We start from the raw sequence: 227,715 nt of genomic DNA on the forward strand, positions 1-227,715 counted from the left end.
GCACGCTAGCGGCAACAGGCCGGCCCGGCCGCATGGCCGGGCGGCGCAACAACGATCTTAGTGGATAGGATGGCTGCGGAAGTGGTCGCCCGCGTCGCCTTCATCTTCGTCGTGGTCATGGCCGTGGCCATGGGCGCCGTGCACGTGGCCGTGGGCGATTTCTTCGTCGGTGGCGGCGCGCACTTCAGCCACCGTCAACTCGAAGCGCAGCGCGATGCCGGCCAGCGGATGGTTACCGTCGAGCACAACTTTGTCGTCGGCGATGTCGGTGACCGTGAAGATCATCGCTTCGTCGTCGGCGGAATCGCTCTCCGGCATGCCTTCGAACTGCATGCCCACTTCCAGCGGATCGGGCAGGCGGTTGCGCGGCTCGACCTTGACCAGCGCCGGGTCGTATTCACCGAACGCGTCGTCCGGCTCGATCTGGATCGTGTTCGAATAGCCCACTTCCTTACCGTCGAGTTCTTCTTCGATTTTCGGCAGCGTGTTCTCATAGTCACCGTGCAGATAGACCATAGGCTGACGGCCGTCTTCGATCAGATTGTCTTGGGCATCTGACAGTTTGTAATTTACAGTCACGACCGTATTCTTGGCAATCTTCATTGTGCTTCCTTTCATTATATAAGCTGGCAAATTATACCCCCAGCGGGGGACGCGCAGGCGCATTGCGCGTGGTTATAATGGCGGGATGAAAAAACTTACCATCCTCGGCGACATCACGCCGGCGCAGTTCCTGCGCGACTACTGGCACAAAAAGCCGCTCCTGATCCGCCAAGCCATCCCCGGCTTCAAGCCCCTGATGAGCGTCGCGGCCCTGGCGGCCCTGGCCGCGCAAGACCACGTCGAAGCGCGCCTCGTCAGCCACAGCGACGGCGCCTGGCAGATGCAGCATGGCCCGGTGGCCGAGCTGCCGGCGCGCGACGCCAGGGAATGGACGCTGCTGGTGCAGGGCGCCAACCTGCACAACGACGCCGCCGACGACTTGCTGCGCCAATTCCGCTTCATTCCGGACGCCCGCCTGGACGACCTGATGATCAGCTTTGCCACCGACGGCGGCGGCGTCGGCCCCCATTTCGACTCGTATGACGTGTTCCTTTTGCAAGCCCAGGGCCAGCGCCGCTGGCGCATCGGCGCGCAGAAGGACCTGAGCCTGGTCGAGGGCCTGCCGCTGAAGATACTCAGCAAGTTCAAGCCGACCGAGGAATTCATCCTAGAACCGGGCGACATGCTCTACCTGCCGCCCCACTACGCCCACGACGGCGTCGCCATCGGCGACTGCCAGACCTATTCGGTCGGCTTCCGCTCGCCGTCCTACCAGGAATTGGGCGAAGCCTTCCTGCAATTCATGGCCGATTCCATCGATTTGCCGGGCCGCTACGGCGACCCCGACCTGGAAGTGAGCAAGCATCCGGCCGAGATCCCGCGCAATATGCTCAGCACCATCGCCGCGGAATTGAACAAGGTCCGCTTCACCGAGGACGACGTGACGATCTTCCTCGGCGAGCACCTGTCCGAGCCGAAGCACAATGTCTTCTTCAAGGGGCCGGCCAAGCCGCTGACGCCGGAACGCTTCGCGCTGAGCGCGGCCAAGAAGGGCGTGGCCCTGTCGCGCAAGACCTTGATGCTCTACCGCGGCAAACACGTGTTCATCAACGGCGAATCGTTCGCCATCGGCCGCGCCGACAAGGTCGCGCTGGAAGCGCTGGCCAACGCGCGCGCGCTCGACGGCGCGGCGCTGGCCGGCGCCTCCGAGGACGTCATGGACGCGCTCTACACCTGGTATCAGGACGGCTGGCTGGAACTGGGTTAAGGCGCCGCCGGGCGCGGCGCCAGGTTTGCAAAGGAGCAGCAATGGAAAGGCAAGTGTTTCCCTTCTCCAGCCGGCAGGCATTCCAGCAGCAACTGCGGCTGTGCCTGTCCCGCGCCGAACGGCGGCTGCGCCTGTTCGACCCCGACTTCGCCCTGTGGGACCTGGGCACGGGCGAAGTCGAGGCCATCCTGCGCCCCTTCCTGCTGGGCGGCGGCGGCATCGCGCTGCTGGCCCACAGCGACGCCCTGCTGGAGCGCCAGTGTCCGCGCCTGCTGCGCCTGCTCACGCAGTTCGGCCACCGCTTCGAATGTCGCGTAAGCAGCAAGAACTTACGCCATCTGACCGATTCCTTCTGCATCGCCGACGATCTGCATCTGGTGCGGCGCTTCCACAGCGACCATTTGCGCGGCGAGGCCGTGTTCGACAGCGAGGCCGACACCCGCCTGTGCGCCGAGCGTTTCGCCGGCATGTGGCTGGAAGCGGAGCCGGGATTGCACCCCAGCACGGCTGGACTATGACTTATATCAAGAAATCCGTTATTATTCCTCCGTGATTCCGCTTTTCGCGTAAGTTTGATGCAAATGAAAACGTATCGCCCCGGTAAATATTGCGATATCGCAAAATAGTTGCGAAATTGCCCGTTACTCCTATTGCGACGCACCAAAAATCGCTATAATATTCGGTTAGGAAGTTTCCGTTGTCTGGCAGGCACCTCAAGGTACGAAAAGCCTTCGAAGACGACCTAATGAGCGATAATTACCGGTAATTATTCATCGCAACATTGTTGAACTACTTTTGAAATAATTAAGGAAAACCCATGAAAAAATCCCTGCTGATCGCCTCCCTGTTGGCTGTTGCTCTGGCTGCTTGCAGCAAAAAAGAAGAAGCTCCTGCTGCTGCTCCAGCACCAGCCGTAGTTGAAGCCGCTCCTGCTGCTGCAGCTCCTGCTGCCGCTCCAGCTGCTGACGCTGCTGCTGCTGCTCCAGCCGCTTCGGCTGCTGCTCCTGCTGCTGACGCTGCTGCTGCTCCTGCAGCATCGGCTGCTGCTTCGGCCGCTTCCGCTGCTTCGAAGTAATATCAGCTTGCAATAAAAAAGCCGACCTTCGGGTCGGCTTTTTTACGTCTGGACAAAGGCAAATTGCGCCGTCCGGCGTATCCGGAGGCGCGCCGCCCGCATGGCGGCGCGCCTCCCGGCGGCATTACTTGAGTTGCTCGTTGAGCAAGACCAGGATCTTCTCGGACGTCGCCGAGGTTTCCGGCTTGCCGTCGTTGTTGAGCACCGTCACCAGACTGCTGGAACCGGCGCCGGCCTTGACGCCGATGCGGTAGCGCTGCGCCTCCTTGTCCTTGTCGGACGAGCCCCAGCTGAGCAGTTTCTTGAAGAAGCCGTCGGTTTTCTTCGCCTCGTCCGGATCGACATAGCGCACGAAATACGTGCCCTGGACGCGGTCGCGGTCTTCGACGGTGAAGCCGACCCGGTCCAGCGCCAGGCCGACACGGCGCCAGGCGCGGTCGAAGCCCTCGTCGACTTCGATGGCGCGGGTGGCGGCGGCGCCCACCAGCTTGGCGTGCAGGGGCTGGACGATGGCCGTGTCGACCGCCGTTTTCGCCTGCGCATTGTCGCCGGCGCCCAGGCGCGTCATCAGGCGCGCCAGGAACAGGGCTTCCAGGCCGGGATCGTTCGGCCGCGCGGTCCACACCGTGCCATCCTTTTGCGAACCGGTCACGACTTCCTCGGCGCCGCGGTGGCTGATGAAAATTTCGCTGGAACCGTCCGGCAAACGTTCGATGCGGGTGCGGTACTTGTCGCGCTCGCCCGTCGAGTACAGGGAGTCGAAGACCTTGCCGATGGTGTTGCGGACGAAATCCTGCGGAATCTTCGCGCGGTTCTCATTCCATTCCGTTTCCATGATGCCGGCCGTCGGCGCGTCGAGCGCCAGCGTGAAGCCGGAATCTTCCCAGAACGTCTTCAACTGCGGCCACAGGAGCTCGGGCGCCTGCTTGACGACCAGCCAGCGCTGGTTGCCGGCCCGCTCCACGCGCACGTCCTTGCCGCTGGCCAGCACGTCCTGGTTGCCGGCGGCCATCGCAGGCGCGGCGGCGCCCCTTTGCGCGTTGTAGCCGGACGCCGTGGCGATGCCGCTCTTCGTCTCGGGCAGCGCGTAACGATTATCTTTCTGCAACTGGGTCAGATCCGGCGGCACGTCGAGGGTGCTGGCCTTCTTGGCCGACTTGTAGTCGACCTTGTCGGTGCCGACGACGGAACTGATCATGCCGCAGCCGGTCAAGCTGGCCACGACGGCGCCGATAACGAGGCCGCGCTGTGCAATTGCGGTGTGAGCCGGGTAAGGTTTCTTGCGAATTGTCATGTCGTTACTGGATGAGAAGCTAAAAAGCAGCTGTAAACAGGGAAGATCCGGACCGTTTCGAGTCGGGGCTTAGGGTAAGACGCCCGCGTCGCGCAAGGCGCCGCGGACGGTGTCGTGGCAGGCGTCGGCCAGCGGCACGAGCGGCAGGCGTATGCCTGGCGGCATCATGCCCATTTCCGCCAGCGCCCATTTGACGGGCACCGGATTCGGCTCGACAAACAACTTCTGGTGCAGCGGCATCACGCGGTTGTTGATGGCCACGGCGCCGGCGATGTCGCCTTTCATGGCCGCCGCGCACAGCTCATGCATCGCGCGCGGCGCCACATTCGCCGTCACCGAGATATTGCCCTGGGCGCCGCAGAACATCAGGGCCATCGCGGTCGGGTCATCGCCGGAATAGACGGCGAACGATGCCGGCACCATGCGCAGCAGCTCGGTGCCGCGGCCGACGTTGCCGGTCGCATCCTTGATGCCGACGATGTTGGCGATCTCCGCCAGGCGGGCCACCGTTTCGTTCGACATGTCGGCCACGGTACGGCCCGGCACGTTGTACAGGATGATGGGCAGGTCGACGGCTTCGGCGACGGCCTTGAAGTGCTGGTACATGCCTTCCTGGCTGGGGCGGTTGTAGTAAGGCACCACCACCAGGGCCGCATCGGCGCCCGCTTCCTTGGCGAATTCCGTCAGCTTGATCGCTTCCGCCGTGGAATTGCCGCCGCTGCCGGCGATGACGGGAATACGGCCTTTGGCGTGCTCGACGGTCACACGGATCAACTCGCAGTGCTCTTCCACGTTGACCGTGGCCGATTCGCCCGTCGTGCCGACGATGACGATGCCGTCCGTGCCTTCGGCGATATGCCAGTCGATCAGCTTGCGCAGACCTGGATAGTCCAGGCTGCCGTCCGCGTGCATAGGGGTGACGATTGCTACAATGCTGCCCTTGATCATAATATATATAGTGCGTCGATAAATAAAACAACGATTGTAGCGGATAGGCCGCGCCTGTGGTGCATCTTGCACCGGGTTTTACAGTTCATTACAGGGCTGGCACGGCGCCAAGAGGGCCGCCAGCGGCGGAAAAGCGGCGCCCACCGCGCACAGCCTTTGCACCATGGCCTCGCGCGGCGCGGCCACCCGGCCCTCCTCGAAGGCGACGACGCGCCAGCCGTACTGGGCGGCCCAGGCCAGCAACTCGCCCGGCGCCAGCAGGAAGGCGGGATTCGCGGGCTTGCCGAACTGGGCGTTGCCGGCGCCGAAGGTTTCGTAAATGAGCACGCCATCCGGCGCCAGGCTGCCGGCGATGCCGGGCAACAGGGGGCGGTGCAGATAATTGCTGACGACGATGCCGGCGAAGCGCCCGGCCGCGTAGGGCCAGACGGCGCCCGCCTCTTCCAGGTCGAACTCGGCGGTGACGATGCCGGGGCCGGCCGCGCGCGCCAGCGCGTCCGGATCGCGGTCCAGCGCCAGCACGGCGTGGCCCAGGGCCGCCAGATGGCGGGCATGGCGGCCGCCGCCGCAGGCCAGGTCGAGCACCTCGCCGCTCGGAATCAGGGGCGCCCAGCGCCTCACCCAGGGGGAAATATCGTCCATCTCAGTTGTACGCCAATCCCATCGCCTCGCGCACGTCGCGCATGGTTTCCTGCGCCAGCTTGCGCGCCGCGTCGTTGCCGTCGGCGACGATGGCGCGCACCAGCGTCGGGTCGTCGAGGTATTGCTGGGCGCGCTCGTGCATCGGCTCCTGCTCCTTGATGATGGCGTCGATGACGGGCTGCTTGCACTCGATGCAACCGATGCCGGCCGAGCTGCAACCCTTGGCGACCCATTCCTTGGTCGCCGCGTCGGAATACACGGCGTGGAATTGCCACACCGGGCATTTGGCCGGGTCGCCGGGATCGCTGCGGCGCACCCGCGCCGGGTCCGTCGGCATGGTCCGCACCTTCTTCGTCACCGTGGCCCGGTCTTCGCGCAGGGCGATCGCATTGCCATAACTCTTGGACATCTTGCGCCCGTCCAGGCCCGGCAGGCGCGACGCCGCCGTCAGGCGCACCTGCGGCTCGACCAGGATCAGCTTGCGGCTGCCCTCCAGATAGCCGAACAGGCGCTCGCGGTCTATCATCGACAGGCTCTGGGCGTCGTCGAGCATGGCCTTGGCCTGCTCCAGCGCCGCGTCCTTGCCGCACTGCTGGTAGTCGGTGCGCAACTCGTTGTACAGCTTGGCGCGCTTGCTGCCGAGCTTTTTCACGGCGTCCTGGGCCTTTGCCTCGAAGCCCTGCTCTTTGCCGTACAAATGGTTAAAACGCCGGGCAATTTCGCGCATCATCTCGATATGCGGCACCTGGTCGTCGCCCACCGGCACCTGGCTGGCGCGGTAGATCAGCACGTCGGCGGCCTGCAACAGCGGGTAGCCGAGGAAGCCATAGGTGGCCAGGTCCTTGTTGCTCAGGTTGTCGATCTGGTCCTTATAGGTCGGCACCCGCTCCAGCCAGCCCAGCGGCGTGGCCATCGACAGCAGCAGGTGCAGCTCGGCGTGCTCCGGCACCCGCGACTGGATGAACAGCGTCGCCTGCGACGGGTCGACGCCGGCCGCCAGCCAGTCGACCAGCATGTCCCAGGTGCTGCGCTCGATGACGCCGGGGTCGTCGTAATGCGTGGTCAGCGCGTGCCAGTCGGCCACGAAAAACAGGCAAGGCAGTTCCGACTGCATCTTGATCCAGTTTTTCAGGGCGCCGTGATAGTGGCCAAGGTGCATGGCGCCGGTGGGGCGCATGCCGGAGACAACGCGGTCGGGGTACATAGTTAATCAGTTCAAAAATAAGGTCAGGGGAAACACGCAAGCCTTGAAAATACCGATCAGGATATGGATCGCCGCCAGCAGCACGCCGTCCAGCACGCGGTAATACATCAGCACGACCAGCAGCACGAACACATACACGCCATAGCGCTCGATGCGGGCGAACTTGCGCGCCAGCCCCAGCGGCAGGATGCCGGTGACGATGCGGCCGCCGTCGAGCGGCGGAATGGGAATCAGGTTGAAGACGCACATGGCGGCGTTGACGCTGACGCCGGCGCGCGCCATTTCGGAGAAAAAGAACAAATCCGGCGCATTCAGCGCGGCCAGCAGCACCAGCATGACCATCCAGCCCAGGCCCATGGCGAAATTGGCGCCCGGGCCGGCCAGCGCCACCCAGGCCATCTGCTTGCGCGGATTGCGCAGGCGGCTGTAGTCGACCGGCACCGGCTTGGCGTAACCGAAGGGAATGCCGACGCTCCAGTACAGCAGCAGCGGCAGCAGAATGGTGCCGAAGGGGTCGATATGCCGGGCCGGATTCAGGCTCAGGCGCCCCTCGTTCGAGGCCGTCGGGTCGCCGAAATAGCGGGCCACATAACCGTGGCCCGCCTCGTGCAGGGATATCGCGAACAGGACCGGGATCAGGTAAACGGCGATGGTCTGGATGATTTGGCTGGTGTCGTTCATAAGCGCGATTCTACCAGAGCCATTGCGCCGCCCCGCTCACAGGCCCAGCGGCGGCGCCGCGCCGCGCCCCTGGCGCACCAGCTCCGGCTCGGCGCCCGTCAAGTCGACGACGGTGGTCGGCTCGAAACTGCAGGCGCCGCCGTCGACGATCAGCTCGACGTGCTTTTCCAGCCGCTCGCGGATGCTGTCGGCGTCCGTCAAGGTGTCCTCGTCGCCCGGCAGGATCAGGGTCGTGCCCAGCAGCGGCTGGCCCAGCTCCTCCAGCAGCGCCTGGACGATGCGGTTCTCCGGCACGCGCAGGCCGATGGTCTTGCGCGAGGGGTGGCTCAGGCGCCGCGGCACCTCGCGCGTCGCCTCCAGGATGAAGGTGTAAGGCCCCGGCGTGGCCGCCTTGAGCAGGCGGAACTGGCGGTTGTCGACGCGGGCATACACGCCGATCTCGCTCAGATCGCGGCACAGCAGCGTCAGATGGTGCTTTTCATCGATGCCGCGGATGCGCCGCAGGCGCTCGACGGCGCTCTTGTCGTCGAGGTGGCAGACCAGGGCGTAGCAGGAATCCGTCGGCAGCGCGACGATGCCGCCGGCGTGGATGATTTGCGCGGCCTGCTTGAGCAGGCGCGGCTGGGGATTCTCGGGGTGAATCTGGAAAAATTGGCTCATGTGGGGCTGGGCGGGGCATGTCCGGCATGCCGCATTATTCGATTGTTATGATTGTACGCCACGCAAGGCGGCGATGCGCTCTTCCAGCGGCGGATGGGTGGCGAACAGGGCCGCCCAGCCGCCCTGGCCGCCGGCGATGCCGAGCGCCGCCATCGACTGCGGCAGGGCGCCGGGCGCGACGCCGCCCAGGCGCGCCAGCGCGTGCATCATCGGCACCGGGCTGCCCAGGTATTTGGCCGAGCCGGCGTCGGCGCGGAACTCGCGCTGGCGCGAAAACCAGGCGACGATCAGCGAGGCGAGGATGCCGAACAGCACTTCGCAAACCATCACCGTGATGCTGTAGCCGATGCCGGGGCCGCGCTGCTCGCCATTATTGCGCAGCAAGACCTTGTCGACGAAGAAGCCGACGACGCGGGCCAGGAACACGACGAAGGTGTTGACGACGCCCTGGATCAGCGTCAGCGTCACCATGTCGCCGTTGGCGACGTGGGCGATTTCATGGCCCAGCACGGCCTCGACCTCGTCGCGGTTCATGCTTTGCAACAAGCCGGTGGACACGGCCACCAGCGCCGCATTCTTGAACGCGCCGGTGGCGAAGGCGTTCGGCTCGCCCTCGTAGATGGCGACCTCGGGCATGGCAATGCCGGCCCGCCCGGCCAGCGCGCCCACGGTGGCCAGCAGCCACTGCTCGGTCGGCGACGCGGGCTGCCCGATGACGCGGGCGCCGGTCGACCACTTCGCCATCGGCTTGCTGATCAACAGAGAAAAAATCGCCCCCGTGAAACCGACGACGAGGGAAAACGTCATCAGGCTGCCCAGGTCCAGGCCGCCGCCGTAGGGCTGGCGGCCGACGCCGAGCACGGTCAGCACGATAGACAACACCAGCATCACGGCCAGGTTGGTAAGAATAAACAGAACGACGCGTTTCATGGCTGGGCTCTCCGGGCTTGATTGCCGAAATTATAATGGCATGCGCATAAAGTAGGCGCGCCGGCGCGAAAAACAAGGCCGCGCCGGCGCGCGGCGGCCTTAAAACCAGTCGTGCCAGATCGGCGTCACGTGGGACGGCAGCGGCGGCAGCAGCGCGAAATCCACGCGCGCCTCGCCCGGCGCGTGGAAATCCGTGCCGCGCGAGGCGAGAAAGCCGTAGTCGTTGGCCAGCCGCGCGTACTCGGGATACTGGTCGCGGCTGTGGCTGCCCGTGACGACCTCGATGGCGACGCCGCCCAGCTGCTTGAACTCGTCGAACAGCGCGCCCTGGGCCGTGTCGCTGAAACGGTAGCGGCCCGGGTGGGCGATGACGGCCAGGCCGCCGGCGCCGCGGATCCAGCCGACGGCGTCGGCCAGCGTGGCCCAGCGGTGCGCCACATAGCCCGGCTTGCCCTCGGACAGGTACTTGCGGAACACCTCGGGAATATTCGCGCACTTGCCGCACTCGACAATATAGCGGGCGAAATGCGTGCGCGACATCAGATCGGGATTGCCGACGAAGCGCAGCGCGCCCTCGTAGGCGCCGGGAATGCCGGCCAGGGCCAGCTGGGCGGCGATCTCGCGCCCGCGCGCGTCGCGGCCGGCGCGCGTGCGGGCCAGGCCCTGCACCAGCGCGGCGTTGGCCTCGTCGATCTGCAGGCCGACGATATGCACGGTCTCGCCGGCCCAGGTGATGGAAATCTCGACGCCGGCGACGAAACGCATGCCCAGCCCGGCGGCGGCGGCGCGGGCGGCGGCCACGCCGGACACCTCGTCATGGTCGGTCAAGGCCCAGACGTCGACGCCGGCCCGGTGCGCGTAAGCGGCCACGGCGGCTGGCGCCAGCACCCCGTCGGAAATAGTGGAATGGCAATGAAGATCAACATTAAGCATACAAACACACGGCCTTGCGCCAGCGAAACGGGGAAAACCCCATTGTACGCTGCTTGCCAACAGCCGGGGACGGAGCGCGGTTTTCGGCAAACCGCGCCCGGAAATCGCGGTCCGCCCCCGGCGCCGCCTCAGCCGAGAAACTCCTCGATCATCCGCGCCAGCGCCTCCGGCTGGTCGTGGTGCAGCATATGGCCGGCGTCGGCCATCATCTTCGTCGTCACATCCTTCAGGAAGCCGAGGCGGCGGTCGATCTCGACGCGCGCCTGCGGCTTCGGCCCCATCCACAACCACATATTCGTGTCGTCCGCCTCGACCCACAGCACGGGCGCCGTGATCGCGCTCCAGCAGGCCATGAAATCCTCGACATGATAAGGCAGGGGGCTGGCGTGCTTATGCAGCGGATCGCCGAGAATCTCCCACTGGCCGTCGGCGTTTTGCGCGGCCCAGTGGCGGGACAGGAAATCGGCGCGCGCGTCGGACAGGCGCGGATTGGTCTTTTGCAGGCGCGCGGCGACGGCCTGACGGTCCGGATAGGGATGCATCACGGCCGGCGCGAGCAACTCGTCGAGCCACTTCGCATAGCGCCCCGGCGCCTGCTCGGGCCGGCTGGCGGGCAAGCCGAAGCCCTCCAGATTGATCAACTTGCGGATGCGCTGCGGGCGGGCGCCGGCGTAAATGCCGACGACATTGCCGCCCATGCTATGGCCGAGCAGATTGACGGCCTCGTCGGGCGCATAATGGCGCAAGATGGCGTCGAGATCGGCGACATAGTCGGGAAACCAGTAAGTATCCGCCTGCGTCCGCGCGCTCAAGCCGAAGCCGCGCCAATCGGGCGCGATCACATGCCAGTCGCCCTGCAGCGCATCGACGACGAACTGGAACGACGCCGACACATCCATCCAGCCATGCACCATAAACAACTTCGGCGCGCCCTCCCTGCCCCAATGGCGGACATGGGTGCGCACACCGCGCACGGGGATAAACTCTGAGCGAGACTGCAACATAATCATTCCACCTTGAAAGTAAGTGCCCCGCCACCATTTACCACTGGCAACATGGCCAAGAAAAAAGCACGGCCGTTCCATTGTAACGCATTACAACAATGGGGTCAGGTCTAGACATGGCGGTTTTCCACGCCGAAACCGCCATGTCTAGACCTGACCCCATTGTTGGTGGGCGGAAAGTGCCGGCGAGGGCGTAAAATAGCGCGATTCCAACGCTTTTTCCGGGCCGCTTATGACTATCTACCAATTCGGCGAGCACGCGCCGCAGATCGCCGCCTCCGCTTTCGTCGCCGATTCCGCCGCCATCATCGGCAAGGTCAGCATCGCCGCCAACGCCTCGGTCTGGTTCGGTGCGACCTTGCGCGGCGATAATGAGCGTATCAGCATTGGCGAGAATAGCAATGTGCAGGAGGCCGCCGTGCTGCACACGGATATGGGCTTCCCCTTGTCCCTGGGCCGCAATGTGACGGTCGGCCACCAGGCGATGTTGCATGGCTGCAGCATCGGCGACGGCGCCCTGGTCGGCATCCAGGCCGTCGTGCTGAACGGCGCCAGGATCGGCAAGGGTTGCCTGGTCGGCGCCGGCGCGCTGGTGACGGAGGGCAAGGAATTTCCGGACAATATGCTGATCATCGGCTCGCCGGCGAAGGCCGTGCGGCCCTTGACGGAAGACGAGATCCTGCGTTTGCAGGGCAGCGCCAGCAGTTATGTGCAGCGCGCCCAGCTGTTTAAGACGCAACTTACTAAGATTGGATAAGACACAATGACGACAGACGCCAACAAAGACACGCTGCAAAAATTTATTTTCGATAATGCCGCCGTGCGCGGCGAGTTCATCGACATTTCCGCCACGTGGCGCGAGGTGTTGTCGCACAATAAGTATCCGCCGGCCGTGCAAGCGGTGCTCGGCGAGATGGTGGCCGCCGCGGCCTTGCTGTCGGCCAACCTGAAGTTCAACGGTTCCATCATCATGCAGATCCACGGCGACGGCCCGGTGCGCCTGATGGTCGTCGAGTGCGACGCCGAGCTGCGCCTGCGCGCCACCGCCAAGCTCGATCCGAAGGCGCGCATCGGCGCCGACGCGACGCTGCAAGACCTGCTCAATGAGAACGGCCGCGGCCGCTTCATCATCACCCTGGACCCGCTCGACAAGATGCCGGGCCAGCAACCCTACCAGGGCATCGTGCCCCTGGACGGCGACGACTTGTCGACGGTCATCGAGAATTACATGTTGCGTTCGGAGCAGCTCGACACCAAGCTGTGGCTGGCCACGGACGACACGACCGCGCGCGGCCTGCTGCTGCAAAAACTGCCCCACCACGGCGGCAAGGCCGAGGCCGTGCCGCTGTCGGAGGAGGATGCGCTGGAAACCTGGCACCGCGCCGTGATGCTGGCGTCCACGCTGAAGCAGGAGGAAATGCTGGCCACCGACATCGACACCCTGCTGCAGCGCCTGTTCTGGGAGGAAACCATCCGCGTCTTCGAGCCCACCCACCCGAGCTTCCATTGCAGTTGCACGCGCGAAAAGGTCGGCAATATGCTCAAGCTGCTGGGCCAGGAAGAGGTCGACGGCACACTGGCCGAGTTCGGCGAAGTGAGCGTCAACTGCGACTTCTGCGGCCAGCATTATGCCTTCGACAAGGTCGATTGCGCGCAATTGTTCGTCACCGACGCGCCGGCCGAGGCGCTGCTCCCCGCCAGCACCATCAAGCACTGATCCCCCCGCCCCGTCCGTCCGCGGGCGGGGCCGCCGCCGCATTTCTTTTCATTTCGTCATCAAGCCGTCACACAAGCTGTTTACGCTGCGCAGCGTCGCACCGTCCCCCCATTGTGTTTTTCTACAGGCTGACCGATGAACAAGAAACTGCTGCCGGCGTCGCGCCGCACCTCCTCCCTCGCCGCCGCCACCGTGTGCGCGGCCGCGCTGGCCGGCCCCGCGCCGGCGCAGACGGTGGCGGCCGCCGCCGTCGCGTCGGCGGCGGCCGAAATGGCCGCGCCCGCCGGCGCCGCCGCCGCGCCGATCGCCGTCGTCGAGATCCAGTCGCGCAAGACGCGCTCCTCGGTGGCCCTGAGCAAGAGCGAAATCGAGAAAATCCTGCCCGGCACCAATCCGCTGAAAGCCCTGCAAACCCTGCCCGGCGTCAGCTTCCAGACGGCCGACCCGTGGGGCAACAACGAGCAAAACCTGTCGCTGTTCGTGCACGGCTTCAGCGGCCAGCAACTGGGTTACACGATGGATGGCGTGCCGCTGGGCGACCAGCAATACGGCAACTACAACGGCCTGTCGCCGCAGCGCGCCGTCATCAGCGAAAACGTCCGCAGCGTCGTGCTGTCGTCGGGCGCCGGCGACCTGGCGACGGCCTCGACGAGCAATCTGGGCGGCACCATCGAAACCTTTTCCAGCGAGCCGCTGGCCAGGCGCAACGTGAACCTGCAGCAAACCGTCGGCAGCCACGCGACCAGCCGCACCTTCGTGCGCGTCGACACCGGCGATTTCGGCGACGGCAACACGGCCTACCTGTCGGCGCTGCACCACAAGGCGCGCGCCTGGGACTTCGACGGCAAGCAGGGCGGCGACCAGGTCAACGCCAAGCTCGTCAACAAGAGCGCGGCCGGCAAGCTGACGCTGTTCTTCAACTACTCCGACAAGATCGAGCCGAACGAGGACAGCACCGTGCGCGTGGCCGGCGACAGCAACGCGCCCTACACCCGGCCCTTCCTCTACCCCAACTTCGACGCGGCCCTGCAATACCTGTCGCCGACGGGCGCCACGCCGGCCGCCGACGGCAGCAACTACCGCAACTACTACAGCGACGCCCAGCGCACCGACTACCTGGGTTATGCCAAGTTCGACGCCACGCTGAGCGACACGCTGAGCTGGTCGAACCAGATCTATTACCACCACGACGACGGCGTCGGCGTCGTCGCCGGCCCGATCGGCGTGGCCGGCCTGCCGGCCCTGTTCGGCGTCTACTATCCGAAGCAAAACCTGAAGCAGGTGTTCGGCAACTCCGGCTACGCCGTGCGCACGACGGAATACGAGATCCGCCGCGGCGGCCTGCTGTCGACCCTGCGCAAGGAGCTCGGCGCGCACCAGATCGAGCTCGGCGTCTGGCTGGAACGCAACCGCTCCTCGGCCTACCGCCGCTGGTACGCGCTGGACGTCAAGCAGCCGAGCTCGCCCTACGACCGCCCGGCCCATCCCCTCATCACCCAGTACGGCAGCGAAATCGACAACAAGGTCGTGCAGTTGCACCTGCAGGACGAGTGGAAGATCAGCCCGGAACTCGCGCTGCAAGCCGGCTTCAAGTCGAGCCTGCAGTTTGCCGAGGGGCGCTTCCCCGTGCAGCCGGCCAAGGGCGCTATCGCCAACGGCTCGACGGCCCTGCCGGTGGGCGAGATCATCACGAAGAAATGGTTCCTGCCGCAAGTGGGCGCGCGCTGGGATGTCACGCCGCAAGACCAGGTCTACCTGAACATCCAAAAGAACCTGCGCCAGTTCGTCACCTACGGCGGCGGCGGCGCCTCGCCCTGGAGCCTGGCCAGCCAGGCCGCCTTCGACCTGTTCAAGGCCGAGGCCAAACCGGAAACCTCGCTCACCTATGAAATCGGCGTGCGCGGCAACCACCGGCTCGACTTCGGCCCAGTCACGGCCATCGACGGCCAGATCAACCTCTACCACGTCGACTTCAGCAACCGCCTGCTGCAGATCAGCCCGACCCCGGTGATCCTCTCCATCATCGGCGGCAACCCGGTGCTGGCCAACGTCGGCAGCGTGCGCACCGACGGCATCGACATCGCCGGCACGCTGCACTTCGGGCGCCGCTTCTCGTTCTACAATGCGCTGTCGTACAACCGTTCCCTGTATTCTGACAACTACAACAACGGCGCGGCCGTCGTGAAGACGGCCGGCAAGACCGTGCCCGGCGCGCCGGCGTGGATGAACAAATTCGCCGCCAGCGCCAATTTCAGCGGAGTCGAAGTGCAACTGATCGGAGACTATGTGGGCAAGCGCTACGCAACCTATACGAACGATCTGTCGGAACCGGCCTACTTCCTGATGAGCCTGGGCATCTCCGGCCAGCTGCCGCTGGCGGCCGGCTGGCTGAAGAACCCGCGCTGGCGCGTCAACGTCAGCAACCTGGCGAACCGCCGCGGCACCTCCAACGTCGTTGTCGGCGCGGCCGAAAAGACCTACAACACCTTCCCGATCGCCCCGCGCCAGGGCTTCCTGACCGTGACGGCGGACTTCTGATGGGCCCGCTCCTGCCGCCGCCGCGCGCGCTGTCGCGGCGCCGCTTCGTCCAGGCCGGCGCCGGCGGCCTGGCGCTGGCCGCCCTGCCCGCGCTGGCCGCGACGCTGGCGCCGCCACCGGCCCGGCCGCTGGTGTTCGCCCACCGCGGCGCCAGCGCGCTGCGCCCCGAGCATACGCTGGCCGCCTACGCCAAGGCCATCCACGACGGCGCCGACTACATCGAGCCGGACCTCGTCGCGACCCGCGACGGCGTGCTGGTGGCGCGCCACGAAAGCAATCTGGTCGACACCACCGACGTGGCGCGGCGGCCGGAATTCGCCGCCCGCCGCGGCAGGAAGACGGTCGACGGCGAGAGCCACGAAGGCTGGTTCGTCGACGACTTCACGCTGGCCGAGCTGAAAACCCTGCGCGCCGTCGAGCGCCTGCCGAAGGTCAGGCCGGGCAACACCCTATACGACGGCCAGTTCCAGATCCCGACCTGGGAGGAGATCATCGATTTCGTCGCCGCCGCGTCGGCCGCCACGGGGCGCGTCATCGGCCTCGTGCCGGAGCTGAAGAGCTCGACCTACTTCGCCGCGGCCGGCCTGGCGCTGGAAGAGCGCTTTGTCGCCACGCTGCTGGCGCACGAATACACGCGCCGCGCGCCGCTCAGCATCCAGTCCTTCGAGGTGGCCAACCTGAAATACCTGCGCGGCAAGCTGGGACGGCGCGCCAACCTGCGCCTGATGCAACTGCTGGTCGGCGGGCCGCTGCGCCCGGCCGACGTCGCCGCGTCCGGCGGGCAACTGACGTTCGAGCAGATGATGACGCCGGCCGGCCTGCGCGACATCGCCGGCTACGCCGACGTGGTGGCGCCGCCGCACCGCGCCGTGATTCCGGTCGACAAGGACGGCCGCCTGGCCGCGCCGACGGCCCTGGTGGCCGACGCCCACCGCGCCGGGCTGCTCGTGCAGACCTGGACCTTCCGGCCGGAAAACCGCTTCCTGGCGGCGGATTTCCGCGACGGCAATGGCGAAAACGCCCGCAACGAGGCCGGCTCCGTGGCGGAGATGCGGCGCTATCTCGACGCCGGCATCGACGGCTTCTTCAGCGACGACCCCGGCCTGGGCCGGCTCGTCGTCGGCGCCTGAGCGGGCCATGCCGGCGCCGCCGTCCCGTCCGGGACGGGCGCCGGCGCGACAAAAATTGCCCTAGATCAATTTATTTTCGCGCGGCAAAACAGGGCCGCTACGCCCCTATTATTTATCTTGTGAATTTCTGAAATTGGAAATCGAAATTGGACGCATAACCAGGACTCCGATATTGTGCAATGCAACATCACTATTTCTTTAAGGAGTTCACCATGTCCTCAGTCGCAACCTTCCCCACCCAAGCCAACAACAGCGCCGGCTACCTGAGCAAAGTCGGCGCCGCGGCCCGCGCCCTGCTGGCAGCATTGCTGGCCGTTAAACCGTACCAGGAACTGGCCGTCAAAGAAGCCGGCGCCACCAGCCTGTCGGCACGCGTCAAGGCCAAGTTCTCGCCACGCGAACGGGCACGCGATATCGCCGCCCTGTACGCCGAAGCGAACCGCTACGAGTCGACCATGCCGAACCTGTCGGCCGAATTGCGTTTCATGGCATCGCGCGGCTAATCAGCCAGAGCAGTAGAAGCATTGCTAATACGGTAGTAGCGGCAGTCATGGCAGTACCCGCAGCAAGCGCAGTACCAGCAGTAGAGTTGAGCCCTTCGGGATGCAGAGTTGAACATCGGTTCCTCCGTCCCCAGGGCTAAGGTCAGTCCAGATTGGGCGAGTCGGCCGCTGCCGGCGCAGTCGCCGCGGCAGGCACCGCAGGAGGCGTCTGGCCCTTGCCGACGATTTGCACGAAAATCTCGTTTTGTTTGACCATGCCCAGTTCATAACGGGCACGCTCCTCGACCGCGCCGGTGCCGTCCTTCAGGTCGCGCACTTCGGAATCGAGCTTGGCGTTACGGGCTTTCAGTTCCACATTCTTCTTTTGCGCCAATTCGACCTGGCCTTCCAGGTCGGACACGCGCAGCCATCCCCCCTTGCCTATCCACAGCGGGAATTGAATCAACAATAGCAGGGCCGCGAGTGCGAGCGTAATCAGACGCATGGGAATAAAAACCGGCCGGTATCGATCCGGCCGGTTTGGGTGGCATTACTTGAGGTTATAGAAAGCGTCGCGGCCCGGATAGCTGGCGATGTCGCCCAGGTCTTCCTCGATGCGCAGCAGCTGGTTGTACTTGGCCATGCGGTCCGAACGCGACATCGAGCCCGTCTTGATCTGCAGCGCATTGGTGCCGACGGCGATGTCGGCGATGGTCGAGTCTTCCGTCTCGCCGGAGCGGTGCGAAATGACGGCCGTGTAGCCGGCGCGCTTGGCCATTTCGATGGCGGCGAAGGTTTCCGTCAGCGTGCCGATCTGGTTGATCTTGATCAGGATCGAGTTGGCGATGCCCTTCTGGATGCCTTCCTTCAGGATCTTCGTGTTGGTCACGTACAGGTCGTCGCCGACCAGTTGCACCTTCTTGCCCAGCATGTCCGTCAGGATCGCCCAGCCTTCCCAGTCGCCCTCGGCCATCGCGTCTTCGATCGAGATGATCGGATACTTGTCGCACCAGGTCGCCAGCAGATTGCTGAAGTCGGTCGCCGTCAGGCTCAGGCCCTCGCCTTCCAGCTCGTACTTGCCGTTCTTGTAGAACTCGCTGGCGGCACAGTCCAGGCCCAGCGCGATTTGCGTGCCCGGCTCGTAACCGGCCTCTTCGATGGCCTGGATGATCAGCTTGATCGCCTCTTCGTGGTTCGCCACCGACGGGGCGAAACCGCCCTCGTCGCCGACGGCCGTCGTCAAGCCCTTCTTGTGCAGGATCTTCTTCAGCGTGTGGAACACTTCCGCGCCGTAGCGGATGGCTTCCTTGAAGCTGGGCGCGCCGACCGGGATAATCATGAATTCCTGAATATCGAGGTTGTTGTCGGCGTGGGCGCCGCCGTTGATGACGTTCATCATCGGCACCGGCATCTGCATCGCGCCCGAACCGCCGAAGTAGCGGTACAAAGGCAGGCCGGCCTCTTCGGCGGCGGCCTTGGCGACGGCCATCGAGACGGCCAGGATCGCGTTGGCGCCCAGGCGGCTCTTGTTTTCCGTGCCGTCCAGGTCGATCAGCGTGCGGTCCAGGAAGGCTTGCTCATTGGCGTCCAGGCCCATGATCGCTTCCGAGATTTCCGTGTTGATGTTTTCGCAGGCTTGCAGCACGCCCTTGCCGAAGTAGCGTTTCATGTCGCCGTCGCGCAACTCCATCGCTTCGCGCGAGCCCGTCGAGGCACCCGACGGCACGGCCGCGCGGCCCATCACACCGGATTCCAGCAAGACGTCGCATTCGACGGTCGGATTGCCGCGCGAATCAATGATTTCACGGCCGATAATATCAACGATAGCACTCATGTCATTCTCCAAAGTTAAGCGTAACAGGTCTCAGCGCAGCGCGTTGTCGCACTATGCAACTAGCAATAGGGATTCCCGGCGTGGAAGCACGCCGGGCCAGTCCATCCGGGCCGCTCAAACGAAGCTGTTTTCCAGGAAGCCAGCGCGCTTGGTGATGCGGTCCAGGTCGATCAGCGTCGACAGCAATTCCTTCATGCGCCCCAGCGGCACGGCGTTCGGGCCGTCCGACAGCGCCACGGCCGGGTTCGGATGGGTTTCCATGAACAGGCCGGCGACGCCGACGGCGACGGCGGCGCGCGCCAGCACCGGCACGAATTCGCGCTGGCCGCCGGACGAGCTGCCCTGGCCGCCCGGCAACTGCACCGAGTGGGTGGCGTCGAAGACGACCGGGCAAGCCGATTCGCGCATGATGGCCAGCGAGCGCATGTCCGACACCAGGTTATTGTAGCCAAACGACACGCCGCGTTCGCAGGCCATGAAGTTATCTTCCAATAAACCCTTGGCGCGGGCGGCGGCGCGCGCCTTGTCGATGACGTTTTTCATGTCGCCCGGGGCCAGGAACTGGCCCTTCTTGATGTTCACCGGCAGGCCCGACTGGGCGCATGCCGTGATGAAATCCGTCTGGCGGCACAGGAAGGCCGGCGTCTGCAGCACGTCGACGACGGCCGAGACGGCGGCGATTTCCTCGACGGCGTGGATGTCGGTCAGCACCGGCACACCCAGCTCGCGTTTGACGTCGCCCAAAATCTCCAGGCCCTTGTCCATGCCAAGGCCGCGGAACGAAGTGCCCGAGGAACGGTTGGCCTTGTCGAACGAGGACTTGTAGATGAAGGGGATGCCCAGCTCGGCCGTCATTTCCTTCAGCGCGCCGGCCGTGTCGAAGGCCATCTGGCGCGATTCGATCACGCAGGTGCCGGCGATGAGGAAGAACGGCTGGTCGAGGCCGACGTCAAATCCGCATAATTTCATGCTGCATCTCCTAAGGCAGTGCCGGCGACGGCATGCAGGTGCGATACGGTGGTGCCGCCGGCGGCTTGGTGCGCCAGGGCGGCATTGATGAACGAGGTGAACAAAGGATGGCCGGTGCGCGGCGTCGACTTGAACTCCGGATGGTACTGCACGCCCATATACCAAGGGTGGGCGGCGCGCGGCAATTCCATGATCTCGCACAGGTCTTCGCTCGGCGTGCGGGCCGACACCACCATGCCGGCCGCTTCGACGCGGCCGAGGTAATGGTTGTTGGCTTCGTAACGGTGGCGGTGGCGCTCCGTAACGACGCTGCCGTAGATTTCCGCGGCCAGCGTGCCCGGATTGACGGCGCAGGTTTGCGCGCCCAGGCGCATCGTGCCGCCCAGGTCCGAATTCTCGTCGCGCAGCTCGACCTTGCCGTCGTGGTTTTGCCACTCGTTGATCAGGGCGACGACGGGCTGATCGGTGTCCAGGTCGAATTCGGTCGAGTTGGCGTTCGTCATGCCGGCCATGTGGCGGGCGTATTCGATCAGCGCCACCTGCATGCCGAGGCAGATGCCCAGGTAGGGGATCTTGTTTTCGCGGGCGAAACGGGCCGCCGCGATCTTGCCTTCGACGCCGCGCTTGCCGAAGCCGCCCGGCACCAGGATCGCGTCATACTTCGACAGCTCGGCGCAGCCCTTCGCCTCGATCTCTTCCGAGTCGAGGTATTCGATGTTGACGCGGCTTTCCGTGTGGATGCCGGCGTGGCGCAGCGCTTCCGTCAGCGACTTGTAGGACTCGGTCAGCTCGACATACTTGCCGACCATGCCGATGGTCACTTCCGCCTTCGGATGCTCCAGCGCGTAGATCAGCTTGCTCCACATCGACAGGTCGGCCGGCGCCGGGTCCAGGCCCAAGGCTTCGCAGACGATCGCGTCGAGGCCCTGGTCGTGCAGCATTTGCGGCACTTTGTAGATGGTGTCGGCGTCCCACACGGAAATGACGGCCTTTTCCTCGACGTTCGAGAACAGGGAAATCTTCGCCCTTTCGTCGTCGGGAATCTGCCGGTCGGCGCGGCACAGCAGCGCGTTCGGCGAAATGCCGATCTCGCGCAGCTTTTGCACGCTGTGCTGGGTCGGCTTGGTCTTCAGTTCGCCGGCCGACTGCAGGTAAGGCACCAGCGTCAGGTGGACGAAAGCGGACGACTTGCGGCCGGCGCGCAGGCTCAGCTGGCGCGCCGCTTCGAGGAAGGGCAGCGACTCGATATCGCCGACGGTGCCGCCGATTTCCACCAGCGCCACGTCGAAGCCTTCGGCGCCGCGGTAGATGTAGTCCTGGATTTCATTGGTGATGTGAGGGATCACTTGCACCGTCTTGCCCAGATATTCGCCGCGGCGTTCCTTGCGGATCACCGATTCATAGATCTGGCCGGTGGTGAAGTTGTTCACCTTCTTCATCCGGGTCGAGATGAAACGCTCGTAGTGGCCGAGGTCGAGGTCGGTTTCGGCCCCGTCGTCGGTGACGAACACTTCACCGTGTTGCATAGGGCTCATCGTGCCAGGGTCGACGTTGATATACGGGTCGAGCTTGAGCATGGTGACTTTAAGGCCGCGCGATTCGAGGATCGCGGCGAGAGAGGCGGCGGCAATCCCTTTACCAAGGGAAGACACGACGCCGCCAGTGACGAAGACAAATTTGGTCATTGCGGATAGTGCCGAACGGCACGTGCGGGAAATTGAAATTATACACTAAACGCCGGCCGGCATTCTTACCCCGTACGGAAAAAAACCCGGCAACGGCGGCCAAAGCCCGCCCCCATGCAGCAATCGCACAACAACATCGGACTCGGGCGCCGCGCCGCGCCGACGCGCAACATTTCCAATTCACTATATATGTGGGGCATCGAACAGACCGCGCCATGGCGCGCTGGCAATCTATAGGCTCATCTTTCTACGGGAGGTCAACATGAGCTACGAAGATCGCGATATGCAGGGCGTGTATGTCGATTCCGGCCACAAAGGCCCCGGCCCCGAACTGATGGGCGCCGACACCTTGATCGGCGACCATGTCCACAACCTCAAGGACGAACACCTCGGCGACATCAAGGAAATCATGCTCGACATGCGCAGCGGCAAAATCGCCTATGCGGTGCTGTCGCACGGCGGCGTTTTCACGATAGGCGAAAAACTCTTCGCCGTGCCCTGGGACGCGCTGACCCTGGACACCGTCAACAAACGCTTCACGCTGAACATCGACAAGGAACGCCTGGACAGCGCGCCCGGCTTCGACGCCGGCCACTGGCCGAACATGGCGAACCCGGCGTGGGCCTCGGAAATTCACCGCTACTACGACACCCCGCACTAAGCCGGCGGCGCCGCACGGGGGTCTGACCCGTTTTTTGGGTCAGACCCCGGCTTTGACGCTAAAAAAGCGGGGGCAGGCCAAAAAAAACGGTGACGCTACAAAGCGGGGGTTTGACCCCAAAAACGGGTCAGACCCCAGGCGCAGTTTTGCGCCTAGAAGCGGTACTCCAGCCCCGCCACATAGGTGCGGCTGCGCGCCGTGTTCGCCGGCGTGTTCTCGCTCGCTTGCGAGGGCATCGAGTTCAGCCGGTTCAATGCCTCGGAATAATCCTTGTTCATCAAGTTTTGCACGGACAGGCGCAGGAACAGGTTCTTGCTCACCTGATAACTGCCGTACAAATCGATGAGCACCGGCGTTTTGGCGTTCGCCACCTTCTCGATATCCCCCGTCACCGTACTTTCCGCGAGTTCGGGCGAGAGGCGGCGGTTATTGCCCGTGTGCTTGACGATGCCGCCCAGCGTGAGCTTGTCGCCCAATAATTTGACGCCGGCGTCGATGCTGTAATACACGTCCGGCAACTCGCTGATGTCGCCGGCGCCGAACCAGCCGCTGGCGATCGAGGTCGGCTGGCTGGTCTTTTCCTTGCTGTACGACAGGCGGGCATAGGCGACGCCGACCCTGTAATCGGCCTCCAGTTCGATGCCGCTGGTGTGCACCGGCGTCGTCGAATTGGTGTAGATATACATGGTCGTCACATAGTCCGACATTTTCTCGCTGGACAATGTCTCGCCGTCCGCCCCCTGCACCTCGGCAACACGGCACTTCCGCCCCCCCTTGCATATCACATAGGATTGGCTGGAAATATAGCCGTCGACCTTGCTGCGGTAGTAGACAGCCTTGTAGCGCAAGGCGTCGTCCTTGAACAGCAGGCCGTGCCCGGCCGAATGGAAGCCCAGCTGATAGGTCGTCGATTTCTCGCCCTTCAAGAACGGATTCATCGAGGCGCCACCGTCGTTGGCGAAGAACACCTCCTGCGGATTCGGCCCGCGCATGGTCTTGGCGAAGCTGAAGAAGGGCTGGAACCACGGCTTCACATCGGCCGACAACAGCAGCGACGGGCCGACGCCGCGCTCCTTCAAGTCGATGTGCGCGGCGCCCTGGGGGAAGCACTGGACGCGCTCGTCGCACGCCGGCTTGTAGCCGCTCAGCGTGTAACTTGTATAGTTCAAGCCGGCGCTCAACTGGTAAATCCCCTTGTTGAACTCCATTCCCGCGTACAGGCTGGAAATCTTTTGCACGCCTTCCGGGCCGAAGGGATTGTTTTCAATCGCTTCCCAGTTCGCCTTCGGGTCCTCGATCAAGCTTTCGACGTGCTTGGAATACTTGTTGCGCATCAGCTTGCCGCCATAGTTCAAGCTCACGTCGCCGCCGGCCAGGTTGAACTTGCTGGTGTTGTTGATGTCGATGGCGTCGGACTTGTTTTCCGTGTTCGAGTTGATGAAGGTGAACGCGGCGCCCGGCATGAACTTCTGGTTGCCATGACCGCTACTGGCGGTCACATTCAAATTGACCAACTCGGAAAACGGCGAATAATTGTATTTGATGTAAAAATCGTCGCTGGCGATGTCGCGCCGCGTGAACTTGTTGCGGTAGGCGCGGGCCGCCAGTTCGGCCGAGTGGAAGGCGTTGAGCTTGAGTTCCAGCTTCAGCAGTTGCGACTTGGGATTTTGCTTGTAGGACTGGTTGTAGCCGAAACCGAACTCCCCGCTGTCGGTGCCCTTGCCATTTTGATAGCTGGCGCCGATGCTGCTGGTGCTGGCGGCCGCCATGAAGCCGACGCTGCCGCCGTCGCCGAAGGCGCTGGTTTTGCCGGCCACCGCCAGCATGCCGCTGCGCCCCGTGCCGTTGCTGCCCACCAACATCTTGCTGCGCGCGCCGTACTGCTTGCCGGAGAAGACCACGTCGTCGACGCCGATGGTGCGGAAGTTGGCGCTGCCGGCCAGGGCGTTGATGCCGTCCGCCCCCGCCGGGTTACCGCGCGAAACGTCGACGCCGACGATGAAATTCGGGTCGATCAGCGCGCCGAACTGGCTGCTCGGGACGGCGCCGTGCGACACCTCGGACGGCGAACTGCCGTAATAGTTCTGGCTGATGCCGTCGACCATCATGTTCACGCGGCCATAGCCGGACAGGCCGCGGATGTTGACGCTGATGGCGCCCTGGCCCGGATCGATCTGGGTGAAGGTTCCCGGAATGCCGCGCACCACGTTGTCGAGCGACTGCAGCTTCGTGTCGGCGCCGCGGCTGCTGAACGCGCCCGGTTTTTCCAGCGCCGCCTGCTCGGCCGCCACCGCTTCGCCGGAAATATTCAGTGGCTGGAACACCACCTTGCCATCGCCGCCCTGCGGCTCCCGCTGCTCTTGCGCCACGGCTTGCTGCGCCAGCAGCGCCATGCCTATCCCCACGGCTTGCGCCATCGTCTTGATGTTCATCTTTACCCTCGGTCATGATTATTGATACTGCGGGACACTGCGGTCCCACTCTGCTTGGCACGGGCGCAGCGAAGCAACCCGCACCGCTCTGGAGTGCAAGGGGCGACCGGACCGGACGCGTGGTCCGGGGTCGTGCATGGCGGCGGCTAGCACATGAGCGAGCTCAGGCCGCGCCGTTGTTTTCCAAATTAAATTGCACCGGCAAGGTGACGGTCACTTGGCCCTGCCGCACCATCTGCTCCGGCGGCGGCGGCAAGGGTTGCGCGCGCTCCAGTAACAGCAGCGCCTCGCGGTCCAGCACCGGCGTGCCCGACGAGGTGAGCAGTTCGCTGGCCAGCACCCTGCCCTGGCCGTTCACGGTGAAGCGGACCCAGGCCGCGCCGGCGCGCTTGCGCTGCCTGGCGTCGCCCGGATAGCGTTTGTACTTGCCCAAATGGCTGAGCACCAGGCTTTGCCAGCTGGAATGGACGGCCGACGCCGACGGCGCGTCGCTGTTGAACGGCGCCGCCGCCTGGGCCGCGCGCAAGGCGGCCGGGGCCGGCGCGGCGCTGCTGCTGGCCGACGACGGCAGCTGCGCCGGCGCCTCGACAGGGCGGGCGTCGGGCGAAGGCGTCGGCTCCGGCGCCGCGACCGGACGCTGCTTCGCCTCCTCGGCGGCAACGATTTGCGGGGCCGCCGCGCGCGCCGCGACCGGACGCTTCTCCCTTTCCGGCGCGCGCCTGTCCGGCCTGGCCGAGGCGGCGATGGCCTCGCGCGCGCCGACGGCCAGCGCGCGCGGCGATTCCGGTGCCGCGATCTGCGAGGAAAACACCAGCATCACGGCCGCCGCCGGCATCGTCTGCGGCAAGGCCGCCGCCGGCCCGTGCGCCAGCACCCGCAGCAACGACAGGCAAACGGCCGACACCAGCAACATGGCGATGCCCCAACTCATCACCGGGCGCGGCGCCGCCGGCGCAACAAGCGCCGCCATTTACTCCGCCTCCCGGCCGACCAAGCCGACCTTCAGATAGCCGGCCTTGCGCAGCGCGTCCATCACCGCCATCACATCCTCGTAGGGCGAACGCTTGTCGGCCTGAAAAAACAGCGTGGTCTGCCTGTCGGCGCCCGTCTGCGCATCCAGTTGCCCGCCCAACTGCGCCAGCGACACCGGCTGCTCGGCCAGATACAGGCTCCGGTCCGCCTTCAGCGAAATGAAGACCGGCTTGTCCGGGCGCGGCTCGGGCTGGGCGCTGGCGGCGGGCAAGTCGATTTTCAAATCGACGGTGGCCAGCGGCGACACCACCATGAAAATAATCAGCAGCACCAGCATGACGTCGATGAAGGGCGTCACATTGATCTCGTGCACCTCGACCATGTCCTCGTCCTGCGCAGGAAAGAAGGCGCCCATGGTTCAGGCCCCCGGCGTCAGGCGCTGCGGCACGTCGAGGTCGCGGCTGAGCATCAGCAGCACCTGGGCCGCCGCTTCGCGCACCAGCGCCTTGTGGTGGTTGATGCCGCGCGTCAGCAGGTTGTAGATGACGACGGCGGGAATCGCCGCCACCAGGCCCAGGGCGGTGGCCAGCAAAGCCTCGGCGATGCCGGGCGCGACCGTCGCCAGATTCGTGCTCTTGCTCACGGCGATGCCGATGAAGCTGTTCATGATGCCCCAGACCGTGCCGAACAGGCCGACGAAGGGCGCCACCGCGCCGACCGTCGCCAGAATGCCGATGCCGCGCGTCATTTCGCGCGTCTTCAGCGCAATCAATTGCTCCTGGCGGAAACCGGCGCGCTCCTTCAGCGTGGCGCCGGACGAGCCGGCGTGCGACAGCGCCAGCTCTTGCTGCACATCGTTCAGCAGGCACTGCGCCAAGGCCTGGCGCGTGGCGGAAGCGGCGCGGGCGATGGCGTCCGGCAGCGAGGTGGCCTGCTTCAGCAAGGCAACGGCGCGACCCGCTTCGCGCTGCGCCTGCAGCAGCGCCGTGCCCTTCACCAGCAGCACGACCCAGCTTGCCAGCGAGGCCAGCAGCAGGCCGATCAATACGCTTTTGACGACGCGGTCGGCCGCAAAAAACATGGCCAGCGGCGACATGTCGGCCGGCGCGGCGCCGGCGGCAAGGGCGGGCGTCGCCGCCAGGCAGAGGCAAAGGAAGAGCGCGTGGCGCGGGAGTTTCATCGTCATATTGTTACTCTTACAAATAAGTCATCGTTGTGCGGGCGGACAGCCGCGCTCGTCAAGCCGCTTCGGCCACGGCAAAGCCGGAGGCAGACCCGCAAAGGTCGCCCCGGAATGTCACTACTAGAAGGGAAAATCGTGGCGTTCGCCTAGATGGCGGGCTCGGGCTGGGCCGGCGTGTACCAGACATAATCGGCCTGCTGCAGGCTGACGTCGGCGCCGCGCTCGGCCAGCATCAGCACCGTCAACGGCTGCTCGCCGGCCAGATCGCGCACATGCAGCGGCACGCCGATATCCTTGGCGGCGTGGTAGCCGCCGGCCATCAGCAGGGCCGGCGCGGGCGCCGCCAGCAGGCGCTCGGCCATGCGCCGGTCGCGTTGCTGCTGCACCGACAGCATCGCCTGCAGACGCGGCGCGTCGATCTGGTTGTCATGCATGTCGCGTATCGTCGCCTCCAGCCGCGCGCGCACCTCGGGGCGGGTCGACAGCGCGCCGCTCAGCGCCGGCTGCTGGCGCCCTATCGTCTGCACTTCGGCGCGGTCCAAATTGGCCGACAACAAGGGATACGGCGCCCGCATCAAGTCCATCGCCAAATCGCCGTACAGCGCCCAGCTCCAGCCTTTCTGCCAGGACAGCAACTCGGCGACACGCTCGGCGCGCACCACGGGATTGCCCTGCAACCACAATTTGACCTGGTCCACCTTGTCCTGCTGGTCAGGGTTCAGCATTTCCAGCAGCACGCTGCCCTGGGGCCGCTGGCGCGCCAGTTGCTGCGCCAGCCACAGCTCGATGCGGTGGTGCTCGGCCTGGTCGTGCTGCTCGCCGACCAGCACGCGCGGCGCGGCGGCCAGGCGCGTGAGCAATTCGGCGGCGCTCAGGCGGGCGCCGCTGCGCAGGTCGACGATCTCGCCGACGCTGGCGACATCGGCCGGCGCCGGCAGCGACGGCCCGGCCGGCAGCACCGAGGTGCATGCGCTGAGGAACACGGCGCACAGCGATAACAATAATTTCATGGGAAATGCCCTCTATTTCGGCTGCATACCAGCGATGGGCGGCATTTTAATAGAAATGATTCTCATTTACAATGATAACATTGAAGTAATTCCCCCTGCCCGGCGGCGCCCGCCCGCATCAGCAGAAATCGCGGCTGCCGGTCGGCAGCCGCCCCAGCAGGCGCGACATGTCGACCAGGCGCTTGGCCACCAGATGGCGCACGCTGCCCTCGCGCTGCCACACGCCGTACACGCCCAGCAGCGGCGCGCCGAGCACCTCGCGGCGCTGCCGCTCGACCAGGGCCGGCCAGATAATCACGTTGACGCTGCCCGTCTCATCCTCCAGGGTGATGAACAGCACGCCCTTGGCCGTGCCGGGGCGCTGGCGCACGGTGACGATGCCGCAGGCGCGCGCCAGCTGCCCGTTCTGGTAGGCGGCCAGGGCCGCCGCCGGCATGAAGCGCCGCTCCAGCAACTGCGCGCGCAGCAGCGCCAGCGGATGGCGCCCCAGCGTCAGCCCCTGGGCGCGGTAGTCGCCGAGTATCTCCTCGCCCTCCGACGGCGGCTGCAGCAGCGGCACGGCCTCGTCCGGCGTGGTCGGGCGCAGCAAGTCCCTGTCCGGCACCGCGCCCACGGCCTGCCACAGCGCCTGGCGGCGGTTGCCCGCCAGCGCCAGCAAGGCGTTGCCGCCGGCCAGCACCTGCAAGTCCTGGCGCTCCAGGCTGGCGCGCCGCGCCAGGTCGGCCACGCTGTCGAACGGCCGCTCGGCGCGGGCTTGCTCGATGCGCCGGGCGGCGTCGGCGCGCATGCCGCTCAGCAGCGCCAGGCCGATGCGCACCGCCGGCTGCCCGGCGCCGCCCGGATCGTCTTCCAGCGCCGAGGCCCAGCCGCTGACGCTGACGTCGGCCGGGCGCACCTCGACGCCGTGGCGCCTGGCGTCCTGCACCAGTTGCGAGGGGCTGTAAAAACCCATCGGCTGGCTGTTCAGCAAGGCGCACAAAAAGGCCGCCGGCTCGTGGCACTTGAGCCAGGAGCTGGCATAGGTCAGCAGCGCGAAACTGGCCGCGTGCGACTCGGGGAAACCGTATTCGCCGAAGCCCTGGATCTGGCTAAAAATCGCTTCGGCGAATTCGGCCGTGTAACCGTTGCCCGTCATGCCGTCGACCAGGCGCTCGTGGTGGCTGTCCATGCCGCCCTTGCGCTTCCAGGCCGCCATCGCGCGCCGCAACTGGTCCGCCTCGCCGGGCGTATAGCCGGCCGCGATAATGGCCACCTGCATCACCTGCTCCTGGAAAATCGGCACGCCCAGGGTCCGCTCCAGCGCCTTGCGCAAGCCCTTCGGATAATCGACCAGCGCCGGATTTTGCCGCCGCTGCAAATACGGGTGCACCATGCCGCCCTGGATCGGCCCCGGCCGCACCAGCGCCACCTCGATGACGAGATCGTAAAAACGGCGCGGCCGCAGGCGCGGCAGCATGCTCATCTGCGCGCGCGACTCGATCTGGAACACGCCTATCGTGTCGGCCTCGCACATCATGTCGTAGGTCGCGCCGTCCTCCGGCGGAATGTCCTGCAGCGCGAACGCGCCGCCGCGGCGCCGCCCGACCAGCTCCAGCGCGCGGCGCAGCGCCGACAGCATGCCCAGCGCCAGCACGTCGACCTTCATCAAACCCAGCTCCTCCAGATCGTCCTTGTCCCACTGGATCACGCTGCGCTCGGCCATCGTCGCGTTCTCGATCGGCACCAGGCGCGACAGCTTGCCCCGGGCGATGACGAAGCCGCCCGGATGCTGCGACAAATGGCGCGGAAAGCCCAGCAGCCGCTGCGCCAGCGCGGCCCACTGCTGCGACAACGGCGCCTCCGGGTCCAGGCCGCACTCGGCCAGGCGGTTCAGCAGGTCGCGCTTGCCGTCGAACCAGTGGTGCGCCTTGGCCACCTTCTCGACGACGGCCAGGTCGATGCCGAGCGCCTTGCCGCTGTCGCGCAGCGCGCTCTTGGGCCGGTAGCTGATGACGACGGCGGCCAGCGCCGCCCGCTCGCGCCCATACTTGCGGTAAAGGTACTGGATCACCTCCTCGCGCCGCTGGTGCTCGAAATCGACGTCGATGTCGGGCGCCTCGGCGCGCTCCTTCGAGATGAAGCGCTCGAACAGCAGATTGCCGCGGGCCGGGTCGACCTCGGTCACATGCAGGCAGTAGCAGATGGCCGAATTGGCCGCCGAACCGCGCCCCTGGCACAGGATGCCCCGGGAACGGGCGAAGCGGACGATGTCGTAGACGGTCAGGAAATACGGCTCGTAGGCGAGCTCGGCGATCAACGCCAGCTCGCGCTCGATCTGCCGCTGCACGGCCGCCGGGATGCCCTGCGGGAAGCGGCGGTGCGCGCCGCTATAGGTTTCGCTGCGCAAATAACTGCTCGGCGTGTGGCCGGCCGGCACCAGCTCGTCGGGATACTCGTAGCGCAGCTCGTCGAGCGAAAACGTGCACAGGCCGGCGATGCGCACCGTCTCGGCCAGCGCCGGGCGCGGATACAGATTGGCCAGGCGCAGGCGCGCGCGCAAATGCTGCTCGGCGTTCTGCGCCAGCGCGTAACCGCACTCGCCCACCGGCTTGCCGACGCGCACAGCACACAAGGTGTCCTGCAAAGGCTTGCGCGAGCGCACATGCATGCACACATGGCCGACCGCCACCACCGGCAGAGCGTGCTGCCGCGCCACCTCGTCGACGCCGAGCCGGTGCGCCTCGTCGAAGGCGCGCTGCAACAAGTTCAAGCCTATCCAGGCGCGCCCCGGAAAAGTGGCCGACAACCACGCCGCCTGGGCGTGCAGGCGCGCCGTGTCGGCCGGCTGGTGGACCGGATACTGGGGCAGCAGGATCAGCAGGCAATCGGCCAGGCCGCGCAGATGCGCGTAGTCCGGCGCGGGCGCGGCGACATCGTCGGGCGTGAGCAGATAACTGCCCTTGACGGCGCCCTCGCGCGTGCGCGCCAACGTGATCAGCTCGGACAGATTGCCGTAGCCGTTGCGGTTTTGCGCCAACGCCAGCAGCGACAGCGCCGGGCTGCCGTCGGGCTGCCTCAAGTGGAAATGCGCGCCGACGATCAAGGGCAGGCCGGCCCGCTTGGCCTCGGCGTGCGCGCGCACCACGCCGGCCAGCGAACACTCGTCGGTGACGGCCAGCGCCGCGTAGCCGAGCTGCGCGGCGCGCCCGACCAACTCCTCCGCATGCGACGCGCCATGCAAAAATGAAAAATTTGTCAGGCAAAACAGCTCCGCGTAAGCGGGCAAGCTCGCTGGTCCCATGGCCGCCACAATACTGTATATAAACACAGTATTATAGCCGCTTGGCCGTTTGGGGACAGACCACAATTTCCGGGGAAAGTCTTTCCCGGAAATCGTGGTCTGTCCCCCAGTAGCATTCGCCGAGCGCATCGATTTCCCGCGTCAGCTTCTCGAACGCCTTGTCGCTGAGCCGCTTGGGAGCCGCTTGGGGACAGACCACGATTTCCGGGAAGTCTTTCCCGGAAATCGTGGTCTGTCCCCGGTAGCGTTAACAAGAAACAACGGAGAGGCGGCGCCGACCGTGAATTCGTCACAAAGTGAAACTAATTAATAGTTAGCCGGGAACGCTTCGTTTAGAATCAAAAACACAATTCTTATAGGGAGACGCCGCGTGTTCACAGTTTCAACTTTACGTAAAGCCGTCCTACTCAGCCTGTCCGGCAGCGCAGCCCTGGCCGCGTGCGCACCGGCCGCCTTCGCGCAAAGCGCAGCGGACGGCGCCAAGAGCGATGCTTCCATGCAAAGCGTCACCGTGGTCGGCTCGCGCCGCGCCACCACCTCCTCGACCGACACCATGGTGCCGGTCGACGTCATCTCGCTGACCAAAGTGTCCGAGCAGGGCGGCCAGTTCGACCTGGGCCAGTCGCTGCAATACATCTCGCCGTCGTTCAACTCGACGCGCCAGAGCGGCGCCGACGGCGCCGACCTGGTCGACTCGGCCGCGCTGCGCGGCCTCGGCTCGGACCAGACCCTGGTGCTGGTGAACGGCAAGCGCCGCCACACGACGGCCCTGGTCAACCTGTTCGGCGCGCGCAACCGCGGCAACACCGGCACCGACATGAACGCCATCCCGCTGCTGGCCATCAAGGACGTGCAAGTGCTGCGCGACGGCGCCGCCGCCCAGTACGGCTCCGACGCGATCGCCGGCGTCATCGACATCGGCCTGAAAAAGAGCCTCGGCTGCGAAGCCATCGCCGGCTACAGCCAGTATTCCGTCGGCGACGGCAAGAACTACCTGGCCTCGGCCTACTGCGGCATCGCGCTGGGCGACCAGGGCGTCATCGGCATCACCGGCGAATACCTGGACCGCGGCCGCTCGAACCGGGCCGATCCCGGCAGCCTGCGCATCATCGGCGACACCAAGGCCGAGAACCAGACCCTGTACGTCAACGGCGACTACAAAACCGGCGCCAGCGGCAAGCTCTACTTCACGGCCGGCGCCCAGCAGCGCGACGCCTCCAGCGCCGCCTTCGGCCGCGGCGGCATCGGCTCGGGCGACATCCCGAAAAAGAACGCGGCGGCGATGTACCCGAACGGCTTCGCGCCCTTCATCAACGCCAAGATCGACGACCACTACGGCACCATCGGCCACCGCAGCCAGATCGGCGAATGGAATGCGGACTTCTCGCAAACCTACGGCTACAACAAGATGATGTACAACATCAGCAACACGCTGAACGCCTCCATCGCCAACCTCGACCTGCAGCGCGGCGGCAAGGGCGTCAGCCCGGACCGCTTCAACGCGGGCGGCTTCTCGTTCCAGCAATTGACCAGCAACGCCGACTTCAGCCGCTTCTACAACGGCGTGCTGCACGGCCTGAACGTCGCCTTCGGCGCCGAATACCGCAGCGAGGAGTATAAAATCGCCGCCGGCGAGGCCGGCTCCTACATCGACGCCGACGGCGTCGGCGTCGGCGGCAACGCCGGCAGCCAGGGCTTCCCCGGCTTCCAGCCAAGCGACGTGACCAAGGCCAAGCGCCACAGCACGGCGCTGTACCTGGACCTGGAAGCGGACGTGACGGAGCGCCTGAAAACGGCGGCGGCCGTGCGCTACGAAAAATTCAGCGACTTCGGCTCGACCGTCACGGGCAAGCTGTCGGCCGGCTTCCGCGCCACCAACGAGATCCTGCTGCGCGGCTCGGCCAGCACCGGCTTCCGCGCGCCGTCGCTGCAGCAGGTGTACTTCTCCTCGACCTTCACCGACTTCGTCAGCGGCCAGGCCACCAACGTCGTGCTGGCGCCGAACGGCGGCGCCGTCGCCACGCTGGCCGGCATCCCGAAACTGAAAGAGGAAAAATCGACCAGCCTGACCCTGGGCAGCACCTGGACCCCGAGCGCGGCCGTGTCGGTCACGGCGGACCTGTACCAGATCAAGATCAAGGACCGCATCGTCCTGTCCGGCCGCTTCGACAGCGGCAACTTCCCCGGCCTGGCCAGCCAGCTGGCGGCGCTGGGCGTGGACCAGGCGCAATTCTTCGTCAACTCGATCGACACCAAGACCCGCGGACTGGACTTGACGGCCTCGCACAAGACCAACTTCGGCGCCAACAAGCTGACCACCTTCCTGGCGCTGAACCTGAGCAAAACGGAAGTGACCGGCATCCACGCGCCGGCCGCGCTGAAGGGCTACGAAGACGTGCTGCTGAACCGCCGCGAGCGCCTGTTCATCGAACAGGGCGGCCCGCGCGCGAAAGCCACGCTGGGCTTCGACTATGTCAGCGGCGCGCTGGAAACGGAGCTGAAGATCACCCACTTCGGCTCGCAGACGCTGGCCGCGTTCGACTACGACGACGGCTCGCCGCGGCCGGACGCCCGCTACGCGCCGAAGACCTCGGCCGACCTGAGCTTCACCTATGCCATCAACAAGAACACCAAGCTGACCTTTGGCGGCAACAACATCTTCAACGTCAAGCCGACCTCCCAGGACGCCGACGGCACCGACAACGGCTTCAAGTCGGACAGCGTGCAGTTCGGCCTGAACGGCGCCTCCTACTTCGGCCGCCTGTGGGTCAAGTTCTAAGCAGTTAGCGCATCGCATTTGCCGGAGCGCGGCGCCCCGCACAGCAATGTGCGGGGCGTTTTCACTTCAGGCCGCGCCGCGCTCAGCTACCTTGCCGTCCCGCATCGAGCGCGTCGATTTCCCGCGTCAGGTTGTCGATCGCCTTGTCGTTGTACTGCTCGGCGAAATAGGGGTCGCCGAACAACTCTCCCGCCTCGGCCTTGGCGCGCAGCTGGATCAGCGCCAGTTGCCGCTGCTCGCGGAAGCGCGGCTCTTCCACGTGGGCGTACTCCTGGCGGATCGCATGCGTGTAGGCCAGGTAGACTTCGTCGTTTTGCCCCAGAATGGCCAGGTCGACGCTGAGCATGACGTCTTTCAGCTGGTGGTCGATGGCCGGCGCCTGGAAGTGGTCGGTGGCGCGTATCAGCTCGGCCACGGCGGCGGCCGTGGCGCCCGCGTCCAGGCTGCTGCCCAGCCACAGTTGCGCGCTCGCCTCCTCGTTCGAGAACAAGGCCGCCTCGTCGCGCTCGTACAGCGCGTCGTGGAACCAGAACGCCTTCTTGACAGTGTCCATATCGTGCTGCGACGCCTGCGTGTTGGCCGCCCACGCGCGGATTTCGCACAGGCCATGCACCAGGTGGTCGAGGTTATGGTAATGCCGCTCGGCGCCGCCGTAGGCTTGCACGCTGGTCAGGTGCTCGAACCAGTGGTCGATCAGCCCCGCCGGCACGGCCGCGCCGGCGTGCTCCCACAGGCCGTCCCACTCCTTGCGCAGCCAGCTCAGTATCCAGGCCCGGTAAGCCGGCCCCGGCACGAATTTTTTCATCGTCCAGTTCCAGCCGACCGGCCCCTCCAGCGCCTTGACGAAGCTGGAGCTGACCGAGCCCAGGTCGCGCGGCGGCATGACGAAGATGGTCTTGGCGCCCTGCAGCACGTCGACGTTGGTTTGCTGGATCAGATTTTCATAGTCGAAGTCGGCGGTGGTGCGGATGCCGCGTATCAGGTAGTCGGCGCCGTGCTTTTTCGCCACCCGCGCCGTGTAGTCGCTCTTGACGATGACCACCTGCACATTCTCCCAGCCCCGTTCGCGCGCGCTCTGCTCGATGATCTGCTTGCGCTCCTCGGCGGGAAATTGCGGCTGCTTGACCGGGTTCTGCGACAGGAAGACGACGACCTCGTCGGCCAGCGAGCGGGCCTCGCCGATCACCCACATATGGCCGTTGGTGATGGGGTCGAGGGTCCCGGAAAATCCGATCTTCTTCATACGGCGCTCCAAATTTGGCTAATTCCGCAGAAGATATAGCGCCCGGCGGCGCCCGTCAATTAAAAATATTGCATCAAGGTTAAGTTTTTATCACCGCAACGGGGAACTCGACGCGCACGCACAGGCCGCCCAGGCGGGCCGACTGGTCCAGCACCAGCCTGGCGCCGTGGTGTTCGGCGATGGACTTGATGATGGCCAGGCCGAGGCCGCTGCCGGCGGCCGCGCTGCCCGGCACGCGGTAGAAACGGTTGAAGACGCGCTCGCGCTCCTCCGGCGAGATGCCGGGGCCGCTGTCCTCGACCGCCAGCGTGACGCCCAGCGGCGAGCTGCGCAGCTCGACGTCGACGGTGCCGCCGGCCGGCGTGTACTTGAGGGCATTGTCGACCAGGTTGCGCAGCATGATCAGCAGCGCCTCGCCCTGGCCGGCGACGCTGACGGCCGGGTCGGCGTGGTGCAGGCCCAGGTCGATCTTGCGCGCCTGCGCCGCGCCGCTCAAGTCGCCCAGCGTGCGCTTGACCAGCTCGCCCAGGTCGACCGGCTGCATGGCGTCGCCGCTGGCGGCGCTGGCCTCCTGGCGCGCCAGCACCAGCAATTGCTCGACCAGGCGCGTGGCCCGCTCGATGCCGGCGCCGAGCCGGCCGATGGCCACGCTGCGGCTGTCGGCGCAGCCGGCCCGCTCCAGGCTGAGCACCTGCAGCTTCAGCGCCGCCAGCGGCGTGCGCAACTCGTGCGCGGCGTCGGCGACGAAGTGCTGCTGCGCCTCGAACGCCGTCTTGACGCGGCCGAACAGCAGGTTCAATTCCTGCACCAGCGGCTGCACCTCGTCCGGCAAGCCCGCCTCGGACACGGGCGATAGGTCGTCGGCCTGGCGCGCCGCGACCTGCTTGCGCACCCGCGCCACCGGCGCCAGCGAGCCGCTGACGACCCACCAGACCACCAGCATCAGGATGGGCGCCATCAGCGCGATGGGGCCGACCGTGCGCAGCGCCAGGCTGCCGGCCATGCGCTTGCGCACGGCCATGTCCTGCGCCACCTGCACCGTTTGCGAGCTGGTCTGCACCGAGAAGATGCGGTAGGTGGTGCCGTTCGCCTTGACGTTGGAAAAGCCCAACACGGCCCGCTGCGGCAGCTCCGCCCGCGTGATCGAGCGGAACACCTGCACGCCGTCCGGCGTCCACACCTGCACCACCAGGTCGTTATTGGCCGGGTCGGCCGGCGTCTCCGCCTGGTTCTGCAGCGGCGCGCCGGAGCGCAGCGACAGCGCCATCTGCTGCATGTGGTAATCGAAGATTTCATCGGCGTCGTACAGCGCGCTGCGGTAGGCGATCGAGGCTTGCGCCAGCGCCGCCATGATGATGGCGGCCAGCAGGAACCACAGCAGGCGCCCGCGCAGCGAATGCGTCACCTTCATGCTTTCGGCACCATGTAGCCGAGGCCGCGCACGTTCTGGATCAAGTCGCTGCCGAGTTTCTTGCGCAGGCCGTGGATGTAGACTTCGACGGCGTTGCTGTTGACCTCGTCCTTCCAGCTATACAGCTTTTCCTCCAGCTGGGCGCGCGACAGCACGATGCCGGGGCGGGCGATCAAGGCTTCCAGCACGGCCCACTCGCGCGCCGACAGGTTGACGGACTGGCCGTCGGCGACGACTTCGCGCGTCAGCGGGTTGATGCGCACTCCCTGGTGCTCGAACACGGGCTCGGGCCGGCCGGCGGCGCGCCGCAGCAGCGCGCGGATGCGCGCGAGCAGCTCGTCGAGGTCGTAGGGCTTGAGCACGTAGTCGTCGGCGCCGGCGTCCAGGCCGGCGATGCGCTGGTCGACGGCGTCGCGCGCCGTCGCCACCAGCACCGGCGTGTCCTGCTTGCGCAGGCGCATGCCGCGCAGCACGTCGAGGCCGTCCTTGCGCGGCAAGCCCAGGTCCAGCAGCACCAGGTCGTAGCTTTGCGTGAGCAGCGCCGTGTCGGCCATGTCGCCGTCCTTGACCCAGTCGACCGCGTAATGCTCGGCCCGCAGCAAGTCGAGCACGACCTCGCCTATCATCACGTCATCTTCCACCAGCAGCAGTCGCATCGCGTCCCCGTTTATCGTTAATCTACAGTCAACCCAGGCGCACCGGAATGAAGATGCGCTCGGCGCCGCGCTGTATCAGCAGCGCCACCGACCTGGCCGACTTCGCTACCACCTCGCGCACCTGTTCGACACTGTTCACCGGCTTGCCATTCACCGACAGCAGCACGTCGCCCGGCTGCACGCCGGCGTAGGCGGCCGCGCCGTTGGCGTCCTCGACCACCAGCCCGGAATTGAGGCCGGCGTCGCGCCGCTCGTCCGGCTGCAGGGCGCGCAGCGCCAGCCCCAGCCTGACCTTGCCGGCCGCCGCCTCGCCGGCGCCGGCCCCGGCGTCGGCCACCTTGTCGGCGGCGTCGCCCAGCTTGGCCGCCAGCGCGATGGTTTTCCCTTCGCGCCACACCTCCATCGTCACATTATCACCCGGCAGCGCGTTTCCCACCAAGGCCGGCAGGTCGGCCGAGGCGACGATGTTCTGGCCGTTGAGCTTGCGCACGACGTCGCCCGGCCTCAGGCCCGCCCGCGCGGCCGGACTGCCCGGCTCGACGTTGGCCACCAGCGCGCCCTCCGGCGTGGCCAGCTTGAAGGAATCGGCGAAGCCCTGGTTGACTTCCTGCACCGTCACGCCCAGCTTGGCGTGGCTGGCCTTGCCGGTGGCGACGATCTGGTCCTTGATGCGGTGCGCCAGGTCGATCGGGATGGCGAACGACAGGCCCTGGAAGCCCCCCGTCTGGCTATAGATCTGCGAATTCACGCCGACCACCTCGCCGCGCACATTGAACAGCGGCCCGCCCGAGTTGCCGGGGTTGACGGCCACGTCGGTCTGGATGAAGGGCACGTTGCTGTCGTCCGGCAGCGAGCGGCCTTTGGCGCTGACGACGCCGGCCGTCACGGTGCTGTCGAAGCCGTAGGGCGAGCCGATCGCCAGCACCCACTCGCCGACCTTCAAGTCCTTCGACTCGCCCAGCGGCACCACCGGCAGGTTCTTGGCCTCGATCTTCAGCACGGCGATGTCGGTTTTCGGGTCCGAGCCGAGCACGCGGGCGCGGAATTCGCGCCGGTCGGCCAGTTTCACCGTCACCTCGCGGGCGTCGCGCACGACGTGGGCATTGGTGATGATGACGCCGTCCTGGCTGACGATGAAGCCGGAGCCGAGGCCGTGGGTGGGGATGTCGCGGCCGCCGCGGTTGCCGCCCTGCGGCCCCTGGAAGCGGCGGAAGAACTCGAAGAAGGGATCGTCGCCGAAGGGGTCGGCGCGCTGGCCGCGGCCTTGCGCGGGCATGTCCAGGCCGACCTTGGTGCTGCCGGTGACGCTGATGTTGACCACGGCCGGGCTGTTGCGCGCGGCGATCTGGCTGAAGTCGGGCAGCGCCACCATCAGCGGCGCCTGCGCCGGCGCAGCGGCGACGGCCGCGGCAACGGCGGCCGGGGCCGGATTGGCGCCGGCATTGTTTTGATGCACCGCAATCGCGCCGATGGCGCCCACGACGCTCAAGCCGGCCAACGCGAGCGTCAGGCGCTTGAGGGTCATCGATCCGGAATGAGATTGTTTTTGCATGGAGCACTCCTGAATTGAAAGGGTTGTCGATGCTTTCAATAATGGAGTAGCAGACTTAGACGCCGCTTAAGCAGGCGCGCGGAAAGGCGCCGATACAACGCTGCAAACCCGCCGCGCCAAACCGGGGTGTCAGCCCCCGGTTTGGCGCGGCGGTTTGTTGGCCCGGTTTAGGCCGGCTGCCACAGCGCCGGCGAGACGTCCGGCCGCCAGTTCGCGCCCACATGGGCGGTGTGCGGCTGCAGGCACTTGTAGCGCTTGCCGCCGAAACTGACGATCTGCCCGGCGGCATACGCGGCGCCCTCGACCCACTGCCCGGCGCCCGGCTGCGGCGGCGTGGTCGGCGTGTCCTTGTCGACCTGGTAGTGATAGTTCGGATAGGCTTTGCTCAGATACACGCGGTTGGCGCTGGCCGACGCCACCGGCACGACGCTGACGACGCCCCCTTGCGACTGCAGCACGCCGATCTTGAAGATGGCCGATTCCGCGTTGACCTTTTGCGCCAGCGCCAGCGGCCACTGCGCCGCCCGCCCGCTGGCGGCGTCGAGCTTGAGCGCCAGCCTGGCCGCGTCCGAACCCTGCGGATCGAAGACGCGGAAGGTGACGGTGCTGCCGGCGGCCAGGTTGCCGTTGGCGATCAAGGCGCCTTTTTCCTCCCAGCTGACGGTGGGCGGCGGCACGCTGTCGCCGCTGAAGCTCACGTCCGAGCACGAGTAGAAGGTTTCCGGGCTGTCGCTGCGCTGCCACACCGAATAGATCACTTGCCGGCCCTTCTTCCCGGTCGGCATCTTGACCGTCATCGTGTAGCGCTTGTCGACGGCCGGGCCGGGGTTGCTGACCGTCGCAAACTCCTCCAGGTCGCCCCATTTCAAGCCCAGGTTCGGGTTCCAGCCATCCTTGGTGATGTAGAACTTGAAGTAGCGCGTCGCGTGCGGCGCCGTGGCCGCGTAGACGAAGGTGAAGGCGCCCGACGCCGGCACCACCATCGGCGATGCCACCCAGTCGTTGCGCGCCTGGTCCAGGCCGGCGTACTTCTTGCGTCCGCCGCTGCACAACTGGCCATCCGGCACGAAGGCGCGGTGATCGCCGTTCGAGTTTTGATTGATTTCATTCCAGTCGTACAAGGGCTGCGTGCCGCTGATCTGGACCACGGCCTTGCAGGCGGCCGAGCTGGGGTTTTCCGGGTTTTCCTTGAAGCAGTTGTAGACCCGGCTGATCGGCACCAGCATCGTGCCGTGGGCGACGGCGAATTGCGGTAGCAGGGTCAGCGCGGCAGCGGACAACAGGCAAATTTTACGCACGATATAACACTCCCGAATGTGAATCTGGCCCAGGTCGGCATGACAGGGCCAGATCATTGAAAAATGGAATGCTACAGTCCGCTTAGGGTGCGCACGATTGAAATGCCGGTGCAAATCGATAAAATATGACGATAAATCAATAAAATATCTGGCGGCAATGCGGTGGCGGCCCGAACAAGGCCGCCGCCCGCCCTTTTCCGCCGGACTGTTACGCGGCCTGGCGTTCCAGCGCGCTCACATTATCGCCGCCGTCGATGACAATCTTGCGCGGCTTGTGCGCTTCCGGCACTTCGCGCACCAGCTCGATGGTCAGCATGCCGTTGTCGAACGCGGCGCCGGTCACCTTGACGTGATTGGCCAGTTGGAAGCGCTGCTCGAAATCGCGCGCCGCGATGCCGCGGTGCAGGAAGGTGCGCTCGACGCCATCTTTCTGCTTGCGCCCCGTCACGTGCAGCGTGTCGCGTTCGGCGACGATGTCGATTTCGGCGCGGCTGAAGCCGGCCAGGGCCATGACGATGCGGTAGTTATCTTCCGATACCAGTTCGATGTTGTACGGCGGGTAGCTGGGCTGGGCGTCGCCGCGCTGGGCTTCGTTCAACAAATGGGCCAGGCGGTCGAAGCCGATGGCGGAACGGTACAGGGGGGCGAGGTCGAATGTACGCATGATCAATATCCTTTTAAGAGTGAAGCGATAGGGTGGTGCGGACCTCACGATGAGCATCCGCTGAGTACGATATACGGCCCCCGTCCAGGCATTTCAAGACCTTGAAAAACGCCGCAAGACACCCCATGGCGGCAAAAAATATTTGCGCCAGCCCGGGCGGCCAGGCGCCGCCGGCCCCGTGCTACACTCGAGCGGCCCTTGTTTCCCGACCATCACGCCCATGACCAACCGCCTGCCGCCCCGCCGTTTCCGCCTGAGCGCCCTGAGCGCCCTGCTCGCCATCTGCGCCGCCGGCGCCCACGCCGCAGCGGATCGCGCCGCCGCCGAGCAGCCCTACCCCGGCACCATCGTGCTGAGGGTCGACGCCAGCAACGTGGCGCAGCAGATTTTCCGCGTGCGCGCCAGCATCCCCGCCCGGCCCGGCAAGCTGACGCTGCTGTATCCCCAGTGGGTGCCGGGCAACCACGGCCCGAGCGGGCCGCTGGCCCAGTTCGCCGGCCTGAAACTGAGCGGCAAGGGCAAGCCGCTGGCGTGGCGCCGCGACCCCGTCAACATGTTCGCCTTCCACGTCGAGGTGCCCGACGGCGTGGCGACGCTGGAGGCGGAATACCAGTACCTGTCGCCGGTCGAGGGCAACCAGGGCCGCATCACGATGGGCACCGACATCCTCGGCGTGCAATGGCATGCGATGGCGCTGTACCCGGCCGGCTACGCCAGCGGCCGCATCATGGTGCAACCGAACCTGACGCTACCCGACGGCTGGCAGTTCGCCACCGCGCTGACGCCGGCCGCGCGGCGCGGCAACGACATCGCCTTCCAGCCGCTGGACCTGGACACGCTGGTCGACTCGCCGCTGTTCGCCGGCCGCCACGTCAAGCGCATCGACCTCGATCCGGGCGGCGCCGCGCCGGTGCACCTGAACCTGTTCGCCGACAGCGCCGACAGCCTGGAGGCGAAGCCGGAGCAGATCGAATTGCACCGCGCGCTGGTGCAGCAAGCCTACAAGCTGTTCCAGTCGCGCCACTACGCGCGCTACGACTTCCTGCTCGCGCTCAGCGACGAGTTCGGCGGCATCGGCCGCGAACACCTCCAATCGAGCGAAATCGGCGTCAAACCGGAATACTTCACCGAGTGGAGCAAGCACGAGGCCGGGCGGGCGCTGCTGCCGCATGAATTCGCGCACTCGTGGAATGGCAAGTTCCGCCGCCCGGCCGAGCAGATCACGCCGGACTTCAACACGCCGCTGCAAAACAGCCTGTTGTGGGTCTACGAGGGCCAGACCCAGTACTGGGGGCAAGTGCTGGCCGCCCGCTCGGGCCTGATCGCCCCGGCCAACGTGCGCGACCTGTTCGCCGCCACGGCGGCCCAGTACGACAACGTCCGCGGCCGCAGCTGGCGCGCCGTGCAGGACACCACCAACGATCCCATCATCAACGGCCGCCGCCCGCTCGGCTGGGGCAACTGGCAGCGCAGCGAGGATTACTATTCGGAGGGTGCGCTGATCTGGCTCGACGTCGACACCAAGCTGCGCGAGCTGTCGGGCGAACGGCATTCGCTGGACGATTTCGCCCGCGCCTTCTTCGGCGGCAGCGGCAGCGGCGCCTCGCCCTACACCTTCGAGGACGTGACGCGGGCGCTGAACGCGCTCCAGCCGCACGACTGGGAAGCCTTCCTGCGCGCCCGCCTGGACGGCCACGGCCCCGGCGCGCCGCTCGACGGCCTGGCCCGCGCCGGCTGGAAACTGGTCTACACCGACACCCCGACCGAGTTCTTGAAAGGCGCCGAGGCGCGCGGCGAATCCACCGATTTCAGCTACTCGCTGGGCTTCTCCGTCAACAAGGATGGCAAGATCGGCAATCTGCAATGGGAGGGGCCGGGTTTCCGGGCCGGCTTGTCGGGCAACACCACCCTGCTCGCCGTCAACGGCGTCGCCTACAAGCCGGCGCTGCTGAAGGCGGCCGTGACGGCGGCCAAGGGCGGCGCCGCACCGATCGAACTGCTGGTCAAAAAGGGGCCGCACTTCCGCAGCGTTGCGCTGGACTACCACGACGGCTTGCGCTATCCGCGCCTGCAACGCATCGAAGGCGTGCCGGACCGGCTGCAAGCCATTTTGCAACCGCTGAAATAGGCCGGCCCCTGACGCCAGCTTGCTGCCCCAGCTAGCTGCCCCAGCTTGCTGCGCCTCAAGCAAAAACCAGGGCCGATGGGCGCCGCTACTGGTGTATATTATGTTTTCCTCACACCGCCCTTGGAAAACGCGCATGCCGTCCGACATCGCGAGACCCACCGACGCCAGCGCGCTGGCAGACGAAAACGCCAGCTTGCGCCTGGAGCTGGCCCAGTTGCGCGAATCGGAGCGCCTGTTCCGCTCGCTGCTGGAACACGCCCCCCTGCTCATTTCCACCAAAGACCTGCAGGGAACGGTGACGATGGCGAACCGCCATTTCAGCGTACTCGACGGTTATGACCCGGCCAACTTCGTCGGCCGCAGCGTGTTCGACCTGTTCCCGGCCGCCATCGCCGAACAACTGTGGCGCAACGACCAGCGCGCCGCGCAAGAGCGCCGCGCCATCTGCGAAGAAGAATCAGTGTTCCACGCCGACAAAACCCTGCACACCTACGCGACCGTCAAATTCCCCCTGTTCGACGCGGAAGGCCGGGTCAACGGCACCTGCGCCGTGTCCACCGATATCAGCGACGCCAGGGACGCCCGCCTCGACAGCGTCACCGACGAACTGACCGGCCTGAAAAACCGCCGCTACTTCAATATGCGCTTCGTCGAGGAGCAAAAGCGCGCCCACCGCGACCAGCGCGTGCTGACGCTGTTGCTGGCCGACGTGGACCGTTTCAAGGACTACAACGACCAATACGGCCACCCGCAGGGCGACCAGGTGCTCATTGCCGTGGCGCGGGCCATGCGCGCGACGCTAAACCGGCCGGGCGACCTGTGCTTTCGCATCGGCGGCGACGAGTTCGCCTGCCTGTTCGCCAGCAGCGGCGCCGACGAAAGCATGTCCCTGGCCGACGCCATGCGCCGCCGCGTGCTGGAGGCGGACATCCGGCATGACGCCAACCCGCCGTTCGGCCAGGTGACGCTATCGCTGGGCCTGGTCTTCATTCCCGCCAACGCCGCGCTCGGCCAAAGCGAATTCTACGAACAGGCCGACCGCGCGCTATACCGCGCCAAGGCGAAGGGCCGCAACGTCGCCTCGCGCTGAAGCCGGGGACAGACCACGATTTTCAAGAAATTATTTCTTGAAAATCGTGGTCTGTCCCCAGCTTCAAGCGCCCTGTGGCCGCCCGGTATTTTGGTGTATGCTAATAGGATGAATACTGACACCGATATCCAACTGAGCGGCCCCTTCAAGGCCACCGACGGCGCCGGCCGCGCCCACGACATCAAAGCGATCCGCATTTTCGACGAAGGCTACGGCGTCATCGACGTCTACATCGACTTTAGCGCCGCCCTCGACAGCGGCGCGTACAAGGACCGCACCCTGGTCGGCCAGATCCTGACGCGCCTGCGCAGCCTCGGCTACGTCGGCCCGGACTTCGGTCACGGCGACCTCGGCCTGCAGGACAAGAAACTGATCGTGCTCGAAGCGCCGGAAGAGTTCAACACCTTCGCCGCCAGCAAGGGCTGGAAGGATCTGGCCGCCGAATTCGACGAGGGCGACGACGCCTGATGCTCACCCCGCCCGCGGCCTCAAACCGTGGGCTCGACTAGACCGATCCGCCACGCTCAGCCGAACAAGCCATGCAGATACCAGCGCGGCTCGGCCTGCTCGCCGGCGCCGCCTATGCGCTCCCGGTAGACCCAGTAATGGGCGTGGTCCTGCCCCTCGGCGATAAAGTAGTCGCGCGCCTGCGCCTGGCTCCACCAGCCCGCCTCGATGCGCTCCGGCGCCGACGCCATTTTCAGCGGCGAACCGTAAAACGGCCGGTGCCCGCGCATCAGCAGGGCGACCGGCTTGGCCAGCAGCCAGCTGGGGCGCGGCATGCTGAGCACGTCCGCCGGCAGTTGCGCCTGCGCCGCCGGGCCGCCGGCGCCGCCGCGCAGCGGCACCCAGGCGTTCGCCTCCTCCGGCCGGTAGTCGGCCCGCGGCGCCGCCTTCAGCACATTCTCCGGCCCCAGCCGCGCCACCAACAATTCAAACAGGCGCTGGCGCTCCTGCGGCGAGCCGCCCGGCTCGGGGAACAGCGACGCGCTGGCCGGCGCCATCGGCTGCACCTGCAACGCCTCCAGGCACAGGCCGATGACGGGCGCCGCCAGGCTCAGTTGCGCCAGCCGCTCCCTGAGCAGGCGCAGCAGGTGTTCGTCGCGCCAGGTCGGCTCGGCCAGCGCAATGTCGAGCAGCGTCGGCGGCCGCGCCTCCCGGCCCCGCTCATGCTCTAGCAGCAGGCTGACGCGCTCGACCGCGCATTGCCGCGCGCACAGCCAGCCCGTCATTTGCAGCAGCAGGCGGCGCGCGCCGAACAGCAGCGCGTCGGCGTTCTCGACGCGGTCGAACAGCTCCAGCCGGGCGCGAAAGCTGGCCGGCGCGACTATCCATTCGAACAACTCGGCCGTCTGCCCGTGCGCGCCGTCGAGCATGGCGAGCAGCGCGCCGCCGCAGCGCCGCTGCAGGCCGGGCCGCGGCAAGCCGCGCATCTGCCCCAGCGTCAGGCAGCCGATGCCCTCGAACCAGTCCAGATAGGGCCGCGCCGGCGGCAACAGGGCGCCGGGCAGGCGGTCCAGGCGCCGCGCCATCGACGCCATCGTCAACGCCCGCCCGGCATCGGCGCGCGCCAGCAGCCAGGCGCCGCGCGCCGTCGGCGCGCACGCCAGCGCGGCCGAGAAACCCAGCGCCCGCACGCTGGCATCGATCCGCCGGCACAGCGCGCGGACGCCGCCGAACAGGCGCAGGCTGGCGCCGACATCCATCAGCAGCGTGGCCTCCTCGGCCGCCGCCACCAGCGGCGTGTAGTGCAGCAGCGCCATCGCCACCGCTTGCAGGGCCTCGGCCTCGCGCGCCGCCGCGCGCTCGTGCAGACGCGCCTGCGGCGCCAGCATCAGCACGCCGCCGCGGCGCATGCCCAGGCGCACGCCGGCCGCGCGCGCCTGCGGCGACAGCGCCACCGCCCTTTCATGTTCGAGCACGACGGCGCACTGCTCATCCGACCAGTTCGGGCAAAACACTTCGAGCGGAAGCCGGGGCAAGTAAAGGCCGATCCAAAGACGCATGGCGCTGCAATACAGAAGAAGGGGTCAGGGGCAGGAACAGCGGCGCGTCGCGCTGCGGTCCCCGGCGTTTCACGAAGCCGATGTCGATGCCGCCGGCGGCCGGGCGCAGCGACAGCCGCAGCGGCGCCGGCGACGCGTCCTGCGCCGACGCCAGCGGGCGCAACATGCAAAACAGCGTGTCACCGCCCTGCGCGGCCAGATGCAGGCGGCGCAAGGCATCGCCGCGCGCATGGTTATGCCAAAACAGCAGGGCGGCGCAACTACCGCTGCGCAGCACGTTCTCGGCCGCCCACAGCGCGTCGCCGCTGCCGCCGCTGCGTAGCCAGATCAATTGCGACGGCGCCAGGCCGAGCGCGGCCAGCGCCAGCGCCTGCGGCGGATGGGGCGGCTGCAACAACACGATGGGCAGCTTCGGCAGACGCGCCAGCGCCGGGCCGAGCAAACGCATTTCGCCGCTGCCCGGCTGCTGCAGCAACAAATCGACCAGGGCGCCGGTGGGCCAGCCGCCGCCCGGCAGTTGCGCCGACAGCGCCGCGAAGCCCGTGTCGACGCAACGGGCCGCCGAGTGCGCCAGTTGCGACGCCAGCCACAAAGACGGATGCAGCGTTTCTGGCGCGGAAGGAAAGTCTGAGCGTGGCATACATTCGCAAACAAAAAATACTGTACAAATACACAGTACTATTTGCCGCCGCTTTTGGCAAGGCTTATCTGCACAGCCGGGGACAGACCACGATTTTCGAGAAACAATTTCTCGAAAATCGTGGTCTGTCCCCGGCTGGCTGTGTAAGATGGCCATTTACCGTTCAGCGAGGAAGCCCCATTTGAGCACCATGCAACTGATCAGCGCCATTGTCTTCGGCCTCGCGCTCCTGCACACCTTCGCCGCCAAATCGTTTGAGGTGCTGGCCCACCGCCACCCGCGCCACGCCGGCCTGTTCCATCTGCTGGGCGAAGTCGAGGTGGTCTTCGGTTTCTGGGCGTTTATCCTGATCATCGTCATGGCCGGCATCGACGGCGGCGCCCAAGCCATCGACTACGCCGAGTCGCGCCAATACACGGAGCCGCTGTTCGTCTTCGTCGTCATGGTCGTGGCGGCCTCGCGCCCCGTGCTCGAGACGATGCAGCGCTTGCTCGGCGGCATCGCCCGGCTGCTGCCGGTGCGCACCGAACTGGCGCTGGTCTGGCTCGGCCTGGCCCTGGTGCCGCTGACCGGCTCGCTGATCACGGAACCGGCCGCGATGACGCTGGCCGCCCTGATGCTGGCGCCGCAAATCTTCCGGCCGGGCATACCCGAAGCGCTCAAATACGGCGCCCTCGGCGTGCTCTTCGTCAACGTGTCGATCGGCGGCACGCTCACCTCCTATGCCGCGCCGCCGGTGCTGATGGTGGCCTCGACCTGGCAGTGGGACAGCGCCTTCATGGCCAGCCATTTCGGCTGGAAGGCCGCCATCGCCGTGCTGGCCAACGCCACCGGCATCAGCTTCCTGCTGCGCCCCCACCTGCGCGGCGCCGCCGCCAACGATGCCGGCCCGCACACCAAGCCGGCCGCGACCATCCCCTGGCCGATCGCCGCCGTCCACCTGGGCGTGCTGGCCGCCGTCGTCGCGCTGGCGCACCACCCGGTGCTGTTCCTCGGCCTGTTCCTGCTGTTTCTCGGCTTCGCGCAAGCCTACCAGCGCTACCAGAGCCCCTTGATCTTGAAGGAGGGCTTGCTGGTCGGCTTCTTCCTGGCCGGCCTGGTTGTGCTGGGCGGCATGCAGCAATGGTGGTTGCAACCCATCGTCTCCAGCCTGCCGCCGGTGTCGCTATTCTTCGGCGCGCTGGGGCTGACGGCGATCACCGACAACGCCGCCCTCACCTACCTCGGCTCGCTCATCGCCGGCATGACGGACGAGGCGAAATACATGCTGGTGGCCGGCGCCGTCGCCGGCGGCGGCCTGACCGTCATCGCCAACGCGCCCAATCCGGCCGGCGTGGCGCTGCTGCGGCGCGGCTTCAGGGACGAATCGGTCAGCGCGATGGGCTTGCTGGCCGGCGCGCTGCTGCCGACGGCCGTCGCGGCCCTGGCGTTTTTCCTGTAAGCGGACGCGCCCTCACTCCTGGCTGAACGCGGCTTGCCCAAGGTCGTACTCCAGGAAGTGCAGCTTGTCGTAAAAGATGGGGAAGGCATAGTCGAAGGTATTCGACACGGTAAAGCCTTTCTTGAGATAGATACTGTACGCGGCGCTTTTCTCCCACACGGTGAGGGTGATTCTGCCGCATTGCCTGTGCCGCGCCATGTCTTTAATCTCGTTCAGCATCTGATTGAAGAAGCCGCGGCCCTGGAATTTTTCGTCGAGGGCCAGGCTGCTGACAAAATAGTCGCTGCCGCGCGAGTTCGCCAGGACAAATTCATCGTAGGCCCCATCCAGCGCCCGCATCTCATCCCGGTAGTAGGAAACCGCATTGCAGCCGTTGAATTCATCCATGGTTGCAGCGGTGAAGAAACCGATGAAGTTATCCGCGCCGTCGCGCAAGCCCTGTATGTAGTCCAGATATTGGTCGATATTCTGCCGTCTTTGCAGCTCGACAAACTGTAAATTCAATTTATTGCCAACGGAGCAGTATTCGAGGTAACTGGTGGAGAAAATCAGTTTTGCCATGTGATTTTTCTCATCCTCGCTCAAAGCATGCCCCGCCACCTTGCGGATCGGATCATGCGACAGCAATCCGCCATTGGCGCCATCCGGCGCGTCTCTGCCGGCCGGCTCCTCGGCCGCCGCCCCTGGCGACGCGGCCAGCCCGGCCGCCTTGCCGGCGTGCTGGCCAACCGTGGGCCGCCAAAATTTTCCTTCCGAAATCTTCTTGGAGTTGCTCGCAATCAAATACCGGCAAAATATCGTATTCACCCGGTCCAGGTCCGCATCGGTCGACAACACCGAGTAGTAGTGGAAATGGTCGATTTCGGCGCGCAGTTGCGCGGGATAGGCCATTCTCGGCGCCTCATTGATAAAAAACACATCAACAATGTTTTCCAGCGTCAAGGGATCGTCCAGTGTCCAAGCTATCCCCTCCAGCCTGGCCAGACAGTGGGCGTAAGCCTGCCGCTCTTGCTCGCTCAACGGTATGTCAATACCGGTGATGATATCGACCAATAACCTCATGCCACGGATGCCGCCGACGACGCTTTCTTTTCTTGCATCATAAAGAACCGAATAATTCCGGTAGAAATCGTCATGGCTGAGGAAGGTCAGGCCGATGTTTTTCTTCCATTCCGCATAGAACACATCGAACAGCCCCGATTCAAATTGCGGACATCCATGCGGGATGGCCCTCGGTATGTCGGCATACCTTGCATGGATATGCTCAAGCATCCTCTTCAAGGAAGCGTCATTTTTTTTCGCGACCATCATGCCAGTCTCGTCCAGGAACAAATTCATCCAGCTGACGTGGTAGGTGCCGATCTGTCCGGTTTCGCCGGATCTGCCGAGATGGAAGTAATCAGGAACTTCCGGCTTCATCAGGAAAATCGTCGCGGGTTTGTGCGGAATGGTGTCGACATCCATGTAAATACCGCCGTACTCGCACAGTATGAGAACGCGGAAATAGTCGGACAGCGTGGCGAAATAGCGCTGCGTGTGCAATTCGTTCAAGGCGTCGAAGCGGTCCTTGGCAAAGTCGTCCGCCAGGTCGCGCAGGGAGTTGACGTGTAAGGCGTTCCCGCCTATCGAGTAGCGGCCAATCGCGTATTTCCCGACGCCGCCGGTCGGGCTGAACAGCGGATCGAGCCGGAGTTGGGCTTCATCCCAGACCCACAGGATGGAAATATAGGGCGCGCCGCCGCTGTTTTGCACTTCCTCAAGGGCGGCGCCCCATTGCTCTATCGCCTCCCTGGCGATGGCCGGCAAGGCCCCGCCCATCCAGATTCTATGGATGAATTTTTCCTCGTCGCCGATGCCGCGGGTGGGGATGCAGCTGAGCGAGGAGCAGCTCGCCGCGTCGAAATGGTTGAAATTTAAGCGGACAAAATGGCGGAAGTCTTCCACATCGGCCCTGTAAGCCTCGCTCAGATCGCCGTTTTGGCTGCCTGCCAAGGATGGCTGCGGCAAACTCTTCTGCAGGTGGATGTAATCGAGTTTCAGCTTATTGATACGGAATTCATATTCAAGGTTGAAGATTTTTGCTTGATCGATTTTAGAAGCCAGGTCATCTATTTTCATGAACGCACCACATTTCCTCAGAAAAGTTTATTCAAAATAGCAAGTGATTAAAGCAAGCGACAAAACAGGAATTTCAATTCAATATCAAATACTGAGCTCGGCGACCTTTCCGCCCCTGGCCGGCATACCTTTCGAAAAAATCAACAGGCAAGAAAAAATGACCAGGATGGCCGGAATATTGAGCAAGGCATACGTCGACAGGGTGTAGCCGAATTTCCCGCAAAGCAGGTTATAGATGTGCAGCCAAATGGCGAGATAGATGCAATAGAGCAGGCTCAATGCCGCCGACGCCAGCGTCGGCGACGCGTCGGTGGCCGTGATGGAGCAACGTATCAGCGCGCCATTGAATAAGCCGAAACCGACGGAGTAGATGAACATACAGAATGAAAATATATCGATGTTGCCGCGGCTGGCCGCCGCGCCCAACATGCCAAGCGCCGCGATCAAACCGCCCATGCGCAGCAAGTTGACGATGGGATAGGCGTGATCGATTTTTTGGATCGCGATGCTGCTCAGGACGTAACCTGACAGGATGGTGCATTGAAGTATGGTGTACGTCCGGTATGAGGCGCCGAGGTCTTGCATGATGAAAATCGGCGAAAAACCGATCCAGGCCGTCAGCGGCGCCGTGGCCAGCCCGGCGACAAATATCCCGAACATAAAGCGCCGGTTGGTGAATATTTTTACGTAACTGCTGCGGATGGACGGCAGGTCCAGCGTGGCCGCCTTGATTTCATTTTTCGGCATATATTTCGACAGGCCGATCAATGAAACCAGTCCCAGGAAACCGGAGATGAAGAATATGAAAGTCCAATCCAGCCAGCTGATAATTGCGCTGCCGATGATGGGTCCGGCCAGCGGCGCCAGGATGCTGGTGCTGGTGACGATGCTGATTAACTTGATCGCTTGCATGTCATCGAATAGCTCGTGAATCATGGCGTAGCCGATAAAGATGAAACAGCAGCCCATGCCTTGAATGAAGCGGGTGGCGAGGAATTGTTCGATCGTGCTCGAAAAGGGAACCATCAAGGTTGCCAGTAGAAATAGTGAATTTCCGATAAGCATCAATTTGCGCTTGCCAATATAGTCGGCGAGCGGGCCGAGAAAAATCTGCAATGCGCTACCGCCCAGCAGATATAGGCTCAGCGACAAAGGGATGTATTTCGGCTCCGCCTGGTAGGCCTTGATCACGATGAGCATGGCCGGCATGATCATGTCGTTCGACAGATAGATGTTCAGCTCATAGATGACGAAAAAAACAAAAAAATAGATGAGTTTTCCAGGCTTTTTTATATGCATTGCTCGATCCGTGAATTGAGAGTCCCATCAGTTTTTCCGCTCAAGGCAGCGGACGAACAGGCGCACACCTGGCACAGCGGCGTGCCATAACGCGTACCAATTGTATACCACTTTATGGCATTTCCCGCATTATTGCAGCAATTTTGAATACCTCTCAAATACCACTTTGACAATATCGCAGACTCACTTGCTACGGCGGCGAGACGCATTGCGGGCGGGAGGCGGATGGAGCGGGGCGGGGCAAGCGGCGTGGCGGGCGCCTTACACGGCGCGCCGGTGCAGGGAAAAGAAATCCAGCATCATCTTGCTGGCGTCGGGGCCGGCCTTGGCATTGAACGGCAGGCTGGCGTCGCCGCCACTCCAGGCGTGTTCCAGCCGCTCGATGCGGGCCACCCGCAACAGCAACTTTTTGCCGACGTAAAAATCGCGGATCTGCTGCGCATTGGCCGGGTTGCGGCTGCCGGCCCGCCCCGCCGGCTTCACCTCGTCCGATACGCTCGTCGCGCCATGCAGGCGGTTTAGCAGCAGGCTCTGGCGCATCAACTGGGTCTGGTTGACCGGGCGCACTACCCTGTCAGCCCCGCCCTGGATCAGGATCGTCGGCAATGGCGGAAACGCCGGGCTGCGCGCCAGCACCGCTTCGATGGCGCCATCCATGTGCTGGCTGGCGCCATGCCGCATCACCTTCAAAGCGCCCACCGCGCCGTGGCAGGCGCCGTACACCGGCCCCGAATGCAAGCCCACGGCCGCGATCAAATGCGGATGCGTGAGTGCAACGATATTCGCCATGCCGGCCCCGGCCGAGATGCCGCCTATATAAATACGCCCGCGGTCGATGGCGTAACGCTGCGCAAGCTGCTCGATGGCGCCGACGATCAGGCGCACGTCGCCGCCGCCTTCCTGGGTGGCCTTGTCATACCATTTCCAGCAACGGTGGCGGTGCGCGCTAAGCGACTGCTGCGGATACAGCACGGCATAGCCCTTGCGCTCCGCCAGGCGGTTCATCCGCGTGCCCTGCGCGAACTCCGGCGCGCTCTGCCCGCAACCATGCAGCATGACGACCAGCGGCATGCCCCGCAGCCGCACCGCGGCCGATGGCGCCTTGGCGGGCAGGTACAGGTAGTAACTCAGGCGCCGCACCGGCAAGCGCCCCGCTTCCGGCGGCAAATAATAGCCGGACAGCCATTTCCCCGGCGGCGGCGCCGCCGCGCGCGGGCGCGCCGTAGCGGTCGGTCGGGCTTTGGCGGCCGTGGCCGCCGGCTTCGGCCTGGACTTCGCGCGGACCTTCGGCGGCGCGGGCGCGGCCAACAGGCTGTTGACCAGCTTGTTGGCGCTGCGCCGCTGCGCCTTGGCGACGCGCGCCAGACCGCGCAGCCATTGCGTGACCGCCTTCACCATGCGCGCCCCGAATCTATCCATCTCATCATCAATCGCATCGCTGCGCCCCTGGCGTCCGCTGTGGATACGACGAAGGTAACGCGAATCGCCGCAACGCTCGGTACGCTGGCGCGCATAAAAAGCACGCGCCGGCACGATTGAGGCGCATCAAACGCAGGGCGAGGCAAATGCTTAATCTGAGCTTTGGCACCCGTATTCACCGCGCCGCCCGGCGCATCCCATCCGGGCGCATCGAGACAAAGGAGAGCAACATGAATTATCTGGACCGCGACACGCTTGGCATCTATAAACGCAGCAGCGCCGGCAGCAGTAGCGGCGGCCCCGGCCCCGAGCTGATGGGCGCCAACACCCTGATCGGCGACGATGTCTACAACCACAAGGAGGAGGATCTGGGCGACATCAAGGAAATCATGCTCGACATGCGCACCGGCGAAGTGGCGTATGCGGTGCTGTCCTTCGGCGGCATTCTGGGCATGGGCGAAAAACTGTTTGCCGTGCCGTGGCAAAGCCTGACGCTCGACACGGTCAACAAACGCTTCCTGCTCGACGTCGACAAGGAACAATTGAAAACCGCGCCGGGCTTCGACAAGGATCACTGGCCCGACATGAGCAGCGAAGACTGGACCCAGGAAATCGAGCGCTTCTATGGCGCCGGGGCGAGGACGGGCGCCGGGATGGGCGCCAGCCGTTCGCCGTCGGGGGCCGGCAGTTCCGGCGGGATCGCAGGCTAAGGCGGCGCCGGCCTGGAAGCAGGGGCGCGCCCGTCGGGTCCGCCCCTGGCGTAGCCAAGGTTAGCGCTGCATCGATTCCCATACCTTTTGCAGACGCTTCGCCGACACCGGCATCGGCGTGCGCAACTCCTGGGCGAACAGCGACACGCGCAACTCCTCCAACATCCAACGGAATTCCGTCAGTTTCGGATCGGTGTTCTTGCCGGCCTGGCGGTCCTTGGCGGAACGCTGGTACAGCATCGCCGCCTGCTGCCATTCGGCCATCAGCTTGGCGTCGCGGGCCGGGTCGGCGCGCAGTTTTTCAAGGCGCACATTCATCGCCTTCAGGTAGCGGGGGAAGTGGGCGATCTGGCCATACTCGTTGTCGAGCAGGAAGCGCTTGTTGACCAGGCCCTGCAACTGGCCCTGCATGTCGGCGGCGGCCGGGCCGGGGATGCCTTGCAGCCGCTTCGGCAAGCCGTGGAACTCGGTGAGCACCTGCGACAGCAGGCGCGCGATCTCGTTCACCAGCAGCACGAGACGCGACTTGCCCTCGTCCTTGCGCTTGGCGAACGCAGCGGCGTCCAGCGGCAGCGGGTCTTGCAGGCAGGCGATGTCGAGCGCCTTCTGGATGATTTGCTCGCGCAACTCTTCCTGCGAGCCCATCGCCATGAACTGCATGCCCATCTGCTGCAGGCCGGGAATGCTTTTCTCGATGTATTTCAGCTGGTCCTTCATCTGCAGCGCAAACAGGCGGCGCAGGCCGACCCGGTGCGTGCGCGCGGCCACGTTCGGGTCGTCGAACACTTCCAGGTCGCAATGCGTCAGCTTGTCGACCAGCGCAGGGAAGCCGATCAACGTCACCTTGCCCTGGACGATTTCCAGCAGCTCCGGCAATTCGCCGAAAGTCCAGCCGCTCAAGCCCATATGCTGCGCCACCGTGTTCGCCGAGGCCGTGTTGCCGGCCTTGGCCGCGGCGGCGCCGGCCCCCTTGGCGACGGCCGGCACGTGCACGGCGCCGGCCGGCGGCGTCGACACCTCGGCCATCTTCTGGAAACTCTGGCGCGCCTGGCCGCCGAACTCGGCCTGCAGGGTGGCCAGGTTGCGCCCCATGTCCAATTGCCGGCCATGCTCGTCGATGACCTTGAAATTCATGAAGTGATGCGCCGGCAAAGTCTCCGGTTTGAAATCGGTCGTCAGCACGCTCAAGCTGGTCTGCGCGCGCACGTCGGCGATGACCGCGTCGATCAGGTCGCCGCGGCCGAACACGCCCGTCTCGTGCATGCGTTCGCAGAACTTCGCCGCGTAGTCGGGCAGCGGCACGCAGTGGCGGCGCAGCTTTTGCGGCAGCGATTTCAGCAGCAGATGCACCTTTTCCTTCAGCATGCCCGGCACCAGCCATTCGCAGCGCTCGCGCGGCAACTGGTTCAGCGCGAACAGCGGCACGGCCAGCGTCACGCCGTCGCGCAGGCTGCCCGGCTCGAAGTGGTAGCTCAGTTGCATTTCGAGCCCCGTCACCGCCATCATTTTCGGGAACAGCTCGGTGGTCACGCCGGCCGCCTCGTGGCGCATCAACTCGTCGCGGTTGAGGAACAGCAGCTTCGGTTCCTGCGCCGTGGCGTCCTTGTGCCACTTCTCGAAGCCGGCGCCGTTGCAGACCCCGGCCGGCAACAGCTTGTCGTAGAAGGCGGCGATCAATTCGTCGTCGACGAGCACGTCGAGGCGGCGCGACTTGTGCTCCAGGTTTTCGATTTCCTTGACCAGCTTGTGGTTGTGCGCGAAGAACGGCGCGCGCGTGTCGAACTCGCCGCCGACGAGGGCGTCGCGGATGAAAATCTCGCGCGCCTCGGACGGGTTGAAGTTGCCGTAGTTGATGCGCCGCTGCGCGTACACGACCAGGCCGTACAGCGTGGCGCGCTCGGACGCGCTGACCTGGGCCGTGCGCTTTTCCCAGCGCGGCTCGCCCCAGGATTTCTTCAGCAGGTGGCCGCCGACCTTTTCCAGCCACTCCGGCTGGATCTGCGCGACGCAGCGCGCGTACAGGCGCGTCGTGTCGACCAGCTCGGCCGCCATCAGCCACTTGCCGGGTTTCTTCAGCAGCGAGGAGCCGGGCCAGACGTGGAACTTGATGCCGCGCGCGCCGAGGAAGCCGGCGCCCGGTTCATCGTCGGCCTTGAAGCCGATGTTGCCGAGCAGCCCGGTCAGCAGCGCCGTGTGCAGGTTCTCGTAGGTGGCCGGGGCCTCGTTCAGGCGCCAACCCTGCTCCTTGACGATGGTCAGCAATTGCGAATGGACGTCGCGCCACTCGCGCAGGCGCAGTTGCGAGAGGAAATTCGCGCGGCAGTTATCTTGCAGTTGGCGGTTGGTTTTCTTGTGCTCGATGGCGCCCTCGAACCACGTCCAGATCTTGAGGTAGCTGAGGAACTCCGATTTCTCGTCGGCGAATTTCTTGTGCGCCTCGTCGGCCGCCTGCTGGTGCTCCAGCGGCCTGTCGCGCGGGTCTTGCACCGACAGCGCCGAGGCGATCACCAGCACCTCGGTCAGGCAGACGTTGTCGAGCGCGGCCAGGATCATGCGGCCGACGCGCGGGTCCAGCGGCAGCTTGGCCAGCTTGTTGCCCAGCGGCGTAAGGCGGTTGACCTCGTCGACGGCGCCCAGCTCCTGCAGCAACTGGTAGCCGTCGGCGATCGCGCGCGCCAGCGGCGGCTCGATGAAGGGGAAGGTTTCCACGTCGGTCAGGTGCAGCGACTTCATGCGCAGGATCACGGAAGCCAGCGAGGAGCGCAGGATCTCCGGCTCGGTGAACTTCGGCCGCAGCAGATAGTCCTGCTCCTCGTACAGGCGGATGCAGACGCCGTCGGCGACGCGGCCGCAACGGCCGGCGCGCTGGTTCGCCGCCGACTGGGCGATCGGCTCGACCTGCAACTGCTCGACCTTGTTGCGGTAGCTATAGCGCTTGACGCGCGCCAGGCCGGCGTCGACGACGTAGCGGATGCCCGGCACGGTCAGCGAGGTTTCCGCGACGTTGGTGGCGAGCACGATGCGGCGCGCGTTGCTGACCTTGAACACGCGCTCCTGCTCCTCGGCCGACAGGCGGGCGAACAGCGGCAGAATTTCCACGTGCGGCGGATGGTGCTTGCGCAACGCCTCGGCGCAGTCGCGGATTTCGCGCTCGCCCGGCAGGAACACCAGCACGTCGCCGGAGCCGAGGCGGCACAATTCCTCGACCCCGTCGACGACGGCGTCCATCAGGTCGCGCTTGTCGCGCGCGGCGGCCGCCTTCGGCGCCGGCTTGGCGGCGTCGGCGTTGCCGATGGCCACGGCGTCGCGCTCGACGGGCCGGTAACGCACCTCGACCTGGTACAGGCGGCCCGACACTTCGATGACCGGCGCCGGCTTCTCCGGCGTGCCGAAATGGCGGGCGAAGCGCTCGGCGTCGATGGTCGCCGAGGTAATGATGATCTTCAAGTCCGGCCGGCGCGGCAGCAACTGCTTCAAATAGCCGAGCAGGAAATCGATGTTCAGGCTGCGTTCGTGGGCCTCGTCGATGATGATCGTGTCATAGCTTTTCAGCAAGGGATCGGTTTGCGTCTCGGCCAGCAAAATACCGTCGGTCATCAGCTTGACGGCGGCGCCGCGCGTCAGGGTGTCGGCGAACCGCACCTTGAAGCCGACCGTCTCGCCCAGCGGCGTGCCCATTTCCTGGGCGATGCGCTTGGCCGTCGACGAGGCGGCGATGCGCCGCGGCTGGGTGTGGCCGATCAAGCCCTTCTGGCCGCGCCCCAGCTCCAGGCAAATCTTCGGCAACTGCGTGGTCTTGCCGGACCCCGTCTCGCCGCACACGATGATGACCTGGTTCGCCTGCAGGGCCGCGGCGATTTCGCCGCGCCGGCCCGACACCGGCAAATCCTCCGGATAGGTGATGGCCGGCAGCGGATTGCGGAACGGCGCCTCGGCCACGCGCGGCTCGCGCGCCTCCCGTGGCGGGCGCGGCGCGCGCTGGCCTGGCTGGCCTTGCTGGCCTGGCTGGCCCTCGGGCCGTGGCGGGCGCGGCGCGCGGCCGGCGGGCTGCCCCTCGCCCTGCCCCGCCTGGGGCTGGCGCGGCGGGCGCGGCGCGCGCGCGGGCGCGGCGGCTGGCGCGGCCGGCCCCGCCGGTTCGATGAGCGTTTTCAGGATCTGGAAAGGGGAAGAAGGCTTATTGCTGGCTTGGGACATTGTTTTTTACAGGTATTTGGGCGCGGACATCGCGCAGCGAATTATAATGCGCTTAATGGAAAACCCTACCCAATTCGTCCAATGGCTGCGCTCGGTCGCACCCTACATCCACGCATTCCGTGGCAAGACCTTCGTGGTCGCCTTCCCAGGTGAACTCGTCACCGCCGGCGCGCTGCCGGTGCTGGCGCAGGATCTGTCGCTGCTGCACGCGCTCGGCATCAAGGTCGTCATCGTCCACGGCTCCCGGCCGCAGGTGGCCGAACAACTGGCCTTGCGCAACGTCGAGGGCCGTTTCACCAACGGCATCCGCATCACCGACACCGCCGCGCTCGAATGCGCGAAAGAGGCTGCCGGCGAACTGCGCCTCGACATCGAGGCCGCCTTCAGCCAGGGCTTGCCGAACACGCCGATGGCGCACGCGGCCATCCGTATCATTTCCGGCAACTTCGTCACCGCCCGCCCGCTCGGCGTCATCAACGGCGACGACCTGGAACTGACGGGCGTGGTGCGCAAGATCGCCGCCGAAACCATCCACCAGATCCTCGCCGCCGACGCGCTGGTGCTGCTGTCGCCGCTGGGCTTCTCGCCGACCGGCGAGGCGTTCAACCTGACGATGGAAGACGTCGCCGTGTCGGCGGCCATCGCCCTGCACGCCGACAAGCTGGTGTTCATCAGCGAAACGCCGATGATGCGCGACGTGGCCGGTGTGGAAATCCGCGAACTGTCCTCGCACCAGGCCGAAGCCGTGCTGCAGGCGGGCTTCCTGCCGCAGGACACGGCCTTCTACCTGCAACACGCGATCAAATCGTGCAACAACGGCGTGCCGCGCGCCCACATCGTGCCCTTCGCCACCGACGGCTCGGCCCTGCTGGAACTGTTCACCCATGACGGCGTCGGCACCATGATCAGCCACGACAACCTGGAAAGCCTGCGCCAGGCCAGCATCGAAGACGTCGGCGGCATCATCAAACTGATCGAACCGCTGGAAGCCGACGGCACGCTGGTCAAGCGCGGCCGCGAACTGATCGAACGGGAAATCGACTACTTCTCCGTCATCGAACATGACGGCGTCATCTTCGGCTGCGCCGCGCTGTACCCGTTCCCGGCGCAAAAAATGGCGGAAATGGCTTGCCTGACCGTCAACCCGGAAGTGCAAGCCCAGGGCGACGGCGAGCGCATCCTGAAACACATGGAAAACCGCGCCCGCGCGGCCGGCTTCACGAAGATGTTCGTCCTGACCACGCGCACGGCGCACTGGTTCAAAAAACGCGGCTTCGTGCCCGCCACCGTCGACGACCTGCCGAAGGACCGCCAGCACATGTACAACTGGCAGCGCAAATCCCAGGTTCTGATTAAGACTTTATAATCACGCTTTCATTGAACGCACTAGGAGCACAGATGGCCCGCACAATTCACTGCATCAAATTGAACAAAGACGCTGAAGGCCTGGATTTCCCGCCTTACCCTGGCGAACTGGGCAAGAAAATCTACGAAACCGTGTCGAAAGAAGCGTGGGCCGCCTGGCTCAAGCACCAGACCATGCTGGTCAATGAAAACCGCCTGAACCTGGCCGACGCGCGGGCCCGCAAATACCTGGCCACGCAAATGGAAAAACACTTCTTCGGCGACGGCGCCGACGCCGCGATGGGCTACGTGCCGCCGACGGAATAAGCCGCGCCAGCTGGGGACAGACCACGATTTCCGAGCAAGTATTGCACGAAAATTGTGGTCTGTCCCCACCCCCGATGCGCCAGCCGGGGACAGACCACGATTTCCGAGCAAGTATTGCGCGAAAATCGTGGTCTGTCCCCGGCTGGTGTCGTTGTGGCCTTGCTTAGAAGGTCAACGTGCGCACGCCTTCGGCCGTGCCCAGCAGGCAGACGTCGGCGCCGCGGCTGGCGAACAGGCCGACGGCGATGACGCCGACGATCTGGTTGATGCTGCGCTCCAGCGCGACCGGGTCGGTGATCGCCAGGCCCAGCACGTCGACGATCATGCCGCCATTGTCGGTGATGAAGGGCTCGCTGCTGCCGGCCTTCAGGCGCAGGCGCGGTTCGCCGCCCAGTTGCGCCAGCTGGCGCGACACGGCCGAGCGCGCCATCGGCAGCACTTCGACCGGCAGCGGGAATTGGCCCAGCGTCTCGACCAGCTTGGAGCCGTCGGCGATGCAGACGAACTGGCCCGACACGGAGGCGACGATCTTCTCGCGCGTCAGCGCCGCGCCGCCGCCCTTGATCATCGCGCCGGCCGCCGTGATTTCGTCGGCGCCGTCGACGTAGACGGCAATCGAGGGCACGTCGTTGAGGTCGAACACGGCGATGCCGTGGCCGCGCAGGCGCGCCGCCGTCGCTTCGGACGAGGCCACGGCGCCGCGGATGCGCTGCTTGATCTTGGCCAACTCATCAATGAAAAAGTTGGCGGTCGAGCCCGTGCCCACACCTATAATCTCACCGTCGACTACATACTCGATAGCGGCGCGCGCAACAGCTTGTTTCAATTCATCTTGGGTCATGGCTTCTTGGGGTAAATGGGGGAATGCGCGTATTTTAGCGGATCGCCGCCCGCCGCCGCCGTTTTTTCGGCGCCGCCATGCCGCGCCGCCCCGCATGGCGCCTCGCCCGGCGCGCCGCAATTTACGCGGAAACGCCGGACAAAATGTGCGAGAATGAATCGTCGCCCGCTTAGCTCGTCCCAGGAAAAGCACATGAACGATAGTAAAACCGTCCTCATCGTCGATGACAGCCGCGTTTCCCGCCTGATGGCGCATCAGTTTGTGTTGAGCATCAAACCGCACTGGACCGTCGTCGAGGCGGCCACCGGCGAGGATGCGCTGGCGAAGGCGCCGGCGCTGCAGCCGGTACTGATTTTGATGGACGTCAACATGCCCGGCATGGGCGGCGTCGCCGCCGCCGAGCAGTTGCGCGCGCTGTGCCCGCACAGCCACATTTCCCTGCTCACGGCGAATGTGCAAAACGCCACCCGCAACCGGGCCGCCGAGCTCGGCATCGGCTTCATGGAAAAACCGATCACGGAAAGCCGCATCCACCAGTTAATCGGCGCGCTGGAGCCGTAAGCATGCTCAACCTGACCGAACTGGAAAACGACGCGCTGGTCGAGATTTTCAATATCGGCGTCGGCCACGCGGCCGCGGCGATGAGCGAAATCGTCAACGAGGAAGTGACGATGTCGGTGCCCTCGATCAGCTTCCTGAACCGGGCCGAGGCGGCCCATCTGCTGGGCAACCGCGACGGCGAGCGCATCTGCGGCATCAGCCAGCACTACGAGGGCGCCTTCAAGACCGAGGCGATCCTGATGTTCCCCGAGGCGAAGAGCCTGGAAATCGTCCGCCTGATGGTCGGCGAGGCGATCCCGCTGCAGGAGCTGACGGAGATGGAACAGGAGGCGATGAGCGAGATCGGCAACATCATCCTCAATTCCTGCGTCGGCACGCTGGCCAACATCTTCGGCCGCGAACTGCACGGCTCGCTGCCGGTCTACCACATCGGCACCAGCGAGGAAATCCTCGCCTCGTCCGGCGGCCAGGCCGACACCGTCGTGCTGATGCTGCATATCGATTTCATCCTGGAAAAGCACCAGATCCACGGCTATGTCGCCTTCGTGCTCGACGTCTCCGCCCTGCACGACTTGAAGGAGCAGGTCGACCAGTACCTGGCCAAAGTGATGGGGCCGACGTGACCGGCGAGCCCGGCCGGACGGCCTGCCTGGCCTTGCTGGCCAGCGCACTCGACGCCGTCGACCTGGGCGTCGTCGCGCTCGACGACGCGCGCCGCGTGGTGCTGTGGAATCTGTGGATGGAGCGCCACGCGGGCCTGGCGGCCGGCACCGTCATGGGCCAGGATTTCCTCACCCTCTACCCGGAGCTGCGCCGGCGCCGCATCGACGCCGCCATCACGCTGGCCCTGCGCGACAACTTCCCCTCGCTGCTGTCGCAAACCTTGAACAAGGCGCCGTTCGCCCTGTATGCGACGGCGGCGGCGGCGGCCCGCAACGAGCGCATGCAGCAGGCCGTCGCCGTGACGCCGCTCGAAGTCGCCGGCGCGCCGCGCCACTGCCTGATCCAGGTGCACGACGTCAGCATGGCCGTCGGCCGCGAGAAGCTGCTGCGCGAGCAGACCATGGTGCTGCGCTCGCAAACCTTCGCCGACGGCTTGACCGGCATCGCCAACCGGCGCCATTTCGACGTGGCGATGGAAAAGGAATGGCGCCGCGCCCGGCGCAACGGCAGCGCGCTGTCGCTGCTGATGATCGACATCGACCATTTCAAGGCATATAACGACCACTACGGCCACCAGCGCGGCGACGAGTGCCTGATCCAGGTGGCGGCGGCGCTGGCGACGCTGCTGCAGCGCCCCAGCGACCTGCTGGCGCGCTATGGCGGCGAGGAGTTCGCCGTGATCCTGCCGGAGACGGAGGGCGGCGCCGCGCTCGGCATGGCCGAAACCATGCGCGCCGGCGTCTGCGGGCTCGGCGTGCCGCACGCGCACAACGACGGCGCCGACCCGCACATCACGGTCAGCATCGGCATCGCCACCATGGACGGCGCCGCGGCCGCGGGCGCCGACGCGGCCGCGCTGATCGGCGCCGCCGACCGCGCGCTGTACGTGGCCAAGCGCGCCGGCCGCAACCGCGTCGCCGCCCAGCCGCCCGTCTGAGCGGCTGGCGCCCGGCCGGCCGGCTTCCGGCATGCTAGCCGCGGCGGCGCCGCGCCGCCGGATTTTCAACAGGGCTAAAAAGTCCACCTTTTTCCGCGCCGGCGCGACAGTGCGGCGACGCCGCGACAAGGCCCAGCTATTCCTATGGACAGAGCCGCCACGTGTGCGTAGACTAAGACTCATTGTGGGTCTTATAACAAAAAGCGGTGCCGGCACGGACTGCGTTTTGCGCCGGCGCCCACGCCGCCCGCCCGGGCGGCACAGCCACACTGTCTGGAGAACTTGTGAACTACGACAGCCAGCTCAGCCCCCACGCCGCCGCCACCGCCGACGCGCCCATGGTGTGCCGGATGCGCCTGCTGCTATCCGTGTCGACCCTGCTGACCCTGTTCATCGACCCGGAAACCATGGGCCGCCAAAGCGCCTTCACCTGGCTGGTGTTCTCCGGCTACACGCTGCACAGCGTCGTGCTCTACCTGCTGGCGATGCTGGAGCAGGCCATGCCGCAAAACATGCTGATCTACTGGCTCGACGTTTTCTGGTATGCGCTGATCGTGTTTTTCACGGGCGGCGGCAACCTCTACTTCCTGTTCTTCTTCTTCGCCATCCTGACCGCGTCCTTCCAATGGGGCTTCGAGGAGGGCGCCCGCATCACGCTGGCCTCGGCCGGCCTGTTCGCCGCGACGGCGCTGCTGGCGGCCACGGAGGCGGAGGTGTCGCGCCTGCTGCTGCGCACCACCTTCCTGCTGGCGCTCGGCTACATGATCGCCTACTGGGGCGGCTCGGCCGTGGCGCAGAAACGCCACCTGGCCCTGCTGCGCGACGTCAGCCAGCTGTCCAACCCGCGCTTCGGCGTCGAGCACACCATCGCCTCCGTGCTGGAGAAGACCCGGGTCTTCTTCAAGGCGCGCAGCTGCATCCTGCTGATGCGCGACAGCGAGTCCGCCGCCTGGTCGCTGCGCACGGCGATGGGCCAGAACGCGGGGCTGACCAGCAACGCGACGCGCATCGGCGACGAGGCGGCGGCGCCGCTGCTGGCCTTCGGCGCCGAGCAGGTGGTGCTGTTCGCGCGGCCCCTGTGGCCGGGCATGGACGGCGCCACGCGGGTGCTCGACAATACCCTGGGACGCTGGCTGCGGCGCGACGACGACGCCGGCGCCAGCCTGGCCGAGCTGCTGGAGGCGCGCTCCTTCATTTGCGCGCCTTTGCCGCTGCGCAATGGCGCCGGCCGCATCTATGTCGCCTCCGCGAACGCCTTCAGCAAGAGCGACGCGCTGTTCCTCAGCCACATCGGCGCGCAAGCCTTTCCCGTCATCGAAAACATCGAACTGCTGGACCGCCTGGCCTCGCAGGCGGCGCTGCGCGAGCGCGAAAAGATCGCCCGCGACCTGCACGACACCACGATCCAGCCCTATATCGGCCTGCGCCACGGCATCAGCGCGCTGCGCCACAAGGCGGCGCCGGACAATCCCCTCATCGGCGACCTCGACAGGCTGCTGTCGATGGCCACCCAGGTCATCGGCGACCTGCGCCAGTTCGCCCGCACCTTCAAGAACGGCCTCGTGCAAAGCGAGCCCGAGCTGCTGGTCGCGCTGCGCCGCCAGGCCGCGCAAATCCGCGAGTTCTACGGCATCGACATCGCCCTCGGCGTCGCGGGCGAACTCGACATGAGCGACCGCCTGGCGGCCGAGGTGTTCCAGATCGTCAACGAGGGCATGAGCAATATCCGCAAGCACAGCGACGCCCGCCGCGGCTCCGTCGAGCTCAACTGCGCCAACGGCGCGCTGTCCATACGCATCGACAATGAATGCCTGAACGGCCCCGTCGGCGCGTTTACGCCGAACTCGATGGCCGAGCGGGCCGCCGCCCTGGGCGGGCGGGCCAGGGTGGTGCAGACGAGCAAGGGCATCACCTCCGTGCAGATCGAGATTCCCATTTAACGGGCCCAGCAATGATGCCGAACACCACAACGATACGCGTGATGCTGATCGACGACCACAAGACCATGCTGTGGGGTCTGGAGCGCCTCATCGACGGCGAGGGCGCGCGCATGGAGGTCGTCGCCACGGCCGGCGACTGCGCGGAGGCGCTGGCGCAGATCGCCGCGGCGGCGCCGGACGTCATCGTGCTCGACCTCGACCTGGGCGGCACCTGTTCGCTGGACATCCTGCCGGCCCTGCTGGCGGCCGGCGCCGCCCGCGTGCTGGTGCTCAGCGGCTCGCGCGACCAGGCCACGCTGGCCCAGGCCGTGCGCGGCGGCGCCCGCGGCATCGTCAGCAAGGACGCCCCGGCCGAGCTGCTGCTGCAAGCCATCGTCAAGGTGCACGGCGGCGAGCTGTGGCTGGACCCCGACATGCTGGGGCGGGTGCTGGGGCAGTTGATGACGGCGCCGGCGCGCGCCCCGTCCGAAGACAAGCTGGCGGCGCTGACGGCCAAGGAAAAGAAAATCATCGGCGCCATCGTCGAAGGCAGCGGTGCCCCGACGGCCGTGCTGGCGCAGCGCCTGTTCATTTCGGAACACACCTTGCGCAACCACCTGACGTCGATCTACCAAAAGCTGGGCGTGAGCAACCGCCTGGAACTGTATGTGTACGCGACCCGGCATCCGCCGGGCGCGTAAAGGCCGGCGCCTGGGCGCCGCCAACATTGCACCGAATATACGTTTGTAGCGCCACAGCAAACATCGCCGCAGCCCCCTTCCCCCCGCCACCTCCCCGCCAAGCCGCAGCAGCGGCCGGCACCGGGACATTTGCCCTGCCCCCCGCCCGCAAAAAGAGGAGATTTGTCCTCCCAGAACAGGAGGTTTCTCTGATGTAGATCAATACCCGCGCGCCTATAGTGAACTCATCGGCTGCGGTCACAACCGCCCGAGACGACAAGGCCCACCGCCCACCACCCGGAGCCCAGCATGCGTTTAGACAAGTATCTGCCGCCCGGTCTAGTGAGTTTCATGCGGGGCAAAGCGCGCGCCGCGTTTTACCAGTACGCGCTGGTGGCCGCCCTTGTCGCCGTAGTCTGCATCATCGCCTTGCTGGCGCTGGGAAAAAGCCCCTGAGTCGCCTGGTACAGCAGCACCTGTTTTTCTCAACCGTAGTACTCAACCTCAAAGGAAACATCATGAACGCCATCAAACAATTCATCCGCGACGAAGAAGGTGTCACCGCCATCGAATACGGCCTGATCGCCGCCCTGATCGCCGTCGTCATCATCGGCGCCATCACCATCGTCGGCACCCAGCTCAAAGCCACGTTCACCACCATCGGCACCAAGCTGACCGCGGCCAATTGAGGCGCCAGCCAGTCCGGCGGGGCGATCCGGGCAAAACCCGGCCCCGCCGCACTGCGCAGCGCCACACCCGTCTTCCATCGCAGAGGTGCCCCGTGAAATCCTTCCTCTCCCGGTTTGTCAACGACGCAAGCGCCGTCAGCGCGATTGAATACGCCCTGCTCGGCGGCCTCATCGCCGTCGTCATCGTCGCCGCCGTGGGCACGGTCGGCAGCGAGCTGAAACTGCTGTTTATCTTCGTCAAGGACCAGGTCGTCCTTGCCCTGCAATGAACGCCGCCGCCCCCGCCACGCTCGCGTCGGCCCTGCATGAACACCGCTGGCTGAGCGGCATCGTCCTGCTGTACGGCGCCGCCGCCTTCCTGGTCCACCGCCAGTTTCCCGCCAGCTCGGCCGGCAACATGCTGGAAGGCTTCGCCGTCAGCACCCTCATCGGCCCCCTGTTCACCCTGTGCGGCTACGCCATCTATGTGATGCTGCTGGTGCGCCCGGCCAACCTGACCCGCTTCCTGTTCACCAGTTCGCGCCGCTACCTGCGCCGCGAACGCCTGCTGCACGCCCTGCCGGTGCTGCTGCTGTTCCCCCTGTTCGCCTCCAGCTTCACCGTCTTCAAGGCCGCCGTGCCGGTCCTGCACCCCTACGCCTGGGACCGCCACCTGGCCGACTGGGACCTGGCGCTGCACGGCGGCGTCGCCCCCTGGCTGTGGCTGCAAACCGTCGTCGGCCACCCCTATGTGACGGCCATCATCAATTTCGCCTACCACTTCTGGTTTTTCCTCGTCTACGCCATCTTGTACTGGCTGGCGCTCAGCATGGACAAGCGGCAGTTGCGCATGCAGTTCCTGCTCAGTTTCGTGTTGTCGTGGATCTTGCTGGGCAATGTGCTGGCCACGCTGCTGTCCTCGGTCGGCCCCTGCTTCTACGGCTATCTGTACCCCGGCCACGACCCCTATGCGCCGCTGATGCATTACCTGCAGGCCAGCAACCAGAGCGTGCCCGTGTGGGCGCTGAACGTCCAGCAGATGCTGTGGAACGGCTACCAGGACCACAGCTCCTCCCTCGGCATCTCGGCCATGCCCAGCATGCATGTGGCGACGGCGGTGCTGCTGGCGCTGTGGGGCTGGCGCGTGAACCGCCGCGCCGGCGCCGCGCTGACGCTGTTCGCGCTGCTGATCATGGTCGGCTCGGTGCACCTGGGCTGGCATTACGCCCTCGACGGCTATGTCGGCGCGGCCGGCGCCTATGCCGTGTGGCGCGGCGTCGGCGCGCTGCTGGCCCGGGCCGAACGCCGCGGCGCCGAGGCGCGGCCGGCCGCGCTGCCGCCGGGCGTCGTCTACCTGAGAACGAGGGCCATGTCCCGTGAACGCTAACCTCGCCCCGCTGTCCGCCGCCCTGCTGCTGGGCGCCCTGCTGGCCGCGGCCGTCTGGCACGACGTGCGCAGCCGGCGCATCCCGAACCGCCTGGTGCTGCTGGGCGCGCTGGCGGGGCTGGCGCTGCACGCGCTGGCGCCGGCCGGCGCCGGCCTGTTCCGCGCCCCCTTCGGCGGCCTGGGCGCGCTGGCCGGACTGGCCGGCCTGGGCGCCGGCCTGGCCGTGCTACTGCCCATGTATCTGCTGCGGGCGATGGGCGCCGGCGACGTCAAGCTGATGGCCATGGTCGGCGCCTTCCTCGGCCCGCGGGCGCTGCTCGACGCCGCGCTGTGGAGCCTGCTGGCCGGCGGCGCGCTGGCCCTGCTGGCGGCGCTGTGCAGCGGCCGCCTGCTGGCGCTGCTGGCGAATGCCTACCAGATGATGCTGCACGCGCTGGTGCGCACGCTGGCCGGCGCCGGCGGCGGCATCGACGCGCCGGCCGCCGCCAGCGGCAAGCTGCCGTATGCCATCGCCATCGCCTGCGGCACCCTGCTGCACCTGCTGCTGAGCTACCTGCGCGTGCCCAGCCTGCTGCCATGAACATCCGTCCCACACCAGTCTTGCGTCTTTTTACAGGAAGAGAAAACATGGATACTTTGCCCGCCCTGCTACGCTCGAAACGACTCAACTTTGCCAGCGGCATGCTGCTGGCCTGGGCCTGGGGCATGTTCTCCTATGCCCACGCGCTGGCCTTCCAGCGCAGCGGCGACTGGACCTATCTGCTGTTCTGCGCCTCGGAAACCCTGGCCGCCGCGCTGTTCCTGCTGCGCTCGGAGGCGGTCACCGTGTCGCTCGACCCGGGCGACTGGCTGCTGGCGATAGGGGCCACCTTCGCGCCCTTCTTTTTCAACCCCAGCGCCGGCGGCATCCTGCCCGAGGCCAGGTACGCGCTGGTGCCCGGCATCCTGATCCAGATCGCCGGCCTGATCTCGCTGAACCGCAGCTACGGCCTGGTCGCCGCCAAGCGCCGCATCAAGACGGGCGGCATGTACCGGCTGGTGCGCCACCCCATGTACGCCAGCTACCTGCTGTCGTTCACCGCCTATGTGCTGGCCAACACCTCGGCGGCCAATGTGCTGACCTATGTGCTGACGCTGGCCATGCTGGGCCTGCGCATGCTGCGCGAGGAGCGCCACCTGGGCCAGGACGCCGATTACCGCGCCTACATGGGCAGGGTCAAGTACCGGGTGCTGCCATGGATCTTCTGAAACCGGCCGGCGACGCCGGCCCGGCCGCCGCGCGCGCCCCCGCCAGCGTCGAGGAAACGGGCCTGCCCTTCCTGTTCCTCGTCGAACTGATCAGCAAGGTGCTGTTCCTGCGCGGCCAGGTGCGCCTGCCGGCCCTGTCGGCCCACCTGAAGCTGAGCGTCAGCGTGCTCGACCCGCTGATCGCCTTCATGCGCAGCGAAAAACTGTGCGAGGTCAACCGCCTGGGCGGCAGCGGCACCGACGCCGACCTGAACTACCAGCTCAGCGACGGCGGCCGCACCCGCGCCGCCGAATACCTGCGCCGCAACGCCTACTCCGGCCCGGCGCCCGTCACGCTGGCCGACTACAACGCCCAGGTGGCGGCGCAGAGCGTGGCGCGCATGCACATCACGCGGGCCGACGTGGCCGCCGAGTTCGGCGACCTGGTGGTCGCCCCCAACGTGCTCGAACAACTGGGCGCGGCGATGAACTCGGGGCGCGCCGTGTTCCTGCACGGCCCGGCCGGCAGCGGCAAGACCTATCTGGCCGAGCGCCTCAGCGGCCTGCTCAACGGCGCCATCGCCCTGCCCCACGCCATCATGATCGAGGGCGAGGTCGTGCCCTTCTATGACCCGATGGTGCACGCCCTCGTCGCCGAGGAGCCCAGCGAGGACTTCGACCGCCGCGCCCCCCAGGACAGGCGCTGGGTGCGGGCGGCGCGCCCGGCCGTGCTGACGGGCGGCGAGCTGACGCTCGACATGCTCGACCTGCAATTCGACCCCGGCGCCCGGCTCTACCAGGCGCCGCCCCACCTGAAGGCCAACAACGGCATCTTCATCATCGACGACCTGGGGCGCCAGCGCTGCTCGCCGGTGGAACTGATGAACCGCTGGATCGTGCCGATGGCGCGCCACGTCGACTACCTGTCGCTGCACACCGGCTACAAATTCCCCGTGCCCTTCGACGTCATCGTCGTGTTCTCGTCGAATTTCCCGCCCGAGCAATTGGCCGACGGCTCCTTCCTGCGCCGCATCGGCTACAAGATCCACGTCGGCGCGATGACGCCGGACCAGTACGAAACGATATTCCGCCGCGTCTGCGCCTACTACGCGATGGCCTTCGACGCCGAGGTCTTCGCCTACCTGCTGCACGACTTGCACGCGGCCGAGGAGCGCCCGCTGCTGGCCTGCTATCCGCGCGACATCCTGGCCCAGGTCAGCGACCTGGCCCGCTACGAGGGCCGCGAGGCGCGCCTGGACCGGACCGTGCTGGCCTGGGCCTGGAACAATTACTTCACCGGCACCTAGGGCCGGCGTAAGGGCAAGGGGACGTGGCCTGGCGGCACGACTGTAACAACGACGAGGGGGAGAGATGAGAAACACACGCGCTTTGATGATGATGGCTTTTGCGGTCGCCCTGGCATTCGCGGCGGTCATCGTGGCCGCCCGCTGGATCAACGGCCAAGCCAGCGGCAACACCAACAAGGTCGCCGTCGCGCTGGTCGACATCAGCCTGGGCTCCAGGCTGACGCCGGAGATGGTGCGCATGGTCGACTGGCCGTCCAGCGCCATGCCGCCGGGCGCCTTCAACGACGCCAAGCTGCTCGAAACGCGCGTCACGCGCACCAGCATCCAGCACGGCGAGCCGGTGATGGAGGGCAAGCTGGCGCCGCCCGGCACCCAGGGCGGGCTGTCGGCCGTCGTCGCCGACGGCAAGCGCGCCATGACGGTGCGCGTCAACGACGTCGTCGGCGTGGCCGGTTTCGCCCTGCCCGGCAATTTCGTCGACATCCTCGTCAGCACCCAGGAAGAGGGGGCGCGCAACAATCCGGCGCGCGACCCGAACATCTCGAAGATCGTGCTGGAACGCATACTCGTGCTGGCCATCGCCCAGGAATCGAGCCGCGACGACACCAAGCCGAAGGTGGTCAACGCCGTCACGCTGGAACTGACGCCGGAGCAGGCGGAAAAGCTGGACCTGGCGCGCAGCGTCGGCACGCTGTCGCTGGTGCTGCGCAACCAGATCGATCCGAAACCCGTCAACACGGACGGCGCCACCAAGACCAGCCTGCTTGAGGCGAAGGCGGCGCCGGCGGCGCCGCCCGCCGCGGCCGCCGCCGCGCCCAAGCCGCGCCCGGCGCCGAGGCGAACGGCGGCGGCGCCGCCCCGCCCCAGCGACAACGTCGAGGTCATCAAAGGGCTGGAGCGCAGCTCCCAGCAATACCAGAAAGGAGGACTGCAATGAGCACATTTCGCACAGCAACGAAGGCGGCCGCCGCGCGCTTAGCGCTGGCCATGGCGGGTGCCGCGCTGGCGGCGCCGCTGGCGCAGGGCCAGGCCGCGCTGCAGGCCGGCGCGCTGGCCGCCGGCGCCGACGCCAAGCCGGCCAAGCGCGCCCGCGCCAAGGCCGACATGGCGCCGCCCGTGGCATCGGCGCCCGGCGGCCGGGTCGAACTGGCGCCGCAGATGAACCTGTCCGAAGGCAAGTCGACGCTGATGCACCTGCCCTACCCGGCCAGCCGCATCGCCGTCGGCGACCCCCGCGTGGCCGACGTGATCCTGCTCAATCCCAGCGAAGTCTATCTGCTGGGGAAATCGGTCGGCTCGACCAATCTGATCCTGTGGAGCCGCGGCAACGACGCCACCGTCATCGACCTGGCCGTCGGCATCGACACGGCCGCCCTGCAGGCCAGCTTCGGCCAGTTGCTGGGCGCGGAAAAGCAGATCAAGATCACGGCCGCGGCCGACACCCTGATCTTGTCGGGCTCGGTGTCCGACTCCGTCAAGGCCGACCAGGCGCTGGCGCTGGCGAACGCCTTCGTGCAGCGCAGCGCCCGTAGCGGCGCCAGCGCCGGCGGCGGCGCGGCCGGCGGCGCCGTCGCAGCCGCCCCGGCCGCCCCGGCCGACGCCGCGGCCGCGCCCAAGGTCGTCAACATGCTGTCCATCGCCGCGCCGCAGCAGGTGATGCTGGAGGTGAAAGTGGCCGAGGTGTCGAAAACCCTGGTCGACCAGCTCGGCGCCAGCCTCGGCGTCAGCCGCACGGTCGGCAGCTGGACCTACAGCCTGCTGTCCAACCTGCTGACCAACAAGCCCGGCGTGCTGGACGGCTTCAACAACAAGAACGGCAACTTCGCCACGCTGGACGCGCAAAAACGCGACGGCCTGATCAAGGTGCTGGCCGAGCCGACCATCATGGCCATCAGCGGCCAGGAGGCCAGCTTCCTGGCCGGCGGCAAGATCTTCATCCCCGTCAGCCAGACCAACAGCGGCGGCGTGCCGACCATCACGCTGGAGGAGAAGGAATTCGGCGTCGCCGTGCGCTTCACCCCGACGGTGCTGGACGGCGGGCGCATCAACCTGAAGGTGGCGCCCGAGGTGTCGGACTTGAACAAGGACGGCATCGGCATCACCGCCAACGGCATTTCCGGCACGGCCATCCTGCCCTCGTTCACGACAAGGCGGGCGACCACGACGGTGCAACTGTTCGACGGCCAGAGCTTCGCCATCGGCGGCCTGATCAAGAACAATGTGACGACCAACATCAAGGCCCTGCCCGTGCTGGGCGAGGTGCCGGTGCTGGGTGCGCTGTTCCGCAGCAGCGACTTCCAGACCGACCGCAGCGAGCTGGTCTTCATCATCACGCCCCACCTCGTCAAGCCGCTGCCGCCCGACTACAAGCTGCCGACGGACCCGTATGTGCAGCCGACGCGCAGTGAGTTCTTCCTGCAAGGAAAAATGGAGGGGACGCCGCCGCAAGCCGCGCCGGCCACCCCGCCCGCCGCCGCCAGCGGCTTCGACGTCAAATAGGAGAGCGCCATGACCCGCCCCCGCCACCCCGCCGCGCCCTGGGCGCTGCTGCTGTTCGCCGCCACCGGCTGCGTCGCCACGACGCCGGAACTGGACCGCCATTTCGGCGAGAGCGTCAAGCTGCTGCAGGCGCAGCAGACGCTGCGCCCGGACGCCGTGCGCAACGCCGACCCCGTCGCCGGCGTCGACGGTAAGGCCGCCAAGGCCGCCTACGAGCGCTACCAGAAGTCCTTCGCGACGCCGGAGCCGCAGGCCGACGCCTTCACCATCGGCGTCGGCAAGCGCTGAGGCGCGGGGAGACGGCCATGACTCCAGCATTCCGCCGGCAGCACCGGCAGCGCGGCGCCATCGCCATCGTGCTCGGGCTGACCCTGGTCATCCTGTTCGCGATGGGCGGCTTCGTGCTCGACCTGGGCCACCTGTACATCGTCAAGGCGGAGCTGCAGAACGGCGCCGACGGCGCCGCCCTGGCCGGCGCCAAGCAGCTCAACGAGAAGCTCGACGGCGTCAACGCGGCCGTCACCCAGGCCCTGCTGGTGGCGGGCAAAAACCGCTACGACTTCAGCACGCCGCTGACGCTGAGCGAGGCCAACCTGGGCTTTTCCGACAGCCCGGACGGCCCCTGGAGCAGCGCGGCGACGGCCCGCGCCAGCCCGCAGGGCATGACCTTCATCCAGGTCGACACGGGCAGCAAGACGCTGGCCACCTATTTGATGGGCGTGGCCGGCATCAACACCGTCAGCACCGTCGGCGTGGCGGTGGCCGGGCGCTTCGTCAACGACGTCACGCCGATCGGCGTGTGCGCCGTCGACCCGGCCAACAAGACGGCCAAGTACACCTATCCCAGCGGCCTGACGGAACTTGTCGAGTTCGGCTTCCGCCGCGGCGTCAGCTACAATCTGTTCGGCCTGAACCCGCTGGGCGGCAGCTCCGACCCCTACCTGATCAACCCCGTCGACGCCCCGCCCGTGGCCTGCGCCGCCGGCCATTCCAGCGCCGCCTCGACGGCGCCCTTCATGTGCACCGGCAGCAGCGCCGTCGTCTCCAGCGGCTCCGGCCAGGTCTACACCAACACCGGCATGACGGCCTCGCTGGCGGCGTCGCTGAACTCCCGCTTCGACGACTACGGCGGGCCGTCCGTGTGCGACCCGGTGACGGCGCCGCCCGACGTCAACATCCGAGAATACCCATGCAAGGGCGCCTCGCCCTGCGTCACCAACGCCCCCAACACGGTGACGGTGACGCCGCCGATCAACTGGCTGGAGCCGGGCGCCAGCACCTTGCCGAACCAGCAGACGGTGAGCATCGACGCCGCCACCAAGAAACCCAATTACCTGCTGCCGGCGGCCAGCGCCACGCCCGCCATCGCCGGCCAGGCCCAGTTCGCCGGCTACGGCGTGCTGTGGTCCTACGGCCCCGCCTACCAGGCCGACGCCGGCGCGCCGCCCAAGGCCGGCAGCGCCTTCACGCCGGCCCAGGCCAACGCCAACCCGCTCTACAACACGGCGGCCGTGAACTATTTCGACACGACGGCCTCGACCAACTACCCGACCACGGCCGACGTCAGCTTCCCCCCCGGCACGCCGGCGGCCCCCTACAACCAGGGCGCCGGCAGCCCGTATTTCCTGGCCCCCGGCGTGGCCCATCCGGGCCAGCGCAACCGCCGCATCCTCAACGTCGTGCTGGTCGACTGCCGCGTCGCGCCCGTCGGGCCGGCCTCCTGCGGCACCATGACGGCCGTCGGCATCGGCAAGTTCTTCATGCTGACCAAGGCCGACTTTAGCGGCGGCACCAAGCACCTCGACGTCGAGTTCAGCGGCCTGATCGAGCCGGTGCCCACGTCCGAAATCAAACTGTATAAATGAGGAGGCCGACGATGCCCACCGCCCCCACCCGCAGAGCCGGCCAGCGCGGCGGCGCCGCCGTCGAATTCGGCATCGTGCTGGCCCTGCTGGTCACGCTGCTGGCCGGCATCTTCGGCTTCGGCCGCGCCTTCTGGTATTACGACGCCCTCAGCAAGGCCAGCCGCGACGGCGCCCGCGCCATGTCCATCAGCGCCAAGGCCAGCATCAACTCGGCCGGCGTGGCGGCGGCCCGGCAGGTGGTGCTGGACGCGGCCGCCAGCGCCGGCGTGCCCGGCCTGGCCGGCGCCAACGTCAGCGTCGTCTGCCTCGACGCCAGCTTCAACGACAGCGTCTGCAGCGACGGCACGGCGCCCGCCGGCGTGCGCGTGGCCATCGTCAACTACACGCTGTCCGTCGGCCAGTACCTGCCCTTCGTCATCGGCGCCAACAGCAGTTACACGACGCCGCTGTCGCCGCGCACCACCATGCCCTACATGCTGTGAGGAGAACCGCCATGCGCGCCGCCACGCCTTCCCCCCTGCCGCGGCAACGCGGCGCCGCCGCCGTCGAGTTCGCGCTGGTCGCCCTGCTGTTCTTCACGCTGCTGTTCGCCGTCCTCGAATTCGGCCGCATGCTGTACATCTACAACACGCTGCAGGAGGTGACCCGGCGCGCCGCCCGCGAAGCCGTGGTGCGCTGGGTCGACCAGGGCGCGGCGATCAAGACGCTGGCCCTGTTCGGCGGCGCCGCGCTGCCGGCCGGCCCGGAAATCACGGCCGCCAACATCAGCATCCAGTACCTGAGAAAGGACGGCACCGAGGTCGCCAGCCTGCCGCAGGACCCGGGCGACAACCTGTCGGCCTGCGGCGACATCACGCGCACGGCCAATTGCATCTACAGCGTGCGCGTGGCCGTCGACGGCGTCAGCTACGGCCCGATGACGAGCATGTTCAGCTTCCTCAACATCGCGCTGCCGCCCTCGGTCGTCGTGATGCACGCGGAAAGCCTGGGCTTCACCGTCAACTGAGCCTTTGCCAACCCCAACCCCACACAGCCCGGAGCCTGCCGTGAAAATTGTCATCCTGTCCAAGAACGAAAAACAGCTGATCGAACTGGCCGGGCTGCTACGCGCGCGCAATCCGAACGACGACGTCGACATCGTCGTCGGCGACCTGGACCGGCTGGCCGAGCCGGCCGGCGTCGACGTGCTGCTGTTCGAGCAAGCCCACATCGGCGAGGACGACCTGGAGCAGTTGGGACAGTTGGGCAACCACCACCCCGGCCTGGCCTTCGTGCTGCTGTGCCAGCAGCACGGGCCGGAATTTTTGCTGCAGGCGATGCGCGCCGGCGTGCGCGAAGTGCTGCCCAGCCCGGCCGACGCGGCCAGCCTGTACCCGGCCCTGCGGCGCATCGAGGAAAAGCGCGACAAGCACAGCCAGGCCAGCGGCAAGGTGCTCGCCTTCGTCTCCTGCAAGGGCGGCAGCGGCGCCACCTTCATCGCCGCCAACCTGGCCTACGCCCTGGCGCAGCAGGAGAACCAGCGCGTCGCCCTGTTCGACCTGAACCTGCAGTTCGGCGACGCCTCGCTGTTCGTCTCCGACAGCAAGCCGGTGGCGACGCTGTCCAACGTGGCCCAGCAGATCCACCGCCTCGACCCGTCCTTCCTGACCTCCAGCATGGTGCACGTGACGCCGAACTTCGGCGTGCTGGCCGCGCCGGAGGACCCGGCCCACGCCAACGACGTCAAACCCGAGCACATCGACCAGTTGCTCAAGCTGGCGCGGCGCCAGTACGACTTCATTCTGCTCGACGTCGGCCGCAGCCTCGACGCCGTCAGCGTGCGCGCGCTCGACCAGGCCGACATGATCTTCCCCATCCTGCAGGCGACCCTGCCCTACATCCGCGACGGCAAGCGCCTGCTCGACGTGTTCCGCTCGCTCGACTACCGCAGGGACAAGATCCACCTGATCCTGAACCGCTACTCGGCCAACGACGAGATCCGCCAGCGCGACCTGGAAAACGCCTACGGCGCGCGGATCTTCAAGAGCATCCCCAACCACTACGAGGCGGCGGCCGCCTCCGTCAACCAGGGCGTGCCCATCATCAAGCTGGCGCGGGCCAGCCCGATTTCCAAATCCCTGCTGGATTTCGCCCAATCGCTGGCGGGCCAGCCGGAGCAGAGCAACCAGGGCTGGCTGGCGCGCGTGTTCCAACGCGCCTGAGCCCCCACCCACCAACGCGACAGGAGAGCACGACATGAAAGCCGACCATTTGAACCTCAGGGACCGCCTGGGCAGCGCCCACGCCGGCAGCGGCGCCAACGCCGCCTACGGCGGCAACCGCGGCGGCGCCATCGACAACCGCGCCTACCAGCAATTGAAGCACCGCATCCACCAGACCCTGCTCGACCGCGTCGACCTGGAGGGCATGCAGCGCCTGTCGCAGGAACAGATACGCGACGAGCTGAAAATCCTCGTCACCCGCCTGCTCGAAGAGGACAGCGTCGTCATCAACGACATCGAGCGCAAGAACCTGACGCGCGACATCCAGAACGAGGTGCTCGGCTTCGGCCCCCTCGAACCGCTGCTGGCCGACCCCAGCGTCTCCGACATCCTCGTCAACACCCACAAGCAGGTCTACGTCGAGCGCGGCGGCAAGCTGGAGCTGAGCGACATCACCTTCAACGACGACGCCCACCTGATGAAGATCATCGACAAGATCGTCTCGCGCGTCGGCCGGCGCATCGACGAATCGAGCCCCATGGTCGACGCCCGCCTGCCGGACGGCTCGCGCGTCAACGCCATCATCCCGCCGCTGGCCATCGACGGCCCGATCATGTCGATCCGCCGCTTCTCGGCCCAGCCGCTGCGCCTGAGCGACCTGGTGGCGCACCGCAGCCTGACGGCCGAGATGGCGGAAATCCTCCAGGGCCTGGGCAAGGCGAAGATCAACATCCTCATCTCCGGCGGCACCGGCAGCGGCAAGACCACCATGCTCAACGCCATCTCCGGCTTCATCTCCGAGAGCGAGCGCATCGTCACCGTCGAGGACGCGGCCGAGCTGCAAATGCAGCAGCCGCACATCGTGCGCCTGGAGACGCGCCCGCCCAACATCGAGGGCAAGGGCGAGGTGACGCAGCGGGCGCTGGTGCGCAACGCCCTGCGCATGCGCCCCGACCGCATCATCCTCGGCGAGGTGCGCGGCGGCGAGGCGCTCGACATGCTGCAGGCCATGAACACGGGCCACGAGGGCTCGATGGCGACGATCCACGCCAACACGCCGCGCGACGCCCTGACGCGGCTGGAAAACATGGTCAGCATGGCCGCCGCCACCCTGCCCAGCAAGGCCATGCGCCAGCAGATCAGCTCGGCCATCGGCGTCGTCGTCCAGGTCGCCCGCCTGACGGACGGCAAGCGCAAGGTCACCTCGATCCAGGAAATCACCGGCATGGAGGGCGACGTCATCACCATGCAGGAAATCTTCGCCTACCGCCAGACCGGCGTGGCCGAGGACGGCGCCGTGCTGGGCCACTACCAGGCCACCGGCGTGCGCCCGCGCTTCGTCGAGCGCCTGCGCACCTTCGGCGTCAACGTCGCCGAAGCCCTGTTCGACCCCAGCCGCCACTACCACTGACGATCATGGACTACCTCTACTACATCTTCGCCACCCTGATCTTCGTCGCCGTGGTGCTGCTCATCGAAGGCTTGTACCTGAGCTGGAACTCGTCCAAGGGGCCGGAGGCCGAGCGCGTGGCGCGGCGCCTGCGCGTGATGTCGGCCGGCAGCCACGGCGGCGAGCAAAACGTGACGATGATACGCAAGCGCCTGCTGAGCAAGACGCCGGCCTTCCAGCGCATCCTGCTGGAGATCCCCCGCGTGCACGGGCTGGACCGCCTGCTGGAGCAGTCCGGCCTGTCCTGGAGCGTGGCCGAGTTCGGCGCGCTGAGCGGCCTGGCCGGCCTGTTCGTGCTGTTCGGCGCCAGTTACTTCGGCATGCCGTGGCCGCTGCGGCTGGCCCTGGCCGGCGCCGGCGCGCTGCTGCCGCTGTGCTATGTGCGCGCCGCCAAGGGCAAGCGCCTGGCCCGCGTCGAACAGCAGTTGCCGGACGCGCTGGACCTGATGGGGCGGGCGCTGCGCGCCGGCCACGCCTTTCCGACGGCCCTGAAGATGGTCGGCGAGGAGATGAATGCGCCGCTGGCCGACGAGTTCCGCGCCGCCTTCGACGAAGTCAATTTCGGCATCTCGATGCAGGACGCGCTGATGAACCTGGCCACGCGCGTGCCCAGCACCGACCTGCGCTACTTCGTCATCGCCGTGCTGATCCAGCGCGAGACGGGCGGCAACCTGTCCGAGCTGCTCGACAGCATCAGCAGCATCATCCGCGACCGCATGAAGCTGCTCGGCCAGGTGCGCGTGCTGTCGGCCGAGGGCCGGCTGTCGGCCTGGATCCTGTCGCTGCTGCCCTTCGGCGCGGCGGCGATGATACACCTGACCAACCCGGCCTTCCTGGAGATGCTGTACGTCGACCCGGCCGGCCGCAAGATGATGCTGGGCGCCCTGCTGCTGATGGGCACCGGCGTGCTGGTGATGCGCAAGATCATCCGCATCCGCGTCTGAGGCGGCCCCAAGGCCCAACATCAAGGAGGCAGCATGAGCATACTGCAAATGGGATTTCTAGCGCTGTTGTTCGTCGCCGTGTTCGCCGGCGCGATGCTGCTGCTGCGCCTGGCCGCGCCGGGTCCGGTGCAGCAGCGCCTCGACGCCGTCGCCGGCCGCGCCACGGCGGCGGCCGGCGACGCGCCCAGCCCGTGGCTGGCGCGCATCGTCAAGCTGACCGGCCCGCTGGCCAAGCTGTCGCTGCCCGAGCAGGGCTGGGAGCAGTCGGTGCTGCGCACCCGCTTCATGAACGCCGGCCTGCGCAACCCGTCGGCGCCGGCGCTGTTCTTCGCCGCCAAGACGGGCCTGGCGATCGGCCTGCCGCTGCTGCTGTTCTTCGTGCTCAGCACGACGGGCGGGCGCTTCGGCACCAACGCCCTGCTGTTCTGGCTGCTGGTCATCGCCTCGCTCGGCTACTACCTGCCGAACTTCGTGCTGAACCGTCTGATCTTCCGGCGCCAGCGGGAAATCTTCGAAACCTTCCCCGACGCGCTGGACCTGCTGACCGTCTGCGTCGAGGCCGGCCTCGGCATGGACGCCGCGCTGGCCCGCGTGGCCGCGGAAATCGCATTGAAAAGCGCGGTGCTCAGCGACGAGCTGAACCTGGTCACGCTGGAACTGCGCGCCGGCAACAGCAAGGAAAAAGTCTTGCGCAACCTGGCCCTGCGCACCGGCGTCGAAGACGTCGACGCCCTGGTGGCCATGCTGATCCAGGCCGAGCGCTTCGGCACCAGCATCGCCGACTCGCTGCGCGTCCAGTCCGAGCAGTTGCGCACCAAGCGGCGCCAGCGGGCCGAGGAGCAGGCCGCGCAAATCGCCCTGAAACTGCTGTTCCCGCTGATTTTCTTCATCTTCCCCTCGCTGCTCGTCGTGCTGATGGGGCCGGCATTCATCCAGATTTACCGCGTGCTACTGCCCAGCATGGGCGGCGGCAACTAACAGGAGAGCACCATGTTCAAGCTACGCCCGCTTCTGGCCGCCATCGTCGGCGCCGGCCTGCTGCAAGGCTGCGCCACGCCGCCGGCATCCCAGTTGCTGTCACGGCCGGCGGCCACCGCCACGGCCCACAACGCCGCCACCTACTACCGGCTCGGCAAGCACCTGCAGGAGCGCGGCGAGCTGCAACTGGCCCTGGCCGCCTACACCCTGTCGCTCGAATTCGAGCCGGGCCAGCTGGAGGCGCGCAACGCGGCCGCGGCGCTGCACGCCCGCCAGGGCCAGCTGGAGCAGGCGGCGGCGCTGCTGCGCCAGGTGGTGGCCGACTTCCCCGGCGCCGCCCACCCATACAACAACCTCGGCTATGTCTACTACATGCAGGGCAACTACGCGGCGGCCACGGCGACGCTGCGGCAGGCGCTGGCGCTTGACGGCCAGAACGAACTGGCGCGCAACAACCTGGCCCTGGCCGAGGCCGCCGGTGCGGCCGGGGCCGGCGTGCCGGACGCCGCCGCGCCGCTGATCGCCGCCGAGGCCGCGCCGGTGGCGACGCCGCCCGCCGCGCCCGCGCAGGCGCCCGAGCCGGCCGTTGCCGCGCCGGCGCAGCCGCTTGCCCAGGCTGCGGCGCCGCCCCAGCTGGCGCCGCCCGCGCCCGTCGCGCCGCCGGCGCCGGCCGCCGTGGCGGAAGTGGCCGCGCCGCCCGGCCGCGTCGAACTGGTCCAGCTGAAACCCAACGAGTACCAGCTGAAATTCAACGCGGTCCCGACGCTGGCCGCCATCGTGCCGCTGCCGGTCGCGCGGCCGGCGGCGCCGAGCGCCGCCGCCGTGGCGGCAACGCCGGAAGCGCAGCAACGCGCCGGCCTGGAAGTGGCCAACGGCAACGGCGTCACCGGCATGGCCAAACGCATGCGCCATGTGCTGGCGCAGATGGGCATTCCGGTGCGGCGCCTGCGCAACGAACGCCCCTACACGCAGCGCAACACCACCATCCTGTACCGCCCCGGCTTTGAACGCGAGGCGGCGGCACTGCAGAACGCGCTGAAGGGACTGGTCGCGCTGCAAGCGTCCAAGTATCTGGCTGAGGGCGCCGACCTGCGCCTGGTGCTGGGCAAGGACGCCAAGGCCCAACTGGCCCGCCTCGACGCCGCCGCCGACCTGCCGCTGCTGGCCCTGAACGACTCCGGGAACTGATTTCACTTGAGAAAAGGGAAACGCCATGTTCGACAATAGGAAGCTCTCCGCCCTTGCCCCCTGCCTGCTGATCGGCGCCCTGACCCTGCTGCTGAACGCCTGCGGCGGCGGCAGCGGCGGCGCCGGCGGCGGCTGCACCACGCTCGACCCGAGCCGCGACCCCAGCCTGCCCTCGTGCGGCACGAGCACGCCGGGCACGACGCCGGCCAGCGCCGCGCTGACCTTGGCCCTGACGGACGCCGCCGGCGCGGCCACCGCCACGGTGTCGCCGGATCGCCCGGGCACGGTGCAGGCGCTGCTCAAGGACAGCAAGGGCAACGCGCTGGCGAACGTCGCGCTGACCTTCATCACCAGCGACAAGAGCGCCACGCTGCTGCCCTCGTCCGGCACGGCGCTGACCAACGCCAGCGGCGTGGCCAGCATCGGCCTGCCGGCCGGCAGCCAGGCCGGCGCGTTCACGCTGACGGCCAGCGCCAGCGGCGCCGCCACCGCGTCGGCGACCAAGGGCTACACCGTCACCTTCCCGACGCTGACGCTGGGCGCGCTGACGATCTCCCCGGCCACGCTGTCGGCCGGCGGCAACGCCAGCGTCAGCACCACGCTGCAAAGCGCCGGCGCCGTCTACACGCCGCCGCAATCGGTGTCCTTCAGCTCGCCCTGCGCGGCGGCCGGCAAGGCGACGCTGTCGTCGCCGGTGCTGACGGCGAACGGCGTCGCCACCGCCAGCTACACGGACAAGGGCTGCGGCGTGGCCGACCTGATCACCGCGACGACCACGCTGGCCGGCGCCACGGTCAGCAACAGCGGCAGCGTCAACGTGCTGCCGGCGACGGCCGGCTCGCTCAAATTCGTCTCCGCCGACACCGGCAACATCGCCCTCAAGGGCAGCGGCAGCGTCGGCCGGCAGGAATTTTCGACGCTGACCTTCCAGGTGTTCGACACCACCGGCACCCCGGTCGCCGGCAAGCTGGTCGACTTCGTCTTCGCCGACTCGAACAGCGCCAGCACCGTCGGCGGGCTGACGCTCAATCCCGCTTCCGCCACCTCGGCCGCCGACGGCAAGGTCACGGCCCAGGTGGTGGCCGGCACGATTCCGACCTCGGTGCGCGTGCAGGCGTCGGTGCGCGCCAGCACGCCCCTGCTGACCAGCCTGTCGAACATCCTCGTCGTTTCCACCGGCGTGCCGGACCAGGCCCACTTCTCGCTGTCGACCAAGATCGGCAACTGCGAAGGGCGCGACTACGACCAGGAGTGCAGCATCGTCACGGCCGCGCTGGGCGACCATTTCGGCAACCCGGTCCCGGACGGCACGGCGGTGAATTTCACGACGGAGGGCGGCTTCGTCACGGCGTCCTGTCTGACCGGGACGGCGACGCCGGGTTCCGGGGCGTGCAGCGTGGCGCTGCGGGCCGGCAGTCCGCGCCCGGCCAACGGCCGCGTCACGGTGCTGGCGTATGCGCTCGGCGAGGAAAACTTCTTCGACGCCAACGGCAACAACGTCTTCGACGGCAGCGACACCTTCACCGACAAGAGCCCCGACATTTTCCGCGACGATAACGAGAGCGGCGACTGGTCGGCCGGCGAGGCTTGCGTCGGGGCGAACCTGAACGCCACCTGCAGCACGCCGGGCGACGGCCAGTACAACGGCGTGCTGCGCAATCCGCAAGTGCCCAGCGCGCAGACGCTGTACGTGTCCAGCCAGCTCGTGCAGATATTTTCCGGCAGTACGGCGACCGTGACGACCACCCCGGCGGTGCTGAACTGCGCGGCCGGCGGCACCACCAATGTGCAGGTGAAGGTCACCGACCAGGCCGGCAATGTGATGCCGGCCGGTAGCACCATCGCCTTCAGCGCGCTATTCGGCACCACCGTCACGCCGGTGCTACCGGCCGGCATCACGGTGCCCAACATCGTGCTGGGCGTCGGCCAGCCGCTGATCGTGCCGGTCTACACGGTGACGATGGGTTGCCCCGCCGTCGCCAGCACCGGCCGCTTCTTCGTCACCGTCACGACGCCGCTCACGCAGACCGTGACCGCCACCAGCTTCCAGGTGAACTGAGGCGGCCGCGGCGGCGCCGGACCGGGATTCATCCGGTTTGGCGCCGCCTGTTTTTTCGGCTTCGCGTGCCGGCGCGCGAATCCGGCCACGCCCCCCTGTGCGTATAAGTCAGTGCAGCGCAAGCGCTGCCACCTTATCGACTTTCCACAGGAGCCATCATGAACACATCCATCGCCCAGCCTTCCCTCCGCCTGATCGCCCGCCTGCTGTGCGTCTGCGGCGGCGCGGCCGCCTTCGCCGGCCCCGCGCTGGCCGACCTCCCCGATCCGAAGCTGGAAATCTTCGCCAACCAGCTGCCGATCCTGATCGGACGCGGTCAGCCGAAAACGCTGACGCTGACGGGCGCCGTGTACGACGGCGACATCGTCTTCGACGGCAAGGTCTTCATCCGTCCCAAGGTGTCGACGGCCGTCTCGTGCCCGATCTTCCGCAACGGCGACAACTTCGGCGTCGCCGTCACGCGCAACACGACCAACGTGCCGTTCCGCCTCGAAGTGCTGACGCCGCAGAACCATCCGACCGGCGAATTCACCTGCACGCTGACGTATTCGGGCACGCAGTTCATCCCCACGCTGGGGCGCACGGTGGCCATCGCCACCATCGGCAACGATGTGCAATTCCAGTACCGGGTAAAGAATAAGTTTGTGCCGTGATGCCGCAAAGAGCCGGGGGCGCGCCCCCGGCTCTTTGCGTGGCGCGGATCAGGCCGAGCGCAGGCCGCTGGCGGCCTTGGCCAGCTCGGTGATGCGGTCCCAGTTGCCGGCCTGGATGGCGTCTTTCGGCGTCAGCCAGGAGCCGCCCACGCAGGCGACGTTTTTGCAGGCGAGGAACTGCGAGGCGCTCTCCTGCGAGATGCCGCCGGTCGGGCAGAAGGTGATGTCGGGCAGCGGGCCGTAGATGGCGTTGAGCATGCCGACGCCGCCCGCCGGCACGGCCGGGAACAGCTTCAGCTGGCGGAAGCCCTGCTCGCGCGCGGCCATCACTTCGGACGGTGTCATCACGCCCGGCAGCAGCGGCAAGCCGCTGCTTTTCGCCGCCGCGACCAGCGCCGGCGTCAGGCCCGGCGACACGCCGAAGACGGCGCCGGCGTCGCGCGCGGCGGCGAATTCCTCCGGCTGCGTCAGCGTGCCGACGCCGACGATGGCGCCCGGCACCGCCGTCATCGCGCGGATCGCCGCCAGGCCGTGCTGGGTGCGCAAGGTCACTTCCAGCACGCGGATGCCGCCCGCCACCAGCGCGCGCGCCAGCGGTACGGCGTGTTCGGGGTCGTCGATGGCAATCACGGGGATCACGCTCGACGTGCGCATCATTTCCAGCAGAGTCATAGTCATATTATTTCTTTATGAGAAAGTCTTCATCGGACCCCGGCACGCTGTCGCCGACTGCGGCGGCATCGTGCAGGGCAACGGTGGTGGGAATCGGCGACGGCAGGCCGAAGGTGGTGGCACCCTCTTCCGCGGCGCTGACGGTGGAACGGAACATCGCAAACAATTCGCGGCCCATGCCGACGTGGTTCGGCGACATGTCGGCCTGCGCCTGCGAGCGGGCCTGCCAGACCTCGGCCGGCACCAGCGCCGCCAGCGTGCCGGTGAAGGCGTCGACGCGGATGATGTCGCCGTCGCGCACCAGGCCGAGCGGGCCGCCGGCCAGGATCTCCGGCGAGACGTGGATCGCCGCCGGCACCTTGCCGGAGGCGCCGGACATGCGCCCGTCCGTGACCAGCGCGACCTTGCGGCCGGCGTCCTGCAGATTGGCCAGCGCCGGCGTCAGCGCATGCAGCTCCGGCATGCCGTTGGCGCGCGGCCCCTGGAAACGCAGCACGGCGACGAAGTCGCGCTCCAGCTTGCCGGCCTTGTAGGCCGCCATGAAGTCTTCCTGCGAATTGAAGACGATGGCCGGCGCCTCGACGGTGCGGTGCTGCGGCTTGACGGCCGACACCTTCATCACGGCGCGTCCCAGGTTGCCGGCGACCAGCACCATGCCGCCGTCCGGCGCGAACGGCGCGGCGGCCGTGCGCAGCACGTTCTCGTCGGCGCTGGCCAGCGGCGCGTCCTTCCAGAGCACGCCCTCGCCGTCCAGGAAGGGTTCGGCGCAGTGGGCGCGCAAACCCTTGCCGAGGATGGTCGTGACGTCGTCGTGCAGCAGGCCGGCGTCGAGCAGTTCGCGGATCAGGAAGCCGGTGCCGCCGGCGGCGTGGAAATGGTTGACGTCGGCGTCGCCGTTCGGGTAGATGCGGGTCAGCATCGGCACGACGGCCGACAGCTCGTTGAAGTCGTTCCAGTCGATGACGATGCCGGCCGCCTTGGCGATGGCCACCAGGTGCAGCGTGTGGTTGGTCGAGCCGCCCGTGGCGAGCAGGCCAACGACGGCGTTGACGATGCACTTCTCGTCGACCACGTGGCCGACCGGCAGGTAGTTGTCGCTCTGCGCCGTGATGGCGGCGGCGCGCTGCGCCGCGGCGGCCGTCAGCGCATCGCGCAACGGCGTGTTCGGCGTGATGAAGGCGGCGCCCGGCAGGTGCAGGCCCATCACCTCCATCAGCATCTGGTTGCTGTTGGCGGTGCCGTAGAAGGTGCAGGTGCCGGCGCCGTGGTAGGACTTCGACTCGCCTTCCAGCAGCTCCTCGCGGCTCGCCTTGCCCTGCGCATACAACTGGCGCACCTTGGCTTTTTCCTGGTTCGACAGGCCCGACGTCATCGGCCCGGCCGGCACGAACACGGCCGGCAGGTGGCCGAAGTGCAGCGCGCCGATCAGCAGGCCCGGCACGATCTTGTCGCACACGCCCAGATACAGCGCGGCGTCGAACATATTGTGCGACAGCGCGACGGCCGTCGCCATGGCGATGGCGTCGCGCGAAAACAGCGACAACTCCATGCCCGGCTGGCCCTGGGTGACGCCGTCGCACATGGCGGGCGTGCCGCCGGCGAACTGGGCCACCGCGCCGACCTTGCGCACGGCTTCCTTGATGATGGCGGGGAAGCGCTCGAAGGGCTGGTGCGCCGACAGCATGTCGTTATAGGACGAGACGATGGCCACCGAGGGCTTCTTGTACTCCCTCAGCGCCAGCTTGTCGTTGGCGGGAAAGGCGGCAAAACCGTGCGCCAGGTTGGTGCACGACAGCGCGCCGCGCTGCACGCCCTTGATGCGCGCCGCTTCCAGGTGCGCCAGATAGGCGCCGCGCGACGCTCGGCTGCGCGCGATGATGCGCGCGGTGACGGTTTCGACTACTGGATGCAGCGCCATGAGCGTTTCCTTATAAATGTATTTCGTGAAATTTTACTACAAAACGCCGGAACCAGCCCGCTTTTGTGCATCAGCTTGCTCCAATCGCCGGCAAAACGCAAGGGCCACGCCGCTGCGCAAGGGCCCAACAGGGTAGTAGAAACGCCGTCGCGCATCAAACTGTAGTGAAATTACCTGTTTTTCATGTATAGTTAAATAATATGACGGCCGCGCGGCTTTTTCCGCCGCCGCCCGCCCCTCAACCCAGCCACTCAACGACGCCGACCGACCATGCGCCAGCCCGCCCCCACCCCGATGCTCACCGCCACCGCCAGCTTCCAGGCCCTGCAGGCGCACGCCGCCGACGCCGGCCGCTGGCACATGCGCGAATTGTTCGCCGACAATCCGCAACGCTTCAGCCAGATGAATACCGAGGCCGCCGGCCTGCTGCTCGACTATTCCAAAAACCGCCTGGACGCCACCACGCTGGGCCTGCTGACCGAACTGGCGCGCGAGCGCGGCGTCGAAGGCCAGCGCGACGCCATGTTCGCCGGCGCGAAAATCAATCTTACCGAACAAAGGGCTGTGCTGCACACGGCGCTGCGCGCGCCGCGCGGCAGCGCCCTCGACGTCGACGGCCAGGACGTCGACGCCGACGTCCACGCCGTGCTCGACCGCATCAAGGACTTCAGCACGCGGGTGCGCAACGGCAGCTGGCTCGGCTACACCGGCAAGCCGATCTGCGACGTCGTCAACATCGGCATCGGCGGCTCCGACCTGGGGCCGAAGATGGCCTGCCTGGCGCTGCGCTCCTACGCCAATCCCAACCTGGCGATGCACTTCGTCTCCAACGTCGACGGCCACGACATCGAAGACGTGCTGTCCAAGGTCGATCCGGAGACGACGCTGTTCATCGTCGCCTCAAAAACCTTCGTCACGGCCGAAACCATGCTCAACGCCAACACCGCGCGCGCCTGGTTCCTGCTCGAAGGCGAGACGGCCGACCTGGCGCGCCACTTCGTCGCCGTCTCGACCAACCAGGAGGCCATCGAAGCCTTCGGCATCGCCCCGGAAAACATGTTCCCGTTCTGGGACTGGGTCGGCGGGCGCTACTCGGTCTGGTCCTCGGTCGGCCTGGCGGTGGCGCTGGCGATCGGCTTCGAATACTTCAGCGACTTCCTGGCCGGCGCGCACGCGATGGACCAGCATTTCCGCAGCGCGCCGCTGGAGCGCAACATGCCCGTGCTGCTGGCCCTGGTCGGCTTCTGGAACCGCCAGTTCCTCGACTGCGGCTCGCTGTCGGTGGCGCCCTACCACCAGGACCTGAGCCGTTTCCCCGCCTACCTGCAGCAGCTCGACATGGAAAGCAACGGCAAGCGCGTCACCAAGGGCGGCGCCGCCGTCGATACGCCGACCTGCCCGGTGGTGTGGGGCGAATGCGGCACCAACGCCCAGCACGCCTACTTCCAGCTGCTGCACCAGGGCAGCGAGGTCACCCCGATCGACTTCATCGCCGCGCTGCGCCCGACCCACGACCTGCCCGGCCACCACGACGCGCTGCTGGCGAACTGCTTCGCCCAGTCCGAAGCCTTCATGGCCGGCAAGAATGGCGAGGAAGTGCGCGCCGACCTGCGCGCCCAGGGCATGGGCGCGGAACAGATCGAAGCGCTGGTGCCGCACAAAACCTTCCCCGGCAACCGCCCCAGCAACACCATCCTGATGGACCAGCTGACGCCGCCCGCGCTGGGCGCGCTGATCGCCCTGTACGAGCATAAAACCTTCGTCCAGGGCGTGCTGTGGGACGTCAACAGCTTCGACCAATGGGGCGTCGAGCTGGGCAAGGCACTGGCCAAGAACATCCAGGCGGAACTGCAGGGCGAGGCGCAGCCGCAGCGCCACGACAGCTCGACCAACGGCCTGATCGAACTGGCCAGGGCGGCCAAAGCAGCATACTGACAGGAAGATAAAGACATGACGAAACATCACATCGAGGTGGCCTACGACGCCGCCATGCAGGTCGGCGAATGTCCGCTGTGGCAGCCGGACGAGGCGGCGCTGTACTGGGTCGACATCGAAGGCTTCAGCGTGCACCGGCTGCACCCGGCCAGCGGCGCGCACCGCGCCTGGCGCATGGACAGCGAGCCGTCCGCGCTGGCGCGCAACGCCGGCGGCGGCCTGGTCGTGGCGCTGCGCAGCGGCTTCGCCCACCTCGACACCGGCAGCGGCGCCGTCACGCCGATCGCGCCGGCGCCGTATGAGACGGCCACCACCCGCTTCAACGACGGCCGCGTCGACCCGGCCGGACGCTTCTGGGTCGGCACCATCTACGAGCCGCGCGACAAGCAGGCGGCGCAGATGTACTGCCTGGAGCGGGGCGAAGTGCGCCTGGTCTGGTCGGGCGGCATGACGGTGTCGAACGGCCTGGGCTTCAGCCCCGACCAGCGCACCTTGTACCACGCCGACACCACCAGCCACCGCATCGACCGCTACGCCTTCGACGCGGCCAGCGGCAGCGTGTCGGCGCCGGCCGAATTCAAGCGCTTTTCGACAGACAAGGCGAACAACTACGGCGGCCGGCCGGACGGCGCCGCCGTCGACAGCGAGGGCAACTACTGGTGTGCGATGTTCGAGGGCGGACGCCTGCTGCGCATCGCGCCGGACGGCGCCGTGCTGAGCGAGATTGCCCTGCCGCTGCGCTGCCCGACCATGCTGGCCTTCGGCGGCGAGGACTTGCGCACGCTCTACGTCACCAGCGCCAGCTACAAGCGCCCAGCGGAAGAACTGGCGGCCTACCCGCTGTCGGGGCGGCTGCTGTCGCTGCGCGTGGAAGTGGCGGGGCGCGCCGAACCGGCCTACATCGCCTGAACCCGGACGGAACCCGGACGGGGTCTGACCCTACGGGTCGGACCCCTGCTGTTGGCTACCGAAGTCGTTTAGACGGCCGTGACTGCGGCCGAAAAGAGCTGGGGTCAGACCCCATGAAGCCGGGGTCAGACCCCTGTTGCGTCGCCTGAGCCCGGACGGGGTCTGACCCTACGGGTCGGACCCCTGCTGTTGGCTACCGAAGTCGTTTAGACGGCCATGACTTCGGCCGAAAAAGCTGGGGTCAGCCCCCATGAAGCCGGGGTCAGACCCCTGTTGCGCTGGCGGCCCCGCCCCTTTATTTGCCCAGTACCTTGCGTATCGTCGCAGCCAGTTCCGCCGCGACGAATTTGGCGACATAGGCGTCCGCGCCCACGCCTTTGACGTGGTCTTCGTTGGTCGAGCCCGTCAACGATGAGTGGATCACCACCGGAATGCCGGCGAAGCGCGTGTCCGTCTTGATGTTGCGCGTCAGCGTGAAGCCATCCATCTCCGGCATTTCCAGGTCGGTCAGCACCAGCGCGACCTTGTCCTTGATGCTCTTGCCTTCGCTGTTCGCCTGCTCCGCCATCGCCTGCAGCTTTTCCCACGCTTCCTTGCCCGTCTTGGTCATGATGAAGGGCGTGCCCATCGCTTCGAGGCCCTGCTCGATCAGCGAACGGGCCAGCGAGGAATCGTCGGCCGCCAGAATCACCGAACCGGCCGGCAGCAGCACGTTCGGGCCGATGCTGGTCTTGTCGACGTCCGGGTCGCCCGACGGCAGCACGTTGCGCAGGATCTGCTCGACGTCAAGCACCTGCGCCAAACGCGTCTTGTCGGTGTCGCCGTCGAGGCGGGCGATGCTGGTGATCAGGCCGCCGCCGACGGTCTGCTCGGCCGACAGCACCTGGTTCCACTCCAGGCGGACGATTTCATCGACTTCCTCGACCGCGAAAGCCTGGGTCGAGCGGGCAAATTCCGTCACCATCAGGATGCGCAAGCCATTCCCGGCCGTGCAGCCGACGGCCATCGGCAGGTCGATCACCGGCACGATCTGGCCGCGGATGTTGACCACGCCCAGCATGTGCGGGTGCGAGCCGGCCACCGCCGTCACCTGCGGCATTTCCATGATTTCGCGCACCTTGAAGACGTTGATGCCGAACAATTCGCGCTGGGTCGAATTGTCGCTGGTGCCCAGTCTGAACAGGAACAACTCGAACTTGTTGTTGCCGGTCAAGTTGGTGCGTTCGTCGACTTCTTGCTGCATTGAGCTCATGGTGTCCCCTGATGTGATGGTGGTGCGAGTGTTATCTGGTCGCCGGCTGGCAGCCGCGCCGGGCTGTTGCGGCCGGACGGGCGCCGCGTGGGCGCGCCGGAACGGCGCCATCCGGACGATATCGGTGCGCTAAGGCGCTAAAAATATAACGGCAACAAGTCATGGCCGCTCGGGTCGGTTTGCCGCGAAAGGGCGGCGAAAAAATGCGCGCTCCGGCGCCGCCTCCGGGTGCGGGTCGGGGCACGGGAGGGCACGCCAAAGTGGGGTATCGGCTGATTTTGATTATACGGAATTTTGTTGAGTGGCAATAATATATTTGCCATTCAACTGTGTAGGCTCATGCTTTTTGCGCGCGCGTTGTTGCAGGGGCGCCAATACGCCCCCGCGGGGAAATCGCTCAGCCCTTGGGCGTGAAGGTGTACAGGCGACTGAACTTGCCCTCGCTGCCCATGCCCTTTTCATTGCCCTGCTCTTCGCGCCGCAGCACCACCAGGCGGTTGGCCTGCGCCGAGAACAACAACTCCTCCTTGCTCGTCGTTTCATACGACAGGAACACCATGAAACTGACTTTCACCTTGTGCGTGACGCTGGCGGCCAGCGGCAGGCCGTCGGCGCCCAGCCACACCTGGGCCAGGTGGGTGTTTTCCTTGACCTTGACCTTGTCGTTGTCCTCGTCCGGCGGCGTGAAATTGATCTCCAGCAGGCGCGCCGGCTTGCCCTGGTAAGTGTCGACGCGCTCCTGTTTCAGCTGGCTGCTGGCCAGTTGCTGCAGCAGCTTGGGCGCATAGTTGACGGCCGCCGCGATGCGCGGCGCGGAGCTGGAGCCGATCGCCTGGGTCAGCGCATCGGACTTCTTGCCCTTGGCCGGCCGGGACTCGTCGGCCGCGCGCTTGAGCAGCGCGCGGTCCCAGTGGATCTGCAGGCCGCCGGCGTCGTCCTCGACCAGGGCCGACACCTGCGCCAGCTCCGGCTTGGCGCCGTTTTTCTCCAGATCCGTTTTCTGCTCGCGCGCCTCGTAGGTGCCGCGCAACACGCCCTGGCCCTGCAAGGGCGCCAGCGCCGCCTTCAGATCGTCGAGGCCGGTGGCGGAGGCGGTATTGCACAACAAAAATGCGGCGAATGCGGCGTATTTCATGGGCGGTCCAGTCAAAAAAGTGTAAGTAGGCGGTGCGGCAATTGCATCAAAGAATAGATGATTTTGCAAGTGCAAATATACCGTCCCCGCCCGCCCGTGGTGATGCTAATTTGTAAGTAATTGCCACAACCGGCAAGCCGCGCGGGCCGCCGCGCCGGCCCGCTATAATTAAGCGGGGAACAGACGTCGAATGTAGTAAAATTTCTTGCATTCGCCACATATGCGTAGTAAATTTACACATAGCCATTCCGGCCCCCTTTATCTTTGCGACGACTCTCATCTATGGCTCTTACCGATTTCGACCTGGTTCTGTTTGGCGGCAGCGGCGACTTAGCAATGCGCAAGCTGCTGCCCGCGATGTATGCGCGCGACGTCGCCCACGACTTGCCGCCGGGCGCGCGCATCATCTGCGTCGGCCGCCAGGACTGCGGCCAGGATGAATTCCTGCGCACCGTCGAGAGCAATGCCAAACCGCACATCAAGTCGAGCACGCTGACGGAGGCGGCCTGGGCCAAGTTCTGCCAGCGCATCGTCTACGCCTCGCTCAACGCCACCGAAGCCGGCAGCTACGCGCCGCTGGTGGCCGCGCTGCGCACCGACGCGGCCCTCACGCGCGTCTACTACCTGGCGACGCCGCCCCACCTGTTCGCGCAAATCTGCGACAACCTGGCCGCCAACGCGCTGGTGACGCCGAATTCCCGCGTGGTGCTGGAAAAACCGCTGGGCCGCGACCTCGCCAGCGCCAAGCAGATCAACGCCGAAGTGGGCCAGGTGTTCGCCGAGTCGCAGATTTATCGCATCGACCACTACCTGGGCAAGGAAACCGTGCAGAACCTGATGGCCCTGCGCTTCGGCAACATCCTGTTCGAGCCCCTGTGGCGCCGCGAATGGATTTCCGACGTGCAGATCACCATCGCCGAAAAGCTCGGCGTCGGCAACCGCATGGGTTACTACGACACCTCCGGCGCGCTGCGCGACATGCTGCAAAACCACCTGCTGCAACTGCTGTGCATCGTGGCGATGGAGCCGCCCACCTCGATCTCCTCGGACGCCGTGCGCGACTCGAAGCTGCAGGTGCTGCGTTCGCTGAAAAAATTCACGCCGACGACGCTGGCGCAAAACATCGTGCGCGGCCAGTACCGCGCCGGCCACGTCGACGGCAAGGCCGTGCCCAGCTACCGCGACGAGCCGGACGCGCCGCAGCATTCGCGCACGGAAACCTTCGTCGCGCTCAAGGCGGAAATCGACACCTGGCGCTGGGCTGGCGTGCCCTTCTACCTGCGCACCGGCAAGCGCATGGCCGACAGCCTGGCGGAAATCGTCGTGCGCTTCAAGCAGATCCCGCACTCGATCTTCGCCCAGCCGACCTCCAGCTTCCAGCCGAACTGCCTGGTGATCCGCCTGCAGCCCGACGAGGGCCTGCGCATGAACCTGATGGCCAAGACGCCGGGCGACGGCATGCGCTTGAAGCCGGCCGAACTGGAACTGGACTTCCGCGAATCGTTCAAGACGCCGCGCATGGACGCCTACGAGCGCCTGCTGCTCGACGTGCTGCGCGGCCAGCTGACGCTGTTCATGCGCGGCGACGAGTTGGAGGCGGCCTGGGAATGGGTCGAACCCATCCTCGACAACTGGGAACAGAACGACAACGCGCCCATCCCCTACACGGCCGGCACCTGGGGCCCGGCCGCCGCCAGCGCCCTGATCGGCCGCGACGGCCTGCAATGGCGCGAAGAAGCGCTGCCGGAAGACTGATGCTGCTCGACTCCATCCGCACCCAGCTCGACTCGCTCTCGAAGTCGGAGAAGAAAGTCGCGCTGGCCGTGCTGGAACAGCCGACCCAGACGGTGAGCCAGAACATCACGGCGCTGGCCAAGAGCGCCCAGGTGTCCGAGCCGACTGTCGTGCGCTTTTGCCGCACGCTGGGCTACGACGGCTGGCACGAGTTCAAGCTCAAGCTGGCGCAGGGGCTGGCGCTGGCCATGCCGGGGGCGAACGAGCAGCCGGCCCAGGACGACCTCGCGGCCGACCTCGTCAACAAGATCTGCAGCCGCTCGATCAACACCCTGCTCGACCTGCGCAACAACCTGAACCCGGAGGCGATCCAGCGCGCCCTCGACATCCTGTCGCGCGCCAGCAAGATCGAGTTCTACGGCCAGGGCACCTCCGGCATCGTCGCCGCCGACGCCCAGCACAAATTCTTCCGCTCCGGCGTGCCGACGGTGGCCTACGCCGACCCGAACATCCACAGTATCGCCGCCGCCCTGCTGCGCGGCGGCGACGCCGTGGTCGCCATCTCGCAGCGCGGCAACAGCCCGGCGCTGGTGCGCTCGGTCAAGCTGGCGCGCCGCGGCGGCGCCGACGTCATCGTGCTGGCGCCGTCGGGCACGCCGCTGGCCGACCTGGCCACGGTGCTGATCCCCATCGACCTGGTGTTCAACACCGACCCCTACACGCCGATTTCGGCGCGCCTGGCCTACCTCGTCGTCATCGACGTGCTGGCCGTCGGCCTGGCGCTGCAGCGGGGACCGGAATTCCGCAAGAAGATGCAGAACGCCCAGAAGGCCCTGCAGGAATTCGACATGCAGTTCGACTCCTTCATCGGCTAGCGCGGGGCTCCGGACAAGCACGATTTGCTCAAACAAGGGAGCATCAGGCGTTGCGGGCGCGGATTTTTCCAAAGTAGAATCGCAAGCATACTGAACCCATTCATCCTGCCTATCGCGTCAAGAAACATGTCGGCCGACACATTGCCTGCGCATGCCAAAGGATGTCATGGTGACCGCAATCCATCCTCTCCACCCCGGGTTTGCCATCGTCATCGGCATCATTGCCGCGTTAACGGCGCTGGCACTGTTGCGGCTGTTTCCGCAGGCGCCGCATCGGCCGGGCCGAGTCAGCTCCCTCGATGGCCTGCGGGGCTTTCTGGCGCTCGGCGTCTTCGTCCACCACGCGGCAATCTGGTATTTTTATTCGCGCACGGGCAAGTGGGAAATCGATTCGCATCTGTACGTTCACCTCGGCAAGGATAGCGCCGGCCTGTTCTTCATGATCACGAGCTTCCTGTTTCTCACCAAGCTGCTGGATGCCGGCCGCAAGCCGGTGAGCTGGCTGCATTTGTACACATCGCGCATCCTCCGCCTGGCCCCGCTTTACTTCTGCTCCATCGCCTTACTCCTTGCGCTGGTGTTTACCGTCACCGGGCCGCGCCTGCAGGTTCCGCTACCCACCCTCCTCAGGGGCTTGGCGGAGTGGCTGTCGTTCACCATGTTCGGCGCCCCGGACCTGAACGGTCTGCGCCACACCTACACAATCAATGCGGGCGTGGCCTGGTCGCTTCCCTACGAATGGTTTTTCTACGCAATCCTGCCGCTGCTCGCGCTGATCCTGGCGCTGCCGCGACGCTGGATGATCGTTGCATGCCTCGCCATCGTTGGCGGCATGGCCGCCTTGTCGCTCCACAATGCAGCCGCGCGCACCATGATGTCCTTCGGCGGCGGCATTGTCGCGGCGATCGCGTTTCGATATCCGCCATGGCGGCGGATTTGCGGCCATCACATCGTCAGCGTGCTGGTGCTGGCGTTGTTCGGCCTTGCGCTCATCGGCTACCCGGGCATGCCAAATGTCCTTGCCCTGCTGCTCATCAGCACAGCTTTCGTGCCGCTAGCATGCGGCAATTCGCTGTTCGGCGCGCTCACATGCGCGCCGATGCGCTTTCTCGGCGACATTGCGTATGGCGTCTATCTGCTGCATGGCATCGTGCTGTTTATCGCGTTTTATTGCGCCGATCGAATGGGGCTGACATTGACCGGTTCCGTTGCCGGTTACTGGGCAAGCATAGCGGTTCTCACGATCCCCCTGCTGGTCATCTGCCATGCCGCGTATACCTTCGTCGAACTGCCTGCCATGGCGAGCGTCCCGCAATGCGTCGCCCGGCTCAGGAAAGCGGCGCAACGCCTCCCCGGAGCACGCCAGGCCAAGGCGAACGATGCCTAGCCCCGGCGCGCCGGCTGTCCCGCTTAAAGGGACGGCTCCGGCGCGCCGCCGGGGCGGCAGCGGCGCGTTGCGAAGTCGCGGGCAAGCCCGGCCAGGGTGATGGCGCCGAAGCGCGCCATCAAGCGCTGCCGCGCCTCGCGCAGCTCCGCCTCCAGCGCGTCGTTGACGGCTTGCTCGATCAGGCATTCGGGGCTGTCCCCCGCCAGGCCCAGCGAAAACACGGGCGGCTCGCCGAGCGAGCGGTAGACGTCGAGCAGCGTGATCTGCTCCAGCCCGCGCGCCAGGGTCCAGCCACCGCCATGCCCCTTCTCGGACTGAACGTAACCGGCCTCCCTGAGCCCGGCCATGGTGCGGCGCACCACGACAGGGTTCGTCTGCAGCATGCGCGCGACGGCCGCCGAGGTCAGCGCGCCCTCGTGCTGATCCATGTGGATCAGCACATGCAGCATGCGCGAAAGGCGATTGTCACTAGGCATAGCATTCGTTCCCGGGGTGGTGCTGCGGCCGCGCCGCTGTCATGAAACATTATAAGTTGCGTGAAATTTTTTGTCACGCTATCATGCAACTTACAAAGTTACGAATAACGTGAAAGGAGCATCACCATGCACTACGACACCATTGTGATCGGCGGCAGTTTCGCCGGACTGTCCGCCGCCATGCAACTGGCGCGGGCGCGCCGGCGCGTGCTGGTCGTCGACGCCGGCCGGCCGAGGAACCGCTACGCCAGCCACTCCCACGGTTTTTTCGGCCAGGACGGCAAGGCGCCGCAGGAAATCGCCGCGCTGGGCCGGCGCCAGCTCGCCGCCTATCCGACGGTGAGCTTTCTCGACGGCGAGGTGCAGACGGCGCGCCAGGCCGATGGCGGCTTCGTCGCCAGCCTGGCCGACGGCCGCGAGGCCCGCGCCGCGCGCCTGATCCTGGCCATCGGCGTCAGCGATGCGCTGCCGCCCATCCCCGGCATGCAGGAGCGCTGGGGGGCGACGGTGTTGCATTGCCCTTACTGCCACGGTTACGAGATCGGCGACCGGCCGCTCGGCGTGCTGGCGAACGCGCCCGCCTCGCTGCACCAGGCGCTGCTGCTGCCCGACTGGGGGCCGACGACCTATTTCACGCAGGCGCGCCACGAGCCCGATGCGCAGCAACTGGCCAGCCTGCAGGCGCGCGGTGTGCGCATCGAACGCACGCCCGTGGTGGCCTTGCTCGGGGAGGCGCCGACGCTGCACGCCGTGGGCCTGGCCGACGGCCGCATCGTGCCCGTCTACGCCCTCTTCACCGCGCCGAAGACCAGCCTGGCCAGCCCGCTGGCGCGACAACTGGGCTGCGCCGTCGAGGCGGGGCCGCTGGGCCCCTTCATCAAGGTCGACGAACGCCAGCAAAGCAGCGTCAAGGGCGTCTACGCCGCCGGCGACGCCGCCAGTCCGATGTCCAACGCCACCCTCGCGGCGGCGGCGGGCGTGCTGGCGGGCATGGCCGCGCACCGCTCGCTCATCGGCATGTAGCCCTGCCGGCCGGCGCGCCACACTCCCTTGGCATTAATACATCGCTCCGGCGCCGGATTGGGTACAATAGTCCGGCACGTCCCGTTCCCCTTTTTCTAGCGTAGCCATGAACCAACTCGAACAGCTGAAGCAACTCACCACCGTGGTGGCCGACACCGGCGACTTCCAATCGATCCAGGCGTACACGCCGCGCGACGCGACGACGAATCCGTCGCTGATCCTGAAGGCCGTGCAAAAAGCCGAATACCAGCCCTTGCTGGAACAAGCCGTGCGCGCCCGCCCGGACGCCTCGACCGGCGACATCATCGACCACCTGCTGATCGCCTTCGGCGTCGAAATCCTGAAGATCATTCCCGGCCGGGTGTCCACCGAAGTGGACGCCCGCCTGTCCTTCGACACCGAGGGTACGGTGGCCAAGGGCCGCGCGCTGATCGCCCTGTACGAGCAGGCCGGCATCGCCCGCGAGCGCGTGCTGATCAAGATCGCCGCCACCTGGGAGGGCATACGCGCCGCCGAGATCCTCGAACGCGACGGCATCCGCTGCAATATGACGCTGCTGTTCTCGCTGGGCCAGGCGATCGCCTGCGCCGAAGCGGGCGCGCAACTGATCTCGCCCTTCGTCGGCCGCATCTACGACTGGTACAAGAAGTCCACCGGCATCGACTACGCCGGCGCGGAAGACCCGGGCGTGCAGTCGGTCAAGCGCATCTACAACTACTACCGCAAGTTCGGCTACAAGACCGAGGTGATGGGCGCGAGCTTCCGCAACACCTCGCAGATCCTGGAACTGGCCGGCTGCGACCTGCTGACCATCAGCCCGGACCTGCTGCAAAAGCTGGCCGACACGGACGCGCCCTTCGTCGTGCGCAAGCTCGGCTCGGACACGGCCAGCGGCGCCGGCATGGTGAAGATGACGCTGGACGAGAAAGCCTTCCGCTTCATGCTCAACGAAGACCAGATGGCGACGGAAAAACTGGCCGAAGGCATACGCGCCTTCTGCGCCGATTCCGGCAAGTTGAAACAGATGATCGCTGCGCTGCGCTAAGCACTGCTGACAGGCGCTCTGGAAAAGCGGCAGCGACGACGGCACCCCGTTGTCCCTGGCGCTTTTTTTGTCGGCGTGCAGAACTGATTTATATTGGATGGCAATAAAAGCATGGATTTCCCCGCCGTATTAGAATAGTTTCAGCCTCTGCCTTGCAAGCGAAACAAGGCCGTGCGCGCTCACCAACGCATCCTTTCGACGAGACATCCATGAGATCCGCTCCTCGTACCACGCCTGTTTGCGCCGCCGTCCTGACCCTTACCCTGCTCGCCGGCTGCGGCGACAAGCCCGCCGCCGGACCCGGCGCGGGCGGCGCCGCGCCGCCGCCACCGACCGTCGCCGTCGTCACCGTCGCCGCGGCCGCGCTGACGCTGAGCACCGAGCTGCCGGGCCGCGTCGAGGCTTCGCGCCTGGCCCAGGTGCGCGCGCGCACGCCCGGCATCGTGCTGCAGCGCGTGTTCAAGGAGGGCGGCGAGGTGCGCGCCGGCGAGGTCCTGTTCCGCATCGACCCGGCCAGCTATCAGGCCAGTTACGCGAGCGCCCAGGCGGCCGTGCAGAAGGCCCAGGCGAACCTGGCCCAGGCCGAGCTGAAGGTCAAACGCTACCAGCCGCTGCTGGCCGCCAGCGCCGTCAGCGCGCAGGAATACGACGACGCCGTGACGGCGCAGAAGCAGGCCGCCGCCGACCTGGCCACGGCCACGGCGGCGCGGCAGAACGCCGCCATCACGCTCGGCTACGCCACCGTCACGGCGCCCATCGCCGGGCGGGTCGGCCGCGCGCTGGTCACGGAAGGCGCGCTGGTCGGCCAGGGCGAGGCGACGCCGATGGCAACCATCCAGCAGCTCGACCCGATCTATGTGACGCTGACGCAGTCGTCCACAGAACTGCTGCGCCTGCGGCGCGCGCTCGCCGGCGGCCAGTTGAAAAGCGCCGGCGCCGGCCAGGCCAGGGTGACCCTGCTGACCGAGGACGGCCAGGTCTACCCGCAGGCGGGCAGGCTGCTGTTCGCCGACGTCGCCGTCGACGAAAGCTCGGGCGCGGTGGCGATGCGCGCCGAGTTCCCCAACCCGCAACGCACCCTGCTGCCGGGCATGTACGTGCGCGCCCGCCTTGAGCAGGCCGTCAGGGAGGCGGCCATCACGGTGCCGCAGCAGGCCGTGCTGCGCAACCCCGAGGGCGCCTCGGTGCTGGTGGTCGGCGCCGACAACAAGGTGGCGCCGCGCCCCGTCACGGCCGACACCGCCCAGGGCGACCAGTGGGTGGTCAGCGCCGGCCTGAAGGGCGGCGAGCGCATCGTCGTCGAGGGCTTCCAGAAGGCCAAGCCGGGCGCCGCCGTCAAGCCGGTGCCGTGGCAGCCGGCGCCGCCCGCCGCCAAGAGCGCCGTCCAGTAAGCCCGCCACCACAGGGAGTCAAGATGGCCAAGTTCTTCATCGACCGCCCCGTCTTCGCCTGGGTGATCGCGCTGTTCATCCTGCTCGGCGGCGCGCTGGCGATCACCGTCCTGCCGGTGGCCCAGTACCCGACCATCGCGCCGCCGTCCATTGTCGTCACGGCCAGCTATCCGGGCGCCACCGCGCAGGTGCTCGACGACGCCGTCACCAGCGTCATCGAGCAGGAGATGAACGGCGCCGACGGCCTGCAGTACGTCGAGTCGCAGAGCGAGGCCAACGGCCAGGTGACGATCACCGTCACCTTCCAGCCCAACGTCAACCCTGACCTGGCCGCCGTCGACGTGCAGAACCGCATCAAGCGCATCGAGGCGCGCCTGCCGCAGGCGGTGGCGCAGCAGGGCGTGCAGGTGAACAAGGCGCGCAGCAACATCCTGATGTTCGTCGGCCTGTCGTCGACCGACGGCAAGCTGGACCCGACGGCGCTGGGCGACTACATGGCGCGCAACGTCGTCAACGAGATCAAGCGCCTGCCCGGCGTCGGCCAGGCGCAGCTGTTCGGCACCGAGCGGGCGATGCGCGTCTGGATCGACCCGGCCAGGCTGGTCGGGCTGAAGCTGACGATGGCCGACGTCGCCGCCGCGATCCGCGCGCAGAACGCCCAGGTGAGCTCGGGCACGCTGGGCGATTTGCCCAGCCCGGCGCAGCAGCGCTATTCGGCGCCCGTCGTCGTCAGCGGCCAGCTGGCCTCGCCCGAGGAGTTCGGCAAGGTGGTGCTGCGGGCCAATCCGAACGGCTCGGTGGCGCGCCTGCGCGACGTCGCCCGCATCGAGCTGGGCGGCCAGAACTACGGCACCAGCGCGCGCCTGAACGGCCAGCCCTTCGCCGCCGTCGCCGTGCAGCTGTCGCTGACCGGCAACGCGCTGGCCACGGCCGACGCCGTCAAGGCGAAGATGGAGGAGCTGGCCAAATACTTCCCGCCCGGCGTCAAGTACACGATCCCCTACGACACCTCGACCTTCGTGCGCATCTCCATCGAGGAGGTGGTCAAGACCCTGTTCGAGGCGGTGCTGCTGGTGTTCCTGGTGATGTACCTGTTCCTGCAAAACTTCCGCTACACGCTGATCCCGACCATCGTCGTGCCGGTGGCGCTGATGGGCACCTTCGCCGCGATGCAGGTGTTCGGCTTTTCGATCAACGTGCTGACCATGTTCGGCATGGTGCTGGCGATCGGCATCCTGGTCGACGACGCCATCGTCGTCGTCGAGAACGTCGAGCGCATCATGAGCGAGGAGGGGCTGGCGCCGCGCGAGGCGACGCGCAAGGCGATGTCGCAGATCACCGGCGCGATCATCGGCATCACGCTGGTGCTGATCGCCGTGTTCATCCCGATGGCCTTCTTCGGCGGCGCGGTCGGCGCCATCTACCGCCAGTTCTCGCTGGCGATGGTGTCGGCGATGGTCTTCTCGGCGCTGATGGCGCTGACGCTGACGCCGGCGCTGTGCGCCACCATCCTGAAGCCGGTGGCCGCCGGCCACCACGGCAAGCGCGGCTTCTTCGGCTGGTTCAACCGGCGCTTCCAGCGCACCGCCAACGCCTACCAGGGCGTCATCGCCAGGATGCTCAAGCGCACCGGCCGCTACCTGGCCGTCTTCGCGCTGATCCTCGCCTGCGTCGCCTGGCTGTACCAGCGCCTGCCCTCGTCCTTCCTGCCCAACGAGGACCAGGGCTACCTGCTGACCAACGTGCAGCTGCCGGCCGGCGCCTCGACCAGCCGCACGCTGGCGGCGCTCGACAAGGTCGAGGCCTACTTCAAGAAGCAGCCCGGCGTGGCGCGCACCATCAGCGTGGCCGGCTTCAGCTTTTCCGGCAACGGCCAGAACGCCGGCCTGGTGTTCGTGCCGCTGAAGGATTGGAGCGAACGCGGCCCCGAGCAGTCGGTCACGGCCATCGCCGGGCGCGCCTTCGGCGCCCTGTCGGGCATCGCCGACGCCGTCATCTATCCGCTCAGCCCGCCGCCGATCCGCGAGCTGGGCAACGCCACCGGCATCACGGCGCGGCTGCAGGACCGCAGCGGCCAGGGCCACGCGGCGCTGCTGGCCGCCCGCGACGAGCTGCTCGGCATGGCCGGCAAGAGCGCGATACTGCGCGGCGTGCGCCCCGAGGGGCTGGAGGACGCGCCGCAGCTGCGCCTGGAAATCGACCGCGACAAGGCCAACGCGCTGGGCGTGGCCTTCGCCGACATCAACAGCATGCTGTCGAACGCGCTCGGCTCGTCCTATGTCAACGACTTCCCCAGCGCCGGGCGGCAGCAGCGCGTCGTCCTCCAGGCCGACGCGCCGCAGCGCCTGCAGCCGGAAGACATCCTCAAGCTGAACGTGCGCAGCGCCGCCGGCAACATGGTGCCGTTCGCCTCGTTCACGCAGACGCGCTGGATCGTCGGCCCCGTGCAACTGGTGCGCTACAACGGCTACCCGGCCATCAAGCTGTCGGGCGACGCCGCGCCGGGCCGCAGCACCGGCGAGGCGATGGCCGAGCTGGAGCGCCTGGCGGCGCAACTGCCGCCCGGCTTCGGCATCGAATGGACCGGCCAGTCGCTGGAGGAGAAAACCTCGGGCTCGCAGGCGCCGGCGCTGTTCGCGCTGTCGCTGCTGGCCGCCTTCCTCGTGCTGGCCGCCCTGTACGAGAGCGAATCGATCCCCGTCGCCGTGCTGCTGGTGGTGCCGCTGGGGATACTCGGCGCCCTGCTCGGCGCCACCTTCCGCGGCCTGCCCAACGACGTCTACTTCAAGGTCGGCCTGATCGCCATCATCGGCCTGTCGGCGAAGAACGCGATCCTGATCATCGAGTTCGCCAAGGACTTGCAGGCCCAGGGCAAGGGCCTGGTCGAAGCCACGCTGGAGGCGGTGCACCTGCGCTTCCGGCCCATCATCATGACCTCGCTGGCCTTCATCCTCGGCGTGCTGCCGCTGGTCGTGGCCAGCGGCGCCGGCTCGGCCAGCCAGCGCGCCATCGGCACCGGCGTCATGGGCGGCATGATCACGGCCACCGTGCTGGCCGTGTTCCTGGTGCCGGTGTTCTTCGTCGTCGTGCGCACGCTATTCAAGGGCAGCGAGCGCCAGCGCCGCCTCGCCGCCCACCAGCTGGACCTGCCGGCGGGGAGCCAACATGACTAAACCGGACACCCGCCTGGGCACACTGCTGCTGGCCGGCGCCCTGGCCGGCTGCTCGCTGGCGCCGGCCTATCAGCGCCCCGAGGCGCCGGTGGCGCCGGCCTACCCGGCGGCCGGCCCGGACGGCGCCGGCCCGGCCGCCGCCGACACGGCCTGGCGCAGCTTCTTCAGCGAGCCGCGCCTGCAGCAAGTGATCGCGGCGGCGCTGCGGCACAACCGCGACCTGCGCGCGGCGGCGCTGCGCATCGAGGAGGCGCGCGCCCAGTACACGCTGCAGTCGGCCGAGCGCCTGCCGGCGCTGAACGCCAGCCTGGGCGCGGCGCGCACGCGCACGCCGGCCGCGCTCAATCAAAGCGGCCGCGCCGGCGTCGGCGAGCGCTTCGACGCCGGCCTGAGCATGGCGGCTTTCGAGCTGGACTACCTGGGCCGGGTGCGCAGCCTGGGCGAGGCGGCGCTGGCGCTGTACCTGGCCAGCGACGAGGCGCGCCAGGCGGCGCAGATCGGCGTCGTCGCCGAAACGGCGAAAGCCTGGTTCAGCGAACGCGCGCTGGCCGAACAGTACGCGCTGGCGGCGCAGACGCTGGCGGGGCGCCAGCGCACCTTCGAGCTGACCCGGCAGCGCCTCGACGCGGGCGCGGCGTCGCGCCTCGACCTGCGCCAAAACGAAACCCTGTACCAGAGCGCGCGCGTGGCGGCGCTGACGCTGGCGCGCCAGCGGGCGCAGGCGGAAAACGCCCTGACCCTGCTGGTCGGCCAGGCGCCGGCCGCGCCGCCGGCCGGCGCCGGGCCGGACGACGCCGCGCTCGACGCCATGAGCGCGCTGCCGGCCGGCCTGCCGTCCGAGCTGCTGGCGCGCCGGCCCGACATCCGCGCCGCCGAACTGCGGCTGAAGGCGGCCAACGCCAACATCGGCGCGGCGCGCGCCGCCTTCTTCCCGCGCCTGAGCCTGACGGCGGCGCTGGGCAGCGCCAGCGCCGCGCTGTCCGGCCTGTTCGACAGCGGCTCGGGCAACTGGTCGTTCACGCCGCAGCTGCAGCAAGCGGTCTTCGACGGCGGCCGCAACCGCGCCAACCTGAGCCTGAGCGAAACGCGCCGGCACCTGGCCGTGGCCGACTACGAGAAGACCATCCAGGTGGCGTTCCGCGAAGTGGCTGACGCGCTGGCGGCGCGCACCTACCTGGGCGAGCAGGTGGCGGCGCAACTGGCCGCGCGCGCGGCCCAGGCCGAGCGCCTGGCGCTGCTGCAACTGCGCTTCGACAACGGCGTCGCCAGCGCGCTCGACGTGCTCGACGCCCAGCGCGAACTGTTCGGCGCCGAGCAGGCGCTGGTGCAGGCGCGGCTGCTGCGCACCACCAGCGCCGTCGACCTGTACCGCGCCCTCGGCGGAGGCTGGCAATAAGCGCCCGGCCCGCGCGCAACCACCTTTATCAACCCTGACGTTCCCACAAGGAGATGTATGCAGTCCACCACCAACCCCGATTTGCTCACCGTCGGCCTGGCGCAGATCGCGCCCGTCTGGCTAAACCGCGACGCGACGCTGGCCAAGATCGTCGACTACATCGGCCGCGCCGCCGAACAGCGCTGCCGCTTCGTCGTCTTCGGCGAGGCGCTGCTGCCCGGCTATCCGTTCTGGATCGAGCTGACCGACGGCGCCCGCTTCAACTCCCAGGTGCAGAAGGAAATCCACGCCCACTACGTCGAGCAGGCCGTGCAGATCGAGGCGGGCGACCTCGACGCCGTGTGCGCGGCGGCGGCCCGGCACGGCGTCGCCGTCATGCTCGGCTGCATAGAGCGCCCGCGGGACCGCGGCGGCTACAGCATCTACTGCTCGCGCGTCTACATCGGCGCGGACGGCGCGATCGGCTCGGTGCACCGCAAGCTGATGCCGACCTACGAAGAGCGCCTGACCTGGGCCCAGGGCGACGGCCACGGCCTGCGCGTGCACCGCCTCGGCGCCTTCACCGTCGGCGGCCTGAACTGCTACGAAAACTGGATGCCGCTGTCGCGCGCGGCCCTGTACGCGCAGGGCGAGGATTTGCACGTGGCGCTGTGGCCCGGCAATCTGCGCAACACCGAGGACATCACCCGCTTCATTGCCAAGGAGGGGCGCGGCTACACGATCTCGGTGTCGGCGCTGATGCGGCGCGAGGACTTCCCGGCCGACACGCCGCACCTGGACCTGATCCTGGCGCAATGCCCCGAGGTGCTGGCCAACGGCGGCTCCTGCATCGCCGCGCCGGACGGCACATGGCTGATCGCGCCGGCCGTCGGCGACGAGTGCCTGCTGGTGGCGACGCTGGACCGCGCCGCCGTGCGCCGCGAGCGGCAGAACCTGGACCAGGCCGGCCACTACGCGCGCCCTGACGTGACGCGGCTGGTGGTGGACCGGCGCCGCCAGGGCGTCGCCACATTCGAGGAGTAAGCGCCGCATGGCGGCGGCGCGACAAGGCGCAAAAAAAGCGCCGGGCATGCTTGCCGATGGGCGCATACTGTTACGCGCAGGTAATTCAAACCCCGCCGTGATTGGATACAGCCCATGAGTGCCTTATCAAATATCCGTATCGCATCCCGTCTGGCAATCGGCTTTGCCATCGTCCTGATCCTCTCCATCCTCACCACCGGCTACGCGCTGGTCAGCGCCCGCGGCAACGCCGAGGCCACCCGGCAGATGATGGAAAAGCCGCTGGCCAAGGAGCGCATCGTCTCCGACTGGTATGTGCTGATCTACTCGGCGGTGGCGCGCACCTCGATGATCGCGCGCAGCAGCGACGACACGCTGTCGACGACCTTCGCCGACACCATCGCCGCCAGCACCAAGAAGGGCTCCGCCCTGCTCGAACAGATCAACGGCCTGCTCGCGAGCGAGGCCGAAAAAGCCATCTACCAGACCTCGCTCGATACCCGCGTCAAATACCAGGACGCCAAGAACAAGGTGATGGAGGCGAAAAAGGCCGGCAACGCGGCCGAGGCCGAGCGGCTCTACAAAGAGGTGTTCATGCCGTCCGCCGAAGCCTACCAGGGCCAGGTGCTGGCGCTGCTGTCGCAGCAGCGCAAGGCCATCGACGACACCGCCCGCGCCATCGACGCGGCCAACGCGCGCAGCTTCAACCTGATGATCGTGCTGGCCGTGCTGCTGGTCGCGCTGGGCAGCCTGTGCGCCTTCGTCATTTCGCGCAGCATCACCGTGCCGCTGCAGGCGGCCGTCAAGGTCGCCGCCACCGTCGCCGACGGCGACCTGCGCACCGTCTTCACGGCGCCGTCGCGCGACGAAATCGGCGACCTGATGCGGGCGCTGAAGGGCATGAACGATTCCCTGTGCAAGGTGGTGTCCGAGGTGCAGACCGGCACCCACGCGATCGCCACGGCGTCCAGCCAGATCGCCTCGGGCAATCTGGACCTGTCCTCGCGCACCGAGGAGCAGGCCAGCTCGCTGGAGGAAACCGCCTCGTCGATGGAGGAGCTGACCTCGACCGTCAAGCAGAACGCCGACAACGCCAGGCAGGCGAACCAGCTGGCCGTGGCCGCCTCGGACGTGGCCGCGCGCGGCGGCGACATCGTCGGCCAGGTGGTCGAGACGATGGGCTCGATCGACGCGTCGGCGAAGAAAATCGTCGACATCATCGGCGTCATCGACGGCATCGCCTTCCAGACCAATATCCTGGCCCTGAACGCGGCCGTCGAGGCGGCCCGCGCCGGCGAGCAGGGCCGCGGCTTCGCCGTCGTCGCCTCGGAAGTGCGCAACCTGGCGCAGCGCTCGGCCGGCGCGGCCAAGGAAATCAAGGAGTTAATCGGCCACTCGGTCGAGCAGGTCAACAACGGCACCCGCCTGGTGCAGCAGGCCGGCACGACGATGGGCGACGTCGTCGCCAGCGTGCGCCGGGTCACCGACATCATGGGCGAAATCACCTCCGCCAGCCAGGAGCAGAGCATCGGCATCGACCAGGTCAACCAGGCAATCACGCAGATGGACCAGGTCACGCAGCAGAACGCGGCCCTGGTCGAACAGGCCGCGGCGGCCGCCGAGAGCATGCAGGAGCAGGCCGCCAACCTGGCCCACGTGGCCGCCGGCTTCAAGCTCGACGACCAGGCCCGGCCGCCGGCGCCGCCCGTGAAGCGCGCCGCGGCGCCGCGCCCGCCGCCGCGCGCCAAAGCGCCCGCGGCGGCCCGCGTGGCCGCGCGCAAGGCGCCCGCCGCCGGCGCCGGCGAGCGCGACTGGGAAGAATTCTAAGACGCCGACAGCAAGCCGGAATCAGCCCCCCTGCCGCCGAATCGGCGCGGCATTTGCCGTACACCATCACGCCACGGGCCGGCGGAGCAACCAACACTCCGCCGGCCATCGTTACAATTGCTCACAACTCCCTGCTTAAAATCTAGGCATAATATTGCCTTGAAGAAATTTACCACCCACATTACCACCGGATCCCCATGAAATCCCTCTCCAATATTAGTATCGGCTCGCGCCTCGCCGTCGGCTTTGCCGTCGTGCTGCTGCTGTCGATCGTCTCGACCTCCTTCGCCCTGCTGAGCGCCAGAAACAACGCCCAGGCCACCAAACTGATGATGGAACAGCCGCTGGCCAAGGAACGCCTGGTCGCCGACCTGTACCTGCTGATCTACTCGGCCATCGAGCGCACCACGCTGATCGCCAAGAGCAGCGACGAGGCGCTGTCGAGCACTTTCGCGGCGGAGATCGCCGACGGCACCAAGAAAGGCACGGCCCTGCTGCAGCAAGTCGAAGGCATGCTGGTCGCCGACGATGAGAAAGCCGTGTTCCAGGCCGCCATGACCGTGCGCGGCCAGTACCAGGAAGCCAAGAACCAGGTCATGGACGCGAAAAAGGCCGGCGACGCCGCCGGCGCCGAGCGCCTGTTCAAGGAGCGCTACCTGGCCGCGGCCGACGGCTACCGCGCCAAGGTGCTCGACCTGCTGTCGCAGCAGCGCAAGGCCATCGACGCCACGGCCCGCGCCATCGACGCGGCCAACGCGCGCAGCTTCGGCCTGCTGCTGGGTCTGAGCGTGCTGGTCGTCGCGCTGGGCAGCCTGTGCGCCTACCTGATCTCGCGCAGCATCACCGTGCCGCTGCAGGCGGCCGTCAAGGTCGCCGCCACCGTCGCCGACGGCGACCTGACCACCACCTTCGGCCCGGCCACGCGCGATGAAATCGGCGCGCTGATGCGGGCGCTGAAGGGCATGAACGATTCCCTGCGCAGCGTCGTCTCGGAAGTGCAGACCGGCACCCACGCGATCGCCACGGCGTCCAGCCAGATCGCCGCCGGCAATCTGGACCTGTCCTCGCGCACCGAGGAACAGGCCAGCTCGCTGGAGGAAACCGCCTCGTCGATGGAAGAACTGACCTCGACCGTCAAGCAGAACGCCGACAACGCCAGGCAGGCGAACCAGCTGGCCGTGGCCGCCTCGGACGTGGCCGCGCGCGGCGGCGACATCGTCGGCCAGGTGGTCGAGACGATGGGCTCGATCGACGCGTCGGCGAAGAAAATCGTCGACATCATCGGCGTCATCGACGGCATCGCCTTCCAGACCAACATCCTGGCCCTGAACGCGGCCGTCGAGGCGGCCCGCGCCGGCGAGCAGGGCCGCGGCTTCGCCGTGGTCGCCTCGGAAGTGCGCAACCTGGCCCAGCGCTCGGCCGGCGCGGCCAAGGAAATCAAGGAGTTGATCGGCCACTCGGTCGAACAGGTCAACAACGGCACCCGCCTGGTGCAGCAGGCCGGCGCGACGATGGGCGAAGTCGTCGCCAGCGTCGCCCGCGTCACCGACATCATGGGCGAGATCAGCTCCGCCAGCCAGGAGCAGAGCGCCGGCATCGACCAGGTCAACCAGGCGATTGCGCAAATGGACCAGGTCACGCAGCAGAACGCGGCCCTGGTCGAAGAGGCGGCGGCCGCCGCCGACAGCATGCAGGAACAGGCCGCCAACCTGGCCCACGTGGCCGCCGGCTTCAAGCTCGGCGACGCCGCGCGCCCGGCGCCGGCCGCCGCGCCAGCAGCGGCGCGCGCCCCGGTGGCGGCCAAGCCGGCCGCCGCGCCGCGCCTGGCGCTGCGCAAGCCGGCACCCGCCTCCACCGACGGAGAGTGGGCCGAGTTCTAAGCAGCTCCCGCTGGGGACAGACCACGATTTTCGAGAAATAATTTCTTGAAAAATCGTGGTCTGTCCCCGGCCGTTTGACAGCGCCGGCCAAGGCTGGGATACTGGACCGACGGCGCGCCTCCCCCTCCCGCACGCGCTGAAGGAGACGCCACATGAAACACTGGGCCATCTTGACGCTGCTGTGCGCCCTGCTGGGCGCCTGCGCAACGACGCCGCCGGCGCCGCCCCCGCCCGCCGAGCTGTTCGCCGACGCCCTGTTCGCCCCGCCATCCGAAGCCGTCGACGCCGACGCGATCTTCGCCGTGAGCGAGCCGATGCGGCTTTACCTGCGCACGGAAATCGCCAGCCAGCTGCGCCACAAGCCGCCGCGCCGGGCCTTGTTCGACGCGCTCTACAGCAAAGGCCAGCTGAAACTCGAATACGACGCCGCCGCCACCCGCAACGCCAGCCAGACCTTCGCCGCGCGCGCCGGCAATTGCCTGTCGCTGGTGATCATGACGGCCGCGATGGCCAAGGAAATGGGCTTGTCGGTGCAGTATCAGAGCGTGCTGGCGGAGGAAAGCTGGAGCCGCAGCGGCGACTTGTACTTTGTCAGCGGCCACGTCAACCTGGTGCTGGGCAAAAAACGTACCGACGCACTGATCGGCTACGATTCCAGCACCGACATGACGATAGACTTCCAGCCGCCCGAGCAGACCAGCGGCGACCGCACCGCGCAGATCAGCGAGGCCACCGTCGTCGCCATGTATATGAACAACCGGGCCGCCGAGGCTCTGGCGCAGGACCGGCTCGACGACGCCTACTGGTGGGCCAGCGCGGCCATCAGGGCGCAGCCCGGCTTCACGGCCAGCTACAACACGCTGGGCGTGACCTTGCGCCGCCACGGCAACCTCGAACCGGCGCGGCGCAACTTCGCCCTGGCGCTCGAACAGGCGCCGGCGGACACCCGTGTCATGGACAATCTGGCGCAGACGCTGACGCTGCTGGGGCGCGACGCCGAGGCGGCAACGCTGCGCCACAGGCTGGCGCAACTGCTGCCGCACCCGCCTTTCGACTATTTCAACCGGGGGCTGGCGGCGATGCGGCACGGCGATTTCCAGCAGGCCGCCGCGCTGTTTTCCAAAGAACTGGAACGCGACCCGTATTACCACGAATTCCACTTCTGGCTGGCCCAGGCCTACCTGCGCCTGGGCGACACGGCGCGCGCCGAACGCCAGCTGGGCCTGGCGCTCGACGAAAGCACCAGCTCGCGCGACCGGCAACTGTACGCGGCAAAACTCGACCGCCTGAAGTCGCTGGCGCCGCGCTGACGCCGCCTCAGGCGCCCAGGAACATCTGCTGCAGGTCGTTGAGGAAGCGCTGGCCCAGTTCGGTCGGCCGGATGAGCAGGTGGTCGCGGTACAGCAAGCCCTTCGCCTCGGCCGCGTTGAGCGTCTTCTCGATCGCGTTGATGCCCAGGCCGGTGCGCTCGGCGAACAAATTGGCCGAGAAGCCGCCCGTCAGGCGCAGCGTGTTGAGCATGAACTCGAAACCCATGTCGTCGCGCCCGATCTCGCCCTCCTCCTGCACCGGATTGCCGTTGCGGACGGCGTCCAGATACGCCTTCGGCTGCTTGTAGCGGGCCTGGCGCAGCACCCGGTGCGGGAAGGATATCTTCGAGTGCGCGCCGGCGCCGATGCCGAGGTAGTCGCCGAACTCCCAGTAATTCAGGTTGTGGCGCGCGCGCCGGCCCGGCTGGGCGTAGGCCGACACCTCGTACTGGCCGAAACCGGCCGCCTTCGTCACGTCGGCGATCATGTCCTGCATGTCGGCGCTGGCGTCGTCGTCCGGCACCGCCGGCGGATACTTGGCGAACAGCGTGTTCGGCTCCAGCGTCAGGTGGTACAGCGACAGGTGCGGCGGCGCGAACGACAGCGCCGTGTCCAGGTCCAGGCGCGCCTCCTGCAGCGTCTGCGACGGCAGCGCATACATCAGGTCGAGGTTGAAATTGTCGAAATTGGCGTGCGCGATCTCGACGGCGCGGCGCGCCTCGGCGTCGTCGTGAATCCGCCCCAGCGCCTGCAAATGGCGGCCGTTGAAGCTCTGGATGCCGATCGACAGGCGGTTGATGCCGCTGGCGCGGTAGGACTTGAACTTCTCCGCCTCGAAGGTGCCGGGATTGGCCTCCATCGTGATCTCGGCGGCGCCGTCGAGCGGCAGCAGCGTGCGCACGTCCGACATCAAGCGGTCCAGGCCGGCCGCCGACATCAGGCTGGGCGTGCCGCCGCCGATGAAGATCGTGTAAATCTTGCGGCCCCAGATCAGCGGCAGCGCCATCTCCAGGTCCAGCCGCAGAGCGTCCAGATAAGCCTGCTCCGGGAAGCCGCCGCGCACCTCGTGCGAATTGAAGTCGCAATACGGGCACTTCTTCACGCACCAAGGGAAATGGATGTACAGCGACAGCGGCGGCAGCGCCGCCAGGTTCAGCGCGCCCGGCTGCAAATACTTGAGGGCGCTGCCGGCCGCCGCGGAGGCGCTCGCGGCCGCGCCCGGCTTGGCGGCGGCGCCGGCCAGCTTAATCGGTATCATCGCAGTTTCTCGACTAGCGCGCGCAGGGCCTGGCCGCGGTGCGACAGCGCGTTTTTCTCGTCCGGCGTCAGCTCGGCGGCGCACTTGCCCAGCGCCGGCAGCCAGAAATGCGGGTCGTAGCCGAAACCGCCCTGGCCGCGCGGCGCGGCGACGATCTCGCCGTTCCAGCGGCCGTCGGCGATCACCGGCTGGGGATCGTCGGCGTGGCGCACGAACACCAGCACGCAATAATAATACGCCGATTTGTCGGCGTGCGCGGCCAGGTCGGCGACCAGCTTGGCGCTGTTGGCGGCGTCCGACTTCGGCTCGCCGGCGTAGCGCGCCGAATACACGCCGGGGGCGCCGCCGAGGGCGTTGACGCAGACGCCGGAGTCGTCGGCCAGCGCCGGCAAGCCCGTCAGGCGGGCCGCGTGGCGCGCCTTGTGCAGCGCGTTTTCGACGAAGGTGGCGAAAGGCTCGTCGGCCTCCGGCACGCCGAAATCGCCCTGCGCGTGGACTGCGAAACCGACGCTGGCGAGCAGCTCGTTGAATTCCTTCAATTTTCCGGCGTTGTTCGAGGCGAGTATCAGTTGTTGGGTCATGGTGGTATCGTTAAAGTGGCGCACGGCGGGGAGGCGACGAGGGCAGAGGCGACGGGGACAGACCACGATTTCCGGGGGAAGCTTCCCGGAAATCGTGGTCTGTCCCCTTAGGCTGGGGTCTGCCCCCCTCCGGCTGGTCCCCTCGGGTCTGCCCCGGGGCCGGTATTTTATACGCTCAGGCCGAGCGCGTCTTTCTGCATCTTGATCAGGTCGGCGATGCCGCCCTGGGCCAGGTCGAGCAGGCGGTTCATGCCGGCCCGGTCGAAGGCGGCGCCCTCGGCCGTGCCCTGCACTTCGATGAAGTGGCCGGCCTCGGTCATGACGACGTTCATGTCGGTGTCGCAGCCGGAGTCTTCCACGTAGTCGAGGTCGAGCACCGGCATGCCGCGGTAGACCCCCACCGAGATCGCCGCGACGAAGCTTTTCACCGGCACGGCGGCGATCGCGCCGCGCGCCGCCAGTTGCGCGAAGGCGTCGTAGGCGGCCACCATCGCGCCCGTGATCGCCGCCGTGCGGGTGCCGCCGTCGGCCTGGATCACGTCGCAGTCCAGGTGCAGCGTGCGCTCGCCGAAGGCTTCCAGGTCGAAGGCGGCGCGCAGCGAGCGGCCGATCAGGCGCTGGATTTCCTGGGTCCGGCCGGACTGCTTGCCGCGCGCCGCCTCGCGGTCCATGCGCGTGTGCGTCGAGCGCGGCAGCATGCCGTATTCGGCCGTCAACCAGCCCTGCCCCTTGCCCTTCAGAAAACCCGGCACCTTGTCCTCGATGCTGGCGGTGCAGATGACCTTGGTGTCGCCGCATTCGATCAGCACCGATCCCTCGGCGTGCTTGGTGTAGTGGCGGCTCAGGCGGATCGCGCGCAGCGCATCGACGGCGCGGCCGCTCGGGCGTGTTTCAAATGACATAGATGCTTTCCTGGTGGTTATTTAAGTACTTGGGATGATTTTTCTATCGCGCCGCGGATTTCGGCGATGGCTTTTTCGATTTCGGCGTCGTCGAAGGCGTCGGCCTCGTGCGGCGCCGGCGCGGCCATGCCCTGGATGGTCGAGCCGACCAGGTCCTGGGGCAGCGCCGCCGTCGAGATCAGGCCGGCGCCGACGCTGTCGAGGCCGTCGGTGACGACGCTGCCCTGCCACATGATGGCCAGCGCCGTCGCGTTGTCGCCGTGGCGCCCGCCCAGGGCCAGCGCGGCGCCGAGCATGTCGGGCACCGCGCGCACCACCGTCTGCGCCTGCATGCGCGCGGCCAGTTCCTCGTCGGACAGCATCGACCACAATCCGTCCGAGCATAATAACATCTGGTCGCCCGGCAGCAGGCTGGCGCGCCCCGACAGCGCGATCTTCGGCAGCGCCGACGCGCCCAGGCAGTTGTACAGCTTGTTGCGGTCCGGGTGGGTGGCGCGCGCCGACGCCGGCACCAGCCCCTTGGCGATCAGCGCCTCGACGTGCGAGTGGTCGCGCGTGCGCGCCAGGATCTGGCCGCCGCGCAACCAGTACAGGCGCGAGTCGCCGCAATGGGCCCAGCTGGCCGTGTTGTGCTGCAGCAGGCAGGCGACGATGGTGGTGCGCGGCGTCTCGGCCAGGCCGTGCTGCTCGCGGTAGCGGTGGATGGCGTGGTGCGCCTCCAGCAGACTCTCCTCCAGGAAGCGCTCGGGCTTCCTGACATAGGGCGTGGCCTGCTGCTGGAAACACTGGGAAATCACCTGCAGGCTGAGCTGGGCGGCGATCTCGCCGTGCAAATGGCCGCCCATGCCGTCGGCCAGCACCAGCAGCAGCGCGTCGCGCGTGAAGCTGTAACCCATGCGGTCCTGGTTGACCTTGCGTCCGCCGATGTGGCTTTCCTGGTACACGGAGAATTGCATCGCTGCCCCCTCGAAGAATGGCGGCCTCAGGGCCGTTCGGTGTTGCCGGCGCCGCCGCGCCCGCCCAGCCGGCCGGCCAGGCCGCGCAGCCGCGCCGACCAGCGCCCCAACGCGCCGGCCGGCGCGGCCGGCGCCGACGGCGCCGCCTGCAGCGCCTTCTGCAGCGCGAACACGCTTTGCGGGCGCGCCAGCACCTCCGTCATCAGACAGGCGCGCACCAGTTGCACCAGCTCCGGCGAATAGGCGCCGTCGAGGCGGGCGAAATGCCCCTCCATCTTGTCCTCGCGCTTGCGCTGGTCGGCCGGCTGCGGCGGCGACCCCACCATGCAGGCAAACATCGACGCGCCTATGCTGTAGAGGTCCGACCACGGCCCCAGCGCGGCGCCCTTGACGTACAGCTCGGGCGGCGCGAAGCCGGGCGTGTACATCGGCGTCAGCTTGGGCAGCTCGCCGTTGAAGCTCTGCCGCGCCGCGCCGAAGTCGAGCAGCATCGGCGTGCCGTCCGTGCGCAGATAGATGTTGGCCGGTTTCAGGTCCAGGTGCAGCAAGCCGTTGGCGTGCACCTCGCGCAGGCCGTTGAGCACCTGCAGGAAGATCTGGCGGATGAAAGCCTCGCCCGGCTGGGCGCCTTTTTTGCGCTGGCGCGCGATGTGCTCCTGCAGCGAATAGCCCGATTCATAGGCCATCACCATGTACACGGTGTCGTTGGCGCGGAAAAAATTCAACACGCGTACAACATTTTGGTGGGAAATGCGCGCCAGCGCCCGGCCCTCCTCGAAAAAACATTTCAGGCCGATGCGGAACACCGGCAGGTTCGCTTTCGAGATGGCGGGCGCCAATTGCCCGGGCTGGCGCAGCGCCAGCGCGCTCGGCAAGTACTCCTTGATCGCCACGGCGGCGCCGTCGGCGTCGTCGGCCAGATATACAATACTGAACCCGCCGGACGCAATTTTCTTTACAATGCGATATCCAGCAATTTCCAGGCCATCGGGCAGCGGGGCGTTGTTTTGTGCAGCCATAGAATTCCTTGCCTCAACCAGCACGATTGTGTGGACATATCACTGTTTTGTAAAGATAAAATCGGGGACTCCATTGAGCATTTCAAGCATGACAGGTTACGCGGTTGCCACCAGCGAGAGCGCGGCAGGCACACTGACAATTGAAATCAAGAGCGTCAATTCGCGCTTTCTCGATCTGCAATTTCGCATCAACGACGATTTGCGCGCGCTCGAACCGGATTTGCGCGCCGCCGTCATGGCGGCCGTCACGCGCGGCAAGGTCGAGGTGCGCCTGAGCTTCGGGCGCAAGGCGGCCGGCGCCGGCACGCAGGCGCTGAACACGGCGCTGCTGGCCGAACTGGCGCGCATGCAGGGCGAAATCGCCCAGCACTTCGCCGCCGCGCCCGTGATGACGGTGGCCGAGCTGCTGCGCTGGCCCGGCGTCATCGAGGAGGCCCAGGTCGGCCAGGAATCGCTGCAGGCCGACGTCGGCCAGCTCGGCGCGCGCGCCGTGACGGCCTTCGTCGAGAGCCGCCGCCGCGAGGGCGCCGCCCTCGAAGCCGTGCTGGTGTCGCGCATCGAGGCGATGGAAGCCATCGTCAAGCGCATCACGCCGCTGATCCCGCAAGTGGTCGCCGCCTTCCAGCAAAAAGCCGTCGAGCGCATGCAGGACGCGCTCGGCATGGCTTGCCAGGGCTCGAACACGGCCAACTCGCGCCAGGACGCGATGGAGCGCATCCGCCAGGAAGTGATCCTGTACGGCATCCGCATCGACGTCGCCGAAGAACTGGCGCGCCTGTCGGCCCACCTGGCCGAGACGCGCCACATCCTGAAAAAGGGCGGCCAGGTCGGCAAGCGCCTCGACTTCATGATGCAGGAACTGAACCGCGAAGCCAACACGCTGGGCGCGAAAGCCTCCGTCAAGGAGTTGGCGGACGCGTCGATGGACTTGAAGCTGCTGATCGAACAGATGCGCGAACAGGTGCAAAACCTCGAATAAGGCGCGCCGGCCTGGGGACAGACCACGATTTCCCGGGCATTCCCGCCCCGGAAATCGTGGTCTGTCCCCAGCTGGGGTTGCTCTTTGGTAAAATACGCCTTTGGGCCACGCCAAAGCGGCGCGGCCGCGCATTTTTTCGCTGAGGAATATCCGCATGAGCCAAACCACCGCCTTCTCCGGCAGCCTGTTCATGGTCGTCGCCCCGTCCGGCGCCGGCAAGTCGACGCTGGTCAACGCGCTGCTGGCGCAGGAGCCGGCCATCCGCCTGTCGATCTCGACGACGACGCGGCCGCCCCGCCCGGGCGAGGAGCACGGCCGCGAATACTATTTCACGACGGCCGAAGACTTCGTCGCCCGCGCCGCCGCCGGCGAATTCCTCGAATGGGCCGAGGTCCACGGCAATTACTACGGCACCTCGCGCATCCTGGTCGAGCGGGAAATGGCCGCCGGCACCGACATCCTGCTGGAAATCGACTGGCAGGGCGCGCGCCAGGTGCGCAAGCAGTTTCCGCGCACGGCGGGCATCTTCATTCTGCCGCCCTCGATCGACGCCCTCGAAGAGCGCTTGAACAAGCGCGGCCAGGACAGCCAGCACGTGATCGCCCGGCGCCTGCTGGCGGCCGGCGGCGAAATCGCCCACGCTCCCGAGTTCGAGTATGTTATTATCAATGAAGAGTTTACGGTCGCTTTGTCGCAGTTGAGCGCGATCGTCGGCGCGACCCGTTGCCGGTTTGCGCAACAAGCGGCGCGCAACGCATCGCTCTTCGCCCAACTGGGCATCCACGCTGAATAAGCACGAGCACCGCCACCAGTCGCATTATCTGTCGCATTATTAGGAGTTAAGATGGCCCGTATCACAATCGAAGATTGCCTCAAGAGTATCCCGAACCGCTTTCAACTGACGCTGGCGGCGACCTACCGCGCCCGTCAACTGCTGCAAGGCCACACCCCGAAGGTTGAGGCGAAAGACAAGCCGACCGTCGTCGCGCTGCGCGAGATCGCCGCCGGCAAAGTGGGCATCGAAATGTTGAAAAAGGTTCCCATGTAATTGGGGAGTCTGCGTGCCCGAACAGTGCTGAGCCAGGTTCTCCAGTACCCTTTTCATCCTACTGCGACGGAACGCACAGCTTTATGAACCTGATCCCAGCCGATCCGACGTTAGCGGGACCGTCCGCCCTGGCCCCGCGCCCGGCGGCCAAAGCACCGGGCGCGTCCGCGTCCGGCCTCGCCACGTCCGCGCCGTCGATGCCGCCGGTGCTGCCGGCCGGCGTCGCCTCGGTCAGCCACCTGGCCGACAAGCTGGCCGACTACCTCAGCCCGTCCGACCTGAAGAAGGTCAAGGAAGCCTACCGTTTCTCCGACGAAATGCACCTGGGCCAGGTGCGCCGCTCCGGCGAACCGTACATCTCGCACCCGATCGCCGTCGCCGAAATCTGCGCCGACTGGAAGCTCGACGCCCAGGCCATCATGGCCGCGCTGCTGCACGACGTCATGGAAGACCAGGACGTCAAGAAGGACGAGCTGATCGAGCGCTTCGGCGCCCCCGTCGCCAGCCTCGTCGACGGCCTGTCGAAGCTGGAAAAGATCGAGTTCCAGAGCCAGATCGAGGCGCAGGCGGAAAACTTCCGCAAGATGCTGCTGGCCATGGCCAGCGACGTGCGCGTCATCCTCATCAAGCTGGCCGACCGCCTGCACAATATGCGCACGCTCGACGTGATGGCGCCGGCCAAGAAGCGCCGCATCGCCAGCGAGACGATGGAAGTGTACGTGCCGATCGCCCACCGCCTCGGCCTGAACAATATCTACCGCGAGCTGCAGGACCTGTCCTTCTCGCACCTCTACCCGCTGCGCTACCGCACGCTGGCCAAGGCCGTCAAGGCGGCGCGCGGCAACCGCCGCGAGGTGGTCAAGAAAATCCTCGAATCGGTCAAGAGCACGCTGGCGATCGCCGACATCGAGGCCGAGGTCTACGGCCGAGAAAAGACGCTGTACGGCATCTACAAGAAAATGCGCGGCAAACGCCTGTCGTTCTCGCAGGTGCTCGACGTCTACGGCTTCCGCGTCGTCGTCGACAGCTTCCCCAACTGCTACGTCGCGCTGGGCACGCTGCACAGCCTGTACAAGCCGATGCCGGGCAAGTTCAAGGACTACATCGCCATCCGCAAGCTGAACGGCTACCAGTCGCTGCACACGACGCTGATCGGCCCCTACGGCACGCCCGTCGAGTTCCAGATCCGCACCCAGGACATGCACCGCACGGCCGAATCGGGCGTGGCCGCGCACTGGCTCTACAAAACCGGCGACTCCAACCTGTCCGACCTGCAGCAGCGCACCCACGCCTGGCTGCAGTCGCTGCTCGACATCCAGCAGCAGACGGGCGACTCGGCCGAGTTCCTCGAACACGTCAAGGTCGACCTGTTCCCCGACTCCGTCTACGTGTTCACGCCGAAGTCGAAGATCATCGCGCTGCCGCGCGGCGCCACGGCGGTCGACTTCGCCTACTCCATCCACACGGGCATCGGCGACCACACGGTGTCGGTGAAGATCAACAACGAGACGGCGCCGCTGCGCACGGAGCTGCGCAACGGCGACATCGTCGAAATCGTCACCGACACCTCGTCGCGGCCCAGCCCGACCTGGCTGTCCTTCGTGCGCACCGGCAAGGCCCGCTCGGCCATCCGCCACCACCTGCGCACCATCAACCTGCCGGAGTCGATCGTGCTGGGGCGGCAGCTGCTGGCCCAGGCCCTGCTCAACCTGAGCATCGCGCCGGAACTACCGGCCGCCCTGGTCGAGCGCCTGCTCAACGAATCGAGCGCGAAATCGCTCGACGAGCTGTACGCCGACATCGGCATCGGCAAGCGCATGGCGGCCCTGGTGGCGCGCCACCTGTTCGGCCTGATAGGCGGCGAATCGGCCAGCGCGCCGATCGACCACAACAGCGCGGCCGAGCTGGACCCGGTGACCATCTGCGGCAGCGAAGGCGTCTCCGTGCAACTGGCGCCGTGCTGCCTGCCGATCCCGGGCGACCAGATCATCGGCCAATTGCGGCGCGACCAGGGCTTGCTGGTGCACACGGGCGACTGCACGCTGGCCAAGCGCCAGCGCGCCAAGGAGCCGGACCGCTGGATCGCCGTCAAATGGGGCGTCGAGCTGAACCGCCGCTTCGACAGCCGCATCAAGCTGCTGATCAACAACGAAAAAGGCATCCTGGCGCGCGTCGCCGCGGAAATCGGCGAATCGGACGCCAACATCACCTACGTCGGCATGGACGAGGACAAGGAACACGTGCTGCACCAGCTGCGTTTCACGATCCAGGTCAAGGACCGCGTGCACCTGGCGGGGCTGCTGCGCAACGTGCGCCGCGTCACCGGCGTCAACCGCATCCTGCGCGAGCGCAGCTAGCGCACAGCCGGGGACAGACCACGATTTCCGAGAAAGATTTCTCGAAAATCGTGGTCTGTCCCCGGCTATTTGGCCGTTCCCCGCAGCCGCCCGGCGGGCCGCGGCCCGGCACGCCTGTGCAGGGCCGCCTCGACCTGCCGCGCAAACGCCTCGCTGCCCAGCGCAAAATTGCCATTCGTCGCCTTGCGCACCGCGCGCAACAGTTCCGGCCGCAGCGCTTCGCGGAACAGGCCGCGGTAGGCATCCTGCCTCGCCACCCCATCCGCCCCCATCGCCTCGTACACGGGATGGCGGCTGAGGATGGGATCGAGGCGCCCCTCGGCGTTGCCGCAGTAACTGGACCAGAGGTATTGCGCCGGTTCGCACACGAGGCCCGCGCGCACAGGATTGAGCTCGATATAGCGCTGGCACACCAGCAGATACGTCTCGTCCTGCACCAGACAGGAGCGATAGCGTCCCTCCCACAAACTGCCGCTGCGCTGGTAGCGCCGATTGACGTACTGCACATACTGCTGGCCCAGCGCCTTCATCAACATGGCCGGCGCCGCCGGCGCGTCGGCCGAGATCAGCAAATGCACATGGTTACTCATGAGCACATAGGCGTGGATGCGGCAAGCGCTGGCGTCGGCGTGCTCGGCGAGCCAACGCAAATACACGCGATAATCGGCATCGGCGAAGAAACAGGGTTGGCGGTTATTTCCGCGCTGAATCAGATGCAGGGCGACATTGGGCAAAACCAGGCGGGCGCGGCGCGGCATGGCGATCTCCTCACTAGAACCTCCCCTCAAATTAGCAGGCGGCCCGGGATCGGCCGTGAGCGGCCGCAAGCATCAGGGCATGCGCGGCGCAAAAAGCCGGGGACAGACCACGATTTCCGAGAAAGATTTCTCGGAAATCGTGGTCTGTCCCCGGCTGTTCAGGCGGCGGGGGCCGGGTAGCGCACTGCGAGCAACTCCAGCTCTTCCGGGCCGTGCGGCGTCGCCAGCGTCACGAGGTCGCCCTCGCGCGCCTTGGTGATGGCCCGCGCCACCGGCGCCACCCAGCTGATCTTTCCGTTCAACGGGTCGAGTTCGTCGATGCCGACGATGGTGATGGTGTGCGTCTCCCCCGCCTGGTTGCGGTAGGTGACGCTGGCGCCGAAGAAGACCTGGTCGCTGCCGTGGTGCACGCTGGGGTCGACGATGGCCGCCAGGTCCATGCGCTTGGTCAGGAAGCGGATGCGCCTGTCGATTTCGCGCAGGCGCCGCTTGCCATAGATGTAGTCGCCGTTTTCCGAGCGGTCGCCGTTCGACGCCGCCCAGTGGACGATCTTGACCACTTCCGGCCGCTCGACGTCGATCAGTTGCAGCAGCTCGTCCTTGATGCGCTGGTAACCGGCCGGCGTGATGTAGTTCTTCGCGCCGGCAGGGATGGCCAGCGCCAGCGCGGCGGCCTCGTCGTCGTCCTGGTCCGATTCTTTTACAAATGCTTTGTTCATGCGCCTATTGTAGCGACACTGGCGCCGCGCGCGCAGCCGTTTGCGCTGCGCCCCGCGCTTTTTCACGTATGATCTGGATTAAATGCTAAACATTTTGTTTGGGAAAGACTAAACTCCGCTGGCCGGCTACCGGCCGATGTCTTGGAGAGCAATGAAACGATTGTATAAATTCCGCCGCTGGCTGTTCGCGCCCCTCGTCTATCTGGCCGCGATCTGCCTGCTGTTCGAGGAGTGCCTGTGGGATGCGGGCGCCCGCCTGATGCGCCGGCTGGCCCAGTTCCCGCCGCTGCGCGCCCTCGAAGCGCGCATCGCCCGCCTGCCGCCCTACTGGGCGCTGGCCGTGTTCGCGCTGCCGGCCGTGCTGCTGTTCCCCGTCAAGGTGCTGGCCCTGCTGGCGATCGCCCACGGCCATGCCTTCTCCGGCGTCGGCGTGATCGTCCTCGCCAAGGTCGGCGGCGCCGCCGCCGTCGCCCGCCTGTACGCGCTGACCCGCCCGGCCCTGCTGTCGCTGCCCTGGTTCGCCCGCTGGCACGGCAAGTTCATCGCCGTCAAGGACCGCTGGATCGCCCGCCTGCGCGCCACCCGCGCCTGGCGCCGCGTCGACGGCATGGCCGCCCAGCTGGCCGCCGCGCGGCGCCGCTACTGGGCCGCCTGGCGCGCCCGCCCGCCCAGCAACGCCCGCCCGGCGCGCCTGCTGCGCCGCTTCGCCGCGTTCTGGCGCGCGCGCCGGCGCCGCTCCCGGCAGTGAGCGCCGCCATGCGCCGCCCCTCCGCACCCGCCGACGCGCCCTGCCTGGCCGCCGTGATGCAGGCTTCGCCCTCGGAGATTTACCTGATCGACGCGGCCACGCTGCGCTTCGTCGACGTCAACGCGGCCGCCCGCGCCAACCTGCAGTACGACGCCGCCAGCCTGGCGGCGCTGACGCCGTTCGCGCTGGCGCCGCAGCTGTCGCGCCAGCAGTTCGACGCGCTGCTGGCCGGCCTGGGCCACGACATCGGCGACCAGGTCAGCCTGCACACCGAGCAGCGCCGCCGCGACGGCACGCTGTATCCGCTGACGCTGCGCCTGCTGCGCACCAGCCGCGACGGCCAGCCCCTGATCCTCGCCGTCGGCGAGGACATGAGCGCGCCCCAGGCCAGCGCCGCCGCCCTGGAACAGGTGCAGACGCGCTTCAACGCCATCGTCTCGAACACGCCCGGCCTGGTCTACCAGTTCCGCCTGCACGGCGACGGCGCCGTCTCCTTCCCCTACCTCAGCGACGGCTGCCAGGCGCTGCTGGGCCTGACGGCGGCGCAGTTGCAGCAGCAGCCCGAGCTGTTCCTGCAACTGATCCTCGCCGACGACCGCAAGGGCTACCTCGACTCGATGCAGGCGTCCAAGGCGGCCCTGTGGAGCTGGAACTGGGAGGGCCGCATCTGGGTCGACGCCTGGAAGGACGTCAAGTGGATCAATCTGCGCTCGACGCCGCGCGCCTGCGGCGACGCCGTGCAGTGGGAGGGCATCATGACGAACATCAGCGAGAGCAAGCTGGAGCAGCTGGAAGTGAAGCAGTCGCGCGCCCGCCTGGCCGAGCTGACGGCCCACATCGACCGCGTCAAGGAACAGGAGCGCACCCGCATCGCCCGCGAAATCCACGACGACCTGGGCGGCAACCTGAGCGCCATCAAGATGGCGCTGGCGATGCTGGCCAAGCGCCTGCCGCCGGACGGCGCCCTGCACGACAAGGCCGCCTACGTCGACGAGCTGGTCGACCGCACCATCGACGCCGTGCACCGCATCTCGCTGGACCTGCGCCCGTCGATGCTGGACCTGGGCATCGTCGCCGCCCTGGAATGGCAAAGCAAGGAGTTCGAGACGCAGGCCGGCCTGCCCTGCCACTTCGTCTCGAACCGCAAGGAGATCGACCTCGACCTGGACCAGGCGACGGCCCTGTTCCGCATTTTCCAGGAGGCGCTGACGAACATCGCCAAGCACGCCCACGCCAGCCGCGTGACGGTGCGGCTGGCGCGGCTGCGCCACCACATCAGCCTGAAAATCACCGACAACGGCGGCGGCATCTGGCAGGCCGACCGCGCCAAGCCGAAATCGTTCGGCATACGCGGCATGGCCGAGCGCGCCAACGCCCTGGGCGGCACGCTGACGCTGGGCCACGCGGCCGGCGGCGGCACCGTGGTCACCATCAAAATCAAGCTGGCCACGCCCAGGGAGACGATAATAGCGGCCGCGGCCGCCGCCCCGGCCGGCCGCACGGCGCCGCAAACTTAGTACTGATACGAACAAGATGAGCAATGCCATGACAGAAAAAGCCAGCATCAAGGTCTTCATCGCCGACGACCACGCCATCGTGCGCGAAGGCCTCAAGCAAATCCTCGCCGAGACGGGCGACATCACGGTCGCCGGCGAAGCCGAAAACGGCCTGGACGCGATCAAGCTGTTCCGCGGCGCCCACTGCCAGGTGCTGCTGCTCGACATCTCGCTGCCCGACCGCAGCGGCATCGACGTGCTCAAGCAAATCAAGAAGGAGCGCCCCGAGGTGGCCGTGCTGATGCTGTCGATGCACCGCGAGGACCAGTACGCGATCCGCTCGCTGAAGGCGGGCGCGGCCGGCTACCTGACCAAGCAGAGCGCGCCGCGCGAGCTGGTGACGGCGATCCGCCAGGTGGCCGGCGGCTTGAAGTACATCAGCGCGGCGCTGGCCCAGGAGCTGGCCAACACGGTCGGCGAAGACCACGAGACGGCGCTGCACGACACGCTCTCGGACCGCGAATACCAAACGCTGACGATGATCGCCTCGGGCAAGACGGTGGGCGCCATCGCCCAGGAGCTGTCGCTGTCGGTGAAGACCGTCAGCGAATACCGCGCCCGCCTGCTGCTGAAGATGAAGCTGAAAAACAGCGCGGAACTGACCCATTACGCGATCAAGAACCAGTTGATCGAGTGACAGCCGGGGACAGACCACCATTTCCGGGAAAGCTTTCCCGGAAATGGTGGTCTGTCCCCGTATCCAGTGATGCTTTAAAGTAAGATGACTTCCCGGCGCTAATTGCCTATTTGGCCCGGCCCCGCTTGGAATATCATAGGGACAATTAGCAAACCCTTATAAGAGGCTGTGCGCATCATGTCGAGTCAATCCGTCCCCCCGTCCGCCGTCCCCGCCGGCGCCACCGCAACGCCGGCGCAAAATCCGGCCGACATCGCCCGCGAAGCCTTCCGCCGCCTGGCCACGCGGCGCATCGCGCCGACGCCCCAGGCTTACCGGGAAATCTACAATGAAATCGCCGGCACCACCGACAGCGGCGAGCCGGCCGCCGTCATCGCCGCCAGCGCCCCCGTCGACGACGGCGCCGGCGCCGTGCTCAGCGGCTTCGCCGGCAAACTCAGCGAGAACACGGGCGAGCTGGCCGACTTCGGCCGCCGCTTCCAGCGCGCCGTCAAGGCCCGCGACTGGGACGGCTACGCCAGGGCGCTGGCGCAACTGGCCGACAAGCACCTGAAAAAGGCCGGCGTCGGCATCGAGACGGCCGCCGCCCCCGACGGCGAGCAGACGCGCCTGCTGCGCGACCTGCTGAGCCGCACGCTGACCTTCGCCGTCGCCTCGCTGCTGACCGGCACGCCGGCGCTGGTGGCCGAGTCGGAGTCGCTGGGCAGCGCCATCAAGCTGGCCCACACGGAGGAGGCGCTCAACGAGATCGCCCTGCGCCTGAAGCAGTTGTGCTACCAGATCGAGCTGAAAAGCGGCGACACGGCCGAGCAGCAAGAATTGCTGCTGCGCCTGTTCAAGCTCTTGCTGGAAAACGTCAGCGAGCTGCTCGACGACGACAGCTGGCTGCGCGGCCAGATCGACGCCGTGCAAAACCTGATCGCCGGCCCGCTCGACCAGCGCGCGCTGGAGGACGCCACGCGCAGCCTGAAGGAAGTGATCTACAAGCAAAGCCAGCTCAAGCACAGCCTGTCGGACGTCAAGCTGACCGTCAAGAACATGATGATGACCTTCATCGACCGCCTCGGCCAGGTGGCCGCCAGCACCGGCGACTACCACGAGAAGATCGGCGGCTACTCGGACAAGATCAGCAAGGCGGAAAACATCACCGAGCTGAACCTCATCCTCGACGAAGTGCTGCGCGAAACCCGGCTGGTGCAGACGGAGGCGCTGCGGGCCCGCGACAAGATGGTGCTGGCGCGCCAGGAAGTGCAGGACGCGGAACAACGCATCCACACGCTGGAGGCCAAGCTGCAGCATATGAGCGAGCTGGTGCGCGAAGACCAGTTGACGGGCAGCCTGAACCGGCGCGGCCTCGACGACGTGTTCGAGCGCGAGACGGCGCGCGCCGACCGCCGCGGCACGCCGCTGTGCATCGCCATGCTCGACCTGGACGACTTCAAGCGCCTCAACGACACCTACGGCCACCTGGCCGGCGACGCCGCCCTGAAGCATCTGGTCAAGATCGTCAAGGACACGCTGCGCTCGATGGACGTGATCGCCCGCTTCGGCGGCGAGGAATTCCTCATCCTACTGCCGGAAACCTCGGTCGAGGCGGCCGCCTCGACGATGACGCGCCTGCAGCGCGAGCTGACCAAGCACTTCTTCCTGCACGAAAACGAGAAGGTGCTGATCACCTTCTCGGCCGGCGTCGCGCTGCGCCTGCCCAACGAGGACCAGGCCGAGCTGGTGAAGCGGGCCGACCGTGCCATGTACCAGGCCAAGCAGACCGGCAAGAACCGCGTCGTCGTGGCCGACTGAGGACGGCGGGCGCCGGCAACCGCACACTGAACCTTGGGCACAGCGACGCCATCCCTGTTTTCGATAACAGGGAGCGCTCGATGATCTGGCGCCGCAAGGCCAGACGCAAAAAAGCCCGCATCAAGCGGGCTTCGTATAAATCATGGCAATGCCCTATGCCTCGGCCTTGGCCTTCGCTTTGCGGCGCAGGCTGAAGCCGAGGACACCCAGGCCGGCCAGCAACATGGCGTAGGTTTCCGGTTCCGGCACTGCGGCCAGCGGTGTATCCGATATCCTGAGATTGCGGAACAAAGCTTGATCTGCTGTATTTGTATTGTACTGTTGCAACATTATATGTGCCGGGTTGCCATTGGTCATTGAGTTAATAAAATACAAGCTGTAATGATGCCAACTACCATCGCTTACCAGCAAAGTGCCATACCCAGGTTGGCCGGCTCCCAGCCAGGCACCATAGGTTCCAGGAAAACCGGAGCTGACGCCGATGAAACCGCCACCTTTGTTGCTGAGCGATTTGGCGCCAAAATAATCAAAATTAATGTAGCCGAGCCTGTAAGTGGCGGCGCTGAATATATCTCCACGCGTGGTGCTGTTCGAAAAGCCTAAGACATTGCCCGTACCTCCGGTCGGATCGGCAAATACATGCGCATGCGAACCGGAACCTGGAGCGACGGGGGCACTGTTTTTGATCCAGCCGTTCAAATTGTCAAAATTTTCTGTCAGGCTAATCGTGGTGGCAAATGCCGGGGTGATTGCCGCGCAAAACAGAGTGGCCATTACGACATTTTTCATTTTCATATCCATTTAGTCATTTCATTGATATACATACATGTGTCAGGTGACAGCGTTCACAGTTGCCGAATTGATTGCATCTCGTTGCATTTCCTGTACAAATTTAATCACATATAAATGCATATTAGCAAGAAATATTTCAATATTGAAAATACCTCATTTATTATTGCCGCAAGGAAATTGAATATTTACCCGTAAATAGAACGTTGAAAAAAACTTGAATACCTCGGGTTCGCTGCAGCCCGCATTTCACCTTGAAACTCGTTTCTAGCCCGGTTCCCGGCTGATTTTTGCCAACTTCTTCGCCTTTCAGCAATCGTTGGGTGGATTTCGTCCTATACGGCAAACAAACACCAGCCCAAAATGGTTGCATGCGCGTCAACTTGTAAGCCACAAACGTGAAATCCGTCTGCGTCCTGACCTTGCCAAGCCAACGAAGCGGGCCTTGCGTAGTCAGCCGGCGGAATGTTTCCAGCCCAAAGTGGCAATGCATCCGAATGTCGCGGCGGGCTTTATTTTGAGGGCGCTGCATGTCGTTTTATGGATGAAGTTGGCGATTCCCCGTGCATGAGTTCCTGTTCTACGATGAAACAGGCAGCTCAGCACATGAAAAGTATGCTCAACCTTGGCGCGTAGGCTGGCCTTCACCCTCTCCAAGCTCTCTCGCAGTCAAACAACTGGGTTCTTCTTGAGCTTGCGCAGGCCGGAGCGCACGACGGCCGCGCGCCAAACGAGCTGCTTAATCTGACGAGTACGCCGCTGCGGAGAGAGCGCACTCTTGACCGCCCCCCCCGATTTGAAAAAAACATTACCGATAAAGCAATATTTCATCCATTCCTCCCCGCCGCCCCGCCTGTTGCCCCCCCCTCAAAAAGCCGAATTTAATTGTTTTTACACCCTAAAGTTTCGCCGATCGCTGCCGCCAAGCGCCCCCGCCCCTGGCAGCTTGAGGGTGAAAACAAAAAATATACGCCCTCATTTTCACTAAACTTTCCGTACGGCACTCCGTTAATAGAATTAACCGCGGTTTGATTGTCTCGGAAAGTGGAGGCAGACCAAGGCAAGGGCACAAGGCCACAACGAAAAATAGCAAGGAGTTTCATCATGTCCGCAGTCATCAATACCAACATCTCGTCGCTGAACGCACAACGCAACCTGAGCACCTCCGGTTCGGCGCTGGCCACTTCCTTGCAACGTTTGTCGTCCGGTATGCGCATCAACAGCGCAAAAGACGACGCCGCCGGCCTGGCAATTTCCGAGCGCTTCACCTCGCAAATCCGCGGCCTCGACCAGGCAAAACGCAACGCCAACGACGGCGTGTCGATGCTGCAAACGGCTGAAGGCTCCCTGCAATCGACGGGCGACATTCTGCAACGTGTCCGCGAACTGGCTGTGCAATCGTCGAACGCCACCAACTCCGCCGGCGACCGCAAGGCGATCCAGCAAGAGGTTGGCCAGTTGCTCGGCGAAGCCGACCGCATCGCCAAGGATTCGGAATTCAACGGCTTGAAATTGCTGGACGGCAGCTTCGGCAGCGCCACCTTCCAGGTTGGCGCCAACGCCGGCCAAACCATCCAGGCAACCACCGCCAATTTCCGCACCAACAACTACGGCAATAACAACCAGGACTCGGCCACCGTGGCCACCGTGGCCAACACCGGCTACACCGCGGGCACCTTCACCGTGCAGGGTCTGGCGACGTCGAAAACCATCACCGTCGCGGCGACCGACACCGCGCAGGCAGTGGCGGCAAACATCAACAGCGAAACCTCCACGACCGGCGTGGTGGCGACGGCAAAAACGGACGCCGAAGCCAAATTCACCGCCGGCGGCGTGTATTCGCTGGCCGTGACCTCGGACAACGCGACGACCCCTGCCAACGTCACCTTCACCGTCGGCGCCGCCGTCAACGCATCCGGCCTGGCCGCGGCAGTCAGCGCGTTCAACGATGTGTCGTCGAAAACCGGCGTGACCGCCAAATTGAACTCGACGAACGACGGCCTGGTGCTGTCCAACGCCTCGGGCAACAACATCAAGCTCACCAACAACAGCGCCACCGCCGGCGTGACCTTGGCGTCGATGGACAACAACGGCACCGCTGGCACCCTTGGCACCGCGGCCGCGGCCGGTGGCGTCATGACGGCGATGGGCGTGATCTCGCTGAACTCGGACAAAGCCTTTTCCATCGGCACCTCGACCACGACCGCCTTCACCACCGCTGCCGCCTCGACGCTCAAGGACGTCGCCAGCATCGACGTGTCGACGGTCAAGGGCTCGAACGACGCGCTGAAAATCATCGACTCGGCCCTGGCCAGCGTGAACAGCCAGCGCGCCACCTTCGGCGCACTGCAATCGCGCTTCGAAACGGCCGTCAGCAACCTGCAATCGACGTCGGAAAACCTGTCCGCTTCGCGCAGCCGCATTCAGGATACCGACTTCGCGTCGGAAACAGCCAAGCTGACGCGCGGCCAGATCCTGCAACAAGCCGGCACCGCCATGCTGGCCCAGGCTAACTCGCTGCCGAACGGCGTGTTGTCCCTGCTGCGCGGCTAATCGCCTTTCGCCGCAACGCACTCCCCGGCCGGTCTTGATCGGCCGGGGAATTTTCATTCAAGGAGACGGTCATGGAACTCGGAGCAATCGGCAACGCGGCGTCCAGCGCGCAACGGCCGGCGTCAGCCATCGAACCCCACCCCGCCGCAGGCAAGACCACCGCCACTGCGGCAGCGTCCAGCGACGCCGCCAAGCCAGGCAGCGCCCCCGCGGATTTAAAAAAAGTCAATGAAGCCGTGCGCGACATCAACAAGGCGATGCAGGCGCTGTCGCGCGACATCGAATTTTCCGTCGACACCGACAGCAAGCGCACGGTCGTCAAGGTGATCGACCAGCACACCAAGGAAGTGATACGGCAAATGCCCACGGAAGAGGCGCTGGAGATCGGCAAGGCACTGGAAAAGGTACAGGGCTTGCTGATACGCCAAAGCGCCTGAGCAGGCGGCATGGACGGAACAGGCAGTCAAACACCCCTCTAAAGTCTGGATAGAACATGCCGATAATTTAGTATATTCATGTCTTTCTATGGAGACGATTGTGGCCATCACTTCCACCGGCGGCGTCCTCGATGTCAATGACATCGTCAATAAACTGATGACGGTCGAAAGCCGCCCCTTCCTTGCCATGCAAAACAAGGAAAAGGCCTACACCGCCCAAATGGCCGCCTACGGCACGCTGTCCGGCGCCCTCGGCTCCTTCCAGACCTCGGTGACTGCGCTGGCCGACAACAGCAAATTCAAAACCATCAGCGCCGTCTCGTCCGAGTCGGGCGTCGTCACGGCCTCGGCCGGCAAGGAAGCCGTCAAGGGCAGTTACAGCGTCAACGTCACGCAGATGGCCCAGGCGCAAACGCTGACCTCGGCCGGCCAGGCCAGCACCACCGCCCTGATCGGCAGCGGCGCCACGACCAAGCTGACCTTCGAGTTCGGCAGCATCAGCGGCGGCACCCTGAGCAACGGCACCTACACGGGCGCCACCTTCACCCAGGACCCGGGGCGCGCGGCGCGCAGCGTCACCATCGACTCCAGCAACAACTCGCTGCAGGGCATACGCGACGCCATCAACAAGGCCGGCGTCGGCGTCACCGCCACCATCGTCTCGGACGGCAGCGCCAGCCCGAACCGCCTGGTGCTGACCTCGAACCAGACGGGCGATACGGCCAGCATGCGCATCGCCGTCGCCGGCGACGCGGCCGTCAGCGATTTGCTCTCGTATGCGCCGGAAGGCACGCAAAAACTCACGCAAAACAATGTCGCGCAAAACGCCAAGGTGACCATCAACGGCGTCGCCGTCACCAGCCCGAGCAATGAAGTCACCGGCGCCATCCAGGGCGTGACGCTGACGGCCGCCAAGGTGGGCCTGAGCACCGTCGCCGTCAACAGCGACACCTCGGGCATGAAAACGGTCGTCACCAATTTCGTCAAGGCCTACAACGAACTCAGCGCCTCCCTCAAGGAGCTGACGGCCGTGGTCCCCAACCTGAAGCCGGGCGCGCCGAAGGCGGGCGGCCCGCTGCAGGGCGAATCGACGGCAACCAGCCTGCAGGGAAATTTGCGCAAGCTGTTCGTCGCCGCCGTGCCTGGCCTGAACGGCAATGTTACCAGCCTGAGCCAGCTGGGCGTCGCCTTCCAGAAGGATGGCACGCTCAAACTCGACTCGGCCAAACTGCAAAAAGCCATCGACGCCACCCCGGACGACGTCGCCAAGCTGCTGGCCACGTCGGGCAGCGTCACCGACAGCCTGGTCAGCTTCGTCAGCTCGACCAGCAAGTCCGAGGTCGGCACCAGGGCCATCTCGATCGCCCAGCTGGCGACCAAGGGCAGCCTGACGGGCGGCGCGGCCGCCGACCTGACCATCGTCAAGGGCGTCAACGACGAACTGTCGATGACCGTCAACGGCGTCACCACCAACACCATCCTGGTGGCCGGCACCTACACGGCCGACACCCTGGCCACCCACGTGCAGTCGATGATCAACGGCGCCCTCGGCGTGACGGGCACGGCGACCGACGCCGGCATCACCATGAAGCAGAATGCCGGCGTGCTGACGGCCACCTCGAACCGCTACGGCTCGGTGTCGAAAATCGCCATCAGCGGCAACGCCTCCAGCAGCCTGTTCGGCACGCCGACGACGGTCGACGGCCTGGACGTGACCGGCACCATCGGCGGCGAACCGGCCAGCGGCAGCGGACAGTTGCTGACCGGTACATCGGGCTCGGGCAGCGCCGGCATCCAGGTGAAAATCGACGGCGGCACGACGGGCGACCGCGGCACCGTGAACATCTCGAAGGGCATCGCCGCGCAATTCGCCGCCCTGGTCGACGGCGCCATCGGCACCGACGGCTCGATCCCCGGCAAGAACAAGGGCATCACCAAGAGCCTGACCGACATCGAAAAGCAACGCAAGGCCCTCGACGTGCGCCTGACGGAAACGGAAAAACGCTATCGCAGGCAATACTCGGCGCTGGACGTCACCCTCAGCAAGATGCAGAGCACCAATGTGTACCTGGGCCAGCAACTCGCCGCGCTCAGCACCATACGCTAGTAGACAAAAAGGACAACGAATATGTTTGGATCAACCAGCAAGGGTGCCCACTCCTACGCCAAAGTCGGCCTGGAAACGAGCGTCGTCGCCGCCTCGCCGCACAAGCTGATCGTCATGCTGTACGACGGCGCCCTCGTGGCCGTGCTCAGCGCGCAGATGCACATGAAATCGGGCAACATCCCGGAAAAGGGCAAGGCCATCTCGAAAGCCATCCAGATCATCGACAACGGCTTGCGCGCCAGCCTGGACAAGGAAGTGGGCGGCCAGATCGCCGAGGGCCTGGACGCCCTGTACGAATACATGAGCGCGCGCCTGCTGACGGCCAACCTGAAAAACGACCCGGCCATCCTGGAAGAAATACAGGGCTTGCTGACCGAACTGCGCGACACCTGGAACGCCATCGGCACGGCGCCGGCGGCGATGCCGGGCGCCGACCTGACCTCCTCCCGTATGCCCAACCTTGCGAGCGCCTGAATAATGATGACGAACCAACAAGTACTGTCGACCTACGAAGCGATGCGGGCATTGACGCAACAGATGGTGGCGGCCGCCGGCGACGGCGCCTGGGACCAGCTGGAAACGCTGGAGCAGCGCGTCAGCGTCCACGTCCAGGCCCTGCGCGAAAATGAGGAAAGCGTGCGCCTGGAAGGCCCGCACCGCCTGCAAAAAATCGCGCTGATCAAGCAAATGCTGGAAGACGACCGCAAGATCCGCGACCTGACGATGCCGTGGATGGCCCAGTTGTCCAAACTGATCAACAACACCGGCGCCGAGCGGCGCCTCGCCGGCGCCTACGGCACCGTCTAAATCTCAACACAGGGGAGCGCGCCATGTTGCCGCGGCTGGACGCCAGCATCACGCCGCCGGCGCCGATACGCGCCGCCGTGCCGGTCGAAGCGGCCGGCGACGCCCGCCAGGAAGCCTTCCAGCGCTCGCTGCACACGCTGCTGGGCAAATCCATGCAGGGCGAAGTGCTGGCCCGCTTCGCCGACGGCAACTTCCTCGTCAAAGTGGCGGGCACGGCGGCGCGCATGCAACTGCCGCCCGGCGCCCGCGTCGGCGGCGAAGTGCCGCTGACCCTGATCGCGATCGATCCCCGCCCCACCTTCCAGATCGGCAAGAGCAACAACCCCGGCGCGCCGCAGGCGCTCAGCTACGCCTATGCCGACGCCGCCTTTGACCCGCCCGCCGACGACGCCGCCGCCGCGGCGCGCCCCGGCGCCCAGTCCGCCCAGGGCGCGGCCGGCGCGCGCAGCAGCAGCCTGGCGGCGGCGCTGCTGGGCAAGGCCCCGCTGACGCCGGCCAGCCTGCTGCCCGACTTGGGCGCGGGCGCGCCGGCGCCGGCCCTGAGCAGCGCCGCGCGGGCCATCAACAGCGTGCTGATGCAGGCCGAAAGCGTGCCCGGCGCGCCGCTGGCCCTGGTCGGCAAGGCGGCCCTGCTGGCGCCGCCGGCGGCCGACCCCGCGCAACTGGCGCAAACCCTGCACGACGAAGTCGGCCACAGCGGCCTGTTCTACGAATCCCACGTCGCCGAATGGGCCGAGGGCAAGCGCAGCATGGGCGAACTGCTGCGCGAGCCGCAAATGGCCCAGACGGCGGCCGGCCAGGACCCGCTGGCGAAGGCGGCCGCCGGCACCGACCTGGCCGCCGCCCAGCTCATCAACCTGCAACTGCACACCCACGAACAACAGCGCGTGCTGTGGCAGGGCGAAGTATGGCCGGGCCAGCAAATGGAATGGGAAATCCGCAAGGACGAGGGCGGCGGCCGGCACGGCGAGGCCGGCGACGACGACGAGGCCCAGGCGGCGTGGCGCAGCGGCGTGCGCTTCCACTTCCCGCAACTGGGCAGCGTGTCGGCGACGCTGGTGCTGACGGGCGGCCAGGTGCACATCCAGCTGCAGGCCGACAGCGAACAGAGCCGCGCCGCCCTGCGGGCCGGCACGCCCGCGCTGGGCCTGGCGCTGGACGCGGCCGGCGCGCCGCTGGCCTCGCTGACCATCGGCCAGCCCGACGGAGCCGGCGATGCCCAATGACAACCAGCCGCGCGCCCTGCAAACGGCCGTCGCCCTGGCCTACCAGAGCGGCGCCGCGGCGCCCACCGTCGTCGCCAAGGGCAGCGGCCTGATCGCCGGGCAAATCATCGAACGGGCCCGCGAACACGGCGTCTTCGTCCACGAATCGAAGGAACTGGTGGCCCTGCTGATGGACATCGACCTGGACCGGCAAATTCCGCCGGCCCTGTACCGGGCGATTGCGGAACTGCTGGCCTGGTTATATCATATTGAATCGGCACAAAAGAGCGGCGCCACCCTGCCGCCGCCGCCCGACACCGCATCCTCCCTACTCACCGAAACATAAGACAGGCCTCAATGCAAGCACATACCATGGATACCGGCCTCGAAAACTGGCATGACTTTGAAGTCGTATCCCGCAAAGAAATCATTGCATTGCTGCGCGGCATAAGCGAGAAAAAACAGCTGATCCGCATGCTCATCCATGGCGAATCGGACGTCTGCGTCACCTCCATCCTGCAAGTGGACGCGGACAACAACGCCATCATCATGGACCGCTCCATCGACGCCGAGCAAAACCGCCGCATCCTCGCGGCCGGCGGCGTCTCGTTCGAAACGACGCTTGACAAGATCCGCATCCTGTTCGCCGCCGAGCGCATACTGGAATGCAACTACGAAAACGGCGCGGCGCTGACGATGGCGCTGCCGCCCACCCTGATCCGGCTGCAGCGGCGCGAGTACTACCGCATGAGCACGCCCGTGAGCAACCCTGTGCGCGCCAGCATCCCCCTGCCGGCCGAACTGGGCGGCGCCGTGACCGTCTTTCCGCTGGCCGACATCAGTTGCGGCGGCATCGCCATCATGGACAACAAACTCATGCTGGGCGACACCATCGGCAAAAACTACCCGGGCTGCCGCATCGAATTGCCGGACGTCGGCACCGTGACGACGACCCTACAAATCCGCAACTCGCTCGACATGACCCTGCTCAACAACAAACTCAACCGGCGCCTCGGCTGCCAATTCATCGACATCCCGCGGCCCATGCTCGCCCACGTCCAGCGCTACATCACCCGCCTGGAACGCGAGCGCAACGCCCGCATCGCCGGCCTCAGCTAAAGCAACAATGGGGTCAGGTCTAGACATGGCGGTTTCCCCAACAGCAAAAATGGGGTCAGGTCTAGACATGGCGGTTTTCGGCTGAAAAACCGTCATGTCTAGACCTGACCCCAGGGGGTAAAGCAAGTTTTTTCTTGTTAGACTTGCATGTTCATGATTTCGTGGTAGCTGGCCACCAGTTTGTTGCGCACCTGTATGCTGGCCTGGAAGTTGATGCTGGCCTTTTGCATGGCGATCATGACGTCCGACAGGGCCACGCTGTCGTCGCCCATCGCAAATTTCTTGCCCATTTCTTCTGATTTGTGCACGCTGCCGTTGACCGAGTCGATCGCCCCCTTGAGGGCGTCGGAAAAGTTCACTTTCGCCGCGGGCGCCTCCGCCTTGACGGCCTGCGCGCCAGGCAGGACGGCGATGCGCTCCTGGGGCCGCGTCGCCGCCGCCTTCAGTTGCGCGATCATCGCCTCTATCCTGCTGCTGTCGATACCACCTGTTTTCACCTTGCCTCCTATTGCTGTAATCTGTTGCTGCCAGAGAATAAATCCCCGGCCTGCGCGACGCCGCCGGGTACAATGTGCACACGGGCATGGTCAGGCTTTCACAATAGCAAACCGGCGCGCCGGCCGCTGCCTCGAGCAGGACCGGAAACGGCGCTCTGTTTCTTCGATGGAAACACCGGACGCGGCCCGATAATGGTGCATATCGCCCAATCCCTCCGCGGGTTTGGCCCCTTTGTGAATAAATGTAAAGACAACGCGCCCGGAAACCGATCATGGCTGTAGCGGAAGAACTCGAACTGACCCCAGACGCGCCGCCGGCGCCCCCGCCGACACCGCTGGAGTCGATGCGCAATTTCGCCCAGAGTCCGATGGGCAAGAATTTCTTGCGCGGCTTGGGCGTGGCCGCCCTGATCGGCATCGGCGTGGCCCTGTATATGTGGAACCAGCCGCCCGAGTACCGCGTGCTGTTTTCCAATTTCAACGACCGCGACGGCGGCGCCATCACGGCCTCGCTCGACCAACTGAACATCAAGCACAAGTTCGCCGAGGGCGGCGGCGCCATCCTGGTGCCGGCCGAGCAAGTCCACGACGCCCGCCTGAAACTGGCGGCCCAGGGCTTGCCGAAGGGCGGCAACGTCGGCTTCGAGCTGATGGAGAACCAGAAGCTGGGCGTGTCGCAATTCCTCGAACAGGTCAATTTCCAGCGCGCCCTAGAAGGCGAGCTGGCCAAGTCGATCGAGTCCGTCGGCGCCGTCCACACGGCGCGCGTCCATCTGGCCCTGCCGAAACCGTCCGTGTTCGTCCGCGAGCAACAGAAACCGACGGCCTCGGTGCTGCTGAACCTGCACCCCGGCCGCGCCCTCGACCAGTTGCAGGTCAGCGCCATCGTCCACCTGGTGGCGTCGAGCGTGCCGGAATTGCTGCCGATTAACGTCACCCTGGTCGACCAGGCCGGCAACCTGCTGTCGAACAACGACAAGGACAAGGACAAGGCCAACGGCGGCGGCGCCAACAAGAACCTCGACCCGAACCAGCTCAAGTATGTGCAGCAGCTGCAGCTGAGCGTCATCAAGCAGGTCGAGTCCATCATCATCCCCATCGTCGGCGAGGGCAATGTGCGCGCCGAGGCCACGGCCGACGTGGATTTCTCCCAGGTCGAGCAAGCCGCCGAAACCTACAAGCCGAATTCGCCGCCCGAGCTGTCGTCGATCCGCAGCCAGCAGACCAGCGAGACCAACGGCGCCGGCAACGCCAACCCGGCCGGCGTGCCGGGCGCGCTGTCGAACCAGCCGCCGGGCGTGGCGACGGCGCCGCTGACGGCGGCCGCGCCGACGGGCGCCCCGGCCGCCGCGCCGGCCGCGCCGACGCACAAGGATTCGACGACGAATTTTGAAGTCGACAAGACCGTGCGCTACGAGCAAAAATCGATGGGCGGCCTGCGCCGCCTGTCGGTGGCCGTCGTCGTCAACTACCGCCGCAGCGTCGACAAGGCCGGCAAGGTCACGGTGAAGCCGATTTCGCCGGCCGACATGGTGCAGATCAATAATCTGGTCAAGGAGGCGATGGGTTACAACAAGGACCGCGGCGACAGTTTCAGCGTCGCCAATTCCCCCTTCGACGGCATCGACCGCCCCGCCGAAGCGCCGCTGGAATGGTGGCGCGACGCCGCAAACTTGCCGCTGGCCAAGGAACTGGCGAAGTTCCTCATCACGGCCCTGATTCTGCTGTATCTTTTCATCAAGATCGTGCGGCCGATGATGCGCCCCGTGTTCCGCAAGATCGACGATTTCGCCGCCCCGCCGCCCGTCGAGGAGCCCGTGCTCGAGGAAGAGGACAAGGTCGACGAGGAACTCATCACCCAGCAAGAGCTGGCGGCGATGGAGGAAGACACGGCGCGCAGCTACCGCGAAAACCTGGCGATGGCCAAGAAGCTGGCCGCCGAAGATCCGCGCGTGGTCGCCAATGTGATCAAGGCGTGGATAGGCAACAACGATTGACGACAGAGACCGACGACCATGAGTGAAACGACAGGATTGCAGAAAGCCTCCATTTTGATGCTGGCGATGGGCGAGAGCGAGGCGGCCGAGGTGATGAAATTCCTCGGCCCCCGCGAAGTGCTGAAGCTGGGCGCCGCGATGGCGACCATGAAGGGCATCGCCCACGAGCAGGTGGTCGAGGTGCTGGAGGATTTCCGCGCCCAGACGGCCCTCAATTCCACCGTCGGCCTCGATTCGGACGAGTACATCCGCCAGGTGCTGACCAAGGCGCTGGGCGACGACAAGGCGTCGGTGCTGCTGTCGCGCATACTCGGCGGCAAGGACGCGTCCGGCATCGAAAGCCTGAAGTGGATGGATTCCCAGTCCGTCTCCGAGCTGATACGCAACGAACACCCGCAGATCATCGCCACCATCCTGGTCCACCTGGAGCGCGACCAGGCTTGCGAAATCCTCGGCCACTTCACGGACCGCCTGCGCAACGACGTCGTGCTGCGCATCGCCACGCTCGACGGCGTGCAGCCGGCCGCGCTGCGCGAATTGAACGACGTGCTCACCAAACTGCTGTCGGGCAACGAGAACATCAAGAAATCGTCGCTGGGCGGCGTCCGCGCGGCCGCCGAGATCCTCAACTTCATGAGCGGCGAGCAAGAAGGCTCCGTGATGGACAATATCAAGAACTACGACAACGACATGGCGCAGAAGATCATGGACGAGATGTTCGTCTTCGACAACGTCATCGACATCGACGACCGTGGCATCCAGTTGCTGCTGCGCGAGGTGCAGTCGGAAATGCTGATCATCGCCCTCAAGGGCGCCTCGCAAGAATTGCGCGACAAGATCTTCCGCAATATGTCGCAGCGGGCCGGCGAGATGATGCGCGAGGACTTGGAGTCGAAGGGGCCGGTGCGCCTGTCCGAGGTCGAGGCCCAGCAGAAGCAGATTTTGCAGATCGTGCGCCGCCTGGCCGACGAAGGCCAGATCGTGCTAGGCGGAAAAGGCGAGGATTCGTTTGTCTAATTTACCGAAAGAGCAGCAAACCGCCTACCAGCGCTGGGAGATGACCTCCTTCGGCGACGACCGCCCCAGCGTGGTCGCCGCGCGCAAGCCGCCCGAGCCGCCCCCGCCCGAGGAAGAAGAGGAAGAGGTCGAGCTGCCGCCGCCGCTGGAATACCCGACCCAGGAAGAGATCGACGCGATCCGCGAAGACGCCCGCGCCGCGGCCCACGCCGAAGGCTTGGCCGCCGGCCACGCCGAGGGTTACGCGGCCGGCCACGCCGAGGGCCACGCCGAGGCGACGGCCATCGGTAAGGCGGCCTCGGCCATCGAACTGGCCCACCTGCAAAGCATCGCCGTCGAATTCGGCACGGCCGTGGCCGAGGCCGACCAGTTGATCGCCAACGAGGTGCTGGAACTGGCCCTGCAACTGGCCAAGGGCATGCTCAAGACGGCCCTGCGCGTCAAGCCGGAGCTGGTGCTGCCGGTGGTGCGCGAAGCCATCGAATACCTGCCGGTGCTGCAGCAGCCGGCCCTGCTGATGCTCCATCCCGAGGATGCCGGCGTCGTGCGCGAGGGCATAGGCGAGGAAATCGACAAGGGCGGCTGGCGCCTCGTCGAAGACCCGACAATCGAGCGCGGCGGTTGCAAGATCGACACCGCCAGCAACCAGATCGACGCCCAGACGTCGGCGCGCTGGGCGCGCCTGAGCCACGCGCTGGGCAAAGACGTCGACTGGCTCGCGGAATGACAGCGAACCGCCACGCCGGCCGCTGGCAAGCCTACCTGGCCGACTGCAACGCCCTGGTCGGCTTCGTCGAACCGATGCAAGTGTCCGGCCGCGTGACCCGCGTCGCCGGCCTCGTCATGGAGGCCGTCGGCCTGCGCCTGGCCGTCGGCGCCGCCTGCACCGTGCCCCTGCAAAACGGCGGCCGCGTCGAGGCCGAAGTGGTCGGTTTCGACGGCGACCGCCTGTTCCTGATGCCGCAAAGCGACGTCGAGGGCATCGTTCCCGGCACCCGCGTGTTCCCCGTCGAACCGAGCATCCCGCGCCCCGGCAAGGTCGAGCACCCGCGCCGCCGCCCCAGCGACCGGGCCCGCCACCTGCCCGTCGGCCCGCAACTGCTGGGCCGCGTGCTCGACGGCGCCGGCCGCCCGCTCGACCAGCTGGGGCCGCTGCACACGGTCGACAGCGCGCCCATCAATGTGCGCCCCGCCAACCCGCTGGGGCGCGCGCCCATCGTCGACACCCTCGACGTCGGCGTGCGCTCGATCAACAGCATGTTGACGGTGGGCCGCGGCCAGCGCATGGGCCTGTTCGCCGGCTCCGGCGTCGGCAAGAGCGTGCTGCTGGGCATGATGGCGCGCTACACCGAGGCCGACGTCATCGTCGTCGGCCTGATCGGCGAAAGGGGCCGCGAGGTCAAGGAATTCATCGAGCAAATCCTCGGCGCCGAGGGCCTGGCCCGCTCCGTCGTCGTGGCGGCCCCGGCCGACACGCCGCCGCTGATGCGCCTGCAGGGCGCCGCCTACGCGACGGCGATCGCCGAGTACTTCCGCGACCAGGGCCAGAACGTGCTGCTGATCATGGATTCGCTGACCCGCTACGCCATGGCCCAGCGCGAAATCGCCCTGGCCATCGGCGAGCCGCCGGCCACCAAGGGCTATCCGCCGTCCGTGTTCGCCAAACTGCCGGTGCTGGTCGAACGGGCCGGCAACGGCGAGGAAGGCGGCGGCTCGATCACCGCCTTCTACACCGTGCTGACCGAGGGCGACGACCAGCAAGACCCGATCGCCGACTCGGCCCGCGCCATTCTCGACGGCCACATCGTGCTGAACCGGCGCCTGGCCGAGGCCGGCCACTACCCGGCCATCGACATCGAACAGTCGATCAGCCGCGCCGCCCACTCGATCACGACGGCCGAACACCAGCAACAGGCGCGCAGGCTGAAACAACTGTATTCGCGCTACGAGCGCAGCCGCGACCTCATCAGCGTCGGCGCCTACAGCGCCGGCACCGATCCGGTGCTCGACCAGGCCATCGCCCTGCACGAGCGCATCGAGGCTTTTCTGCAACAACAAATCACGGAAAGGGTCGGCATGGACGAGAGCTTGTGGCAACTTACCGCTCTATTCGAGTGATGACGGGCCCGCCACGCGACCTATAATGCATCCATGGCCTCCCTCTCCCAACTTGAAACGCTGATCGACCTCGCGCGCCGGGAAACCGATGATTGCGCGAAGCGCCTAGGCGCGGCGCTGAAAGCGCTCGACGACAGCCAGCAGCAATTGCAGATGCTCAGCGACTACCGCGACGACTACAGCCGCCGCTTCGAGGCGACGATGGCGGCCGGCATCACCCCTGCGGCCTTCCGCAACTTCCAGGCCTTCATGGGCAAGCTCGACAACGCCATCGCCGGCCAGCAGGAAGTGGTGCGCCACGCCCAGCGCCGCAGCGAGCACGAAAAGGCGACCTGGCAGGCCAGCGAGCGCAAGCGCATGTCCTACACGACGCTGGACAAGCGCGTCCAGGAAGCGGCGCTGAAGCTGGAAAACAAGCGCGACCAGAAAGCCATGGACGAACACGCGGCGCGACAAGCCTATTACAAACGCTGAGGCGGCACGCCCGGCCCATTTCCTTACACGGCGCAACCATGCAAACCCCCATTCTTCCTGTCCAGACCAGCAACACCCCAGCGGCGCCCCCCCCCAAGGCGGGCACCGGCACGGGCGCGCCGGACAATAGCGACTTCCAGCGCACGCTGACGCGCCAGATCGAACAGCGCCAGGCGCAAAACCGCGCCAGCCAGGCGGCGCCGGCCCGGCCTGCCACGCCGGCCCCGGCCCGGGCGGCCGCGCCGGCACCGGCGCCCACGCCGCAAGCCGCGCCGGCGCCAACGCAGAACCAGGCCAAGGCGCCCGCGCAGCCGGCGCAGCCGGCGCAGGCGCCCGTCGACGGGCAGAACACTGCCGGCAACGACAGCAAGGACAGCGCGGCCGCGCCGGCCGCGCCGGCGCCGGCGCCGGCGCCGGCCAAGGAAAGCAGCAGCGAAGCTGCGGAAAACACCGTCCCCGCCAGCACGGCGGCGGCCGACATGCTGGCCCTCGTCGCCAGCCTGAACCAGACCGTCGCGCCCGCCCCCACTGCGGAGACGGCGGCGGCAGGCGCCGGTCTGGCCGCTGACGCGGCCGGCAAGATGCTGGCGGCTGGCGCCACCGACGCCAAGGGCGCCGCCGGCGCCAAGACCCCGGCCGCCGGCAAGGGCGCGACGGGCGCGACGGCGGCATTCGCGGCCATCGCCGACGCAGCCAGAACGAAAACCGCAGCGGCAGCCCCGGCCGCCGACGCAGGCGCCGGCGCGGCCGCGACGCTAAGCTCGCCGCACAGCGAGGCGCCGCAAGCGCCACCGCCTGCGGCGGCCCTACCCGACGCGGCGCAATTGAACGCGGCCAAGGTGCGCGAGAGCGCGCCGGAAGCGCTGCCCGCCCGCGAACCCGTGCACGAAGCCGCCGCACTGGCCGCGCCGGTGCAACAGGCGTCGCTGCACATCGCCGCGGCCGCCTCCGCGGTTCCGGCCGAGAAATTGAACGGTCGCGTCGGCACGCCGGCCTGGGACCAGGAACTGGGCCAGAAAATCGTCTGGATGGTGGCCGGCGGCGAGCAAAGCGCGACGCTGACGCTGAATCCGCCCGACCTGGGCCCGCTGCAGGTGGTGCTCAAAGTCAGCAACGACCAGGCCGACGCCACCTTCACGGCGGCCCAGCCGGAGGTGCGCCAGGCGCTGGAGGCGGCCATGCCGCGCCTGCGTGAAATGATGAGCGGAGCCGGCATCGAACTGGCCAACTCCAGCGTCTCGGCCGGCATGGCCAACCAGCAAAACGGCGGCAACGGCGAAGCGCGCATGGGCCGCGGCGGCGGCCACGGCGGCAATGGCGGCGCCGACCAGGGCGGCGGCGGCAACGCGCGCGCCAGCGCCCCCGCAGCGCGCGCCGGCACCCAAGGCATGGTCGACACTTTCGCCTGAAAAACCCGCGGCGCACCCCGGAGCCGGCTCCCCGGGGACGCCGATGGCGGCCGTTTGCCGGCGCCAGTCCCCGTTTTTTCGCCATCCCGGGTACTTTTCTTGCGGAAACTTTGAGTTGCGTGCCCTTCCTGCCTCTTTTCCACGCATCCGACTGCGCAGAGTTTGCCGATAATGACATAATGGCGTCGTGATCCACTTCCCTGCACCAAGGTTACATTGAAAGCAAATCCGAAAATGAAAGCAGATCCAAAAGCAGACGCAGCACCGCCAGCGGCAGGCGCATCGAAGAAAAAGCTTTTGATCATCGTGCTGGCCGCCGTGCTGGGTGCCGGCGGCCTCGGCGGCGGCGGCGCCTGGTATTTCTTGCACGGTAAAAAGGATGCGGAACCCGAGCACGAGAAGCCGCGCAAGAAAGTGTCGAAGGCGGGTCCGCCCGTGTTCGTGCCGCTCGACCCCTTCACCGTCAACTTGCAGCCGGAAAACGGCGAGCAGTATCTGCAGATCGCCTTCACGCTGCAAGTGTCCGGCCTGGAAGAGGTCGAACTGGTCAAGCTGAACATGCCGAAGGTGCGCAGCCGCCTGCTGCTGCTGCTGTCGAGCAAAAAAGCCTCCGAACTGAACACCGGCGAGGGCAAGAAGCAGCTGGCCGACGAGATCATCGAGCAGGTCAACGAGCCCTTCGAAACGCGCGGCTCGCGCCAGGAAGTGTCGGAAGTGTTGTTCACCTCATTCATCATTCAATAATAAGCAGTCATGGCCGATAATTTCCTCTCCCAGGAAGAAGTTGATGCCCTTCTCAAGGGCGTCAACGGCGATCAGGACGACGCCCAGGCGCCGGAAGAGGCGGCGGGCGTTCGCACCTACAACCTGGCGACCCAGGAGCGCATCGTGCGCGGGCGCATGCCGACGCTGGAGATCATCAACGAGCGCTTCGCGCGCCTGTTGCGCGTCGGCCTGTTCAACTTCCTGCGCCGCAGCGCCGAGGTGTCGGTCGGGTCCGTGCGCGTGTCCAAGTACAGCGAATTCATCCGCAACCTCGTCGTGCCGACCAATCTGAACCTGGTGCACATGAAGCCGCTGCGCGGCACGGCGCTGATGGTGTTCGACCCGGGTTTGGTGTTTTTGCTGGTCGACAATCTGTTCGGCGGCGACGGACGCTTCCACACCCGCGTCGAGGGCCGCGACTTCACGCAGACGGAGCAGCGCATCATCTTGCGCATCCTCGACATCGTCTTCGAGGCGTACACGAAGTCCTGGGAACCGGTGTTCCCTGTCGAATTCGAGTACATCCGCTCGGAAATGAACACCCAGTTCGCCAACATCGCCACGCCCAACGAGGTGGTGGTGGCGTCCACCTTCACGGTGGAGCTGGGCTCGGTGTCGGGCCAGATCCACTTCTGCATGCCGTATTCGATGATCGAGCCGATCCGCGACGCCCTCACGTCCAGCCTGCAAGGCGAGGCGCTGGAAGTCGACAAGCGCTGGATACGCCTGATGACGCAGCAAATCCAGATCGCCGAGGTGGAACTGGTGGCCTCGCTGGGCACGGCCAAGGTGTCCTTCGACGAGATCCTGAACATGAAGGTGGGCGACATCATCCCCCTCAACATCCCGGAGCTGATCGCCGCCACCGTCGACGGCGTGCCCGTGATGGATTGCACATATGGGGTATTGAATGGACAATACGCCTTGAAGGTCGAGAAATTACTCGCCAATTCCGATAACATCAAGTAAGACCGGCGGCCAGGTGGCCGGCGTCCGCAACAACAGGAGAGCAACATGTCCGACAATCAAGACGATCAAAGCGCGGAAGACGATTGGGGCGCGGCCATCGCCGAGCAGGCCAAGGCGGAAGCGGAGGCGCTGCAAAACCAGGCCAACACGGCCAGCGTGGCCAGCGCCGCCAGCGCCGCCGTGTTCAAGGACTTCTCGAAACAGGGCTCGAAGTCGGAGACGCACAACGATATCGACTTCATCCTCGACATCCCGGTGCAACTGACGGTCGAGCTGGGCCGCACCAAGATCGCCATCAAGAACCTGCTGCAACTGGCCCAGGGTTCCGTGGTCGAGCTGGACGGCCTGGCCGGCGAGCCGATGGACGTGCTCGTCAACGGCTGCCTGATCGCCCAGGGCGAGGTGGTGGTCGTCAACGACAAGTTCGGCATCCGCCTGACCGACATCATCACGCCGTCCGAACGCATCAGAAAACTCAATAAATGAAGCCTGGTTTATTCTTCGCCCTGGCGTTGGCGTGCTGCGGCGCCAACGCGGCGGCCGACGCGCCGCCCGCCGCCGCCCCCGCCATTGCCGCCTCCGCCCCTCCAGCCAGCGCGCCCGCCGCGCTTGAAGCGCCCGCCGCCGCGCCCGTCGCCGTCGTTGCGCCCGCCCTGGCCGCGGCGCCCGCCGCCGTGGCGCCGGCGCCGAACACGGCCGCCGGCAGCCTGCTGCAAACCATCCTCGCCCTGCTCCTCGTGCTGGCCCTGCTGGGCGGCCTGGCCTGGTTCATGAAGCGCTACGGCCCGAAGCCGGCCGGCGGCAACGCCAGGCTGCGCCTGCTCAGCTCCCTGAGCCTGGGCGGGCGCGAGCGCATCATGCTGATCGAAGTGGCCGGCCAATGGATCGTCGTCGGCGCCTCGCCGGGGCGGGTCAACGCGCTGGCGACGCTGCCGCGCCAGGAAAGCGAGGACGTCGCCGCGCTGGTCCAGCCGAACGGCCCGGCCGCCGCCAACTTCTCCGAGTGGCTCAAACAGACGATCGAAAAACGTAATGGCAAATAGGCAGCAGATGCACTTCGCAGCACTCATACCGCATTCCCCACGCCAGGCGCTGACCTGCTTGTTCGCTCTGGTCGCGCTGGCGCTGCCGCTGTGGGCGCTGGCCGAGCCCGGCATTCCCGTCTTCAGCAGCACCCCCGGCCCCGGCGGCGCGCAGAACTACACGCTGCCCGTGCAGACGATGTTGCTGATGACCTCGCTGTCCTTCCTGCCGGCGGCGCTGCTGATGATGACCAGCTTCACCCGCATCATCATCGTGCTGTCGCTGCTGCGCCAGGCCATCGGCACCCAGTCGGCGCCGCCGAACCAGGTGATGATCGGGCTGGCGCTGTTCCTGACGCTGTTCGTCATGGGCCCCGTGTTCGACAAGATCTATACGGACGCCTACCTGCCCTTGCAGGAAAACAAGATCACCATGTCGGTGGCGCTGGACAAGGGCGTCGAACCGCTGAAAGCCTTCATGCTCAAGCAGACGCGCCAGACCGACCTGGCCCTGTTCGCCAAGATGTCGCGCTCGGCGGCCCTGCAGGGGCCGGAGGAAGTGCCGCTGCGCATATTGATTCCCGCCTTCGTCACCAGCGAGCTGAAAACGGCCTTCCAGATCGGCTTCGCCATCTTCATCCCCTTCCTCATCATCGACATGGTGGTGGCCAGCGTGCTGATGTCGATGGGGATGATGATGATGTCGCCGGCCGTCATTTCCCTGCCCTTCAAGCTGATGCTGTTCGTCCTCGTCGACGGCTGGCAACTGCTGCTCGGCTCGCTGTCGCAGAGTTTCTACTGAGGAGGCGGCAATGACACCCGAAAGCGTCATGACCCTGGGCCGCCACGCGATGGAAATCACGCTGATGGTGGCCGCGCCCATGCTGCTGGTGGCGCTGATCATCGGCTTGATCGTCAGCATCTTTCAGGCGGCCACCCAGATCAACGAGGCGACGCTGTCCTTCATTCCCAAACTGGTCGGCATCTTCGTCGCCCTCGTCGTGGCCGGGCCGTGGATGCTGTCGGTGATGCTCGACTACATGCGCCAGGTTTTCACCGGCATTCCCGGCCTGATCGGATAAGGCTGGCCGTGACCCTTTTCCTGCGCCGCGCGCGCGCCGCGTCCGCGCCATGCTGACCCTCTCCAGCGCCGAACTGAACACCTGGATCGCCGCCTTGCTGTGGCCGCTGTCGCGCATCCTCGGCCTGATCGCCGCCTCTCCGCTGCTGGGCAACTCGGCGGTGCCCACCAGCACCAAGATTTCGCTGGGCGTGCTGCTGGCGATGATCATCGCCCCCACCGTACCGGCGCTGCCGGCGGCCGAGCCGCTGTCGATGGCCGGCCTGCTGATTCTGACGCAGGAGTTGCTGGTCGGGCTGGCCATGGGCTTTTCGATACGCGTCGTCTTCGCCGCCGTCGAAATGGCCGGCGAAATCAGCAGCCTGACCATGGGCCTGGGCTTCGCCACCTTCTTCGACCCGCTGACGAAGGGCCGCTCGTCGGCGATCAGCCAATTCCTGGCCCTGCTGGCGACCATGATGTTCCTGGCCGTCAACGCCCACCTGGTGCTGCTGGCGGCGCTGGCGGAAAGCTTCGTCAGTTTGCCGATCTCGGCCGGGCCGGTCAGCGGCGCCGGCTTCAAGGCGCTGGCCGACTGGGGCGGCAAGATTTTCAGCTCCGGCGTGCAAATCTCGCTGCCCATCGTCGCCGCCCTGCTCATCACCAACGTCGCGCTGGGCATCCTGACGCGCGCCGCGCCGCAGCTGAACCTGTTCGGCATCGGCTTCCCGATCACGCTGGGCATCGGCATGCTGGTCATCGCCATGAGCTTGCCCTACCTGGCCACGCCGCTGCAAAACCTGCTGCTGGAGGGAATCGAGACGAGCCGCAAACTGCCGCGCAGCTTCGCCGACCGAACCCGGCCGCCCGTACCGGTAACGCCGGTGGCCCTGCCCCGGCCCGCCCCGCCGCCGCGCTAAAAAAAACGGCGCGCCACCGGGTCAGCCCCGCTGGCGCGCCGCCCTTGCCGCCGTCCCGGCGTCTTAGCTGATGTAATTGAACAGCGACAGATTCGACATGCTGGTGAAGGATTTCTGCGCCGCCTGCAAGGTCGTCTGCTGCTGCGTGAACAGCGAGATCGCCTTGACGACGTCAAGGTCCTGCAAGTCCGACAAGGTCGTCGCGTACTGCAAGTCGAGGTCTTCGCCCGAGCTTTCCAGATAATCGATTTCCTTCATCCGCGCCCCCACCTCGGAACGCACCGACAGGACGTTGTCGTAGGCCGTGTCGAGGATCTTGTGGATGGCGCCCAGGCTGTTGCTCAGGCGCGCCTGGCCGGCCGCGCCCTCGGCCGGCGAGCGCAGCACGCCCACCAGGTCCTTGATCGTCTTGAACACGGACTCCTTGGCGCTGGGGGCGAGCGTAAACTGGTCGCCGTTCGCCGGCACGCCCTTGATGTCGAGCTGCATGCCGTCGAAACTGATGGACTGGCCCGCCACATACGGCACCGGCGTGGCCGGGCTCGGCACGGGCACGCCCAGCGTCGTGTCGGTGACGAGGTAGGTCGTGGTGTTCGTCGGCACGCCCGGCACGACGGTGAAGTCGATCGAATACTGGTGGCCCGTCAGCGCGGCCGGATTGGTGACGGTGCCGCCGGAAATGATGCCGGCGCCGCCGCGGCCGTAGTTGCCCGCCGCCGCCGCCGTGACGAAAGTGCCGTTGCCCGTCATATTGCTTTCAAACACGGTGCTGCCGGCGTCGCTGGTCGGTATCGTCCGGGCCGAGCCGATTTGCAGCACGCGCTGGCCCTGGTCGCCCTGGTAGGTGGCGCCCGTTGCCGTCGGCGAAAACGGCACCGTCGTCGACTTGAAGCCGGAAAACAGGTAGCCGCCGGCGCCGTCGGCCGTGTTGGCGATGGCCAGCAAATCGTTCAAGCGCCCCTCCAGCTCGGTCGCCAGCGAGCCGCGGTCGATATCCTTCAGGCCGCCGCTGCCGGCCTTGACGATCAATTCCTGCACGTCCTGTATCAGGTCGCCCGAGCTTTTCAGCGCCAGCTCCTCTTGCGACAGGAAATTCCTCGCGTTCGAGCGGTTCGTCACGAATTGCGTGTTGATCGATTGCGACTGCAAGACCTCCAGCGCGCGCGAGCTGGCGATCGGGTCGTCGGCCGGCGTCAGGTTGCGGCGGTTGGTCGACAATTGCTGCTGGCTGCGGGTCAGCGCCGCCTGCAGATTGTTGATCTGGGTGCTGCCGATGTCGAATGTCGACTTGGTGCTGATGCGCATGCTCATGCTACTTCCTTCCCGTCGGGCGCGGCGCGGGCCGCGCCCCGATACAATTAACGTCCGATGGCGATGATGACGTCGAACAGGGTGCCGGCGATTTGCATCACCTTGCCGTTGGCCTGGTAGGCTTGCTGGTAGCGCAACAGGTTGGCCGCCTCCTCGTCGAGGTTGACGCCGGAAATCGACTGTTGCTGCCCTTCCGTCTGCTGCAGCAGGGCCATGCTGGCCAGGCCGTTGATCTGGGTTTCCCGCGTTTTATTGCCGACGAAACTGACCGCCTCGGCGTACGCGCCCTGGTAGGTGGCCTTGCCGCCGTCCAGGATATTCTTCGTCTGCAAGCCGCCCAGCAAAGCCATATTGCGGTTGTCGCCCACGCCGCTGATGTTGGGCGCGACGCTGAACTTGTCCAGGTCGCCCGGCGTGCCGCTGATGGCCAGCGTGATGCCGCCGAAGCTGATTTCCGAGCCGCTGGTGTAGGGGATGCTGGCCGTGCCGGCCGGATAGGTCGTCGGCACGCCGGCCGTCGTCACCGTGATCGCCTGCGTCGGCGGGAAGCCCGACAGCGAGTTCGTGCCCTTGGCGTAGGTCAGCGTCACCGGCCCCGCCAGCGCGTTGCCCGGCGTCAGGTAATTCTGGTCCACGGAACCGGGGGTGATTTTGCCGTTGCCCGTGTTGCTCGTCGGCACGCTGGTGCTGATGGGCGCGGCGGCGGCGATCTTGGCGCGGTCCGTGACCAGCACATTGAAACCGAAGGCGCCGTTGACGGTCGGCTTGACGACGAAGTTGTCGCCCTCGGCGGCGGCGCCGGCCACGGAGAAGTCGACCCCGTCTATGGTCTGCGGCACCGTCTGCGGATACGGGCTGATGTCGGTCTTGACGCCGTCGGACAGGCGCGTGACGGTGAACTTGGTGCCGTCGTAGCGCACGCCGTAGTCGCTCGTCGTCAACTTGGTGGGGTCGCTGACCGTGGCCGACACGGCCGTCGTGCTGGTCGGGTTGTTGCGGTAGTCGGCCTGGATCACCGGCGGCGCGACGTTGAAGAAGTCCGTGCCCAGCGCGCCGTTCTGGTCCTGGCCCAGCTTGTGCTGGGCGTTGAAGGTGCTGGCCAGCGTCACGGCGACGCGGCCCAGCGAATTTTGCACGCGGTCCAGCGTGCCGGAGCGGAACTCCATCAAGCCGCCCAGCGAGCCGCCGCTCAAGGCGTTTTCCGGCAGCACCAAGGTGCGGGTTCCCGTCACATAGGCCACCTCGACCCTGGTGGGGTCCGTCAGCGACGCCGCCGCCACCAACTGGAAGGGCCGCACGCCGACGACCAGGGGCTGGCCGTTGCCGATCGACACAGTCAAGCTGTTGTTATCGCCCGGCATGACGGTGGCCTTGACGTACTTGTTCAATTCATTGACGAGCTGGTCGCGCTGGTCCAGCAAGTCGTTCGGCATATTGCTCTCGCCCACGGCAAGGTTGCCGATCGACTCGTTCAGCTTGGCGATCTGGCTGGCGTAGGAATTGATGACGGAAATATTCGACGTGATCTCGGAATTGACGCCGTTGCCGATTTCCGACAGGCGCGCGCTCAAACCCTGGAAGCGCGAGGCCAGCGAATCGGCCGTCGACAACAGCGCCTGGCGCGAGGCCACCGAGGCCGGATTCGCGCTGACATCCTGCACGCCCTTGAAAAAATCTTGCAGCGCCGGCGACAGGCCGGCCGTCGGGTCGGCCATCAAATTGTCGATCTGGCTGATCTGCTTATAGTAGGTGTCGAGCGAGCTGGTGCCGGCCTGGGCGGCGCGCACCTGGCCGGCGACGAAATTGTCGTAGACGCGCTTGATCTGCGACACCTCGGTGCCGGTGCCGATGAAACCGTTGCCGGCCTGGTTGGGCGTGGCGTTCTGCTGCAGCACCGTCTGGCGGCTGTAACCGGCCACGTTGGCGTTGGTAATATTGTGCCCGGTCGTCGCCAAGCCAACTTGCGCCGCAAGCAAACCGCTTTTGCCGATACTGAGAAGATTGATGGACATGGTGTACTTACTCTGAGGTGCTGTCTGTGTAATTTACGGCACAAGCGCCGAAAACTTGAAGGTCTAACCGACCAGGGAATGCTTGATGATGCGCGTCAGCTTGCTGGCGTAGTGCGGATCGGTCGCATAACCGGCCCGCTGCAAGCCGTGGGCGAAGCTGCTGGCGTCGCCGGCGCTGGCCAACACCTTCTCATAGCGCTTGTTATTAGTTAGCAACTTTGCATAATCCTTGAAGCTGTCCGCGTAGGAATCGTAGGCGCGGAATTTCTCCGTGCGGGTCTGCGGCACGCCGTTCACATACTCCGTCGTGACCGCTTCGGCAACCTTGCCCTTCCACTCGGGGCCGGCCTTGATGCCGAACAGATTGTTGCTGGCGACGCCGTCGCGGCCCTTGATCTCGCGCTTGCCCCAGCCGCTCTCCAGGGCGGCCTGGCCCAGCATGAACTTGGCCGGGATGCCGGTGGCGCGGCTGGCCTCCTCGGCGTGTCCGCCCAGCTTCTCCTGGAAGGCGCGCACATGCGGCGCCTGGCCGCCGGCGCCGGCGGCCGGCTTGACGGCCGGCGCGCCCGCGCCCTGCTGCTGGCGGAACGCTTCCAGCGCCGCCGCCATGCTGGCCGCCCGCGGCGAGGCCGCCTCGGCGTCGGCGGCCGGCGCCGCGCCCACCTGCGACAACTGGCGTATCAGCACGTCGGCCAGGCCGGTGCCGCGCTTGGCCAGGTTCTGGCTGGTCTGCTGGTCCAGCATCGAGGTGTACATCTTGCTCTGCTGGCTATCCATGATGCCGTCCTGCGGCGTCGCCTCGCGCATGCTTTTCATCATCATGTTGAGGAACAAAGCCTCGAACTGCGTCGCCGCCGTCTTCAGCGCGTCCGGCTCGTTCGCCTTGGCGGACTGGCGCAAGTCGTTCATGCCCTTGAGGTCGAAGGCGGTCTTGCTGGAGAGGTCGGTTTGGCTGATCATCGCGTGCCCTTAGATAATTTCAAGTTCGGCGCGCAGGGAACCGGCGGCCTTCATCGCTTGCAGGATGGCCAGCAAGTCTTGCGGCGAGGCGCCGATGGCGTTGAGCGCCTTGACGACCTCGGCCAGCGAGGCGCCCGCCTTGAGCAACAAGACCTTGCCGGCATCCTTCTTGATGTCGATCTGCGCGCTCTGCGTGACGACGGTCTGGCCGCCCGACAGCGGGTTCGGCTGGCTGACCTGGGAATCGACGCCGATGCTGACGGACAGGTTGCCGTGCGAAATCGCGCAACTGTCCAGCGTGACGGCCTGGTTCATCACCACCGAGCCGGTGCGGGCGTTCATGATGACCTTCGCCGCCATCTGCGCCGGACTGACGTTCAAGGCTTCCAGCGCGCCGAGGAAGGCGACGCGCTGGTCGCTGCCGCTGGGCGACTGCACGCGGATGACGCGGCCGTCCAGGGCCGCCGCCGTGCCGCTGCCGAACTGGTTGTTAATCGCCTGCACCACCCGGCTGGCCGTGGAAAAGTCCGTCGTGTTCAACTCCAGGCGTATCGTGTTGTTCTCGCCCAGCGCCGAGGCGACGGCGCGCTCGACCGTGGCGCCGCCGGAAATGCGCCCCACGCTCAAGTGGTTGATCTGCACGGAGCTGCCGGCCGCCTGGGCGCCGACGCCGCCGACGAGGATATTGCCCTGCGCCATGCCGTAAATCTGCCCGTCGGCGCCCTTCAGCGGCGTCATCAGCAAAGTGCCGCCGCGCAAGCTCTTGGCGTTGCCCATGGACGAGACTGTGACGTCGAGCAACTGGCCGGGCTGGGCGAAGGCCGGCAGCGCCGTCGTCACCATCACGGCGGCGACGTTCTTCAATTGCAGGCTGGTGCCCTGGGGCAGGTTGACACCCAGTTGCTGCAGCATCGACACCACGCTTTGCACGGTAAACGGGGTTTGCGTGGTCTGGTCGCCGCTGCCGTCGAGGCCGACGACGAGGCCGTAGCCCATCAACTGGTTTTGCCGCACGCCGGCGACGCTGGCCAGGTCTTTCAGGCGCTCGGCTTGGGCGCCGGCCGGCAGCAGCGCGGCGCCGCACAACAGCAGCGCGGACAGGGCGCGCGCCAGGGGGGAAGTCGGGGTCGCCATGATCAGAACGGCAACAGGCTGAGGAAGAAGCGCGACGCCATCGAGGCCATTTCCGCGCGGTCGACCTGGCTGTTGGTGCGGTACTCGACGCGGGCGTCGGCCACCTGGGTCGACAAGACCTGGTTGCCGGTGGCGATGGTGTCCGGGCTGACCATGCCGGAGAAGCGGATGAACTCGACGCCCTTGTTCATCGCCACCTGCTTCTCGCCGGCGACGATCAGGTTACCGTTGGGCAGCACTTCGACGACGGTCACGCCTATCGTGCCCGTGAAGGCATTGCTGGCCGACTGGTTGGCGCCGTCCGCGTACTTGGTCGCGCCCTCGGCCGTGGCGGTGGCGCCGAAACGGCTCTGCAGCGGCCCGGCCATGCCGAAATTCACGCTGCCGCTCTTGTTGCCGGAACTCGCGCCGGCCTTCACGGCATTGGTTTTTTCCGTGATCGTGATGGTGAGCATGTCGCCGACCTGGCGCGCGCGCCTGTCCTCGAAGAAGGGCCGGTAGGCGGCGCTCTGGAAGATCGCGCCGTTCGAGGCCGGCGGCAGCTCCATCGCCAGCGGGCGCGACGAGGTCGGATGCTGGACGATGGAGGTCGGCACGACGGCGCAGCCGCCCAGGGCGGCCGCCAGGATGAGTAAGGATATGCTGTGTTTCATGGAACCTCCGCTGCCGCCCGCGGACGGGGCGGCAAGCTATGTGATGGGGATTACAGCTGGCTGAGCTTCTGCAGCATCTGGTCGGACGTCGAGATGGCCTTGCTGTTGATCTCGTAGGCGCGCTGGGTCTGTATCATATTCACCATTTCCTCGGCCACGTTGACGTTCGACGCCTCGATATAACCCTGCATCAGCACCCCGGTGCCATTGGTGCCGGGCGTGTTGGTCTGGGCCGCGCCGGACGCGCCCGTTTCCACGTACAGGTTCTCGCCCTTCGATTCCAGGCCGGCCGGATTGACGAAGGTGGTCAGTTGCAGCGAGCCGATCTGCGACGGCGCCACCGTGTCCGGCAGCTTCACGGAGACGGTGCCGTCGCGCGCCACGGTCAGCGTCAGCGCGTTGCTGGGCACGGTGATGGCGGGCTGGATGACGAAGCCCTCGGAAGTCACCAACTGGCCGTTGGCGTCCGTCTGGAAGGAGCCGTCGCGGGTGTAGGCCGTGGTGCCGTCGGGCAGCAAGACCTGGAAGAAGCCGGCGCCGTTGACCATCACGTCCTTCGAGTTGCCGGTCGACTGGGGATTGCCCTGGGTGTGGATGCGCTCGGTGGCGACGGTGCGCACGCCGGTGCCGATCTGCAAGCCGGACGGCAACTGGGTCTGCTGCGACGACTGCGCGCCGGGCTGGCGCACGTTCTGGTACAACAAATCCTCGAACACGGCGCGCGACTTCTTGAAGCCGCCCGTGCTGACGTTGGCCAGATTGTTCGCGATGACGTCCATCTGCGTCTGCTGCGCCTCCAGACCGGTCTTGGCAATCCATAAGGAACGTATCATTTTCTTCTCCGATAACAGCGGCGCACGGCCCGCGACAAATTCTATATGGCCATTATGCGCGCCCCGTCATCAATTCAAAGCGAGGATCTGGGTCGCTTTCGCCGCGTTATTCTCGGCATTCTTCATCAAACTCATCTGCGTTTCGAAGGCCCGCGCCAGGCTGATCATGCTGACCATCGAATCGACCGGGCTGACATTGCTGCCCTCCAGGGCGCCGGAACTGAGCTTGACGAAGGGGTCGGCGTCGGCCGTGCTGCCATCCTTCAACCGGAACAGGCCGTCGGCGCCGCGCACCAGCGCCTGCTCGGGCGGGTTGACCAGCTTGATGCGCCCCAAGATCGTCGCCGGCCCCGGCTTGGTATCCGTCGAAATCGTCCCGACGGTGCCGTCGCTGGCGACCGACACCTTGACCTCGGGCGGCACGGCCAGCGGCCCCGTCTCGCCCTCCACCATCAAGCCGCCCTGGGTTTGCAGCATGCCGTTCTCGTTGATCTTCAGGCTGCCGTTGCGCGTATAGGCTTCCGAGCCGTCGGCCGAGCGCACCACGATCCAGCCCTTGTTCTGCACGGCCACGTCGAGGTCGCGCCCCGTGTGCAGCATCGGCCCCTGGGCGAAATCGGCGCCCACCGTCGAATCGACGACGAAGCTGCGCGTGGCCAGCGGCAAATTCTCGGCCACGATGGGCACGGCGCGGAAGGTATTCAACTGGGCGCGGAAACCCGTGCTCGTCGCATTGGCCAGATTGTTCGCCGTCGTCGCCTGCTGGTCGAGGATATGGCGGGCGCCGGTCATGGCGGTATACACTAAACGGTCCATCTCTACTCTCCTCCACAGCCGGGGACAGACCACCATTTCCGGGAAATCTTTCCCGGAAATGGTGGTCTGTCCCCGGCTTTTTTTTAACGCAGGTTGACCAGGGTTTGCATCACCGAGTCCTGGGTCTTGATCGTCTGCGCGTTGGCCTGGTAGGCGCGCTGCGCGGTGATCATGTTGACCAGCTCGGCCGTCAGGTCGACGTTCGACACTTCCACCGAGCCGGAGCGCAGGTAGCCGTTGCCGCCCGTGTTGGGCTCGCCGACCATCGGGCCGCCGGACGCGTAGGTTTCCGTCCAGGCGTTATTGCCCAGCGGCTCCAGGCCGTTCGGGTTGGCGAAGTCGGCCAGCACGATTTGCGCCAGCGTCGCCGTGCGGCCGTTGCTGTACTTGCCGATGATGAAGCCGTTGGCGTCCGCCTCGAAGGTGTTCAGGGCGCCGCCGGGGAAGCCGTCCTGGGTGGTGTGCTTTTCGCTGGTGGCCTCGCCGATCTGCGTCGAATTGGTGAAGTCGACCTTCACCGACAGCACCGGGTTGGCGCCCGTGCCGGGGAAGATCGGCAGGTTGACCGTGATCGGCAGCGTCTGCGGCGTCGGCAGCGCCAGCATGGCCGCCTTGTCCAGGCTGCCGACCGTGTTGAAGATCAACTGGCCGGAGCGCTTCGCCGGCACGTTGACGGTGGCCGTGATGGCCGCGTCGATCTGGTCCGGCGTGCGCCCGCCGTTCTGGCCGACGGCGACGGGGCCGACGTAGCTGGCGGCGATGGCGGCCAGCTGGGCCGGGCTGGCGCCGGCCGCCGTCGCCGCCGCCGTCACGGCCGTGCCCGCCGCCGTGGCATAGGCCAGCGCCGCCGCCGTCACATTGGCCGGCACCAGCGGCACGGCCGTCACGGCCGTCTGGTAGGCGGCCCGCGCGGCGATCGAGGCCGGGTCCGTCTGCACCGAGGCCGCCACCTTCAGGCTGGTGACTTCCATGCCGTCGTTGGCCGTGTAGACGTCCCAGGCGTTGACGCCGGTCTTGACATAGAAGGTCGACATGACGTGGGCATTGCCCAGCGTATCGTAGGTGGTGACCGAGGTTTGCTTGTTCCACGAGGTGCCGTCGGTGGCGCTGAACGGCACCGTCTTCGGCATCTGCGTGTTCGAATTCAGGTTGATCTGGGTGTCGACGGCCGTCGTCGCCTGCGGCTTCATGTCGGCCTTGTTGATCTGGATGGGCACGGCCGCGCCGGCCAGGATCTTGCCGGTGGCGTCGGGCATGTAGCCGGTCAGTTGCGCCAGTTGGGCGTTGACGACGAAGCCCGATTTGTCGAGCTGGAACTGGCCGTTGCGCGAGTACTGGATGGCGCCGTTGACGGAGGTGCGGAAGAAGCCGGGGCCGGTGATCGAGATGTCGAGCGGGTTGGCCGAGGTTTCCAGATTGCCCTGGGTGAACTGCTGGGCGATCTGCGACACGGACACGCCGATGCCGGCCGTGTTGCCGCCTATGCCGTTCAGCGAGGTCGCGTAGATGTCGGCGAACTGGGCCTGCGACTGCTTGAAGCCGACGGTGCTGGAGTTGGCGATGTTGTTGCCGATGACGTCGAGGGATTTGGCTGCGCCGTTCAAGCCGCTGAGACCTTGTTGGAAAGACATGTGATTCTCCTGGTAATGGATGGATACGGCGCTTACAGAATTTGTTTGACGTCGCCGAGCTTGATGCTGCCGACGGCCGGCACGTTCAGCGTGACGCCCTGGGCGTTCGTCGACACGCTGACGACGGAGCCGAACATCAGCGGCTTGGCGTCGCGCAGCTCGGTGCCGCCGCGCCGGGCGACGACCTCGAAGGTGTATTGGCCGTCGGCGACGACGACGGGCTTGCCGGCCGCGTCGAGCTCCTCGGTCTTGCCGTCCCAGGCCAGCGGCAGCGTGCCGGCGTTCTGCGGCCCCAGGTCGATCGCATGGATTTCCTTGCCGGCGGCATTGCGTATCACCACCTTGACGCTGTCGGCCGGCGTGGCCAGGTCGACGCCGAGGATGGCGGCGCTCTTGGCCAGCGTGATGTTCTTGCCGGCCGTGAGCACGCCGTGGCCGATCAGGTTCGCCGCCTGCAGGGCTTCGGACGACTGGTAGCTGCTCTTCAAGGCTTCCAGCGTCGTGTTCAGCTTGTTGACGCCGGTGACGGTCGACAACTGCGCCAACTGGCTGGTCAGCTGGGCGTTGTCGAGCGGGTTCATCGGGTCCTGGTTGCGCAACTGGGTCACCAGCAGCGTCAGGAATTTATTCGTTTCCCCCTCGACGCTGCCCGCCTCGGCCTTCTTGGCCGTCTTCGGATTCACGGCGGCCATCAAGTCCGTGTAATTGTTTGTGTCAATCGTAGTCATGCTTGCTCTCCGGGCTTATTGGCCGAGTGTCAGGGTTTTCAACAGCAGCGTCTTGGCCGCGTTCATGGTTTCGACATTGGTCTGGTAGGAGCGCGACGCCGACAGCATATTCACCATCTCGTCGACGGCGTTAACGTTCGGCATCGCCACATAGCCCTTGTCGTCGGCCATCGGGTGCTTCGGGTCGTACATCATTTTCAGCGGCGACGGGTCTTCGATGACGCGCTGCACCTTGACGGCCGTGGCGCCGGCGGCCAGCGGCACGGCTTCGAAGATCACCTGCTTGGCGCGGTAAGCCTCGCCGCTGGCGCTGGTGGCGCTGTCGGCGTTGGCCAGGTTGCTGGCGACGGCGTTGAGGCGCTGCGACTGGGCGCTCATGGCCGAACCGGAAACGTTGAAGATATTAAACAGGGACATGATTATTGCGCTCCTTGTATCGCCGCCATCATTTCCTTGATCTGGGCGTTGATTAATGTGATGCCCGCTTCATAGCGTATGCCGTTGTCGGCGAACTGGTTGCGCTCGACGTCCATGTCGACGGTGTTGCCGTCGACGGCGCCCTGGGCCGGCGTGCGGTACAGCAGCGCGCTGCCGTCGGGCAGCACATCCGCCCCCTGCGCCGGGTTCGGAAAGTGGCGTGGCGCCGTCGCGTTCAGCGGCGCCGGCGCCGGCGGCGGGCCGGCCCGCTTCAGCGCGCCCTGCAGCGCGCTGGCGAAATCGATGTCCCGCGCCTTGAAGTTCGGCGTGTCGGCGTTGGCGATGTTCGAGGCCAGCACCTGCTGGCGCGTCGAGCGCAGGCTCAGCGCCGTCTCGTGAAAGCGCAGGTAATCGTCGAGTTTGCCTATCATGTCAGCTCCGGAAGAGATCGGCCACATCCGGGTCGGGGTGGGCGAAATGGTGGTCACGGCGTCCATCATAGGGCCGCCGCGGCGCCCTTGATGCGCCGAGCAGAGCGCGCTTCACCCCGCTTATCCGCGCTTCGGGCAGGGCCGGCCGGGCTATCATGGCACTATTCCAGGGGTCCACCACCATGCCACACACATCCAAGCTATTCCTTATATTGCTGTGCTGCGCGGCCAACGCCGCGGCCCAGTCCGAGACGCGCCAGCAGCCGGAGGCGCTGCGCGCCAGCGTCGCCGACTTCCTCGCGCTGCAAACGGCCGGCCTGCCCGGCAAGGTCAGCGTCACGGTCGGCGCCGTCGACCCGCGCCTGAACCTGCCCGCCTGCCCGGCGCCGCAGGCCTTCCTGGCGCCGGGCAGCCGGGCCTGGGGCAAGACCACGGTGGGCGTGCGCTGCACGGCCCCTTCGCCGTGGACCATGTATATCCAGGCCAGCGTCGCCGTGCAGGCCGACTACATCGCCAGCGCCGTGCCGCTGGCCCAGGGCCAGGCGATCGAGGCGGGCCAGCTGGTGAGCCTGCGCGGCGACCTCGCCGCACTGCCGGCCGGCATCGCCACGGATATCGGCCAGGTGCTCGGACGCAGCGCCAATGTGTCGCTGCCGGCCGGCACGCCGCTGCGCCTGGACACGCTGCGCAGCAAAGCCGTGGTGCAACAGGGGCAACTGGTGCGGATGGTGTCGAGCGGCGCCGGCTTCCGCGTCTCGGCCGAGGCCAGGGCCATCGGCAACGCCAGCGAAGGCCAGGTGGTGCAGGTGCGCACCCCGGCCGGCCAGCAAATCAGCGGCGTGGCCAGGGCCGGCGGCCTGGTCGAAGTGGCGTTTTAGGCAGCATTGTGGCAGTCTTGGTAAAAAGATATCGCTGTCAACAGCGGCGGACGCTAAAGTTTACGGCCTGGCGTCCGATAAAGACACATATCCCGGAGTTTCGTGCTCCGACCAGACGAGGATGACGCTGTGAAAATTACCGATACCACCATTAAGAGCAACCCCGGCCTGCCGGCCACACCGACGTCCACGTCGACGGCCGGCGCGCGCGGCGCCGAAAAAGCCACCGTCAACCCCAGCGTGTCCGACAACGTGCGCCTGTCGCCGCAGGGCCAGGCGCTGGCCGCCAGCGCCGCCAGCGGCAGCGGCGCCGTGTTCGACACGAAAAAAGTAGAACGCATCAAGCTGGCCATCGCCGATGGCCAGTTCCAGGTCAATTCCGAAAAAGTCGCAGACGGTCTGCTGGAAACAGTCAGGGACTTGCTGCATTCACGTAAAAGATAGGTTAAGCCGCCATGTCCTCCGCCACCCCATTGAACAGCCTGCGCGACGAGCGCGCACTGATGAACTCCCTGCTGGAATTGATGCAGCAGGAACAGCGCAGCCTGGTGGCGGCCGACATCGACATGCTGACCCAGCTGACCGAACGCAAGACGGCGCTGGTGGCGCAACTGTCCGCCGGCGCGGCGCGGCGCCACGCGGCGCTGGCGGCGGCCGGCTTCGCGGCCGGCGAAGAAGGCATGGACGCGTGGCTGGCCTCGGCCGGCGACGCCGACGCGGCGGCACTGTGGCGCGGACTGCTCGACGACACACGGGCGGCGAAAGAATTGAACCGCCTCAACGGCATGCTGGTCAACAAACAACTGGCCCACACCCAGGGCGCGCTGAACACGCTGCGCCCGGCCGCGCAGAGCGGCAACTTCTACGGCCCCAGCGGCCAGACCACGACCAGCACACCGAGCCGTCGCCTCGTCGTCGGCTAAACAGCCGGGGACAGACCACGATTTCCGGGAAATGTTTCCCGGAAATCGTGGTCTGTCCCCGGCTTTTTCTTGCGCGCGCTAAGGCTTGGGCGGCGTCGTCGGCAGTTCGGTGACGGTGTCGGGCAGCGCCGACAGGATGGTGACGGCGACGCGGCGGTTGCGCGCCCGCCCCTCCGCCGTGGCGTTCGGCGCCACCGGCACGTTGGCGCCGTGGCCCACCACCGTCAGGCGCCCGGCCGCCACGCCGCTGTCGATGAACAGGCGCACGACGGCGCTGGCGCGCACGGCCGACAATTCCCAATTCGACGGGAAGGTCGGGTTGCGGATCGGCTGGTTGTCGGTGTGGCCCTCGACCTGCACGGCGTGCGGGTCGTCCTTGAGCAGTACGGCGACGGCGCGCAGCGCCTGGTCCGACTCGGCCGTCAGCTTGGCGTCGCCCGGATCGAACAGCACGCTGGCGTTGATCTCGACGCTGACGCCGCGGCTGTTCTGCGTCACCCTCACCTTGCCCTCCTTGACCAGCGGCGCCAGGGTCGACAGCAGGTCGTTGGCCAGCCGCGTCATGTGCTCGCGCTCGCGGTGCAGCGCCTCGGCGCGCTTCTTGACCAGGGGGTTCGGCAGCGGGATCGCCTGCGGCGCCTCGAGCACGATGGGGGCGGCGCCGCGGCGCAGGCCGAAAGCCTCGCCGATGGCGTCGGAAAAGACCCGGTAGCGCCCCTCGTTGACCAGGGACAGCGCGTACATGACGACGAAAAAGGCGAACAGCAGGGTGATGAAGTCAGCGTACGAGATCAGCCAGCGCTCGTGGTTTTCCGGCTCGTCGTCGAACTTCCGGCGGGCGCGCCGCATCTGCATGTTCAGTACTCCCGCAACAGGCTGGCGATGCGCTCGTCGACGATGCGCGTGTGGTCTCCGCTGGCGATGTCGTAGAACGCGGCGGCGGCGATTTCATACTGCACCACGCGCAGCGACACGATGGCCTTGAGCTTGTTGGCGATCGGGTAGAAGAACAGATTGGCCAGGCCGACGCCGTAGATCGTCGAGACGAAGGCGACGGCGATGCCGCCGCCCAGCTTGGCCGGCTCGGTCAGGTTCTCCATCACGTGGATCAGGCCCAGCACGGCGCCGAGGATGCCGATCGTCGGCGAGTAGCCGGCGGCCGACTCCCAGATGCGCACGGCCTGGCGCTCGGCCACCTCGTAGGCGCTGATTTCGATGTCGAGCATCTGCCGCAGCTTGTCCGGGGCGATGCCGTCGATGATCATGCGCAGGCCCTTGGCGACGAGCTTGTCGTCGCTGGCCTGCAGGTAGCGCTCCAGCGACAGCGGGCCGTCGCGCTTGGCCGCCTGGTTCCACTGGCCGATTTCGCGCGCCAGCGTGGCGCGCCGGTCGCTCGGCGGCAGGAACACCCAGCGCAGCATCTCGATGCCGCGCACGAAGGTGCGCAGGCGCGTTTGCAGCAGCACCGCGCCCAGCGTGCCGACGACGACGATGGCGAAGGCGGCCGGCTGCAGCAGCGAGGCCAGCTTGCCGCCCTCGATCGACTGGCCGGCCAGCACGCCGGCCAGCGCCAGCACCACCCCCGCTACGCTGGCCCAGTCCATGCCTGCTCCCTCAAGGTTGCGCGCAGGCGTGCCACGGCCTGGGTGTGGAGTTGCGAGACGCGCGATTCGGACACGCCCATCACCGCGCCTATCTCCTTCAGATTCAGTTCTTCTTCGTAGTACAAGCCCATCAGGATCTTTTCTCGTGGCGGCAGCGCGTCGATCGCGTCGATGACGCACTGGCGGAAATCGGTGTCGAGCAGCGAGCGCAGCGGATCGCTGTCCTCGTCGACGTAATGACGGTCGAGGAAGCTGTCGCTGTCGCCGTCGGCGTCGTGGAAATCTTCGTAATACAGCAACTGGTGGCCGCCGCCGTCGCCCAGCATCTCCTGGTAGTCGGCCAGCGACATCTTCAGCAGCTTGGCGACCTCGGACTCGCTGGGCGGATGGCCGAGGCGCTGCTGCAGCGTGCTCATCGCCACCTCGATCTTGCGCATGTTCTGGCGCATGCTGCGCGGCAGCCAGTCGCTGGTGCGCAGTTCGTCGAGCATGGCGCCGCGGATGCGCAGCACGGCGTAGGTTTCGAACTGGGCGCCGTGGGTTTCCTCGTAGCGGTTGATGGCGTCGAGCAGGCCGATCATGCCGGCCTGGACCAGGTCGTCCACCTCCACCGAGGGCGGCAATTTGGCCTTCATGTGGTGAGCCAGACGTTTCACCAGCGGGATGTGCTCCGTCAGCAAATGATCCTTGTCCGCTTTCCCTTTAACCGTATACATCATAGGCTGCTTATTATTTGTTAGGCGCTAAAATGGTTGCTTCTCCCCGTGCTGTGCAAGGCCGGCCCGGCCGAGCGGGCGAAACGCCCGGCCAGTTCGCGGAACGCCACCGAGGCGCCGGCCAGCGGGAAGGCGTCGACGACGGCCCGTCCCAGCCGGGCGGCGCGGTGCAGGTATTCATCGGCCGGCACCGAGCCCATCGAGGTCAGGTTCAGCGCCAGATAGCGACTGGCCGCCTGAGCCATATTATCGTATACCACCTTTGCCTCCGTTTCGGAAGCCCCGGTGACAAGAATTCCAAACGGACGCCGGCCGAACTCGTGGTTCAAGCGCTTGATCAGGCAGTAGGCGGCCTTGATCGAGGTGGCGCTGTTCGACACCTGCACGACGATTTCCGCGCTGCCCATCGCCGGCAGCGGCAAGCCGCCGTCGTCGTCGACGTCGGCGTCGACGATGACGATGCCGCTCTGCTTGACCAGCACGTCGAAGGTCTTGGCCAGGCGGCGCGCCTCGTCCGCCTGCGGCGCGGCGGCGCCGCGCGGCGCCATAGTCGCCACGCCGAAGCCCTGCGGCACCTGGTGGACCACCTCGTTCAGCGCGCAGCGCTGGCGCGCCACGTCGAGCAGGCTGGCGCCGCCGGCCACGCCGAGGCGCGCGGCGACGCCATTGGCGCCGGCGCCGGCGTCGAGCAGCAGCACGTCGTTGCCGGCCCGGGCCAGCGAGGCGCCCAGGTTGACCAGCATGGCGCCCTTGTCATCCTGCGGCGTGGCCGAGAGGAAGGTGACGATGCGCGGCCGCGGCCCGGCCAGCATGCGCCGCAGGCCCTCGGCCTGGTCGAAGTCGAAATTAGCCAAGGTGCACCTCGCGCAGCGGGCGGTCGTGGCGGGCGCCGCCGGCCTGGGCCATCAACAGCGGCAGCTCGGCGTCGGCGTAATCGGCGCCGGCATGGCGTTTGAGCTTGAAGGCGCGGTCGATCAGGTAGCCGCGGTCGGCCAGGTGCAGGTCTTCCGGCACGCGCTGGCCGTTCGACACGTAGAACAGCTTGAGCTTCTGGCGGATCACGACGTCGAGCACGTTGCCGATCGAGGCCGCCTCGTCCAGCTTGGTCATGATGCAGCCGGCCAGGCCGCTGCCCTGGTAGGCGTGCACGACCTCGCTGAGCGTCTCGCCGGTGGCCGTCGCGTTCAGGCACAGCAGGCGCTTGACGTCGGCGCCGGCGCCCTGCAGCATGGCCACCTGCTCCGTCACCATCCGGTCGCGCTGGCTGACGCCGACCGTGTCGATCAGCACCGTGTGCTTGCTCTTCAATTCCTTGAGGGCGATGCGCAGGTCGGCCTCGTCCTTGACGGAGTGCACCATGACGCCGAGGATCTTGCCGTAGATGCGCAACTGCTCGTGGGCGCCGATACGGTAGGCGTCGGTGGTGATCAGGGCCAGTTTCTCGGGGCCGTGGCGCATCACGCAGCGCGCCGCCAGCTTGGCCGTGCTGGTGGTCTTGCCGACGCCGGTGGGGCCGACCAGGGCGAACACGCCGCCCTGCTCCAGCATCGCATCCTCGTTGGCCATGGTGTTCAGGTTCTTGCCCAACACCGTCTTGATCCAGCGCAGGCTGTCGGCGGCGCTGCGGCCGGCCGGCAGTTTCTCGATCAGGTAGCGCGCCAGGCTGGCGGAAAAACCGGCCGCCAGCAGGGTGCGCAGCACCTCGGCCTTGTGCGGTTCGCGCTGCTGGGTCGAGCTCCAGGAAATTTCGCTGAGCTGGCTCTCAAGCATGCCGCGCATCGCGCGGATCTCGTCCATCATGCCGCTCATCTCGGCGGCCGCGCTTTCCTTGGCGTGGGCGATGGCCGAGGCCATCAGCTGCGACATGCGCGCCATGTCGGCGCCGTCGCCGGCCGGCTGGGCCTGACGCGGCGCGGCTTGGCGCGGCGCGGCCTGGCGCGGCGCCGCGTGGACCGGGGCCGGCGCGCGCGGCGCCGCCATCTCGTTGCTGGGCGCCGCCAGCGAGGCGGCGTCGTCGCTGGCCAGCGCCAGGATCTCGACCTCGCCGTCGACCGGACGGTTCGACAGAATCACGGCATCGGGGCCGAGCGCCTCACGCACCTTGCGCAACGCATCGCGCGACGTCGGCGCGGTGAATTTTTTGACGTTCATGGCCGGCCTCCCCAAGGCTGGCTTGCGCGCGTTTGCCGGCTTGCGGCGTGGTTCTGTGTGGCCATCATCGACTCCCTGTTACACGAGCATCGCGTCTTCCACATGAGACGCAGATTACTCAGACATGAACATTATTGACGATGCACACAGGAAATGATCGAAGGAACAGGCCGGGAAATCGCCCGCATTTCCCTTTTGCCGGCGCGGGGCGCACTCAGCGCGGGAACACCTGTTCCAGCGTCGTCGCGTCGACGAAGGCCTGCGACCAGGCCAGCAATTCCTCCGTCGAGCCCCGGGCAAGGCGTTTCTGCACGCGCTTGGGCAAGGCGCCAAAGCGCTGTTGCAGCATCTGCTCCAGCAACTGCGCCTGCCCCTGCCGCACGCCTTCCTGCAGCCCTTGCTCGCGGCCCTTCTCCAGCCCTTTCTCCATTCCCAGCTTCAAGCCGATGCGTTCAAACGAAGTGATATACGGCATGCTCTGTCTCCTTTCCTCGACGCGGCGCCAGAACGCGCACTCCAGCGGCTCAGGCAAGCGCATCATCCAGTCAATCACCTTGAATAAGTCCATAATAGCCTGCCGCCCCCAATTTCGCTGAAACAGCAGCCTTGCCAAGCGCCATTTCTCGGCGGCGCGCCGGGCCGCCTTGCCCTTGGTCCGGCGGCAGGACAAGTAAGCCAATGTCACCAGCGCGAACGGATTCGGATCGCGCAACAACTGCGCCGAGCGGCAGGCGAAATCCTGCAGCCGGACGACGGGAAAGGCCATGTCCATGCTGCAGCCGAACAGACGGTAGCCGAAGGCGGCGGGCTTGCGGGCGACGCTGTTGTCGGCCAGCAGAGCCAGGCTGGCGACGGGACAATGGTAGCGGTCGAAGATGCGGTAATTGTAGATAAACATGCGCTCGGCGAAACGGCTGTCGCGCCGCCCCTGCACTTCCAGGTGCACCAGCACCCATTTGCGGGCGCCGCCCAGCAGCGTGACCTGGACCAGCTTGTCGGCGATGCGCCTGCCCAGCGCCGCGTCCGGCCAAATCTGCGCCAGTTCCGGCTCAAGGAAGACATGCTCGCGCGACCAGTCGATCAGCGCGTGGGCCAGCGGAAAGTAAAACGCCATGAACGCGGGGAAATACCGCGTCACGGCGTCCTTCCAGGGCGTGTCGTAGTCGTCGGGCGTGGCCATGCCCCCAGTGTAGCGAAGCGGCCACGGCGGGGATGCGGATTGGCGCAAAGTTAGGGCTTCGGCAAACGCAACATCCCGCCCCGGGCGCCGGGCCGGGGCCGGACGAAGCTGCCGCTTACTGCGCGCCGACCAGGCTGGTCACGCGGATGGTTTTGGTTTCCGGGATTTCCGAGTGCGACAACACTTTCAACTGCGGCAGCGCGCGGCGCAGGAAACGCGACAGCAGCGCCCGCAGCGGCCCCGGCACCAGCAGCACCGGCGTCAGGCCCAGCGCCTCCTGCTGCTGCGCCGCCAGCCCGGCCTGCTGGGCGATCGTGTCGGCCAGCCCCGGCTCGATGCCGGCGCCGTCCGCGCCGCCGGTGCCCAGCGCCTGCATCAACAGGCGCTCCAGGCGGTTGTCCAGGGTCATCACCGACAGCTCGGCCGCACCGGGGAACAGTTGCTGCACGATGGCCCGTCCCAGCGCCACCCGCACCAGCGCCGTCAACTCGCTGGGGTCTTGCGTGTGCACCGCGTGCTCGGCCAGCGTCTCGATGATCGAGCGCATGTCGCGGATGTGCACGCCCTCGATCAGCAGGTTCTGCAGCACTTTTTGCAGGGTAGACAGCGACACCATCTTCGGCACCAGATCCTCGACCAGCTTGGGCGCGTCCTTGCCCAGGTGGTCGAGCAGCGACTGCACCTCGGCCCGGCCCAGCAACTCGGAGGCGTGCGAAGTGATCAGGTGGTTCAGGTGGGTGGCGACGACGGTGCCGGCGTCGACCACCGTGTAGCCCATCGCCTGGGCCTGGTCGCGCAGGGCCGCCTCGATCCACGTGGCCGGCAGGCCGAAGGCCGGGTCGCTGGTGACGAGCCCCGGCAGGCTGCCGCTGGCCATGCCCGGATTGATCGCCAGGAACTGGCCGTTGAAGGCTTCGCCGGTGCCGACCTCGACGCCCTTGAGCGTGATCCGGTAGGCCGAGGGCTTGAGCTCCAGGTTGTCGCGGATGTGCACCGGTGGCGCCAGGAAGCCCACTTCCTGGGCGAATTTCTTGCGGATGCCCTTGATGCGCTTGAGCAGTTCGCCGCCCTGGGTCTTGTCAACCAGCGGAATCAGGCGGTATCCCACTTCCAGCCCGAGCGTGTCGACCGGCATGATGTCCTGCCAACTGGCTTCCTCCTGCTCCGGCGCCGTCGTCGGCGGCGCCGCCTCCGGTTCCGGCGCGACGGCCGCCTCGGTGCGGCGCTTGCTGACCAGGTAGGCCGTGCCGCCGATGACGGAGGCCAGCAGCAGGAACACCAGGTTCGGCATGCCCGGGATCAAACCCATGCCGCCGATGATGCCGGCGGTAATGTACAGCACCTGCGGCTTGGCGAACAACTGGCCGACCAGCTGGGCGCCGATGTCCTGTTCGCTGGCCACGCGCGAGACGACGATACCGGCCGCCGTCGAGATGATCAGTGAGGGGATCTGCGCGACCAGGCCGTCGCCGATGGCCAGCAGCGTATAGGTCTTGAGCGCCTCGGCGAACGCCAGGTCGTGCTGCAGCAGGCCCACCAGCAGGCCGCCGACGATGTTGATGACGGTGACCATGATGCCGGCCACGGCGTCGCCGCGCACGTATTTGCTGGCGCCGTCCATGGCGCCGTAAAACTCGGCCTCCTGCGCCACCTCGGTGCGGCGGGCGCGCGCCTCGGCCTCGGCGATCAGGCCGGCGTTCAAGTCGGCGTCGATGGCCATCTGCTTGCCCGGCATCGCGTCCAGGGCGAAGCGCGCGCCGACCTCGGCGATACGGCCCGCGCCCTTGGTGACGACGGTGAAGTTGATGATCGTCAAAATGATGAACACCACGATACCGACCGTGTAATTGCCGCCGATGAGGAAGTGGCCGAAAGCCTCGATCACCTTGCCGGCCGCCGCCGCGCCCGTGTGGCCCTCGGTCAGCACGACGCGGGTCGAGGCGACGTTCAGCGACAGGCGCAGCATCGTGCTCACCAGCAGAATGGTCGGAAAAGCCATGAAATCCAGCGGCTTGACCGTGTACAGGCTGGTCAGCAGCACGATGATAGACAGCGCGATGTTGAAGCTGAAGAAAATGTCGAGGATGAAGGCCGGCAGCGGCAACACCATCATCGCCAGCAGCATGATGATCAGGATAGGCGCGGCCAGGCCCTTGCCGGCGTTGCCGCCCAAACCGCTCAACCAGGCCGGTACTCTCACACCATTCATTGTGTTGCTCCCTTATTCGTGTCGGGTGCCGTCTGCGCGGCAGGGTTCAGTGGGTCGAGCTCGGGCGGCACATCCAGCTTGCCGGGACGCTCGGGCCGGACGCCGCCGCCCTTGCCGAAAGCGCGCAACTGGAATACATAGGCCAGCACCTCGGCCACGGCCGCGTACAGCGCCTCGGGAATCTCGTCGCCGATCTCGGTATGCTTGTGCAGCGCCCGCGCCAGCGCCGGCGCCTCCAGGATGGCGACGTGGTTTTCCTCGGCCAGCGCGCGTATCTTCAAGGCCACTTCGTCGCTGCCCTTGGCCACCACCTGGGGCGCGCCGCGGCTGTCCTCGCCGTACTTCAGCGCCACCGCGTAATGGGTCGGGTTGGTCACGACCACGTCGGCCGTCGGCACCGCCGCCATCATGCGCTTGCGCGACATCTCATGCTGCATCTGGCGGATCTTCGCCTTGATCTGCGGATTGCCGTCGGACTCCTTGGCCTCCTGCGTCATCTCCTGGCGCGTCATCTTCAGCTTGTTGGCGTAATGCCAGATCTGGTAAGGGCCGTCGATCGCGGCGATCAGGCCGAGCGCGCCGACGATGACCATGAAGGCCGTCATCACCAGGCTGACCAGGTGGGCGCTGCCGGAACGCAACGGCTCCAGCGCCAGCGCCAGCACGGCCTCGGTCTGGTGGCGCATCACCATCCAGGCGACGACGCCGACGACGATGGTCTTGGCGATCGCCTTCAGCAATTCCACGAGGGCGTTGACGGACACCATATTGCCCAAGCCCTTGATGGGATTGAGCTTGCCGAAATTCGGCATAAAAGCCTTGCCGCTGAACAGCCAGCCGCCCACCAGCAGCGGCGAGGCCAGCGCCACCAGCATCACCGCCACGCCCAGCGGCAGGCAGGTCAGCAGGACCGAGACGACGTCGGTGAACATGCGGTTGAGCAGCACATCGCTGTTGAAAATCTGTTCCCGGTCCAGGTTCAGGCCGGACACCAGCACGGCCGTCAGGCGCCGCACCAGCCCGTCGCCGGCGAACCACAGGCAGCAGCCGGACGCGATCAGCACCGTAAACGTCGCCACCTCGCGCGAGCGCGGCACGTCCCCCTCCTCGCGCGCCTGCTCAAGGCGCTTCGCTGACGCGGGTTCGGTCTTTTCGGCGTCGCTGTCTTCTGCCATCTAACACTCCGGTTGGGTCCGGCGCGGTGAAAAGGCGCAAAAACGGACGGGGCACAGCACATTATTGCCGATGCGCCCATGCAGCCATCGGCGGAACAGGCGGACTTTTCCCATCCTGTTTCATTTTGCCCACTGGCAATATTGCAGCTTACTGCATTCCGGCGCCGCCGCAAAGCGGCGGCCGGGCACTAGCCTCCCTTGCGCGCCTCGGCCTGCTTGAGCGTCTGCTCGATGGCGCCGAACAGCGACTTGCCGTCCTCGCCCAGCATCTCCACCTTGACCGTGTCGCCGAACAGCATGAACGGCGTGCTGGCGACGCCGTCGGCCAGCACCTCCAGGTAGCGCTTCTCGGCGATGCAGCAATAGCCGCGGCGCGCGTCCTTGTTCGAGACGACCCCGGCGCCGACGACGCTGCCGGCGCGCACCGGGCGCGTGCGGCACAGCCGGGCCAGCAATTGCGGAAAATTGAAAAGCATGTCGACGCCGGCGTGCGGCTGGCCGACCAGTTTGCCGTTCCAATGCACGCGCAGCGGCAGATGCACCTTGCCGCCCTTCCAGGCGTCGCCCAGCTCGTCCGGGGTCAGCACCACCGGCGCGCAACTGGCCCCCGGCTTGGCCTGCAACAAGCCGCCGCCCGCGGCCAGCTCGTCCGCCACCAGATTGCGCAGCGTCACATCGTTGACCAGCGCCAGCAACTTGACGTGCAAATGCGCCTGGTCCGGCGTCGCGCCCATCGCCACATCGTCCGTGATGGCGGCCAGCCCGGCCTCGAAGTCGATGCCCCACTGCTCGTAAGCCAGCGCGATAGCCTCGTGCGGGCCGCGGAAGTCGCCGCCGCCCTGGCGCATCGGCGGCTCGCTGCGCAGCGATTCGGGCGCCGCGATATTGGCGGCCTTGCAAGCAAGCTCGACATGATTCGGATAGGCGGCGCCGGCCACCCATTGGCAGGCGCGCGGCAGCGGCGCCATGCAGTTGGCGGCGTCGAAGTCGAAGCTGCGCTGGCCGCGCCCCTGGTTCAACAACTGGTACAGGGCGTCGAGCTGGGGCGCGATGAAGGCCCAGTCGTCCAGCGCCGCCTGCAGCGTCGGCGCAATGCCGTCGGCCAGATGGGCGGTTTTCAAATCGCGCGCGACGACGGCCAGTTGGCCGTCGCGCGTGCCATCGTTAAGTGTGGCAAGTTTCATTGTGGCTTAGGCGGAAAGGGGAGAAAAGCGCGCAGCACCGTCCCGGGGCCGGCCCTCTCGGGTCCGACCGCGGCGGCGGCAGTAAGTTCTAAAGCGGCCTCAGGCGGGTGCCAGCAGCGCCATTTGCTCGGCGCTCAGATAGCACCACTCGCCTTCGGCCAGTCCCAGCGACTCCAGCGTCAGCGTGCCGATCGCCGAGCGGTGCAGCGCGCTGCAATGGTTGCCGGCGGCCGCCAGCATGCGCTTGACCTGGTGGTATTTGCCCTGCTCCAGGACGATGTCGATCTGGTGCTCGCCGCGCCGCTCGCACACCAGCGCCGCCAGCGGCGCCGGTTCGTCGTGCAACTGCACGCCGGCCAGTAGCGTCGCCACCAGCGCGTCCGTCACCGGGGCCTGCGTCGTGGCCTGGTAAATCTTTGGAACATGGCGCTTCGGCGACGATTGAGCATGGATAAATGGGCCATCGTCGGACATCAGCAGCATACCTGTCGTGTCGTGGTCGAGCCGGCCGACCGGCTGCACCTCGCGCCAGCTGAACTGTTCGGGCAGCAGCGTCAGCACGCCGGGGTGGTGGCTCGGCTTGCGCGAGCATTCGAAATTGGCCGGCTTGTGCAAGGCGATGTACACATGCTCGCGGTAGACCCACTCCTCGTCGAAGACGTGCAACACCAGGCCCTCGGTTTCATAGGTAGTGCGGTAATTGTCCGGCGTGACGCCGGCGATGCTCACTTCGCCGTCCTCGATCAAGGCGCGGCAGTATTTTCGGGTGCCGAATCCCTGCGATTGCAGGATGCGGTCTAAGGATAATTTACTCATGCCGAGACTGTAACAGAAGCGGCAGCGACAGTGAAGCCGGGGACAGACCACGATTTCCAGGAAATAGTTTGCAGAAAATCGTGGTCTGTCCCCAACGGGGGCGCCGCGACGCGCGAACAGCCTGGGTGCCTTTTCAAGGTTTTTTTCGCTCGCAGGCAATCGACATATTTGACTTTTATCAAATCCGACGCAAGTCGTATTGATACACTGAAACTCCGTTAGGAATCGGCCTAGCGATCTTAGGAATATACAAGGTAGCGCTTAGAAACTGCCAACGTGGTATCTCAAGAGGAGAACCGTATGACCCCTATCGACAAGCCCGACCTGAACGCACTTTCCAGGGACGAGCATATCCAACTGGCCGCCGAGCAATCGGCGCTGCATGCCGCCAATCTGGCGCTGGCCCGCTGGAGCAGCGGCTATTGGCCCAACGAGGTGCCACCGGCCTCGGCGCAATCGCTCTGGCATGCCGCCGCGCAAAACAATTTCGCCGTGTGGCTGGCCGCCGGCGGCTTTTCCCAGGCCGAAGCGGAAGCGGCGCCGGAGCTGGCGCCGGCGAGCGCCCCGGCCGGCACGGGCCGGCACATCTACACCGCCTGAGCCGGCCATCCCTGCGCCCAATGAAAACGGCGGCATTGCGCCGCCGTTTTCAAGCCCCGTTGCGGGGCTCCTGTGAGGAATCGAAATTCTCTCTATACCGCATCAACGATGAGGTGAGTAGTTCCGTTTTAAAACATCAAGTTCGCGGCAGCTGACCAAATGACTTATTTCGCCCTCTCTTGACAAGAACCACATCACCAATATAGTCCACCCGTGCGAATTATCAAGAGAAATAAAGATATTTTCACCATATTTCCCGCCGCGCCAGCCTAGCGGAACACCGGTTTGGCGCTGCCCAGCGCGCTTTTGAAGGCGCCCGCGCCCATCGCCGCGCCGAATTTCTTCAGCACCCGTTCAGGCAAGCCCTCGTGCTGGGTGTAGTCGACGATGTCCTCGGCCTTGATAATGTCGCGCGCCACCGTGTCGACGGTGCCGAAACCGTCGGCCAGCCCCATCTCGACGGCCTTGGCGCCGCTCCAGAACAGGCCGGAGAACATCTCCGGGGTTTCCTTCAGGCGCTTGCCGCGGCCCGTGCGCACCACCTGGATGAATTGCTGGTGGATTTCATTGAGCATGCTCTGCGCGTAAGCCTTGTGCTTCTCGCTGAGCGGCGTGAACGGGTCCATGAAGCCCTTGTTGTCGCCGGCCGTCAGCAGGCGCCGTTCGACGCCGACCTTTTCCATCACGCCGGCAAAGCCGAAGCCGTCCATCAGCACGCCGATCGAGCCGACCACGCTGGCCTTGTTGACATAGATCTTGTCGGCCCCCGCCGCGATGTAATAGCCGCCCGAGGCGCACATCTCATCGACGACGACATACAGCGGCTTGGCCGGATAGCCCTTGCGCAGGCGCACGATCTCGTCGACGATCATGCCGGCCTGCACCGGACTGCCGCCGGGGCTGTTGATGTGCAAGACCACGGCCACCGAGCCGGCGTCGGAAAACGCCTTGTTCAGCGCCGGGATGACGACGGCGGCCGAGCCGCCGCCCTCGGCTTCGATGGCGCCGTCGATGTCGATCAGCGCCGTGTGCCGGCCCAGCGTCTCCATGTCCGAACCGCCGATGCTGAAATCGAAATAGGCCCACAGGCCGAACAGCACGATCAAGAGGCTGAACAGCTTGAAGAAAATGCCCCAGCGGCGGTGCGCCCGCTGTTCCTGCAAGGTCGCAAAAACCAGTTTTTCCAGCACCTCGCGCTCCCAATGGCCGTCCGCCGGCTTGCCCGGGGCGGCTTGCGCGGCGCCGTTTACATCGCTATTCATGTTATCGCTCATAGTTCGTTTCGTTGGAAAATATAGGGGGCGCGGCTCAGGCCCGCGCCGGCCGGAAGTACTCGTCGGGCTGCCAGTACAACTGGCCGTCGCGCTCGTTCACCGCGATCGGCTGCAAGCGCCCGCCCTTGCACGGGCCGCCGGCGCAGCGGCCGCTGTCGGGCACATAGATGGCGCCGTGGGTCGAGCACATCAGGTACAGGCCGCTGGACTCGAAAAACTCGCCCTCGGCCCAGTCCAGCTCGATCGGCACGTGGGCGCAGCGGTTCAGATAGCCGTAGGCCGTGCCGCCGTAGCGCACCACGAAGCCGGTGGCGTCCTCGCCCCAGGCCGTGAGCGGAAAGCGCACGCCCTTGCCGCCCTCCAGCACGGCGTCGGCCGCGCAGATCAGCACCTCGTCCGCCGCCATCACGCGTGCTCGTTGAGCCAGTCGTGCAATTGCGCCACCGTACTAGCCGAATACAGCGGCGTGCAGGCGTCGAGCTGCTCGACCGGATGGGCGCCGTACTGCACGGCGATGCCGGCCGCGCCGGCGTTGCTGGCCATCAAAAGATCGTGGCTGGTGTCGCCTATCATCACGGTGCGGCGGATGTCCTGGCCCAGCTCGCGCGTCAATTCCAGCAGCATGGCCGGGTGCGGCTTGGAAAAGGTTTCGTCGGCGCAGCGCGTGGCATCGAACATCGACAGCAGCTTGACGGCGTTCATCGCGCGGTTCAGGCCGACCCGGCTCTTGCCCGTCGCCACGGCCAGGAAATACGCCTGCTGCGACAAATCCTGCAGCATTTCCTGCACGCCGGGGAACAGGCTGAGCTCGTGGTCGCGCGACGTGTAGTGATAACGGTAACGCTCGACCATGCGCGGGTGGAATTTCGGATCGACGTCCGGCATCACCGCCTGCATCGCCAGCGGCAGCGCCAGGCCGATCACCTGGGCGGCGGCGGCGTCGTGCGGGATCGGCAAGCCCAGATCCCTGGCCGAGGCCTGGATGCATTTCACGATCGTTGACGTGCTGTCCATCAACGTGCCATCCCAATCGAAGACGATCAGATCAAATTGCTTTCTTGCCATGTCTTCCGGCGACTGTCGCCGCCGGCTCCTTAAAATGGTGAATGACGCTGCGCGCCGCTACTAGCTACTAATATATATAGGGGGCGGCCGTCCCGCGCGCCACCGGCGCCGGCGGGCGGCCCATGCTAGCGCGCGGCACTGGCCAGCGGTTTGCCCAAGCTTACCAAGAAACGCTCGCATTCGGCGGCCAAAGGTGCGTTCAAGGTCAAGTTCTTGCCCGTTTCCGGGTGGGTGAAGGTGATTTGGTGGGCGTGCAGGAACATGCGCTTGAGCGCGCCGCGCGTGGCGTCGGCCTTCAGCAGCGCGCGGTTCAGGGCGAAATCGCCGTACTTATCGTCGCCGGCGATGGCGAAGCCGGACGAAGACAGGTGCACGCGGATCTGGTGGGTGCGGCCGGTTTTCAATTCCGCCTCCAGCAGCGCGAAATCTGTGTATTTATGCAACAGTGTGAACACCGTGTGCGAGGCCAGCCCGTCCGCCTGCACGGCGACGCGGCGCTCGCCGTCGGCCGTCGTATACTTATGCAGCGGCAGTTTGACGTGCTGGCGCGCGTTCTTCCAGTCGCCGGCCACCAGCACCAGATAGCGCTTGTCCGTCAAGCCGTCGCGCATTTGCTCGTGCAAACTGGTCAGCGCCGAACGCTTCTTGGCCAGCAACAGCAAGCCCGAGGTGTCGCGGTCGAGCCGGTGCACCAATTCCAGGAACTTGGCGTCCGGGCGCGACGCCCGCAACTGCTCGATGACGCCGAAGGACACGCCGGAGCCGCCATGCACGGCCACGCCGGCCGGCTTGTCGATGACGAGCAGGTGGGCGTCCTCGAAAATGATCTTGAACTCGGCCGCGGGCGCCGCGGCGGCCGTCTTCTCGGCGATGCGCACGGGCGGAATGCGCACGATGTCGCCCTCCACCAGGCGGTACAACTGGTCGATCCGGCCCTTGTTAACCCGCACCTCGCCGGAGCGCAGGATGCGGTAGACGTGGCTTTTCGGCACGCCCTTGCAGACCCGTAATAAGTAATTGTCTATCCTCTGTCCGGCCTCTTCCTCGGAGATCGTGACGAATTGCGCTTGCGGCTGAACCGCGCTTGAAGGGGGAACAACATCGTTTTGCATCTTCATTTGCTCTGTCTTCCCAGAAAATCTCTCTAAGTCCTTCATTTTGAATATATAATTGTTTTTGCTGCGGCTCATTGCTGCTGCTGGTGTAACAATAAAAGCACATTTTACACAGGGGCGTCTCCACCGGCCTCGCCAAATTGCAAATTCGGTGGAAAAAATGTATACGCACCACCCCCGCCCGAATCAAGGTTGCACCGTTGTTGTAATCGGATATAGCGCAGGGGTGCTGAATAAGAGTGTTTGGATTGTAAGGATAAGTACCCGCCAGCACGGCTGTTCGCAGCCTGCTGGCGGGTTGATGAAGTTGATAACGCTTGCCGTTTTCGCCAAACCCCATGTAGCAAGCCTACACATTGCGGGTTGCCGATGAAAGGCTGAGGCCAAACCTCGGCATCGCAATCGCAGTATGTAGGCCGGGCTACGATTTGGCTCCTGATTTGCCACCGCCTGCATTCTCTGCCCCCGGCCACGCCGGCGGCATCAGATGAGTCGCAGGTGATGCGTGCACTCGGCATGTCGATCGACGTCATTTGCGCCCTGTTGCGGCCGCAACGCACCGCGTTGTTGCGCCGCACGCCCGGGCATACCCACCGCAACCACTCCTGTTCTCGCGTATATCCGTGTATGGTCGCCGCCTCCAAAGAGGCGGCATTGAGATGGCCTTCGGGTCGCGGAGTTAATAAAAATGAAACGCATGTTGTTTAATGCTACGCAGCAAGAAGAGCTGCGCGTAGCCATTGTCGACGGTCAGAAACTGATCGACATCGATATCGAGACGGCCGGGCGCGAACAGCGCAAATCCAACATCTACAAGGGCGTCATCACCCGCATCGAGCCCTCGCTGGAAGCCTGCTTCGTCAGCTACGGCGAAGACCGCCACGGCTTCCTGCCGTTCAAGGAAGTGGCCCGCACCTACTTCCGCGAAGGCGTCGACGTGCGCAACGCCTCCGTCAAGGAAGCGCTGCGCGAAGGCCAGGAAATCATGGTCCAGGTGGAAAAAGAGGAGCGCGGCAACAAGGGCGCGGCCCTGACGTCCTTCGTCTCGCTGGCCGGCCGCTACCTGGTCTTGATGCCGAACAACCCGCGCGGCGGCGGCGTGTCGCGCCGCGTCGAAGGCGAAGAGCGCCAGGAATTGCGCGAAACCATGGACAAGCTGGACCTGCCGGCCGGCATGTCCGTGATCGCCCGCACGGCCGGCATCGGCCGCAACGTCGACGAGCTGCAGTGGGACTTGAATTACCTGATGCAACTGTGGCGCGCCATCGAAGGGGCCGGCAAATCGGCCTCGGGCGCCTTCCTGATCTACCAGGAATCGTCGCTGGTGATACGCGCGATCCGCGACTACTTCCAGCCAGACATCGGTGAAATCCTCATCGACACGGACGACATCTACGAGCAGGCGCACCAGTTCATGAGCCACGTGATGCCCGACATGGTGCACCGCGTCAAGCGCTACAGCGACGACGTGCCGCTGTTCTCGCGCTTCCAGATCGAACACCAGATCGAAACGGCCTACTCGCGCACCGTGCCGCTGCCGTCGGGCGGCGCCATCGTCATCGACCACACCGAGGCCCTGGTGTCCGTCGACGTCAACTCGGCCCGCGCCACGCGCGGCTCGGACATCGAGACGACGGCCTTCAACACCAACTGCGAAGCGGCCGAGGAAGTGGCGCGCCAGTTGCGTCTGCGCGACTTGGGCGGCCTGATCGTCATCGACTTCATCGACATGGAAGTGGCGAAGAACCAGCGCGAAGTGGAACAGCGCCTGAAAGACGCGCTGCACCACGACCGCGCCCGCGTCCAGATGGGCAAGATCTCGCGCTTCGGCCTGATGGAACTGTCGCGCCAGCGCCTGCGCCCTTCGCTGTCCGAAGGCAGCCACGTGACCTGCCCGCGCTGCTCCGGCACCGGCCACATCCGCGACACGGAATCGTCCGCCCTGCAGGTGCTGCGCATCATCCAGGAAGAGGCGATGAAGGAAAACTCGGCGACCATCCACGTGCAAGTGCCCGTCGACGTGGGCGCCTTCCTGCTCAACGAAAAGCGCGGCGAAGTCTTGAAGATCGAGAACCGCCACCGCATCGCCGTGATCCTGATCCCGAACAAGCATCTGGAGACGCCACACTACAAGCTGGAACGCATCAAGCACGACGATCCGCGCCTCGAAGAAGCCCAGGCGAGCTACAACCTGGCCGAAAGCGCCGCCACCGACATGGCCTACAGCAAGCGCCAGAAGGAAGAAGCCAAGCCGCGCCAGGAAGCCGTCGTCAAGACGATCACCCCGGACCAGCCCGCCCCGATGGTCGAGCGCAAGCCGGCCGAAGCGGCCAAAGCCGCCCCCGTCGCCGCCCCGGCCGCGCCGCAGGGCCTGATCGCCAAGATCATCAGCTTCTTTAGCGGCAAAACGGAAGCCGCGCCTGCGGCCCCGGCCGCCATCGTGGCCGCCAAACCGGCCGCCGGCGCCGACCGCGGCGACCGCAACGCCCGCGGCCCGCGCGGCCGCAACCGCAACGGCAAGCCGGGCGCCCGCGAAGAGCGCGAGCCAGGCCAGGTCCGCGCCCAGCAAGACGAAGCGGGCAAGGACGCCGACGCCGACAAGGCCGCCCGTCCGCCACGCCCACCGCGTCCGCCGCGTGAACCGCGCGAAGCCCGCGAGGCCGGCGACATGCCGGCGCCGCGCGAACGCGCCGAACGCGGCGAACGCCCCGAGCGCGCGCCCCGTCCGCCGCGCGAGCCGCGCGCCGACAAGGCCCCGGTCGCCGAGGTGAAAGTGGAAGAGCTGGAAGTGGGCACGGTCCTGGCCGCCGCCCCGGCGCCATCCACCGGCCCGGCAGTCGAGCAAGAAGCCATCGCCGTCAATCTGCTGAAGCCGGCGACGAGCATCGGTCCTGACGGCGAAGAAGTCGAAGGCGAAGGCGAAGAGCCGCGTCGCCGCCGCCGCCGTGGTGGCCGCAACCGTAACCGCCGCGACCGCGAAACGGGCGAGCTGATCGAAGCGTCGGCATCCGACGCCGAAGGCCAGGAGTCCGCTCCCGCCGTCAGCTTCAGCGTTGCGCCGGAAGGCGACATCGCCAACGCGCCGGCCCCGGCCGTCGTTGCCGAAGTGGCCGACGCCGCGCCAGCCGTAGCGGCGGAGGCGGTAGCAGTCGTCGCCGCAGCCCCGGCAGCGGTGCTTGAGGTTGCCGCGCCAGCCGTGGTGGCCGAAGTTGCCGCCCCGGTAGCGCCTGCCGAGCCTGTCGTTGCAGCGCCCGTGGTGGAAATCGCCGTCGCCGCGGCAGAGGAAGTCGTCGCCGCGCCGGAAGAAGTCGCCGCCGTCGTCGCCGCGCCTCTGCCGGTCGAGCCTGCGCCCGTAGTCGAAGCGGAAGTCCTTGCGCCGGTGCCGGAAGCGCTTGTGGCCGCCGCGCCCGTGGTCGACGTGGCGCCAGTCGCCGCGCCGGCCCCGGCCGCCCCGGTCGTGGCAGCGGTCGCCGCTGCGCCGGCAGTTGCCGTGCCAGTCGTGGCGGCACCAGCCGTCGACCTGAACGCGGTACTCGGCTCGGCCGGCCTGACACTGGCCGCCACCGACCCGGAAAAACTGCGCGCGGCACGCGAGGCGGCCGCCAAGGCGGTTGCTCCGGTGCGCAAGCCACGCGAGCGCAAGCCGCTGCCGGCGCAAGCCGACGAGCCGCTGGTGCAAGTGAACACGCAGCGCCAATAAGCTGAACGGGAGTCATCCCCGCCAGTTGCTCTAAACAAAAGGGGAAGCCAGGTGCTTCCCCTTTTTTATTCACTGGGGACAGACCACGATTTTCCAGCAATATTGCTGGAAAATCGTGGTCTGTCCCCGCCACCGGCCGCCGCCCATGACAACTGTCCTCGAACGCCCCGCCCCCGTCAGCCTCGGCACGGCCTTCTGGTATTGGCTCAAGCTGGGTTGCATCAGCTTCGGCGGCCCGGCCGGCCAGATCGCCCTGATGCACACGGAATTGGTCGAGCGCCGCCGCTGGATTTCCGAGCAGCGCTTCCTGCACGCGCTCAATTACTGCATGCTGCTGCCCGGCCCGGAAGCGACCCAGCTCGCCGTCTACATCGGCTGGCTGCTGCACAAGACCCGCGGCGGCATTCTGGCCGGCCTGCTGTTCGTGCTGCCCTCGCTCTTCATCCTGATGCTGCTGTCGTGGATCTATCTGGCCTACGGCAAGCTGCCCCTGGTCGCCGGTGTGTTGTACGGCATCAAGCCGGCCGTCGTCGCCATCGTGCTGGCGGCCGCCTGGCGCATCGCCCGCCGCTCGCTGAAGAATGCCGCCCTGGGCGCCATCGCCGTCGCCGCCTTTCTCGCCATCGCCGTGTTTCATCTGCCATTTCCAGCCATCGTGCTCGGCGCGGCCGCGATCGGCCTGGCCGGCGGCCGCTACTGGCCCGGCCACTTCCAGATCGGCGGCGGCCACCCGGACGCGCGCGCCAGCTACGGCCCGGCCATCATCGACGACGACAGTCCGACGCCGGCGCACGCGCGCTTTTCCTGGGGCCGCCTGCTGGCCATCGCCGCGCTAGGCGGCGGCCTCGGCCTTGCCGCCTGGGGCTTGCTGGCGGCGCTGTTCGGCGCCGCCGGCCCACTGGCGCAGATGGCCTGGTTCTTCAGCAAGGCGGCGCTGCTGACCTTCGGCGGCGCCTACGCCGTACTGCCCTATGTCTACCAGGGCGGCGTGGAAACCTTCCACTGGCTCAGCGGCGCGCAAATGATGGACGGCCTGGCGCTCGGCGAAACCACGCCCGGCCCCCTGATCATGATCGTCGCCTTCGTCGGTTTCGTCGGCGCCTGGACCCATGCGCTGTTCGGCGACCAGTTGGCGCTGGCCGGCGTGGCCGGCGCCTGCGTCGCCACCTTCTTCACCTTCCTGCCGTCCTTCCTGTTCATCCTGGCCGGCGGGCCGCTGGTCGAATCGACGCGCGACAATATCCGCCTGACGGCGCCGCTGACGGCCATTTCGGCCGCCGTCGTCGGCGTCATCGTCAGCCTTGCGCTGTTTTTCGGCCAGCACGTCTTCTACTTGCAGGCCCCGCGGCCGCACTGGGATGTGGCCGCCATCGCCATCGGCGCGGCCGCCTGCGTCGCCCTGTTGCGCTTCCAGGCCGGCACCATCAAATTGCTGTTCGCCTGTGCCGCGGCCGGCCTCGTGCTATCGTATCTGCCTTAGCGGTATTTCGCGTATTGTGCTTCAAAGAATTCATGGCTGAAAAGATCATCCTCCTCGCCGACGGCCGCCAGCCGCCGCCGGCGATCCCGGCGCTGCTGGAGGCGGCGGACGGCGCCCTGAGCGACCGGCTTGGCCGGCCGCTGCACGATTTGCGCATCTCCATCACGGACCGCTGCAACTTCCGCTGCGTGTACTGCATGCCGAAGGAGGTGTTCGACAAGGACCACGCCTTCCTGCCCCACGGCGCCCTGCTATCCTTCGAGGAAATCAGCCGCGTCGCCGCGCTGTTCGTCGCCCACGGCGTGCAGAAAATCCGCCTGACCGGCGGCGAGCCCTTGCTGCGCAAGAACATCGAAAAACTGGTCGCCATGCTGGCCGCCCTGAGGACGCCGGCCGGCCAGCCGCTCGATTTGACGCTGACGACCAACGGCTCGCTGCTGGCGAAGAAGGCCAGGGCGCTCAAGGACGCCGGCTTGAGCCGCGTCACCGTCTCGCTCGACGCCCTCGACGACGCCACCTTCAAGCGCATGAACGACGTCGACTTCGCCGTCGCCGACGTGCTGCACGGCATCACCGTCGCGCACGAGGTCGGCCTGGGGCCGGTCAAGGTGAATATGGTCGTCAAGGCCGGCATGAACGACCAGGAAATCCTGCCGATGGCGCGCCACTTCAAAGGCACGCCGACGATCCTGCGCTACATCGAATACATGGACGTGGGCGCCTCGAACGGCTGGAACCTGAGCGAGGTGGTGCCCTCGGCCGAGGTGGCGCGGCGCATCGGCGCGCTGATGCCGATCGAGCCGCTCGGCGCCAACTACGCCGGCGAGACGGCGGCGCGTTGGCGCTACCACGACGGCGGCGGCGAAATCGGCCTGATCTCCAGCGTCACCCAAGCCTTTTGCTCGAGCTGCACGCGAGCCCGCCTGTCAACCGAGGGCAAACTGTATACTTGCCTGTTCGCCAGCCGCGGCCACGACTTGCGCGCCCTGCTGCGCGGCGGCCGCAGCGACGCGGAAATCTCGACCGCGCTGGCGCACCTGTGGCGCGGCCGCGCCGACCGCTACTCGGAACTGCGCGCAGCCCACGGCGACGCCCCGGCGGGCGGCGAAAAAAAAGTTGAAATGTCTTATATAGGTGGTTAAGCAATGATCGACACACAGCAAATCAGCGGCCTGATCCTGGCCGGCGGACGCGGCACGCGCATGGGCCGCGTCGACAAGGGTTTGATGCCGCTGCGCGGCACGACGATGGCGGCCCAGGTGCTGCGGGCGCTGGCGCCGCAAGTGGGGCCGCTGGCCATCAACGCCAACCAGAACCAGGCCAGTTACGAAGCGCTGGGCGCCCCCGTCTGGCCCGACGACCTCGCCGGCTTCGAGGGGCCGCTGGCCGGCTTGCAGACCGGGCTGCGCCGCTGCGCCACCGACTACCTGCTCAGCGCGCCCTGCGACGCGCCCTTCCTGCCGGCCGACCTGGGCGCGCGGCTGGCCGCGGCCCTGCTGGAACAGAACGCCGACGTCGCCGTCGCCGTCACCCTCGACAGCGCGCCGGACTCGGCGCCCCGGCAACAAGTCCACCCGGTCTTCTGCCTGATGAAAACCACCGTGCTGCCGGCGCTGGACGCCTACCTGGACGGCGGCGGCCGGCGCATGGACGGCTGGTACGAGGAACTGAGGGTGGCCCGTGTCGTCTTCGAGCAGGCCGACGCCTTCCGCAACATCAATACGCTGGAACAATTGCGCAGCGCCGAGGCGGCCGCGACGCCAGCCGGCGCGCCGGCCCCGCTGTCGGTGCGCGCCGCCCAAAGCCTCATCGACGCGGCCGTCGCGCCGCTCGACGCGGCCGAGCAGGTGGCGCTGCGCAGCGCGCTCGAGCGTGTGCTGGCGGCCGACATCCTGTCGCCGATCGATGTGCCGGCGCACGACAATTCGGCGATGGACGGCTACGCCCTGCGCGGCGCCGACCTGCGCGCCGGCGCCGCCACGACGCTGGACATCGTCGCCACCGTCTACGCCGGCCATCCGGCCGAAGTCGCCATCGGCGCGGGCCAGTGCGCGCGCATCATGACGGGCGCCGTGATGCCCGAGGGCTGCGACAGCGTGGTGCCGCAGGAGCTGGTCAGCGCCGCCGGCAACGTCGTGACGATACCGCCGGACGCCATCGGCCCCGGCGCCAACCGCCGCCGCCAGGGCGAAGACTTGAAGGCCGGCCACCCGGCCCTGAAAAAAGGCAAGCGCATCGGCCCGGCCGAACTCGGCCTGCTGGCCTCGCTCGGCATTGCCGAGGTGCCGGTGCAGCGGCGCCTGCGGGTGGCCTTCTTCTCCACCGGCGACGAACTGCGCTCGATCGGCGAGCCGCTGGACGCCGGCTGCGTCTACGACAGCAACCGCTACACCCTGTTCGGCATGCTCAGCCGGCTCGGCTGCGACATCCTCGACATGGGCATCGTCAAGGACGAGCCGGCGGCGCTGGAGGCGGCGCTGCGCAGCGCCTGCGAAAACGCCGACGCCGTCATCACCTCGGGCGGCGTGTCGTCCGGCGACGCCGACTACACCCGCGCCATCATGGCCAGGCTGGGCGAAGTCAGCTTCTGGAGCATCGACATGCGGCCGGGCCGTCCCATGGCCTTCGGCAACATCGCCTCGAACGGCCGCGGCGCCGTCCTGCTCGGCCTGCCGGGCAATCCGGTCGCCGTCATGGTGACCTTCTACTTCTTCGCCCGCGCCGCGCTGCTGCGCATGATGGGCGCGGACGCCGCGCCGCCGCCGCTGCTGCGGGTGCGCTCGCAGGGCGCCATCCGCAAAAAAGCGGGGCGCACGGAATTCCAGCGCGGCATCATCGAGACCGGCGCCGACGGCCAGCAACAGCTGCGCATCACCGGCGCGCAAGGCTCGGGCATCCTGCGCTCGATGTCGGAGGCAAACTGCATGGTCGTGCTGCACGCGGAGCAAGGCCATGTCGCCGCCGGCGACTGGGTCGACGTCATGCTGTTCGACGGCCTGGCCTAGGCGGCGCCGGCTCCCTGGCAATCGGCGCCCCGGCCGCCTCCCAGGGGGCGGCCGGGGCGCGCCCTATCGCAAAAAATCCCGTCAGGCAATCTTCCATCGAGGAACAATATTGCCAAGCTGCACAGCAAAATTGTAACAAAAATATTTCTATACTAGCATTATAGTTTCACAGGTGATAACATGCGTTTCCGCTGACGAATTTACTTGTGATTTTAATAATGATTAGTAATAAAAACATATCTACCGTCTACTCCCGCCTGCGGTCGATCTGTGGCATGTTGAGCGTACTGCTCTGCTTCAGCGTCATGTCGCTGGCGCCGCTGGCAGTCGAGGCGAAGACCGGCCTGGGCGCCGACCGCCTGGAAAATTGCAACTGGAACCGCCCGGGCGTCAATCCCTTCATGGGCGACGTCGTCGCCGCCGTCGACCGCTACACCGAGATTCCCGCCGCCGTCCGCGAGCGCCTGAAACAACGCATGCGCGACCGCAATTTCGACGAATTCGTCACCATCAGCCGCGACGCCATCAGCGGCCGCCACGACTACGACGCGCGCATCAGCGACATGCACTTCGGCGAAGGCCGCGTCTGCAAACAAGTCTCGCGCGCGGGCTGGAACGCGCAAATGAAAGAGCGCGGCCTGGTGTATTGCGAGCAAGATCATTGCATCCTGGTGCCTACCGTCTGCCGCAACGTCAGCCGCATCACCCGCAAACCGCAGGCGCCGGGTACGGCGGGAGCGGGCGCCGCCGGCGGCGCGCCCGCCAACTACGCCGCCGCGGCCCTGCCCGGCACCGTGCCGTCCACGCCCAGCACGCCGTATGAAGAATTGCGCCCCGGTTCGCTGCACGGCGACGTGCCCGCCATCGGCAGCAGCCCCGAAGCGCTGCTCTCGCCCGGCTTGACGCAAGGCCCCGGCTTCCTCGCCAGCGGTCTGGCCAGCAGCGCCGCAATTCTATCCGGCAGCCCGGGCGGTTCGGGACGCGCCAAGTCCCAGGGCCTGGTGGTGCCGCTGACGCCCGTTCCCGAGCCGGAAACCTGGGGCATGCTGCTGGCCGGCATGGCCGTGCTGGCGGTGGCGGCGCGCCGCCGCCGCGCCTGAACGGCGGCCCTCAGCGGGGCGTATCGTTCAAGTGCGCCAGCGCCTGCGCCGAACTGGCGTACAGGGCCGGCTCCCTGTCTCTGCGCTGGAACGCCTGGCCGAAATAGGCGCGCATGAAGGTGCTGTGGGTGTAGCGGGTGACGCGGCTGTAGTAGCGCTCGCTCAAGCCGTTCACCATATCGATGTAATCGTCGAGCAAATCCGGCAGGATCGTGAAATTATCATAGTTGACGATGGCCGGCACCTTGCGCCCGAGCGGCGCCAGCCGCGCCGCGACCAGCTCGCGGATCGCCGTAATCGCGGCGGCATCGGCCACCGTGTAGCCCTCGAAGTTCACAAAGAATAATTGTTTCAACGGGTCGTAGACGAGCCGCTGCCCGAGCGGCAACGCCAGCAAATCCGCCCGCAAGCCCATTCCATCGTCGCGGAAAATGCGCGCATCCATCAGCTTCAACTCCTTGCTGATCTGCGGCGCGAAGTCCATCTGGCGCAAGATGTCGCGCTCCAGCTCGACGCCGGGGGCAATCTCGAACAACTCCAGCCCCTGCGGCGTCAGGCGGAACACGCAGCGCTCGGTGACAAACAGCGCCGGCTGGCCGCGCCCGCCCGCATGCGCGCCGCTATAGCTGCGGTGCTCGACCGCGTCGACGAACTTGCGGCAGGCGCCTTCCTGCAGAATCCGCAGATGGCCCGCATCGATCGCCAATTTTCCGCCATCGGCGCTGAAGGTGCCGACAAACACCACCTTTTTCGCGTTCTGGCTGATATTGATGAAGCCGCCGGCGCCGGCCAGGCGGCGGCCGAACTTGCTGACGTTGACATTGCCGTGGCGGTCGGCCTGGGCCAGGCCGAGTATCGCCACGTCGAGCCCGCCGCCGTCGTAGAAATCGAATTGCGCCGGTTGGTCGATGATCGCGTCGGCATTGGTGGCGGCGCCGAAATTCAAGCCGCCGGCCGGCATGCCGCCGATCACGCCCGGTTCCGCCGTCAAGGTCAGCAAATCGAGCAGCTTCTCCTCGGCCGCGACGGCGGCGACGCCCTCCGGCATGCCGATGCCCAGGTTCACCACGCTGTTGGCCGGCACCTCCATCAGCGCGCGGCGGGCAATCACCTTGCGCGCGCACAGGGCCATCGGCGCCACGCTCGACAGCGGCACGCGCAGCTCGCCGGCAAAGGCGGCGCTGTACGGCTCGGCGAACGTCTGCATATGGTATTCGGGCTTTTCCGCCACCACCACGCAATCGACCAGGATGCCGGGGATCTTCACCTGGCGCGGATTCAGGCTGCCGCGCTCGGCGATGCGCTCGACCTGGACGATGACGATGCCGCCGGAATTGTGCGCCGCCATCGCGATGGCCAGCGCCTCCAGCGTCAGCGCCTCGCGCTCCATCGTCACATTGCCGTTCGCATCGGCCGTCGTGCCGCGGATGATGCCGACGTGGATGGGCAGGCTCTTGTAGAACAGGCATTCCTTGCCGCCCAGCAGGCTCAACTCGACCAGCTCCTCGCTGGTGCGCGCATTGATCTTGCCGCCGCCGAAACGCGGATCGACGAAGGTGCCCAGGCCAACCTCGGACAACAGGCCGGGCTTGCCGCCGGCGATCTCGCGGAACAAATGGCTGATCACGCCCTGCGGCAGATTGTAGGCCTCGATCTGGTTGTCCATCGCCAGGCGCTGCAGCTTCGGCACCAGGCCCCAGTGGCCGCCGATGACGCGCCGCAGCATGCCGGCGTGCGCCAGATGGTTCAGGCCGCGCTCCTTGCCGTCGCCCTGGCCGGCCGCGTACACCAGCGTCAAGTCGCGCGGGTGGGCCAGGCCGTCGGGCGCCTCGCCGCCCGGCTGCAGGAAACGCTGCTCCAGCGCCACCGCGATATTCTCGGCGAAGCCGATGCCGACGAAGCCGCCGGTGGCGACCGTGTCGCCGTCATGGATCAGGCGCACGGCGTCGGCGGCGCTGACGATCTTGTCGCGCTGGGCGCCGTGCAGGCCGGCCACGGCCGGGTCGATGTTGCGAGATGCCATGTTTGCTCCGATTAAAAAACCGCATCAAACTTCCGCACAGCGCAGTTAGGGCGCCGGCGCCTCATCCACTTCCAGCTCCGGCCCCAACAAGATCTGCGCCGCCTCGCCCGGCAAGGCTTCCACCGACTTCAGCTTACGCGCCATCTGGCGGCTGCGCACTTCCGCGTTCTCGATATTTTTGGCGGCCCGCTCCAGCGCCAGTTTGGTCTGCGTCAGGACATCGCCGAATTTGCCAAACTCCGTCTTCACCGCGCCCAGCACCTGCCACACCTCGGACGAGCGGCGCTCCAGCGCCAGCGTGCGGAAGCCCATCTGCAGGCTGTTCAGCAAGGCCGACAAGGTCGACGGTCCGGCGATGCTGACCCGGTGCACGCGCTGCAACTCGTCGGCCAGGCCGGGCCGCCGCATCACCTCGGCGTACAAGCCCTCCGTCGGCAGGAACATAATGGCGAAATCGGTGGTGTGCGGCGGCGCCACATACTTCTCGGCGATGGTCTTGGCCTCGCCGCGCACGGCCCGCTCCAGCTCGCGCCCGGCCTGCGCCACGCCGTCCGCATCGGCCCGCTCGGCGGCCTCGACCAGCCGCTCGTACTGTTCCTTGGGGAACTTGGCGTCGATCGGCATCCACACCGGCGCGCCCCCCTCTACCGCGCCGGGCAACTTCAGCGCGAATTCCACGCGCGCGCCCGTGCCGGGCAGGGTTTCCACATTCTTCGCATACTGGTCCGCAGTGAGCACTTGCTCCAGCAGCATCTCCAACTGCACCTCGCCCCAGGTGCCGCGCGTCTTGACGTTGGTGAGCACCCGCTTCAGGTCGCCCACGCCGATGGCCAGTTGCTGCATCTCGCCCAAGCCCTGGTGCACCCGCTCAAGCCGCTCCGACACCTGGCGGAAGGACTCGCTCAGGCGCGCCTCCAGCGTCGCGTGCAGCTTCTCGTCGACGGTCTTGCGCATTTCCTCCAGGCGCGCGCCATTATCGGCCTGCAAATCGCGTATCTTCGACTCCAGCGTCGCCCGCACCTCCAGCAGGCGCTGGGCGTTCGACTGCGTCAGATTCAGCAGCGCCTGGTTCATCGCCTCGCCGAAGCGGGCCAGGCTGGCCGACTGCTCCTCGCGCCCGGCGTGCGCCTGCGCCAGCGTCTGCGCGCGCAGGCCGTCGAGCTGCTGCACGGTGGCGCCGTGGAACTGCGCCAGCGCCGCGCTCAACTCCTGCCGCGTGGCCTGGGCCGAAGCCTGCAACTGCATGCGCACCTCGCGCTCGACGCGGTCGATGCGCTCCAGGCTGTGCTGCTGCAACTGCTGCAACAGCGCCGCGTCGTCGCCGCCGCTGCCGCGGCGCCACAGCAAGGCCGCCTGCAAGGCAATGACGATGGCGACGCCGGCCAGCAGCGCGAGGAATTCGAAATGGCTCATGGATAATGAAAGAGAGAGAACATCAACCTGGCGTATTGCGCATCCAGTCGCCGGTCTGGAAAAACGACTCCATCAGGCGCAGGCGCAGCGCCGCGTCGATGCCGACATCTTCCATCGCCCAGGCCATCGCGCGCAACCACTGGTCGCGCTCGCTGATGCCGATGGCGAACGGCAAATGGCGGGCGCGCAGGCGCGGATGGCCGAAGCGCTCGACAAACAAGTCCGGGCCGCCCATCCAGCCCGACAAAAACCAGAACAGCTTGTCGCGCGAACCGTCCGTGTCGGGCGGATGCATGGCGCGGATGCCGGCGAATTCCGGCTCCAGCTCCATCAAGTCATAAAAGCGCTCCACCATCGCACGCAGGGTGGACTCGCCGCCTATTGTTTCATATAAAGAAGTTGCTTCAGTCATAGACGCCATCATAGCGCAAGCCCCGGGAAAGGCGGCCGCGGGCTCGCGGTTTTTTGCCGTCCCCGGGGCGGTGGCCAATTTAGACCAGGGCGAGGCGTCCCTGGCGGCGCGTCGAGCTCCAACTGCCGAGGTCGACCTCATCGCGGATCGCCGCGCATCCCGCCAGCACCTGCCCGATCTGCTCCCCGCTCAGGCCGGCGTTCAGCGTCAGCCTGACCAGCGAGCGGTTTTTCGGCGTGGCAGGCGCGCAAAACACGGCGCCGAAAATCTTGTGCCGCTCCAGCGCCTGGCGCAGCACCAGGGTCTTCGGTTCCGGCCCCGCTTCCAGCGCGATGATCTGCTCGCTGCCGTCGTCGACGCCGTAGCCGAGCGCGCGCAAGCCGTCGCGGACTTGGCGCGCGTGCTGGTGCAGGCGGGCGCGCCGGTCGTCGGCCGCGCCGATGAAGTCGAGCGCGGCGTCGAACCAGGCCAGCTCGTGCGCCAGCAGGCAGGAGCTGAAGATGGCCGGACGCGATGCCGACAAAAAATAGCCTTTGAACTTGCTGGAACAGGTGATCAGGCCGGCCCGCCCGGCGAAAGCCTTGGCCAGCGACGCCGTGCGGAAGTGCACGCGCTCGGCCAGGCCCTGCTCGACCACCAGGCCGGCGCCGCGCGGCCCGTGCGTGCCCAGCGAATGCGACTCGTCGACGATCAGGATGCTGCCGCTGCGCTCGGCGATCTGCACCACCTCGTGCAGCGGCGCGACGCTGCCGTTGGTGCTGTAGAGCGCGTCGACGACGATGACGCCGCGGCCGTGCTTGTCGATCTGGCGCTGCAGATGCTCGCTGTCATTGTGCAGGAAGGACACCGGCAGCGCCTGCGCCGACAACACCCCCTCCCACAGCGAGGCGTGGGCCTGCATGTCGAGATAGACGGGGATGCCCGGTTCGCACAGGCTTTGCAGCAAGCCCACATTGGCCGCCCAGCCCGATTGCGCCAGCACGCAATCCTGCGCATCCATGAAGCGCGCCAGCTTGCCCTCCAGCCGGTGCTGGGCGCTGCCCTCCTGCAGGAAGACGGAGGACATCAGCGCGCCGCCCTCGCCATGCCGCAGCGCGGCGACCTGGGCCGCGATCAGCGCCGGTTCGGCGGCGATGTTCAGATAATCGTTACCGGCGAGGAAAATTGCGTCCGGCGGCATCGCTTGCCAGGCGTGCAGATGCTGCCCCCCCAGTAATTTCTCGATCCGCGTCACATAGTGCTCGTCCATGCGCCGGTTGACGAAATCCGGCATGTCCTGTTCGGCGCGGCATGGCAGGTGGCGGGGGGTGCGATTGGCGGTGGTCATAGTTTCTCCATTGAAAGTTTGAGGGGTATTACGTGACCACCATGACGGCGCCATAAAGCCGGAGGTTGATCCAGATCAACTATCAAGAAGATAACGACACCGGAATCGGGGAAGCAGCGGATGATGCTGTATTGATCGGAAACAATCGACTTATGACGCGACATCAACAGTGCTCGGGATGGCGGTGGGGCATCACCCGCGCGCTGCAGCGTTACCATCGCAGCACTGACCATCCCCAGGCGCGCCTGCACCGCATCCGCGCGCTGGGCCTCATCGGCGCCCTCGGCATGCCGCTGTATTTCGTGCTATGGAATTATTGTTTCCCGCAGATGTATGAGTCGGTCGCCCTGCGCCTGCTCGGCGCGCTGCTGTTCCTGCCGGCCCTGTGCGTCCAGTATTTCAACCGCAAATGGTTCGGCATCTACCTGATGGTCGGCTTGAGCTATGAGTTGCCGTTCTTCTTCACCTTCATGTTCCTGATGAACCATGCGTCGGTGATCTGGAGCCACTCCCTGCTGGTCGCGCTGATCGTGCTGTTCCATTTCGACACGACCCTGGCGGCGCGCGCCTACGCCATCGGCACCGCGCTCGCCTGCGCCGCGTTCGCCCTGTGCGGCGACGCCGCCTTCCTGCTCGACGAACAGGTGTTGCAGGAATTGCCCGTGCACTGGTTCACCATCGCCGTGCTGTCGGCGGTGAAGGTCGGGCGCAGCGTGCTGGAGCGGGAAAAACTGGCCGGCCTCGGTGCCGGGCTGGGCAGCGTGGCCCATGAACTGCGCACGCCGCTCACCAGCGTCGACGCCAACGTGCGGGGCTTGAACCGCATGCTGCAACAGAGCAGCAGCGCCAACGCCGCCGACCAGGCCCGCGCCCGCGACGCGCTCACGCGCATCCAGTTTGAAGTGCGCCACATGAACCACATGATCGACCTGTTCCTGCTCAGCGCCAGCGCCGTCAGCCGCAATCTGCGTCCCAACGAAACCGTCTCCATGGCCTGCGTCGTCGACGCCGTGATGAAGCGCTATCCCTTCGTCGGCCAGATGCAGCAGCAGGCGGTGGCGGTCGAGGTGCGCAGCAACTTCAGCTTCGCCGGCCAGAGCGAGCTATGCGTGGTGATCCTGCTCAACCTGCTGCGCAACGCCCTCAAGGCCATCCAGCGCGCCGGCAAGGGCCGCATCCGCATCGTCGTCGACGGCGCGCGTCAGACGCCGCGCCTGCTCTTCATCGACACCGGCTGCGGCATTTCGCCGCGCCACATACCGCTGATCTTCCAGCGCTTTTACTCGTATCCGGCGCACAACGGCAGCGGCATCGGCCTGGCGCTGTGCAAGCAAATCATGGAGGCATGGGACGCGCGCATCCGCTGCATTTCGCGCGAGAGCGCCTACGCCATCTTCGTCCTGGAATTTCCGCGGCCGGCGCCGCCCCCACATCATTAAGGCCCAGTATGCAACTGCCCGTCTACAAACACCCCAGCCTGACCGTACTGATCGACGACAGCGACAGCTTCCTGCGCAGCCTGTCCTTCCAACTCGACCCCCTGCTGGCCCGGAAAACCTTCCACGACACCAACAGCGCCATGCGCTGGCTGCAACAACACGAGCGCCGCGGCGGCCCGCCCCTGGAAGCCAACTATGACGCGCCGAACCTGCCGCCGGAGCACTGCAACGTCGCCGTCGACATCGAGCGCATCTACCGCATCAGCGGCCAGCCGCAGCGCTTCGCCACGCCGTCGGTGCTGGTGGTCGACTATTCCATGCCGCAAATGAACGGTATCGAGTTGTGCGAGGCGCTGCGCCACCTGCCCTGCAAGAAGATCCTGTTCACCGGCGCGGCCGATGAAAAGATCGCCGTCGGCGCCTTCAACCGCGGCTTGATCGACCGCTATATCAAGAAGAGCGACGACGACGCCCTCGACACGCTGGAGCTGGAAATCCACGCGCTGCAAACGGAATTCTTCGCCGAACAGTCGGAAACGCTGCGCGAGCTGCTGGTGCCGCACCACTATCCCTTCCTCAGCGACCCGGCGCTGACGGCCGTCGTGCAGGAGCTGATCCGCAGCAACGGCTTCGTCGAGCACTATCTGTTCCCCAATCCCAGCGGCATCCTGTTCCTCGACAGGGAGGGCAAGGCCACGCTGATGATCATCGAAACGGAAAAAAGCTTGCGCGCGCAATATGAAATCGCCCGCGACAGCGACGCCCCGCCCTCGCTGCTGGCGGCGCTGCTGGAGCAGCGCGTGATCCCCTTTTTCTCCGACGCCGACGGCGACGGCATGTACTCCAGCGCCATCGGCGAGAACTGGTACCGCTACTGCAGCGCGCCGCAGCTGTGCCAGGGCGGCGAAACCTATTTCTGGGCCCTGTTCCCCCTGCCGGCGCACTATTTCGACGCCCCCGTCCTGTCCTACGCGGAGTATCTGCGCACCCACCAGGTCCAGCGCGACTGAGGGTGCGCCGGCCTCAGGCCTCGCGCAGCGTTTGCAGCGGCGGCTGGCGCAATACATTGCGCAGCCCCAGCCAGCCGCCGGCGATCGCGCACGCGGCCCCCGCCAGCAAGCCGGCCAGCCACACGCCGGCGCCGCCGCTCCAGTCGAACTTGAACTGGTAGGTCGCCAGCGCCCAGCCCATCGCCGACGCGCCGGCCGCCGCCAGCAGGCCGGCCAGGGCGCCCACCAGCGCGAACTCGATCAACTGCGCCTGCGCCAGCTGGCGCCGGGTCGCCCCCAGCGCGCGCAGCAGGCCGGCCTCGCGGCTGCGCTCGTCCTGCGAGCCCATCAGCGCGGCGTACAGCACCAGCACGCCGGCCGCCAGCGTGAACGAAAACAGGAACTCGACGGCCGTGACGACTTGTTCGAGCACGGCCTGCACCTGCCTGAGCACGCCGCCGACGTCGATCACCGTCAGGTTCGGATAGTCGCGCGTCAGCGCATTGCCCAGCGCCGCCTGGCGCGCCGGCAGGTGGAAGGCGGTGATCCAGCTTTGCGGCGTGTCGGCCATCGCCGCCGGGTTGATGATGACGAAGAAATTCACCTTCATCGAGCCCCATTCCAGCTTGCGCAAGCTGGTCACGGCCGCCTCGACGGGCGTGCCGGCGATGTCGAAGCGCAGCCGGTCGCCCAGCTTCAGCTTCAGCGTCTTGGCGATGCCCTCCTCGACCGAAGCCTCGGCCGGCGCGCCGGCCTGGTCGGCGAACCACTTGCCGGCGACGATGCGGTTTTGCTCCTGCATCTGCGCCATCGTCGACAGGTTGAACTCGCGCTCGGCCAGGTTGCGGGCGCGCTCCTCGGCATAGGTGTCGGGCGTGATGGCCGCGCCGTTCACGGCCACCAGACGGCCCCGTATCATCGGATACAGCGGCGCGTTGGCGACGCCGGCGCCGGCCAGGCGGCGCGCGATGTCGTCCTTCTGCTCGGGCTGGATATTGATGATGAAGCGGTTCGGCGCGTCCGCCGGCGTGGCGCTGCGCCAGGCGCCCATCAGGTCGCCGCGCACCACCGTCAGCAGCAGCAAGGCCATCAGGCCCAGCGCCAGCGCCACGATTTGCACGATGCTGGCGCCGGGGCGGCGCTGCAGCGACGTCACGGCGAAGCGCCAGCTCTGGTGGCGCAGAGCGCCGCGCAGCGTCTTCAGCGACTTCAGGCCCAGCCAGCCGCTCAGCGCGAACAGCGCGAAGCCGCCCAGGAAGCCCAGCGCCGTCAGCAGCGCCAGCTGGACGTCGCCGGCCTGCCACAGCAGCAGCACGACGAAGCTGCACAGGCCCAGGCCATAGCTCAGCAGCGCCAGCGGCTGCGGCGCGTCCTGCTCGCGGCGGATCACGCGGTTGTGCGGCACATTGCGCAGCTGCAGGATGGGCGGCAGCGCGAAACCGATCAGCAGCAGCATGCCGGTGGCCACGCCCTGCACGGCCGGCAGCGCCGAGACGGGCGGCAAATCGCTCTGCACCAGCTTGCCCAGCAATTCCAGCAGCACCAGGTGGCCGCCGAAGCCGACGGCCACGCCGAGCGCGCTGCCGGCCAGGCCCACCAGCAGGAATTCGATCAGGTACAGGGCCGTCACCTGGTTTTGCGTCAGGCCCAGGCAGCGCAGCATGGCGCAGGCGTCGACGTGGCGCAGCATGAAGCGCCGCGCCGCCATCGCCACGGCCACGGCCGCCAGCATGGCCGACAGCAGCCCGACCAGCGACAGGAAGCGGTCGGCCCGCTCCAGCGTCGACTGCATCTCCGGCCGGCCCGACTCCAGCGAGTCGATGCGCACGCCCTTGACGGCGGCGCTCTTGATGTGCGCCTCCAGCCAGCGCCGGTAGGCGGCGACGGCGCCCTCGCCGCCCTGGGCCGGCGCCGCCAGCAGCAGCCGGTAGGTCACGCGCGAGCCCGTCTGCACCAGGCCCGTGGCGTCGAGCTCGCTCAGCGGCAGCATCACGCGCGGCGCGAAATTCAGGAAGGCGGCGCCGCGGTCGGGCTCGCTGGCGATCAGTTGCGCGATCGTGAAGCGCCGCTCGCCCAGCCGGATGGTGTCGCCGACGGCCGCCTTCAAGCCAGTCAGGATGGCGGCGTCGACCCAGACGGTGCCGGGCGCCGGAATGGCCTGCGTGGCGCTGCCGTCGGCCTCGCCGGCGCGCTCCGGCGAGGTGGTGATCTTCACCTTGCCGCGCAGCGGATAGCCGGCCGAGACGGCCTTGATGGAGGCCAGTTGCGACTGCGACTGCTCGCCCTCGCCGGCCTGCGCCATGCTGGGGAAGACCACCGTGTGCGCCATCGCCAGGCCGCGCCGCGCCGCCTCGGCGCGCCAGGCCGGAGGAATCGGGTTGTCGGCGTTGACGACCAGGTCGGCGCCGAGCAACTGGTGGGCGTCGCGGTTCAGGCCGGCGCGCAGGCGGTCGACGAAGAAGCCCACGGCCGACAGGGCGGCGACGGCGACGATCAGCGCCACCAGCAGGAAACGCAACTGGCCGGCGCGCCAGTCGCGGCCGGTCATTTTCAGGGAGAGGCTCAACATCGGTGGTTCCAGGCGGGATGGACGGGCCGGCAAGCGCGCTTGCCGGCGGGCGCCGCGTCGTTACACGGCGGCGGCGGCGAAAAAGGCGTCGACCTCGTCGAGGTAGCGCCGCTTGACCTCGTCCGGCAGGAAGGCGGCGATGAAGCCGTTGCGCGCCAGCCGCTGCGCGTGCGCCAGGCCCAGCGGCAGGGCCTCGAAGACGGCCGCGAAATTGGCATTCATATAGCCGCCGAAATAGGCCGGATCGTCGGAGTTGACGGTGACCAGCAGGCCGGCGTCAAGCAGGCCCAGCAGATTGTGCTCGGCCATCGTGTCGAACACGCGCAGCTTGGTGTTCGACAGCGGGCACACCGTCAGCGCGGTTTGCTGGCGCGCCAGGCGCTGCGTCAGCGCCGCGTCTTCCAGGCAGCGCACGCCGTGGTCGATGCGCTCGACGTGCAGCACGTCGAGCGCCGTCTCGATATACGCCGGCGGCCCCTCCTCGCCCGCGTGGGCGACCAGGTGGAAGCCCAGTTCGCGGCAGCGGGCGAAGACGCGGGCGAACTTCTCGGGCGGGTTGCCGACCTCGGAAGAATCGAGGCCGATGCCGATGAACTTGTCGCGGTGCGGCAGCGCCTGCTCCAGCGTGGCGAAGGCGTCCTCCTCCGACAGGTGGCGCAGGAAGGACAGGATCAGCGTGGCGCTGACGGGGCTGTCCTGGCAGGCGCGGTGGATGCCGTTGATCACGTCGGCCATCGGCACGCCGCGCGCCGTGTGCGTCTGCGGGTCGAAGAAGATCTCCGCGTGGCGCACATTGTCGGCCGCCGCGCGCGCCAGGTAGGCGCTGGTCATGTCATAAAAATCCTGCTCCTTCAAGAGGACGCTTGCGCCCGCATAATAAATGTCGAGAAAAGACTGCAAATCCTCGAAGGCGTAGGCCGCGCGCAACTGCTCGACGGAGGCATAGGCCAGCGCCACGCCGTTGCGCGCGGCCAGCGCGAAGATCAGCTCCGGCTCCAGCGAACCCTCGATATGGATGTGCAGTTCGGCCTTCGGCATCTGCCGCAACAGCGCGCGCAATTGGTCGTTCATCATTACTTTTCCCTTCAATTCAGTGGCGGACTACGTCAATAGGAAAGCATCTTAGCGCAAGACGGCCGGCGCCACGCGGCGGCGCCGCACTTTGCTGCGCCGCACCGTCGCGCGGCGGCGCCGGCGGGCGCCGCGCGGGGCGCGAAGAATGCCGTTTTACGCCCGATAAAATGCTAGAAAATCCACTGGAATTCTGCCAATTTTTTCCATTTTCGCCAATAAAATCAAGCACCTATGATCGAGTATTAACGATATTACGACATATCTTTTGACTTCCTGAACTAATAGAGCAATAATAAATTTCATAAGCGTAAGATGCGTTATACAGACACACCAAGGCCGGCCATGCATTCGAGCACGCGGCAACGGCATCAGCACTTCGGGTCCGGGCAAACCGGACCGGCACAGGCCGGCGGCGCACCATCACGACAGGGATAATCAGAACCGTTTGCACAGATAAAGGCCAGGCAGCAGCGCGACAGTCAACTGCCGATTACAAGTGACTAGCAGGTTTACATTAAAGGACATTCAAATGACCATTTTTGACAACTACGCAGCACGCTACGAACGCACCCGGGAAGAGGAAATGTCCTTGTCCGAATACCTGGCACTGTGCAAGAAAGACCGCCTCACCTACGCCAGCGCGCCCGAGCGCATGCTGGCCGCCATCGGCGAACCTAGCCTGGTCGACACCCGCAACGACACGCGCCTGTCGCGCATCTTCGCCAACAAGGTCATCAAGATCTACCCCGCCTTCCGCGACTTCTACGGCACCGAGGAAGTGATCGAGCAAGTGGTGTCCTACTTCCGCCACGCGGCCCAGGGATTGGAAGAGCGCAAGCAAATCCTCTACCTGCTGGGACCGGTGGGCGGCGGCAAATCCTCGATCGCCGAAAAGCTCAAGTCGCTGATGGAGCACGTCCCCTTCTACTGCCTGAAAGGCTCGCCCGTCAACGAGTCGCCGCTGGGCCTGTTCAACGAGGAGGAGGACGGCGTCATCATGGAAGAGGACTACGGCATCCCGCGCCGCTACCTGCGCAACATCCCCTCGCCCTGGGCCGTCAAGCGCCTGCACGAATACAACGGCGACATCAACCAGTTCCGCGTCGTCAAGCGCTACCCCTCGGTGCTCAAGCAAATCGCCATCTCGAAAACCGAGCCGGGCGACGAGAACAACCAGGACATTTCCTCGCTGGTGGGCAAGGTCGACATCCGCAAGCTGGAAGACTACGCCCAGGACGATCCGGACGCCTACAGTTATTCGGGCGGCCTGTGCCTGGCCAACCAGGGCTTGATGGAATTCGTCGAAATGTTCAAGGCGCCCATCAAGGTGCTGCACCCGCTGCTGACGGCCACCCAGGAGGGCAACTACAAGGGCACCGAGGGCTTCGGCGCCATTCCCTTCGACGGCATCATCCTGGCCCACTCCAACGAGTCCGAGTGGAAGACCTTCAAGAACAACCGCAACAACGAGGCTTTCCTCGACCGCATCTACATCGTCAAGGTGCCCTACTGCCTGCGCGTCACCGACGAGATCAAGATCTACGACAAGCTGGTGGCCAATTCCTCGCTGCTGAAGGCGCCGTGCGCGCCCGGCACGCTGAAGATGATGGCCCAGTTCGCCATCCTGTCGCGCCTGAAGGATCCGGAAAACTCCAGCATCTTCAGCAAGATGCTCATCTACGACGGCGAAAACCTCAAGGACACGGACCCGAAGGCCAAGTCCATGCACGAGTATGTCGACTACGCCGGCGTCGACGAGGGCATGAACGGCCTGTCGACCCGCTTCGCCTTCAAGATTTTGTCGAAGGTGTTCAACTTCGACACCACCGAGGTGGCGGCCAACCCCGTGCACCTGCTGTATGTGCTGGAGCAGCAGGTGGAGCGCGAGCAATTCCCGCCGGAAACCGAGCAGCGCTACTTCTCCTATATCAAGGAGCACCTGGCGCAGCGCTACGTCGAGTTCATCGGCAAGGAAATCCAGACCGCCTACCTGGAGAGCTATTCCGAGTACGGCCAGAACATCTTCGACCGCTATGTCACCTTCGCCGATTTCTGGATACAGGACCAGGAATACCGCGACCCGGACACGGGCGAAAGCTTCGACCGCGAATCGCTCAACAACGAACTGGAAAAAATCGAAAAGCCGGCGGGGATTTCCAATCCGAAAGACTTCCGCAACGAGATCGTCAACTTCGGCCTGCGCGCCCGCGCCTCCAACGGCGGCAAGAACCCGGCCTGGACCAGCTATGAGAAATTCCGCACGGTGATCGAGAAGAAAATGTTCTCGAACACCGAGGAATTGCTGCCGGTGATCTCGTTCAACGCCAAGGCCAGCGCCGACGACGCCAACAAGCATGCCGACTTCGTCGCCCGCATGGTCGAAAAAGGCTATACGGCCAAGCAGGTGCGGCTGCTGTGCGAATGGTATCTGCGCGTGCGCAAGTCATCCTAGGCGGACGCGGGGACCAGCCGGGCGGCACGGGCGGGACGGTGCAGGGACAGGCGGCGGCCGCCGCCGTTCCGCCCCCAGCGCCCGTGCTTGATTTTTGCGGCGTCCGCCACCTCGGCCCGACGGCGGCGGCCGCCGCCCCGGACCGAGCGCCGCACACCTTGCAGCAGGAGGCATGTTTTGACTTACCTCATCGACCGTCGTTTGCAGAGCAAGAACAAGTCCGCGGTCAACCGCGAGCGCTTCTTGCGGCGCTACAAGAGTCAGATCAAGGATGCGGTGGGGCGCGCCATCAAGGGCCGCTCGATCACCGACATTGAAAATGGCGAGAAGGTGTCGATCCCCGTCAAGGACGTGGGCGAGCCCTCGTTCGGCCACGCCCACGGCGGCGTGTGGGAAACCATCAACCCGGGCAACAAGGAATACCAGAAGGGCGACCAGATCAACCGCCCCAAGGGCGGCGCCGGCGCCGGCCGCGGCAAGGCCGGCAATAGCGAGCAACTGAGCGAGGACGATTTCATCTTCGAACTGTCGCGCGAAGAATTCATGAACTATTTCTTCGAAGACCTGGAACTGCCGCACATGGTCAAGACCCAGTTGACGGCCACCACGGAGTTCAAGAACCAGCGCGCCGGCTACAATATGTCGGGCACGCCGTCCAACATCCACGTGCTGCGCTCGCTGCGCGGCGCGCTGGGGCGGCGCATCGCCGTCGGCGGCAGCTCGCGCAAGCGCGTCATCGAGGCCGAGCGCGAACTGGCCGAGATCCTGCTGCTGGGCGCGCCCGACGACGACGCCCGCGTCCTCGAACTGCGCCGCCTGATCCACCACCTGCACACGCGCCTGCTGGCCATCCCCTTCATCGACCCCTTCGACCTGCGCTACAGCAACCGCATCAAGGTGCCCAAGCCGATGACCCAGGCCGTGATGTTCTGCATCATGGACGTCTCCGGCTCCATGGACGAGAGCCGCAAGGACACGGCCAAGCGCTTCTTCATCCTGCTCTACCTCTTCCTCAAGCGCGCCTACGACAAGATCGAGGTGGTCTTCATCCGCCACCACACGGCCGCCGCCGAGGTCGACGAAAACGAGTTCTTCAACTCGCGCGAATCGGGCGGCACCGTCGTCTCCTCGGCCCTGCACCTGCTCAACGGCATCCTCGAAGAGCGCTACGGCGCCGGCCAGTGGAACAGCTACGTGGCCCAGGCCTCCGACGGCGACAACTGGGACAACGACTCGGTGCTGTGCCGCCAGTTGCTCATCAACACCATCATGCCCAAGGTGCAGTACTACACCTATGTCGAGATCACCGACGGGCCGCAGCAAAACCTGTGGGAGCAATACGCGCAAATCGCCGACCACCACCCGCACTTCGCCATGCAGAAAATTGTCACGCCGGCCGACATCTACCCGGTGTTCCGCGAACTGTTCAAAAAACAGGTCAAATGATGAACATGATGACGACCAAACCCGTGCACCCGCGCGCCCTGCCCGAACAGTCGGAATGGACCTTCGAGCTGATCGAGCAAGCCCACGAGGAAATCCGCCGCGTCGCCGGCGAATTCGGCCTCGACACCTACCCGAACCAGCTGGAAATCATCACCGCCGAGCAGATGATGGACGCCTACACCTCGGTCGGCATGCCGGTGTCCTACAACCACTGGTCCTTCGGCAAGCACTTCCTGTCGACGGAAAAAAGCTACAAGCGCGGCCAGATGGGCCTGGCCTATGAAATCGTCATCAACTCGAACCCCTGCATCGCCTACCTGATGGAGGAAAACAGCCTGACCATGCAGGCGCTGGTGATCGCCCACGCGGCCTACGGCCACAACTCCTTCTTCAAGGGCAACTACCTGTTCCGCACCTGGACCGACGCCGACGCCATCATCGACTACATGGTCTTCGCCAAGAACTACATCAGCGAATGCGAACAGCGCCACGGCGTCGACGCCGTCGAACTGCTGCTCGACTCTTGCCACGCCATCCAGAACTACGGCGTCGACCGCTACAAGCGCCCGGCCAAGCTGTCGATGACCCAGGAATACGCCAAGCAGAAGGAACGCGAAGCCTATGTGCAATCGCAGATCAACGAATTGTGGCGCACCGTGCCGCGGCGCGACGAGGAGGAGGTCAGCAAGGCGGCGCCGCGCTTCCCCCCCGAGCCCGAGGAAAACCTGCTGTACTTCATCGAAAAATACGCGCCGCTGCTGGAGCCGTGGCAGCGCGAGATGGTGCGCATCGTGCGCAAGATTTCCCAGTACTTCTACCCGCAGCGCCAGACCCAGGTGATGAACGAGGGCTGGGCCACGTTCTGGCACTACACCATACTCAACAAGCTCTACGACGAAGGCGTCGTCGGCGACGGCTTCATGATGGAGTTTTTGAAGAGCCACACCAACGTCGTCTACCAGCCGCCCGTCACCAGCCCCTACTACAGCGGCATCAACCCCTACGCGCTGGGCTTCGCCATGATGACGGACATCCGCCGCATCTGCGAACACCCGAGCGAAGAAGACCGGGCCTGGTTCCCGACCATCGCCGGCAGCGACTGGCGCAAGACGCTGGACTTCGCGATGCGCAATTTCAAGGATGAGAGCTTCATCGCCCAATACCTGTCGCCCCGGCTGATACGCGAATTCCACTTCTTCGCCGTGCTCGACGACGACAAGAACGAGAAGCTGGCCGTGTCCGCCATCCACGACGAGGCCGGCTACCGCTATGTGCGCCAGCAACTGGCCGAGCAGTACAACCTGGGCAACCGCGAGCCGAACATCCAGGTCTGGTCCGTCAACACCCGCGACGACCGCGCGCTGACGCTGCGCCACACGCAGTTCCAGCGCCGCCCCCTGAGCCAGCAGGCCGAGGAGGTGCTCAAGCACGTCGCGCGGCTGTGGGGCTTCGACGTCCACCTCGACACCGTCGACCCCGCCGGCAACATCCTCAGCACGATCGAGTGCAAGCGCGAGAAGCGCGCCCGCAACGCCTGAGTTCCGCCGCCGCACTATATATATGTATGTATGGGCGGCGGCGCCGTTTGACGCCGCGTAAACGGGGCGGCGGCGCGCCCGCCCCCCACCCATCCCCTGCCGCGCCGCCGCCGCGCGCGCGTCAACGCGCACATACGTGCTATTTATGCATTATTTTCGCGATGCGAGTATAGTCTGAAGAGGGGCGAAAAGCATAGCGCGCCGCTAGCATAAATTACCACTAGGCAATATCCTGCGCAAAATTTGACATCCGTTCGGCGGCATATTGCAAAATTTAATTTTGCCATTGGGAGGCATCGAAGAACATCCGAAACTTCATGACAACGTTGAGGAAAAATATTGTCCGATAGTCTATTTAAATAGACCAGATGCCAACAAGCATGCGGCCGCCAGAGGGCTTTCGGAGGTCTGAAACCATGCGAAATTTAACCGGTTTTAGGCGTTAAAATTCTATGTGAAATAAAGTATTCGTATGTATAATTCGCCGACGTCCCGGATGCGGCTGGAGGATTTTGCCGTCATTTAGGGGTTCAGTTGCAACAAAAAAGAGTTGGTATTGGAGAAAGCAGGCATGAATTTTTCGAACGAGAAGAGTACCGGGAAGAACTTTACAGGAGTCACTGTAGTCGTCCTGTTGCACGCCCTGGTCGCGTACGGGATCGTTACCGGCTTGGGTAAGCGTATGGTCGCAAAAATGACCGACGCTGTGGAGACCACAATTATCGAGGAAGTCAAACCGCCTCCGCCGAAAGACCTTCCACCGCCACCGCCGCCGCCTGAGATGAAAGCGCCCCCGCCGCCCTTCATTCCGCCAGTCGAGGTGAACGTACAGCAACCGCCGCCGCCGCAAAACGTGATCGCCAACACGACCACGGCCAAGCCGGCGAGCAACGAACTGGCTCGCCCAGCGCCACCGGCGGCGCCGGCGGCCCCTCCGGGTCCGGCCAAATCGGTGCACATCCCGGCCGTCGCCGACATGAGCACCTGCGCCACGCCGGAGTATCCGAAGTCGTCGGCACGTAACGAAGAGACCGGCACGGTGACCTTGTCGTTCTTGATCGGCGTCGACGGCCGTGTTGCCGACTCGAAGGTGACCAAGTCGAGCGGTTTCAGGGATCTGGACAAAGCTGCAGTGAACGGAATCAGCAAATGCAAATTCAAGCCGGGCATGACCGACGGCAAGCCTGAACAGGCCTGGATGCAGATGCAATACGTTTGGAAGCTGGATTAAAACCGGGACAGCCACACCGTCCCACACTGTGATTTCGTTGTCGTTACGTTCAGCGATCTGATTATTTTAAATTTTGGAGGAAGCATGTTTAAGAATACCCGTCTGTCCGCTTTTTTTGCCGCGGTTTTGCTGTCCGTGACCGCCGCCACCGCCCTGGTCGCCGCGCCGGCCTACGCTGACGCGCCGGCATCGGCCGCCGCTTCGGCGCCAGCCGCCGCCCCAGCCGAAGCCGCCGCCCCGGCAGCGGCCCCGGCCGAAGGCGCGAAAGCCCCAGCGACGGAAGAGGTGCACAACCCGTTCGGCCCTGAAGCCGTGTGGAACGAAGGCGGTTTCGTGCCGCGCGCCACGCTGATCCTGTTGTCGCTGATGTCCATCGGCAGCTGGTACATCATCGTCACGAAACTGATCGACCAGATGAAGATCTTCAAGCAATCGAAGGAAACCTCGGCCAAGTTCTGGAAAGCCCCATCGATCGCCGCCGGTTCGGCCACGCTGAAAGAAGGCAGCCCATTCCGCTTCATCGCTGAATCGGGCACCAAGGCAACGGCCCACCACGACGGCGCCCTGCTGGAACAAATCGACCTGTCGACCTGGGTGACGATGTCGATCCAGCGCGCCGTGGAAAAAGTGCAGTCGCGTCTGCAAGACGGCCTGTCCTTCCTGGCAACCGTGGGTTCGACCGCACCGTTTATCGGCCTGTTCGGTACCGTTTGGGGTATCTACGGCGCGCTGACCAACATCGGCATGACCGGTAACGCCTCGATCGACAAAGTCGCCGGCCCAGTGGGCGAAGCGCTGATCATGACGGCTTTCGGCCTGTTCGTCGCCGTTCCTGCCGTTCTGGGTTACAACTGGCTGGTGCGCCGCAACAAAGCGGCCATGGAAGATGTCCGCTCCTTCAGCGCCGACGTGCACTCGGTACTGATCTCCGGCGCCATGTCGACCAGCGAAGCTGGCCGTGCTGCCGGCGCTAAAAAGATTGGATAAGAACCATGTCGATGTCAGTCGGCTCCGACAGCGGAGATGAAGATCAAGTAATGTCCGAAATCAACACGACGCCGCTTGTCGACATCATGTTGGTTTTGCTGATCATTTTCTTGATTACTAGCCCTGTTGTGCTCAAATTGCAGAAGATCAGTCTGCCATCGGAGACCAACCAGGCCTTGAAACCCAAACCTACCAACATCAACATTGTTGTTAACAAGGACGGTGAGATTTACTTCGACCAGGCGAGAATGGCCGACACCAATGCCTTGTTCGACCGTTTGAAGGTTGAGGCCGTGAAATTGCCACAGCCGGAAATTCATGTGCGCGGTGACCAAAACACCCGCTACGAATTCATCGGCAAGGTCATTTTCACCACTCAGCGGGCTGGAATCCAAAAGGTCGGCTTCATCATCGAGCCACCCGACAAAGGCTAACAGGGCCGGCGCCGCCCCCTATGCGGGGCGGTCCGGACAGCCTTGGGGCCGGCGCGCCGGCCCCACAGCCAGTTGGACTTCTTAAAAGGAAACATCATGAGTATGAATGTCGGTTCGGGTAGCAGCAGCGGCGCTGATCCGGAACCAATGATGGAAATGAATATGACGCCCCTCATCGACGTGATGTTGGTGCTGATTATCATGTTGATCATCACGATTCCGAAACAAAACCACTCGGTGAACTTGAACATGCCGGTCGGCACCCCGCCGCCACCGACGAAGGAACCTGTCGTCGTGACGATCGACGTCGATTTCGACGGCACCATCCTGTGGGACAACCAGGTGATGGCAGACCGCGCCTCGCTCGAAGCCAAGCTCAACAGCGTGGCCGCGCAGGCGGACCAGCCGGAAGTGCATCTGCGTCCGAACAAGCTGGTGTCGTATAAGGTCGTGGCCGGCGTGATGGCTTCGGCCCAGCGCCTGGGCGTGACCAAGATCGGTCTGGTCGGCAACGAACAGTTCCAGTAAGCGTCCCCATCAGGTTCTCTTATTTTTTAAACGGCACGGCAGGGTAAATCCTGCCGTGTCGCTTTTTACGAAAGAATTTTCCATGTCCAAGTTTCGTCTCGCTCATCTCGGCCTGGTAATGGCCGCCATCGGTTTCACCGCCGCCACGCCCGTGCTGGGCCTGGGCTCGATCGCCCACGCCGCCGACAGCGTGCGCACGGAAGTGGGCAAGCCACTGCAAGAGGCGCAGAAACTGGCGTCCTCGGGCAAGAACAAGGAAGCCCTCGCCAAACTGCGCGAAGCCGACAGCGTCGGCGGCAAGACCCCATTCGAGACTTACCAGATCGAGCGCGTGCGCGCCTCGGCCGCCGCCGGCGCCGGCGACGACGCCAGCGCCATCAAGGCCTTTGAATTCGTCATCAACTCCGGCCGCCTGTCCGCCGCCGAAGCGCCGAAGTTCACCCAGGCCCTGGCCACCATGTATTACCGCGCCAAGGATTGGCCGAAGGCGATCACCTGGATCAACCGCACGCTGAAGGACGGCGACAACCCGCAAATGCGCGAACTGCTGATCCAGACCTACTACGTCAGCGGCAACTACGCGGCGGCGGCGAAGGAATTGCAGGCCAGCGGACGGGGCGCCTCGGAAGCCCAGCTGGGCATGCTGGCCAACATCCAGAGCAAGCAAAACGACAAGGCCGGTTATGTCGCCACGCTGGAAAAGCTGGCCGGCAGTTATCCGAAAGCCAGTTACTGGGCCGACCTGCTGAACCGCGTCAGCGGCAAGCCGGGCTTCTCCGAGCGCCTGTCGCTGGACGTGTGGCGCCTGAAACTGGTCAACGGCCTGATCGCCAAGCCGGGCGACTACATGGAAATGTCGCAACTGTCGCTGCAGTCGGGTAATCCGGCCGAAGCGCTGAAGATCGTCGAGCAGGGTTACAAGAAGGGCGTGCTGGGCGCCGGCGCCGACGCGGCCCGCCACCAGCGCCTGAAGGACCTGGCGACGAAGACGCTGGCCGAAAATGCCAAGAAGGACGCCGCCAGCGAAGCCGAACTGCTGAAAAACAAGGACGCCGAGGGGCTGGCCGCCCTCGGCTTTGCCCAGGTCAGCAGCGGCCAGGCCGACAAGGGCCTGGCGCTGATGAACCAGGCCATCAAGATGGGCGGCTTGAAGCATGCCGACGAAGTCAAGCTGCACCTGGGCATCGCCTACATGAACGCGGGCAAGAAGGCGAATGCCTTGTCGACCCTCAAGACCGTGCAGGGCACGGACGGCGCGGCCGACCTGGCCCGCTACTGGACCTTGAACATCAACCACCCGCTGTAAGCGGCGCCAGCGGCGCCCCCTTTCGCGCCGCTGCCGGCGCCGTCCGCAACACGCGGACGGCGCTTTTTTTATCATTTTGCCAGCCTGAATGGGCCGGCGCCGGCTCTTGCTGGTGTGAATCGCCCAAACTGTCCGTATAATCCACCATTTAGCGACAGCTTTTCACCAAGATTCCTATGAAGGTATTCCGCGGACTTCCCAACGCGCAAGCGCGCGCGCCCTGCGCTCTGACGATCGGCAACTTTGACGGCGTCCATGTCGGCCACCAGGCTTTGCTGGCCCGCGTGCGCGCGGCCGCCGACCAGCTGGGCCTGGAAGCGGCCGTGATGACGTTCGAGCCGCATCCGCGCGAATTCTTCGCCGAGCGCGCCGGCGACCTGTCGAAGGCGCCGCCGCGCATCGCCAACCTGCGCGACAAGCTGCAATCGCTGTCCGACGCCGGCACCGACCGCGTCATCGTCGAGCATTTCAGCGCCCAGTTCGCGGCCATGACACCGCAGGAATTCACCGAGAAGGTGCTGGTCGAGGGCTTGCACGTGAAATGGCTGATGGTCGGCGACGACTTCTGCTACGGCGCCAAGCGCGCCGGCAACGTCGCCATGCTGCACGAGGCCGGCCGCCAATACGGCTTCCACGTCGAAACCCTGCCGACGGTGATGAACAACAGCGAGCGCATCTCCTCCTCGGCCGTGCGCGCCGCGCTGGCCGCGGGCGACTTCGGCCACGCCCAGCAGTTGCTGGGCCACCCCTATTCGATGTCCGGCCACGTGATCCACGGCCACAAGCTGGGACGCACGCTGGGTTTTCCGACGCTGAACCTGCGCGTCGCCCACCGCCCCGCGCTGTCGGGCATCTTCATCGTCCAGGTGCACGGCCTGGCCGAGCGGCCGCTGCCGGCCGTGGCCAGCCTGGGCGTGCGCCCCACCGTCGACGACAGCGGCCGCGTGCTGCTGGAGGTGCACCTGTTCGACTTCGCCCAGTCCTGCTACGGCAAGCTGGTGCGCGTGGAATTCCTCGACAAGCTGCGCGACGAGGAAAAATACCTCGACCTGCCGACGCTGACGGCCGCCATCGCCCGCGACGCCAACCTGGCGCGCGCCTATTTCGACAGGCGCAGCGGCGCCATCACCGCGACCGACCGAATTTGACGGTCCCTCATTCGCGCGGAGCCGCGCCACCGCCCTGTAACACTTACACCGATACACACTGAAGAAAACTTATGTCCGATAACAGCACCACGCCGAAGCAGCAAAAATCCGCCAAGAAGCCGGAGAGCAAATACCCGGTCAATATGACCGAAACGCCGTTCCCTATGCGCGGCGACATGGCCAAGCGCGAGCCGCAATGGGTCCAGCAATGGCAGGACAAGAAAGTCTACCAGCGCATCCGCAAGGCCGCCGCCGGCCGCCCGAAATTCATCCTGCACGACGGTCCGCCCTACGCCAACGGCGACATCCACCTGGGCCACGCCGTCAACAAGATCCTCAAGGACATCGTCGTCAAGTCGCGCACCATGGCCGGTTTCGACGCCCCCTATGTGCCGGGCTGGGACTGCCACGGCATGCCGATCGAGATCCAGATCGAAAAACTTCACGGCAAGAACCTGCCGACGGCCGAGGTGCTGAGCAAGGCGCGCGCCTACGCCAGCGAACAGGTGGCGCGGCAGAAGGCCGGCTTCATCCGCCTCGGCGTGCTGGGCGAGTGGGACAACCCCTATCTGACCATGGCCTACGGCAACGAGGCCGACGAATTGCGCGCCCTCGGCCGGATGATGGAAAAAGGCTACGTCTACCGCGGCCTGAAGCCGGTCAACTGGTGCTTCGACTGCGGCTCGGCGCTGGCCGAGGCGGAGGTGGAATACCAGGACAAGCGCGACCCGGCCATCGACGTCGGCTTCTCCTTCGCCGAACCGGCCAAGCTGGCGGCCGCCTTCGGCCTGCCGGCCCTGCCGACGGAGCACGGCTTCATCGTCATCTGGACCACCACGCCCTGGACCATCCCGTCCAACCAGGCGCTCAACGTCCATCCGGAAATCAGCTACGCCCTGGTCGAAACCCGGCGCGACGGCCAGCCGCTGCTGCTGATCCTGGCCGCCGACCTGGCCGAATCCTGCCTGGCGCGCTACAAACTCGAAGGCAGAATCATCGCCACCTGCCTGGGCGCCGCCCTCGAAGGCCTGCGCTTCCGGCATCCGCTGGCCGCGCAAGACCCGGCCTTCGACCGCAGCTCGCCGATGTACCTGGCCGACTACGTGACCACCGAAAGCGGCACCGGCGTGGTCCACTCGGCGCCCGCCTACGGCCTCGACGACTTCATCTCCTGCAAGGCGCACGGCATGCAGGACGACGCCATCCTGACCCCGGTCATGGGCGACGGCAAATTCGCCTCGACCCTGCCGCTGTTCGGCGGCCTGACCATCTGGGAAGCGTCGAAGCCGATCTGCGCCGCGCTGACGGCCGCCGGCGCCCTGTTCGAACTGAAGATGTTCGACCACAGCTATATGCATTGCTGGCGCCATAAGACCCCGATCATCTACCGCGCCACCTCGCAGTGGTTCGCCGGCATGGACGTGACGCCGAAAGACGGCGGCCCGACGCTGCGCCAGAGCGCCCTGCAAGGCATCGCCGACACCAAGTTCTACCCGGACTGGGGCCAGGCGCGCCTGCACGGCATGATCGCCAACCGTCCCGACTGGACCCTGTCGCGCCAGCGCCAGTGGGGCGTGCCGATGGCCTTCATCGTCCACAAGGAAAGCGGCGAGCTGCACCCGCGCATGCCCGAGCTGCTCGAACAGATCGCCAAATTGATCGAGAAAAGCGGCATCGAAGCCTGGCTGACCCTCGACATCGCCGACCTGATCGGGGCCGAGGCGGCCATGTACCAGAAGAACAAGGACACGCTGGACGTCTGGTTCGACTCCGGCACGACGCACCAGACCGTGCTCGGCGGCCCGCAGGGCAAAGGCTCGCACGGCGCCCAGTCGCAATTCCCGGCCGACCTGTACCTGGAAGGCTCGGACCAGCACCGCGGCTGGTTCCACTCCTCGCTGCTGACCTCCTCGATGCTCAACGGCCAGCCGCCCTACAAGGCGCTGCTGACGCACGGCTTCACCGTCGACGGCGAGGGCAAGAAAATGTCCAAATCGCTGGGCAACACGCTGGCGCCGCAGAAAATCTCCGACACCCTGGGCGCCGACATCCTGCGCCTGTGGATCGCCTCGACCGACTATAGCGGCGAGCTGTCGATCTCCGACGAGATCCTCAAGCGCGTGACGGAATCGTACCGCCGCATCCGCAACACGCTGCGCTTCCTGCTGGCCAACACCTCGGACTTCGACCCGACCACGGACGCGCTGCCGATCGCCGAGCTGTTCGAGATCGACCGCTACGCCATCGCCAACATGGCGGCGCTGCAGGAACAGATCCTGAAGAACTACGAGACCTACGAATTCCACCCCATCGTCTCCAAGCTGCAGACCTACTGCTCGGAAGACCTGGGCGGCTTCTACCTCGACATCCTGAAGGACCGCCTGTACACCACCGGCCTGACCTCGAAGGCGCGCCGCTCGGCGCAGACGGCGCTGTGGCACATCACGCAAAGCCTGCTGCGCGTGATGGCGCCGGCGCTGTCGTTCACGGCCGAGGAAGCCTGGGCCGTCTTCGCCAGCCCGCAGCAATACAGCGCCAGCGACGAAACCATCTTCACCCAGACCTACTGGGAGCTGCCGGTCGTCGCCGACGGCGCCGCCCTGCTGGAAAAGTACGCGGCCCTGCGCGCCGTGCGCACCGACGTCACCAAGCAGCTTGAAGACCTGCGCGGCGCCGGCGCCATCGGCTCCTCGCTGCAGGCCGAGCTGACCATCAAGGCCGCAGCCGGCAAGTACCAGCTGCTGGCCAGCCTGGACGACGACCTGAAATTCGTCTTCATCACCTCGCAGGCGAACGTCGTCGAAGTGGCCGGGGAGGCCGAGGAAGGCGTCAGCGTGACGGCGTCCGAAGCGGCAAAGTGCGAGCGCTGCTGGCACTACCGCGCCGACGTCGGCGCCCACGCCGACCACCCGACCTTGTGCGGCCGCTGCCACAGCAATCTGTTCGGTGCGGGCGAAAAACGCAAGTTCGCGTAAATTAGCCCCGCCGTACCGGCACGACCCCGCCATCGCGTCCGCGCGATGGCGGCCACGAACCCCACCCGACACCTATGGCCACTAAAAACCGCTTCTCGTCCAAACCGCAATCGTCCCTGCTGCCGTGGCTCGGCATCGCCGCCATCGTCATCCTGCTCGACCAAGTCTCGAAGATCACCATCACGCGGCTGTTTGCCTACGCCGAAGAGCGCGTCGTCACCGCGTTTTTCAACCTGACCCTGGTCTACAACCCGGGCGCGGCCTTCAGCTTCCTGCGCGACGCCGGCGGCTGGCAACGCTACTTCTTCACCGCCATCGCCGTCGGTGTCTCGCTGTACATCGTCTACCTGCTCAAGAAGCACGCCGGGCAACGCCTGTTCTGCTGGGCGCTGGCGCTGATACTCGGCGGCGCCATCGGCAACGTCATCGACCGCGTCGCCTACGGCCACGTCATCGACTTCCTCGATTTCCACCTCAAAGGCTGGGGCCACTTCCCCGCCTTCAACCTCGCCGATTCGGCCATTTTCCTCGGCGTCGTGCTGTTCATCCTCGACGAACTGCGCCGCGTGAACAAGTAATCCCCCCGGGAGAAGCATGATGGAACTGTCTGGTAAAAAAATCGTCCTCGGCCTGTCCGGCGGCGTCGCCTGCTACAAGGCGGCCGAACTGTGCCGCGCCCTCAGCAAGGCCGGCGCCGAGGTCCACGTCGTCATGACCGACGCCGCCACCCATTTCATCACGGCCGTGACGATGCAAGCCCTGTCCGGCCACCCGGTGCACAGCAGCCAGTGGGACGCCCGCATCGACAACAACATGGCCCACATCGACCTGAGCCGCGGCGCCGACGCCATCCTCATCGCGCCCTGCTCGGCCGACTTCCTGTTCAAGCTGGCGCACGGCGTCTGCGACGACCTGCTGTCGACGCTGTGCCTGGCGCGGCCGCAACAACTGCCGCTGCTGGTGGCGCCGGCGATGAACGTGGAAATGTGGCAGAAGCCGGCCACCCAGCGCAACGTCGAGCAGCTGCGCGAGGACGGCGTCACGCTGTTCGGCCCGGCCGCCGGCGAACAAGCCTGCGGCGAAGTCGGCCTCGGCCGCATGCTCGAACCGCAGCAGCTGCTGGAAGAATTGATCGCCGCCTTCCAGCCGAAAGTCCTGGCCGGCAAGCGCGTCCTGATCACGGCCGGCCCGACCTTCGAGGCCATCGACCCGGTGCGCGGCATCACCAACCTTTCCTCGGGCAAGATGGGCTACGCGGTGGCGCGCGCGGCGCGCGAAGCCGGCGCCGAGGTCACGCTCATTTCCGGCCCCACCGCGCTGGACGCGCCCTTCGGCGTGCAGCGCCTCAACGTGCAAAGCGCCCGGCAGATGCACGACGCCGTCATGGCCCAGCTCGACGGCCAGCACGTCTTCATCGCCGTCGCCGCCGTGGCCGACTGGCGCGTGCTCAACTCCAGCGAGCAGAAAATGAAGAAGCAGGCCGACGGCTCCGTGCCGGAGCTGAAGTTCGAACAGAACCCCGACATCCTGGCGGCGGTGGCGGCGCGCACCAACCTGTCCGGCCATCCCTATTGCGTCGGCTTTGCCGCGGAATCGGAAAACCTGATCGAATTCGGCGCCAGCAAACGCGAGAAAAAAGGCATCCCCCTGCTGGTCGGTAACATCGGCCACCACACCTTCGGCCAGGACGACAACACCATCATCCTGTTCGACGAAAACGGCCACACCGTGCTGCCGCGCGCCGGCAAGCTGAATCTGGCACGCCAACTCATTTCCGAAATTTCCAAGCGGCTGGCGCAGACCTCACTGTTCAAGTGAGGCCGCGCCTGCCCATCCACCACCAAGAAACGCCATGAAAACAATCGACGTCAAGATCCTCGACCCGCGCATGCAAGAGCAGATGCCGGCCTACGCCACCCCGGGCAGCGCCGGCCTCGACCTGCGCGCCTGCATCGACGCCCCCCTCACCATCGAAGCCGGCCAGACCGTGCTGATTCCGACCGGCCTGGCGATCCACATCGGCGACCCGTCCTACGCCGCCATGATCCTGCCGCGCAGCGGCATGGGCCACAAGAACGGTATCGTGCTGGGAAATCTGGTAGGCTTGATCGACTCGGATTACCAGGGCCAGCTGATGGTGTCGACCTGGAACCGCGGCCACAGCACCTTCACGCTGAATCCGATGGAGCGGCTGGCGCAGCTGATCATCGTGCCGGTGCTGCAGGTGGGCTTTAACATCGTCGACGAATTCGACACGAGCGAACGCGGTGCTGGCGGTTTCGGCAGCACCGGCAAACAATAAGGAAAGCCGCTATGCCTGGTATCGCCAACCCACCGTTCAACCGACTCCAGGCAGGCGGCGCCGCCATGCTGGCGCTGCTGCTGGCCGGCTGCTCGACGCCGCCCCCCGTCTACATCAGCGAGCGCGAACGCGCGCCCGCTGCGGCCGGGCCGCGCACCGCGGCCCCCGTCGTCACCCAGCGCATGATCGCCGCGCGCGACGCCGTCGGCAAAATGGTGGCCCTGCAGGACCGCCTGTACAAGGTCGCGGCGCCGCTGCTGATCAACAACGCCGACCTGTGCAAAGGCCAGGCGCGCAACCTGCTCGGCTTCACCGCCAAGAACAAATACTCCTACCCCGGCGAATTCGCCGACGCGGCCCAGGCGGCGCTCGGCTACAACGAGCACCTGCAAGTGTCCGGCGTGCTGTCGGGCAGCGGCGCGGCGCGCGCCGGCCTGCGCAAGGGCGACGGCCTGGTCGCCGCCGACGGCAAGCTGCTGCCGCACGGGCCGAACGCGGAAACCCAGGCGGCCGGCATCTTGGGCCCGCTGGTTGCCAGCCGCGCCACGCTGACCGTGACCATCGCCCGCGGCGGCGTCGACCAGAACCTCAGCCTGCCCGTCACGCGCGCCTGCGCCTTCCGCGTCGACCTGGGCAACGCCGACAACGTCAACGCCTACGCCGACGGCCAGCGCCTCATGCTCACGCGCGGCATGATCAACTACGCGCAGAACGACGAATCGATCGCCTACGTGATGGCCAAGGAAATGGCGCACAACATCCTCGGCCACGCCGTCACGCAACGCTCGGCGGGCACGCTGAGCGGCATGATCGAAAACCTCAGCGACGTCGAGCCGGACCTGTCCATGTTGATCGGCAACGGCGGCGTCAAAGCCATGCCGCAGGAACTCGACGCGGCCGCCGACACCCTGGCGCTCTACCTGCTGGCGCGCGGCGGCTACGGCATCGACAACGCGGCCCGCTTCTGGCAGCGCCTGGCGAACGCCTATCCCGCCACCGTGCTCAATGGCTACACGGCCATCCACCCGGCCATCGCCTACCGCGTCGGCGCGATCAACAAGACCGTCGCCGAGATCAAGGCCAAGCAGGCCGGCAAGAAGCCGCTGCTGCCCTAAGGCCGGCTAGATGTTGGGGAAGTTCGGGAAGAACACCCCCATCACCCAGGTCAGCACCACGCAAAACACGACGGCGCCCAGCAGCACGACCAACAGGCGGCCGAACTTAGGGTTGCCGTCGTCTTCTCTATCGGTATTCTCTGTCATAGCCACTCTCTGCAAGCTTTAGGACTGCGTAGTATATTCGATGCCTGAGCCTGGGTCTTGCCCGACGCGGGAAGGCCGCCGCGCGCCGCGCGCCGGGACAACAATACAATAGCAAGAAGCGGATGGCGTCGCGGCGCCGCCGCCGGCACAATCGACCTTCCGCACTAGAAAGAAATACAGATGAAAGCAGCCGACTTCCTCAGACTCATCCTCCTGGCCGCGATCTGGGGCGCCTCCTTCCTGTTCATGCGCATCGGCGCACCCGTGCTGGGGCCGGCCGTGCTGATCGAGTACCGGGTCGGCTTCGCCGCGCTGTTCCTGGCCGCCGTCGGCTTCGCCCTGAAAAAACCGCTGGGCCTGCGCCGCCACTGGAAACACTTCCTCATCATCGGCTTCTTCAACTCCACCCTGCCCTTCCTGCTCTACGCCTTCGCCGCGAAAAGCCTGTCGGCCTCGGTGCTGTCCGTGCTCAACGCCACCTCGCCGATCTGGGGCGCGCTGATCGCCGCCATCTGGACCCGCAAGGCGATGGCGCCGCGCACCCTGCTCGGCCTGCTGCTGGGCCTGGGCGGCGTCGCCCTGCTGGTCGGCTTCGACACCGTCTCGGCGCAGGACGGCGCCGGCCTGGCGATCGGCGCGGGCCTGCTGGCCGCCTTCTGCTACGGCATCGCCACCAACTACGCCAAATCGGCCCAGGCCGTCGAACCGTTCGCCAACGCCCACGGCAGCATGTGGGCCGCCACGCTGATGGTGCTGCCGGCGCTGCCCTTCTTCCCGGCGCCGGCCAGCCCCAGCGCCGGCGTGATGGCGGCCGTGCTGGCCCTCGGCGTGCTGTGCAGCGGCGTCGCCTTCCTGCTGTACTTCCGCCTGATCCACGACGTCGGCGCCACGTCGGCGCTGACGGTGACGTTCCTGATTCCCGTCTTCGGCATCCTGTGGGGCTGCCTCTTCCTCGGCGAAGTCATCGGCTGGTACACCATCGCCGGCTCGGCCATCGTCATCGTCGGCACGGCCCTGGTGACGGGCTTGCGCCCTTCGCTGTCGTGGCTGCGCAAATCCGCGTCCGCATGAGCGCAAAGACGCGCCAGCTGACGATCGCGCTGCCGCCGGGCTACCGCCTGCAGGACGTGCTGGCCTTCCACAGCCGCGACACGGAAAGCGTCGCCGAACAGGTCGGCCCCGCCAGCCTGCGCAAGGGCGTGCTGCTGGACGGCGCCGCCGTCGAACTCGACATCGCCTTCGGCGCGGCCACGGCCGCCTGCACCGTGCGCGCTGACAGCGCGCTGTCGGCCGCCGCCAGCGCGCAAGTGGACGGGGCGCTGCGCAGCATCCTCGGCCTGCGCATCGACCCGCAGCCCTTCGCCGCCTTCACCCGCGACGACCCGCTGGTCGGCCCGCTCGTCGCCGCCCAGCCGGGCCTGCGCATCGTCCAGTCGGCCAGCGCCTTCGAGGCGCTGACCTGGGCCATCATCGGCCAGCAGATCAACCTGCCCTTCGCCATCGCGCTGCGCCGCACCTTCATCCTGCAGGCGGGACGCCGGCACAGCGGCGGCCTGTGGTGCTACCCGGAGGCGGCCGACGTCGCCCGCCTCGACGCCGACGACCTGACCAGCCGCAAATTCTCGCGCGCCAAGGCCGACACGCTGCTGCGGCTGGCCCGCCTCGTCGACGCCGGCGCGCTCGACCTGGCGCAGCCGCCGTCCGGCGACGTCGGCCCCGTCTCGGCGGCGCTGCTGGCCGTCAAAGGCATCGGCCCGTGGACCGTCAACTACGGCCTGCTGCGCGGCTACGGCTACGCCGACTGCTCGCTGCACGGCGACGTCGCCATCCGCGCCGCGCTGCAACACCTGCTGGACGAGCAAGTCAAACCCGACATCGCCCGCACCGAACAATGGCTGGCGCAATACCGGCCCCACCGCACCATGCTGGCGGCCCACCTGTGGGCCAGCCTGCACCAGCGCCCGCACGAATAAATGACCGCTACATGCAAAGCATCCACGACTATTACGACAAACTGGCGCAAGACTACGACAGCAAGCGCTTCGGCAACTCCTACGGCCGCTACCTCGACCGGCAGGAACGCGACATCCTGTCCGCGTGGCTGGCGGCCGTCCCGCCCGAGGCCGCCATCGACCTCGGTTGCGGCACGGGCCGGCTGCTCGACTTCGCCATGACGGGCGCCGACGCCTCGGCCGAAATGCTCAAGGTCGCCGCGGCGAAATTTCCCGACCGCCGCCTGATCCAGGCCAGCCTGCCGGACCTCGGCGTCGCCGGCGACAGCCGCTACCGGGCGGCGACGTGCTTCCACGTCTTCATGCATCTGGACAAAACCGTGATCGAACAATCGCTGCGCGCCGTTGCCGGCATCGTCGCGGCGGGCGGCATCTTCATCCTCGATATTCCCTCGCAACACAGGCGCGCGCTGAACTGGCGCAAGCCGAGCGGCTGGCACGGCGGCACGGCCGCGACCCGGGCCGACATCGCCGCGTGGGCGGGGCCGGCCTGGCGCATCGTCGGCCGCCGCGGCATCCTGTTCTTCCCCATCCACCGCCTGCCCGCCTTTGCCCGGCCGCTGTTGCGGCGGCTCGACGCCCTGATCGGCCGCAGCCCGCTGGGCCGCTACGCGTCCTACCATGTGTATCAGTTGGAGCGCCAGGCGTGACGTCCCTGCGCGACTTGCTGCGTCCCTTCGTCCCGCTATCGCTGCGGCAAACGGTGGCGCAGGCCAGACGCCGCTGGCGCGACAGGAAGGGCAAGGTGCGCTGGTCGGATACGCGCGGCAGCGCCGACCTGTCCGGCTACATTTTGCATGTGGAATTGGTGCAAGCAGTGCTGCCCGGCAGCCTGCTGGAAAACAAGCTGGCCAATCTCGCGCTCGGCGCGCAACGCATCCACCTGTCGGTGCTGGCGCCGAACCAGACCTGGTCGTTTTGGCGCCTGGTCCAGCAACCGAGCAAGCGCAAGGGCTTTCTGGCCGGCCGCAATCTCGTCAATGGCAAACTGGTGCCGCAAATCGGCGGCGGCCTGTGCCAGCTCTCCAGCCTGATCTACCACCTGGGACTATTGAGCGGCCTCGTCATCGCCGAGCGCCACCCGCACAGCGTCGACATCTATCGGGAAGGCGAGCGCTACACGCCGCTGGGCGCCGATGCGACGGTGGTGTGGGGCTTCAAAGATTTGCGGCTCGCCAATCCGCACGGCGCCGACGTGATGTTCGAATGCCTGCTGCGCGACGGCCAATTGATTGGCCGGGTCCATGCTCGCGCGGCGCTGCCGCAGTATGCCGTCGAATTCCTGCGCCAACCCGTCGCGGGCAGCCGCGTCACGGTCAACACCGTGGTGAACACAAAACCGCACACCACAACCTGCTACGAGCAAAGACCGGGTTTAGCCTTGTAGAAATATGGCAAGGCAAAAACGAAAAAACCGCTGATACCCAGAAGTATCAACGGTTTTGCGTATTTGGTTGCGGGGACAGGATTTGAACCTGTGACCTTCGGGTTATGAGCCCGACGAGCTGCCAGACTGCTCCACCCCGCAGACGTATTATATAGGCCCCTGTTGCATTGCGCAATGGCAGCTCGGATTTAAATAGATTCCGGCAAGCGCTTGCGGGATGCACTACACTTGTCTCGATACGCATACTGTAATGGAGGTTCGTTATGGCAACTCTTAAACGCCCGACAGACCAACATACTGCCACCCCGGCCATCACAGACGAGCCTGCCGCGCAAGACACGCCGGAGGCGCGTCGTCGCCGTCGCTTGTCCGCGCTCAAGACGATTGCCGGCCTGTGGGCGAACCGTACGGATATCCCCGCCGACGGGCTTGATTGCCAGCGTGAAATGAGAGCCGAATGGCGTTAGTACTCTTCAATACCAACATACCTTCAATACCAACATACTGATCGACGCACTCAAGGCAGCCAGCATACGTTCGGAAAGTCGGCGCCTGGGCTCGAAGAAAATCGCCTTACCAGATGCGATCATCATCGCGACAGCGTGGATCAAGAAGCTGAACATCGTCACCCGCAACAAGAAGGACTTCCGAGGTTCCAACGTCCGCATCCCCTACGAGCTGAAAACAACCGGCTCGACAATCAATGTCGTCAATGTTATTTCGCCAGAGGAATGGGAGCAACGGCCGCGACCAACAACGACGCGCATCAAGTAGCCGGCGGCGCGATACGGACCTCTAAGACGTTTTCGTTCAATTTTCATCCATACAAGTTATTGCGATTGTCTTGACGCACCCCAATCCCTTCTTGTAACTACCAAGCAACAATGCCTTTGCTACTCCCACAACCATTTTCGGAGGCATCATGGCAATCGACGTCTATCTGCAAATCGACGGCATCAAGGGCGAATCGGCCGACTCGGCCCATCAGGGCTGGATTGAGCTATCCTCCGCCCACTGGGGCGTGACGCAGCCCAAAAGCGCGACAGCATCGACAGGCGGAGGCCATACGGCCGAAAGGTGCGAGCATCGAAACCTGTCGGTCTCCAAACTCGCGGATCTGGCCTCGCCAATCCTGATGCAAACCTGTTCGATGGGCCGCACGATTCCAAAAGCAAAGCTCGAATTCATGCGGGCCGACGGCAATGGTCAACCCATCAAATACTACGAAGTCGAGCTGGAAAACGTGCTGATAGGAAGCATGGATCAGGTCGTGCACGAAGGCAGCGTCTTGCATGACAACATCGGTCTGAAATTCTCTCGCGTCAAGTGGAAATATACCCAGCAGAAAATTGGTGGCGGCACGGGCGGTAACACCGCCGGAGGCTGGGACTTGTCGGCCAACAAGATCGCGTAAGGAGAGGCCATGCTCGAAGTTCAACCCAAGGATTCACGCAACTACTTCATGCTTCCGCAGGCTCCTGCCGACGCGGGCTACTATGTCTACGGTCAACTGAACGGCAAGCCAAGCCACGGCGCATACCAGTACGCGCACGCTTCAATGCTAACCGCGATCCTGCGGGTAGAGCGGGAATGGCAAGCCATCGACAATCGCAAATTTGGTGTCGGCGATATCAGCCTGGCCGGCGGACCCGCATACAAGGACCACAGGACGCATATGAGTGGCTTGGAGGTTGACGTGCGCCCGATGCGCAAGGACGGACTTCAGCTCCCGGTTACCTGGATGGACGCAGAGTATGACAAGGACGCGACGGCAAGGTTGATCGAACTGTTTCGAGTCTTCGCTCCTGTTGTCGTGATCTACTTCAATGGACCGGACATTCCATTCGTGATGAAGAAGATCAAACACGACAACCATTTTCACGTCCAGGTTCGAGGTTAATATGCGGAAGATCACCGCGCTAGCATTCGGCGCGACCACGCTGTTCTCGATTGCGTATGCTGCCGAATGGTCAGGGGCATGGAAACCACTTCACGCGACCTATACGATCTATGCCGGCGAGCTGTCGGAACGTGAAGCACCAACAGCGGCCATGCGCACGATGACCATCGCGGTTGAAGGCCTAGCGGCGAAGGAAATATTCGATTCTATTGGCCCGGACAGTCACCCTAGTTGTAGCCAAGAAAAAGGCGACCGGGATCGCGACAAGGAAGGTGTCCAGTGCACCTTTAACGCGAAGGCGGGTGAAAAGGGCTATCGGTGCTGGATCGGGATCAACCTTCTGACCGGCGCGAGCATTCCTACCGTGAGTTGTTAACTGTCCCGCAGTGTCGATGCCTCGCAGTAAGGGCAATACTTACAGTGGAAGGCCAGATGCCCCCCCTATTTTTACCGGGCTGTCAATGCGCGCACTGACACGTCATGAAACGAAAAAAGCCGCACTCTCCTATGAGATCTGCGGCTTTATGCACTTGCTGATACTGCATGAAACGAATTCTTGGTTGCGGGGACAGGATTTGAACCTGTGACCTTCGGGTTATGAGCCCGACGAGCTGCCAGACTGCTCCACCCCGCAGACGAATTATATGACAGTTCGCAAACTTAGGCAATGTCTATCCAAAAATCGCCAACAATAGCAGCCACCGCCCCTCAGCCGACCTGCCGCCACGCATGATCTGCCGCAGGGCGGCATGCCGAACACGCCGCACACCCCGCAATCGGTGTAAAGTAAGCATTAAATTGACTTTTGCCCCAGCCCCATGAAATTTTGCTCCGAATGCGCCCACCCCGTCGAGTTGTCGATCCCGGCGGGGGACAACCGTCCGCGCTATGTTTGCGTCAATTGCGCAACCATCCACTACCAAAATCCGAAGATGGTCATCGGATCGATTCCGGTTTGGGAGCGGGACGGCCAGTTGCAGATCCTGCTGTGCAAGCGCGCCATCGAACCGCGCTACGGCTATTGGACGCTGCCGGCCGGCTTCATGGAAAACAATGAAACCACCTCCGACGCGGCCTTGCGCGAGACGGAGGAGGAAGCGGGCGCCAACATCGAACTGGGCCGCCTGTTCTCGCTGCTCAACGTCGCCCACGTGCACCAGGTCCACATGTTTTACCTGGCGCGCCTGCGCGACCTCGACTTCGCGCCCGGCGTCGAAAGCCTGGAAGTGCAGCTGTTCGGCGAGGCCGACATCCCGTGGGACGATCTGGCCTTCCCGACGATCCGCACCACGCTGGAACTATTCTTCGCCGACCGGGCCAGCATGCGCGAGGGCGGCAGCTACGGCTTCCACACCCGCGACATCGACCGGCCCATGCGCGACCTCTGAGCAAGCCGACACCCGCCGATGATACCCTGGCTCGATCCCCACACGCCCTTCCCCGATGTGTCGCAGGCGCTCACCACGGACGCGCCCGGCCTGCTGGCGGCCGGCGCCGACCTGTCGCCGCAACGCCTGTTGGCGGCCTACCGGCGCGGCATCTTTCCCTGGTTCTCCGAGGGCCAGCCCATCCTGTGGTGGAGCACCGACCCGCGCATGGTGCTGATGACGGCGGACCTGCGCGTCTCCGACAGCCTGAAAAAAGCCGTGCGCAAGGTGGCCCGCAGCGCCGCCACGGACGGCCGCTGGCAGGTGCGCTTCGACAGCGATTTCGAGGCCGTCATGCGGGCCTGCGCGGCGCCGCGCCGGGATGGTCCCGGCACCTGGATCTCCGACGAGATCGTCGCCGGCTACAGCGGCCTGCACCGGCTCGGCTACGCCCACTCGGCGGAACTGTGGCTGGACGGCCAGCTCGTCGGCGGCTGCTACGGCGTGTCGATCGGCCGCATGTTCTACGGCGAGTCGATGTTTGCCCGCGTCACCGACGGCTCGAAGATCGCGCTGGCCTACCTGGTCCATTTCCTGCGGCGCGAGGGCGTGACGATGATCGACTGCCAGCAGGAAACCAAACACCTGGCCTCGCTGGGCGCGGCGCCGATTTCGCGCGAGCGCTTCCTGCGCCACCTGGACGCCAGCATCGACCAGCCGCAGATCGCCGCGTGGCAACCGGTCGCGCCCTTCGCGGCCGCGGCATAAATTCATTGCGGCGACGCTGGACGGGCGCAAACAGAATATGATACAAAACAGGTATAGCCCGCCGTTGCCACCGCGCAGATAGGACGTGCATGACGCACCTTAACGACCTGCCCTTTTCGACGCTGCAGTTTTACACGACAGCGCCCTACCCATGCAGCTACCTGGACGGGCGCCAAGCCCGCTCGCAGGTCGCCACGCCCTCGCATTTGATCAACGTCGACGTCTACTCCGAGTTGGTCAGGAACGGCTTCCGCCGCAGCGGCATCTTCACCTACCGGCCGTATTGCGACGGCTGCCAGGCTTGCATCCCGGTGCGCGTCGTCGCCGCCGCGTTCACGCCCAGCCGCGCCCAGCGCCGCGCCTGGGCCAGGCATGCGCCGTTGCAGGCCGGCGTCGCCACGCTGGCCTTTCTCGACGAGCACTACGAACTGTATCTGCGCTACCAGAGCACGCGCCACGCCGGCGGCGGCATGGACCAGGACAGCCGCGACCAGTACGCGCAATTCCTGCTGCAAAGCCGCGTCAACACGCGCCTGGTCGAATTCCGCGAGCCCGACGGCACGCTGCGCATGGTCAGCATCATCGACGTGCTGGCCGACGGCCTGTCGTCCGTCTATACCTTCTTCGACCCGGACGTGGCCGGCGCGTCCTACGGCACCTACAACGTGATGTGGCAGATCGCCCAGGCGGCCGACTTGCAACTGCCCTATGTCTACCTCGGCTATTGGATCAAACAAAGCCAGAAAATGGCCTACAAAATCAACTTCAAACCGCTGGAAGCCCGCGTCAAGGGCGCCTGGAGCCCGCTGGCCGGCACGTAAGCGGCCGGCGCCGCCCCTCCCGCAAGGCCGGCGCGCGCTGTAAAATACCGGAAATCCACAGCGGGCCGGCACCCCACGCGCACCGCGCACGCGGCGCCCGCTTCAACCAAGAGTGCCCCATGTCCGAAAAAATACTGTATTCCCTCGCCCGCCCCCTGCTGTTCGCCATGGACGCGGAAGCGGCCCACCACCTGACCCTGCCCGCGCTGAAGCGCGCCGCCGCGCTGGGCCTGACCCGCCTGGTGAGCAAGCCCCAGGCCGATCCGCGCACCGTGATGGGCATCACCTTCCCGAACCCGGTCGGCCTCGCCGCCGGCCTCGACAAGGACGGCGCCTTCATCGACGCGCTGGCCGACCTCGGCTTCGGCTCCATCGAAGTGGGCACCGTCACGCCGCGCGCGCAAGCGGGCAATCCGAAGCCGCGCATGTTCCGCCTGCCGGCCGCGCACGCCATCATCAACCGCATGGGCTTCAACAACGGCGGCGTCGACGCCTTCGTCGCCAATGTGCAGGCGTCGAGCTTCTACCAGCGGCGCGCCGGCGTGCTGGGCCTGAACATCGGCAAGAACGCCGACACGCCGATCGAACGCGCGGCCGAGGACTACCTGCACTGCCTGGAAAAAGTCTATCCCTACGCCAGTTACGTGACGGTCAACATCTCTTCGCCGAACACCAAGAACCTGCGCCAGTTGCAGGGAGCCTCGGAACTCGACGCGCTGCTGGCGCAACTCAAGGACGCGCAGGCGCGCCTGGCCGAGCGGCACAAGCGCTACGTGCCGCTGGCCCTGAAGATCGCCCCCGACATGGACGGCGAACAGGTCAAGAGCATCGCCGACTCGCTGATACGCCACCAGATCGACGGCGTCATCGCCACCAACACCACGCTGAGCCGCAGCGCCGTCGACGGCATGCGCCACGGCGCCGAGGCGGGCGGCCTGTCCGGCGCGCCCGTCTTCGAGCTGTCCAACACGGTCATCCGCCTGCTCAAGGCTGAGCTGGGCGACGCCCTGCCGATCATCGGCGTGGGCGGCATCATGCGCGGCGCCGACGCCAAGGTGAAGATGGACGCCGGCGCCCAACTGGTGCAGTTGTACAGCGGCCTGATCTACGCCGGCCCGGCGCTGGTGCGCGACTGCGCCGCCGCGCTGCGCGCCAAATAAGGGGGCGGCGACTAGCCCCTCTTTTCACTTCCAACAAGAAAACGAACATGACGACATCACTGCATCACTCCCGCCGCCACTACCTGATCGCCGCCGGCACCGCCCTGCTGTGCCCATCCCCGCTGCTGTTTGCCGCGCCCGCCGCAACGTCCATCGCCGCGGCCGAAACACAATTGGCCGCGCTGGAACTGGCGGCAGGCGGCCGTCTTGGCGTTTCCGCCTGGCGCACGGACGGCGGCGCACGCATCGCGCACCGGGCCGACGAGCGCTTCCCCATGTGCAGCACCTTCAAGGCTGTGCTGGCCGCCGCCGTGCTGGCACGCAGCGCCAGCGAAAGCGGGCTATTGGAAAAAAGAATCCGCTATAGCGCCAAGGAACTGGTCACGTATTCGCCGCTGACGGAAAAACAGCTGCAGGACGGCATGAGCGTGGCCGAGTTGTGCGCCGCCGCCCTGCAATACAGCGACAATAGCGCGGCGAATTTCCTGATGAAAATCTTGGGTGGCCCGCAAGCCGTCACGGCGTATATGCGCAGCATCGGCAATACGGTGTTCCAGCTGGAACGCTGGGAAACGGAATTGAACACGGCCATTCCTGGCGAGGTGCGCGATACGGCCAGCCCCGCATCGATGGCGCACAGCCTGCAGCAATTATTGCTGGAAAATGCACTGCCCGCACCGCAGCGCCAGCAGCTGGAAACCTGGATGCGCGGCAATACGACCGGCGACAAACGCATCCGCGCCGGCGTACCTGCCGGCTGGAGCGTCGCCGACAAGACGGGATCAGGCGCCTACGGCACCGTCAATGATATCGGCGTCGCTTATCCGCCAAGCGGCGCGCCGCTGGTAATTGCCGTGTACTACACGCGCGAGCAAAAGAATGCGCCGACCAACCAGGACATCATCACGGCCGCCACCCGCATCGTGGCGGCCGCACTGGCGTAATTATTTGGGCAGCGCGGCCATAAGCCCGCTGCAAGTCGACCTGGCGGGACCGGCGACGGTTCCGCAACCCCGATTCAATAAGATTGCCTCGCTCAGACAAAAGGAAATTCGATGGTCCCCTTGAACGAAATGATGCTCTTCGCTGGCGCAGCCTTGCTAATGGTTCTCACGCCAGGGCCGAACATGATTTATCTCATTTCACGGTCAATTTGCCAAGGCAGGAAGGCGGGAGTCATTTCACTCTTCGGTGTCATTGCCGGTTTTCTCGTGCACATGTTGGCAGCTGCGGCGGGGCTGACAGCCCTCTTTTTGGCAGTGCCGCTGGCATACGAAGTACTGAAATGGGCGGGGGCTGCCTACCTTCTCTACTTGGCATGGCAAGCCATCAAGCCGGGGGCGCGGTCGCCATTTGAAGCTCGCAACCTTCCCGTAGATTCGCCACAAAGACTGTTTTTGATGGGATTCATGACGAATGTCTTGAACCCTAAAATCGCCGTGTTCTACCTTTCAATTTTCCCCCAGTTTGTCTCCCCCGAGCACGGCTCATTGTTCTTGCAGAGTATTCAGCTGGGCATCGCTCAAATCACCGTCAGCTTTAGCGTAAATCTTGCAATTGCTCTGTCAGCGGCCAGATTGGCCGCCTGGTTTGAGCGTAATCCCAAGTGGCTAACGATACAGCGATATGTGATGGGCTTTGTTTTAGCGGGCCTCGCAATCCGTCTCGCCAGCGAACACCGCAAGGTTGGCTGACAAGGCGTTCGCCCCAGGGGCCACGCCTGCACCGGGATTTTGGCATATGCATAGTCAAAACAAATCGTATGAGAAACATTGGCGGACGGTTAAGCTCCTCCCCTGCGGCAAGGCCAACCCGTCCTGCCGGCACCGATGACATTCACTGAAAAGACGATTCCCGATGAGCTCACGCCAACAACGCCGTAAGAAAATCCCCGCGCAAGCGTCCCGCACCCTGCTATTGACGGGCTTGCTTTCCACCCTGGGCATGCCGGCCGGCGCGCTGGCGCAGGACACGGCCGGCGGCGAGCTGCAATCGGTGGTCGTCACCGGCACCTATGCGAAGAACCGCCGCACGGCCGACTCCGAATCGCCTATCGACATCATCGGCGCGCGCGAACTGCAAAGCACCGGCTCGACCGAGCTGGCCACCGTGCTGGGCCGCCTGCTGCCCTCGGTCAACTTCCCCCGCCCGACGGGCGCCGACGCCAGCGACGCCGTGCGTCCGGCCCAGTTGCGCGGCCTGTCGCCCGACCAGACCCTGGTGCTGGTCAACGGCAAGCGCCGCCACACCTCGGCCGTCGTCAACGTCAACGGCACCCAGGGCCGCGGCTCGGCGCCGGTCGACCTGAACGCCATCCCGCTGGCGGCGATCGACCACATCGAAGTGCTGCGCGACGGCGCCGCCGCCCAATACGGCTCGGACGCCATTGCCGGCGTCATCAACATCATCCTGAAAAAAGGCGCGGCCGGCAGTGAAATCGAAGCCGGCTTCGGCGCCTACCAGGAACGCGACGGCAAGCAGAAATCGCTGCGCGGCTCGACCGGCTTCGCCCTCGGCGACAAGGGCTGGGTGCGCGTCGCCGCCGAACTGATCGACCGCGACCCGACCAACCGCGCCGGCGTCGACGTCAACAAACTGAACGCGCCCGGCAAACTCGGCAAGATCAACCAGCGTTACGGCGACGCCAGCAGCAAACCGCGCAGCCTGTTCGTCAACAGCCAATACCGCCTCAGCGACGACATCGACTGGTACGCCTTCGCCGGCTACGGCCAGCGCGACACCTCGGGCGCCGCCACCTGGCGCCCCGCCTTCAACCTCGGCGGCGCGCTGCAAACCCCGCTGTTCCCGGAAGGCTTCCTGCCGCTGCAAAACAGCAAGCTGACCGACCAGTCCATCGTCACCGGCCTGCGCGGCGAGACGGCCGGCTGGCGCTGGGACGCCAGCCTCAACCACGGTAGCAATCTGTTCCACCTGGAGCTGGACCAGACCGCCAACCTGTCGCTGGGCGCGGCCAGCCCGACCCACTTCTACGCCGGCGAACTGAAAAACACGCAAACGCTGCTGAACCTCGACGTCGCCCGCGAATTCCCCATCGCCGCCTTCAGCGGCCCGCTGACCGTCGCCATCGGCGCCGAGGCGCGCCGCGAGCGCTATGAGATCGGCGCCGGCGAAGCCGCCTCGTACAACGGCAGCGGCTCGTCCGGCTTCAGCGGCTTCCGCCCGGCCAACGCCAGCAGCAACAGCCGCCACAACACCTCGCTGTACCTGAACCTGGAAGCGGAAGTGAGCAAGCAACTGTCGGGCGGCGTCGCCCTGCGGCACGAGCGTTACAGCGACTTCGGCAACACCACCTCGGCCAAGGCGTCCGCCCGCTACGCCGTCAACAACGCCGTGTCGCTGCGCGGCACCGCGTCGAGCGGCTTCCGCGCGCCGTCGCTGGCGCAGCAGTTCTACACGATCACGACCACCAACTTCTTCGCCGTCGGCAACGACAACGTGCCGATCGAGACGGGCACCTTCGCCGTCAACAGCGCGGCGGCCAAGGCCCTGGGCGCCCAGCCGCTCAAGGCGGAAAAGGCGCGCAACCTGAGCCTGGGCGTGCAATTCCAGCCTAGCCGCAACTTCAGCACGACGGTCGACGTCTACCGCATCGACATCGACGACCGCATCCTGTTCTCGTCGAACCTGGTGCTCAAGGACGGCTTGAAGAAACAACTGGCGGCGCAGGGCGCCACCGTCGGCGCGGCGCGCTACTTCACCAACGCCGTCGACACCCGCACCACGGGCGTGGACGTGGTCAGCACCTACCGCATCGACTTGCGCGACAAGGACAGGGTCGACGTGACGCTGGCCTACAACCGCAACAAGAATTCGGTGCAGCACGTGGCCGACAACCCGGCGCTGCTGAGCGCCAACGGCTTGCTGCTGATCGACCGCCAAACCATCAACCGCGTCACCGTCAGCTCGCCGAAAGACAAGTTCAGCCTGGCCGCCGACTACACGGCCGGCGACTGGACGGCGCGCGGCGGCGTGACCCGCTACGGCAGCTTCACCGTGCCGCAAAACAACGCGGCGATCGACCAGGTTTATGGCGCGCAATGGGTGCTGGACGTGTCGGGCAGCGTCAAGCTGGGCAAGAACTGGAAGCTGTCGGCCGGCATCGACAACCTCACCAACCGCTATCCGGATCAGGTGACGTCGCAAAACAATCTGAACCTGGGCGGCACGCAGCCGTACAGCGTGTTCGCGCCGAACGGTTTCAATGGCCGCTATTTCTATGCCAAGGCGGGCTACGCCTGGTAAGCGGCGACGGGCTGGGACACTTTGAACAAAAGCCGCGGCCAGCCCCCAACATGCCGGGAGCCAGCCGCCGCGTTTAGCCGCCCGGGAGGACCGGGCGCGCCAGCTGCGGCGGCCGGTTCGCCAGCTTGAACACGCTGACGGCCCGGGTCAGCAACTCGGCCTGGTCGCGCAAGCTTTGCGCGGCCGCGGCCGCCTCCTCCACCAGCGCGGCGTTCTGCTGCGTCACATCATCCATCTGCATGATCGCCTGATTCACTTGCGCAATTCCGGCGCTTTGCTCGCTGCTGGCGGCCGCGATCTGGCCCATGATGCCGGCCACCTGCTTGACGGCGGCGACGATGCCGTCCATCGTCGTGCCCGCCTCGTCGACGAGCTTGCTGCCCGTCTCGACGGTCGCCACCGAGTGCGCGATCAGCGCCTTGATCTCGTGCGCCGCCGTGGCCGAACGCTGCGCCAGCGTGCGCACCTCGCTGGCGACGACGGCGAAGCCGCGCCCCTGTTCGCCCGCCCGGGCCGCTTCGACGGCCGCGTTCAAGGCCAGGATATTGGTCTGGAAGGCCAGGCCGTCGATGACGCCGATGATGTCGACGATCTTGCCGGAACTGTCCTTGATCGAGCTCATCGTGCTGACCACCTGCCCGACCACTTCGCCGCCCTGGACGGCGGAGGCGCAAGCCGCCAGCACCAGCGCGTTGGCCTGCCTGGCGTTCTCGGCGTTCTGCGTCACGGTCGACGTCAGCTGCTCCATCGACGACGCGGTTTCCTCCAGGCTCGACGCCTGTTGCTCGGTGCGGCTGGACAAGTCCAGATTGCCGCTGGCGATCTCGGTCGATGCCGTCGTGATCGTGTCGCTGCCGGAACGCACCTGGCCGACGGTGTGGGCCAGGCTGTCGTTCATCGCCATCAGCGCGCGCAGCAACTGGCCGGTTTCGTCGCCGGCGCTACAGTCGATGCGCGTGCGCAAATCGCCGCCGGCCACCGCCCGCGCCAGGCCGACGGCGCTGTTGATCGGCGTGGTGATGCTGCGCGCAAGCCGGTACACCACGGCGCCGGCCAGGCCGGTGGCAATCACTGTCATCAATATCATCGTGTTACGCGCGCTGCGGTAGGCTTGCAGCGCCGCCGCGTTGGCCTGCGCCACGGCCTCGGTCTGGTATTTGACAAGCGCGCCGAGGGCGCCCAGGTAGGCGCTCTGCTCCTTGCGCACCGTGCTCAGCAGATAGGTGACGGCCGCCTCGCGCTTGCCATCGGCGACTGACAGCGTCAGGAAACCCGCCTGCACCACCAGATAGCGCTCGCGCGCCTCGGTCACGGCTTGGTACAGACTCTTGCTTTGCGGGTCGAGGTCGTCGGCGATCAGCTTGCCGAGCTTGTCCAGATTGGCGTCGATCTCGGCTTTCTTTTCCTCGACGCGGGCCAGTTCCTTGGCCACCGTGGCCGGATCGGCCGACAGCACCGCATTGCGCATCGCCCGGGCGATATCGTTGACCCCGCCCACCGCTTCATAAGCCTGTATCACCTTGGGCACCTTGTCGGTGGCCAGATCGTCGGTGCCAGCGTTGAGGGTGCCAAGATTGCTGATGCCAACCGCGGCGATGGCCACCATGAACAACAGCGCCACGCCCAAGCCGGCGCCCAGGCGGGTGCCGATTTTCCAATTCCCGATGCCCATTCTTCGCTCCCGGTGTCAAAACCTTCGTCTTCGAATCTGGATGCTGCGCTACGGTTCGGTGTGACG

205 protein-coding genes and 2 tRNA genes (1 of these 207 only partly in view) are annotated in these 227,715 nt (G+C 66.2%); 124 read left to right on the plus strand and 83 right to left on the minus strand.

Annotated features, from left to right (window positions below):
* Positions 1–9: the 3' end of a hypothetical protein gene (locus OIK44_RS16515; protein WP_273672218.1), read on the plus strand. The gene continues 942 nt to the left of window position 1, outside the view; the window shows 9 of its 951 coding nt (coding positions 943–951); its start codon lies off the left edge, out of view; its stop codon occupies positions 7–9.
* A gap of 48 nt (positions 10–57) precedes the next feature.
* Here the strand turns inward: OIK44_RS16515 and OIK44_RS16520 are convergent, their stop codons facing one another.
* A complete protein-coding gene (locus OIK44_RS16520; RefSeq protein ID WP_273672219.1) occupies positions 58–603 on the minus strand; it encodes an FKBP-type peptidyl-prolyl cis-trans isomerase in 546 nt (181 codons plus the stop codon).
* 85 nt (positions 604–688) lie between these two features.
* Between OIK44_RS16520 and OIK44_RS16525 the strand changes: the two genes are divergently transcribed.
* From OIK44_RS16525 to OIK44_RS16535, 3 genes are all read left to right on the plus strand, one after another.
* The gene (locus OIK44_RS16525) at positions 689–1,810 is read left to right on the plus strand and encodes a cupin domain-containing protein (protein ID WP_273672221.1); all 1,122 of its coding nucleotides are present in this window, start codon (positions 689–691) and stop codon (positions 1,808–1,810) included.
* Positions 1,811–1,851: 41 nt separating this feature from the next.
* Positions 1,852–2,328, plus strand: a complete 477-nt coding sequence (locus OIK44_RS16530; protein ID WP_273672223.1) for a DUF7931 domain-containing protein — start codon at positions 1,852–1,854, stop codon at positions 2,326–2,328.
* 299 nt (positions 2,329–2,627) lie between these two features.
* Positions 2,628–2,885, plus strand: a complete 258-nt coding sequence (locus OIK44_RS16535; protein ID WP_273672224.1) for a hypothetical protein — start codon at positions 2,628–2,630, stop codon at positions 2,883–2,885.
* Between the two features lie 124 nt (positions 2,886–3,009).
* On the opposite strand, the gene bamC is transcribed toward OIK44_RS16535, so the two are convergent.
* The 9 genes from bamC to OIK44_RS16580 all read right to left on the minus strand — a co-directional run bounded on the left by bamC (position 3,010) and on the right by OIK44_RS16580 (position 11,181).
* Positions 3,010–4,179: an outer membrane protein assembly factor BamC gene (gene bamC, locus OIK44_RS16540; protein ID WP_420213853.1), complete on the minus strand. Its 1,170-nt coding sequence runs from the start codon at positions 4,177–4,179 to the stop codon at positions 3,010–3,012.
* A 69-nt stretch (positions 4,180–4,248) separates the two neighbouring features.
* Positions 4,249–5,127, minus strand: a complete 879-nt coding sequence (gene dapA / locus OIK44_RS16545) for a 4-hydroxy-tetrahydrodipicolinate synthase (RefSeq protein ID WP_273672226.1) — start codon at positions 5,125–5,127, stop codon at positions 4,249–4,251.
* Positions 5,128–5,205: 78 nt separating this feature from the next.
* Complete coding sequence (locus OIK44_RS16550; RefSeq protein WP_273672228.1) at positions 5,206–5,769, minus strand: class I SAM-dependent methyltransferase; 564 nt, start codon at positions 5,767–5,769, stop codon at positions 5,206–5,208.
* Between the two features lies 1 nt (position 5,770).
* On the minus strand, positions 5,771–6,973 hold the full coding sequence (locus tag OIK44_RS16555) for a tryptophan--tRNA ligase (RefSeq protein WP_273672230.1): 1,203 nt from the start codon (positions 6,971–6,973) through the stop codon (positions 5,771–5,773).
* A 6-nt stretch (positions 6,974–6,979) separates the two neighbouring features.
* Positions 6,980–7,654: a site-2 protease family protein gene (locus tag OIK44_RS16560; protein ID WP_273672231.1), complete on the minus strand. Its 675-nt coding sequence runs from the start codon at positions 7,652–7,654 to the stop codon at positions 6,980–6,982.
* Between the two features lie 36 nt (positions 7,655–7,690).
* On the minus strand, positions 7,691–8,314 hold the full coding sequence (locus OIK44_RS16565; protein ID WP_273672232.1) for an L-threonylcarbamoyladenylate synthase: 624 nt from the start codon (positions 8,312–8,314) through the stop codon (positions 7,691–7,693).
* A gap of 45 nt (positions 8,315–8,359) precedes the next feature.
* Complete coding sequence (htpX, locus tag OIK44_RS16570) at positions 8,360–9,244, minus strand: protease HtpX (protein ID WP_273672233.1); 885 nt, start codon at positions 9,242–9,244, stop codon at positions 8,360–8,362.
* A gap of 99 nt (positions 9,245–9,343) precedes the next feature.
* Positions 9,344–10,177, minus strand: coding sequence for a 3',5'-nucleoside bisphosphate phosphatase (locus OIK44_RS16575; protein WP_273672234.1), 834 nt, complete (start codon positions 10,175–10,177; stop codon positions 9,344–9,346).
* 128 nt (positions 10,178–10,305) lie between these two features.
* Positions 10,306–11,181 carry an alpha/beta fold hydrolase gene (locus OIK44_RS16580; RefSeq protein WP_273672236.1) on the minus strand — a complete coding sequence of 292 codons (876 nt, stop codon included), beginning with the start codon at positions 11,179–11,181 and terminating at the stop codon, positions 10,306–10,308.
* A gap of 232 nt (positions 11,182–11,413) precedes the next feature.
* Here OIK44_RS16580 and OIK44_RS16585 point away from each other — a divergent pair, with 232 nt between their 5' ends.
* The 5 genes from OIK44_RS16585 to OIK44_RS16605 all read left to right on the plus strand — a co-directional run bounded on the left by OIK44_RS16585 (position 11,414) and on the right by OIK44_RS16605 (position 17,069).
* A complete protein-coding gene (locus OIK44_RS16585; protein ID WP_273672238.1) occupies positions 11,414–11,938 on the plus strand; it encodes a gamma carbonic anhydrase family protein in 525 nt (174 codons plus the stop codon).
* 6 nt (positions 11,939–11,944) lie between these two features.
* A complete protein-coding gene (gene hslO, locus OIK44_RS16590; RefSeq protein ID WP_273672239.1) occupies positions 11,945–12,898 on the plus strand; it encodes an Hsp33 family molecular chaperone HslO in 954 nt (317 codons plus the stop codon).
* A 135-nt stretch (positions 12,899–13,033) separates the two neighbouring features.
* Complete coding sequence (locus OIK44_RS16595) at positions 13,034–15,436, plus strand: TonB-dependent receptor (protein WP_273672240.1); 2,403 nt, start codon at positions 13,034–13,036, stop codon at positions 15,434–15,436.
* A complete protein-coding gene (locus tag OIK44_RS16600) occupies positions 15,436–16,566 on the plus strand; it encodes a glycerophosphodiester phosphodiesterase (RefSeq protein WP_273672242.1) in 1,131 nt (376 codons plus the stop codon). Before OIK44_RS16595 ends, OIK44_RS16600 begins: the two co-directional genes overlap by 1 nt.
* Before the next feature lie 212 nt (positions 16,567–16,778).
* Positions 16,779–17,069, plus strand: coding sequence for a hypothetical protein (locus OIK44_RS16605; RefSeq protein ID WP_273672244.1), 291 nt, complete (start codon positions 16,779–16,781; stop codon positions 17,067–17,069).
* Positions 17,070–17,211: 142 nt separating this feature from the next.
* Here OIK44_RS16605 and ftsB read toward each other — a convergent pair whose 3' ends face one another.
* The 4 genes from ftsB to OIK44_RS16625 all read right to left on the minus strand — a co-directional run bounded on the left by ftsB (position 17,212) and on the right by OIK44_RS16625 (position 21,536).
* Positions 17,212–17,553, minus strand: coding sequence for a cell division protein FtsB (gene ftsB, locus OIK44_RS16610; protein WP_273672246.1), 342 nt, complete (start codon positions 17,551–17,553; stop codon positions 17,212–17,214).
* A 45-nt stretch (positions 17,554–17,598) separates the two neighbouring features.
* The gene (eno, locus tag OIK44_RS16615; RefSeq protein WP_273672248.1) at positions 17,599–18,882 is read right to left on the minus strand and encodes a phosphopyruvate hydratase; all 1,284 of its coding nucleotides are present in this window, start codon (positions 18,880–18,882) and stop codon (positions 17,599–17,601) included.
* 114 nt (positions 18,883–18,996) lie between these two features.
* A complete protein-coding gene (gene kdsA, locus OIK44_RS16620; protein WP_273672250.1) occupies positions 18,997–19,851 on the minus strand; it encodes a 3-deoxy-8-phosphooctulonate synthase in 855 nt (284 codons plus the stop codon).
* Positions 19,848–21,536 (minus strand): CTP synthase, encoded by a 1,689-nt coding sequence (locus OIK44_RS16625; RefSeq protein WP_273672252.1) that lies wholly within the window; start codon positions 21,534–21,536, stop codon positions 19,848–19,850. Before OIK44_RS16625 ends, kdsA begins: the two co-directional genes overlap by 4 nt.
* A gap of 262 nt (positions 21,537–21,798) precedes the next feature.
* On the opposite strand from OIK44_RS16625, the gene OIK44_RS16630 reads away from it, so the two are divergent.
* A complete protein-coding gene (locus OIK44_RS16630; RefSeq protein WP_273672253.1) occupies positions 21,799–22,197 on the plus strand; it encodes a PRC-barrel domain-containing protein in 399 nt (132 codons plus the stop codon).
* Between the two features lie 152 nt (positions 22,198–22,349).
* Here the strand turns inward: OIK44_RS16630 and OIK44_RS16635 are convergent, their stop codons facing one another.
* The 6 genes from OIK44_RS16635 to OIK44_RS16660 form a co-directional block, all read right to left on the minus strand.
* Positions 22,350–24,629 carry a TonB-dependent receptor domain-containing protein gene (locus tag OIK44_RS16635; protein ID WP_273672254.1) on the minus strand — a complete coding sequence of 760 codons (2,280 nt, stop codon included), beginning with the start codon at positions 24,627–24,629 and terminating at the stop codon, positions 22,350–22,352.
* A 163-nt stretch (positions 24,630–24,792) separates the two neighbouring features.
* Entirely contained in the window at positions 24,793–25,599 is an 807-nt protein-coding gene (locus OIK44_RS16640; protein WP_273672255.1) for a TonB family protein, read from the minus strand.
* Positions 25,600–26,016 (minus strand): TonB system transport protein ExbD, encoded by a 417-nt coding sequence (gene exbD, locus OIK44_RS16645; protein WP_273672256.1) that lies wholly within the window; start codon positions 26,014–26,016, stop codon positions 25,600–25,602. It lies immediately after the preceding gene.
* A gap of 3 nt (positions 26,017–26,019) precedes the next feature.
* Positions 26,020–26,787 carry a tonB-system energizer ExbB gene (gene exbB / locus OIK44_RS16650; protein ID WP_273672257.1) on the minus strand — a complete coding sequence of 256 codons (768 nt, stop codon included), beginning with the start codon at positions 26,785–26,787 and terminating at the stop codon, positions 26,020–26,022.
* A gap of 143 nt (positions 26,788–26,930) precedes the next feature.
* Entirely contained in the window at positions 26,931–27,794 is an 864-nt protein-coding gene (locus OIK44_RS16655; RefSeq protein WP_273672259.1) for a ChaN family lipoprotein, read from the minus strand.
* Positions 27,795–27,912: 118 nt separating this feature from the next.
* Positions 27,913–31,074, minus strand: coding sequence for an error-prone DNA polymerase (locus OIK44_RS16660; RefSeq protein WP_273672261.1), 3,162 nt, complete (start codon positions 31,072–31,074; stop codon positions 27,913–27,915).
* 370 nt (positions 31,075–31,444) lie between these two features.
* On the opposite strand from OIK44_RS16660, the gene OIK44_RS16665 reads away from it, so the two are divergent.
* Positions 31,445–33,853, plus strand: a complete 2,409-nt coding sequence (locus OIK44_RS16665; RefSeq protein ID WP_273672263.1) for a TonB-dependent receptor plug domain-containing protein — start codon at positions 31,445–31,447, stop codon at positions 33,851–33,853.
* 82 nt (positions 33,854–33,935) lie between these two features.
* Here the strand turns inward: OIK44_RS16665 and coaD are convergent, their stop codons facing one another.
* The 6 genes from coaD to OIK44_RS16695 form a co-directional block, all read right to left on the minus strand.
* Positions 33,936–35,096 carry a pantetheine-phosphate adenylyltransferase gene (coaD, locus tag OIK44_RS16670; protein ID WP_273672264.1) on the minus strand — a complete coding sequence of 387 codons (1,161 nt, stop codon included), beginning with the start codon at positions 35,094–35,096 and terminating at the stop codon, positions 33,936–33,938.
* Between the two features lie 79 nt (positions 35,097–35,175).
* Positions 35,176–36,507, minus strand: coding sequence for an ATP-binding protein (locus OIK44_RS16675; protein WP_273672265.1), 1,332 nt, complete (start codon positions 36,505–36,507; stop codon positions 35,176–35,178).
* Positions 36,504–37,163 (minus strand): response regulator, encoded by a 660-nt coding sequence (locus OIK44_RS16680; protein WP_273672267.1) that lies wholly within the window; start codon positions 37,161–37,163, stop codon positions 36,504–36,506. The genes OIK44_RS16675 and OIK44_RS16680 overlap by 4 nt, the downstream gene beginning before the upstream one ends.
* A gap of 28 nt (positions 37,164–37,191) precedes the next feature.
* On the minus strand, positions 37,192–38,715 hold the full coding sequence (locus OIK44_RS16685) for a DegQ family serine endoprotease (RefSeq protein WP_273672268.1): 1,524 nt from the start codon (positions 38,713–38,715) through the stop codon (positions 37,192–37,194).
* Between the two features lie 167 nt (positions 38,716–38,882).
* Positions 38,883–40,013 carry a lytic polysaccharide monooxygenase gene (locus OIK44_RS16690; protein WP_273672269.1) on the minus strand — a complete coding sequence of 377 codons (1,131 nt, stop codon included), beginning with the start codon at positions 40,011–40,013 and terminating at the stop codon, positions 38,883–38,885.
* A gap of 208 nt (positions 40,014–40,221) precedes the next feature.
* Positions 40,222–40,677 carry an Hsp20 family protein gene (locus OIK44_RS16695; RefSeq protein ID WP_273672271.1) on the minus strand — a complete coding sequence of 152 codons (456 nt, stop codon included), beginning with the start codon at positions 40,675–40,677 and terminating at the stop codon, positions 40,222–40,224.
* Positions 40,678–40,897: 220 nt separating this feature from the next.
* Here OIK44_RS16695 and OIK44_RS16700 point away from each other — a divergent pair, with 220 nt between their 5' ends.
* From OIK44_RS16700 to OIK44_RS16710, 3 genes are all read left to right on the plus strand, one after another.
* Positions 40,898–42,805, plus strand: coding sequence for a M61 family metallopeptidase (locus OIK44_RS16700; RefSeq protein WP_273672273.1), 1,908 nt, complete (start codon positions 40,898–40,900; stop codon positions 42,803–42,805).
* Positions 42,806–42,938: 133 nt separating this feature from the next.
* Positions 42,939–43,895 (plus strand): sensor domain-containing diguanylate cyclase, encoded by a 957-nt coding sequence (locus OIK44_RS16705; RefSeq protein WP_273672274.1) that lies wholly within the window; start codon positions 42,939–42,941, stop codon positions 43,893–43,895.
* A 108-nt stretch (positions 43,896–44,003) separates the two neighbouring features.
* A complete protein-coding gene (locus tag OIK44_RS16710; RefSeq protein ID WP_273672276.1) occupies positions 44,004–44,363 on the plus strand; it encodes a hypothetical protein in 360 nt (119 codons plus the stop codon).
* Between the two features lie 56 nt (positions 44,364–44,419).
* Here the strand turns inward: OIK44_RS16710 and OIK44_RS16715 are convergent, their stop codons facing one another.
* On the minus strand, positions 44,420–45,901 hold the full coding sequence (locus tag OIK44_RS16715) for a Y-family DNA polymerase (RefSeq protein WP_273672277.1): 1,482 nt from the start codon (positions 45,899–45,901) through the stop codon (positions 44,420–44,422).
* Positions 45,831–46,541 (minus strand): translesion DNA synthesis-associated protein ImuA, encoded by a 711-nt coding sequence (gene imuA / locus OIK44_RS16720; RefSeq protein WP_273672278.1) that lies wholly within the window; start codon positions 46,539–46,541, stop codon positions 45,831–45,833. The genes OIK44_RS16715 and imuA overlap by 71 nt, the downstream gene beginning before the upstream one ends.
* A gap of 181 nt (positions 46,542–46,722) precedes the next feature.
* On the opposite strand from imuA, the gene OIK44_RS16725 reads away from it, so the two are divergent.
* On the plus strand, positions 46,723–47,982 hold the full coding sequence (locus OIK44_RS16725) for a putative Na+/H+ antiporter (RefSeq protein ID WP_273672279.1): 1,260 nt from the start codon (positions 46,723–46,725) through the stop codon (positions 47,980–47,982).
* Positions 47,983–47,994: 12 nt separating this feature from the next.
* Here OIK44_RS16725 and OIK44_RS16730 read toward each other — a convergent pair whose 3' ends face one another.
* The 3 genes from OIK44_RS16730 to OIK44_RS16740 all read right to left on the minus strand — a co-directional run bounded on the left by OIK44_RS16730 (position 47,995) and on the right by OIK44_RS16740 (position 52,818).
* Positions 47,995–50,100 (minus strand): GNAT family N-acetyltransferase, encoded by a 2,106-nt coding sequence (locus OIK44_RS16730; protein ID WP_273672281.1) that lies wholly within the window; start codon positions 50,098–50,100, stop codon positions 47,995–47,997.
* Between the two features lie 84 nt (positions 50,101–50,184).
* A complete protein-coding gene (locus OIK44_RS16735) occupies positions 50,185–51,399 on the minus strand; it encodes an MFS transporter (protein WP_273672282.1) in 1,215 nt (404 codons plus the stop codon).
* A gap of 261 nt (positions 51,400–51,660) precedes the next feature.
* A complete protein-coding gene (locus OIK44_RS16740) occupies positions 51,661–52,818 on the minus strand; it encodes an extracellular catalytic domain type 1 short-chain-length polyhydroxyalkanoate depolymerase (RefSeq protein ID WP_273672283.1) in 1,158 nt (385 codons plus the stop codon).
* A 230-nt stretch (positions 52,819–53,048) separates the two neighbouring features.
* Here OIK44_RS16740 and OIK44_RS16745 point away from each other — a divergent pair, with 230 nt between their 5' ends.
* Complete coding sequence (locus OIK44_RS16745; RefSeq protein ID WP_273672285.1) at positions 53,049–53,528, plus strand: PRC-barrel domain-containing protein; 480 nt, start codon at positions 53,049–53,051, stop codon at positions 53,526–53,528.
* A 60-nt stretch (positions 53,529–53,588) separates the two neighbouring features.
* Here the strand turns inward: OIK44_RS16745 and hrpA are convergent, their stop codons facing one another.
* Positions 53,589–57,722 (minus strand): ATP-dependent RNA helicase HrpA, encoded by a 4,134-nt coding sequence (gene hrpA, locus OIK44_RS16750; RefSeq protein WP_273672287.1) that lies wholly within the window; start codon positions 57,720–57,722, stop codon positions 53,589–53,591.
* 55 nt (positions 57,723–57,777) lie between these two features.
* On the opposite strand from hrpA, the gene argA reads away from it, so the two are divergent.
* Both argA and OIK44_RS16760 read left to right on the plus strand, forming a co-directional pair.
* A complete protein-coding gene (argA, locus tag OIK44_RS16755; RefSeq protein WP_273672289.1) occupies positions 57,778–59,088 on the plus strand; it encodes an amino-acid N-acetyltransferase in 1,311 nt (436 codons plus the stop codon).
* A gap of 32 nt (positions 59,089–59,120) precedes the next feature.
* Positions 59,121–59,393 carry an oxidative damage protection protein gene (locus tag OIK44_RS16760; RefSeq protein ID WP_273672291.1) on the plus strand — a complete coding sequence of 91 codons (273 nt, stop codon included), beginning with the start codon at positions 59,121–59,123 and terminating at the stop codon, positions 59,391–59,393.
* Between the two features lie 163 nt (positions 59,394–59,556).
* Here the strand turns inward: OIK44_RS16760 and rpiA are convergent, their stop codons facing one another.
* A complete protein-coding gene (rpiA, locus tag OIK44_RS16765) occupies positions 59,557–60,234 on the minus strand; it encodes a ribose-5-phosphate isomerase RpiA (protein ID WP_273672292.1) in 678 nt (225 codons plus the stop codon).
* A 192-nt stretch (positions 60,235–60,426) separates the two neighbouring features.
* On the opposite strand from rpiA, the gene OIK44_RS16770 reads away from it, so the two are divergent.
* From OIK44_RS16770 to OIK44_RS16885, 24 genes are all read left to right on the plus strand, one after another.
* On the plus strand, positions 60,427–60,795 hold the full coding sequence (locus OIK44_RS16770) for a response regulator (RefSeq protein ID WP_273672293.1): 369 nt from the start codon (positions 60,427–60,429) through the stop codon (positions 60,793–60,795).
* Between the two features lie 2 nt (positions 60,796–60,797).
* Positions 60,798–61,418, plus strand: coding sequence for a chemotaxis protein CheC (locus OIK44_RS16775; protein WP_273672295.1), 621 nt, complete (start codon positions 60,798–60,800; stop codon positions 61,416–61,418).
* Positions 61,415–62,395 (plus strand): diguanylate cyclase, encoded by a 981-nt coding sequence (locus tag OIK44_RS16780; protein WP_273672297.1) that lies wholly within the window; start codon positions 61,415–61,417, stop codon positions 62,393–62,395. The genes OIK44_RS16775 and OIK44_RS16780 overlap by 4 nt, the downstream gene beginning before the upstream one ends.
* Positions 62,396–62,679: 284 nt before the next feature.
* A complete protein-coding gene (locus OIK44_RS16785) occupies positions 62,680–64,335 on the plus strand; it encodes a sensor histidine kinase (protein ID WP_273672298.1) in 1,656 nt (551 codons plus the stop codon).
* A gap of 11 nt (positions 64,336–64,346) precedes the next feature.
* Positions 64,347–65,015, plus strand: coding sequence for a response regulator transcription factor (locus OIK44_RS16790; RefSeq protein ID WP_337587207.1), 669 nt, complete (start codon positions 64,347–64,349; stop codon positions 65,013–65,015).
* A gap of 497 nt (positions 65,016–65,512) precedes the next feature.
* Positions 65,513–65,683: a Flp family type IVb pilin gene (locus tag OIK44_RS16795; RefSeq protein ID WP_273672300.1), complete on the plus strand. Its 171-nt coding sequence runs from the start codon at positions 65,513–65,515 to the stop codon at positions 65,681–65,683.
* Between the two features lie 92 nt (positions 65,684–65,775).
* Complete coding sequence (locus tag OIK44_RS16800) at positions 65,776–65,952, plus strand: Flp family type IVb pilin (RefSeq protein ID WP_273672301.1); 177 nt, start codon at positions 65,776–65,778, stop codon at positions 65,950–65,952.
* Positions 65,949–67,049, plus strand: a complete 1,101-nt coding sequence (locus OIK44_RS16805) for a phosphatase PAP2 family protein (protein WP_273672303.1) — start codon at positions 65,949–65,951, stop codon at positions 67,047–67,049. Before OIK44_RS16800 ends, OIK44_RS16805 begins: the two co-directional genes overlap by 4 nt.
* Complete coding sequence (locus OIK44_RS16810) at positions 67,039–67,629, plus strand: prepilin peptidase (RefSeq protein WP_273672304.1); 591 nt, start codon at positions 67,039–67,041, stop codon at positions 67,627–67,629. The genes OIK44_RS16805 and OIK44_RS16810 overlap by 11 nt, the downstream gene beginning before the upstream one ends.
* A gap of 47 nt (positions 67,630–67,676) precedes the next feature.
* Positions 67,677–68,297: a methyltransferase family protein gene (locus OIK44_RS16815; RefSeq protein ID WP_273672305.1), complete on the plus strand. Its 621-nt coding sequence runs from the start codon at positions 67,677–67,679 to the stop codon at positions 68,295–68,297.
* A complete protein-coding gene (locus OIK44_RS16820; protein WP_273672307.1) occupies positions 68,285–69,583 on the plus strand; it encodes a P-loop NTPase family protein in 1,299 nt (432 codons plus the stop codon). Before OIK44_RS16815 ends, OIK44_RS16820 begins: the two co-directional genes overlap by 13 nt.
* 64 nt (positions 69,584–69,647) lie before the next feature.
* Positions 69,648–70,520, plus strand: a complete 873-nt coding sequence (gene cpaB / locus OIK44_RS16825; protein ID WP_273672309.1) for a Flp pilus assembly protein CpaB — start codon at positions 69,648–69,650, stop codon at positions 70,518–70,520.
* The gene (locus OIK44_RS16830) at positions 70,517–72,082 is read left to right on the plus strand and encodes a type II and III secretion system protein family protein (RefSeq protein ID WP_273672311.1); all 1,566 of its coding nucleotides are present in this window, start codon (positions 70,517–70,519) and stop codon (positions 72,080–72,082) included. Before cpaB ends, OIK44_RS16830 begins: the two co-directional genes overlap by 4 nt.
* Positions 72,083–72,091: 9 nt before the next feature.
* The gene (locus OIK44_RS16835) at positions 72,092–72,370 is read left to right on the plus strand and encodes a pilus assembly protein (protein WP_273672313.1); all 279 of its coding nucleotides are present in this window, start codon (positions 72,092–72,094) and stop codon (positions 72,368–72,370) included.
* 17 nt (positions 72,371–72,387) lie between these two features.
* Complete coding sequence (locus tag OIK44_RS16840) at positions 72,388–73,947, plus strand: pilus assembly protein TadG-related protein (protein ID WP_273672315.1); 1,560 nt, start codon at positions 72,388–72,390, stop codon at positions 73,945–73,947.
* Between the two features lie 11 nt (positions 73,948–73,958).
* Positions 73,959–74,429, plus strand: coding sequence for a TadE/TadG family type IV pilus assembly protein (locus tag OIK44_RS16845; RefSeq protein WP_273672316.1), 471 nt, complete (start codon positions 73,959–73,961; stop codon positions 74,427–74,429).
* A gap of 11 nt (positions 74,430–74,440) precedes the next feature.
* On the plus strand, positions 74,441–74,953 hold the full coding sequence (locus OIK44_RS16850) for a TadE/TadG family type IV pilus assembly protein (protein WP_273672318.1): 513 nt from the start codon (positions 74,441–74,443) through the stop codon (positions 74,951–74,953).
* Positions 74,954–74,993: 40 nt separating this feature from the next.
* Positions 74,994–76,148, plus strand: a complete 1,155-nt coding sequence (locus OIK44_RS16855) for a CpaE/TadZ family protein (RefSeq protein WP_273672320.1) — start codon at positions 74,994–74,996, stop codon at positions 76,146–76,148.
* Between the two features lie 34 nt (positions 76,149–76,182).
* Entirely contained in the window at positions 76,183–77,559 is a 1,377-nt protein-coding gene (locus OIK44_RS16860) for a TadA family conjugal transfer-associated ATPase (RefSeq protein WP_273672321.1), read from the plus strand.
* Between the two features lie 5 nt (positions 77,560–77,564).
* Positions 77,565–78,542, plus strand: a complete 978-nt coding sequence (locus tag OIK44_RS16865; protein WP_273672323.1) for a type II secretion system F family protein — start codon at positions 77,565–77,567, stop codon at positions 78,540–78,542.
* Between the two features lie 33 nt (positions 78,543–78,575).
* On the plus strand, positions 78,576–79,520 hold the full coding sequence (locus OIK44_RS16870) for a type II secretion system F family protein (RefSeq protein WP_273672325.1): 945 nt from the start codon (positions 78,576–78,578) through the stop codon (positions 79,518–79,520).
* Between the two features lie 12 nt (positions 79,521–79,532).
* Positions 79,533–80,708, plus strand: a complete 1,176-nt coding sequence (locus OIK44_RS16875; RefSeq protein WP_273672326.1) for a LytR C-terminal domain-containing protein — start codon at positions 79,533–79,535, stop codon at positions 80,706–80,708.
* 25 nt (positions 80,709–80,733) lie between these two features.
* A complete protein-coding gene (locus tag OIK44_RS16880; protein WP_273672327.1) occupies positions 80,734–82,767 on the plus strand; it encodes a hypothetical protein in 2,034 nt (677 codons plus the stop codon).
* A 158-nt stretch (positions 82,768–82,925) separates the two neighbouring features.
* Positions 82,926–83,420: a hypothetical protein gene (locus OIK44_RS16885; protein ID WP_273672329.1), complete on the plus strand. Its 495-nt coding sequence runs from the start codon at positions 82,926–82,928 to the stop codon at positions 83,418–83,420.
* A gap of 48 nt (positions 83,421–83,468) precedes the next feature.
* On the opposite strand, the gene eda is transcribed toward OIK44_RS16885, so the two are convergent.
* Complete coding sequence (eda, locus tag OIK44_RS16890) at positions 83,469–84,098, minus strand: bifunctional 4-hydroxy-2-oxoglutarate aldolase/2-dehydro-3-deoxy-phosphogluconate aldolase (RefSeq protein WP_273672331.1); 630 nt, start codon at positions 84,096–84,098, stop codon at positions 83,469–83,471.
* Position 84,099: 1 nt separating this feature from the next.
* Positions 84,100–86,010 carry a phosphogluconate dehydratase gene (gene edd / locus OIK44_RS16895; RefSeq protein ID WP_273672333.1) on the minus strand — a complete coding sequence of 637 codons (1,911 nt, stop codon included), beginning with the start codon at positions 86,008–86,010 and terminating at the stop codon, positions 84,100–84,102.
* A gap of 270 nt (positions 86,011–86,280) precedes the next feature.
* On the opposite strand from edd, the gene pgi reads away from it, so the two are divergent.
* Positions 86,281–87,945, plus strand: a complete 1,665-nt coding sequence (pgi, locus tag OIK44_RS16900) for a glucose-6-phosphate isomerase (RefSeq protein WP_273672335.1) — start codon at positions 86,281–86,283, stop codon at positions 87,943–87,945.
* Between the two features lie 15 nt (positions 87,946–87,960).
* Complete coding sequence (locus OIK44_RS16905) at positions 87,961–88,854, plus strand: SMP-30/gluconolactonase/LRE family protein (protein WP_273672337.1); 894 nt, start codon at positions 87,961–87,963, stop codon at positions 88,852–88,854.
* Between the two features lie 295 nt (positions 88,855–89,149).
* Here the strand turns inward: OIK44_RS16905 and OIK44_RS16910 are convergent, their stop codons facing one another.
* Positions 89,150–90,106, minus strand: coding sequence for a chemotaxis protein (locus tag OIK44_RS16910; RefSeq protein ID WP_273672338.1), 957 nt, complete (start codon positions 90,104–90,106; stop codon positions 89,150–89,152).
* A gap of 397 nt (positions 90,107–90,503) precedes the next feature.
* The gene (locus tag OIK44_RS16915) at positions 90,504–91,241 is read right to left on the minus strand and encodes a hypothetical protein (protein WP_273672339.1); all 738 of its coding nucleotides are present in this window, start codon (positions 91,239–91,241) and stop codon (positions 90,504–90,506) included.
* Between the two features lie 282 nt (positions 91,242–91,523).
* Between OIK44_RS16915 and zwf the strand changes: the two genes are divergently transcribed.
* The 3 genes from zwf to OIK44_RS16930 all read left to right on the plus strand — a co-directional run bounded on the left by zwf (position 91,524) and on the right by OIK44_RS16930 (position 95,237).
* A complete protein-coding gene (zwf, locus tag OIK44_RS16920; protein ID WP_273672340.1) occupies positions 91,524–92,996 on the plus strand; it encodes a glucose-6-phosphate dehydrogenase in 1,473 nt (490 codons plus the stop codon).
* Positions 92,996–93,850, plus strand: a complete 855-nt coding sequence (locus OIK44_RS16925) for an SIS domain-containing protein (RefSeq protein ID WP_273672341.1) — start codon at positions 92,996–92,998, stop codon at positions 93,848–93,850. The genes zwf and OIK44_RS16925 overlap by 1 nt, the downstream gene beginning before the upstream one ends.
* A gap of 166 nt (positions 93,851–94,016) precedes the next feature.
* Positions 94,017–95,237 (plus strand): acyltransferase family protein, encoded by a 1,221-nt coding sequence (locus OIK44_RS16930; RefSeq protein ID WP_273672343.1) that lies wholly within the window; start codon positions 94,017–94,019, stop codon positions 95,235–95,237.
* Positions 95,238–95,260: 23 nt separating this feature from the next.
* Here OIK44_RS16930 and OIK44_RS16935 read toward each other — a convergent pair whose 3' ends face one another.
* Entirely contained in the window at positions 95,261–95,713 is a 453-nt protein-coding gene (locus OIK44_RS16935; RefSeq protein WP_273672344.1) for an Rrf2 family transcriptional regulator, read from the minus strand.
* 126 nt (positions 95,714–95,839) lie between these two features.
* On the opposite strand from OIK44_RS16935, the gene OIK44_RS16940 reads away from it, so the two are divergent.
* The 9 genes from OIK44_RS16940 (at position 95,840) to OIK44_RS16980 (ending at position 109,760) form a co-directional block, all read left to right on the plus strand.
* Positions 95,840–96,736, plus strand: coding sequence for an NAD(P)/FAD-dependent oxidoreductase (locus tag OIK44_RS16940; RefSeq protein ID WP_420213854.1), 897 nt, complete (start codon positions 95,840–95,842; stop codon positions 96,734–96,736).
* A gap of 106 nt (positions 96,737–96,842) precedes the next feature.
* Positions 96,843–97,781: a transaldolase gene (gene tal / locus OIK44_RS16945; protein WP_273672346.1), complete on the plus strand. Its 939-nt coding sequence runs from the start codon at positions 96,843–96,845 to the stop codon at positions 97,779–97,781.
* A 209-nt stretch (positions 97,782–97,990) separates the two neighbouring features.
* Entirely contained in the window at positions 97,991–99,172 is a 1,182-nt protein-coding gene (locus OIK44_RS16950; RefSeq protein WP_273672347.1) for an efflux RND transporter periplasmic adaptor subunit, read from the plus strand.
* 23 nt (positions 99,173–99,195) lie between these two features.
* Complete coding sequence (locus tag OIK44_RS16955) at positions 99,196–102,345, plus strand: efflux RND transporter permease subunit (RefSeq protein WP_273672348.1); 3,150 nt, start codon at positions 99,196–99,198, stop codon at positions 102,343–102,345.
* Positions 102,338–103,741: an efflux transporter outer membrane subunit gene (locus tag OIK44_RS16960; protein ID WP_273672350.1), complete on the plus strand. Its 1,404-nt coding sequence runs from the start codon at positions 102,338–102,340 to the stop codon at positions 103,739–103,741. Before OIK44_RS16955 ends, OIK44_RS16960 begins: the two co-directional genes overlap by 8 nt.
* A 57-nt stretch (positions 103,742–103,798) precedes the next feature.
* Entirely contained in the window at positions 103,799–104,764 is a 966-nt protein-coding gene (locus OIK44_RS16965) for a carbon-nitrogen hydrolase family protein (protein WP_273672352.1), read from the plus strand.
* A 114-nt stretch (positions 104,765–104,878) separates the two neighbouring features.
* Positions 104,879–106,570, plus strand: coding sequence for a methyl-accepting chemotaxis protein (locus OIK44_RS16970; protein WP_273672353.1), 1,692 nt, complete (start codon positions 104,879–104,881; stop codon positions 106,568–106,570).
* Between the two features lie 197 nt (positions 106,571–106,767).
* A complete protein-coding gene (locus tag OIK44_RS16975; protein WP_273672355.1) occupies positions 106,768–108,450 on the plus strand; it encodes a methyl-accepting chemotaxis protein in 1,683 nt (560 codons plus the stop codon).
* A 152-nt stretch (positions 108,451–108,602) separates the two neighbouring features.
* Positions 108,603–109,760: a tetratricopeptide repeat protein gene (locus tag OIK44_RS16980; RefSeq protein WP_273672356.1), complete on the plus strand. Its 1,158-nt coding sequence runs from the start codon at positions 108,603–108,605 to the stop codon at positions 109,758–109,760.
* A 7-nt stretch (positions 109,761–109,767) separates the two neighbouring features.
* Here OIK44_RS16980 and hemW read toward each other — a convergent pair whose 3' ends face one another.
* The 5 genes from hemW to OIK44_RS17005 form a co-directional block, all read right to left on the minus strand.
* On the minus strand, positions 109,768–111,018 hold the full coding sequence (gene hemW / locus OIK44_RS16985; protein WP_273672357.1) for a radical SAM family heme chaperone HemW: 1,251 nt from the start codon (positions 111,016–111,018) through the stop codon (positions 109,768–109,770).
* Positions 111,015–111,599: an RdgB/HAM1 family non-canonical purine NTP pyrophosphatase gene (gene rdgB, locus OIK44_RS16990; protein WP_273672359.1), complete on the minus strand. Its 585-nt coding sequence runs from the start codon at positions 111,597–111,599 to the stop codon at positions 111,015–111,017. The genes hemW and rdgB overlap by 4 nt, the downstream gene beginning before the upstream one ends.
* A gap of 167 nt (positions 111,600–111,766) precedes the next feature.
* Positions 111,767–112,501 carry a ribonuclease PH gene (gene rph / locus OIK44_RS16995; protein WP_273672361.1) on the minus strand — a complete coding sequence of 245 codons (735 nt, stop codon included), beginning with the start codon at positions 112,499–112,501 and terminating at the stop codon, positions 111,767–111,769.
* Between the two features lie 17 nt (positions 112,502–112,518).
* Entirely contained in the window at positions 112,519–113,457 is a 939-nt protein-coding gene (locus tag OIK44_RS17000) for a PP2C family protein-serine/threonine phosphatase (protein WP_273672363.1), read from the minus strand.
* Between the two features lie 26 nt (positions 113,458–113,483).
* Complete coding sequence (locus tag OIK44_RS17005; RefSeq protein ID WP_273672364.1) at positions 113,484–114,476, minus strand: serine/threonine protein kinase; 993 nt, start codon at positions 114,474–114,476, stop codon at positions 113,484–113,486.
* 88 nt (positions 114,477–114,564) lie between these two features.
* Between OIK44_RS17005 and OIK44_RS17010 the strand changes: the two genes are divergently transcribed.
* From OIK44_RS17010 to OIK44_RS17025, 4 genes are all read left to right on the plus strand, one after another.
* Positions 114,565–115,455, plus strand: a complete 891-nt coding sequence (locus OIK44_RS17010; protein WP_273672365.1) for a YicC/YloC family endoribonuclease — start codon at positions 114,565–114,567, stop codon at positions 115,453–115,455.
* 154 nt (positions 115,456–115,609) lie between these two features.
* The gene (gene gmk, locus OIK44_RS17015) at positions 115,610–116,248 is read left to right on the plus strand and encodes a guanylate kinase (RefSeq protein ID WP_273672366.1); all 639 of its coding nucleotides are present in this window, start codon (positions 115,610–115,612) and stop codon (positions 116,246–116,248) included.
* A gap of 51 nt (positions 116,249–116,299) precedes the next feature.
* Positions 116,300–116,503 (plus strand): DNA-directed RNA polymerase subunit omega, encoded by a 204-nt coding sequence (gene rpoZ, locus OIK44_RS17020; protein ID WP_026172382.1) that lies wholly within the window; start codon positions 116,300–116,302, stop codon positions 116,501–116,503.
* Positions 116,504–116,586: 83 nt separating this feature from the next.
* On the plus strand, positions 116,587–118,860 hold the full coding sequence (locus tag OIK44_RS17025; protein ID WP_273672369.1) for a RelA/SpoT family protein: 2,274 nt from the start codon (positions 116,587–116,589) through the stop codon (positions 118,858–118,860).
* Between the two features lie 65 nt (positions 118,861–118,925).
* Here the strand turns inward: OIK44_RS17025 and OIK44_RS17030 are convergent, their stop codons facing one another.
* Both OIK44_RS17030 and greB read right to left on the minus strand, forming a co-directional pair.
* On the minus strand, positions 118,926–119,618 hold the full coding sequence (locus OIK44_RS17030; RefSeq protein WP_273672370.1) for a transposase: 693 nt from the start codon (positions 119,616–119,618) through the stop codon (positions 118,926–118,928).
* Positions 119,619–119,776: 158 nt separating this feature from the next.
* Positions 119,777–120,337 (minus strand): transcription elongation factor GreB, encoded by a 561-nt coding sequence (gene greB, locus OIK44_RS17035; protein ID WP_273672372.1) that lies wholly within the window; start codon positions 120,335–120,337, stop codon positions 119,777–119,779.
* Positions 120,338–120,488: 151 nt separating this feature from the next.
* Between greB and OIK44_RS17040 the strand changes: the two genes are divergently transcribed.
* The 4 genes from OIK44_RS17040 to OIK44_RS17055 all read left to right on the plus strand — a co-directional run bounded on the left by OIK44_RS17040 (position 120,489) and on the right by OIK44_RS17055 (position 125,078).
* On the plus strand, positions 120,489–121,085 hold the full coding sequence (locus tag OIK44_RS17040) for a hypothetical protein (RefSeq protein ID WP_273672373.1): 597 nt from the start codon (positions 120,489–120,491) through the stop codon (positions 121,083–121,085).
* An 8-nt stretch (positions 121,086–121,093) separates the two neighbouring features.
* On the plus strand, positions 121,094–122,602 hold the full coding sequence (locus OIK44_RS17045) for a PAS domain-containing sensor histidine kinase (RefSeq protein ID WP_273672375.1): 1,509 nt from the start codon (positions 121,094–121,096) through the stop codon (positions 122,600–122,602).
* A 28-nt stretch (positions 122,603–122,630) separates the two neighbouring features.
* Positions 122,631–123,278: a response regulator gene (locus OIK44_RS17050; RefSeq protein WP_273672377.1), complete on the plus strand. Its 648-nt coding sequence runs from the start codon at positions 122,631–122,633 to the stop codon at positions 123,276–123,278.
* 177 nt (positions 123,279–123,455) lie between these two features.
* Entirely contained in the window at positions 123,456–125,078 is a 1,623-nt protein-coding gene (locus OIK44_RS17055) for a GGDEF domain-containing protein (protein WP_273672378.1), read from the plus strand.
* Between the two features lie 153 nt (positions 125,079–125,231).
* On the opposite strand, the gene OIK44_RS17060 is transcribed toward OIK44_RS17055, so the two are convergent.
* The gene (locus tag OIK44_RS17060; RefSeq protein ID WP_273672380.1) at positions 125,232–125,879 is read right to left on the minus strand and encodes a PEP-CTERM sorting domain-containing protein; all 648 of its coding nucleotides are present in this window, start codon (positions 125,877–125,879) and stop codon (positions 125,232–125,234) included.
* A 151-nt stretch (positions 125,880–126,030) separates the two neighbouring features.
* Positions 126,031–126,399 carry a hypothetical protein gene (locus OIK44_RS17065; protein WP_273672382.1) on the minus strand — a complete coding sequence of 123 codons (369 nt, stop codon included), beginning with the start codon at positions 126,397–126,399 and terminating at the stop codon, positions 126,031–126,033.
* A gap of 572 nt (positions 126,400–126,971) precedes the next feature.
* Between OIK44_RS17065 and OIK44_RS17075 the strand changes: the two genes are divergently transcribed.
* The 8 genes from OIK44_RS17075 to OIK44_RS17110 all read left to right on the plus strand — a co-directional run bounded on the left by OIK44_RS17075 (position 126,972) and on the right by OIK44_RS17110 (position 134,095).
* Complete coding sequence (locus tag OIK44_RS17075; protein WP_273672383.1) at positions 126,972–128,420, plus strand: flagellin; 1,449 nt, start codon at positions 126,972–126,974, stop codon at positions 128,418–128,420.
* 71 nt (positions 128,421–128,491) lie between these two features.
* The gene (locus OIK44_RS17080) at positions 128,492–128,857 is read left to right on the plus strand and encodes a flagellar protein FlaG (RefSeq protein WP_273672385.1); all 366 of its coding nucleotides are present in this window, start codon (positions 128,492–128,494) and stop codon (positions 128,855–128,857) included.
* A gap of 100 nt (positions 128,858–128,957) precedes the next feature.
* Entirely contained in the window at positions 128,958–130,964 is a 2,007-nt protein-coding gene (gene fliD / locus OIK44_RS17085; RefSeq protein WP_273672387.1) for a flagellar filament capping protein FliD, read from the plus strand.
* Positions 130,965–130,985: 21 nt separating this feature from the next.
* A complete protein-coding gene (fliS, locus tag OIK44_RS17090; protein ID WP_273672389.1) occupies positions 130,986–131,438 on the plus strand; it encodes a flagellar export chaperone FliS in 453 nt (150 codons plus the stop codon).
* Between the two features lie 6 nt (positions 131,439–131,444).
* Positions 131,445–131,771: a flagellar protein FliT gene (locus OIK44_RS17095; protein WP_337587208.1), complete on the plus strand. Its 327-nt coding sequence runs from the start codon at positions 131,445–131,447 to the stop codon at positions 131,769–131,771.
* 23 nt (positions 131,772–131,794) lie between these two features.
* Complete coding sequence (gene fliK / locus OIK44_RS17100) at positions 131,795–132,997, plus strand: flagellar hook-length control protein FliK (RefSeq protein ID WP_273672392.1); 1,203 nt, start codon at positions 131,795–131,797, stop codon at positions 132,995–132,997.
* Positions 132,987–133,322, plus strand: coding sequence for an EscU/YscU/HrcU family type III secretion system export apparatus switch protein (locus OIK44_RS17105; protein WP_273672393.1), 336 nt, complete (start codon positions 132,987–132,989; stop codon positions 133,320–133,322). Before fliK ends, OIK44_RS17105 begins: the two co-directional genes overlap by 11 nt.
* Positions 133,323–133,348: 26 nt before the next feature.
* Entirely contained in the window at positions 133,349–134,095 is a 747-nt protein-coding gene (locus OIK44_RS17110) for a flagellar brake protein (protein WP_273672394.1), read from the plus strand.
* A gap of 137 nt (positions 134,096–134,232) precedes the next feature.
* Here OIK44_RS17110 and fliE read toward each other — a convergent pair whose 3' ends face one another.
* Positions 134,233–134,592 (minus strand): flagellar hook-basal body complex protein FliE, encoded by a 360-nt coding sequence (fliE, locus tag OIK44_RS17115; protein ID WP_273672395.1) that lies wholly within the window; start codon positions 134,590–134,592, stop codon positions 134,233–134,235.
* A gap of 272 nt (positions 134,593–134,864) precedes the next feature.
* Between fliE and fliF the strand changes: the two genes are divergently transcribed.
* From fliF to fliR, 13 genes are all read left to right on the plus strand, one after another.
* The gene (gene fliF, locus OIK44_RS17120; RefSeq protein WP_273672396.1) at positions 134,865–136,589 is read left to right on the plus strand and encodes a flagellar basal-body MS-ring/collar protein FliF; all 1,725 of its coding nucleotides are present in this window, start codon (positions 134,865–134,867) and stop codon (positions 136,587–136,589) included.
* An 18-nt stretch (positions 136,590–136,607) separates the two neighbouring features.
* Positions 136,608–137,606, plus strand: a complete 999-nt coding sequence (fliG, locus tag OIK44_RS17125) for a flagellar motor switch protein FliG (RefSeq protein ID WP_273672398.1) — start codon at positions 136,608–136,610, stop codon at positions 137,604–137,606.
* A gap of 40 nt (positions 137,607–137,646) precedes the next feature.
* Entirely contained in the window at positions 137,647–138,333 is a 687-nt protein-coding gene (locus tag OIK44_RS17130; protein WP_420213861.1) for a flagellar assembly protein FliH, read from the plus strand.
* The gene (gene fliI / locus OIK44_RS17135; protein ID WP_273672400.1) at positions 138,330–139,724 is read left to right on the plus strand and encodes a flagellar protein export ATPase FliI; all 1,395 of its coding nucleotides are present in this window, start codon (positions 138,330–138,332) and stop codon (positions 139,722–139,724) included. Before OIK44_RS17130 ends, fliI begins: the two co-directional genes overlap by 4 nt.
* A gap of 33 nt (positions 139,725–139,757) precedes the next feature.
* A complete protein-coding gene (fliJ, locus tag OIK44_RS17140) occupies positions 139,758–140,198 on the plus strand; it encodes a flagellar export protein FliJ (RefSeq protein WP_273672401.1) in 441 nt (146 codons plus the stop codon).
* A gap of 38 nt (positions 140,199–140,236) precedes the next feature.
* The gene (locus tag OIK44_RS17145) at positions 140,237–141,607 is read left to right on the plus strand and encodes a flagellar hook-length control protein FliK (protein WP_273672402.1); all 1,371 of its coding nucleotides are present in this window, start codon (positions 140,237–140,239) and stop codon (positions 141,605–141,607) included.
* 234 nt (positions 141,608–141,841) lie between these two features.
* Positions 141,842–142,351 (plus strand): flagellar basal body-associated protein FliL, encoded by a 510-nt coding sequence (fliL, locus tag OIK44_RS17150; RefSeq protein ID WP_273672404.1) that lies wholly within the window; start codon positions 141,842–141,844, stop codon positions 142,349–142,351.
* A gap of 9 nt (positions 142,352–142,360) precedes the next feature.
* Entirely contained in the window at positions 142,361–143,341 is a 981-nt protein-coding gene (gene fliM, locus OIK44_RS17155; protein ID WP_273672406.1) for a flagellar motor switch protein FliM, read from the plus strand.
* A gap of 45 nt (positions 143,342–143,386) precedes the next feature.
* Positions 143,387–143,827 (plus strand): flagellar motor switch protein FliN, encoded by a 441-nt coding sequence (gene fliN / locus OIK44_RS17160; RefSeq protein WP_273672408.1) that lies wholly within the window; start codon positions 143,387–143,389, stop codon positions 143,825–143,827.
* Positions 143,824–144,384: a flagellar biosynthetic protein FliO gene (gene fliO / locus OIK44_RS17165; RefSeq protein WP_273672409.1), complete on the plus strand. Its 561-nt coding sequence runs from the start codon at positions 143,824–143,826 to the stop codon at positions 144,382–144,384. Before fliN ends, fliO begins: the two co-directional genes overlap by 4 nt.
* A 7-nt stretch (positions 144,385–144,391) precedes the next feature.
* Complete coding sequence (gene fliP / locus OIK44_RS17170; protein WP_420213855.1) at positions 144,392–145,165, plus strand: flagellar type III secretion system pore protein FliP; 774 nt, start codon at positions 144,392–144,394, stop codon at positions 145,163–145,165.
* A 10-nt stretch (positions 145,166–145,175) separates the two neighbouring features.
* A complete protein-coding gene (gene fliQ / locus OIK44_RS17175; RefSeq protein WP_273672411.1) occupies positions 145,176–145,445 on the plus strand; it encodes a flagellar biosynthesis protein FliQ in 270 nt (89 codons plus the stop codon).
* Positions 145,446–145,494: 49 nt separating this feature from the next.
* The gene (gene fliR / locus OIK44_RS17180; RefSeq protein WP_273672412.1) at positions 145,495–146,343 is read left to right on the plus strand and encodes a flagellar biosynthetic protein FliR; all 849 of its coding nucleotides are present in this window, start codon (positions 145,495–145,497) and stop codon (positions 146,341–146,343) included.
* A 63-nt stretch (positions 146,344–146,406) separates the two neighbouring features.
* Here the strand turns inward: fliR and flgL are convergent, their stop codons facing one another.
* From flgL to flgB, 11 genes are all read right to left on the minus strand, one after another.
* A complete protein-coding gene (gene flgL / locus OIK44_RS17185) occupies positions 146,407–147,654 on the minus strand; it encodes a flagellar hook-associated protein FlgL (RefSeq protein ID WP_474522666.1) in 1,248 nt (415 codons plus the stop codon).
* 47 nt (positions 147,655–147,701) lie between these two features.
* Entirely contained in the window at positions 147,702–149,666 is a 1,965-nt protein-coding gene (gene flgK / locus OIK44_RS17190) for a flagellar hook-associated protein FlgK (protein ID WP_273672413.1), read from the minus strand.
* Between the two features lie 63 nt (positions 149,667–149,729).
* Positions 149,730–150,626, minus strand: a complete 897-nt coding sequence (flgJ, locus tag OIK44_RS17195) for a flagellar assembly peptidoglycan hydrolase FlgJ (protein ID WP_273672414.1) — start codon at positions 150,624–150,626, stop codon at positions 149,730–149,732.
* Positions 150,627–150,635: 9 nt separating this feature from the next.
* Entirely contained in the window at positions 150,636–151,760 is a 1,125-nt protein-coding gene (locus OIK44_RS17200) for a flagellar basal body P-ring protein FlgI (protein WP_273672415.1), read from the minus strand.
* Positions 151,761–151,762: 2 nt separating this feature from the next.
* Positions 151,763–152,413 (minus strand): flagellar basal body L-ring protein FlgH, encoded by a 651-nt coding sequence (locus OIK44_RS17205; RefSeq protein ID WP_273672416.1) that lies wholly within the window; start codon positions 152,411–152,413, stop codon positions 151,763–151,765.
* A gap of 50 nt (positions 152,414–152,463) precedes the next feature.
* Entirely contained in the window at positions 152,464–153,246 is a 783-nt protein-coding gene (flgG, locus tag OIK44_RS17210; RefSeq protein ID WP_273672417.1) for a flagellar basal-body rod protein FlgG, read from the minus strand.
* Between the two features lie 69 nt (positions 153,247–153,315).
* Positions 153,316–154,062: a flagellar basal body rod protein FlgF gene (locus OIK44_RS17215; RefSeq protein ID WP_273672418.1), complete on the minus strand. Its 747-nt coding sequence runs from the start codon at positions 154,060–154,062 to the stop codon at positions 153,316–153,318.
* An 83-nt stretch (positions 154,063–154,145) separates the two neighbouring features.
* Entirely contained in the window at positions 154,146–155,693 is a 1,548-nt protein-coding gene (locus OIK44_RS17220; RefSeq protein WP_273672420.1) for a flagellar hook protein FlgE, read from the minus strand.
* Between the two features lie 32 nt (positions 155,694–155,725).
* A complete protein-coding gene (locus OIK44_RS17225) occupies positions 155,726–156,421 on the minus strand; it encodes a flagellar hook assembly protein FlgD (RefSeq protein WP_273672422.1) in 696 nt (231 codons plus the stop codon).
* A 15-nt stretch (positions 156,422–156,436) separates the two neighbouring features.
* Entirely contained in the window at positions 156,437–156,838 is a 402-nt protein-coding gene (flgC, locus tag OIK44_RS17230) for a flagellar basal body rod protein FlgC (RefSeq protein ID WP_273672423.1), read from the minus strand.
* 2 nt (positions 156,839–156,840) lie between these two features.
* Positions 156,841–157,269, minus strand: a complete 429-nt coding sequence (gene flgB / locus OIK44_RS17235; protein ID WP_273672424.1) for a flagellar basal body rod protein FlgB — start codon at positions 157,267–157,269, stop codon at positions 156,841–156,843.
* A gap of 182 nt (positions 157,270–157,451) precedes the next feature.
* Between flgB and flgA the strand changes: the two genes are divergently transcribed.
* The 3 genes from flgA to OIK44_RS17250 all read left to right on the plus strand — a co-directional run bounded on the left by flgA (position 157,452) and on the right by OIK44_RS17250 (position 159,070).
* Positions 157,452–158,147, plus strand: a complete 696-nt coding sequence (gene flgA / locus OIK44_RS17240) for a flagellar basal body P-ring formation chaperone FlgA (protein ID WP_273672426.1) — start codon at positions 157,452–157,454, stop codon at positions 158,145–158,147.
* Between the two features lie 129 nt (positions 158,148–158,276).
* A complete protein-coding gene (flgM, locus tag OIK44_RS17245; protein ID WP_273672428.1) occupies positions 158,277–158,591 on the plus strand; it encodes a flagellar biosynthesis anti-sigma factor FlgM in 315 nt (104 codons plus the stop codon).
* 11 nt (positions 158,592–158,602) lie between these two features.
* The gene (locus OIK44_RS17250) at positions 158,603–159,070 is read left to right on the plus strand and encodes a flagella synthesis protein FlgN (protein ID WP_273672430.1); all 468 of its coding nucleotides are present in this window, start codon (positions 158,603–158,605) and stop codon (positions 159,068–159,070) included.
* Positions 159,071–159,148: 78 nt separating this feature from the next.
* Here OIK44_RS17250 and motD read toward each other — a convergent pair whose 3' ends face one another.
* From motD to OIK44_RS17300, 10 genes are all read right to left on the minus strand, one after another.
* On the minus strand, positions 159,149–159,925 hold the full coding sequence (gene motD / locus OIK44_RS17255; RefSeq protein WP_273672431.1) for a flagellar motor protein MotD: 777 nt from the start codon (positions 159,923–159,925) through the stop codon (positions 159,149–159,151).
* 2 nt (positions 159,926–159,927) lie between these two features.
* Positions 159,928–160,674, minus strand: coding sequence for a flagellar motor protein (locus OIK44_RS17260; protein ID WP_273672432.1), 747 nt, complete (start codon positions 160,672–160,674; stop codon positions 159,928–159,930).
* The gene (locus tag OIK44_RS17265) at positions 160,656–161,390 is read right to left on the minus strand and encodes an RNA polymerase sigma factor FliA (protein WP_273672547.1); all 735 of its coding nucleotides are present in this window, start codon (positions 161,388–161,390) and stop codon (positions 160,656–160,658) included. The genes OIK44_RS17260 and OIK44_RS17265 overlap by 19 nt, the downstream gene beginning before the upstream one ends.
* A gap of 20 nt (positions 161,391–161,410) precedes the next feature.
* Positions 161,411–162,244, minus strand: coding sequence for a MinD/ParA family ATP-binding protein (locus tag OIK44_RS17270; RefSeq protein WP_273672434.1), 834 nt, complete (start codon positions 162,242–162,244; stop codon positions 161,411–161,413).
* Positions 162,237–163,541: a flagellar biosynthesis GTPase FlhF gene (gene flhF / locus OIK44_RS17275; RefSeq protein WP_273672436.1), complete on the minus strand. Its 1,305-nt coding sequence runs from the start codon at positions 163,539–163,541 to the stop codon at positions 162,237–162,239. The genes OIK44_RS17270 and flhF overlap by 8 nt, the downstream gene beginning before the upstream one ends.
* A gap of 214 nt (positions 163,542–163,755) precedes the next feature.
* Positions 163,756–164,721: an RpnC/YadD family protein gene (locus OIK44_RS17280; RefSeq protein WP_273672438.1), complete on the minus strand. Its 966-nt coding sequence runs from the start codon at positions 164,719–164,721 to the stop codon at positions 163,756–163,758.
* A gap of 115 nt (positions 164,722–164,836) precedes the next feature.
* A complete protein-coding gene (gene flhA / locus OIK44_RS17285) occupies positions 164,837–166,930 on the minus strand; it encodes a flagellar biosynthesis protein FlhA (protein WP_273672439.1) in 2,094 nt (697 codons plus the stop codon).
* Entirely contained in the window at positions 166,927–168,105 is a 1,179-nt protein-coding gene (gene flhB / locus OIK44_RS17290; RefSeq protein WP_273672440.1) for a flagellar biosynthesis protein FlhB, read from the minus strand. The genes flhA and flhB overlap by 4 nt, the downstream gene beginning before the upstream one ends.
* 188 nt (positions 168,106–168,293) lie before the next feature.
* Positions 168,294–169,289, minus strand: a complete 996-nt coding sequence (locus OIK44_RS17295) for a fumarylacetoacetate hydrolase family protein (protein ID WP_273672441.1) — start codon at positions 169,287–169,289, stop codon at positions 168,294–168,296.
* 99 nt (positions 169,290–169,388) lie between these two features.
* Positions 169,389–170,105 carry a pseudouridine synthase gene (locus OIK44_RS17300; protein ID WP_273672442.1) on the minus strand — a complete coding sequence of 239 codons (717 nt, stop codon included), beginning with the start codon at positions 170,103–170,105 and terminating at the stop codon, positions 169,389–169,391.
* Between the two features lie 300 nt (positions 170,106–170,405).
* Here OIK44_RS17300 and OIK44_RS17305 point away from each other — a divergent pair, with 300 nt between their 5' ends.
* Positions 170,406–170,705 carry a hypothetical protein gene (locus OIK44_RS17305; protein WP_273672443.1) on the plus strand — a complete coding sequence of 100 codons (300 nt, stop codon included), beginning with the start codon at positions 170,406–170,408 and terminating at the stop codon, positions 170,703–170,705.
* Between the two features lie 269 nt (positions 170,706–170,974).
* Here OIK44_RS17305 and OIK44_RS17310 read toward each other — a convergent pair whose 3' ends face one another.
* The 4 genes from OIK44_RS17310 to OIK44_RS17325 form a co-directional block, all read right to left on the minus strand.
* The gene (locus OIK44_RS17310; protein ID WP_420213856.1) at positions 170,975–171,979 is read right to left on the minus strand and encodes a S49 family peptidase; all 1,005 of its coding nucleotides are present in this window, start codon (positions 171,977–171,979) and stop codon (positions 170,975–170,977) included.
* A gap of 34 nt (positions 171,980–172,013) precedes the next feature.
* Positions 172,014–172,385, minus strand: a complete 372-nt coding sequence (locus tag OIK44_RS17315; protein WP_273672549.1) for a Rieske (2Fe-2S) protein — start codon at positions 172,383–172,385, stop codon at positions 172,014–172,016.
* On the minus strand, positions 172,385–173,044 hold the full coding sequence (locus OIK44_RS17320; RefSeq protein WP_273672445.1) for an HAD-IIIA family hydrolase: 660 nt from the start codon (positions 173,042–173,044) through the stop codon (positions 172,385–172,387). The genes OIK44_RS17315 and OIK44_RS17320 overlap by 1 nt, the downstream gene beginning before the upstream one ends.
* Before the next feature lie 125 nt (positions 173,045–173,169).
* Positions 173,170–174,162, minus strand: a complete 993-nt coding sequence (locus tag OIK44_RS17325) for an RluA family pseudouridine synthase (RefSeq protein ID WP_273672447.1) — start codon at positions 174,160–174,162, stop codon at positions 173,170–173,172.
* 685 nt (positions 174,163–174,847) lie between these two features.
* Between OIK44_RS17325 and OIK44_RS17330 the strand changes: the two genes are divergently transcribed.
* From OIK44_RS17330 to OIK44_RS17350, 5 genes are all read left to right on the plus strand, one after another.
* Positions 174,848–177,859, plus strand: a complete 3,012-nt coding sequence (locus OIK44_RS17330; RefSeq protein WP_273672448.1) for an Rne/Rng family ribonuclease — start codon at positions 174,848–174,850, stop codon at positions 177,857–177,859.
* A 145-nt stretch (positions 177,860–178,004) separates the two neighbouring features.
* A complete protein-coding gene (gene chrA / locus OIK44_RS17335) occupies positions 178,005–179,339 on the plus strand; it encodes a chromate efflux transporter (protein WP_273672449.1) in 1,335 nt (444 codons plus the stop codon).
* 32 nt (positions 179,340–179,371) lie between these two features.
* Positions 179,372–180,481: a GTP 3',8-cyclase MoaA gene (moaA, locus tag OIK44_RS17340; protein WP_273672451.1), complete on the plus strand. Its 1,110-nt coding sequence runs from the start codon at positions 179,372–179,374 to the stop codon at positions 180,479–180,481.
* Between the two features lie 3 nt (positions 180,482–180,484).
* On the plus strand, positions 180,485–182,344 hold the full coding sequence (gene moeA, locus OIK44_RS17345) for a molybdopterin molybdotransferase MoeA (protein ID WP_273672452.1): 1,860 nt from the start codon (positions 180,485–180,487) through the stop codon (positions 182,342–182,344).
* Between the two features lie 275 nt (positions 182,345–182,619).
* Entirely contained in the window at positions 182,620–183,444 is an 825-nt protein-coding gene (locus tag OIK44_RS17350) for an MHFG family PEP-CTERM protein (protein ID WP_273672453.1), read from the plus strand.
* A 10-nt stretch (positions 183,445–183,454) separates the two neighbouring features.
* Here OIK44_RS17350 and OIK44_RS17355 read toward each other — a convergent pair whose 3' ends face one another.
* The 4 genes from OIK44_RS17355 to cqsA form a co-directional block, all read right to left on the minus strand.
* Positions 183,455–185,467, minus strand: a complete 2,013-nt coding sequence (locus OIK44_RS17355) for an acyl CoA:acetate/3-ketoacid CoA transferase (RefSeq protein WP_273672455.1) — start codon at positions 185,465–185,467, stop codon at positions 183,455–183,457.
* 45 nt (positions 185,468–185,512) lie between these two features.
* Entirely contained in the window at positions 185,513–186,880 is a 1,368-nt protein-coding gene (locus tag OIK44_RS17360) for a DNA recombination protein RmuC (protein ID WP_273672456.1), read from the minus strand.
* Positions 186,881–186,902: 22 nt separating this feature from the next.
* Complete coding sequence (locus tag OIK44_RS17365) at positions 186,903–187,301, minus strand: group II truncated hemoglobin (protein ID WP_273672457.1); 399 nt, start codon at positions 187,299–187,301, stop codon at positions 186,903–186,905.
* A 70-nt stretch (positions 187,302–187,371) separates the two neighbouring features.
* Positions 187,372–188,619, minus strand: a complete 1,248-nt coding sequence (cqsA, locus tag OIK44_RS17370; RefSeq protein WP_273672459.1) for an alpha-hydroxyketone-type quorum-sensing autoinducer synthase — start codon at positions 188,617–188,619, stop codon at positions 187,372–187,374.
* A 152-nt stretch (positions 188,620–188,771) separates the two neighbouring features.
* On the opposite strand from cqsA, the gene OIK44_RS17375 reads away from it, so the two are divergent.
* Positions 188,772–190,058 (plus strand): sensor histidine kinase, encoded by a 1,287-nt coding sequence (locus tag OIK44_RS17375; RefSeq protein WP_273672460.1) that lies wholly within the window; start codon positions 188,772–188,774, stop codon positions 190,056–190,058.
* A gap of 8 nt (positions 190,059–190,066) precedes the next feature.
* The gene (locus tag OIK44_RS17380) at positions 190,067–191,068 is read left to right on the plus strand and encodes a response regulator (RefSeq protein WP_273672461.1); all 1,002 of its coding nucleotides are present in this window, start codon (positions 190,067–190,069) and stop codon (positions 191,066–191,068) included.
* 13 nt (positions 191,069–191,081) lie between these two features.
* On the opposite strand, the gene OIK44_RS17385 is transcribed toward OIK44_RS17380, so the two are convergent.
* Positions 191,082–193,616 carry an ABC transporter permease gene (locus OIK44_RS17385; protein WP_273672463.1) on the minus strand — a complete coding sequence of 845 codons (2,535 nt, stop codon included), beginning with the start codon at positions 193,614–193,616 and terminating at the stop codon, positions 191,082–191,084.
* A 60-nt stretch (positions 193,617–193,676) separates the two neighbouring features.
* Positions 193,677–194,690 carry an adenosine deaminase gene (locus OIK44_RS17390; RefSeq protein WP_273672465.1) on the minus strand — a complete coding sequence of 338 codons (1,014 nt, stop codon included), beginning with the start codon at positions 194,688–194,690 and terminating at the stop codon, positions 193,677–193,679.
* Positions 194,691–195,219: 529 nt separating this feature from the next.
* Between OIK44_RS17390 and OIK44_RS17395 the strand changes: the two genes are divergently transcribed.
* The 14 genes from OIK44_RS17395 (at position 195,220) to OIK44_RS17460 (ending at position 212,152) form a co-directional block, all read left to right on the plus strand.
* On the plus strand, positions 195,220–197,142 hold the full coding sequence (locus tag OIK44_RS17395; protein ID WP_273672467.1) for a PrkA family serine protein kinase: 1,923 nt from the start codon (positions 195,220–195,222) through the stop codon (positions 197,140–197,142).
* A gap of 177 nt (positions 197,143–197,319) precedes the next feature.
* On the plus strand, positions 197,320–198,588 hold the full coding sequence (locus OIK44_RS17400) for a YeaH/YhbH family protein (protein WP_273672469.1): 1,269 nt from the start codon (positions 197,320–197,322) through the stop codon (positions 198,586–198,588).
* Positions 198,588–200,126 carry a SpoVR family protein gene (locus tag OIK44_RS17405; RefSeq protein WP_273672551.1) on the plus strand — a complete coding sequence of 513 codons (1,539 nt, stop codon included), beginning with the start codon at positions 198,588–198,590 and terminating at the stop codon, positions 200,124–200,126. Before OIK44_RS17400 ends, OIK44_RS17405 begins: the two co-directional genes overlap by 1 nt.
* A gap of 571 nt (positions 200,127–200,697) precedes the next feature.
* Positions 200,698–201,357, plus strand: coding sequence for an energy transducer TonB (locus OIK44_RS17410; RefSeq protein ID WP_273672470.1), 660 nt, complete (start codon positions 200,698–200,700; stop codon positions 201,355–201,357).
* Between the two features lie 84 nt (positions 201,358–201,441).
* Positions 201,442–202,344, plus strand: a complete 903-nt coding sequence (locus OIK44_RS17415) for a MotA/TolQ/ExbB proton channel family protein (RefSeq protein ID WP_273672472.1) — start codon at positions 201,442–201,444, stop codon at positions 202,342–202,344.
* Between the two features lie 5 nt (positions 202,345–202,349).
* Positions 202,350–202,778, plus strand: coding sequence for an ExbD/TolR family protein (locus OIK44_RS17420; RefSeq protein ID WP_273672473.1), 429 nt, complete (start codon positions 202,350–202,352; stop codon positions 202,776–202,778).
* A gap of 96 nt (positions 202,779–202,874) precedes the next feature.
* A complete protein-coding gene (locus OIK44_RS17425) occupies positions 202,875–203,306 on the plus strand; it encodes an ExbD/TolR family protein (RefSeq protein ID WP_273672475.1) in 432 nt (143 codons plus the stop codon).
* Positions 203,307–203,388: 82 nt separating this feature from the next.
* A complete protein-coding gene (locus OIK44_RS17430) occupies positions 203,389–204,612 on the plus strand; it encodes a tetratricopeptide repeat protein (RefSeq protein WP_273672476.1) in 1,224 nt (407 codons plus the stop codon).
* 176 nt (positions 204,613–204,788) lie between these two features.
* Positions 204,789–205,760, plus strand: a complete 972-nt coding sequence (locus OIK44_RS17435) for a bifunctional riboflavin kinase/FAD synthetase (protein ID WP_273672477.1) — start codon at positions 204,789–204,791, stop codon at positions 205,758–205,760.
* Between the two features lie 71 nt (positions 205,761–205,831).
* Complete coding sequence (gene ileS, locus OIK44_RS17440) at positions 205,832–208,735, plus strand: isoleucine--tRNA ligase (protein WP_273672478.1); 2,904 nt, start codon at positions 205,832–205,834, stop codon at positions 208,733–208,735.
* A gap of 74 nt (positions 208,736–208,809) precedes the next feature.
* Positions 208,810–209,313 (plus strand): signal peptidase II, encoded by a 504-nt coding sequence (lspA, locus tag OIK44_RS17445; protein WP_273672480.1) that lies wholly within the window; start codon positions 208,810–208,812, stop codon positions 209,311–209,313.
* A gap of 19 nt (positions 209,314–209,332) precedes the next feature.
* Positions 209,333–210,553, plus strand: coding sequence for a bifunctional phosphopantothenoylcysteine decarboxylase/phosphopantothenate--cysteine ligase CoaBC (gene coaBC / locus OIK44_RS17450; protein WP_273672552.1), 1,221 nt, complete (start codon positions 209,333–209,335; stop codon positions 210,551–210,553).
* 34 nt (positions 210,554–210,587) lie between these two features.
* Positions 210,588–211,037 carry a dUTP diphosphatase gene (gene dut / locus OIK44_RS17455; RefSeq protein ID WP_273672482.1) on the plus strand — a complete coding sequence of 150 codons (450 nt, stop codon included), beginning with the start codon at positions 210,588–210,590 and terminating at the stop codon, positions 211,035–211,037.
* Between the two features lie 11 nt (positions 211,038–211,048).
* Positions 211,049–212,152, plus strand: a complete 1,104-nt coding sequence (locus OIK44_RS17460) for a M48 family metallopeptidase (protein ID WP_273672484.1) — start codon at positions 211,049–211,051, stop codon at positions 212,150–212,152.
* Positions 212,153–212,158: 6 nt separating this feature from the next.
* On the opposite strand, the gene OIK44_RS17465 is transcribed toward OIK44_RS17460, so the two are convergent.
* A complete protein-coding gene (locus OIK44_RS17465; RefSeq protein ID WP_273672485.1) occupies positions 212,159–212,299 on the minus strand; it encodes a hypothetical protein in 141 nt (46 codons plus the stop codon).
* A 180-nt stretch (positions 212,300–212,479) separates the two neighbouring features.
* On the opposite strand from OIK44_RS17465, the gene OIK44_RS17470 reads away from it, so the two are divergent.
* From OIK44_RS17470 to OIK44_RS17485, 4 genes are read left to right on the plus strand one after another with little or no spacing between them, the layout of a single operon-like run.
* The gene (locus tag OIK44_RS17470; RefSeq protein ID WP_273672486.1) at positions 212,480–213,370 is read left to right on the plus strand and encodes a DMT family transporter; all 891 of its coding nucleotides are present in this window, start codon (positions 212,480–212,482) and stop codon (positions 213,368–213,370) included.
* Positions 213,367–214,272: a DNA-3-methyladenine glycosylase family protein gene (locus OIK44_RS17475; RefSeq protein WP_273672488.1), complete on the plus strand. Its 906-nt coding sequence runs from the start codon at positions 213,367–213,369 to the stop codon at positions 214,270–214,272. The genes OIK44_RS17470 and OIK44_RS17475 overlap by 4 nt, the downstream gene beginning before the upstream one ends.
* 11 nt (positions 214,273–214,283) lie before the next feature.
* On the plus strand, positions 214,284–214,961 hold the full coding sequence (locus OIK44_RS17480) for a class I SAM-dependent DNA methyltransferase (protein WP_273672489.1): 678 nt from the start codon (positions 214,284–214,286) through the stop codon (positions 214,959–214,961).
* Positions 214,958–215,698 (plus strand): VanW family protein, encoded by a 741-nt coding sequence (locus tag OIK44_RS17485; protein ID WP_273672491.1) that lies wholly within the window; start codon positions 214,958–214,960, stop codon positions 215,696–215,698. Before OIK44_RS17480 ends, OIK44_RS17485 begins: the two co-directional genes overlap by 4 nt.
* Positions 215,699–215,762: 64 nt before the next feature.
* Here OIK44_RS17485 and OIK44_RS17490 read toward each other — a convergent pair.
* Positions 215,763–215,839: transfer RNA gene (locus OIK44_RS17490), tRNA-Met, on the minus strand.
* Between the two features lie 781 nt (positions 215,840–216,620).
* On the opposite strand from OIK44_RS17490, the gene OIK44_RS17495 reads away from it, so the two are divergent.
* Genes OIK44_RS17495 through OIK44_RS17505 form a run of 3 tightly spaced genes read left to right on the plus strand, consistent with a single transcriptional unit; the run spans position 216,621 to position 217,974 of the window.
* A complete protein-coding gene (locus OIK44_RS17495) occupies positions 216,621–217,112 on the plus strand; it encodes an Hcp family type VI secretion system effector (protein WP_273672493.1) in 492 nt (163 codons plus the stop codon).
* 9 nt (positions 217,113–217,121) lie between these two features.
* Entirely contained in the window at positions 217,122–217,598 is a 477-nt protein-coding gene (locus OIK44_RS17500) for a penicillin-insensitive murein endopeptidase (RefSeq protein WP_273672495.1), read from the plus strand.
* A gap of 1 nt (position 217,599) precedes the next feature.
* Positions 217,600–217,974, plus strand: coding sequence for a hypothetical protein (locus tag OIK44_RS17505; RefSeq protein WP_273672496.1), 375 nt, complete (start codon positions 217,600–217,602; stop codon positions 217,972–217,974).
* A 181-nt stretch (positions 217,975–218,155) separates the two neighbouring features.
* Here OIK44_RS17505 and OIK44_RS17510 read toward each other — a convergent pair.
* Positions 218,156–218,232, minus strand: a tRNA-Met gene (locus OIK44_RS17510).
* 184 nt (positions 218,233–218,416) lie between these two features.
* Between OIK44_RS17510 and OIK44_RS17515 the strand changes: the two genes are divergently transcribed.
* The 7 genes from OIK44_RS17515 (at position 218,417) to OIK44_RS17545 (ending at position 225,977) form a co-directional block, all read left to right on the plus strand.
* Positions 218,417–218,986, plus strand: coding sequence for an NUDIX hydrolase (locus OIK44_RS17515; RefSeq protein ID WP_273672497.1), 570 nt, complete (start codon positions 218,417–218,419; stop codon positions 218,984–218,986).
* An 18-nt stretch (positions 218,987–219,004) separates the two neighbouring features.
* A complete protein-coding gene (gene aat / locus OIK44_RS17520; RefSeq protein ID WP_273672499.1) occupies positions 219,005–219,733 on the plus strand; it encodes a leucyl/phenylalanyl-tRNA--protein transferase in 729 nt (242 codons plus the stop codon).
* A gap of 89 nt (positions 219,734–219,822) precedes the next feature.
* Positions 219,823–220,554 (plus strand): arginyltransferase, encoded by a 732-nt coding sequence (locus tag OIK44_RS17525; RefSeq protein WP_273672501.1) that lies wholly within the window; start codon positions 219,823–219,825, stop codon positions 220,552–220,554.
* A gap of 119 nt (positions 220,555–220,673) precedes the next feature.
* Entirely contained in the window at positions 220,674–221,714 is a 1,041-nt protein-coding gene (locus OIK44_RS17530) for a quinone-dependent dihydroorotate dehydrogenase (protein WP_273672502.1), read from the plus strand.
* 47 nt (positions 221,715–221,761) lie between these two features.
* Positions 221,762–222,658, plus strand: a complete 897-nt coding sequence (gene bla, locus OIK44_RS17535) for a class A beta-lactamase (RefSeq protein WP_420213857.1) — start codon at positions 221,762–221,764, stop codon at positions 222,656–222,658.
* A 111-nt stretch (positions 222,659–222,769) separates the two neighbouring features.
* A complete protein-coding gene (locus OIK44_RS17540; protein WP_273672504.1) occupies positions 222,770–223,408 on the plus strand; it encodes a LysE family translocator in 639 nt (212 codons plus the stop codon).
* 163 nt (positions 223,409–223,571) lie between these two features.
* Complete coding sequence (locus OIK44_RS17545; RefSeq protein WP_273672506.1) at positions 223,572–225,977, plus strand: TonB-dependent receptor; 2,406 nt, start codon at positions 223,572–223,574, stop codon at positions 225,975–225,977.
* Positions 225,978–226,050: 73 nt separating this feature from the next.
* Here the strand turns inward: OIK44_RS17545 and OIK44_RS17550 are convergent, their stop codons facing one another.
* The gene (locus tag OIK44_RS17550) at positions 226,051–227,649 is read right to left on the minus strand and encodes a methyl-accepting chemotaxis protein (RefSeq protein ID WP_273672508.1); all 1,599 of its coding nucleotides are present in this window, start codon (positions 227,647–227,649) and stop codon (positions 226,051–226,053) included.
* Between the last annotated feature and the right edge of the window lie 66 nt (positions 227,650–227,715).

Origin of the sequence: Janthinobacterium fluminis, from assembly GCF_028595325.1 — a bacterium.
In the GTDB taxonomy this organism is placed as follows: domain Bacteria; phylum Pseudomonadota; class Gammaproteobacteria; order Burkholderiales; family Burkholderiaceae_D; genus Janthinobacterium; species Janthinobacterium fluminis.

Excerpts from the sequence above, each read along its gene's own strand:
- OIK44_RS16520 (WP_273672219.1), bottom strand. The coding sequence starts at position 603 with ATGAAGATTGCCAAGAATACGGTCGTGACTGTAAATTACAAACTGTCA.
- OIK44_RS16525 (WP_273672221.1), top strand. The coding sequence starts at position 689 with ATGAAAAAACTTACCATCCTCGGCGACATCACGCCGGCGCAGTTCCTG.
- OIK44_RS16530 (WP_273672223.1), top strand. The coding sequence starts at position 1,852 with ATGGAAAGGCAAGTGTTTCCCTTCTCCAGCCGGCAGGCATTCCAGCAG.
- OIK44_RS16535 (WP_273672224.1), top strand. The coding sequence starts at position 2,628 with ATGAAAAAATCCCTGCTGATCGCCTCCCTGTTGGCTGTTGCTCTGGCT.
- bamC (WP_420213853.1), bottom strand. The coding sequence starts at position 4,179 with ATGACAATTCGCAAGAAACCTTACCCGGCTCACACCGCAATTGCACAG.
- dapA (WP_273672226.1), bottom strand. The coding sequence starts at position 5,127 with ATGATCAAGGGCAGCATTGTAGCAATCGTCACCCCTATGCACGCGGAC.
- OIK44_RS16550 (WP_273672228.1), bottom strand. The coding sequence starts at position 5,769 with ATGGACGATATTTCCCCCTGGGTGAGGCGCTGGGCGCCCCTGATTCCG.
- OIK44_RS16555 (WP_273672230.1), bottom strand. The coding sequence starts at position 6,973 with ATGTACCCCGACCGCGTTGTCTCCGGCATGCGCCCCACCGGCGCCATG.
- OIK44_RS16560 (WP_273672231.1), bottom strand. The coding sequence starts at position 7,654 with ATGAACGACACCAGCCAAATCATCCAGACCATCGCCGTTTACCTGATC.
- OIK44_RS16565 (WP_273672232.1), bottom strand. The coding sequence starts at position 8,314 with ATGAGCCAATTTTTCCAGATTCACCCCGAGAATCCCCAGCCGCGCCTG.
- htpX (WP_273672233.1), bottom strand. The coding sequence starts at position 9,244 with ATGAAACGCGTCGTTCTGTTTATTCTTACCAACCTGGCCGTGATGCTG.
- OIK44_RS16575 (WP_273672234.1), bottom strand. The coding sequence starts at position 10,177 with ATGCTTAATGTTGATCTTCATTGCCATTCCACTATTTCCGACGGGGTG.
- OIK44_RS16580 (WP_273672236.1), bottom strand. The coding sequence starts at position 11,181 with ATGTTGCAGTCTCGCTCAGAGTTTATCCCCGTGCGCGGTGTGCGCACC.
- OIK44_RS16585 (WP_273672238.1), top strand. The coding sequence starts at position 11,414 with ATGACTATCTACCAATTCGGCGAGCACGCGCCGCAGATCGCCGCCTCC.
- hslO (WP_273672239.1), top strand. The coding sequence starts at position 11,945 with ATGACGACAGACGCCAACAAAGACACGCTGCAAAAATTTATTTTCGAT.
- OIK44_RS16595 (WP_273672240.1), top strand. The coding sequence starts at position 13,034 with ATGAACAAGAAACTGCTGCCGGCGTCGCGCCGCACCTCCTCCCTCGCC.
- OIK44_RS16600 (WP_273672242.1), top strand. The coding sequence starts at position 15,436 with ATGGGCCCGCTCCTGCCGCCGCCGCGCGCGCTGTCGCGGCGCCGCTTC.
- OIK44_RS16605 (WP_273672244.1), top strand. The coding sequence starts at position 16,779 with ATGTCCTCAGTCGCAACCTTCCCCACCCAAGCCAACAACAGCGCCGGC.
- ftsB (WP_273672246.1), bottom strand. The coding sequence starts at position 17,553 with ATGCGTCTGATTACGCTCGCACTCGCGGCCCTGCTATTGTTGATTCAA.
- eno (WP_273672248.1), bottom strand. The coding sequence starts at position 18,882 with ATGAGTGCTATCGTTGATATTATCGGCCGTGAAATCATTGATTCGCGC.
- kdsA (WP_273672250.1), bottom strand. The coding sequence starts at position 19,851 with ATGAAATTATGCGGATTTGACGTCGGCCTCGACCAGCCGTTCTTCCTC.
- OIK44_RS16625 (WP_273672252.1), bottom strand. The coding sequence starts at position 21,536 with ATGACCAAATTTGTCTTCGTCACTGGCGGCGTCGTGTCTTCCCTTGGT.
- OIK44_RS16630 (WP_273672253.1), top strand. The coding sequence starts at position 21,799 with ATGAGCTACGAAGATCGCGATATGCAGGGCGTGTATGTCGATTCCGGC.
- OIK44_RS16635 (WP_273672254.1), bottom strand. The coding sequence starts at position 24,629 with ATGAACATCAAGACGATGGCGCAAGCCGTGGGGATAGGCATGGCGCTG.
- OIK44_RS16640 (WP_273672255.1), bottom strand. The coding sequence starts at position 25,599 with ATGGCGGCGCTTGTTGCGCCGGCGGCGCCGCGCCCGGTGATGAGTTGG.
- exbD (WP_273672256.1), bottom strand. The coding sequence starts at position 26,016 with ATGGGCGCCTTCTTTCCTGCGCAGGACGAGGACATGGTCGAGGTGCAC.
- exbB (WP_273672257.1), bottom strand. The coding sequence starts at position 26,787 with ATGACGATGAAACTCCCGCGCCACGCGCTCTTCCTTTGCCTCTGCCTG.
- OIK44_RS16655 (WP_273672259.1), bottom strand. The coding sequence starts at position 27,794 with ATGAAATTATTGTTATCGCTGTGCGCCGTGTTCCTCAGCGCATGCACC.
- OIK44_RS16660 (WP_273672261.1), bottom strand. The coding sequence starts at position 31,074 with ATGGGACCAGCGAGCTTGCCCGCTTACGCGGAGCTGTTTTGCCTGACA.
- coaD (WP_273672264.1), bottom strand. The coding sequence starts at position 35,096 with ATGAAGAAGATCGGATTTTCCGGGACCCTCGACCCCATCACCAACGGC.
- OIK44_RS16675 (WP_273672265.1), bottom strand. The coding sequence starts at position 36,507 with ATGAAGGTGACGCATTCGCTGCGCGGGCGCCTGCTGTGGTTCCTGCTG.
- OIK44_RS16680 (WP_273672267.1), bottom strand. The coding sequence starts at position 37,163 with ATGCGACTGCTGCTGGTGGAAGATGACGTGATGATAGGCGAGGTCGTG.
- OIK44_RS16685 (WP_273672268.1), bottom strand. The coding sequence starts at position 38,715 with ATGCAAAAACAATCTCATTCCGGATCGATGACCCTCAAGCGCCTGACG.
- OIK44_RS16695 (WP_273672271.1), bottom strand. The coding sequence starts at position 40,677 with ATGCGTACATTCGACCTCGCCCCCCTGTACCGTTCCGCCATCGGCTTC.
- OIK44_RS16700 (WP_273672273.1), top strand. The coding sequence starts at position 40,898 with ATGACCAACCGCCTGCCGCCCCGCCGTTTCCGCCTGAGCGCCCTGAGC.
- OIK44_RS16705 (WP_273672274.1), top strand. The coding sequence starts at position 42,939 with ATGCCGTCCGACATCGCGAGACCCACCGACGCCAGCGCGCTGGCAGAC.
- OIK44_RS16710 (WP_273672276.1), top strand. The coding sequence starts at position 44,004 with ATGAATACTGACACCGATATCCAACTGAGCGGCCCCTTCAAGGCCACC.
- OIK44_RS16715 (WP_273672277.1), bottom strand. The coding sequence starts at position 45,901 with ATGCGTCTTTGGATCGGCCTTTACTTGCCCCGGCTTCCGCTCGAAGTG.
- imuA (WP_273672278.1), bottom strand. The coding sequence starts at position 46,541 with ATGCCACGCTCAGACTTTCCTTCCGCGCCAGAAACGCTGCATCCGTCT.
- OIK44_RS16730 (WP_273672281.1), bottom strand. The coding sequence starts at position 50,100 with ATGAAAATAGATGACCTGGCTTCTAAAATCGATCAAGCAAAAATCTTC.
- OIK44_RS16735 (WP_273672282.1), bottom strand. The coding sequence starts at position 51,399 with ATGCATATAAAAAAGCCTGGAAAACTCATCTATTTTTTTGTTTTTTTC.
- OIK44_RS16740 (WP_273672283.1), bottom strand. The coding sequence starts at position 52,818 with ATGGATAGATTCGGGGCGCGCATGGTGAAGGCGGTCACGCAATGGCTG.
- OIK44_RS16745 (WP_273672285.1), top strand. The coding sequence starts at position 53,049 with ATGAATTATCTGGACCGCGACACGCTTGGCATCTATAAACGCAGCAGC.
- hrpA (WP_273672287.1), bottom strand. The coding sequence starts at position 57,722 with ATGTCCCAAGCCAGCAATAAGCCTTCTTCCCCTTTCCAGATCCTGAAA.
- argA (WP_273672289.1), top strand. The coding sequence starts at position 57,778 with ATGGAAAACCCTACCCAATTCGTCCAATGGCTGCGCTCGGTCGCACCC.
- OIK44_RS16760 (WP_273672291.1), top strand. The coding sequence starts at position 59,121 with ATGGCCCGCACAATTCACTGCATCAAATTGAACAAAGACGCTGAAGGC.
- rpiA (WP_273672292.1), bottom strand. The coding sequence starts at position 60,234 with ATGACCCAAGATGAATTGAAACAAGCTGTTGCGCGCGCCGCTATCGAG.
- OIK44_RS16770 (WP_273672293.1), top strand. The coding sequence starts at position 60,427 with ATGAACGATAGTAAAACCGTCCTCATCGTCGATGACAGCCGCGTTTCC.
- OIK44_RS16775 (WP_273672295.1), top strand. The coding sequence starts at position 60,798 with ATGCTCAACCTGACCGAACTGGAAAACGACGCGCTGGTCGAGATTTTC.
- OIK44_RS16790 (WP_337587207.1), top strand. The coding sequence starts at position 64,347 with ATGATGCCGAACACCACAACGATACGCGTGATGCTGATCGACGACCAC.
- OIK44_RS16795 (WP_273672300.1), top strand. The coding sequence starts at position 65,513 with ATGAACGCCATCAAACAATTCATCCGCGACGAAGAAGGTGTCACCGCC.
- OIK44_RS16805 (WP_273672303.1), top strand. The coding sequence starts at position 65,949 with ATGAACGCCGCCGCCCCCGCCACGCTCGCGTCGGCCCTGCATGAACAC.
- OIK44_RS16815 (WP_273672305.1), top strand. The coding sequence starts at position 67,677 with ATGGATACTTTGCCCGCCCTGCTACGCTCGAAACGACTCAACTTTGCC.
- OIK44_RS16820 (WP_273672307.1), top strand. The coding sequence starts at position 68,285 with ATGGATCTTCTGAAACCGGCCGGCGACGCCGGCCCGGCCGCCGCGCGC.
- cpaB (WP_273672309.1), top strand. The coding sequence starts at position 69,648 with ATGAGAAACACACGCGCTTTGATGATGATGGCTTTTGCGGTCGCCCTG.
- OIK44_RS16830 (WP_273672311.1), top strand. The coding sequence starts at position 70,517 with ATGAGCACATTTCGCACAGCAACGAAGGCGGCCGCCGCGCGCTTAGCG.
- OIK44_RS16835 (WP_273672313.1), top strand. The coding sequence starts at position 72,092 with ATGACCCGCCCCCGCCACCCCGCCGCGCCCTGGGCGCTGCTGCTGTTC.
- OIK44_RS16840 (WP_273672315.1), top strand. The coding sequence starts at position 72,388 with ATGACTCCAGCATTCCGCCGGCAGCACCGGCAGCGCGGCGCCATCGCC.
- OIK44_RS16845 (WP_273672316.1), top strand. The coding sequence starts at position 73,959 with ATGCCCACCGCCCCCACCCGCAGAGCCGGCCAGCGCGGCGGCGCCGCC.
- OIK44_RS16850 (WP_273672318.1), top strand. The coding sequence starts at position 74,441 with ATGCGCGCCGCCACGCCTTCCCCCCTGCCGCGGCAACGCGGCGCCGCC.
- OIK44_RS16860 (WP_273672321.1), top strand. The coding sequence starts at position 76,183 with ATGAAAGCCGACCATTTGAACCTCAGGGACCGCCTGGGCAGCGCCCAC.
- OIK44_RS16865 (WP_273672323.1), top strand. The coding sequence starts at position 77,565 with ATGGACTACCTCTACTACATCTTCGCCACCCTGATCTTCGTCGCCGTG.
- OIK44_RS16870 (WP_273672325.1), top strand. The coding sequence starts at position 78,576 with ATGAGCATACTGCAAATGGGATTTCTAGCGCTGTTGTTCGTCGCCGTG.
- OIK44_RS16875 (WP_273672326.1), top strand. The coding sequence starts at position 79,533 with ATGTTCAAGCTACGCCCGCTTCTGGCCGCCATCGTCGGCGCCGGCCTG.
- OIK44_RS16880 (WP_273672327.1), top strand. The coding sequence starts at position 80,734 with ATGTTCGACAATAGGAAGCTCTCCGCCCTTGCCCCCTGCCTGCTGATC.
- OIK44_RS16885 (WP_273672329.1), top strand. The coding sequence starts at position 82,926 with ATGAACACATCCATCGCCCAGCCTTCCCTCCGCCTGATCGCCCGCCTG.
- eda (WP_273672331.1), bottom strand. The coding sequence starts at position 84,098 with ATGACTATGACTCTGCTGGAAATGATGCGCACGTCGAGCGTGATCCCC.
- edd (WP_273672333.1), bottom strand. The coding sequence starts at position 86,010 with ATGGCGCTGCATCCAGTAGTCGAAACCGTCACCGCGCGCATCATCGCG.
- pgi (WP_273672335.1), top strand. The coding sequence starts at position 86,281 with ATGCGCCAGCCCGCCCCCACCCCGATGCTCACCGCCACCGCCAGCTTC.
- OIK44_RS16905 (WP_273672337.1), top strand. The coding sequence starts at position 87,961 with ATGACGAAACATCACATCGAGGTGGCCTACGACGCCGCCATGCAGGTC.
- OIK44_RS16910 (WP_273672338.1), bottom strand. The coding sequence starts at position 90,106 with ATGAGCTCAATGCAGCAAGAAGTCGACGAACGCACCAACTTGACCGGC.
- OIK44_RS16915 (WP_273672339.1), bottom strand. The coding sequence starts at position 91,241 with ATGAAATACGCCGCATTCGCCGCATTTTTGTTGTGCAATACCGCCTCC.
- zwf (WP_273672340.1), top strand. The coding sequence starts at position 91,524 with ATGGCTCTTACCGATTTCGACCTGGTTCTGTTTGGCGGCAGCGGCGAC.
- OIK44_RS16925 (WP_273672341.1), top strand. The coding sequence starts at position 92,996 with ATGCTGCTCGACTCCATCCGCACCCAGCTCGACTCGCTCTCGAAGTCG.
- OIK44_RS16930 (WP_273672343.1), top strand. The coding sequence starts at position 94,017 with ATGGTGACCGCAATCCATCCTCTCCACCCCGGGTTTGCCATCGTCATC.
- OIK44_RS16935 (WP_273672344.1), bottom strand. The coding sequence starts at position 95,713 with ATGCCTAGTGACAATCGCCTTTCGCGCATGCTGCATGTGCTGATCCAC.
- OIK44_RS16940 (WP_420213854.1), top strand. The coding sequence starts at position 95,840 with ATGCACTACGACACCATTGTGATCGGCGGCAGTTTCGCCGGACTGTCC.
- tal (WP_273672346.1), top strand. The coding sequence starts at position 96,843 with ATGAACCAACTCGAACAGCTGAAGCAACTCACCACCGTGGTGGCCGAC.
- OIK44_RS16950 (WP_273672347.1), top strand. The coding sequence starts at position 97,991 with ATGAGATCCGCTCCTCGTACCACGCCTGTTTGCGCCGCCGTCCTGACC.
- OIK44_RS16955 (WP_273672348.1), top strand. The coding sequence starts at position 99,196 with ATGGCCAAGTTCTTCATCGACCGCCCCGTCTTCGCCTGGGTGATCGCG.
- OIK44_RS16960 (WP_273672350.1), top strand. The coding sequence starts at position 102,338 with ATGACTAAACCGGACACCCGCCTGGGCACACTGCTGCTGGCCGGCGCC.
- OIK44_RS16965 (WP_273672352.1), top strand. The coding sequence starts at position 103,799 with ATGCAGTCCACCACCAACCCCGATTTGCTCACCGTCGGCCTGGCGCAG.
- OIK44_RS16970 (WP_273672353.1), top strand. The coding sequence starts at position 104,879 with ATGAGTGCCTTATCAAATATCCGTATCGCATCCCGTCTGGCAATCGGC.
- OIK44_RS16975 (WP_273672355.1), top strand. The coding sequence starts at position 106,768 with ATGAAATCCCTCTCCAATATTAGTATCGGCTCGCGCCTCGCCGTCGGC.
- OIK44_RS16980 (WP_273672356.1), top strand. The coding sequence starts at position 108,603 with ATGAAACACTGGGCCATCTTGACGCTGCTGTGCGCCCTGCTGGGCGCC.
- hemW (WP_273672357.1), bottom strand. The coding sequence starts at position 111,018 with ATGATACCGATTAAGCTGGCCGGCGCCGCCGCCAAGCCGGGCGCGGCC.
- rdgB (WP_273672359.1), bottom strand. The coding sequence starts at position 111,599 with ATGACCCAACAACTGATACTCGCCTCGAACAACGCCGGAAAATTGAAG.
- rph (WP_273672361.1), bottom strand. The coding sequence starts at position 112,501 with ATGTCATTTGAAACACGCCCGAGCGGCCGCGCCGTCGATGCGCTGCGC.
- OIK44_RS17000 (WP_273672363.1), bottom strand. The coding sequence starts at position 113,457 with ATGCAATTCTCCGTGTACCAGGAAAGCCACATCGGCGGACGCAAGGTC.
- OIK44_RS17005 (WP_273672364.1), bottom strand. The coding sequence starts at position 114,476 with ATGGCTGCACAAAACAACGCCCCGCTGCCCGATGGCCTGGAAATTGCT.
- OIK44_RS17010 (WP_273672365.1), top strand. The coding sequence starts at position 114,565 with ATGACAGGTTACGCGGTTGCCACCAGCGAGAGCGCGGCAGGCACACTG.
- gmk (WP_273672366.1), top strand. The coding sequence starts at position 115,610 with ATGAGCCAAACCACCGCCTTCTCCGGCAGCCTGTTCATGGTCGTCGCC.
- rpoZ (WP_026172382.1), top strand. The coding sequence starts at position 116,300 with ATGGCCCGTATCACAATCGAAGATTGCCTCAAGAGTATCCCGAACCGC.
- OIK44_RS17025 (WP_273672369.1), top strand. The coding sequence starts at position 116,587 with ATGAACCTGATCCCAGCCGATCCGACGTTAGCGGGACCGTCCGCCCTG.
- OIK44_RS17030 (WP_273672370.1), bottom strand. The coding sequence starts at position 119,618 with ATGCCGCGCCGCGCCCGCCTGGTTTTGCCCAATGTCGCCCTGCATCTG.
- greB (WP_273672372.1), bottom strand. The coding sequence starts at position 120,337 with ATGAACAAAGCATTTGTAAAAGAATCGGACCAGGACGACGACGAGGCC.
- OIK44_RS17040 (WP_273672373.1), top strand. The coding sequence starts at position 120,489 with ATGAAACGATTGTATAAATTCCGCCGCTGGCTGTTCGCGCCCCTCGTC.
- OIK44_RS17045 (WP_273672375.1), top strand. The coding sequence starts at position 121,094 with ATGCGCCGCCCCTCCGCACCCGCCGACGCGCCCTGCCTGGCCGCCGTG.
- OIK44_RS17050 (WP_273672377.1), top strand. The coding sequence starts at position 122,631 with ATGACAGAAAAAGCCAGCATCAAGGTCTTCATCGCCGACGACCACGCC.
- OIK44_RS17055 (WP_273672378.1), top strand. The coding sequence starts at position 123,456 with ATGTCGAGTCAATCCGTCCCCCCGTCCGCCGTCCCCGCCGGCGCCACC.
- OIK44_RS17060 (WP_273672380.1), bottom strand. The coding sequence starts at position 125,879 with ATGGATATGAAAATGAAAAATGTCGTAATGGCCACTCTGTTTTGCGCG.
- OIK44_RS17065 (WP_273672382.1), bottom strand. The coding sequence starts at position 126,399 with ATGCAGCGCCCTCAAAATAAAGCCCGCCGCGACATTCGGATGCATTGC.
- OIK44_RS17075 (WP_273672383.1), top strand. The coding sequence starts at position 126,972 with ATGTCCGCAGTCATCAATACCAACATCTCGTCGCTGAACGCACAACGC.
- OIK44_RS17080 (WP_273672385.1), top strand. The coding sequence starts at position 128,492 with ATGGAACTCGGAGCAATCGGCAACGCGGCGTCCAGCGCGCAACGGCCG.
- fliS (WP_273672389.1), top strand. The coding sequence starts at position 130,986 with ATGTTTGGATCAACCAGCAAGGGTGCCCACTCCTACGCCAAAGTCGGC.
- OIK44_RS17095 (WP_337587208.1), top strand. The coding sequence starts at position 131,445 with ATGACGAACCAACAAGTACTGTCGACCTACGAAGCGATGCGGGCATTG.
- fliK (WP_273672392.1), top strand. The coding sequence starts at position 131,795 with ATGTTGCCGCGGCTGGACGCCAGCATCACGCCGCCGGCGCCGATACGC.
- OIK44_RS17105 (WP_273672393.1), top strand. The coding sequence starts at position 132,987 with ATGCCCAATGACAACCAGCCGCGCGCCCTGCAAACGGCCGTCGCCCTG.
- OIK44_RS17110 (WP_273672394.1), top strand. The coding sequence starts at position 133,349 with ATGGATACCGGCCTCGAAAACTGGCATGACTTTGAAGTCGTATCCCGC.
- fliF (WP_273672396.1), top strand. The coding sequence starts at position 134,865 with ATGGCTGTAGCGGAAGAACTCGAACTGACCCCAGACGCGCCGCCGGCG.
- fliG (WP_273672398.1), top strand. The coding sequence starts at position 136,608 with ATGAGTGAAACGACAGGATTGCAGAAAGCCTCCATTTTGATGCTGGCG.
- OIK44_RS17130 (WP_420213861.1), top strand. The coding sequence starts at position 137,647 with ATGACCTCCTTCGGCGACGACCGCCCCAGCGTGGTCGCCGCGCGCAAG.
- fliI (WP_273672400.1), top strand. The coding sequence starts at position 138,330 with ATGACAGCGAACCGCCACGCCGGCCGCTGGCAAGCCTACCTGGCCGAC.
- fliJ (WP_273672401.1), top strand. The coding sequence starts at position 139,758 with ATGGCCTCCCTCTCCCAACTTGAAACGCTGATCGACCTCGCGCGCCGG.
- OIK44_RS17145 (WP_273672402.1), top strand. The coding sequence starts at position 140,237 with ATGCAAACCCCCATTCTTCCTGTCCAGACCAGCAACACCCCAGCGGCG.
- fliL (WP_273672404.1), top strand. The coding sequence starts at position 141,842 with ATGAAAGCAGATCCAAAAGCAGACGCAGCACCGCCAGCGGCAGGCGCA.
- fliM (WP_273672406.1), top strand. The coding sequence starts at position 142,361 with ATGGCCGATAATTTCCTCTCCCAGGAAGAAGTTGATGCCCTTCTCAAG.
- fliN (WP_273672408.1), top strand. The coding sequence starts at position 143,387 with ATGTCCGACAATCAAGACGATCAAAGCGCGGAAGACGATTGGGGCGCG.
- fliO (WP_273672409.1), top strand. The coding sequence starts at position 143,824 with ATGAAGCCTGGTTTATTCTTCGCCCTGGCGTTGGCGTGCTGCGGCGCC.
- fliP (WP_420213855.1), top strand. The coding sequence starts at position 144,392 with ATGCACTTCGCAGCACTCATACCGCATTCCCCACGCCAGGCGCTGACC.
- fliQ (WP_273672411.1), top strand. The coding sequence starts at position 145,176 with ATGACACCCGAAAGCGTCATGACCCTGGGCCGCCACGCGATGGAAATC.
- fliR (WP_273672412.1), top strand. The coding sequence starts at position 145,495 with ATGCTGACCCTCTCCAGCGCCGAACTGAACACCTGGATCGCCGCCTTG.
- flgL (WP_474522666.1), bottom strand. The coding sequence starts at position 147,654 with ATGAGCATGCGCATCAGCACCAAGTCGACATTCGACATCGGCAGCACC.
- flgK (WP_273672413.1), bottom strand. The coding sequence starts at position 149,666 with ATGTCCATCAATCTTCTCAGTATCGGCAAAAGCGGTTTGCTTGCGGCG.
- flgJ (WP_273672414.1), bottom strand. The coding sequence starts at position 150,626 with ATGATCAGCCAAACCGACCTCTCCAGCAAGACCGCCTTCGACCTCAAG.
- OIK44_RS17200 (WP_273672415.1), bottom strand. The coding sequence starts at position 151,760 with ATGGCGACCCCGACTTCCCCCCTGGCGCGCGCCCTGTCCGCGCTGCTG.
- OIK44_RS17205 (WP_273672416.1), bottom strand. The coding sequence starts at position 152,413 with ATGAAACACAGCATATCCTTACTCATCCTGGCGGCCGCCCTGGGCGGC.
- flgG (WP_273672417.1), bottom strand. The coding sequence starts at position 153,246 with ATGATACGTTCCTTATGGATTGCCAAGACCGGTCTGGAGGCGCAGCAG.
- OIK44_RS17215 (WP_273672418.1), bottom strand. The coding sequence starts at position 154,062 with ATGGACCGTTTAGTGTATACCGCCATGACCGGCGCCCGCCATATCCTC.
- OIK44_RS17220 (WP_273672420.1), bottom strand. The coding sequence starts at position 155,693 with ATGTCTTTCCAACAAGGTCTCAGCGGCTTGAACGGCGCAGCCAAATCC.
- OIK44_RS17225 (WP_273672422.1), bottom strand. The coding sequence starts at position 156,421 with ATGACTACGATTGACACAAACAATTACACGGACTTGATGGCCGCCGTG.
- flgC (WP_273672423.1), bottom strand. The coding sequence starts at position 156,838 with ATGTCCCTGTTTAATATCTTCAACGTTTCCGGTTCGGCCATGAGCGCC.
- flgB (WP_273672424.1), bottom strand. The coding sequence starts at position 157,269 with ATGATAGGCAAACTCGACGATTACCTGCGCTTTCACGAGACGGCGCTG.
- flgA (WP_273672426.1), top strand. The coding sequence starts at position 157,452 with ATGCCACACACATCCAAGCTATTCCTTATATTGCTGTGCTGCGCGGCC.
- OIK44_RS17250 (WP_273672430.1), top strand. The coding sequence starts at position 158,603 with ATGTCCTCCGCCACCCCATTGAACAGCCTGCGCGACGAGCGCGCACTG.
- motD (WP_273672431.1), bottom strand. The coding sequence starts at position 159,925 with ATGCAGATGCGGCGCGCCCGCCGGAAGTTCGACGACGAGCCGGAAAAC.
- OIK44_RS17260 (WP_273672432.1), bottom strand. The coding sequence starts at position 160,674 with ATGGACTGGGCCAGCGTAGCGGGGGTGGTGCTGGCGCTGGCCGGCGTG.
- OIK44_RS17265 (WP_273672547.1), bottom strand. The coding sequence starts at position 161,390 with ATGTATACGGTTAAAGGGAAAGCGGACAAGGATCATTTGCTGACGGAG.
- flhF (WP_273672436.1), bottom strand. The coding sequence starts at position 163,541 with ATGAACGTCAAAAAATTCACCGCGCCGACGTCGCGCGATGCGTTGCGC.
- OIK44_RS17280 (WP_273672438.1), bottom strand. The coding sequence starts at position 164,721 with ATGGCCACGCCCGACGACTACGACACGCCCTGGAAGGACGCCGTGACG.
- flhA (WP_273672439.1), bottom strand. The coding sequence starts at position 166,930 with ATGAATGGTGTGAGAGTACCGGCCTGGTTGAGCGGTTTGGGCGGCAAC.
- flhB (WP_273672440.1), bottom strand. The coding sequence starts at position 168,105 with ATGGCAGAAGACAGCGACGCCGAAAAGACCGAACCCGCGTCAGCGAAG.
- OIK44_RS17295 (WP_273672441.1), bottom strand. The coding sequence starts at position 169,289 with ATGAAACTTGCCACACTTAACGATGGCACGCGCGACGGCCAACTGGCC.
- OIK44_RS17300 (WP_273672442.1), bottom strand. The coding sequence starts at position 170,105 with ATGAGTAAATTATCCTTAGACCGCATCCTGCAATCGCAGGGATTCGGC.
- OIK44_RS17305 (WP_273672443.1), top strand. The coding sequence starts at position 170,406 with ATGACCCCTATCGACAAGCCCGACCTGAACGCACTTTCCAGGGACGAG.
- OIK44_RS17310 (WP_420213856.1), bottom strand. The coding sequence starts at position 171,979 with ATGAGCGATAACATGAATAGCGATGTAAACGGCGCCGCGCAAGCCGCC.
- OIK44_RS17315 (WP_273672549.1), bottom strand. The coding sequence starts at position 172,385 with ATGGCGGCGGACGAGGTGCTGATCTGCGCGGCCGACGCCGTGCTGGAG.
- OIK44_RS17320 (WP_273672445.1), bottom strand. The coding sequence starts at position 173,044 with ATGGCAAGAAAGCAATTTGATCTGATCGTCTTCGATTGGGATGGCACG.
- OIK44_RS17325 (WP_273672447.1), bottom strand. The coding sequence starts at position 174,162 with ATGAAGATGCAAAACGATGTTGTTCCCCCTTCAAGCGCGGTTCAGCCG.
- OIK44_RS17330 (WP_273672448.1), top strand. The coding sequence starts at position 174,848 with ATGAAACGCATGTTGTTTAATGCTACGCAGCAAGAAGAGCTGCGCGTA.
- chrA (WP_273672449.1), top strand. The coding sequence starts at position 178,005 with ATGACAACTGTCCTCGAACGCCCCGCCCCCGTCAGCCTCGGCACGGCC.
- moaA (WP_273672451.1), top strand. The coding sequence starts at position 179,372 with ATGGCTGAAAAGATCATCCTCCTCGCCGACGGCCGCCAGCCGCCGCCG.
- moeA (WP_273672452.1), top strand. The coding sequence starts at position 180,485 with ATGATCGACACACAGCAAATCAGCGGCCTGATCCTGGCCGGCGGACGC.
- OIK44_RS17350 (WP_273672453.1), top strand. The coding sequence starts at position 182,620 with ATGTTGAGCGTACTGCTCTGCTTCAGCGTCATGTCGCTGGCGCCGCTG.
- OIK44_RS17355 (WP_273672455.1), bottom strand. The coding sequence starts at position 185,467 with ATGGCATCTCGCAACATCGACCCGGCCGTGGCCGGCCTGCACGGCGCC.
- OIK44_RS17360 (WP_273672456.1), bottom strand. The coding sequence starts at position 186,880 with ATGAGCCATTTCGAATTCCTCGCGCTGCTGGCCGGCGTCGCCATCGTC.
- OIK44_RS17365 (WP_273672457.1), bottom strand. The coding sequence starts at position 187,301 with ATGGCGTCTATGACTGAAGCAACTTCTTTATATGAAACAATAGGCGGC.
- cqsA (WP_273672459.1), bottom strand. The coding sequence starts at position 188,619 with ATGACCACCGCCAATCGCACCCCCCGCCACCTGCCATGCCGCGCCGAA.
- OIK44_RS17375 (WP_273672460.1), top strand. The coding sequence starts at position 188,772 with ATGACGCGACATCAACAGTGCTCGGGATGGCGGTGGGGCATCACCCGC.
- OIK44_RS17380 (WP_273672461.1), top strand. The coding sequence starts at position 190,067 with ATGCAACTGCCCGTCTACAAACACCCCAGCCTGACCGTACTGATCGAC.
- OIK44_RS17385 (WP_273672463.1), bottom strand. The coding sequence starts at position 193,616 with ATGTTGAGCCTCTCCCTGAAAATGACCGGCCGCGACTGGCGCGCCGGC.
- OIK44_RS17390 (WP_273672465.1), bottom strand. The coding sequence starts at position 194,690 with ATGATGAACGACCAATTGCGCGCGCTGTTGCGGCAGATGCCGAAGGCC.
- OIK44_RS17395 (WP_273672467.1), top strand. The coding sequence starts at position 195,220 with ATGACCATTTTTGACAACTACGCAGCACGCTACGAACGCACCCGGGAA.
- OIK44_RS17405 (WP_273672551.1), top strand. The coding sequence starts at position 198,588 with ATGAACATGATGACGACCAAACCCGTGCACCCGCGCGCCCTGCCCGAA.
- OIK44_RS17410 (WP_273672470.1), top strand. The coding sequence starts at position 200,698 with ATGAATTTTTCGAACGAGAAGAGTACCGGGAAGAACTTTACAGGAGTC.
- OIK44_RS17415 (WP_273672472.1), top strand. The coding sequence starts at position 201,442 with ATGTTTAAGAATACCCGTCTGTCCGCTTTTTTTGCCGCGGTTTTGCTG.
- OIK44_RS17420 (WP_273672473.1), top strand. The coding sequence starts at position 202,350 with ATGTCGATGTCAGTCGGCTCCGACAGCGGAGATGAAGATCAAGTAATG.
- OIK44_RS17425 (WP_273672475.1), top strand. The coding sequence starts at position 202,875 with ATGAGTATGAATGTCGGTTCGGGTAGCAGCAGCGGCGCTGATCCGGAA.
- OIK44_RS17430 (WP_273672476.1), top strand. The coding sequence starts at position 203,389 with ATGTCCAAGTTTCGTCTCGCTCATCTCGGCCTGGTAATGGCCGCCATC.
- OIK44_RS17435 (WP_273672477.1), top strand. The coding sequence starts at position 204,789 with ATGAAGGTATTCCGCGGACTTCCCAACGCGCAAGCGCGCGCGCCCTGC.
- ileS (WP_273672478.1), top strand. The coding sequence starts at position 205,832 with ATGTCCGATAACAGCACCACGCCGAAGCAGCAAAAATCCGCCAAGAAG.
- lspA (WP_273672480.1), top strand. The coding sequence starts at position 208,810 with ATGGCCACTAAAAACCGCTTCTCGTCCAAACCGCAATCGTCCCTGCTG.
- coaBC (WP_273672552.1), top strand. The coding sequence starts at position 209,333 with ATGGAACTGTCTGGTAAAAAAATCGTCCTCGGCCTGTCCGGCGGCGTC.
- dut (WP_273672482.1), top strand. The coding sequence starts at position 210,588 with ATGAAAACAATCGACGTCAAGATCCTCGACCCGCGCATGCAAGAGCAG.
- OIK44_RS17460 (WP_273672484.1), top strand. The coding sequence starts at position 211,049 with ATGCCTGGTATCGCCAACCCACCGTTCAACCGACTCCAGGCAGGCGGC.
- OIK44_RS17465 (WP_273672485.1), bottom strand. The coding sequence starts at position 212,299 with ATGACAGAGAATACCGATAGAGAAGACGACGGCAACCCTAAGTTCGGC.
- OIK44_RS17470 (WP_273672486.1), top strand. The coding sequence starts at position 212,480 with ATGAAAGCAGCCGACTTCCTCAGACTCATCCTCCTGGCCGCGATCTGG.
- OIK44_RS17475 (WP_273672488.1), top strand. The coding sequence starts at position 213,367 with ATGAGCGCAAAGACGCGCCAGCTGACGATCGCGCTGCCGCCGGGCTAC.
- OIK44_RS17480 (WP_273672489.1), top strand. The coding sequence starts at position 214,284 with ATGCAAAGCATCCACGACTATTACGACAAACTGGCGCAAGACTACGAC.
- OIK44_RS17495 (WP_273672493.1), top strand. The coding sequence starts at position 216,621 with ATGGCAATCGACGTCTATCTGCAAATCGACGGCATCAAGGGCGAATCG.
- OIK44_RS17500 (WP_273672495.1), top strand. The coding sequence starts at position 217,122 with ATGCTCGAAGTTCAACCCAAGGATTCACGCAACTACTTCATGCTTCCG.
- OIK44_RS17505 (WP_273672496.1), top strand. The coding sequence starts at position 217,600 with ATGCGGAAGATCACCGCGCTAGCATTCGGCGCGACCACGCTGTTCTCG.
- OIK44_RS17515 (WP_273672497.1), top strand. The coding sequence starts at position 218,417 with ATGAAATTTTGCTCCGAATGCGCCCACCCCGTCGAGTTGTCGATCCCG.
- aat (WP_273672499.1), top strand. The coding sequence starts at position 219,005 with ATGATACCCTGGCTCGATCCCCACACGCCCTTCCCCGATGTGTCGCAG.
- OIK44_RS17525 (WP_273672501.1), top strand. The coding sequence starts at position 219,823 with ATGACGCACCTTAACGACCTGCCCTTTTCGACGCTGCAGTTTTACACG.
- OIK44_RS17530 (WP_273672502.1), top strand. The coding sequence starts at position 220,674 with ATGTCCGAAAAAATACTGTATTCCCTCGCCCGCCCCCTGCTGTTCGCC.
- bla (WP_420213857.1), top strand. The coding sequence starts at position 221,762 with ATGACGACATCACTGCATCACTCCCGCCGCCACTACCTGATCGCCGCC.
- OIK44_RS17540 (WP_273672504.1), top strand. The coding sequence starts at position 222,770 with ATGGTCCCCTTGAACGAAATGATGCTCTTCGCTGGCGCAGCCTTGCTA.
- OIK44_RS17545 (WP_273672506.1), top strand. The coding sequence starts at position 223,572 with ATGAGCTCACGCCAACAACGCCGTAAGAAAATCCCCGCGCAAGCGTCC.
- OIK44_RS17550 (WP_273672508.1), bottom strand. The coding sequence starts at position 227,649 with ATGGGCATCGGGAATTGGAAAATCGGCACCCGCCTGGGCGCCGGCTTG.